Source organism: Paucibacter sp. PLA-PC-4 (assembly GCF_026241155.1).
Taxonomy (GTDB): Bacteria; Pseudomonadota; Gammaproteobacteria; order Burkholderiales; family Burkholderiaceae_C; genus Roseateles_E.
Genome location: NZ_JAPFGP010000005.1, coordinates 55,101 through 276,794, shown reverse-complemented (window position 1 = coordinate 276,794; position 221,694 = coordinate 55,101). Strand labels below are relative to the sequence as shown.

At 67.0% G+C, this 221,694-nt stretch carries 214 protein-coding genes and 1 pseudogene (2 of these 215 running past the window's edge); 124 read left to right on the top strand and 91 right to left on the bottom strand.

Features of this window, described 5'->3' with window-relative positions:
- The 5 genes and pseudogenes from istB to OOZ63_RS10375 all read left to right on the top strand — a co-directional run.
- Positions 1-372: the end of an IS21-like element helper ATPase IstB gene (gene istB, locus OOZ63_RS10395; RefSeq protein ID WP_266005380.1), read on the top strand. It extends 474 nt beyond the left edge of the window; 372 of the gene's 846 nt are visible here — the last part of the coding sequence; the start codon falls outside the window, past its left edge; the stop codon is at positions 370-372.
- Positions 373-440: 68 nt separating this feature from the next.
- A complete protein-coding gene (locus tag OOZ63_RS10390; RefSeq protein WP_266005379.1) occupies positions 441-1,319 on the top strand; it encodes a DDE-type integrase/transposase/recombinase in 879 nt (292 codons plus the stop codon).
- Positions 1,319-2,116: an ExeA family protein gene (locus OOZ63_RS10385; protein ID WP_266005378.1), complete on the top strand. Its 798-nt coding sequence runs from the start codon at positions 1,319-1,321 to the stop codon at positions 2,114-2,116. The genes OOZ63_RS10390 and OOZ63_RS10385 overlap by 1 nt, the downstream gene beginning before the upstream one ends.
- Positions 2,113-2,334: a hypothetical protein gene (locus OOZ63_RS10380; RefSeq protein WP_266005377.1), complete on the top strand. Its 222-nt coding sequence runs from the start codon at positions 2,113-2,115 to the stop codon at positions 2,332-2,334. The genes OOZ63_RS10385 and OOZ63_RS10380 overlap by 4 nt, the downstream gene beginning before the upstream one ends.
- Before the next feature lie 179 nt (positions 2,335-2,513).
- Positions 2,514-3,490 (top strand): annotated as a pseudogene (locus OOZ63_RS10375) (IS3 family transposase); the annotation flags it as partial.
- Between the two features lie 77 nt (positions 3,491-3,567).
- On the opposite strand, the gene OOZ63_RS10370 reads toward OOZ63_RS10375, so the two are convergent.
- From OOZ63_RS10370 to OOZ63_RS10360, 3 genes are all read right to left on the bottom strand, one after another.
- Entirely contained in the window at positions 3,568-3,879 is a 312-nt protein-coding gene (locus OOZ63_RS10370) for a hypothetical protein (protein ID WP_266005376.1), read from the bottom strand.
- A gap of 48 nt (positions 3,880-3,927) precedes the next feature.
- On the bottom strand, positions 3,928-5,160 hold the full coding sequence (locus OOZ63_RS10365; RefSeq protein ID WP_266005375.1) for a S8 family peptidase: 1,233 nt from the start codon (positions 5,158-5,160) through the stop codon (positions 3,928-3,930).
- A 1,672-nt stretch (positions 5,161-6,832) separates the two neighbouring features.
- Positions 6,833-7,096, bottom strand: coding sequence for a helix-turn-helix domain-containing protein (locus OOZ63_RS10360; protein ID WP_266005374.1), 264 nt, complete (start codon positions 7,094-7,096; stop codon positions 6,833-6,835).
- Between the two features lie 130 nt (positions 7,097-7,226).
- On the opposite strand from OOZ63_RS10360, the gene OOZ63_RS10355 reads away from it, so the two are divergent.
- Together OOZ63_RS10355 and OOZ63_RS10350 are read left to right on the top strand one after the other, a co-directional pair.
- Positions 7,227-7,706, top strand: a complete 480-nt coding sequence (locus OOZ63_RS10355; RefSeq protein WP_266005373.1) for an RNA polymerase sigma factor — start codon at positions 7,227-7,229, stop codon at positions 7,704-7,706.
- A gap of 89 nt (positions 7,707-7,795) precedes the next feature.
- Positions 7,796-8,800 carry a FecR family protein gene (locus OOZ63_RS10350; protein ID WP_266005372.1) on the top strand — a complete coding sequence of 335 codons (1,005 nt, stop codon included), beginning with the start codon at positions 7,796-7,798 and terminating at the stop codon, positions 8,798-8,800.
- Positions 8,801-8,838: 38 nt separating this feature from the next.
- Here the strand turns inward: OOZ63_RS10350 and OOZ63_RS10345 are convergent, their stop codons facing one another.
- From OOZ63_RS10345 to OOZ63_RS10315, 7 genes are all read right to left on the bottom strand, one after another.
- Positions 8,839-9,042: a hypothetical protein gene (locus tag OOZ63_RS10345; RefSeq protein WP_266005371.1), complete on the bottom strand. Its 204-nt coding sequence runs from the start codon at positions 9,040-9,042 to the stop codon at positions 8,839-8,841.
- A 456-nt stretch (positions 9,043-9,498) separates the two neighbouring features.
- Positions 9,499-9,861: a DUF2237 family protein gene (locus tag OOZ63_RS10340; RefSeq protein ID WP_266005407.1), complete on the bottom strand. Its 363-nt coding sequence runs from the start codon at positions 9,859-9,861 to the stop codon at positions 9,499-9,501.
- The gene (locus tag OOZ63_RS10335) at positions 9,861-10,094 is read right to left on the bottom strand and encodes a DUF2805 domain-containing protein (protein WP_266005370.1); all 234 of its coding nucleotides are present in this window, start codon (positions 10,092-10,094) and stop codon (positions 9,861-9,863) included. The genes OOZ63_RS10340 and OOZ63_RS10335 overlap by 1 nt, the downstream gene beginning before the upstream one ends.
- Before the next feature lie 13 nt (positions 10,095-10,107).
- Positions 10,108-10,653, bottom strand: coding sequence for an adenine phosphoribosyltransferase (locus tag OOZ63_RS10330; RefSeq protein WP_266005369.1), 546 nt, complete (start codon positions 10,651-10,653; stop codon positions 10,108-10,110).
- A 16-nt stretch (positions 10,654-10,669) separates the two neighbouring features.
- On the bottom strand, positions 10,670-12,163 hold the full coding sequence (locus OOZ63_RS10325; RefSeq protein ID WP_266005368.1) for a diguanylate cyclase: 1,494 nt from the start codon (positions 12,161-12,163) through the stop codon (positions 10,670-10,672).
- Positions 12,164-12,243: 80 nt separating this feature from the next.
- Positions 12,244-13,506 carry an acyl-CoA dehydrogenase family protein gene (locus tag OOZ63_RS10320; protein WP_266005367.1) on the bottom strand — a complete coding sequence of 421 codons (1,263 nt, stop codon included), beginning with the start codon at positions 13,504-13,506 and terminating at the stop codon, positions 12,244-12,246.
- Between the two features lie 114 nt (positions 13,507-13,620).
- On the bottom strand, positions 13,621-15,618 hold the full coding sequence (locus OOZ63_RS10315; RefSeq protein WP_266005366.1) for a cation:proton antiporter: 1,998 nt from the start codon (positions 15,616-15,618) through the stop codon (positions 13,621-13,623).
- A gap of 239 nt (positions 15,619-15,857) precedes the next feature.
- Between OOZ63_RS10315 and OOZ63_RS10310 the strand changes: the two genes are divergently transcribed.
- Positions 15,858-17,129 (top strand): Glu/Leu/Phe/Val family dehydrogenase, encoded by a 1,272-nt coding sequence (locus OOZ63_RS10310; protein ID WP_266005365.1) that lies wholly within the window; start codon positions 15,858-15,860, stop codon positions 17,127-17,129.
- Positions 17,130-17,151: 22 nt separating this feature from the next.
- Here the strand turns inward: OOZ63_RS10310 and OOZ63_RS10305 are convergent, their stop codons facing one another.
- Positions 17,152-17,667, bottom strand: coding sequence for an HPP family protein (locus tag OOZ63_RS10305; RefSeq protein ID WP_266005364.1), 516 nt, complete (start codon positions 17,665-17,667; stop codon positions 17,152-17,154).
- Between the two features lie 128 nt (positions 17,668-17,795).
- Here OOZ63_RS10305 and OOZ63_RS10300 point away from each other — a divergent pair, with 128 nt between their 5' ends.
- Complete coding sequence (locus OOZ63_RS10300) at positions 17,796-18,347, top strand: TetR/AcrR family transcriptional regulator (RefSeq protein ID WP_266005363.1); 552 nt, start codon at positions 17,796-17,798, stop codon at positions 18,345-18,347.
- Here OOZ63_RS10300 and OOZ63_RS10295 read toward each other — a convergent pair.
- Positions 18,344-18,721 (bottom strand): ribbon-helix-helix domain-containing protein, encoded by a 378-nt coding sequence (locus tag OOZ63_RS10295; RefSeq protein WP_266005362.1) that lies wholly within the window; start codon positions 18,719-18,721, stop codon positions 18,344-18,346. The genes OOZ63_RS10300 and OOZ63_RS10295 overlap by 4 nt on opposite strands.
- 31 nt (positions 18,722-18,752) lie before the next feature.
- Positions 18,753-19,334: a DJ-1/PfpI family protein gene (locus OOZ63_RS10290; RefSeq protein ID WP_266005361.1), complete on the bottom strand. Its 582-nt coding sequence runs from the start codon at positions 19,332-19,334 to the stop codon at positions 18,753-18,755.
- Positions 19,335-19,453: 119 nt separating this feature from the next.
- On the opposite strand from OOZ63_RS10290, the gene OOZ63_RS10285 reads away from it, so the two are divergent.
- Genes OOZ63_RS10285 through OOZ63_RS10270 form a run of 4 tightly spaced genes read left to right on the top strand, consistent with a single transcriptional unit; the run spans position 19,454 to position 22,468 of the window.
- Complete coding sequence (locus OOZ63_RS10285) at positions 19,454-20,440, top strand: KpsF/GutQ family sugar-phosphate isomerase (RefSeq protein WP_266005406.1); 987 nt, start codon at positions 19,454-19,456, stop codon at positions 20,438-20,440.
- Positions 20,440-21,018 carry a KdsC family phosphatase gene (locus tag OOZ63_RS10280; protein WP_266005360.1) on the top strand — a complete coding sequence of 193 codons (579 nt, stop codon included), beginning with the start codon at positions 20,440-20,442 and terminating at the stop codon, positions 21,016-21,018. Before OOZ63_RS10285 ends, OOZ63_RS10280 begins: the two co-directional genes overlap by 1 nt.
- A complete protein-coding gene (gene lptC / locus OOZ63_RS10275) occupies positions 21,018-21,701 on the top strand; it encodes an LPS export ABC transporter periplasmic protein LptC (RefSeq protein ID WP_266005359.1) in 684 nt (227 codons plus the stop codon). The genes OOZ63_RS10280 and lptC overlap by 1 nt, the downstream gene beginning before the upstream one ends.
- Positions 21,698-22,468: an SDR family oxidoreductase gene (locus OOZ63_RS10270; protein WP_266005358.1), complete on the top strand. Its 771-nt coding sequence runs from the start codon at positions 21,698-21,700 to the stop codon at positions 22,466-22,468. The genes lptC and OOZ63_RS10270 overlap by 4 nt, the downstream gene beginning before the upstream one ends.
- Here OOZ63_RS10270 and OOZ63_RS10265 read toward each other — a convergent pair whose 3' ends face one another.
- The 3 genes from OOZ63_RS10265 to OOZ63_RS10255 all read right to left on the bottom strand — a co-directional run bounded on the left by OOZ63_RS10265 (position 22,469) and on the right by OOZ63_RS10255 (position 24,653).
- On the bottom strand, positions 22,469-23,701 hold the full coding sequence (locus OOZ63_RS10265) for an RNA polymerase sigma factor (RefSeq protein WP_266005357.1): 1,233 nt from the start codon (positions 23,699-23,701) through the stop codon (positions 22,469-22,471).
- Positions 23,688-24,038, bottom strand: coding sequence for a YciI family protein (locus tag OOZ63_RS10260; protein ID WP_266005356.1), 351 nt, complete (start codon positions 24,036-24,038; stop codon positions 23,688-23,690). Before OOZ63_RS10260 ends, OOZ63_RS10265 begins: the two co-directional genes overlap by 14 nt.
- A gap of 138 nt (positions 24,039-24,176) precedes the next feature.
- A complete protein-coding gene (locus OOZ63_RS10255) occupies positions 24,177-24,653 on the bottom strand; it encodes an RNA recognition motif domain-containing protein (RefSeq protein ID WP_266005355.1) in 477 nt (158 codons plus the stop codon).
- A 252-nt stretch (positions 24,654-24,905) separates the two neighbouring features.
- Here OOZ63_RS10255 and OOZ63_RS10250 point away from each other — a divergent pair, with 252 nt between their 5' ends.
- The 7 genes from OOZ63_RS10250 to OOZ63_RS10220 all read left to right on the top strand — a co-directional run bounded on the left by OOZ63_RS10250 (position 24,906) and on the right by OOZ63_RS10220 (position 32,522).
- Entirely contained in the window at positions 24,906-25,820 is a 915-nt protein-coding gene (locus OOZ63_RS10250; RefSeq protein WP_266005354.1) for a hypothetical protein, read from the top strand.
- Complete coding sequence (locus OOZ63_RS10245) at positions 25,817-26,599, top strand: helical backbone metal receptor (protein WP_266005353.1); 783 nt, start codon at positions 25,817-25,819, stop codon at positions 26,597-26,599. The genes OOZ63_RS10250 and OOZ63_RS10245 overlap by 4 nt, the downstream gene beginning before the upstream one ends.
- 10 nt (positions 26,600-26,609) lie before the next feature.
- Positions 26,610-27,251 (top strand): MarC family protein, encoded by a 642-nt coding sequence (locus OOZ63_RS10240; protein WP_137944941.1) that lies wholly within the window; start codon positions 26,610-26,612, stop codon positions 27,249-27,251.
- Positions 27,252-27,261: 10 nt separating this feature from the next.
- A complete protein-coding gene (gene creB, locus OOZ63_RS10235) occupies positions 27,262-27,930 on the top strand; it encodes a two-component system response regulator CreB (RefSeq protein ID WP_266005352.1) in 669 nt (222 codons plus the stop codon).
- A 7-nt stretch (positions 27,931-27,937) separates the two neighbouring features.
- Positions 27,938-29,377, top strand: a complete 1,440-nt coding sequence (gene creC, locus OOZ63_RS10230; protein ID WP_266005351.1) for a two-component system sensor histidine kinase CreC — start codon at positions 27,938-27,940, stop codon at positions 29,375-29,377.
- 81 nt (positions 29,378-29,458) lie between these two features.
- Positions 29,459-30,826 carry a cell envelope integrity protein CreD gene (creD, locus tag OOZ63_RS10225; protein WP_266005350.1) on the top strand — a complete coding sequence of 456 codons (1,368 nt, stop codon included), beginning with the start codon at positions 29,459-29,461 and terminating at the stop codon, positions 30,824-30,826.
- Between the two features lie 43 nt (positions 30,827-30,869).
- The gene (locus OOZ63_RS10220) at positions 30,870-32,522 is read left to right on the top strand and encodes a GMC family oxidoreductase (protein ID WP_266005349.1); all 1,653 of its coding nucleotides are present in this window, start codon (positions 30,870-30,872) and stop codon (positions 32,520-32,522) included.
- Here OOZ63_RS10220 and OOZ63_RS10215 read toward each other — a convergent pair.
- The 6 genes from OOZ63_RS10215 to OOZ63_RS10190 form a co-directional block, all read right to left on the bottom strand.
- The gene (locus OOZ63_RS10215; RefSeq protein ID WP_266005348.1) at positions 32,511-33,197 is read right to left on the bottom strand and encodes an HAD-IA family hydrolase; all 687 of its coding nucleotides are present in this window, start codon (positions 33,195-33,197) and stop codon (positions 32,511-32,513) included. The two genes, OOZ63_RS10220 and OOZ63_RS10215, sit on opposite strands and share 12 nt — an antisense overlap.
- On the bottom strand, positions 33,194-34,078 hold the full coding sequence (locus OOZ63_RS10210; RefSeq protein ID WP_266005347.1) for a phosphoribulokinase: 885 nt from the start codon (positions 34,076-34,078) through the stop codon (positions 33,194-33,196). Before OOZ63_RS10210 ends, OOZ63_RS10215 begins: the two co-directional genes overlap by 4 nt.
- A gap of 83 nt (positions 34,079-34,161) precedes the next feature.
- Positions 34,162-35,286: a class 1 fructose-bisphosphatase gene (locus OOZ63_RS10205; protein WP_266005346.1), complete on the bottom strand. Its 1,125-nt coding sequence runs from the start codon at positions 35,284-35,286 to the stop codon at positions 34,162-34,164.
- Between the two features lie 4 nt (positions 35,287-35,290).
- On the bottom strand, positions 35,291-36,229 hold the full coding sequence (gene cbbX / locus OOZ63_RS10200; RefSeq protein WP_266005345.1) for a CbbX protein: 939 nt from the start codon (positions 36,227-36,229) through the stop codon (positions 35,291-35,293).
- 1 nt (position 36,230) lies between these two features.
- Positions 36,231-36,665, bottom strand: a complete 435-nt coding sequence (locus OOZ63_RS10195; protein ID WP_266005344.1) for a ribulose bisphosphate carboxylase small subunit — start codon at positions 36,663-36,665, stop codon at positions 36,231-36,233.
- Between the two features lie 11 nt (positions 36,666-36,676).
- The gene (locus OOZ63_RS10190; RefSeq protein ID WP_266005343.1) at positions 36,677-38,143 is read right to left on the bottom strand and encodes a form I ribulose bisphosphate carboxylase large subunit; all 1,467 of its coding nucleotides are present in this window, start codon (positions 38,141-38,143) and stop codon (positions 36,677-36,679) included.
- 112 nt (positions 38,144-38,255) lie between these two features.
- Between OOZ63_RS10190 and OOZ63_RS10185 the strand changes: the two genes are divergently transcribed.
- The gene (locus OOZ63_RS10185) at positions 38,256-39,206 is read left to right on the top strand and encodes a LysR family transcriptional regulator (protein ID WP_266005342.1); all 951 of its coding nucleotides are present in this window, start codon (positions 38,256-38,258) and stop codon (positions 39,204-39,206) included.
- Here the strand turns inward: OOZ63_RS10185 and OOZ63_RS10180 are convergent.
- Positions 39,198-40,577: a leucyl aminopeptidase family protein gene (locus tag OOZ63_RS10180; protein ID WP_266005341.1), complete on the bottom strand. Its 1,380-nt coding sequence runs from the start codon at positions 40,575-40,577 to the stop codon at positions 39,198-39,200. The two genes, OOZ63_RS10185 and OOZ63_RS10180, sit on opposite strands and share 9 nt — an antisense overlap.
- 43 nt (positions 40,578-40,620) lie before the next feature.
- Entirely contained in the window at positions 40,621-40,980 is a 360-nt protein-coding gene (locus tag OOZ63_RS10175; RefSeq protein ID WP_266005340.1) for a thioredoxin family protein, read from the bottom strand.
- 131 nt (positions 40,981-41,111) lie between these two features.
- Between OOZ63_RS10175 and OOZ63_RS10170 the strand changes: the two genes are divergently transcribed.
- Entirely contained in the window at positions 41,112-41,282 is a 171-nt protein-coding gene (locus OOZ63_RS10170; protein ID WP_266005339.1) for a hypothetical protein, read from the top strand.
- A 28-nt stretch (positions 41,283-41,310) separates the two neighbouring features.
- Here the strand turns inward: OOZ63_RS10170 and OOZ63_RS10165 are convergent, their stop codons facing one another.
- Positions 41,311-44,163: a DEAD/DEAH box helicase gene (locus tag OOZ63_RS10165; protein ID WP_416234718.1), complete on the bottom strand. Its 2,853-nt coding sequence runs from the start codon at positions 44,161-44,163 to the stop codon at positions 41,311-41,313.
- Between the two features lie 667 nt (positions 44,164-44,830).
- On the bottom strand, positions 44,831-45,172 hold the full coding sequence (locus tag OOZ63_RS10160; protein WP_266005338.1) for an HPF/RaiA family ribosome-associated protein: 342 nt from the start codon (positions 45,170-45,172) through the stop codon (positions 44,831-44,833).
- A 525-nt stretch (positions 45,173-45,697) separates the two neighbouring features.
- On the opposite strand from OOZ63_RS10160, the gene OOZ63_RS10155 reads away from it, so the two are divergent.
- Positions 45,698-46,114 (top strand): TerB family tellurite resistance protein, encoded by a 417-nt coding sequence (locus tag OOZ63_RS10155; protein WP_266005337.1) that lies wholly within the window; start codon positions 45,698-45,700, stop codon positions 46,112-46,114.
- Positions 46,115-46,156: 42 nt separating this feature from the next.
- Here OOZ63_RS10155 and OOZ63_RS10150 read toward each other — a convergent pair whose 3' ends face one another.
- Positions 46,157-47,038, bottom strand: coding sequence for a LysR family transcriptional regulator (locus OOZ63_RS10150; RefSeq protein WP_266005336.1), 882 nt, complete (start codon positions 47,036-47,038; stop codon positions 46,157-46,159).
- Positions 47,039-47,148: 110 nt separating this feature from the next.
- Between OOZ63_RS10150 and OOZ63_RS10145 the strand changes: the two genes are divergently transcribed.
- Genes OOZ63_RS10145 through OOZ63_RS10135 form a run of 3 tightly spaced genes read left to right on the top strand, consistent with a single transcriptional unit; the run spans position 47,149 to position 48,787 of the window.
- Positions 47,149-47,562: a hypothetical protein gene (locus OOZ63_RS10145; protein WP_266005335.1), complete on the top strand. Its 414-nt coding sequence runs from the start codon at positions 47,149-47,151 to the stop codon at positions 47,560-47,562.
- A 60-nt stretch (positions 47,563-47,622) separates the two neighbouring features.
- Entirely contained in the window at positions 47,623-47,781 is a 159-nt protein-coding gene (locus tag OOZ63_RS10140; protein WP_266005334.1) for a hypothetical protein, read from the top strand.
- A gap of 13 nt (positions 47,782-47,794) precedes the next feature.
- The gene (locus OOZ63_RS10135) at positions 47,795-48,787 is read left to right on the top strand and encodes a TerC family protein (RefSeq protein ID WP_266005333.1); all 993 of its coding nucleotides are present in this window, start codon (positions 47,795-47,797) and stop codon (positions 48,785-48,787) included.
- A 149-nt stretch (positions 48,788-48,936) separates the two neighbouring features.
- Here OOZ63_RS10135 and OOZ63_RS10130 read toward each other — a convergent pair whose 3' ends face one another.
- The 9 genes from OOZ63_RS10130 to OOZ63_RS10090 form a co-directional block, all read right to left on the bottom strand.
- Positions 48,937-50,262: an APC family permease gene (locus tag OOZ63_RS10130; RefSeq protein WP_266005332.1), complete on the bottom strand. Its 1,326-nt coding sequence runs from the start codon at positions 50,260-50,262 to the stop codon at positions 48,937-48,939.
- 69 nt (positions 50,263-50,331) lie between these two features.
- Positions 50,332-50,811 (bottom strand): copper chaperone PCu(A)C, encoded by a 480-nt coding sequence (locus OOZ63_RS10125; RefSeq protein WP_266005331.1) that lies wholly within the window; start codon positions 50,809-50,811, stop codon positions 50,332-50,334.
- A gap of 19 nt (positions 50,812-50,830) precedes the next feature.
- Positions 50,831-52,066 (bottom strand): hypothetical protein, encoded by a 1,236-nt coding sequence (locus OOZ63_RS10120; RefSeq protein WP_266005329.1) that lies wholly within the window; start codon positions 52,064-52,066, stop codon positions 50,831-50,833.
- Positions 52,041-53,210, bottom strand: coding sequence for a methanobactin export MATE transporter MbnM (locus OOZ63_RS10115; protein WP_266005328.1), 1,170 nt, complete (start codon positions 53,208-53,210; stop codon positions 52,041-52,043). The genes OOZ63_RS10120 and OOZ63_RS10115 overlap by 26 nt, the downstream gene beginning before the upstream one ends.
- Positions 53,207-54,133: an MbnP family copper-binding protein gene (locus tag OOZ63_RS10110; protein WP_266005327.1), complete on the bottom strand. Its 927-nt coding sequence runs from the start codon at positions 54,131-54,133 to the stop codon at positions 53,207-53,209. The genes OOZ63_RS10115 and OOZ63_RS10110 overlap by 4 nt, the downstream gene beginning before the upstream one ends.
- A gap of 114 nt (positions 54,134-54,247) precedes the next feature.
- On the bottom strand, positions 54,248-54,634 hold the full coding sequence (locus tag OOZ63_RS10105) for a DUF2946 family protein (protein ID WP_266005326.1): 387 nt from the start codon (positions 54,632-54,634) through the stop codon (positions 54,248-54,250).
- A 19-nt stretch (positions 54,635-54,653) separates the two neighbouring features.
- Positions 54,654-55,130 carry a copper chaperone PCu(A)C gene (locus tag OOZ63_RS10100; protein WP_416234717.1) on the bottom strand — a complete coding sequence of 159 codons (477 nt, stop codon included), beginning with the start codon at positions 55,128-55,130 and terminating at the stop codon, positions 54,654-54,656.
- Positions 55,127-55,369 (bottom strand): hypothetical protein, encoded by a 243-nt coding sequence (locus OOZ63_RS10095; protein ID WP_266005325.1) that lies wholly within the window; start codon positions 55,367-55,369, stop codon positions 55,127-55,129. The genes OOZ63_RS10100 and OOZ63_RS10095 overlap by 4 nt, the downstream gene beginning before the upstream one ends.
- Before the next feature lie 100 nt (positions 55,370-55,469).
- Complete coding sequence (locus tag OOZ63_RS10090; RefSeq protein WP_266005324.1) at positions 55,470-55,868, bottom strand: DUF2946 domain-containing protein; 399 nt, start codon at positions 55,866-55,868, stop codon at positions 55,470-55,472.
- Between the two features lie 71 nt (positions 55,869-55,939).
- Between OOZ63_RS10090 and OOZ63_RS10085 the strand changes: the two genes are divergently transcribed.
- From OOZ63_RS10085 to OOZ63_RS10070, 4 genes are all read left to right on the top strand, one after another.
- On the top strand, positions 55,940-57,178 hold the full coding sequence (locus tag OOZ63_RS10085; protein ID WP_266005323.1) for a hypothetical protein: 1,239 nt from the start codon (positions 55,940-55,942) through the stop codon (positions 57,176-57,178).
- A gap of 56 nt (positions 57,179-57,234) precedes the next feature.
- Positions 57,235-60,006 (top strand): PAS domain-containing hybrid sensor histidine kinase/response regulator, encoded by a 2,772-nt coding sequence (locus OOZ63_RS10080; RefSeq protein WP_266005322.1) that lies wholly within the window; start codon positions 57,235-57,237, stop codon positions 60,004-60,006.
- 20 nt (positions 60,007-60,026) lie between these two features.
- Entirely contained in the window at positions 60,027-60,575 is a 549-nt protein-coding gene (locus tag OOZ63_RS10075) for a tRNA-uridine aminocarboxypropyltransferase (protein WP_266005321.1), read from the top strand.
- Positions 60,576-60,666: 91 nt separating this feature from the next.
- Complete coding sequence (locus OOZ63_RS10070) at positions 60,667-61,152, top strand: hypothetical protein (RefSeq protein ID WP_266005320.1); 486 nt, start codon at positions 60,667-60,669, stop codon at positions 61,150-61,152.
- 253 nt (positions 61,153-61,405) lie between these two features.
- Here the strand turns inward: OOZ63_RS10070 and OOZ63_RS10065 are convergent, their stop codons facing one another.
- Complete coding sequence (locus OOZ63_RS10065; RefSeq protein ID WP_266005319.1) at positions 61,406-62,311, bottom strand: LysR substrate-binding domain-containing protein; 906 nt, start codon at positions 62,309-62,311, stop codon at positions 61,406-61,408.
- A 106-nt stretch (positions 62,312-62,417) separates the two neighbouring features.
- Between OOZ63_RS10065 and OOZ63_RS10060 the strand changes: the two genes are divergently transcribed.
- Positions 62,418-63,620 carry an MFS transporter gene (locus OOZ63_RS10060; RefSeq protein WP_266005318.1) on the top strand — a complete coding sequence of 401 codons (1,203 nt, stop codon included), beginning with the start codon at positions 62,418-62,420 and terminating at the stop codon, positions 63,618-63,620.
- 23 nt (positions 63,621-63,643) lie between these two features.
- A complete protein-coding gene (gene dkgB, locus OOZ63_RS10055; RefSeq protein ID WP_266005317.1) occupies positions 63,644-64,462 on the top strand; it encodes a 2,5-didehydrogluconate reductase DkgB in 819 nt (272 codons plus the stop codon).
- A gap of 73 nt (positions 64,463-64,535) precedes the next feature.
- Here dkgB and OOZ63_RS10050 read toward each other — a convergent pair whose 3' ends face one another.
- The gene (locus OOZ63_RS10050) at positions 64,536-66,293 is read right to left on the bottom strand and encodes a methyl-accepting chemotaxis protein (protein ID WP_266005316.1); all 1,758 of its coding nucleotides are present in this window, start codon (positions 66,291-66,293) and stop codon (positions 64,536-64,538) included.
- A gap of 105 nt (positions 66,294-66,398) precedes the next feature.
- Positions 66,399-67,745 (bottom strand): TIGR03790 family protein, encoded by a 1,347-nt coding sequence (locus OOZ63_RS10045; RefSeq protein ID WP_266005315.1) that lies wholly within the window; start codon positions 67,743-67,745, stop codon positions 66,399-66,401.
- 432 nt (positions 67,746-68,177) lie between these two features.
- On the opposite strand from OOZ63_RS10045, the gene OOZ63_RS10040 reads away from it, so the two are divergent.
- Both OOZ63_RS10040 and OOZ63_RS10035 read left to right on the top strand, forming a co-directional pair.
- A complete protein-coding gene (locus OOZ63_RS10040; RefSeq protein ID WP_266005314.1) occupies positions 68,178-68,939 on the top strand; it encodes a TSUP family transporter in 762 nt (253 codons plus the stop codon).
- Between the two features lie 52 nt (positions 68,940-68,991).
- The gene (locus OOZ63_RS10035) at positions 68,992-69,810 is read left to right on the top strand and encodes an HDOD domain-containing protein (protein ID WP_266005313.1); all 819 of its coding nucleotides are present in this window, start codon (positions 68,992-68,994) and stop codon (positions 69,808-69,810) included.
- On the opposite strand, the gene OOZ63_RS10030 is transcribed toward OOZ63_RS10035, so the two are convergent.
- Positions 69,811-70,833, bottom strand: coding sequence for a GGDEF domain-containing protein (locus tag OOZ63_RS10030; protein ID WP_266005311.1), 1,023 nt, complete (start codon positions 70,831-70,833; stop codon positions 69,811-69,813).
- A gap of 152 nt (positions 70,834-70,985) precedes the next feature.
- Here OOZ63_RS10030 and OOZ63_RS10025 point away from each other — a divergent pair, with 152 nt between their 5' ends.
- From OOZ63_RS10025 to OOZ63_RS09985, 9 genes are all read left to right on the top strand, one after another.
- Entirely contained in the window at positions 70,986-71,357 is a 372-nt protein-coding gene (locus OOZ63_RS10025) for an ArsR/SmtB family transcription factor (protein ID WP_266005309.1), read from the top strand.
- 13 nt (positions 71,358-71,370) lie between these two features.
- Entirely contained in the window at positions 71,371-72,738 is a 1,368-nt protein-coding gene (gene soxC / locus OOZ63_RS10020; RefSeq protein WP_266005308.1) for a sulfite dehydrogenase, read from the top strand.
- Positions 72,722-73,756 (top strand): c-type cytochrome, encoded by a 1,035-nt coding sequence (locus tag OOZ63_RS10015; RefSeq protein WP_266005306.1) that lies wholly within the window; start codon positions 72,722-72,724, stop codon positions 73,754-73,756. The genes soxC and OOZ63_RS10015 overlap by 17 nt, the downstream gene beginning before the upstream one ends.
- Before the next feature lie 73 nt (positions 73,757-73,829).
- Positions 73,830-74,288 (top strand): thiosulfate oxidation carrier protein SoxY, encoded by a 459-nt coding sequence (gene soxY, locus OOZ63_RS10010; RefSeq protein WP_266005305.1) that lies wholly within the window; start codon positions 73,830-73,832, stop codon positions 74,286-74,288.
- 18 nt (positions 74,289-74,306) lie between these two features.
- Positions 74,307-74,618, top strand: coding sequence for a thiosulfate oxidation carrier complex protein SoxZ (gene soxZ / locus OOZ63_RS10005; protein WP_266005304.1), 312 nt, complete (start codon positions 74,307-74,309; stop codon positions 74,616-74,618).
- Between the two features lie 38 nt (positions 74,619-74,656).
- Positions 74,657-75,460 (top strand): sulfur oxidation c-type cytochrome SoxA, encoded by an 804-nt coding sequence (soxA, locus tag OOZ63_RS10000; protein ID WP_416234716.1) that lies wholly within the window; start codon positions 74,657-74,659, stop codon positions 75,458-75,460.
- Between the two features lie 14 nt (positions 75,461-75,474).
- A complete protein-coding gene (gene soxX / locus OOZ63_RS09995) occupies positions 75,475-76,116 on the top strand; it encodes a sulfur oxidation c-type cytochrome SoxX (protein WP_266005303.1) in 642 nt (213 codons plus the stop codon).
- Positions 76,117-76,168: 52 nt separating this feature from the next.
- Positions 76,169-77,908, top strand: coding sequence for a thiosulfohydrolase SoxB (soxB, locus tag OOZ63_RS09990; protein WP_266005302.1), 1,740 nt, complete (start codon positions 76,169-76,171; stop codon positions 77,906-77,908).
- Between the two features lie 34 nt (positions 77,909-77,942).
- Positions 77,943-81,587 (top strand): DEAD/DEAH box helicase, encoded by a 3,645-nt coding sequence (locus tag OOZ63_RS09985; protein ID WP_266005301.1) that lies wholly within the window; start codon positions 77,943-77,945, stop codon positions 81,585-81,587.
- A 17-nt stretch (positions 81,588-81,604) separates the two neighbouring features.
- Here the strand turns inward: OOZ63_RS09985 and OOZ63_RS09980 are convergent, their stop codons facing one another.
- Genes OOZ63_RS09980 through OOZ63_RS09960 form a run of 5 tightly spaced genes read right to left on the bottom strand, consistent with a single transcriptional unit; the run spans position 81,605 to position 87,874 of the window.
- Positions 81,605-83,749, bottom strand: coding sequence for a putative bifunctional diguanylate cyclase/phosphodiesterase (locus OOZ63_RS09980; protein WP_266005299.1), 2,145 nt, complete (start codon positions 83,747-83,749; stop codon positions 81,605-81,607).
- 52 nt (positions 83,750-83,801) lie between these two features.
- Positions 83,802-84,725, bottom strand: coding sequence for a pseudouridine synthase (locus tag OOZ63_RS09975; RefSeq protein WP_266005298.1), 924 nt, complete (start codon positions 84,723-84,725; stop codon positions 83,802-83,804).
- Positions 84,725-85,639: a hypothetical protein gene (locus OOZ63_RS09970; protein WP_266005297.1), complete on the bottom strand. Its 915-nt coding sequence runs from the start codon at positions 85,637-85,639 to the stop codon at positions 84,725-84,727. Before OOZ63_RS09970 ends, OOZ63_RS09975 begins: the two co-directional genes overlap by 1 nt.
- 27 nt (positions 85,640-85,666) lie before the next feature.
- The gene (locus tag OOZ63_RS09965) at positions 85,667-86,998 is read right to left on the bottom strand and encodes a UDP-N-acetylglucosamine 1-carboxyvinyltransferase (RefSeq protein WP_266005296.1); all 1,332 of its coding nucleotides are present in this window, start codon (positions 86,996-86,998) and stop codon (positions 85,667-85,669) included.
- Positions 86,999-87,052: 54 nt separating this feature from the next.
- A complete protein-coding gene (locus OOZ63_RS09960; protein WP_266005295.1) occupies positions 87,053-87,874 on the bottom strand; it encodes a rhodanese-like domain-containing protein in 822 nt (273 codons plus the stop codon).
- A 137-nt stretch (positions 87,875-88,011) separates the two neighbouring features.
- Between OOZ63_RS09960 and asd the strand changes: the two genes are divergently transcribed.
- Entirely contained in the window at positions 88,012-88,863 is an 852-nt protein-coding gene (asd, locus tag OOZ63_RS09955) for an archaetidylserine decarboxylase (RefSeq protein WP_266005293.1), read from the top strand.
- Here the strand turns inward: asd and OOZ63_RS09950 are convergent.
- Positions 88,853-91,141, bottom strand: coding sequence for a putative bifunctional diguanylate cyclase/phosphodiesterase (locus OOZ63_RS09950; RefSeq protein ID WP_266005291.1), 2,289 nt, complete (start codon positions 91,139-91,141; stop codon positions 88,853-88,855). The two genes, asd and OOZ63_RS09950, sit on opposite strands and share 11 nt — an antisense overlap.
- A 119-nt stretch (positions 91,142-91,260) precedes the next feature.
- On the opposite strand from OOZ63_RS09950, the gene OOZ63_RS09945 reads away from it, so the two are divergent.
- The 5 genes from OOZ63_RS09945 to OOZ63_RS09925 all read left to right on the top strand — a co-directional run bounded on the left by OOZ63_RS09945 (position 91,261) and on the right by OOZ63_RS09925 (position 98,130).
- The gene (locus OOZ63_RS09945) at positions 91,261-92,571 is read left to right on the top strand and encodes a tryptophan--tRNA ligase (protein WP_266005290.1); all 1,311 of its coding nucleotides are present in this window, start codon (positions 91,261-91,263) and stop codon (positions 92,569-92,571) included.
- Between the two features lie 17 nt (positions 92,572-92,588).
- Positions 92,589-93,170: an ECF-type sigma factor gene (locus OOZ63_RS09940; protein WP_266005289.1), complete on the top strand. Its 582-nt coding sequence runs from the start codon at positions 92,589-92,591 to the stop codon at positions 93,168-93,170.
- 11 nt (positions 93,171-93,181) lie between these two features.
- A complete protein-coding gene (locus OOZ63_RS09935) occupies positions 93,182-95,962 on the top strand; it encodes a serine/threonine-protein kinase (RefSeq protein WP_266005287.1) in 2,781 nt (926 codons plus the stop codon).
- 87 nt (positions 95,963-96,049) lie between these two features.
- Entirely contained in the window at positions 96,050-97,741 is a 1,692-nt protein-coding gene (locus OOZ63_RS09930; RefSeq protein WP_266005286.1) for an AMP-binding protein, read from the top strand.
- Positions 97,741-98,130, top strand: a complete 390-nt coding sequence (locus OOZ63_RS09925; RefSeq protein ID WP_266005284.1) for a YkvA family protein — start codon at positions 97,741-97,743, stop codon at positions 98,128-98,130. The genes OOZ63_RS09930 and OOZ63_RS09925 overlap by 1 nt, the downstream gene beginning before the upstream one ends.
- Positions 98,131-98,142: 12 nt before the next feature.
- Here the strand turns inward: OOZ63_RS09925 and OOZ63_RS09920 are convergent, their stop codons facing one another.
- A complete protein-coding gene (locus OOZ63_RS09920) occupies positions 98,143-98,430 on the bottom strand; it encodes a 2TM domain-containing protein (protein WP_266005283.1) in 288 nt (95 codons plus the stop codon).
- A 179-nt stretch (positions 98,431-98,609) separates the two neighbouring features.
- On the opposite strand from OOZ63_RS09920, the gene OOZ63_RS09915 reads away from it, so the two are divergent.
- From OOZ63_RS09915 to OOZ63_RS09905, 3 genes are all read left to right on the top strand, one after another.
- On the top strand, positions 98,610-100,055 hold the full coding sequence (locus tag OOZ63_RS09915; protein WP_266005282.1) for a M20/M25/M40 family metallo-hydrolase: 1,446 nt from the start codon (positions 98,610-98,612) through the stop codon (positions 100,053-100,055).
- Complete coding sequence (locus OOZ63_RS09910) at positions 100,055-100,234, top strand: hypothetical protein (RefSeq protein ID WP_266005281.1); 180 nt, start codon at positions 100,055-100,057, stop codon at positions 100,232-100,234. Before OOZ63_RS09915 ends, OOZ63_RS09910 begins: the two co-directional genes overlap by 1 nt.
- A 111-nt stretch (positions 100,235-100,345) precedes the next feature.
- Positions 100,346-101,479, top strand: coding sequence for an HD-GYP domain-containing protein (locus tag OOZ63_RS09905; protein WP_266005280.1), 1,134 nt, complete (start codon positions 100,346-100,348; stop codon positions 101,477-101,479).
- Position 101,480: 1 nt separating this feature from the next.
- Here the strand turns inward: OOZ63_RS09905 and OOZ63_RS09900 are convergent, their stop codons facing one another.
- On the bottom strand, positions 101,481-102,281 hold the full coding sequence (locus OOZ63_RS09900) for an exodeoxyribonuclease III (RefSeq protein ID WP_266005279.1): 801 nt from the start codon (positions 102,279-102,281) through the stop codon (positions 101,481-101,483).
- 193 nt (positions 102,282-102,474) lie between these two features.
- Between OOZ63_RS09900 and OOZ63_RS09895 the strand changes: the two genes are divergently transcribed.
- The 3 genes from OOZ63_RS09895 to OOZ63_RS09885 all read left to right on the top strand — a co-directional run bounded on the left by OOZ63_RS09895 (position 102,475) and on the right by OOZ63_RS09885 (position 106,131).
- The gene (locus OOZ63_RS09895; RefSeq protein ID WP_266005278.1) at positions 102,475-104,697 is read left to right on the top strand and encodes a TonB-dependent receptor; all 2,223 of its coding nucleotides are present in this window, start codon (positions 102,475-102,477) and stop codon (positions 104,695-104,697) included.
- 94 nt (positions 104,698-104,791) lie between these two features.
- Positions 104,792-105,472, top strand: coding sequence for an orotate phosphoribosyltransferase (gene pyrE, locus OOZ63_RS09890; RefSeq protein ID WP_266005277.1), 681 nt, complete (start codon positions 104,792-104,794; stop codon positions 105,470-105,472).
- Entirely contained in the window at positions 105,472-106,131 is a 660-nt protein-coding gene (locus OOZ63_RS09885; protein ID WP_266005276.1) for a hypothetical protein, read from the top strand. The genes pyrE and OOZ63_RS09885 overlap by 1 nt, the downstream gene beginning before the upstream one ends.
- Here OOZ63_RS09885 and gatB read toward each other — a convergent pair whose 3' ends face one another.
- Genes gatB through gatC form a run of 3 tightly spaced genes read right to left on the bottom strand, consistent with a single transcriptional unit; the run spans position 106,132 to position 109,362 of the window.
- Positions 106,132-107,577, bottom strand: coding sequence for an Asp-tRNA(Asn)/Glu-tRNA(Gln) amidotransferase subunit GatB (gene gatB, locus OOZ63_RS09880; RefSeq protein WP_266005274.1), 1,446 nt, complete (start codon positions 107,575-107,577; stop codon positions 106,132-106,134).
- 1 nt (position 107,578) lies between these two features.
- Positions 107,579-109,066, bottom strand: a complete 1,488-nt coding sequence (gene gatA, locus OOZ63_RS09875) for an Asp-tRNA(Asn)/Glu-tRNA(Gln) amidotransferase subunit GatA (protein ID WP_266005273.1) — start codon at positions 109,064-109,066, stop codon at positions 107,579-107,581.
- Positions 109,063-109,362: an Asp-tRNA(Asn)/Glu-tRNA(Gln) amidotransferase subunit GatC gene (gene gatC / locus OOZ63_RS09870; protein ID WP_266005272.1), complete on the bottom strand. Its 300-nt coding sequence runs from the start codon at positions 109,360-109,362 to the stop codon at positions 109,063-109,065. Before gatC ends, gatA begins: the two co-directional genes overlap by 4 nt.
- 295 nt (positions 109,363-109,657) lie before the next feature.
- On the opposite strand from gatC, the gene OOZ63_RS09865 reads away from it, so the two are divergent.
- The 5 genes from OOZ63_RS09865 (at position 109,658) to rodA (ending at position 115,410) form a co-directional block, all read left to right on the top strand.
- A complete protein-coding gene (locus OOZ63_RS09865) occupies positions 109,658-110,701 on the top strand; it encodes a rod shape-determining protein (RefSeq protein WP_137945426.1) in 1,044 nt (347 codons plus the stop codon).
- Between the two features lie 77 nt (positions 110,702-110,778).
- Positions 110,779-111,723, top strand: a complete 945-nt coding sequence (gene mreC / locus OOZ63_RS09860; RefSeq protein ID WP_266005271.1) for a rod shape-determining protein MreC — start codon at positions 110,779-110,781, stop codon at positions 111,721-111,723.
- Positions 111,720-112,241 (top strand): rod shape-determining protein MreD, encoded by a 522-nt coding sequence (mreD, locus tag OOZ63_RS09855; RefSeq protein ID WP_266005270.1) that lies wholly within the window; start codon positions 111,720-111,722, stop codon positions 112,239-112,241. Before mreC ends, mreD begins: the two co-directional genes overlap by 4 nt.
- Entirely contained in the window at positions 112,241-114,259 is a 2,019-nt protein-coding gene (gene mrdA, locus OOZ63_RS09850) for a penicillin-binding protein 2 (protein WP_266005269.1), read from the top strand. Before mreD ends, mrdA begins: the two co-directional genes overlap by 1 nt.
- Complete coding sequence (gene rodA / locus OOZ63_RS09845) at positions 114,256-115,410, top strand: rod shape-determining protein RodA (RefSeq protein WP_266005268.1); 1,155 nt, start codon at positions 114,256-114,258, stop codon at positions 115,408-115,410. Before mrdA ends, rodA begins: the two co-directional genes overlap by 4 nt.
- Here the strand turns inward: rodA and OOZ63_RS09840 are convergent.
- Positions 115,397-116,902, bottom strand: a complete 1,506-nt coding sequence (locus OOZ63_RS09840) for a sensor histidine kinase (protein WP_266005267.1) — start codon at positions 116,900-116,902, stop codon at positions 115,397-115,399. The genes rodA and OOZ63_RS09840 overlap by 14 nt on opposite strands.
- Before the next feature lie 14 nt (positions 116,903-116,916).
- On the bottom strand, positions 116,917-117,588 hold the full coding sequence (locus OOZ63_RS09835) for a response regulator transcription factor (protein ID WP_266005266.1): 672 nt from the start codon (positions 117,586-117,588) through the stop codon (positions 116,917-116,919).
- A 135-nt stretch (positions 117,589-117,723) separates the two neighbouring features.
- On the opposite strand from OOZ63_RS09835, the gene recA reads away from it, so the two are divergent.
- The 12 genes from recA (at position 117,724) to OOZ63_RS09775 (ending at position 127,331) form a co-directional block, all read left to right on the top strand.
- Positions 117,724-118,764, top strand: coding sequence for a recombinase RecA (gene recA / locus OOZ63_RS09830; protein WP_266005265.1), 1,041 nt, complete (start codon positions 117,724-117,726; stop codon positions 118,762-118,764).
- A gap of 35 nt (positions 118,765-118,799) precedes the next feature.
- The gene (gene recX / locus OOZ63_RS09825) at positions 118,800-119,294 is read left to right on the top strand and encodes a recombination regulator RecX (protein WP_266005264.1); all 495 of its coding nucleotides are present in this window, start codon (positions 118,800-118,802) and stop codon (positions 119,292-119,294) included.
- A gap of 123 nt (positions 119,295-119,417) precedes the next feature.
- Positions 119,418-120,020, top strand: coding sequence for a DUF2889 domain-containing protein (locus OOZ63_RS09820; protein ID WP_266005263.1), 603 nt, complete (start codon positions 119,418-119,420; stop codon positions 120,018-120,020).
- 23 nt (positions 120,021-120,043) lie between these two features.
- A complete protein-coding gene (gene sucC, locus OOZ63_RS09815; protein ID WP_266005262.1) occupies positions 120,044-121,204 on the top strand; it encodes an ADP-forming succinate--CoA ligase subunit beta in 1,161 nt (386 codons plus the stop codon).
- A 20-nt stretch (positions 121,205-121,224) separates the two neighbouring features.
- The gene (sucD, locus tag OOZ63_RS09810; RefSeq protein ID WP_266005261.1) at positions 121,225-122,118 is read left to right on the top strand and encodes a succinate--CoA ligase subunit alpha; all 894 of its coding nucleotides are present in this window, start codon (positions 121,225-121,227) and stop codon (positions 122,116-122,118) included.
- A 215-nt stretch (positions 122,119-122,333) separates the two neighbouring features.
- Positions 122,334-123,062 (top strand): TerC family protein, encoded by a 729-nt coding sequence (locus OOZ63_RS09805; RefSeq protein ID WP_266005260.1) that lies wholly within the window; start codon positions 122,334-122,336, stop codon positions 123,060-123,062.
- Between the two features lie 14 nt (positions 123,063-123,076).
- The gene (locus tag OOZ63_RS09800) at positions 123,077-124,132 is read left to right on the top strand and encodes a serine/threonine-protein kinase (RefSeq protein ID WP_266005259.1); all 1,056 of its coding nucleotides are present in this window, start codon (positions 123,077-123,079) and stop codon (positions 124,130-124,132) included.
- Positions 124,133-124,158: 26 nt separating this feature from the next.
- The gene (locus OOZ63_RS09795; RefSeq protein ID WP_266005258.1) at positions 124,159-124,947 is read left to right on the top strand and encodes a Stp1/IreP family PP2C-type Ser/Thr phosphatase; all 789 of its coding nucleotides are present in this window, start codon (positions 124,159-124,161) and stop codon (positions 124,945-124,947) included.
- A 72-nt stretch (positions 124,948-125,019) separates the two neighbouring features.
- On the top strand, positions 125,020-125,682 hold the full coding sequence (locus tag OOZ63_RS09790; protein ID WP_266005257.1) for an FHA domain-containing protein: 663 nt from the start codon (positions 125,020-125,022) through the stop codon (positions 125,680-125,682).
- 186 nt (positions 125,683-125,868) lie between these two features.
- Positions 125,869-126,642 carry an MBL fold metallo-hydrolase gene (locus OOZ63_RS09785; protein WP_266005256.1) on the top strand — a complete coding sequence of 258 codons (774 nt, stop codon included), beginning with the start codon at positions 125,869-125,871 and terminating at the stop codon, positions 126,640-126,642.
- 51 nt (positions 126,643-126,693) lie between these two features.
- Entirely contained in the window at positions 126,694-126,927 is a 234-nt protein-coding gene (gene vapB / locus OOZ63_RS09780) for a type II toxin-antitoxin system VapB family antitoxin (protein ID WP_266005255.1), read from the top strand.
- 14 nt (positions 126,928-126,941) lie between these two features.
- Positions 126,942-127,331 carry a PIN domain-containing protein gene (locus OOZ63_RS09775; protein WP_266005254.1) on the top strand — a complete coding sequence of 130 codons (390 nt, stop codon included), beginning with the start codon at positions 126,942-126,944 and terminating at the stop codon, positions 127,329-127,331.
- A gap of 19 nt (positions 127,332-127,350) precedes the next feature.
- On the opposite strand, the gene OOZ63_RS09770 is transcribed toward OOZ63_RS09775, so the two are convergent.
- On the bottom strand, positions 127,351-127,737 hold the full coding sequence (locus OOZ63_RS09770) for a type II toxin-antitoxin system VapC family toxin (RefSeq protein WP_266005253.1): 387 nt from the start codon (positions 127,735-127,737) through the stop codon (positions 127,351-127,353).
- Positions 127,734-127,949 carry a type II toxin-antitoxin system Phd/YefM family antitoxin gene (locus tag OOZ63_RS09765; RefSeq protein WP_266005252.1) on the bottom strand — a complete coding sequence of 72 codons (216 nt, stop codon included), beginning with the start codon at positions 127,947-127,949 and terminating at the stop codon, positions 127,734-127,736. The genes OOZ63_RS09770 and OOZ63_RS09765 overlap by 4 nt, the downstream gene beginning before the upstream one ends.
- Before the next feature lie 309 nt (positions 127,950-128,258).
- Between OOZ63_RS09765 and OOZ63_RS09755 the strand changes: the two genes are divergently transcribed.
- The 4 genes from OOZ63_RS09755 (at position 128,259) to OOZ63_RS29190 (ending at position 132,618) form a co-directional block, all read left to right on the top strand.
- A complete protein-coding gene (locus tag OOZ63_RS09755; protein ID WP_416234715.1) occupies positions 128,259-128,699 on the top strand; it encodes a pilin in 441 nt (146 codons plus the stop codon).
- A gap of 174 nt (positions 128,700-128,873) precedes the next feature.
- Entirely contained in the window at positions 128,874-131,873 is a 3,000-nt protein-coding gene (locus OOZ63_RS09750; protein WP_266005251.1) for a fused MFS/spermidine synthase, read from the top strand.
- Positions 131,874-131,965: 92 nt separating this feature from the next.
- Complete coding sequence (locus OOZ63_RS09745; RefSeq protein ID WP_266005250.1) at positions 131,966-132,436, top strand: type II toxin-antitoxin system prevent-host-death family antitoxin; 471 nt, start codon at positions 131,966-131,968, stop codon at positions 132,434-132,436.
- A complete protein-coding gene (locus OOZ63_RS29190) occupies positions 132,406-132,618 on the top strand; it encodes a putative toxin-antitoxin system toxin component, PIN family (protein ID WP_416234720.1) in 213 nt (70 codons plus the stop codon). The genes OOZ63_RS09745 and OOZ63_RS29190 overlap by 31 nt, the downstream gene beginning before the upstream one ends.
- 12 nt (positions 132,619-132,630) lie before the next feature.
- Here OOZ63_RS29190 and OOZ63_RS09740 read toward each other — a convergent pair whose 3' ends face one another.
- The gene (locus OOZ63_RS09740; protein ID WP_266005249.1) at positions 132,631-133,545 is read right to left on the bottom strand and encodes a Fic family protein; all 915 of its coding nucleotides are present in this window, start codon (positions 133,543-133,545) and stop codon (positions 132,631-132,633) included.
- Positions 133,546-133,868: 323 nt separating this feature from the next.
- Positions 133,869-135,950 (bottom strand): diguanylate cyclase domain-containing protein, encoded by a 2,082-nt coding sequence (locus tag OOZ63_RS09735; RefSeq protein ID WP_266005248.1) that lies wholly within the window; start codon positions 135,948-135,950, stop codon positions 133,869-133,871.
- Positions 135,951-136,147: 197 nt separating this feature from the next.
- Between OOZ63_RS09735 and OOZ63_RS09730 the strand changes: the two genes are divergently transcribed.
- From OOZ63_RS09730 to OOZ63_RS09720, 3 genes are read left to right on the top strand one after another with little or no spacing between them, the layout of a single operon-like run.
- Positions 136,148-137,575 (top strand): circularly permuted type 2 ATP-grasp protein, encoded by a 1,428-nt coding sequence (locus OOZ63_RS09730; protein WP_266005247.1) that lies wholly within the window; start codon positions 136,148-136,150, stop codon positions 137,573-137,575.
- A 1-nt stretch (position 137,576) separates the two neighbouring features.
- The gene (locus OOZ63_RS09725) at positions 137,577-138,545 is read left to right on the top strand and encodes an alpha-E domain-containing protein (protein ID WP_266005246.1); all 969 of its coding nucleotides are present in this window, start codon (positions 137,577-137,579) and stop codon (positions 138,543-138,545) included.
- Positions 138,545-139,345, top strand: coding sequence for a transglutaminase family protein (locus tag OOZ63_RS09720; RefSeq protein WP_266005245.1), 801 nt, complete (start codon positions 138,545-138,547; stop codon positions 139,343-139,345). Before OOZ63_RS09725 ends, OOZ63_RS09720 begins: the two co-directional genes overlap by 1 nt.
- Here the strand turns inward: OOZ63_RS09720 and OOZ63_RS09715 are convergent.
- Together OOZ63_RS09715 and OOZ63_RS09710 are read right to left on the bottom strand one after the other, a co-directional pair.
- On the bottom strand, positions 139,339-139,560 hold the full coding sequence (locus OOZ63_RS09715; protein ID WP_137945447.1) for a SlyX family protein: 222 nt from the start codon (positions 139,558-139,560) through the stop codon (positions 139,339-139,341). The genes OOZ63_RS09720 and OOZ63_RS09715 overlap by 7 nt on opposite strands.
- A 31-nt stretch (positions 139,561-139,591) precedes the next feature.
- On the bottom strand, positions 139,592-141,445 hold the full coding sequence (locus OOZ63_RS09710) for an ATP-binding protein (RefSeq protein WP_266005244.1): 1,854 nt from the start codon (positions 141,443-141,445) through the stop codon (positions 139,592-139,594).
- Between the two features lie 209 nt (positions 141,446-141,654).
- Here OOZ63_RS09710 and OOZ63_RS09705 point away from each other — a divergent pair, with 209 nt between their 5' ends.
- The 3 genes from OOZ63_RS09705 to OOZ63_RS09695 all read left to right on the top strand — a co-directional run bounded on the left by OOZ63_RS09705 (position 141,655) and on the right by OOZ63_RS09695 (position 144,619).
- Entirely contained in the window at positions 141,655-142,686 is a 1,032-nt protein-coding gene (locus tag OOZ63_RS09705; protein ID WP_266005243.1) for a glycerophosphodiester phosphodiesterase family protein, read from the top strand.
- Positions 142,687-142,769: 83 nt separating this feature from the next.
- The gene (locus OOZ63_RS09700; protein ID WP_266005242.1) at positions 142,770-143,249 is read left to right on the top strand and encodes a hypothetical protein; all 480 of its coding nucleotides are present in this window, start codon (positions 142,770-142,772) and stop codon (positions 143,247-143,249) included.
- Positions 143,246-144,619, top strand: a complete 1,374-nt coding sequence (locus OOZ63_RS09695; protein WP_266005241.1) for a GAF domain-containing protein — start codon at positions 143,246-143,248, stop codon at positions 144,617-144,619. Before OOZ63_RS09700 ends, OOZ63_RS09695 begins: the two co-directional genes overlap by 4 nt.
- Before the next feature lie 3 nt (positions 144,620-144,622).
- Here the strand turns inward: OOZ63_RS09695 and OOZ63_RS09690 are convergent, their stop codons facing one another.
- From OOZ63_RS09690 to OOZ63_RS09680, 3 genes are all read right to left on the bottom strand, one after another.
- Positions 144,623-145,327: a hypothetical protein gene (locus tag OOZ63_RS09690; RefSeq protein ID WP_266005240.1), complete on the bottom strand. Its 705-nt coding sequence runs from the start codon at positions 145,325-145,327 to the stop codon at positions 144,623-144,625.
- Between the two features lie 158 nt (positions 145,328-145,485).
- Positions 145,486-146,352, bottom strand: coding sequence for a carboxylating nicotinate-nucleotide diphosphorylase (nadC, locus tag OOZ63_RS09685; RefSeq protein WP_266005239.1), 867 nt, complete (start codon positions 146,350-146,352; stop codon positions 145,486-145,488).
- Between the two features lie 3 nt (positions 146,353-146,355).
- Complete coding sequence (locus OOZ63_RS09680) at positions 146,356-147,054, bottom strand: fumarylacetoacetate hydrolase family protein (protein WP_266005238.1); 699 nt, start codon at positions 147,052-147,054, stop codon at positions 146,356-146,358.
- Positions 147,055-147,174: 120 nt separating this feature from the next.
- On the opposite strand from OOZ63_RS09680, the gene OOZ63_RS09675 reads away from it, so the two are divergent.
- The 7 genes from OOZ63_RS09675 to OOZ63_RS09645 all read left to right on the top strand — a co-directional run bounded on the left by OOZ63_RS09675 (position 147,175) and on the right by OOZ63_RS09645 (position 156,161).
- Positions 147,175-148,203 (top strand): septal ring lytic transglycosylase RlpA family protein, encoded by a 1,029-nt coding sequence (locus OOZ63_RS09675; RefSeq protein WP_266005237.1) that lies wholly within the window; start codon positions 147,175-147,177, stop codon positions 148,201-148,203.
- 97 nt (positions 148,204-148,300) lie between these two features.
- Positions 148,301-149,842, top strand: a complete 1,542-nt coding sequence (locus OOZ63_RS09670) for a DUF4331 domain-containing protein (RefSeq protein WP_266005236.1) — start codon at positions 148,301-148,303, stop codon at positions 149,840-149,842.
- 10 nt (positions 149,843-149,852) lie between these two features.
- The gene (locus OOZ63_RS09665) at positions 149,853-150,125 is read left to right on the top strand and encodes a hypothetical protein (protein WP_266005235.1); all 273 of its coding nucleotides are present in this window, start codon (positions 149,853-149,855) and stop codon (positions 150,123-150,125) included.
- A 16-nt stretch (positions 150,126-150,141) separates the two neighbouring features.
- Entirely contained in the window at positions 150,142-151,215 is a 1,074-nt protein-coding gene (locus tag OOZ63_RS09660; RefSeq protein WP_266005234.1) for a hypothetical protein, read from the top strand.
- The gene (locus OOZ63_RS09655; RefSeq protein WP_266005233.1) at positions 151,212-152,360 is read left to right on the top strand and encodes a HupE/UreJ family protein; all 1,149 of its coding nucleotides are present in this window, start codon (positions 151,212-151,214) and stop codon (positions 152,358-152,360) included. Before OOZ63_RS09660 ends, OOZ63_RS09655 begins: the two co-directional genes overlap by 4 nt.
- Positions 152,357-154,396 carry a TonB-dependent receptor gene (locus tag OOZ63_RS09650; RefSeq protein ID WP_266005232.1) on the top strand — a complete coding sequence of 680 codons (2,040 nt, stop codon included), beginning with the start codon at positions 152,357-152,359 and terminating at the stop codon, positions 154,394-154,396. The genes OOZ63_RS09655 and OOZ63_RS09650 overlap by 4 nt, the downstream gene beginning before the upstream one ends.
- A gap of 40 nt (positions 154,397-154,436) precedes the next feature.
- Entirely contained in the window at positions 154,437-156,161 is a 1,725-nt protein-coding gene (locus OOZ63_RS09645) for a PglL family O-oligosaccharyltransferase (protein ID WP_266005231.1), read from the top strand.
- Here the strand turns inward: OOZ63_RS09645 and moaC are convergent.
- Complete coding sequence (moaC, locus tag OOZ63_RS09640) at positions 156,145-156,645, bottom strand: cyclic pyranopterin monophosphate synthase MoaC (protein WP_266005230.1); 501 nt, start codon at positions 156,643-156,645, stop codon at positions 156,145-156,147. The two genes, OOZ63_RS09645 and moaC, sit on opposite strands and share 17 nt — an antisense overlap.
- A gap of 71 nt (positions 156,646-156,716) precedes the next feature.
- On the opposite strand from moaC, the gene OOZ63_RS09635 reads away from it, so the two are divergent.
- Positions 156,717-158,348 carry a M48 family metalloprotease gene (locus OOZ63_RS09635; protein WP_266005229.1) on the top strand — a complete coding sequence of 544 codons (1,632 nt, stop codon included), beginning with the start codon at positions 156,717-156,719 and terminating at the stop codon, positions 158,346-158,348.
- Between the two features lie 10 nt (positions 158,349-158,358).
- Here the strand turns inward: OOZ63_RS09635 and OOZ63_RS09630 are convergent, their stop codons facing one another.
- Together OOZ63_RS09630 and OOZ63_RS09625 are read right to left on the bottom strand one after the other, a co-directional pair.
- Entirely contained in the window at positions 158,359-159,942 is a 1,584-nt protein-coding gene (locus OOZ63_RS09630; protein WP_266005228.1) for a DVUA0089 family protein, read from the bottom strand.
- A 65-nt stretch (positions 159,943-160,007) separates the two neighbouring features.
- Positions 160,008-160,364, bottom strand: coding sequence for a phage holin family protein (locus OOZ63_RS09625; RefSeq protein WP_266005227.1), 357 nt, complete (start codon positions 160,362-160,364; stop codon positions 160,008-160,010).
- A gap of 289 nt (positions 160,365-160,653) precedes the next feature.
- Between OOZ63_RS09625 and OOZ63_RS09620 the strand changes: the two genes are divergently transcribed.
- From OOZ63_RS09620 to OOZ63_RS09585, 8 genes are all read left to right on the top strand, one after another.
- Positions 160,654-161,631 carry a TerC family protein gene (locus OOZ63_RS09620; RefSeq protein ID WP_266005226.1) on the top strand — a complete coding sequence of 326 codons (978 nt, stop codon included), beginning with the start codon at positions 160,654-160,656 and terminating at the stop codon, positions 161,629-161,631.
- A gap of 260 nt (positions 161,632-161,891) precedes the next feature.
- Entirely contained in the window at positions 161,892-162,581 is a 690-nt protein-coding gene (locus tag OOZ63_RS09615; RefSeq protein WP_266005225.1) for an energy transducer TonB, read from the top strand.
- A 27-nt stretch (positions 162,582-162,608) separates the two neighbouring features.
- Positions 162,609-163,382, top strand: a complete 774-nt coding sequence (locus OOZ63_RS09610) for a MotA/TolQ/ExbB proton channel family protein (protein WP_266005224.1) — start codon at positions 162,609-162,611, stop codon at positions 163,380-163,382.
- Between the two features lie 10 nt (positions 163,383-163,392).
- On the top strand, positions 163,393-163,812 hold the full coding sequence (locus tag OOZ63_RS09605; protein WP_266005223.1) for an ExbD/TolR family protein: 420 nt from the start codon (positions 163,393-163,395) through the stop codon (positions 163,810-163,812).
- A gap of 95 nt (positions 163,813-163,907) precedes the next feature.
- A complete protein-coding gene (locus tag OOZ63_RS09600; protein WP_266005222.1) occupies positions 163,908-166,103 on the top strand; it encodes a TonB-dependent receptor in 2,196 nt (731 codons plus the stop codon).
- Positions 166,104-166,110: 7 nt separating this feature from the next.
- Positions 166,111-166,794: a Fe2+-dependent dioxygenase gene (locus OOZ63_RS09595; RefSeq protein WP_266005220.1), complete on the top strand. Its 684-nt coding sequence runs from the start codon at positions 166,111-166,113 to the stop codon at positions 166,792-166,794.
- The gene (locus tag OOZ63_RS09590) at positions 166,791-167,918 is read left to right on the top strand and encodes an alpha-hydroxy acid oxidase (protein ID WP_266005219.1); all 1,128 of its coding nucleotides are present in this window, start codon (positions 166,791-166,793) and stop codon (positions 167,916-167,918) included. The genes OOZ63_RS09595 and OOZ63_RS09590 overlap by 4 nt, the downstream gene beginning before the upstream one ends.
- A 197-nt stretch (positions 167,919-168,115) precedes the next feature.
- A complete protein-coding gene (locus tag OOZ63_RS09585; protein ID WP_266005217.1) occupies positions 168,116-168,529 on the top strand; it encodes an SWIB/MDM2 domain-containing protein in 414 nt (137 codons plus the stop codon).
- 65 nt (positions 168,530-168,594) lie between these two features.
- Here OOZ63_RS09585 and OOZ63_RS09580 read toward each other — a convergent pair whose 3' ends face one another.
- Together OOZ63_RS09580 and OOZ63_RS09575 are read right to left on the bottom strand one after the other, a co-directional pair.
- Complete coding sequence (locus OOZ63_RS09580; protein WP_266005215.1) at positions 168,595-168,993, bottom strand: response regulator; 399 nt, start codon at positions 168,991-168,993, stop codon at positions 168,595-168,597.
- Positions 168,994-169,043: 50 nt separating this feature from the next.
- A complete protein-coding gene (locus tag OOZ63_RS09575) occupies positions 169,044-169,649 on the bottom strand; it encodes a 2-hydroxychromene-2-carboxylate isomerase (protein WP_266005214.1) in 606 nt (201 codons plus the stop codon).
- Between the two features lie 223 nt (positions 169,650-169,872).
- On the opposite strand from OOZ63_RS09575, the gene OOZ63_RS09570 reads away from it, so the two are divergent.
- Entirely contained in the window at positions 169,873-170,649 is a 777-nt protein-coding gene (locus OOZ63_RS09570; protein ID WP_266005213.1) for an MHFG family PEP-CTERM protein, read from the top strand.
- Positions 170,650-170,657: 8 nt separating this feature from the next.
- Here the strand turns inward: OOZ63_RS09570 and uvrA are convergent, their stop codons facing one another.
- A complete protein-coding gene (gene uvrA, locus OOZ63_RS09565) occupies positions 170,658-173,594 on the bottom strand; it encodes an excinuclease ABC subunit UvrA (RefSeq protein ID WP_416234714.1) in 2,937 nt (978 codons plus the stop codon).
- Between the two features lie 167 nt (positions 173,595-173,761).
- On the opposite strand from uvrA, the gene OOZ63_RS09560 reads away from it, so the two are divergent.
- The 8 genes from OOZ63_RS09560 to OOZ63_RS09525 all read left to right on the top strand — a co-directional run bounded on the left by OOZ63_RS09560 (position 173,762) and on the right by OOZ63_RS09525 (position 183,937).
- Entirely contained in the window at positions 173,762-174,364 is a 603-nt protein-coding gene (locus OOZ63_RS09560) for a TetR/AcrR family transcriptional regulator (RefSeq protein WP_266005212.1), read from the top strand.
- Positions 174,365-174,584: 220 nt separating this feature from the next.
- Positions 174,585-175,478 (top strand): alpha/beta hydrolase, encoded by an 894-nt coding sequence (locus tag OOZ63_RS09555; protein WP_266005211.1) that lies wholly within the window; start codon positions 174,585-174,587, stop codon positions 175,476-175,478.
- A 249-nt stretch (positions 175,479-175,727) separates the two neighbouring features.
- A complete protein-coding gene (locus tag OOZ63_RS09550; protein ID WP_266005210.1) occupies positions 175,728-177,794 on the top strand; it encodes a tetratricopeptide repeat-containing diguanylate cyclase in 2,067 nt (688 codons plus the stop codon).
- Positions 177,794-179,788 carry a GGDEF domain-containing protein gene (locus OOZ63_RS09545; RefSeq protein WP_266005209.1) on the top strand — a complete coding sequence of 665 codons (1,995 nt, stop codon included), beginning with the start codon at positions 177,794-177,796 and terminating at the stop codon, positions 179,786-179,788. Before OOZ63_RS09550 ends, OOZ63_RS09545 begins: the two co-directional genes overlap by 1 nt.
- Positions 179,789-179,854: 66 nt before the next feature.
- Complete coding sequence (locus OOZ63_RS09540) at positions 179,855-180,862, top strand: Bug family tripartite tricarboxylate transporter substrate binding protein (RefSeq protein ID WP_266005208.1); 1,008 nt, start codon at positions 179,855-179,857, stop codon at positions 180,860-180,862.
- A complete protein-coding gene (locus tag OOZ63_RS09535; protein ID WP_266005207.1) occupies positions 180,862-182,523 on the top strand; it encodes a SulP family inorganic anion transporter in 1,662 nt (553 codons plus the stop codon). Before OOZ63_RS09540 ends, OOZ63_RS09535 begins: the two co-directional genes overlap by 1 nt.
- 55 nt (positions 182,524-182,578) lie before the next feature.
- Positions 182,579-183,418, top strand: coding sequence for a helix-turn-helix domain-containing protein (locus OOZ63_RS09530; protein WP_266005206.1), 840 nt, complete (start codon positions 182,579-182,581; stop codon positions 183,416-183,418).
- 72 nt (positions 183,419-183,490) lie between these two features.
- On the top strand, positions 183,491-183,937 hold the full coding sequence (locus tag OOZ63_RS09525) for a VOC family protein (RefSeq protein WP_266005205.1): 447 nt from the start codon (positions 183,491-183,493) through the stop codon (positions 183,935-183,937).
- On the opposite strand, the gene OOZ63_RS09520 is transcribed toward OOZ63_RS09525, so the two are convergent.
- Positions 183,926-186,490 carry a PAS domain-containing protein gene (locus OOZ63_RS09520; protein ID WP_266005204.1) on the bottom strand — a complete coding sequence of 855 codons (2,565 nt, stop codon included), beginning with the start codon at positions 186,488-186,490 and terminating at the stop codon, positions 183,926-183,928. The genes OOZ63_RS09525 and OOZ63_RS09520 overlap by 12 nt on opposite strands.
- Positions 186,491-186,553: 63 nt before the next feature.
- On the opposite strand from OOZ63_RS09520, the gene OOZ63_RS09515 reads away from it, so the two are divergent.
- Positions 186,554-187,510, top strand: a complete 957-nt coding sequence (locus tag OOZ63_RS09515) for an MBL fold metallo-hydrolase (protein ID WP_266005203.1) — start codon at positions 186,554-186,556, stop codon at positions 187,508-187,510.
- A gap of 58 nt (positions 187,511-187,568) precedes the next feature.
- Complete coding sequence (gshA, locus tag OOZ63_RS09510) at positions 187,569-189,095, top strand: glutamate--cysteine ligase (RefSeq protein WP_266005202.1); 1,527 nt, start codon at positions 187,569-187,571, stop codon at positions 189,093-189,095.
- A gap of 21 nt (positions 189,096-189,116) precedes the next feature.
- Here gshA and OOZ63_RS09505 read toward each other — a convergent pair whose 3' ends face one another.
- The 6 genes from OOZ63_RS09505 to OOZ63_RS09480 are packed head-to-tail and all read right to left on the bottom strand — an operon-like array spanning position 189,117 to position 191,880.
- On the bottom strand, positions 189,117-189,569 hold the full coding sequence (locus OOZ63_RS09505; RefSeq protein WP_266005201.1) for a DsrE family protein: 453 nt from the start codon (positions 189,567-189,569) through the stop codon (positions 189,117-189,119).
- A 28-nt stretch (positions 189,570-189,597) separates the two neighbouring features.
- Complete coding sequence (locus OOZ63_RS09500) at positions 189,598-190,122, bottom strand: DUF2939 domain-containing protein (RefSeq protein ID WP_266005200.1); 525 nt, start codon at positions 190,120-190,122, stop codon at positions 189,598-189,600.
- The gene (locus OOZ63_RS09495; RefSeq protein WP_266005198.1) at positions 190,122-190,454 is read right to left on the bottom strand and encodes a DnaJ family domain-containing protein; all 333 of its coding nucleotides are present in this window, start codon (positions 190,452-190,454) and stop codon (positions 190,122-190,124) included. Before OOZ63_RS09495 ends, OOZ63_RS09500 begins: the two co-directional genes overlap by 1 nt.
- Positions 190,455-190,464: 10 nt before the next feature.
- Entirely contained in the window at positions 190,465-191,100 is a 636-nt protein-coding gene (locus OOZ63_RS09490) for a LysE family translocator (RefSeq protein ID WP_266005197.1), read from the bottom strand.
- A gap of 40 nt (positions 191,101-191,140) precedes the next feature.
- On the bottom strand, positions 191,141-191,608 hold the full coding sequence (locus tag OOZ63_RS09485; protein WP_266005196.1) for a GNAT family N-acetyltransferase: 468 nt from the start codon (positions 191,606-191,608) through the stop codon (positions 191,141-191,143).
- Positions 191,605-191,880: a putative signal transducing protein gene (locus OOZ63_RS09480; protein WP_266005195.1), complete on the bottom strand. Its 276-nt coding sequence runs from the start codon at positions 191,878-191,880 to the stop codon at positions 191,605-191,607. The genes OOZ63_RS09485 and OOZ63_RS09480 overlap by 4 nt, the downstream gene beginning before the upstream one ends.
- A gap of 56 nt (positions 191,881-191,936) precedes the next feature.
- Between OOZ63_RS09480 and OOZ63_RS09475 the strand changes: the two genes are divergently transcribed.
- The 4 genes from OOZ63_RS09475 to OOZ63_RS09460 all read left to right on the top strand — a co-directional run bounded on the left by OOZ63_RS09475 (position 191,937) and on the right by OOZ63_RS09460 (position 195,016).
- Positions 191,937-192,716, top strand: a complete 780-nt coding sequence (locus OOZ63_RS09475) for an MlaE family ABC transporter permease (RefSeq protein ID WP_266005194.1) — start codon at positions 191,937-191,939, stop codon at positions 192,714-192,716.
- Between the two features lie 3 nt (positions 192,717-192,719).
- Entirely contained in the window at positions 192,720-193,691 is a 972-nt protein-coding gene (locus OOZ63_RS09470; RefSeq protein WP_266005192.1) for an MlaD family protein, read from the top strand.
- 158 nt (positions 193,692-193,849) lie between these two features.
- The gene (locus OOZ63_RS09465) at positions 193,850-194,395 is read left to right on the top strand and encodes a hypothetical protein (protein ID WP_323055738.1); all 546 of its coding nucleotides are present in this window, start codon (positions 193,850-193,852) and stop codon (positions 194,393-194,395) included.
- A 162-nt stretch (positions 194,396-194,557) separates the two neighbouring features.
- Positions 194,558-195,016 (top strand): hypothetical protein, encoded by a 459-nt coding sequence (locus OOZ63_RS09460; RefSeq protein WP_266005191.1) that lies wholly within the window; start codon positions 194,558-194,560, stop codon positions 195,014-195,016.
- 264 nt (positions 195,017-195,280) lie between these two features.
- On the opposite strand, the gene OOZ63_RS09455 is transcribed toward OOZ63_RS09460, so the two are convergent.
- Complete coding sequence (locus OOZ63_RS09455) at positions 195,281-195,718, bottom strand: Cd(II)/Pb(II)-responsive transcriptional regulator (protein ID WP_266005190.1); 438 nt, start codon at positions 195,716-195,718, stop codon at positions 195,281-195,283.
- A gap of 245 nt (positions 195,719-195,963) precedes the next feature.
- Here OOZ63_RS09455 and OOZ63_RS09450 point away from each other — a divergent pair, with 245 nt between their 5' ends.
- Entirely contained in the window at positions 195,964-199,305 is a 3,342-nt protein-coding gene (locus OOZ63_RS09450) for an ATP-binding protein (RefSeq protein ID WP_266005189.1), read from the top strand.
- An 86-nt stretch (positions 199,306-199,391) separates the two neighbouring features.
- The gene (locus OOZ63_RS09445; protein WP_266005188.1) at positions 199,392-202,208 is read left to right on the top strand and encodes an ATP-binding protein; all 2,817 of its coding nucleotides are present in this window, start codon (positions 199,392-199,394) and stop codon (positions 202,206-202,208) included.
- Positions 202,209-202,216: 8 nt separating this feature from the next.
- Here OOZ63_RS09445 and OOZ63_RS09440 read toward each other — a convergent pair whose 3' ends face one another.
- From OOZ63_RS09440 to OOZ63_RS09425, 4 genes are all read right to left on the bottom strand, one after another.
- Positions 202,217-202,972, bottom strand: a complete 756-nt coding sequence (locus OOZ63_RS09440) for a PEP-CTERM sorting domain-containing protein (RefSeq protein WP_266005187.1) — start codon at positions 202,970-202,972, stop codon at positions 202,217-202,219.
- Between the two features lie 444 nt (positions 202,973-203,416).
- Positions 203,417-203,581, bottom strand: coding sequence for a hypothetical protein (locus OOZ63_RS09435; protein WP_266005186.1), 165 nt, complete (start codon positions 203,579-203,581; stop codon positions 203,417-203,419).
- Between the two features lie 143 nt (positions 203,582-203,724).
- A complete protein-coding gene (locus tag OOZ63_RS09430) occupies positions 203,725-205,659 on the bottom strand; it encodes a bifunctional acetyl-CoA hydrolase/transferase family protein/GNAT family N-acetyltransferase (protein WP_266005185.1) in 1,935 nt (644 codons plus the stop codon).
- Between the two features lie 14 nt (positions 205,660-205,673).
- The gene (locus OOZ63_RS09425) at positions 205,674-207,539 is read right to left on the bottom strand and encodes a patatin-like phospholipase family protein (protein ID WP_266005184.1); all 1,866 of its coding nucleotides are present in this window, start codon (positions 207,537-207,539) and stop codon (positions 205,674-205,676) included.
- Between the two features lie 129 nt (positions 207,540-207,668).
- Between OOZ63_RS09425 and OOZ63_RS09420 the strand changes: the two genes are divergently transcribed.
- The 3 genes from OOZ63_RS09420 to OOZ63_RS09410 all read left to right on the top strand — a co-directional run bounded on the left by OOZ63_RS09420 (position 207,669) and on the right by OOZ63_RS09410 (position 209,787).
- Positions 207,669-208,313, top strand: a complete 645-nt coding sequence (locus OOZ63_RS09420; protein WP_323055737.1) for an MBL fold metallo-hydrolase — start codon at positions 207,669-207,671, stop codon at positions 208,311-208,313.
- A gap of 106 nt (positions 208,314-208,419) precedes the next feature.
- Positions 208,420-209,076: a helix-turn-helix transcriptional regulator gene (locus OOZ63_RS09415; protein ID WP_266005183.1), complete on the top strand. Its 657-nt coding sequence runs from the start codon at positions 208,420-208,422 to the stop codon at positions 209,074-209,076.
- 75 nt (positions 209,077-209,151) lie between these two features.
- On the top strand, positions 209,152-209,787 hold the full coding sequence (locus tag OOZ63_RS09410) for a Crp/Fnr family transcriptional regulator (RefSeq protein ID WP_266005182.1): 636 nt from the start codon (positions 209,152-209,154) through the stop codon (positions 209,785-209,787).
- Between the two features lie 17 nt (positions 209,788-209,804).
- On the opposite strand, the gene OOZ63_RS09405 is transcribed toward OOZ63_RS09410, so the two are convergent.
- A complete protein-coding gene (locus OOZ63_RS09405; RefSeq protein ID WP_266005181.1) occupies positions 209,805-210,770 on the bottom strand; it encodes a M48 family metallopeptidase in 966 nt (321 codons plus the stop codon).
- A 74-nt stretch (positions 210,771-210,844) separates the two neighbouring features.
- Between OOZ63_RS09405 and OOZ63_RS09400 the strand changes: the two genes are divergently transcribed.
- A complete protein-coding gene (locus OOZ63_RS09400) occupies positions 210,845-211,351 on the top strand; it encodes a flavin reductase family protein (protein WP_266005180.1) in 507 nt (168 codons plus the stop codon).
- Here the strand turns inward: OOZ63_RS09400 and OOZ63_RS09395 are convergent, their stop codons facing one another.
- The gene (locus tag OOZ63_RS09395) at positions 211,352-211,732 is read right to left on the bottom strand and encodes a tautomerase family protein (RefSeq protein ID WP_266005179.1); all 381 of its coding nucleotides are present in this window, start codon (positions 211,730-211,732) and stop codon (positions 211,352-211,354) included.
- An 11-nt stretch (positions 211,733-211,743) separates the two neighbouring features.
- On the bottom strand, positions 211,744-211,908 hold the full coding sequence (locus OOZ63_RS09390) for a hypothetical protein (protein WP_266005178.1): 165 nt from the start codon (positions 211,906-211,908) through the stop codon (positions 211,744-211,746).
- Between the two features lie 112 nt (positions 211,909-212,020).
- Between OOZ63_RS09390 and OOZ63_RS09385 the strand changes: the two genes are divergently transcribed.
- Positions 212,021-212,944, top strand: a complete 924-nt coding sequence (locus OOZ63_RS09385; protein WP_266005177.1) for a LysR family transcriptional regulator — start codon at positions 212,021-212,023, stop codon at positions 212,942-212,944.
- 15 nt (positions 212,945-212,959) lie between these two features.
- On the opposite strand, the gene OOZ63_RS09380 is transcribed toward OOZ63_RS09385, so the two are convergent.
- Positions 212,960-213,748, bottom strand: coding sequence for a plasmid replication/partition related protein (locus OOZ63_RS09380; RefSeq protein ID WP_266005176.1), 789 nt, complete (start codon positions 213,746-213,748; stop codon positions 212,960-212,962).
- Between the two features lie 165 nt (positions 213,749-213,913).
- On the opposite strand from OOZ63_RS09380, the gene OOZ63_RS09375 reads away from it, so the two are divergent.
- Positions 213,914-214,342 (top strand): thioredoxin family protein, encoded by a 429-nt coding sequence (locus OOZ63_RS09375; protein ID WP_266005175.1) that lies wholly within the window; start codon positions 213,914-213,916, stop codon positions 214,340-214,342.
- 25 nt (positions 214,343-214,367) lie between these two features.
- On the opposite strand, the gene OOZ63_RS09370 is transcribed toward OOZ63_RS09375, so the two are convergent.
- From OOZ63_RS09370 to OOZ63_RS09355, 4 genes are all read right to left on the bottom strand, one after another.
- Positions 214,368-214,832: a hypothetical protein gene (locus tag OOZ63_RS09370; RefSeq protein WP_266005174.1), complete on the bottom strand. Its 465-nt coding sequence runs from the start codon at positions 214,830-214,832 to the stop codon at positions 214,368-214,370.
- Entirely contained in the window at positions 214,816-216,129 is a 1,314-nt protein-coding gene (locus OOZ63_RS09365; protein ID WP_266005173.1) for a hemolysin family protein, read from the bottom strand. Before OOZ63_RS09365 ends, OOZ63_RS09370 begins: the two co-directional genes overlap by 17 nt.
- A 90-nt stretch (positions 216,130-216,219) precedes the next feature.
- Entirely contained in the window at positions 216,220-216,567 is a 348-nt protein-coding gene (locus OOZ63_RS09360) for a hypothetical protein (protein WP_266005172.1), read from the bottom strand.
- 112 nt (positions 216,568-216,679) lie between these two features.
- A complete protein-coding gene (locus OOZ63_RS09355; protein WP_266005171.1) occupies positions 216,680-216,901 on the bottom strand; it encodes a hypothetical protein in 222 nt (73 codons plus the stop codon).
- Between the two features lie 209 nt (positions 216,902-217,110).
- Between OOZ63_RS09355 and OOZ63_RS09350 the strand changes: the two genes are divergently transcribed.
- Complete coding sequence (locus tag OOZ63_RS09350) at positions 217,111-217,410, top strand: hypothetical protein (RefSeq protein ID WP_266005170.1); 300 nt, start codon at positions 217,111-217,113, stop codon at positions 217,408-217,410.
- Here the strand turns inward: OOZ63_RS09350 and modC are convergent.
- From modC to modA, 3 genes are read right to left on the bottom strand one after another with little or no spacing between them, the layout of a single operon-like run.
- Entirely contained in the window at positions 217,385-218,467 is a 1,083-nt protein-coding gene (gene modC, locus OOZ63_RS09345) for a molybdenum ABC transporter ATP-binding protein (protein ID WP_266005169.1), read from the bottom strand. The two genes, OOZ63_RS09350 and modC, sit on opposite strands and share 26 nt — an antisense overlap.
- Positions 218,464-219,141, bottom strand: coding sequence for a molybdate ABC transporter permease subunit (gene modB / locus OOZ63_RS09340; RefSeq protein ID WP_266005168.1), 678 nt, complete (start codon positions 219,139-219,141; stop codon positions 218,464-218,466). Before modB ends, modC begins: the two co-directional genes overlap by 4 nt.
- A 12-nt stretch (positions 219,142-219,153) precedes the next feature.
- Positions 219,154-219,903 carry a molybdate ABC transporter substrate-binding protein gene (gene modA, locus OOZ63_RS09335; protein WP_266005167.1) on the bottom strand — a complete coding sequence of 250 codons (750 nt, stop codon included), beginning with the start codon at positions 219,901-219,903 and terminating at the stop codon, positions 219,154-219,156.
- Between the two features lie 61 nt (positions 219,904-219,964).
- On the opposite strand from modA, the gene OOZ63_RS09330 reads away from it, so the two are divergent.
- Positions 219,965-220,711, top strand: coding sequence for a TOBE domain-containing protein (locus tag OOZ63_RS09330; RefSeq protein WP_266005166.1), 747 nt, complete (start codon positions 219,965-219,967; stop codon positions 220,709-220,711).
- Positions 220,712-220,767: 56 nt separating this feature from the next.
- Positions 220,768-221,694, top strand: partial view of a carbohydrate kinase family protein gene (locus tag OOZ63_RS09325; protein WP_266005165.1) — the 5' portion only. Its footprint extends 6 nt past the window's final position; 927 of the gene's 933 nt are visible here — the first part of the coding sequence; the start codon lies at positions 220,768-220,770; its stop codon lies off the right edge, out of view.

Genomic DNA, 221,694 nt, shown 5'->3' with positions numbered 1-221,694 from the left:
CAGGCGCTGACCAAGCTCGATCGGTACGACTTGCTCATCCTTGACGACATCTCGTACGTTCGCAAGGACCAGGCCGAAACCAGCGTGCTGTTCGAGCTGATCGCCGAACGGTACGAGCGCCGCAGCATTCTCGTCACCGCCAACCAGCCATTCTCAGGGTGGACCGAAGTGTTCCCGGATCCGGGAATGACCGTGGCCGCCATCGACCGCCTGGTTCACCACTCGACGATCTTCGAGCTTCACAACGTTGAGAGCTACCGAGGCAAGGCCGCCGAACGCAACCAGAAAACCCAGCGCGAAGCCGAGAGAGTCAGTCGCAAACGTCAATCAGCCAGCGACAACGACAAACATCCCAAGGAGCCCAAGCCATGACCCGCTAAACAACGACATTCATGCCCTCCAACCGGCCAAGATGAATGTCGCTGCACCGGACATCCTGCTTGACGCTATCCAAAGGCTCGCGCACACGGCGCAAGGCCTACCTGATCGCCTTCCTCGACGATGCCACCCGGGTCGTGCCGTACTGCGCCTTCGCCCTGTCCGAGAACACCCAAGCGTTCCTGCCCGTATTCAAGCAGGCCCTCATTCGCCGCGGTCTTCCCCAGCGCCTGTATGTCGACAACGGCGCCAACTACCGCTCCCAGCAACTCGCCCTGGTCTGCGCCAAGCTGGGCATCGCGCTCATCCATGCCCGACCGTTTCAGCCGGCCGGCAAGGGCAAGCAGGAACGCTTTGTTAGGACCGTGAGGGCTCAGCTGCTGCCCACGCTCAGCGAGGCCGACACGGCCAGTTTGCAAGCACTCAATCGCCGCTTGTGGGCCTGGGTCGAGACCGAGTACCACCACCACCCTCACCGCGGCCTGGACGGCGACACGCCGCTGGATCGCTGGGCCGCCAGCCGCGCGCCCCGGCTGCTCGAGCCCGATCTGAACCTCGACGCGCTTTTCCTGTTCGAGGCCAAGCGCCGTGTGCAGCGCGACCACACCGTCAGCCTCAACGGCACCGCCTTCGAGGTCGACGCCGCCCTGGTGGGCCAGACCGTCCTGCTGCGCTACGACCCCAGCGTCCCCGCCAGCCGCGGCATCGAGGTCTGGCATGAGGGCCGCTTGGTCGTGTGCGCCAAGCCCGTGGACGCCTACGCCAACTGCTTCGTGCGCCGGCGCCGCCCTACCCAGACGATCGAGGACGCCTCCCCGCCAGCCCCGGCCGCATCGCCCGAGCAGGCCTCAGCCCCGCGCGTCAGTTCCCTGGCACTGCGCAACTTGCTTGCCCCACCCGCCAACTCCGACGCCAACCCCGACGACCAGGAGCCACGCTGATGTACCTGCAACACTTCGGCCTGACCCAGTTCCCCTTCGAGCGCGCGCCCGAGCCCGATGAACTGTTCGCCTCGGTCGCCACCCGCGAGGCGCAAGCTCGCCTGGCGCACCTGGTCCAACTGCGCGGCATCGGGCTGATCACCGGCGAGGTCGGCTCGGGCAAGACCACCGTGTGCCGCCAGCTCGCCGCCACGCTGCACCCGGGCTTGCACCGCCTGTTCTACATCCCGCTGTCCACCGGCAACGTCATGGACATGTACAAGGCCATCGCCTGGCAGTTGGGCCTGCCCATCGAGCGCAACCGCGCCAGCGCCTACCGCGCTATCCACACCGAGGTCTGCCGCCTGTACACCGAGTGCCGCGTCCTGCCCGTGCTCGTCGTCGACGAGGCCCACCACCTGCGCAACGACGTGCTCGAAGACCTGCGCCTGCTCACCAACTACGCCATGGATTCCGAGCCTCGGCTGTGCCTGCTGCTGGTGGGGCTGAGCGAGTTGCGTCGGCGCATGGCCATGGCCGTGCACGAGTCGCTGACCCAGCGCATCATCGTGCGGCTGCATCTCACCGGCCTGGCTCGCGATGAGCTTGCCGACTACCTCGCCCACCGCCTGCGCTTGGCCGGCACCACCGTGGCGCTGTTCGAGCCCGCTGCCCAGGAGGCGCTGTACCAAGCCAGCCACGGCCTGCCTCGGCGCATCAACCGCATCGCCCATTACGCCCTCTCAGCCGCCGCCCTGGCCAACTCCCGCTTGGTCAGCGCCGAGCACCTTCACAGCGCCGTCGAGGAGCTTCAATGACCCACCGCACCATCTTCGTTCCCCTGCTGATGCCCAAGCTGTCCGACCAGGCCGCCGTGCATCTGATCGACATCCTCGAACAGCTCCTGGGTATCGCCCAGCACCACTACGGCGATCAGGCCCGTCGATGCCAGCGTCGCCAGCGCAAGCGCGCCGTCGATCGCCATTACCTCAACCTCGCGTCCCGCGACCACGACCCACGCGACGCGCCATTCTGATCGCCCCTTCGCCCCCAAACGCACAACGGCCCGGTAGTCCCGGGCCGTTGTGTTTGCTGCGCCGCTTTGCCTCACCTCGCCACACGCTCCACCGCGGTGAATCACTTCGCCAATCAGGCCGCCAGCCTTCACCAATCAGCCTGACAAACAGGCGGTGACATTACTTGAACGACAACACGCTGACGCCCGAGCAGCAACGAATTCGGCAGCTGGAAGCCGAGAACCAACAGCTCAAGTCGGACAACGCATTGTTAAAAAAAGCGTCCGCCTTCTTCGCCCGAGAGATGAAATGATTCATCACCTGACTGAGTCCACAGTCGATGCGAAGAAGGCCACCGTGAGCCAGTGGTGCCGGGTATTGGGCGTGAGCCGATCGGGCTTCTACGCGGCCCGTAAGCGCCTGCATGAGCCCAGACAGGCCAGCGCCTTGGTCGTTCATGCCAAAGCGGAATTCGATGCGAGCGGACGCACCTACGGCAGCCGCCGGCTGAGCGCGGCGTTGAGAGCCAAGGGCATGGCGGTGGGTCGCTATCGAACGCGCCAGTTGATGCGCAGTAACGGGCTGCAAACGCTTTGGCGGCGCAAGTTCGTTCACACCACGGACAGCCGTCATGAGCTGCCCGTCGCGGGCAATGTGCTGGCCCGTCGGTTCAAGCCGGCACGGCCCAATGAAGCATGGGTCAGCGACATGACCTACATCCGCACGCGCAGCGGCTGGCTCTACCCGGCGGTCGTGCTGGATCTGTTCTCGCGCAAGATCGTAGGTTGGGCAATGGCGCCGAGCATGCCGGCCGATCTGGTGTGTGCGGCGCTAAGTCTGGCTATCGCCAGCCGCAAGCCCGGCCCCGGCTTGCTGGTCCACTCGGATCGCGGCAGCCAATATGCCAGTCAGGCTCACACGGCGCTTCTTGCCCGTCACGGCCTCGTGTGCAGCATGAGCCGCAAGGGAAATTGCTGGGATAACGTCGTGATGGAACGCTTCTTCTTGAACCTCAAAATGGAACGGGTCTGGCAACGCGACTACGCCAATCATCCTGAAGCCCAGGCCGACATCGCTGACTACATCGCCAACTTCTACAACCCGGTGCGCCTGCATTCGACGCTGGGCTATCGATCCCCAAGCAACTACGAGCAGCAGCACGCTGCCGCCCATTAAATTTCAAAGTCCCCTTATCGGACTGTCCGAAAAAACTTGACCACGACAGTGAAACGCTGCCGCCCGTCAGCCGTACTCTATGGCGCCGCAGTCATGGAGCGCCTTGAGGGCGCCAGGTGAGCATACTGAATGCCAGGCGTACCCTGCAGCTCGTGCAGCGGACGCTCCAGATCTCTGGGCCGGGCCTCGATCTCAAGCGTGAAGATGGTGGCCATGGCTGGGTTGGGATTACCTGGGAACACGACGTTGACCTGGGCCGCCTCAGCAATCCTCTTATCCAGCAAGCGGTCGCAAAAGCGCTGGAGAAATTCGTACCACTCGGACTGAGATGGGGATGCGCCCCCAAACTCAGGCACCTTAACCTTCACAGTGATGGTTTCGTACGTCATAGACGCACTTTGAGGTTGCTCATAATTAGATTGTGCCAGCCGATACCCTTAAGGCGAGTTCAACCGAATTGTGCCGCCCCAGCGCAGGTATCCAACCCCCAAATCATGCGTCTTTTTCGTCTGGTTGGGGCAACGTTCTATGGGCAGGTTCGCACGAATGGTTGGGGCAAGCGCCATGCCGGGTTGTGACTGGGCGGCAGCGACCCGAGCGGCCAAGGCCGTGACGAAGGGTGCCGACATTGACGTGCCCGAGCACGAACCGTAGCCAGACTGGCCCTTGAAGAGCGAGGCGGTGGAACTAGTTGGCACCGTTGACCAGATATCCACGCCGGGAGCGACCAGCGCCACGTGAGGGCCGGCATTGCTGAAGTCCGCTCGCTGACCTTGATCATCGATGGCGCCAACGGCAATCACGTCCTGCAGTTTCGCCGGAAAGTTCGGGGCGGCGCCGTTGTCGGAATCGTTGCCCGCTGCAGCGATGACCACTGCGCCCGCCTGCAACGCCTGGGCAATCAAGAGTTCCTCCGTAGGATCGTGATCGGGCCCGCCCAGGCTTAGATTAATGATGAAGGCGCGCTGCATTGCCTCGCCCAGGGCGCGGTAGTAGTCCGTGGCCCGGTAATGTAGCCCTAGACCCTTGATGACCACCAGACGCGCGTTGCTGGCGCCGCGCATGCCGGAGGGCGGCGTCCCAGTGCCCGCGAGGATCCCGCACACATGGGTGCCGTGTCCAACCAGGTCCTCGTCCGGCTCACTGGTGCAATTGATGTAGGTGTCTATCGCACCGACCAGATCGGGATGCGAAGCGTCAACGCCGGTGTCCACAACAGCCACCTTGATGGCCGAAGCGTTGATGGCCCCGCTGGCATGAGCATTGACGTATTGCATGCCCCAGTCGTTGAAGCTTGCTGAAGTGCCCGCGGCAGCGCCGGCGCTGCGCTGCTGCGCGCGCCGTGCTGGCGCGAGGTAGCGCGTGGGGGCGATGTAGACGGTGAAGCCTTCGGAGTCATGTCGAAGACGCTCCACGAGATCCTCGCCATGCCTGCGGCTTTGAACCTTGAGGGTGTAGATTAGGGGGAAACGGAACCCGTCGGCGGACGAGCTGGCGCGCATGGGCGCAAAGACGCGCTCTGCCCTGCCCGTGGCGATGAGGTCGCGAAGTTCCGCGCCAGGTGAAGGTGAGGCATGGGGTAACCGGCCGCCGTGCTTAGGTTTGGCAAGCGCCACCACCTCATACTTCCAGTCCTCGGATGGAGGCTGCGCCTCGGTGCTGATCCGCATTGGACTCCCTTTCGCATCTTTAGATTGTCGCTTTTGGAACGGCTGCGCAGCAGGATAGCAGTGAGCACGGTTGCCGCAATAACTGGATTCCAGGGGATTGTTTGGGGCGGTCGCCATCTTGTGGGTCACGGACCAGTCGCAGGACGAGCGCGATTGCTAGGGTCAGTCTGCAAAACCAAGCGCGCAATGCGCGTTGACGTTGCTGGCGGATTAAGCGCCCCGTGGTGTGAAAACTGAGTGTTTGCCGAGCACGATTTGCGCCCACATCTTTGAGGTTCGCAAGTGCTCGACTAGCGTCGCAGATTGGCCCGCAATGAGCAGCGTTGACCTGCCCGGATTCTCTGAGACATTGAATCACCCTGGCGATTCACGGCACTCGGACTTTGGAAAGCGGGAGACCGTGCTGCACGGCTACAAGACCCTGTGCGGCAGCAGCCCGAAGAACCCGGTATTCGACATCAGCGACGGGAGCGGATGGTTGCGTGAGAGCACAGTAGCCAAGCCGGGGCTGCTCTCGATGTGGCCGGCGACCGTCAGGACGTGCATAAATTCTTCAAAAATCTGTGCATGTCGTGACCAAGATGCATAGATATCTACGGTTTTCTAGCGATATCGGACATTGATCCATGGCCGCCTCACCGACCAGCGCACCGCTGGAACAGCTCATCGCCCGTATTCATGATGCAGCCATTCGGAAGAAGTTGGCCACCAGCAGCCTGCACCCGAGGCGCGGAAGAGCTGATCACGATTTGGGGCCAAGCCTGGGACTTGCGGATGGACGGCTGATGTCTTGCAGATCTGGTATCGATCCGCCCCACCTAAAAGACGCCGCTCAGACTATTTGAAAAGCACCCAGGCGTGCTTGAGTCCAAGTTTGAGTCCATGCTGCATTTCGACAGAAGGAGGAACCCAGCATTCATGCGGCCTAGCGGTCAACCACCGTAATTTGTATCGGGAAATAAAAGGTCTGCTGCAAGACATCCCGTGCTGTCCGACTCTTCTTCTGGATTCAACTGGTTACCTGGCACGGCGGCGACCTCTTCCTGAGACCTGAACCCGCCAGTCTGAACCCCTCCCAATCGGCACTGCCGGTGGCCATGGGGCCATAGCGGCGACGCCGTTATCGGCTCTTCACCGCCGGCCATCATGAATGTCGTTCGACCAGACTTCCTGGTTGTTGTGATCCGGGAGTGTCTGAGGGGGCTAGAGCGTTTGGACCTGCCGCAGCGGCGGTAGCGGATGGTTGCATGAGAAGCCAGTACCCAAACCAGCGCTGCTCTCGAAGTGGCTGGCGCCGATCAGAACATGCATAAATTTCTCGAAAATCTATGCATGTCGTGACTTAGGTGCATAGATATCTACGGATTCTCATCAGTATCGATCGTTGATCGATGGTCGCCCCATCAACCAACCAACCAATCAATCGACCACCGCACCGCTCGAAAAGGTCAGCGGTCCCCGTTCTAGAAGCTGATCAGGCTGGCGCCGCGCGTGCGGCCAAGCAGTGGTGACAGGCGATGAACAAGTTCGCGATTGCCCGCTGAGATCGATTCACCAGACCCGCCCCTTAACGTGCTAATCGCGCCCGGTTCGCATCACGCCGATCTTCAGCCGCTATGCGCGCGGGCCCTTCTTCAAAGCCATGCACACAGAAACTCGGACAACCCTACCTCTAGAGTCGCGGGGGCGAATGCGATCCTAGTCGTTGTTCCAACTTCTCGATGAAGTCAGGAAGGGCAACACCCATTGCGCTGACCCAATGACGTAGCTCAAGCACGTCCAGGCGGCGAACACCGCGTTCGACTCTGCTTATATGCGTCTGCTCCCATTGAAGTCGGGCAGCCAATGCTGCCTGAGTGATGCCAGCTGCATTACGGTATTCAATCAGCAGCTCGCGAAGCAGTAGTTGGTCTTGGGTGTGGAGGTTCTTTTGCATCGGCCAGCTTGGTGCGGGCTGTACCTTGATGCCTTTGAAGAAATAGACGAAAATCGTCTAACATTCCAAAATCAGCTACAGAAGCGATCTCGATCGCTCGGTCTCAGACCCCCACGGAAGGGAGCTCACCATGAAGAAGCATCTACCTCCGGTCTTCTCACGTATCCGAGACGCCCTGCGGCGGCGCGGTAGCTCGACTCAGGATGCGGAAGACATCGTCCAGGAAGCCTGGGTGCGGCTGGCCCGCTACGAGCGTGAGCAGGTCGTCGACAAGCCCGAGGCCTTCCTGATGCAGACCGCGCTGAACCTGGCTATCGATGAGCACCGGGGCCGTGTCACCCATGGCGAGCAGGTCGTGCTCGAAGAGGTGATCCTGGTGGACGACTCGCCGCCCGTCGAGGCCGTGGTGCTGGGTCGTGAGCGACTGGCGCGGCTGCACTACTGCTTGGGGCGGCTGAGCGAGAAGAGCCGGGACATCTTCCTGGCCCACCGCCTGGATGGACTGACCTACCGGGAGATCGCCGATCATCACGGCTTGAGCATCAGCACGGTGGAGAAGCATGTCGCCAAAGCCACGATGCAACTCATTACCGGGATGCAGGACTGGTGAACGTGCGTCAAGGCGATGAGCGGGAAGGGCAAGACAACGGACAAGAACCCGCTCGAGCACAAGCACGGCAGGAGACCGAGCCTGTCGTGATGCGAGAGATTGCGGCCGAGGCGGCGGTCTGGATCGCCCGGCTACACGGGCCGGATCGATCGAATCACATGGAACGCGAATGCCGAGCCTGGCAGATGCGCTCTGCCGCTCATCGGACTGCCTTCGAGCGGGGTACGGATCTCTGGATGGAGGCCGCAGGCGTGGACCGGACGGCGGTGGCGCGCGCTGCAGCCCTCAACGCGTCAAGCGGTGCGGCAAAGACGGTGCGCGCTCAGCCCTGGCCGGTTGCAGCCGCGCTGACCACGATTTTGATCGTCGGCGCGCTTATGTTCGAGCTTCGGTGGGGGAGTGACACTTACGACACCGGGGTCGGCGAACAGCGCGTGGTGATGCTGCAGGACGGCACGCGCATGTCGCTCAACACATCGACGCGGGTCAGGGTGGCGCTGGGCTCGGACCGGCGCGCCGTGGATGTGGAAGGCGGCGAGGCGCTGTTCGAGGTTGCCAAGGAGGCAAGCCGACCGTTTGTTGTGCGCGCCGCGGGGTCCGAGGTGACTGCCACGGGCACGGCATTCGTCGTGCGCTACACGCCGGCCATCGAGGGCCGCGGGGATGCGGTGGACATCACGTTGGTTGAAGGCAGGGTGGTGGTGCGTGGCGCGCGCGAGGTCGGTGTTGCGGCAAAGTCTCGGGACGGCGTCGAGATGACGTCGGGCCAGCGCTTGAGAGTTGCTGGCCGAGAGCTCAGTCAGGTGGCTGCCGCGCTGAAGCCCCAGCTCGACCGGCCCCACGTGGACCAAGTGCTGGCATGGAAGCGCGGCGAGGCGATCTTCGACAACGCCTCCTTGCCGGAGGCCGTGGCCGAGATGAATCGCTACAGCGCAATGCCGATCAGTCTTGCTGATGCGGACGCGCTTGGCGGCCTGCGGGTCAGTGGCGTGTTCAGGACGGGCAACAACCTGGGCTTTGCGCGGGCATTGGCCAAGCTACACGGTTTGCTGGTTCGAGAACTGCCGGACCGCTTGGAACTGGCACCAGCGTAGTGCCCCTGCAAGAAGCTGGGATGTGGTGAGGCGAATGGTCAGCGGTGCTTGTGCTGTGATTTTCTGGTCTTTGTGTAGAACGCCGAGACGAGCATCAGTGGCCAAAAGCCGGCACACATGGCAAACCACAGCAGCGAGTCTGAACCATCGTCATGAGGACTGGCGGGCAGTCCGCCAAGCACCTCGCGGCGGTTGCTGAAAGCGAAGGCCAGCACGATCCCGACCGAGAGGTAGATGCTCATGATTAGGTTGTCCATGCGGCCAGTCTAGGATCATGCGCAGCGGTTTGGAATGGCCTGACACCCCCGCATTCAGGGCATCAAGTGGGGTGGAGCGGTAGGACGTCACAAGGCGGATGCTGATGGTCAAGCTTTGCCGAATCAGGAATCCAGGCGGCCCGTTCTCGTGCGAGCTGAGGGGGTGGTCAGACCATGCTGCAGGTCGACAGAACTCGCAAGCCAGCATTCACGCGGCCTCGCCGCCAATCACCGTACTTTGTATCGAGAAGTGAGCGTTACGCGAAGCCGATCTCTGCGCCTCGAATGCGGCCTTGTCCTACGCGCAGGCGTGCTTTGAGTTGGTAAATTGACTTCACTCAGGGTGCTCTTCCTCCCTCCCTCCCTCCAATGGCCCTGAGACTTGCCCGGCAGCCGTGATGGTTTGCCGGGCTTCTTTTTAGGAGTGGAGGAGCTCGGAGCTCACACAGTTGCTGCGCGCAGCTGTTCCAGGCTGACGTATTGCAGAGCGCGAGCGTGGGTGCACTCCAGGACGACCGGCGGGGCGACGCCGGCCTCATAGGCCTGCCTCCAGCGCAGCGCGCACAGGCACCAGCGGTCGCCCGGCTTGAGGCCTCGGAAGCGCTGCTCAGGGCGGGGCGTGCTGAGGTCGTTGCCGCGCAGCGCCGAGAATTGCAGAAAAGCGGCCGTGAGTTTGGCGCAGATCACATGGCTGCCGAGGTCGTGCTGATCGGTATTGCAGCAGCCGTCCCGGAAGAAGCCGGTGAGCGGGTCGTAGGAGCAGGGCACCAGCGGCGTGCCCAGCACATTGAGTGCCTGCGGCATCAGCGGCCGTGCGGCCAAGTCGACTTGGCCTTCGGTGGCTTGACGCCCTTGCCCTGGGCAGCCCAGAGCTTGTAGGCGCTGGAGGTCAGTTCGCGCTTCATCAGCTGCACCAGTTCGCCTTGGCCGATGGCGTGCTGCATCAGCACCTTGTTATAGGGCGGGGTGTCGTCCCAGGCGGTCTTGATGACCGCGTCGATCTGCTCGCGGCTGAGGCGGGGAATGGGTTTGGCCATGGTGTATTGTCCTTCAGTGGCCGTTGAAGTCGACCAGCGTGAACAGCGGCAGGCCGCTCTCTTGCAAGCGCCGTGAGCCGCCGAGCTCGGGCAGGTCGACAATGGCCGCGCCCTCCACCACCTGAGCGCCCAGACGCTGCAGCAGCTTGGCGCCGGCCATCATCGTGCCGCCGGTGGCGATCAGGTCGTCGATCAGCACGATGCGGTCGCCGGGCTTGACGGCGTCGGTGTGCATCTCCACTGTGGCGCTGCCGTATTCCAGCTCATAGGTTTCCTCCACCGTCGTGAAGGGCAGCTTGCCCTTCTTGCGGATCGGGATGAAGCCGATGTTCAGCTCGTAGGCCAGCACCGAGCCAATGATGAAGCCGCGCGCGTCGAGGCCGGCGATGGCCGTCGGCTTAGCGTCGAAATAGCGGTGCACGAACTGGTCGATGAGCACGCGGAACACGCGCGGATTGGACAGCAGCGGCGTGATGTCACGGAACTGCACGCCCGCGCTGGGCCAGTCGGGCACGGTGCGGATATGGCTCTTGATGTAGTCGGCGGCGGTGGTCGGCATAGGCGCCGATGGTAAATCAGGCCACCAGCGGACTGCAGACCATGCGGGCGCGCCCGGCCTGCTTGGCCTGGTAGAGGGCCGCATCGGCCAGCTCGATGAGGTGCAGGGCCGCCAGCTGGGCTTCGGCGACGCGCGCTGTCACGCCTATGCTCAGCGAAACGCTGTGGCGCACCGGCGAGGCGGCGTGATCGATGGCGGCCAGCCGCACGCTGTCGAGGATGCGCTGTGCCACCACCTGGGCGCCGGCCAGGTCCGTGTCGACCAGCAGCACGGCGAACTCCTCGCCGCCGTAGCGGCACACCGGCTCGCCGCCGCGGCCCACACAGCTGCGCAGCAGGGTGGCGACGCGGCGCAGGCAGTCGTCGCCGGCGACATGGCCGTAGTGATCGTTGTACTGCTTGAAATGGTCGATATCGACCAGCAGCATCGCCAGGGGTTTACCGGAGCGGGCGCTGCGTTGCCACTCGATCTGCAGCGCCTGGTCGAACAGGCGGCGGTTGCCGACGCCGGTCAGCCCGTCGGTGGTGGACTGGCGGGCCAACAGCTCGTTGGCCTGGCGCAGCCGCATCTCCTGGCGTTTGCGTTCGCTGAAGTCGGTGATGATGCCGACGAACAGATGGGTGGTGGCAGTCTTGACCTCGGCGACCGACAGGTGAACGGCCAGCTCGCGGCCGTCGCGGTGGCGGGCGCTGAACTCCTGGCTGCCGCCGTTCAGTGACGCGTTCTTGGTCAGGTCTTGCGGGTTGCTGGGAACGCCCTGTATCAGCATGCTCAGATGGCCGCCGCGCAGCTCCGGCGCGCTGAAGCCGAAGAGCTGGGCGCAGGCGGGGTTGACTTCCAGCATATGTCCGCCGGTGTCCAGCGTCACGATGCCGTTGGTGGCCGCATTGATCAGAGCCTGCAGATGGGCCTGGCTGGCAGCCAGGCGCTGCTGCTCATGGACCAGGTCGCTGACCTCCAGGCGCACGCCCACCATGCCGCCCGAGGGCGTACGGCGCTCGAAGATGCGCAGCCAGGTCTCGCCATGCACGCGCTGCAGCAGCGGCGCGCGCTGCTGGCCGCGGTTTCGCTTGCGCTCGGCCAGCCATTCCTCTTCGCGGCCGATCGCCTCGGGTACCCCCTTGATGGCAAGCGAAGAACGCGCCAGCTCCTCGAAGCTCGCACCGCGCTCGAACTCTCTGAGCATATGGGGATAGATCTCGACCAGCCGCTTGTTAAAAGCGACCAGCTTGTCCTGCGCGTCGAAAATCTCGACACTGGCCGGCAGCGCGTCGATGGCTTCTTCCAGCGTGCGTTGGGCCCGCTCAGCACGGGCCCGGGCATGGGCCATCGCCATCAGCGCAAGCCCGGCCACCAGGGCGCTCAGACCCAGGCTGGCCATGCTCAGCCAAGGCAGCCAGGCGCGGTCCACCCAGCCGCCCAGGCTGCTGATCAGCACCGTGGCCTGGAGTGCCAGCACCAGGCCAAAAGCCAGGGGCGGCCATGCGCGGGAGAGCTTGGGGCGTTGCATCTTGTTGCTTTGCGGAACAAGCGACGGATGCTAGCGGGCCCTCCCGCTCAGTGACAGACCCCCTAGCGGGGGAGTTTGTTTCAGCCGCCTCTTGTGATGGGCATCTCGACCTTGTCGGCCGGCAGCTTCATATGACGGGCCAACTCCAGCTTGGCCAGCGAGTTGCGGTGCACCTCATCGGGGCCGTCGGCCAGGCGCAGGGTGCGCTGGTGCGCCCACATCATCGCCAGCGGGGTGTCCTGCGAGACCCCCATGCCACCATAGACCTGGATCGCCCAGTCGATGATCTTCAGCGCCATCGTCGGCGCGACGATCTTGATCATCGCGATCTCGGCCTTGGCCACCTTGTTGCCCACCGTGTCCATCATGTAGGCGGCCTTCAGCGTCAGCAGCCGTGCCTGCTCGATGCTGCAGCGCGCTTCGGCGATGCGCTCCTGGGTCACGGTCTGCTGGGCGATGGTCTTGCCGAAGGCGCTGCGGGCAATCGCGCGCTCGCACATCAGCTCCAGCGCCCGCTCGGCCGCACCAATCGAGCGCATGCAGTGGTGGATGCGGCCGGGGCCCAGCCTGCCCTGGGCGATCTCGAAGCCGCGTCCCTCGCCGAGCAGGATATTGGCCACCGGCACCCGCACATTCTTCAGCACGATCTCCATATGGCCGTGCGGCGCGTCGTCGTAGCCGAACACCGACAGCGCGCGCTTGATCGTGATGCCCGGGGTGTCGGCCGGCACCAGCACCATCGACTGCTGCTCGTGGCGGCCGGCGCCCGGGTCGGTCTTGCCCATCAGGATGTAGATCGCGCAGCGCGGGTCGCCGGCGCCCGAAGACCACCACTTGGTGCCGTTGATCACATACTCATCGCCCTCGCGCTCGATGCGGCACTGGATATTGGTGGCGTCCGATGACGCCACCTCGGGCTCGGTCATCAGAAAGGCCGAGCGGATCTCGCCCTTGAGCAGCGGCTCCAGCCAGCGATCCTTGTGGGCCTCGCTGCCGTAGCGGGCGATGGTTTCCATGTTGCCGGTGTCCGGGGCTGAGCAGTTGAAGACCTCGGGCGCCCAATGCACACGGCCCATGATCTCGCACAGCGGCGCATATTCGAGATTGGACAGGCCCTGCGGCGCGCGCGGCGACTGCGGCAGGAACAGATTCCACAGCCCGGCCTGGCGCGCCAGCGGCTTGAGCTCCTCGATCAGCGTGGTCGGCAGCCAGGCATTGCCGGCGCGGCGGTTGGCCTCGATCTCGGCATGGAATCGATGCTCGTTGGGGTAGATGTGCTGATCGAAGAAGGCCAGCAGGCGCTCGCGCATCTCCTGGACCTTGGGGCTGTAGTCGAAGTTCATGATCACGCGTCCTTGTTGGCTGCCGTGCCCGGAGTGTGGCGCAAGCCGCTGGCCTCGCCTGTCGCCCAGGCGGCAGGCTGTCCCGCAGGGGACCCCGCCACCACTTGAGCTTGCTCAGCCGCGCAGCAGCTTGTCCTCGGCCAAGGCCAGCGCTTCCGGCGTGCCCGACAGCACCAGCGTGTCGCCGCCGCCCAGCAACAAGCTGTCCTGGGCCGCGACCACTGCGCCGCTAGCGCGCCGCAGCGAGACCACGCCGACACCCACCGCATGCAGGGCCAGGGCCTCCAACGGCTGCTTCGCGAACGGGCTGGCCTGGGGCAGCGTGACCGAGATCAGGCGCTCCTGCTGGCGATCCTCGGTGTTGTCGTCATCGGCACCGTGGAAATAGCCGCGCAGCAGGCCGTAGCGGGCATCACGGGCGTCGCGGGTCAGCCGGATCACGCGCCGCATCGGCACGCCCACCAGCGCCAGCGCATGGCTGGCCAGCATCAGCGAGCCCTCGATCGCCTCGGGAACGACCTCGGTGGCGCCGGCGGCGCGCAGCTTCTCCAGATCGGTGTCGTCGATGGTGCGCACCACCACCGGCACCTGGGCCGCATGTGAGCGCACCAACTGCAGGATCTTCAACGCCGAAGGCGTGTCGTGATAGGTGACCACGACGGCGCTGGCGCGCGCCAAGCCGGCGGCCATCAGGCTTTGCAGACGTGCCGCGTCGCCGAACACCACGCTTTGGCCGGCCGCCGCCGCCTGTCGCACCCGGTCCGGGTCCAGGTCCAGCGCCATATAGGGGATCTGCTCGCCCTCCAGGAGCCGGGCCAGGTTCTGGCCGCTGCGGCCGTAACCGCAGATGATCACATGGGCGTCCGCCTTGATCGCCTTCTTGGCGATGCTGGTCAGCTGCAGCGACTGCATCATCCAGTCGCTGCTGGACAACTTCATCACGATGCGGTTGCTGTACATGATCAGAAACGGCGTGGCCAGCATCGACAAGACCATGCTTGCCAGCACCGGGCTGACCCATTGAGGCGCAATCAGCTGGTGCTGGGCGCCCAAGGTCAGCAGCACAAAGCCGAACTCACCGGCCTGGGCCAGATACAGGCCGGTGCGCAGCGACACGCCGGCAGGCGCCTTGAACAGCCGTGCCAGCCCCGCCACCAGCACAAACTTGGCCAAGGTCGGGGCCAAGGTCAGCAGAAAGACCAGATGCCATTGCTCCAGCACCGGACGCCAGTCCAGCTTCATGCCGATGGTGATGAAGAACAGACCCAGCAGCACATCGTGGAAGGGCCGGATATCGGTCTCGACTTGGTGCTTGTACTCAGTCTCGGCGATCAGCATGCCGGCAACAAAGGCGCCCAGCGCCAACGACAAGCCGGCGTGCTCAGTCAGCCAGGCCAGACCCAGGGTCACCAGCAGCAGGTTCAACATGAACAGCTCTTCGCTCTTGCGCCGCGCCACCAGGGTCAGCCACCAGCGCATCACCTTCTGACCGCCGACCAACAAGATGCCCAGCAGCACCGCCGCCTTCAAGGTGGCCCAGCCCAGCGAGACCACCATCGCGCCGCCGCTGCTGTTGAGCGCCGGGATCATCACCAAGAGCGGCACCACCGCCAGATCCTGAAACAGCAGCACGCCCATCACGCGCTTGCCATGCTCGCTCTCGAGCTCCAGCCGCTCGGCCATCAGCTTGACGACGATGGCTGTCGAGCTCATCGCCATCGCCGCGCCCAGCACCAGCGAGCCCTGCCAGCTCAGCTCCCATTCGCGGCCGAAGTAGGCAAAGGCGGCTTGCAGCAGGTAGTGACCCGCCACCGTGCCGACAATGGTCAGCAGCACCTGCAACAGCCCGAGGCCGAACACCAGCGAGCGCATGCTGCGCAGCTTTGGCAGGTTGAACTCCAGCCCGATCACGAACATCAGGAACACCACGCCGAACTCGGCCAGGTAGCGGATGCTGGCGGTGTCACCGGCCAGGGCCAGCGCGTTCGGCCCGATCAACACCCCTACCGCCAGATACCCCAGCATCGGCGGCAGCTTGAGCGAGCGGCAGATCACGACACCCAGCACGGCGGCCACGAGATAGAGCAGGGCAAGGTCCAGCGAGGTGATCATCAACGGATGTTAAGGGGCGGGCGAGGTCCCCCATCCCCGGAATAGCGCGCACGCCGCCCCACCATCGGTGCACAGCGGCCTGCCCCGCCCGGTACTGGCACAAACGCCGGATCACGCGCAAACTTCGTCTTCTATGCGTTCGCCGCATGGCCGCATGTGCACTCGGCTTTGGAATCGCTGGCGTGGCGGGCCGGGTTCGCGATACCGTTCGCGCCACCGAAAAGTTACCGGAGCATTACATGCCCAATCTGTCCTTTGTCTCGCCCACGCGCAACAGTCCCTGGGGCACCTATCTGTCCCAGATCGACGCCGTTGAACCCTACCTGGGTCATCTGGCACGCTGGGTCGAGACGCTGCGCCGACCCAAGCGCGCGCTGATTGTTGACATCCCCATCGAGTTGGACAACGGGACCATCGCCCACTTCGAGGGCTACCGCGTCCAGCACAGCCTAACCCGCGGCCCCGGCAAGGGTGGCGTGCGTTACCACCCCGACGTCACGCTGGAAGAGGTGATGGCGCTGTCGGCCTGGATGACGATCAAGAACGCGGCGGTCAACCTGCCTTACGGCGGCGCCAAGGGTGGCATCCGCGTTGATCCCAAGCAGCTGTCGCTCAAAGAGCTGGAGAAGATGACGCGCCGCTACACCAGCGAGATCGGCATCATCATCGGTCCGCAGCAGGACATCCCGGCCCCCGACGTCAATACCAACGGCCAGATCATGGCCTGGATGATGGACACCTATTCGATGAACACCGGGGCCACAGCCACCGGCGTCGTCACCGGCAAGCCGATCCCGCTGGGCGGCTCGCTGGGCCGTGTGCAGGCCACCGGCCGCGGCGTGTTCGTGATCGGCCGCGAGGCGATGCGCCGCCTCAACATCCCGATGGATAACGCCCGCATCGCGGTGCAGGGCTTCGGCAATGTCGGCTCGATCGCCGCCAAGCTGTTCGCCGCCAACGGCGCCAAGATCGTCGCGGTGCAGGACCACACCGGCACCATCCTGAACGAGTCGGGCTTCGACATGACGAACCTGCTCGACCATGTGGCCAAGACCGGCGGCGTCGGCGGCTTTGCTGGCGGCGATGCAATCGCCAATGACGACTTCTGGAAGGTTCGCAGCGATGTGCTGATCCCGGCCGCGCTGGAAGGCCAGATCACTGCAGCCCGCGCCGAAGGCCTGCAGACCCGGCTGGTGCTGGAGGGCGCCAACGGCCCGACCACACCGGACGGCGACGCCGTGCTGGCCGACCGCGGCATCGTAGTTGTTCCTGACGTGATCGCCAATTCGGGTGGCGTGACTGTGTCCTACTTTGAGTGGGTGCAGGACTTCAGCAGCTTCTTCTGGACCGAAGACGAGATCAATGTCCGCCTGGACAAGATCATCACCGGCGCCTTCAAGCACATCTGGGAAACGTCGGAGCAGCACCGCATCCCGCTGCGCACGGCTGCCTTCGTCGTGGCCTGCACGCGGGTGCTGGAGGCACGCGAAGAGCGGGGCCTCTACCCCTGAGATCTGCGGCCCGACCGGGCCGCTACCTCCAGTAGCGCGGATAGCTGCCGCGTTGGCGCAGGTTGTTGACCAGCAGGGCCACGAGCACGATGGCCAGCGAGCCGGCCAGCACCGGCGTCAGCAAAAATGTGGCACCGGCCTGGCTGGCGAACACCACCAGCGGGTCGGCGCCGGCCGGCGCGTGCACGGTCCGGGTGATCTGCATCAGCGCCAGCGCCAGGCCCACGGCGATGCCTGCCGCCCACCAGCTGTCGCCCAGCACCGCCATGACCAGCAGCCCGACCAAGCTGGCCACCAGGTGGCCGCCCACAATGCTGCGCGGCTGGGCCAGCGGGCTGTCGGGCAGGCCGAAGGCCAGCACGCAGCTCGCGCCGAACGGGGCCATCTGCCAGGGGTAGCCGCTGGCCTGGGTCAGCCAGCCGGTCAGCGCGATGGCCAGCGTCGCGCCCAGCGCCGACCACACGATGAAGGCCGGCGACGGACTGGCCGGCGCACGCGAGGCCGACAGTCGCTTCAGGCTCGCAAGAAACGAGGGCATTGCATGGCTCCGTTGGTATCGATGCCCTCGATGGTAAACCGATCGGTATACTCAAGTCAACCGATCGGTTTACTTTCGACGCTTTCGCGCCGATACTGGCGCTGTTGCCAACCCGGAGTCAGACACGCATGAGCAAGGCCGAGCATCTGGTCCAGCGGGCGATGCAGCTGTTCTATCGCCAAGGCTTTCATGCCACCGGCGTCGATCAACTAAGCCGCGAGGGCGAGTTGACGAAGAAGACGCTGTACCGCTATTTCCCGACCAAGGAGGCCCTGGTGCATGCCGCGCTGCGGGCCCGCCACGAGGCTCTGCTGGGCCGCATACGCGCCCATGTCGAGCGCCGGCCGTTGCAGCAGCGGCCGCTGGCCTATATCGATTTTGTCTGCGGCTGGAGCCGCGAGCCCGACTTCTGCGGCTGCGCCTTCATCAATGCCGCCGCCGAATATGCGGATGCGGCCGATCCTGCCCATGCGATCGCGGCCGAGCACAAGAAGAGCCTGCGCGACTATCTGCAGCGCCTGTGCGAGGAGGCCGGGCTGGCCGCGCCGGCCCGGGCGGCCTCCTCGCTGTTCCTGATCGGTGAAGGCCTGACGGTGGCTGCCCAGGTGGCGGGCGCCGATACGGCGCTGGCCGACCAGGCGATGGCACTGGCGGCCGCAGCGCTGGCGCAGCCGGCCTAGGCCAGATCCACCCGTAGCGGCCGCCGGGCCCAGCTGTCCGGCAGGTCCTGCAAGACCTGCCGGGCGTCGAGCGAGCGGATCGGCACGGCCAGATCGACGGGGATGCGCTGGCGCGCCTGCAAAGCCATATAGCGCAGCGCGCTGACCCGCAGAAAAGACGCGAAGTTGCCCACCGCGCCGCGCGCCTGGACCAGCTCGTCGTAGAGCTTCTCGATCAGCTGGGTCACGCCCATGCCGTCGCGCGCGCCGATCTCCTCGAGCACCTCCCAGTGCAGGTTTTCCAGCCGGATGCTGGTGACCACACCGTGCAGGCGCAGCGAGCGGGTGCGCGACTCGTAGGACTCGGGATTGGCGCTGATGAAGACTTCGCACATGGTCGGCTCCTGGGGCACGGATGATTTTGCGTCAAAGCTCGATACGCGTGCCCAGTACCGCCAGGAACTGCGCGATCCAGGCCGGGTGGGCTGGCCACGCCGGCGCAGTGACCAGGCGGCCATCGGTGACGGCCTGGTCCACCGGGATCTCGGCATAGCTGGCACCGGCCAGCTCGACCTCGGGCGCGCAGGCCGGATAGGCCGAGACTCGTCTGCCGCGTATCACGCCGGCGGCGGCCAGCAGCTGGGCACCATGGCAGATCGCCGCGATCGGCTTGTCGGCGCGGGCGAAGTGCTGGACCAGGGCGACCACGCCGGGCACGGTTCGCAGGTACTCGGGCGCGCGCCCGCCCGGGATCACCAGGCCGTCATAGTCCTCGGGCCGGACATCGGCAAAGGTAGCGTTGAGTGTGAAGCGGTGGCCGGGCTTCTCGGAATAGGTCTGCGCGCCCTCGAAGTCGTGGATGGCCGTCAGCACATGGTCGCCGGCCACCTTGCCGGGGCAGACCGCATCGACCCGGTGGCCCACGGCCAGCAGGGCCTGAAAAGGCACCATGATCTCGTAGTCTTCGACATAGTCGCCGGCCAGCAGCAGCAGTTTCTTCGCGCTCATAGGAAGTCTCCTGTTATGTGACGGCGGATGCCGTCGCTCCGATTGTGAAAACGCCGGCCCCGCGATGGGTAACAGCCGGCCACTACAGCGTCGGGCGCCGCCGCTACACTGGCCAGATGATGCAATCTCCGCCCTTTGACGCCGCTCGCGCCCTGGCCATGGCCCGGCACACGTTGCAGATCGAGGCCGCCGCGCTGACCGGCCTGCTGCCGCGTCTGGGCCCCTCGTTCTCAGCCGCCGTGCAAGCCGTCATGGACTGCTCCGGTCGGGTCGCGGTGATGGGCATGGGCAAGAGCGGCCATGTCGGGCGCAAGATCGCCGCGACGCTGTCCTCGACCGGCACACCGGCGCTGTTCGTCCACCCGGCAGAGGCCAGCCATGGCGATCTGGGTATGGTCACGACCAATGATGTGGTGCTGGCCCTGTCGAACTCGGGCGAGAGCGACGAACTCAACGCCATCCTGCCGGTGCTCAAGCGCCTTGGCGTCGTCATCATCGCGATGACCGGTGGCGCCACATCCAGCCTGGCACGGCACGCTGACTTCGTGCTCGACAGCAAGGTCGACCAGGAGGCCTGCCCGCTGAACCTGGCGCCGACCGCCAGCACCACGGCCCAGATGGCGCTGGGCGATGCGCTGGCCGTGGCCCTGCTGGACGCGCGCGGCTTCAAGGAAGAAGACTTCGCCCGCTCCCACCCGGGCGGCGCGCTGGGCCGCAAGCTGCTGACCCATGTGCACGACCTGATGCGCAGCGGCGAGGCGCTGCCAACTGTGGCACCCGAAGCCAGCTTCAGCGAGATGATGCGCACGATGTCGGCCAAGGGACTGGGCGCGGCCATCGTTGTCGACGCCGAACGCCAGGTGCTGGGCATCTTCACCGACGGCGATCTGCGCCGCCTGATCGAGCGCGGCGAAGACCTGCGCGCACTCAAGGCAGGCGAGGTGGCCTCCAAGCACCCGCGCACGGTCTCGGCCGACGCGCTGGCGGTCGACGCCGCCGATCTGATGGAGAGCGCGCGCATCACGCTGGTGCTGGCGGTCGATGCCCAGCAGCGCCTGGTCGGCGCAATCAGCATCAACGACCTGATGCAGGCCAAGGTGATCTGATGCGGGCTAGCCTGCAATTTCCACCGCAGCTGCTGCTCAAGGCCCAGGGACCAGGTCTTGCCATCAAGGCCGCGATCTTCGATGTCGACGGTGTGCTGACCGACGGCCGCATCTACATCGGCGAGCACGGCGAGAGCTTCAAGGCCTTCTCGACGCTTGACGGCCACGGCCTGAAGCTGCTGGACCAAGGCGGCATCACCCCCATCATCATCACCGGCCGTGATTCGCCGGCGGTGCGCCGCCGTGTCGCCGACCTCGGGCTCAGGCATGCCGTCTACGGGGCCAAGAACAAGCTCGCTGTGGCGCAGCCGCTGCTGGATCAGCTGGGCCTGGACTGGCCAGAAGTCGCCGCGATGGGGGACGACTGGCCCGATCTGCCCCTGATGACTCGCGCCGGGTTTGCCTGCGCGCCGGCCCAGGCCCATGCCGAGGTGCGGGCCGTGGCCCATCACATCACCGCCGCGCCCGGCGGCCATGGTGCTGCGCGCGAATGCTGCGACCTGCTGCTGATGGCCGCCGGCCGCTACCAGGCCCTGCTGAGCAGCCATCTCGAGACCTTGGACGGGGGCCATCCCTGATGGTGACCCTGGCCCCGCCGCCGGCACCGAGCCGGCGCCGTCTGCCGCAGAGTTGGTTGTGGCGGCTGCAGTCGCTGGCATCGGCCTATCTGCCGCTGCTGCTGATGGCTTTTCTGGCCGCCGGCACCTGGTGGCTGGTCAAAAACACGCCGCTGCTGGACGGGCCGATGGAGCCGGTGCCGCCGCGCCATGTGCCCGACTACCGCATGCAGGGCTTCGAGCTGCAGCGCTTCGACGCCGCTGGCGCGCTGCGCTTTCGGGTCGAGGGCAGCGAGATGCGCCACTATCCCGATACCGACACGCTGGAGATCGACGGCGTGCGCGTGCGCGCCTTCGCGGCCGACGGCGCGATGCTGCTGGCCACCGCCCGGCGTGCTGTCGGCAATGGCGACGGCAGCGAGATGCAACTGCTGGGCGATGTCACGGTGCAACGCTTCGAGCCGGCGCGTGAGGGCGGGCTGTCCCAGCGGCCGGCGCTGGAGGTGCGCGGCGAGTTCCTGCATGCCTTGCTAAGCAGCGAGAAGCTGCGCTCGCACTTGCCGGTGGTGCTGCGCTACGCCGGCGGCGAAGTGCGTGCTGCCTCGTTCGAGTACGACCATCTCAGCGGCAAGCTGGGCTTTGGCGGCCGTAGCAGCGCCCGTTTCGATCCGCCCGGCGCGCGCAAGACCATCGCAACACCATGAAACTGGTCTATATCACCGGCGCCTCCAGCGGCATTGGCCAGGCCCTGGCCCTGCAGTATTACCGAGCCGGCTGGCGCCTGGCCCTGGTGGCACGGCGTGTTGACGAGCTGCGCGCCTGGGCCCAGGCGCAGGACCTGGCCCCCGAGCGCTGGGCCGTCTACGGTGCCGATGTGCGCGATGTCGCCGCGATCACCGGTGCCGGGCGCGCCTGCATCGCGGCCCAGGGCCTGCCCGACGTCGTGATCGCCAATGCCGGCATCAGCATCGGCATGGACACCGCGGAGTTGGCGGACATTGAGGTGATGCGGCAGATCTACGAGACTAATAATATCGGTCTGGCCGCCACGTTCCAGGCCTTTGTCGCGCCGATGGTGGCGCGGGGCAGCGGCGCGCTGGTGGGCATAGGCAGCGTGGCTGGCATCCGCGGGCTGCCCGGCCATGCGGCCTACTGCTCCAGCAAAGCCGCAGTGATCAGCTATTGCGAGAGCCTGCGGGGAGAATGCCGACCCTTCGGTGTCAAGGTCGTGACGATCTCGCCGGGCTATATCGACACGCCGCTGACGCGCCAGAACCGCTACAGCATGCCCTTTCTGATGCAGCCGGACGATTTCGCGGCACGCGCCTTCGAGGCCATCGCCGCCGGCGCCAGCTACCGCGTGATCCCCTGGCAGATGGGCGTGGTCGCCAAGCTGATGCGGGCCCTGCCCAACGCGCTGTTCGACAAGCTGCTGGCCGGGCGGCCGCGAAAGCACCGCCAGTCGAGCTGATCAGCCGAGAGCGTCGAGCAGGGCCTGGAGCTGGCGCCGCTCGGCCGGATGGCGGGCAAGCCGCAGCGCCTGGGCATAGTCGGCGCGGGCCTCGTCCAGCCGGCCCAAGGCGTGGCGCCATTGCGCTCGCGCGGCCCAGGCATAGGGCATGGGCTGCTGACCCAGCTGCGCCCAGTCCTCGTCCAGCCGGGCCAGCGCGGCCGCAGGCCCCTCGGTATGCGCCAGTGCCACCGCATAGCCCAGGCGTGCGCAGGACGAGCCGTCCAGCGCCAGCAATGCCTCGTAGTAGTGCCGCAGCCGGGCCCAGTCAGTGGCCTCCCAGCTGGGCGCGCGGGCATGCTCGGCGGCGATGCAGGCCTGCAGGTGATAGCTGCTCAAGACCTGACCCCTTGCGGCTAGCTGCAGATGGCGCAGGCCCATCTCCACCATGCGGCGGTCCCAGCGGCCACGCGATTGCTCCGGCAGCCGCACCAGATCGCCCATCGCATCGAGCCGGCCGTCCAGCCGCGCGCCGTGTAGCAGCAAGAGGGCGGCCAAGGCATCGGCCTCGGCGGCCGCGCTGATGGGATGGGCAGCCAGTGCGCGCGCCAGTCGGATCGCCTCCCAGCACAGCTCCTTGGCGATGACCACAGAAGCCGGGCCAGCGCTCTGGTAGCCCTGGTTGAACATCAGGTACAGGGTGGCCAGTACGGCGCTGCGGCGCTGCTCCAGCTCGGTGGGGGGCGGCAGGCTCAGCGCCTGCTTGGCCAGCAAATTGCGGGCGCGCGCCAGGCGCTGAGCCAGCGCGGCGTCACCACACAACAGGCCGGCGGCGATGGTCCGCAGCGGCAGGCCGGTCAGCAAGCGCAGCGCCAGCGCGACTTGGCTTGCCAGCGGCAGCGCCGGGTGGCAGCAGGCGAACAGCAGTTGCAGCTCCTCGTCGTGCAGCTCGGTGGCGAAGCGCTCGCTGGCGGGCGGGCGCGGGTCGGGCGGCTCGGCGGCCTCATCCAGCGGCTGCAGCGGCGCTTCGTGGCGCAGCTGATCCACCGCTGCACGCCAGGCCACGCGGTAGAGCCAGCCGGCCGGGTTGTCCGGCCAGCCTTGCAGAGGCCAGAGCCGCGCGGCGCGCAGCAGCGCGGTCTGCAGCGCGTCCTCGGCCACAGCGATGTGGCTCAGGCCCAGGCTGTGAAGCAGCTGGGCGGTCAGGCGCGCAAACTCGCGCCTGACCAACTGATCAAAGTCAGAGGGCTTCAATCTGACGCAACGTGATCCAGCTGCTGCCACCCAGGTGCGGGCAGGTGGCGGCGAGGGCCTGGGCTTCGGCCAGGCTTTCGGCCCGGATGATGAAAAGGCCGCCGATCACGTCTTTGGCCTCGGCCCAGGGACCGTCGCTGGCCAGCAGCTGCGCCCCGGGGCGGCGCAGCTCGCGCCCACCGTCATCGCAGAGCTTGTGGCCGGCGCTGAGCCGGCCCTGCTGGCGCAGCGTCTCGGCCCAGTCGCTGTAGCGCTGGATCAGCGCGCGCAGCTCGCTCTCGCTCATCGTCGGCTGGTCGGCCGGGGTTTCGTGCAGCAGCATCAGATAGTCATGCATGGCATGGTCCTCGTGGTGGCAGCGGGCCGACATGGCCCGCTTATGGACATGACGGCCGGCTGTGAGCATGCATGACGCGCCGCGGAAAAAAGAAAAGGCGCCCGAGGGCGCCTTTGTCATTCATGCGTGCAGTGCAGCTCAGTAGCCACCGCGGTTGCCACCGCCGAAGCCGCCACCGCCGGAACGGCCACCGCCGCCACCGCCGTAGCCGCCGCCGCCGGAACGGCCACCGCCGCCACCACCGCCGCCGTAACCACCACCACCACCGCCGCCGCCGAAGCCGCCGCCACCGGAGCGACCACCGCCGCCGCCACCGAAGCCGCCGCCGCCCGAACGGCCACCGCCGCCGAAGCCGCCCGGACGCTCTTCACGAGGACGGGCCTCGTTCACGACGATCGCGCGGCCGTCCAGGGCCTGACCGTTCATGCCGTTGATGGCGGATTGCGCCTCGGCGTCGGATGCCATTTCCACAAAGCCGAAGCCCTTGGAACGACCGGTATCACGATCCATCATGACCTTTGCGGAGGTCACAGTGCCAAATTGACCGAATGCTTCTTGCAGCGATTCGTCGCGCACGCTATAGGCCAGGTTGCCTACGTAAAGCTTGTTTCCCATGGGGAAGCCCTTTCAATACCAAAAAACCATGTGGAGCTTCTCCATCGTGAACCATTCAAGCGAAGGTGCGGCTTCCAGACACAGGTAAACGATTATGGGTGATGGGTCCAGGCCGGCGCAAAGCGCAAGAGTCAAGTGTTGTTTTTCAGCTTCTGAGAGAAAACCCGGAAAACCGTTCCGATCGCACGCCGGCAGACACACTGAAGACGCAGTGATGACTGGCTATCATCGCGGCCACCGAACTCCCCACCCATGTCCCAGAAAATCTCGCTCCAGGCGCTCAATCGCGTGCTCTCCAGTCTGGACGCCGCGCGCAACGGCCCGGCCCTCTACGCCCTGCTGAGCACCTTTTGCGTGGCCGGACTGCTGCTGGCGATGGCCGAGTCGGCGCTGGCCCGCAGTGAGACGCCCTGGGGGGTGGTCTGGGCCGGGCTGGCGCTGACGGTCGCTTTTTATGGGGTCAACACCACCGGCCTGCTGCTGATGGACCAGGCGCTGGGCCGGCCGGTGCGCGATGTGCAGGACGCCTTGCGCGATGCGCTCCTGGTAGCGCATCGGGTGCTGTTGAGCCTGGCCGTCGTGCTGGGTCTGCTGGGTTTGGTGCTCGCGGCACTGCTCGCTCTGCTGTGGGCAGCCAGGCTGCCCTGGCTGGGAGCGCCGCTGTTCGCACTGACGGTGCCGCTGGGGGTGTTGCTGCTGGGGCTGAGCTCGTTTGCTGTGCTGGTGCTGGTGGGGCCGCTGACGGGGCCCTCGGTCTGGGCCGGCCAGACCGTGCGGCCGACGCTGCGCCTGCTGGCACGCCAGCTGCGCGGCGGTCTGCTCGATGCGGCGGTGCTGATGGCGGGGGTGCTGCTGCTGACCGCCGTGGTCAGCGCGGCGGTCTCTTTTGTCGTGGTCAGTGGCGCGCGGGCCATGTCCTTGCTGGCGATCTGGGGCGCCGATATCAGCCTGCCGCCGCAGCAGCTGATGGCCGGTCTGTTCGGCTACGGCCTGCGCAGCCTGGGCGCGGCCGGCGCGCCGGTGGCCGGCAGCCCGCAAGGCATGGCGGCCTTGGTCGGCGGCGGTGTGGTGTTTGCGCTGGCCCTGGTGCTGCCGGCCCTGATCTATCTGCGCGGCTGCTGCGCGGTCTATCTGGCGCTGCGCGAAGTGCCGGACGAAGGCCTGTGAGCAAGCCCGCCTTTGCCCCGCGCATCGCCAGCCTGGTGCCCAGCCTGAGTGAGCTGCTGGCCGCCCTGGGTCTGGCGCCGTGGATGGTGGCGCGTACCGGCTTTTGCATCCACCCGGCCGAGGTGATGGCGGCCGTGCCCAAGGTCGGTGGCACCAAGGATGTCAATCTGGCCAAGCTGCGCCGGCTCGCGCCGACCCATGTGCTGGTCAATATGGACGAGAACCGGCTTGACACGGTGCAGGCGCTGCGCGAGTTTGTGCCCGAGATCGTCATCACCCATCCGCAGGGCCCGGCCGACAATCTGGCGTTGCTGGATCAGATGGTCGGCTGCTTCGGCGCCCTGCCGGGCGTGCGCGAGCGCGCCGAGGCGCTGGCCCAGGCCCTGCACGCCGAGCAGGCGCGCTGTGCGGCGCAGGCCTGGCCGGTCCAGCGGGTGCTCTATCTGATCTGGCGCGAGCCCTGGATGACAGTGGCGCGCGACACCTATATCGCCCGCATGCTGGCCCAGGTCGGCTGGCAGAGCTGGCCGGCGATCGAGGGCGGGGAGACCGGTGCGGCCCGCTATCCGGTGCTGTCCGGCACGGAGCCCTGGCTGTGCCAGATCGACCGCGTGCTGCTGAGCTCTGAGCCCTACCGCTTCGATGCCTCGCATCTGGCCCTGGCCCAGACCTTGTGTGCGCAGGCTCGGGTGCAGTTGGTCGACGGCGAGCTGCTGAGCTGGTATGGCCCTCGGGCGGCCCAGGGTCTGGCCTATTTGCGCGGCTTGGCCGAGCGCTGACAATGCCGCGATGGATCTGTACAAACCCCTGATCGCACTGCTGGCCATCGTCAATCCGATTGGCGTCGTGCCCTTCTTCATCCATTTCACGCAAAGCTTCACGCGCCAGCAACGCCAGCGCACGATACGGGTCAGCGCCTTCACGGCCTTTTTGGTGATCGGCATCAGCGCGCTGGCCGGCCTGAAGATCATCGAGTTCTTCGGCATCTCGCTGGCCAGTTTCCAGGTCGGCGGCGGGACTTTGCTGCTGATCAGCTCGATCCAGATGCTGAACGCCCAGCCGGCCGAGACCCGCAAGGAAGATGTCGCCGAGGGCGCCAACAAGGCCGACGCCGGTGCCAGCATCGCGGTCGTGCCGCTGACCATTCCGCTGCTGACCGGCCCGGCGACGATCTCGACCATGGTCATCTATGCCGAGAAGACTCGCCACTGGTGGGAGCTGGGCGTGCTGGTCGGCTACGGCGTCGTTGTCGGCCTGGTGACCTTCGCGGTCTTCACCGCCTCGGGCCGCATCGCGCGGGTGCTGGGCCAGACCGGCATCAACATCATGACCCGTCTGATGGGCCTGATCCTGGCCGCGCTGGCGGTGGAGCTGCTGGCCGATGGCTTGACCAAGCTATTCCCGGTCCTGGCCTCCCACATCGCACGCTGATGGTCCGTTGATGAGCGAAATTTTGCTGCTGGAGGACGACCCGGCCATTGCCCAGACCGTCGTCTTCGCGCTGCAGCGTGAGGGCTTTGCGCTGACCCATTGCAGCTGGCTGCATGAGGCCCGCGCGCGGCTGACGCAGCACGAGCCCGCGCTGGCGATCTTCGATGTGGGCCTGCCCGACGGCAATGGCCTGGACCTGTGCCGAGAGCTGCGCGCCGCCGGCAGCCGGCTGCCGCTCTTGATGCTCAGTGCTCGCAGCGAGGAGCTGGACCGCGTGCTGGGCCTCGAGCTGGGCGCCGACGACTATCTGGCCAAGCCCTTCAGCCCGCGCGAGCTGGTAGCGCGGGTGCGGGCGCTGCTGCGCCGCGCGCAGGCGCCGGTGGCCGCACCGGCGCCGCAGGGTTTTGTGATCGAGGCCGGGGGCTCGCGCATCCGCTTTCAGGGCCAGGTGCTGGACCTGACGCGCCGCGAGCTGGGCCTCTTGAGCCGGCTGCTGGCCGCGCCGCAGCGCATCCACAGCCGCGAGACCCTGCTCGACGCCGTCTGGGGCCATGAGGCCGACAGCGGCGACCGCACGGTGGACACCCACATCAAGACGCTGCGCGCCAAGCTGCGCGCGGTGGCGCCCGAGCTGGACCCGATACGCACGCATCGCGGCCTCGGCTACTCGCTTGAATAGATCAAGCATGCGCCTCGGTCTGCGTTTGCTGTTCTGCTTCTTCCTGATTGCCGGCCTGTCGGCCTTTGTCGTGCTGCGCGTCGTGCTGGCCGAGGTGAAGCCCAGCGTGCGCGAGGTGATGGAAGACATCATGGTGGACACCGCCAATCTGCTGGCCGAGCTGGCGCAGGACGATATCGCCGCGCTGCCGGCAGGCGCTGACCTGGCTGGCAGCCGCTTCGCGCAGCGCGTCACGGACTATGCGCAGCGCCCGGTCGATGCCCACATCTGGGGCCTGCGCAAGCAGAGCCTGGACTTTCGCATCTATGTGACCGATGCCCAGGGTCGGGTCTTGCTTGACTCGGGCCCGCGTCCTGCCGTCGGCGAGGACTACTCGGGCTGGCGCGATGTGGCGCGCACCCTGCGCGGCGACTATGGCGCGCGCTCGACCCGCATCACCGAGGGCGACGACCGCAGCTCGGTGATGTATGTGGCCGCGCCGGTTCGCCGCGGCGACGCCATCATCGGCGTGGTCACCGTGGCCAAGCCGCTGGCCACGGTGCAGCGCTTCATCGACCGTGCCGAGCGCCGCATCCTGATCGCCGGACTGGCGCTGCTGGGACTGTCGATAGCGCTGGGCGTGGCCGTGACCCTGTGGCTGGTCTGGCATGTGCGGCGGCTGCGCGACTATGCGCGCCAGGTGCAGGCAGGCCTGCCGCAACAGCCGCCACCCAGCGTGCCCGGTGAGCTGGGCGAGCTGGCGCGGGCGATGGCGGCGATGCGCGAACGGCTCGACGGGCGCGAGCACATCGAGCACACGGTGCGCGCGCTGACCCATGAGCTCAAAAGCCCGCTGGCCGCCATGCGCGGCGCCGGCGAACTGCTGCAAGACGAGCTGGCCCCGGCCGACCGCCAGCGCTTTGCCGGCCAGGTGGTGGCGCAGAGCGAGCGCATGGGCGAGCTGGTCGAGCGCCTGCTGGAGCTGTCCAAGCTGGAAATGCAGCAGGCCCCGGCGCATCCGCAGCGGCTGCGCGTCGACGCGCTGGTCGAAGCCGTGCTGGCCCCGCTGCATGACCGCCTCCAGCAGCAAGACCTGACCCTGCTATGGCAGCAGCGCGCATCGCTTGAGGTGATGGCCGATCGCGAGCTGCTGGAGCTGGCCCTGAGCAATCTGTTTGGCAATGCGCTGAACTTCGCGCCGGCCGGCTCGGTGCTCGAACTGAGTCTGCAGGCCGTCGATGGCCGGGCCGTGTTCGCGCTGCGCGACCAGGGCCCTGGCGTGCCGCCGGCTGCCTGGGCTCAGCTGGGTCAGCGTTTTTTCTCGACCGCCCGGCCCGGCAGCCTGCGCAAGGGCTCGGGTCTGGGCCTGGCCATCGTTGGCCAGGTCGCGGCCCTGCATGGCGGCAGTCTTGAATTCGAGCCGGCTGAGCCCGGCCTGCGTGTGCTGTTGAGCCTGCCGCTGGTCTGACTTCACCCCCGCTTCACAAACTTCCTCATCGCCACACCGGCGTTCGCGAGACTGCCTGCGTCACAACACAGAGGAGTCCGTATGGGATCGCGCGCCGTGGTTTGGAAACTGCTCATCCTTGCAGGCGTCAGCCTGCTGCTGAGCATGGTGCTCTTGCGCATCGGCTGGCTTGTCGACGAGCGCCAGGCCCGGCAGCACGAAGCGGTGGCCAGCGTCGAGCAAGCCCAGGCCGGCGCGCAGACCCTGCTCGGACCCTTGCTGCTGCGCCATTGCACGGAGGAATGGGAGACCTTGGTGGTGGACGAGAACCAGGAGCGTCGCCGCAGCACCGCCAAGCGCGATTTCGTCATCAGCGCTGTGCCCGATCGACTGCAGGTCGGCGGTGCGCTGAACCAGGAGGCGCGCTACCGTGGCATCTTCAAGGTCAACGGCTACGCCGGCCGCCTGCAGCTCGACGCCAACTGGGCCTCGCTGCAGGCGCTGGAGCCGCCGCGCCCCCAGCAGCCCGGCGGTCGGGTGCAGTGCGCCCGGGTGCAGGCGATGCTGGCCAGCAGTGATGCGCGCGGCCTGCGTGGGGCCGCGCTCAAGCTCGGCGAGCAGGCCTTGGCCGTGAAGCCCGGCACCGGCCACCCGGCCTATGTGCGCGGTCTGCACGCGCCGCTGCCCGAAACCCTGGCGCTGGATATGCCGCTGACGCTGCAGCTGAGCCTGGAGCTGGCGGGCACCCAGCGCTTTGCCCTGGTGCCCGCCGCCGCCGCGACGATCTTGGACCTTCGCTCCGACTGGCCGCATCCGAGCTTTGGCGGGCGCTTTCTGCCCAGCTCGCGCGAGGTCGGCGAGGACGGTTTCAGTGCGCAGTGGCAGGTCTCCGAGCTGGCCAGCACGGCCCCGGCCGATGTGTTGCAGCACAAGGTGGTCGGCGGCCTGGGCGGCAGCGGCAATCAGGAGATCGACACCCTGGAGTTCGCGATGGTCGATCCGGTCAATCCTTATGTGATGAGTGACCGGGCGATCAAGTACGGGTTGATGTTCATCTTGCTGACCTTTGTCTGCGTCGGCCTGGTCGAGCTGATGTCGGGCCGCCGGGTGCACCCGGTGCAGTACCTGCTGGTCGGCCTGGGTTTGAGCGTGTTCTTCCTGCTGCTGCTGAGCCTGTCAGAGCACCTCAGCTTCGGCCTGTCTTATCTGCTGGCGGCCGGCGCGGCGGTGGCTTTGCTGGGCTACTACGGCGCGGCGATGCTGGGCGCCTGGCGGCGGGGCCTGGGCTTTGGCGCGGGGGTCTGCGGGCTGTATGCGGCGCTGTATGTGCTGCTGAGCCTGGAGCAGGCCTCGCTGATCGTCGGTGCGCTGCTGCTGTTTATCGTGCTGGCCGCTGTCATGGTGCTGACAAGACGGCTCGATTGGTATGCCTTGGGCGCATCTGCAACAGCAGCGCCGCCGAGTCGGTAGGAACGCCATTGCCGCGCGATGCCGACTGCGCCAGCATCGCGGCATGGCTCTGACTTTCGACTACATCATCATCGGCGCCGGGACGGCCGGCTGCCTGCTGGCCAACCGGCTCAGCGCCGATGCTTCCAAGCGCGTGCTGCTGCTGGAGGCCGGTGGCAAGGACGACTACCACTGGATCCACATCCCGGTCGGCTATCTCTACTGCATCGGCAACCCGCGCACCGACTGGCTGTACCAGACCGAACCCGATGCCGGCCTGAACGGCCGCGCGCTGCGCTACCCGCGCGGCAAGGTGCTGGGCGGCTGCTCCAGCATCAACGGCATGATCTATATGCGCGGCCAGGCCCGCGATTACGACGGCTGGGCTCAGGCAGTATCTGATCCTGCCTGGCGCTGGGACGAAAGCCTGCCCTTCTTCAGGCAGCACGAGAATCACTGGCGGCTCGACGGCGGCCAGGGCAGCGAAGCGTTCAAGGCCCTGCACGGCCATGGCGGTGAGTGGCGGGTCGAACGCCAGCGGCTGCGCTGGGACATCCTCGATGCTTTTGCCCAGGCCGCGACCCAGGCGGGCATCCCGGCCACCGAGGATTTCAACAGGGGCAACAACGAGGGCGTCGGGTATTTCGAGGTCAACCAGCGCGCCGGCTGGCGTTGGAACACCGCCAAGGCCTTCTTGCGCCCGACCTGCTACGGTCGGCCGAACTTCGAGCTGTGGACCGGTTCGCAGGTGCAGCGGCTCACATTGGACCGCGGTGCCGACGGTGCGCTGCAGTGCAGCGGCGCCGTGGTGATGACGCCGCACGGGCTGGAGACCGTTGCGTTGGAGCCCGGCGGCGAGGTCTTGCTGGCGGCCGGCGCGATTGGCTCGCCGCAAATCCTTCAGCTCTCCGGCATCGGCCCGGCGGGGCTGTTGCAGCAGCACGGCATCGAGGTCCAGCAGGAGTTGCCCGGCGTCGGGGCCAATCTGCAAGACCATCTGCAGATCCGCGCGGTCTTCAAGGTGGCGGGTGCCAAGACCTTGAACACCCGGGCCGCAAGCCTGTTCGGCAAGGCGCTGATCGGCCTCGAATATGCGTTCAAGCGCAGCGGGCCGATGAGCATGGCGCCCTCGCAGCTGGGTGCCTTCGCCAAGAGCAGCCAGGACAAGGCCTGGCCCGATCTGCAGTACCACGTCCAGCCGCTGTCGCTTGATGCCTTCGGCGAACCGCTACACGGCTTCAATGCCTTCACCGCCAGCGTCTGCAATCTGAACCCGACGAGCCGCGGCACGGTGCAGATCCGTTCGGCCGATCCGCAGGCCGCACCAGCGATCGCGCCGAACTATCTGAGCACCGAGCAGGACCGCCGCATCGCCGCCGACAGCCTGCGGCTGACCCGACGCATCGTCGCGCAGCCGGCGCTTGAGCCCTACAAGCCCGAGGAGTTCAAGCCCGGCCCGCAGTACCAGAGCGACGAGGAACTGGCGCGCTTGGCTGGCGACATCGCGACGACGATCTTCCACCCGGTCGGCACCTGCAAGATGGGCCGCGCCGATGATGCGATGGCCGTGGTCGACAGCCGGTTGAGGGTGCGCGGCGTCGCCAGGCTGCGCGTCATCGATGCCAGCGTGATGCCCAGCATCACCAGCGGCAACACCAACTCGCCGACATTGATGATTGCCGAGCGGGCGGCGGCCTGGATACGCTCAGGGGAGTGACGGACCCATGACGTGATCGGTCATCGCCAGTAGATCGGTGAACAGCCGGTCGGGTGCAGACAGCGCGACCGGTTCGCCGCCGTTGTAGCCATAGGGCACGGCCCAGGCGGCGAAGCCGGCGTTGCGGGCGGCCTGCACATCGATGCCTGAGTCGCCGATATGGGCGCAGCGCTCGATGGCCACCCCCAGCGTTTGCGCCACATGGCTGAGCACGCGGGCATCGGGTTTTTTCTGCGGCAGCGAGTCGCCGCCGATCACCAGGTCGAACTGTCCCGCCAAGCCGGTGCGCTCGAGCACGCGCAGCGCATGGCGCAACTCCTTGTTGGTGACGCAGGCGAGCTTCAGGCCGGCCGCGCGCAGTATCAGCAAGGCCTCGATCGCGCCGGGGTAGAGACGGGCGGAGCTACCCGCCGTTTCGGCATAGCGCGCATCCAGACTCTGTAGCAACCCATCGATGGGCAGTTCGGTCGAGGGCTGGACGCCCATCTGCAGGAGCAGCTTGCGCATCAGTTCATGCGTGCCGGCACCGATCAGCAGCAAGATCTGGTCCGGCGGCTGGGGTGCCAGGCCATGATCCTGCAGCGCCAGGTTGACGGCGTGGGCGATCTCAGCGGCGGTGTCGACCACGGTGCCGTCCAGATCGAAGCTGATCAGCCGGTAGGCCGGCGGACTCACAGGGAACCCAGCGCACGCTCGCGCCGCTCCATCATGCGCCAGATGAAGGGCGTGAATATCAGCTGCATGGCCAGCTCCATCTTGCCGCCGGGCACGACGATGGTGTTGGCGCGCGACATGAAGGAGTCATGGATCATGCTCAGCAGGTACTGGAAGTCGATGCCTTTGGGCTTGGCGAAACGGATCACCACCATGCTCTCGTCCGGCTGCGGGATGTCGCGGGCGATGAAGGGGTTGGAGGTGTCCACCATCGGCACGCGCTGGAAGTTCACATGGGTGTGGCGGAACTGCGGGCAGATGTAGTGCACATAGTCGGGCATGCGGCGCAGGATGGTGTCGGTGACCGCCTCGGTGGAGTAGCCGCGCTTGGACTTGTCGCGCCAGATCTTCTGGATCCACTCAAGATTGATCACCGGCACCACGCCGATCAGCAGGTCTGGATGGCGGGCGATGTCGACCTCGGGCGTCACGACCGCGCCGTGCAGACCCTCGTAGAACAACAGCTGGGTATCCGGGGCCAGGTCTTGCCAAGGGGTGAAGGTGCCGGGCGGCTGCTGGTAGGGCGCGGCCTCGTCGGCATCGTGCAGATAGTGGCGGTAGCGGCCCTGGCCGCACTCGCCGTAGCTGCGGAACAGCTGCTCGAGCTCGGCGAACAGATTGTTCTCCGGCCCGAAGTGGCTGAAGTGGCCGTTGCCGGCCCGCTCCGCTTCGGCCTGGCGGGCCTTCATCTCGGCGCGGTCATAACGGTGGAAGCTGTCACCCTCGACCAGCGCGGCCCGCACGCCCTCACGCCGGAAGATGTTCTCGAAGGTACGAGTGACCGAGGTGGTGCCAGCGCCTGAGGAGCCGGTGATCGCGATGATGGGGTGGCGTTCGGACATGTCAGTGCTGCCCGGCCGCCCGAAGGCGCTGACGCGCCCCCTTGGGGGGCAGTGAACGAAGTGAGCGTGGGGGCTGCATCATCTCAAGCCTCGGCTCTAAAGAGGCCGCGCTCGGCGAACAAGGGCGTGGCGCTGTCGTGGCTGGCCGGCTCGTGGTGGTAACGCTCGATGCGCTCGACCTCCTCGCGCGAGCCGAACACCAGGCCGATGCGCTGGTGCAGCTCACCGGGCTGCAGGGCGAGAACAGGCTGGCGCCCGGTGCTGGCGCGCCCGCCGGCCTGCTCGATCAGGAAGCCGATCGGGTTGGCCTCGTAGAGCAGGCGCAGGCGGCCGGCCTTGGCCGGGTCCTTGCTGTCCTTGGGGTAGAGATAGACGCCGCCGCGCAGCAGGATGCGATGGGCCTCGGCCACCACGCAGGCGATCCAGCGCATGTTGTAGTCCCTGCCACGCGGTCCGCTGCGGCCGGCCAGGCATTCATCGACAAAGCGGCGCACTGGCGGCTCCCAGAAGCGGCTGTTGGAGCTGTTGATCGCGAACTCCTGGGTCTGCGCCGGCACCCTCATATCCGGGTGGGTCAGCATGAACTCGCCCAGGCCGGGGTCCAAGGTGAAGCCGCTGACACCCCGGCCGACGCTGAGCACCAGCATCGTGCTGGGTCCGTAGATCGCATAGCCGGCGGCCACCTGCTGGTCGCCGGGTTGTAGGAAGTCGGCCTCGGTGACATCGCGATCAGCTTCGCGATGCGGTGCTCGCAGGATCGAGAAGATGCTGCCCACCGACACATTGACATCGGTGTTGGACGAGCCGTCCAGCGGGTCGAACACCAGCAGGTATTTGCCGCGCGGGAACTGCGCCGGGATCTGGTACGGCTGGGCTATCTCCTCGGAGGCCATGCCGGCCAGGCGCCCACCCCACTCGTTCAGGCGCACGAAGAGATCGTTGCTGATCACGTCCAGGCGCTTTTGCTCCTCGCCCTGCACATTGAGCTCGCCGCCGGCGCTGCCGTGGGCCCCGGCCAGCTCGCCGTAGGCCACGGTGCGGGCAATCGCCTTGCAGGCGAGCGCCACATCGAGGATCAGCGCGTTCAGGTCTCCGCCGGCCTGCGGGAAGCGCCGTCGCTCCTCGATCAGGAACTGGGTCAACGTGGCGCGGCCGCTGGGAAGAGAACTGCGCGAGGGCGCCAACGGCGCGTGGATGTCGGCATGCATGAGGTCAGGCCTCCGTGGTTTCTTGGAAGAGCCGGCTGGCGCGGATGTCGGCTGCGCTGATGGTGCTGAGCTCCGCGCGCGTCAGCACCCGCTCGCGGTCGGCGAAGAGCCGGCTGGCCTGGCGCAGACGCGCGCGGTCCAGCGCATTGCGCACGCTGCGCGCGTTGGCAAAGCGGGGCTGTGCCATGCGGCGGCGCAGGTACTCCTGCAAGGCCTCGTCGGCACCCTCGTCGAGCTGGTAGTGCTGGCTGCTGAGCATCTGGCGGGCGATGCTGAGCAGCTCGGGCGGTGAGTAGTCGGGGAAGCTGATGTGGTGGGCGATGCGCGAGCCGAAGCCGGGGTTGCAGCGGAAGAAGCTGTCCATGCGGTCCTGGTAGCCGGCCATGATGACGACCAAGTCGTCGCGCTGGTTTTCCATCACCTGAAGCAGGATCTCGATGGCCTCCTGGCCATAGTCGCGCTCGTTCTCGGGGCGGTAGAGGTAGTAGGCCTCGTCGATGAAGAGCACGCCGCCCATGGCCTTTTTCAGCACTTCCTTGGTCTTGGGCGCGGTGTGGCCGATGTACTGGCCGACCAGGTCGTCGCGCGTCACCGCCACGAGGTGGCCTTTGCGCACATAGCCGAGCTTGTGCAGGATCTCGGCCATGCGCATCGCCACGGTCGTCTTGCCGGTGCCCGGGTTGCCGGTGAAACACATATGCAGCGAGGGCGCGTTCGCGGCCAGACCGTGGGCGGCGCGCAGGCGGTCGATCACCAAAAGCGCGGCGATATCGCGCAGCCGCTGCTTGACCGGCGCCAGGCCGATCAGCGAGCTCTCCAGCCCGGCCAGCACGGTCTCGACCTGGCTTTGCGCCAGCACCTCGGCGACGGTGCAGGCAGTCGGTGCCGACGGGGGCGGCTCGGCAGGCACCGCCCCCGGGACGGCGTAGTGCGGCGCGTTCATATCAATACCGCTCGCCTTCAGGGCGCTGGGCGGCGTAGCCCGCCATCGTGTACTGCATCGTGCGGCCGGCGCCTTCGTGGCGGGCGATACCGAAGCCCGGCTCTTTGGCCGGCCGGTTGACGATGAAGCTCATCGCGATGCTCTCGATGCCGCGCGTGTTGTCAAAGGCCATCAGACGGATGTAGTGCTGCGGGAAGGTTGAGCGGCATTGCTGCAGCTCCAGCATCACCCCCGCAGCATCCTTCAGGTCGAACATCGGCATGCCGAACATCTCCCAGTAGGTGTTGCGCGGATGTGGGTCGTCGGTGTACTCGACGCTCCAGGCGTAGCCTCTGTGCAAGCCGTAGTCGATCTGCGCCGAAATCTCGGCGTCGCTGAGCTCGGGCAGGAAGCTGAACTGGCCCTGGGTGATGCGACCGGTGGGGTTGCTCATCATGGTGGATCTCCTCAAGCCATCGTCGGGGTGACGGCGTAGTCGCTGGTGTCGGTGGAGGCATAGTTGAAGGACACTTCGCCCCAGGTGTCGAGCGCCTGCTTCAGCGGCGTGCAGAAGCGGGCCGCCGCCTGCAGGATGGCTGGACCTTCGTGGACGATGTCGCGGCCTTCGTTGCGGGCCTTGACCATGCACTCCAGCGCCACGCGGTTGGCCACCGCACCGGCCTGGATGCCGGCCGGATGGCCGATGGTGCCGCCGCCGAACTGCAGCACCACGTCGTCGCCCAGGTAGTCGAGCAGCTGGTGCATCTGGCCGGCGTGGATGCCGCCGGAGGCCACCGGCATCACCTTGCGCAGATCTGCCCAGTCCTGGTCGAAGTAGATGCCGCGCGGCAGGTCCTGGCGGGTGTGGCTGTCGCGGCAGACGTTGTAGTAGCCCTGGGTGGTCAGCGGATCGCCTTCGAGCTTGCCGACGATGGTGCCGGTGTGAATGTGGTCCACCCCCGCCAGCCGCATCCATTTAGCGATGACGCGAAAGCTCACGCCATGGGTCTTTTGCCGTGTATAGGTGCTGTGTCCGGCGCGGTGCAGGTGCAGGATCATGTCGTGCTTGCGCGCCCAGTTGCTGATGCTCTGGATCGCGGTGTAGCCGATCACCAGGTCGATCATGATGATCACGCTGCCGAGTTCCTTGGCGAATTCGGCCCGCTCGTACATGTCCTCCATCGTCGCGGCCGTCACGTTGAGGTAGCTGCCTTTGACCTCGCCGGTGGCCGCACTGGCCTTGTTGACCGCGTCCATCACGTAGAGAAAGCGGTCGCGCCAGTGCATGAAGGGCTGGGAGTTGATGTTCTCGTCGTCCTTCATGAAGTCCAGCCCGCCCTTCAGGCCCTCGTAGACGACGCGGCCGTAGTTGCGACCCGACAGGCCCAGCTTGGGCTTGGTGGTGGCGCCCAGCAGCGGGCGGCCGAACTTGTCCAAGCGCTCGCGCTCGACGATCAGGCCGGTGGGTGGGCCCTTGAAGGTCTTGACATAGGCGAAGGGCAGGCGCATGTCCTCCAGCCGCAGCGCCTTCAGCGGCTTGAATCCGAAGACATTGCCGATCACGCTGGCGGTCAGATTCGCGATCGAGCCCTCCTCGAACAGGATGATGTCGTAGGCGATCCAGGCGAACCATTGCCCCGGAGTGCCGGGTACGGCCTCGACCTTGTAGGCCTTGGCTCGGTAGCTGTCGGACGCGGTCAGCCGGTCGGTCCAGACGACGGTCCAGGTGGCCGTGCTCGATTCGCCTGCCACGGCGGCCGCCGCTTCGATCTCGTCCACCCCGTCCTGCGGCGTAATGCGGAACAAGCAGATCACGTCGGTGTCCTTGGGCACGTAGTCGGGGGCCCAGTAGCCCATCTGGCAGTACTTGAGGACGCCGGCGCTGTAGCGTGTTTTCGCGTCGGTGATCAGACCTTGTTCGACCGGCTTGTTCATCTGTCGTCTCCTGGCGGGGCTGGGGTTGACGCAGACTAAGCGGGGGCTCGGATAAAGAGAATTCAGATATTCTTGGCTGTCACTTCAGGTTTTCCTGAAGACAGGAGGGCTCATGCTCAACGCCACCTTCCGCCAGCTGCGCGTGTTTTGCGAGGTCGCCAAGGGGTTGAGCTTCGCCCGCGCGGCCGAAACCTTGCACCTGACGCCCCCGGCGGTGACCATGCAGGTCAAGGAGCTGGAGGCGCAGCTGGGCTTGCCGCTGTTCGAGCGCCAGGGGCGGCAGGTGTCACTAACGACGGCGGGCGAGTACTTCCTGGTCTACGCGCGCCGGCTGCTGGCCACTTTGAAGGAGGCCGACGATGCGATGGCCCGCTTCAAGGGCATCGAGAGCGGGCTGCTGTCGGTGGGCCTGGTCAGCACGGCCAAGTACTTCGTGCCCCAGTTGCTGGCCCGCTTCCACGAAGAGCATCCGGGTGTGGAGGTGCGGCTGTCGGTGTGCCAGAACCGCGAGCAGCTGGTGGCAATGATGCAGCTCGGCGAGGTCGATCTGGCCGTGATGGGTCGCCCGCCCAAGGAGCTGGCGACCCGCGCCGAGCCCTTCGCGGCGCATCCCCAGGTGTTTGTCTCGGCGCCAGGCCATGCGCTGGCCGCACTGGACCATGTGCCGGTCGACGCACTGGCCAACCAGCCCTTCATCGCCCGCGAGCTAGGCTCGGGCACCCGTAAGGTGATGGACGGCTTCTTCCGCGAGCATCGCATCGCCCCGCGCCTGACCATGGAGATGCCCAGCAACGAGACCATCAAGCAAGCGGTGATGGCCGGCATGGGCGTGGCCTTTTTGTCGCTGCACACGCTGGGCCTGGAGCTGCGCACCGGCGTGCTGCGGCTGCTGGAGGTCGAGCACACGCCGGTGATGCGCACCTGGAACCTGGTGTGCCTGCAGTCCAAGCTGCTGTCACCGGCGGCCGAGGCTTTCCGCTACTTCATGCTGGAGCATGCGGAAGCCCATCTGCTCGCGCATGACGAGCCGCTGCTGGGCGACAGGCCCCCGTTCTCAGCCTGAGAAGCGTTGCTCCAGATAGGCCAGCAGCGTGCGAATCGTCTGCGCCTCGCCGCCGATCGGGCGCCCGGCGCGGGCCACATCATTCCACGCGAACAAGTCGATATGCAGCCAGTCCTGGTTTTCGGGCACGAAGTACTCGAGGAAGAGCGCGGCGGTGACTGCGCCGGCCAGCGCAGTCTTGCCGGTGTTGACGATGTCGCCGATCGTGCTCTCGATGCTGGCCTTATAGGGCGCCCACAGCGGCATGTGCCACAGCGGGTCGTCCAGTTTCAGGCCCAGGTCGACCAGATCGCGGGCGGTGTCGAAATGCTTGCTGAACAGCGCAGGCAGCTGCGCGCCCAGCGCCACGCGGGCGGCGCCAGTCAGCGTCGCCAGGTCGATGATCAGCTCGGGCTTGTGCTCCGAGGCATAGGCCAGTGCGTCGCTGAGGATCACGCGGCCCTCGGCATCGGTGTTGCCGACCTCGATATGCAGGCCCTTGCGGGTCGGCACCACATCGCCGGGCCGGTAGGCATTGCCCGAGATCGCGTTCTCGACTGCCGGGATCAGCACCTGCAGGCGCACCGGCAGCTTCAAGGCCATGATCAAGCTGGCCAGCCCCAGCGCATTGGCGGCACCGCCCATGTCCTTCTTCATCTGGCGCATGCCTTCGCCGCCCTTGATGTTCAGGCCGCCGGTGTCGAAGCAGACGCCCTTGCCGACGATGCTCAGGCGAGGTGCCTTGGGCGAGCCCCAGTTCAGCTCGATCAGGCGCGGTGCCCGGTGGCTGGCGCGGCCCACCGCATGGATGGCCGGGAAGTTTTGCTTCAGCAGCGCGTCGCCGACGACTTGCTGGAACGTTGCGCCATGCTGTTTGGCCACCAGCTGGGCGGCCTTGGCCAGCTCCTCCGGGCCCATATGCTCAGCCGGGGTGTTGACCAAATCGCGGGTCGCAGCCATCGCGGTGGCCATCGCCAGGCCGCGCTGGGCCTCGGGGCTGTTGGTCAGCACCAGGGTGGCTGGCGGGCGGCGACGCGGCTTATAGAGGTCGAACTGATAGCCGCCCAGCTCCCAGGACAGTGCGGCCGCCTCGGCGCCCATCACCAGCCCGTCCTCGGCCAAGGCATAAACGCCTTCTGGCAGGGCTTGCGGCAGCGCGGACAGTGCAAACGGTGCATGGGCGTGCGCCACGCCGGCGAACACCCTGCCCAGCTTGCCGTCCGGCCCAGGCACCAGGGCCAGGCTGTCGGGCGTGCCGACAAATCCCAGCGTCGCCAGCCAGTGGCGGGTCGGCGCAGGGAGCTGAGGAGCAAGGGCCTGGAAGGCGGCGCGGTCGACCACGGTGATGGCGATGGCGCTGGCGGGAGCAGACTTTTTGAGTTGAACCGTCATGGCTGATGGGGTTGAGCAGGTCGCCCATTCTCCCGCAAGCCGCTCAACAGCTCTGTTGCAGCCGCGACAGCAGGGCCTGGGCGGCCGGGCTGGGTGCACGGGCCGGGCCGGGGCCTAGCGCGGCCAGCAGGCGCTGGGCAGTGGCCAGCTGGGGCGTCACCGGACCGATGAAGCGCAGCTGCTGGCCCTGGCCGACCAGCAGGGTCGGGAAGGTCTCGACCTCCAGATCGCCGACCAGTTCTGCATCGTCCTCGATGTCGACCCAGACAAAACGGTAGCCCGGGTGCTGCTCGCGCAGCGCGGCGAAGACCGCGTGGTAGTCGTCGCAGACCCGGCACCAGCCGGCGCACAGGCAGGCGACCAGGATGGCGGGCGGCGGGGCGGCTTCGGCGGGAGGCGGCATGGCGCTGCACTGTAGCGAGAAAGCCGCAAAGATTTGTTGCAAGTCTCTGTCAACCGCCCCAGTTTGGACGGCGTTGTGCCCATACCCGCAGGTAATTGCACCAAGTCGGGCTGGAGAAGAAGGCATCAGCCATGAAAAGTCAGCAGCACCAACAGCAACGCAACGAATCTCAAGTCCGTCCCCTTGCAATGGCGGAGCTGAATACCGACAAGGGCCGCAAGCACGAGGCTTTCGAGGCCGGCAGCTTGGGCAGCGACCGCCGCAGCCTGGCGCGCGCCCTGCGTTTCGATCGCAAGCGCTGAACCGCAAATGCACCGTTGGGGTGCATTTTCAGGCCAGCGGCGCCAGGAGCCGCTCTAGATCCTGCTCGGTGAACTTGGCCGCATCGGCCCCGTCACTGCCCAGCACGCCCTCGGCCAGTGCCAGTTTGCGGGCCTGCAGCTCTAGCATCCGCTCTTCGATGCTGCCCTCCACCACCAGTTTGAAGACAAACACCGGCTTGTCCTGACCGATACGGTGAGCCCGCGCACTGGCCTGCGCTTCGACGGCCGGGTTCCACCAGGGATCGACATGAATCACCGTGTCGGCAGCCGTCAGGTTCAGCCCCACGCCGCCGGCCTTCAGGCTGATCAGCATCAATGGACACTCTTCGGCTTGGAAGCGCCGCACGATCTCGCCGCGCTGCGCCACCGGTGTGGCGCCGGTCAGCATCAGAAAGTCCTGTTCCTGCTGCCTAAGCTGATCGGCGATCAGGCTCAGCATCTCGGCGAACTGCGAGAACACCAGGACCCGCCGCCCCTCGGCCAGCAGCTCCGGCAGCATCTCAGCCAGCAACTCCAGCTTGGCGCGCTCGGTGTCGGGCTTGATTTGTTCCACATCCTTCAATAGCAGCGGGTCACAGCAGACCTGACGAAGCTTCAGCAAGGCGTCCAGCACGGTGATCTGCGAGGCCCCGAAGCCGCGCCGCTGCAGTACGCGCCGCACCTGGGTGTCGGCCGCCACCCGCACGCTCTCATACAGATCGCGCTGCTGGCCATAAAGCCGCACCCGTCGCGTCACCTCGGTCAGCGGCGGCAGCTCGGTGGCCACCTCATCCTTGCGCCGGCGCAGGATGAAGGGACGTACGCGCTGGGCCAGGAGCTGGGCGCGCAGGCTCTCGCCATTGACCTCGATGGGCTTGCGCCAGAGCCTGTAAAAACTGCGTTCGTCGCCCAGAAAACCCGGCATCAAAAAGTCGAACTGGGCCCACAGCTCGCCCAGATGGTTCTCCAGCGGCGTGCCGGTCAGCGCCAGCTTGTGCCGCGCGCGCAGGCGCCGCACCGCCTTGGCCGCCCGGCTGCCGGCGTTCTTGACCGTCTGCGCCTCGTCCAGTATCAGCAGATGCCAGGGCTGGGTCGCCAGCGCCTCGATATCGCGCCACAAGAGTGGGTAGGTCGACAGCACCAGGTCGTAGTCGGCCAGGCGCGGGAAGTGTTCGTGACGATCCGGCCCATGCAGCAGCAGCACGCGCAGCTGCGGCGCGATGCGCCGCGCCTCGGCCAGCCAGTTGAACAGCAGCGAGGTCGGCAGCACGGCCAGCGCTGGCCGGTCGGCCATACGCCCAGCCTGTTTTTCGAGCAGCAGATGGGCCAGGGCCTGGGCCGTCTTGCCCAGACCCATATCGTCGGCCAGGATGCCGGCTAGGCCCTGTTCGCGCAGGTACTGCAGCCAAGCCAGGCCGGCGAGCTGGTAGTCGCGCAGCGTCAGCCCCAGGCCTTGAGGCGCTGTGACCGGCCGCGCCGAGCCGGCCGCACGGAGCTTCTCGGCCATCTGCCGCAGTCCGGCATCGCCGTGGATTTGCCAGCCGGCGCGACCCTGGTCCAGCAGCTCCAACCTGCCAGCATCCCAATCGCTGAGCTGCAGCGGGCCCTCGGCTCGCTTGGGGTCTGACAACAGGTCCACCATCGCGCCGAGGATGGGCTTGAGGATGGAAGCCGGCGCCTCGATGCGGCGCCCGCCCGGTGCGTGCAGCAAGATGATGGACAGCTCGTCGATGGCTGCGATCTGCTCAGCGTCAAACCAGCGCGCGTCGCGGCGCAAGAGGTCGGCAATCATCGGCGCCAGATCCAGGCTTTCGCCCTCAATCTCGACGCCCAGGCTCAGCAGCCACGCGCCCTCGCGGGCCGGCAAGCTCAGCGGGTTGATGCGGATGCGCCAGGCTTCGCCGGCCACCGCTCGGTGCGCGAAACCCGGCCGCGCCTCGACCGCCCAGCCTAGCTTCTGGAGCTCGGGCACACGCTCGGTCCAGAACTCGCCGAAGAACTCTTCCTGCAGCATGGTCCAGAGCTGCTCATGCCCATCGACAGCCGCCGGGCTGCGCCATTGCAGAGCGGCCGGATCCAGCGGCAGCAAGCCCAGGGCCCAGAGCTGGTCGCGCGCCTCGGCCTCGGCGCCAAGATCGCGCTGAAGCCGGCGCCCGCTCTCCAGCGTCTGGGTCGGGCCTGGCCGGCTGTTCAGCAGCGAGCGCGGCGCGGGCGTGGTCCAGAGCAGGCCATCGGCCAGCCGGTAGGTCCAGTCCACCTGTGCGACCGTGACCACATCGTTGCGCGGACCCAGCTTGCCGCTGGGGCTCAGACCCAACAGACCGTCGCCACGACCCAGGGTCTTCAGGGTCAGGCGCGGGCGAAACTGCGCAGACTCGCCAGCAGGCTCGGGCGCTAAAGGCTTGGGCAAGGGTGGTGCTGGCGGTAAGGCATCGCCGAGCAGCAGGTCCATCAGTTTGGCCGCATCGGCCTCGGGCAGGCGCGGCAACTGCTGCAGCTCGGCGCGGCCGGCCTTGCGGCGCAGCGCCTCCACCCAGGTGTGCAAGAGCTGCGCGCGCAGCGGCGCATCGGCCTCGGTCTGCAGCTTCAACATCAGCGCCGCCGCATGCTCGCAAAAGCGCGCCGCGCGGCAGCTGCACAGCGCGCTGTAGTGCGGACTGCCATCGCGGCCCGCCACGCCCTGCAGCGCCATCTCGTAGACCTGGCCGTGCGGGCCGGGGAAGCGCGCGCTGGCGCCATGGGCGTCCTGCCGGATATCGCTCAGCTGATGCTGAACCTCGGCGCCGCGCTTGAGCCGCCCGCGCTCGAACAGGGTGCGCAGCGTGGCTGCTTCGGGGGGCCAGAGGCGGGGGGTGGGAGATGGCTTTGCGGCGGACGACATGGCGGCGCCGATTGTCTCCGGCCGGGCGCAAGGAATATAGGGCAGCATCTGGCGGCTGGAAGCTGTAAGCGGCGTGGGATCTTCTGGGGGCGATGGACCTCTTCTTCTGTTTGGTCAACGCCGGGACGGCGAACAGACGGAACACACATCGCCACTGCCGCTGCGGATTGCACGGTTTCGGGTTGGCATTGCAGCGTCTGCGGTCAGTCAGGTTGCGGTGATAGCGATAGCGCCTATCGGCCAGGAGCAGTCACAGCGGCGATGTCTGCATAGCGGGAACTCCTTGCAGCAAACGGATGGGGGTCATGGGTCTGGCCCATGCGGTCTGTCAGCGTACGTTTGTCCACCAGGCAGCTACCGGCCCTGACAACTGGCCGCTCGAAGGCAAGTCTTCGATAAAGATGCCAAAAAAACCGTGCAACTCATGCCACGCCAGCTCCTGCCACTCACGCACGACCAGACTCTAGCCATGCGATCTAGGCGTCTGCGATATCGCCATGCGCGACCACGGTCAGGGCAACGATGCGGGCACACGGCTGGTACCCGCGGCATCCATGGGTGTAGCTTTGCCAGCGGTGACCAGCGCCGAAAGCGTGGCTTGCGGGCGAGCGGTCGAGGGGATCGGCGACGTGGAGTGCGTGGTGTCGGGTCCTGGGGGCGTTCAAGTTCAGCGTTCGTAGCTGATGAAGCGATGGCGCATGCGGCGCGAGTCACTGCCGCGGCGCCACAGGCGCAAAAGGAACCGAGCAGCGCGTGCCAGCGCGTTGTCCAGCGCCGTTCGCCAGTCGCTGGCGACGGAGGCGACAACCACCGACCCCGCGCCATCGGTGCGCAGTTCAACCTGACAGCGCTTGTCGATGCCGCCGCGCGGTCCGTTCACGTCTGACATCTGCACCTCAGCAAGAGGCACCAGCCAGCCCAGGCGTCGCAGCACGAAGCGCACACGGCGTTCGGTCAGGTCGCGCAGGTCAGTGGCTTGCGGATGGCGGGATTTGAAGAGCACTTGCATCACGGATCTCCATCGGTTGAGGGGAATCAGGAATGTGGAGCGCCTGATAGTTCTGAAAAAGCAGTCTTTCAAGAACAAGAACATCGGATAAACCTGAACATGGGCCGATCCTTGAGCCGCAGCCGTGGGGCTTGTCGGCTGCGGCCGGCGCCCGGCCAGGACGCGCGCATTCTTGCTACTTCACAAGCCGCCACAGAGGCCGTCGGCCCGGCAGCAGGCTATCAAGGCCAACGACCTGCCGTGCTGGCTCGCCAAGGTCTGTGGGTTCCGACCGGACGGGATGTGAGCGCGGCTTTGCAATGGATGCACTTTGTTTCGGCGAGTTCGCATTTTCCTGAGTTGAATTCTCGGAAGTGCCGCTTCTTCCGAAGTAGGGCCGGCTGCATATTTCAGCTTGCCATCAGCGCCGAACTCAACCGCCAAGCGCCGTACACACACGCCGAACCGCCGGCACCCTGCGCGGGGCGATTGAGCTCGAAATCCACCTTGTCAGCTCAGGCTGACTCATCTCAACGGAGACCCACCGTGCGAAGCTACCCCCACAACAGCCCAGAAGCCGCCGCGCGCATCGTCGCGTTGGTACTCATCTCCGACGGTCACGTGTGCCGTTCCGAGTTCGACATCCTCAAGCAGTTGGGCGCGGAGCGCGAACTCGGCCTGCAACCCAATCTCCTTGCGCACATCGTTCACACCTTGTGCGAAGACCTGCTGGCGGGTGGGTACGAGACAGGTCTGCTCATAGCCAACGTCGACGACAGCACTTTGGCGTCGCTGATGGCCGAGATCTCGGATCCCGACTTGCAGAGAAAGGTCCTGCAACTGTCCCTGGCAGCCGCCCGTGCCGATGGTCACCTGGCCGACGGCGAAACCTTGGTGGTGGAGGCCGCGCGGCACCATTGGAAGCTGGCCGGTGCACAGGAGCCGAGCGCGGCGACGAAGTAGGCCCATCGCCGACCTGCCTGATCGGTGCCGATCAAGAAACGCTCAGGGCCGTGCCGCCGTCATCACCTTGGTCACCAGAGGGTGGTGCTGACCGCGGCGTGAGCGGATGGCGTGGATCTCCTCCTTCACACCATCGCTGCAGCCCAGCAAGCGAAGCCCACGCATCAGGCCGACGTCGTCCGCGCCGAGCCGACTGACGGGGAAGACACCCAGGCCGCGAGCCGAGAAGACCGCGAGTAGCGCGCTGTCTTCGAATTCACCGACGATGCGGGGTCGCAGGCCCTGCGTCTCGAACCAGTGGTCCAGCGTCGGGCGCAGGGCCGAATGCCCTGTGGGCATCAGCACCGGCAGGTCGTTGAGGCACCGCGGAAAGCGGTCTCGCTCGGCCTTGCCGACCAGGCGGGCCGGGCCGTACCACTCGACCGGCGAATCAACGAGACGCTCGCTGGTCAGGCGCAGGTTCGGATTTCGCGGAGCGGCCTGACCGGCCAGCACCAGGTCCAGGTGATGCAGCGCCAGTTCGCCGAGTAGCTGCTCAAACTCTCCTTCGTGGCAGATCAGCCGAAGATTGGGTGTGCTCAGCACCGGCTCCAGCAGCGCGTGGGCGGCCAGCTTCGAGATGCCGTCGGAAAGCCCGACCGCCAGGCGAGCCACCTTGCCGTTGGCCGCTTCGCGTACTTCGTCAGGGATGCTCTGGCCCAACTGGAAGATCTCCTCGGCGCGCGCGAAGGCGGCTTGACCCGCCTCGGTAAGGGCTACGCCACGGCCTGAGGGCTTGAGGAGTTGATGGCCCAGCGATTTTTCGAGCTCGCGGACCTGAGCGCTGATGGTCTGAACCGCCATGTCCAGTCGTTCGGCGGCACGCGCAAAGCCGCCTTCCTTGGCAACGACCCAGAAGTAGTGGAGATGACGGTAGTTCAGCATAGGTCCTCCAGTGCGGTAAAACCGAAGTTTAAGTGCGTGTGGATCTGGTTTGTACGAAGCGAATCTTTCCCCACACTCCGGGTCGTTCAAATACCGGAGCAAGCCCGATCATGTTCTATGCCCTCAATTGGTTCTTTGTCATCGCTTTGCTGGCGCTGTGGTCGCTGGCTTCCTGGGCGCTGCATGCCGCTGCTGTCTGGACCGTCTCGAACGCGGGTGCGCTCACGGGGGTCGCGTCTGGCGCCGGCGGCATTGCTTTGCCGGATTGGCTAGCCCCGTGGATGCCACCCGAAGTCGCGCAGTGGGTGAGCCGCTTGATGGCGGACCTCGCGCCGTTCGTCGACGGCCTGCTCCAGGCCGCACCGGCACTGGCTGGTGGCTTGACTGTGGCGGCATGGGTGATCTGGAGCGTCGGCAGCGTGGCGCTCGTGCTGCTGGGTGCCGGACTTCACCTGCTCATCGCTCTGTTGCTGCGCCGGGGTCGCAGCGCCACCGGCTCCGGTAGTTCTCTCGCGGCAGGCTGATTGCGCCGGCGTCTGAGACAACTTCAAGAAACTCCTGATTGCCTCCCCAACAAGGCCACCATGGGCACCAGCACGCTTCTATTCGCAATCCTGACCCTTTGTCTGGTCGGAGTCACCTTCCAAGCCTGGCGCCTGAGCAATGAGAAGCGCGACATCGCGCTGCTCGGTGTGTTCAGCGCCCTGATGGGCATGGGTACCGCCGTCGCGGCGATCTTGTAAGCCGGAAAGAACCATGGACTTCTTGCTCCCCCTGCTCACCGTCGACTTCATGGGCAAGCCCGCCTGGGTCTGGCTCACCTTCGTCGGCATCGTCATCGCGCTGCTGGCCTTTGATCTGGGTGTCCTGCACAAGGACGACAAGGAAATCGGAGTCCGCGAGAGTCTGTTGCTGTCGGTCGGCTACATCAGCGTGGCACTGCTCTTCGGCGCCTGGGTCTGGTGGTACCTGGGCGCCCAAAGCGGCATGGACTACTACACCGGCTTCATGATCGAGAAGTCGCTGTCGATGGACAATGTCTTCGTCATTGCGCTGATCTTCAGCTTCTTCGCCATCCCGCGGCAGTACCAGCACCGCGTGCTGTTCTGGGGCATCCTCGGCGTGATCGTGCTGCGCGCGGTCATGATTGGTCTGGGTGCGACGCTGGTGAGCCAGTTCAGCTGGGTGCTCTACCTGTTCGGCGCCTTCCTGATCTTCACCGGCATCAAGATGTGGATCATTGCCGACCACATGCCGGACATCGCCAATAACCCACTGCTGAAATTCCTCAAGCGGCACATGCGCGTGACTGAGGGCTTGCGCGGCAATGCCTTCTGGGTGCGCGAGAACGACACCAAGACGGGCAAGCTGGAGCGCTTCGCGACGCCGCTGTTTCTGGCGCTAGTACTGGTGGAGTTCGTCGACCTGATCTTCGCGGTTGATTCGGTGCCTGCCATCTTCGCGATCACCACCGACCCCTTCATCGTCTACACGAGCAATATCTTTGCCATCTTGGGTCTGCGCGCGCTGTACTTCGCGCTGGCAGCAATGATCCATCGCTTCAAGTACCTGAAGTACGCACTGGCCCTGGTGTTGGTGTTCATCGGCAGCAAGATATTCCTGGTGGGCATCATCGGCAAGATTCCTGCGGTGATCTCCTTGTCCGTGACCTTCGGGCTGATCGCCGGCGGCGTGCTGGTGTCGCTGTGGAAGACCCGGGGGCAGTCCGCGGTCACCGAGTCCATATGACGCCGCCGATGCCATCCATGCGAGCGGGTGTCGACGCAGGCAGCTACCTAACCTCGACCTGACCTCCACCCAATCCCGATCCTCGCATCCCCTGAAGCCGCGCTAGGCCCACCCATGCCCGGCCGAGCCGGCGGCCGGGCATAGGCCGCCTACCTTTCTGGCCGAGTCATCGGCCACAGCAACAGGGCCCCGACGCCCAGCACCGCCACGCCTGCCAGCGCCCCGGTCTTAACATACACCAGGCTCGCATAGAGCAAGTAGGCGCAGCAGGCGACGAAAAGCAGAGGCAGCAGCGGGTATAGCGGCACCTTGAAGGGGCGCGGTGCGTCCGGCTCGCGGCGACGCAGCACGATGACGGCGCCGCCGCTGAGGCACAGAAAGAACCAGTAGACCGGCGACAGGTAGTCGACCATGGTCGCGAAGCCATCGCGTGTGGCCGCGCCGAAGGCCACCAGGGCCAGCGCGACCCCGCTGGTGGCCAGCACGGCGGCGGTCGGCGTGCCGCGCTTGGCATTCCATTTGCCGAGGTGGAGTTCGCGCGCCAGATCGCGCGCCGCCGCATAGGTGGTGCGCGGCCCGGCGATCAAGATGGCGTTCATCACCGACAGCGCGGTTAGCGTGACGATGCCCACGATCAGCAGCTCGCCGCCACGCCCGAAGGCAGTGCGCATCAGGTCGGAGGCCGGGGCGGCGCTGGCGGCCAGGCCGGCCAGGCCCAGGCCCTGCAGATAGGCCCAGTTGGCCAGCAGGTACAGGCTCATCACCAGGGCCAGACCGATCAGCAAGGCTTTGACAATACCGTGCTTGGCGTCGCGCATCTCCGCCGACAAGGTGGCCGCGTCGCTCCAGCCGCCATAGGCCAGGAAGACGAAGATCATTGCCGTGCCCCATTCGGGCGTGGCACCGGGTGTGCTAAGCGGCGTCTGCGGCGGCGCGCCTAGCGACAGGCCAGCGACACCCAGCAGCGCCAGCCCGCCCAGCACCACGCTCATCAGGCCCAGCTGGGTTCCCAGGCCGACCCGGACGCCGGCTAGGTTCAGCGCGGTCAGCAGGGCGATCAGGCCGGCGGCCAGCACTGCATTGGCATAGGGGCCGAGCCAGGGGCTGAGATCGATCGCCTGAGCCAGATAGTCGCCGAACACAAAGGCAAGCAGCGCCATCGAGCCGGTGTGTATCACCGCGAAGCGCGACCAGGCGAACAGGAATCCCAGGCGCTGGCCATAGGCGCGCCGCAGAAAGTGATAGTCGCCGCCGGCATCGGGAAAGGCCGCGGCCATCTCGGCAAAGCACAGTGCGCCAATCAGTGACAGCAGACCGCCGAGGGCCCATGCCAGGTAGAGCTGGGTATCGCTGGCCAGCGCGCCGGCCACCATCGGCGAGGTCTTGAAGATGCCAGCGCCTATCACCATGCCGACGCAGACAGAAACGGCGTGGCGCACATCAAGGCGGCGCTCGGGCAGGGCGGATGTGGACATGGGGCGCGATGCTACGACACTGACCTATCGGGCCGTGCCCGTGTCGCCGAATGTTTGACGCTGGAGCCCTCAGTGCCGGTGCTCGATCGCCCCTTCGCGCGGCTGCTGCACCCACACCATCACCTCCTTCTCGCCGCCGCGCTCGAAGCGCAGCGTGATCGGGAAGCGGTCGCCGTTGACCAGCGGGCGTTGCAGATCGACCAGCATCAGATGCGTGTCGCCGCCATGCCTGAGCTTTAGGCGGGCTCCGGCCGGCAGGTCTAGCGCGCCGATCGCGCGCATGCGCATCACATCGCCCTCCGTGCTGCTGCGGTGGATCTCGACGCTGGCGGCCACCGCTGTGCGAGCGCTCAGCAAGCGGTCGGCCTGTCTGCCGCTGTTGCGCAGCTCGCGAAAGTAGACCGCCCCGTTGCGCGCCTGGTTCGGCGTCGGCGTGGCGTAGGGATGGTCGATGCGGATGTCGCCGGCCTTGAAGTCATGGGCCAGGGCCAGGCCGGGCGGCAGCGCCAGCAGGGCGACCGCGCAGGCGATGAAGCGTTTTCTGTTCATGAACTGTCCTTGATTGAATCTACCAGTTGCCGCCCAGCAGGCGTGGTTCGCGCCACAGCAGGCGCAGGGCCAGATGGTTCAGGCGCGCAGAGGCTGCGCGTTCGCTGCCGGCCTCGAGCGAGAGCTCTAGTCCTTCGCGCAGCGGGTGTGACAGGGCCAGGCTCAGCCGGCTGACCGGCGAGGCGCCCAGCAGGCCAGCATCGCGGGCGAGCAGGGCCGCGCCTGTCCCGGCCAGCGTGTTGCGGGCCACCAGGCGCTCGACCCGGCCGGCCAGGCGCCAGCCGGGCCGGACCTGCCAGCTGGCGTCGGCCCAGACCCCGTGGGTCGTCGCCCGGTAGTCGGCCGCGCTGCTCAGCGAGTACAAGGCGCCGCGCTCGCGCCGCGCAAGGCCGGCCAGGCTCAGCACCAGCTCTCCGACCTCGCCTTGCAGGCTGGCGCCCAGCAGCTCGACGCGGCCGTCGAAGCAGACGCGCTGCTGCAGGCTGGCGCGGCAGTCCAGGCTGCTATGGCTGTGGCCCGGACTGCCGCTGGCCGATCGCATCAGGGTGCCGCGGCCCTGCGGCTCCAAATGGGCGGCGAACAGGTGGGCGTCCAGATGGTCCCAAGCGCCATGAATATGCAGACTGGGCATGGCCGGGCCATGGGCAGCGCCTGGGAACGACCGGCCACGCCAGACGCCCAGATCGACCCTCCGCAAGCCGCGCTCCACATCATCGCGGCGCCAGCCGAGGCTCGCGCCCTCGTCTATCCACTGCTCTCCCAGCACCGCGCGCTTGGCCAGCGGCGACTGGCCGAAGACATCGAAGTGGCCGGCCGTGTCGATCGCGCGGCCCATGGACACCGTGCCTCGTCCCATGCTCAGCACCAGCTGATCGGGACCCAAGGGCCAGCGCGCCTCAAGCCGGGCGGCCTCGACATGGCTGCCCTCGCGGTCATGCCGGCCCAGCGCCAGATGGGCGCCTAGCCAGCGGTTCAGGCGCGCGGCGGCCTCCAGCGCGCCGTGTTCCAGGCGCAAACCGCGGCGCTGGTCGCGCGGCGCGCTACCAGGGTCCAGCACCCCGGGCCAGGTGGCGGCCGGCCAGCGTCCATCGGCACTGGGGGCGATCACCGCGGCCGCCGCGCCCAGACGCCAACCCGGCGTCTCGGGTAGGTCATCGTCGGCGCCCTGATGAGCGAGGGCCTGGACAGCGCACAGGCTCAGCACCGCTGCCGCCAGGCGCTCACGCCACTCAGCGCGTTTTGAACGGGTCGGCATGGCGCGGGTTCTGCAGGAAGTCATGGTCGGTCAGGGTCTTGAGGAACTGGATGATGTCGGCCTGTTCTTGCTCGCTCAGCTCGATGCGGGCGATCAGGTCGCTCTTGTAAGGATTGGCCCGGCCGTCGCCGGCATACGGGCCGCTGCTGATCTGGCGGCCGCCGGCGGCATAAAAGCGCAGGACCTGCTCCAGCGAGGTCACGCTGCCATCGTGCATATAGGGGCCGGTCACCTCCACATTGCGCAAGCTCGGCGCGCGGAAGGCGCCCATGTCCTCGGCCTTGGCCGTCAGCTCGAAGACACCCTGGTTGGGCTCGGGGAATCCGCCCTTGCCATCGATGTTGTAGAGCCCGGTGTTGTGGAAGGGCGTCTCCACCAGGCGGCTGGCCGCATGCAGGATCTGGTCGTTGAAATTGAAGCTGCCGTGGCAGTGGAAGCACTCGGCCTTCTCGCCGAAGAAGAGCTTCATGCCGCGGTCTTCGGCGGCCGACAGCAGCACCTTGCCCTGCAGGTACTGGTCGTAGCGGCTGCTGCCCGAGATCAGCGTGCGCTGGAAAGCGGCGATGGCCTTGATGATCTGCGGCCATTGCAGTGCGTTGGCCTCGCCGGGGAAGGCGGAGGCAAAACGACTGCGGTAGTCGGCGTCGCCGCTGATTCTGGCCAGCACCTCGGCCTTGTTGGCGTCGTTGACGCCCATCTCGACCGGATCGTCGCCGAATAGGGGAGTCTCCATCTGCCGCTCCAGGGTGACCAGCGAGGGGTTGGCCCAGGTCAGCGTGGCGTTGTAGACCACATTGCCAAGGTGCTGGGCGCCGCGCGGATGCTGCTGTCCGGTCGAACCCAGCGCCCGGCCCAGGCCGTCGGTGAAGGCCTTGTCCTGGTGATGGCAGCTGGCACAGCTCTGGCGGCCGTTGCCGGACAGGCGCGTGTCATAGAACAGAAAGCGCCCGAGCTCGACCTTGGCATCGCTCATCGGGTTGTCATCGGGGACCTTGGGCGTGGGGAAGTTGGCGGGCAGGCGCCAGTCCCAGCCGGCGTTGACCGGCTGGTTGTCCTGGACGCTGGTGCCGCCGCCACCGCAAGCGGCCAGGGCAAGCACCAGCGCCGGCAGCGCCACTCGATTCCAGAGTGCTGCCGCACTCATTTGGCGATGGCCTTCAGCAGGGTTTGGGCGCCGCCGCCATTGATCGGCAGGCCGCTGCCGCTGCCATCGGCCTTCCAGTCGATAGCCAGGGCCTCGAACACCTTCTGGCACTCGGGATCGGTGCCGCCGGACATGCAGCCCGTGGCGCCGGCCTGGTTGCGGGTGATGTCATTTCCAGCCAGCAAGGCCTTCAGGTCGACGGCGATCTTCTGCGTGGTTGGGTTGAAGCTGGCGAAGCCGAAGTCCATCCGGTTGGCCGCCTTGCAGCTGACCGTCTCGCCGCTGGCGGGGTTGCCGGTACAGCCGGTCGAGCCCAGGTGGAAGTTGAAGGTCTTGGCTGTCCAGCTGCCGGTGGCGCCGGCCGGGTCGGTGACCTCGATCTTGGCGTGCTTGCGGCCGGCCTGCCAGCTCCAGGCCATGGCCTGGATGTCCAGCGGCTTGGTGGCGGTGGCGTAGTCGCTGTGGTTGAGTGCGAAGGGCACGCCCATGGTCATCTCGACGCCGACATAGCTGCCGGCCGGCACCGTGCCCTTGATCTGGGCATTGGTGGCGGCGGTGCCGTTGCTGCAGGCACCGGTGCCGTCTTCAAGGTCGATCAAGGTCAGGCGGTTGTCACCGGTCGTCAGGTTCCAGTCGTCGTTTGCTCCCAGGGTCAGTGCCACCTTGCTGCCGTCGGCCTTCACCAGTTTGACGTTGGAGACGTAGAAGCGGAAGTCCTTGATCTGCGCCTCGGTATTGCCACTGCCCAGGCCGCTTACGACCGTGCCGCACTTGACGGACGTGCTGCCGGCATAGGCGGCGAAGTCCAGCGTGATGGCGCGCGGGGTAGTGTCCTCGGCCGGGCTGTCGCTGCCGCCGCCACAGGCGCTAAGGGTGGCGATGGTGACGAGGGCGAGTGTGGCGATGCTGAAGGTGTTGTTCATGGTGTTCGGCGATGTTGAAGTCGTGCATGCGCGGCTGCGCCACGCCGTGGCGCAGCTCGACGCGAGTAAGCAAGAAAAGTCGGTGAGCGCGCCGAGGGGCGGCGCGCCGCAGGCTCAGGCCTGCTGGGGTGGGCCGCGCGGCTGCGCGGCCGGCCAGGCGGGCCGGCACGGCGCTGCGGCTCGTGGCGGGCTGGCGATGGCACGGCCCAGCAGGGGTGCCGGCACCAGCCAGCCCTGAGCGGCGGCTGGCCCCAGCGGCGCAGCGGCGCCGCCGCACAAGAGGCAATGCGAGGGGGCCTGGCCCAGGGGGGCTTCTTGTCCCTCGCCACCTGCCACCTCCTCGACGGGCAGCCAGCGGCTGCCGCCGACGGAACAGATCTCGGCCCAGCCAGCGGTGGCGCCGGGCTCGCGCAGCGCATGCGAGAGCCCGGGCGCCAGCAGCGTGACCAGCAGGCTCAGGACGAGCAGCCAGATGGTGTGGCGACGAGGGGTCATGCGCATGAGCGGTCGGGCCTGGGTCTCAGTGCTTGTGGTCGCTATGACCGCCATGCTTGGCGGCCGCGGTGCCCAGTGCGCGGACCTCGGCCTTGACCTCGACGGTCTCGCGCTTGCCGGCCTTGTCCTCGAACACCAGGGTCAGCGGCAGCGTGTCTCCGACCTTCACCTGCTGCTTCAGATCCATCAGCATGATGTGATAGCCGCCGGGCTTGAGCTCGACGCTCTTGCCGGCCGGCAACTCCAGGGCCGGGATCTGGCGCATCTTCATCACGTTGTTGTCCATCGCCATCTCATGCACCTCGACCACCGGAACGGCGCTGGAGCTGACCGCGACCAGGCGGCTGTCCTTGGTGGCGCTCAGCTGCATGAAGGCGCCGGTGGCTTTTTGCTGCGGCACGGTGGCGCGCACCCAGGCGTCCTTGATGGTGACCTGGGCCGCGGCCGAGGTCATCAGGACGGTGCCGAGCAGGGCGGCGGTCAGGGCGGGTTTGAGCATCATGTCAGGTCCTTCGGGATGGGGAGGAAAGGGGCGGCACAGGCCGCAGGACAGGTTTGCGATGATGGCAGCTCCGGCATCGTAGGGCGAGCCGAACCGCTGAGCGTTAGCAAGGCGGCAGTCACGGCGGCCAGCACGACGGCCAGCCCCAGCATCGGGCGCAGTGCGGCATCGAACTCGCACCAGTACAGCGCGGTGGTATCGGTCGCAACGGCGGGCTGCGAAACAGGGTTGACGGTCATTCGGGTTCCCGGCGGCGCTCACCCGCTCAATGGGCGGCGTTGTTTCAACAAGGGGCGGCAACCCCCGCTGGAGGCGAGGCGCTGCCGCAGTCTTGCGGGCTCAGGACTGCGACGGTGGACCGCGCGGCTGGGCGCTGGCCCAGGCAAACAGCGTGTGCGGCGCCTGCAGGAACAGCGACGGCAGGGCGTCGCCAAGACTCAGCTGCAGCAGGGTGGCGTAATCGCTGGGAGGCAGGCACGGTGCGGGCGTGTAGGCCGAGCAGGCCGGACAATGCTCCAGCGCATGCAGGCCGGGATCGCTGTCTGGTGTGCCTGCGTCGTCCGCCGACTGGCTCAGCTGCACCCATTTGCTGCCGGCCACGGTGCAGACTTCGACCCAGCCGGCGTCCGGTGTGGCGGCCCGCACCGCATGCGACAAGGTCGGCGCGAGCGCAGCGAACAGCAGGGCCCAGATGGCCAGCCAGATCGAGACGCGGCGATGATTGCCTGTGCGGTGCATGGCGGCATTCTAGGGCCGGACATCGGCTGCTCCTGCATGGTCTGTCCGCAAAGCTGGCAGACTGCGCGGCAATGAAATTGTTTCTTCGTTGTTCTCTCTACCTCCTGTCCGTGCTGTCGCTGACTGCCTTGCTGGCCGTGGCGCTGGCTCTGCAGACCGCTCCAGCAGTGCCCCAGCCACCGGCGATCTCGGCCGCGGATGTGGCCAAGGCCCGCAGCTTCCTGCGCCGCAATGACCCGCGCCTCGGGCCGGCGGGCGAGTTGCGCTCGGTCCAGGTGTCCGAGGCCGAGCTGGCCCTGCTGCTGAACTATCTGTCCAGCCGCCACCCGCAGCTGGCGGCCCGGCTGAGCCTGCAGGACGGCCACGCACTGGCCCGCGCAAGCCTGGCGCTGGGCGGGCCGTTCTGGCTCAATGCCAGCGCGCGCCTGGTGCAGAACGGCGGCCTGCCGCGCATCGAGGACCTGCGCCTGGGCCGGCTGCCGCTGCCTGACTGGCTGACCGCGCTGTTGCGAGAACGGACGCTGACGCGCGTCGCGGCCTTCGAGGAGGCGCGGCTGCTGCGTCAGATGATCAAGCATGTGGCGCTGGAGCACGGCCGGGTGCAACTGGCCTATGAATGGCATGCCGACAGCTACCGCCGCATGCTGGACTCGCTGCTGCCCGCCGCCGATCAGGCGCGGCTGCGAGCCTATTCGGACCGGCTGGTGCAGCTGGCGTCGAAGCAGCCGAGCCCGGTGTCGGTGGTCGAACTGCTGACGCCGCTGTTCCAGCTGGCCGTCGAGCGCACGGCCGCCGGTCAGGACGCGGCGGCCGAGAATCGCGCCGTGCTACTGAGCCTGGCCGCCTATGCCAGCGGCCAGGGCCTGGGTCGGCTGGTGCCGGCAGCGCGCGGCTGGCCGCAGCCCCGGCCGCTGGAGGTCCAGCTCTATGGCCGGCCCGACTTCCCGCTGCATCTGCTGATCTCGGCAGTGCTGGCGGCCGAGGGTGGCGGGCCGCTGGCCGACGCCGTGGGCATCTACAAGGAGCAGGCCGATGTCCGCAGCGGTAGCGGCTTCAGCTTCAACGACATCGCCGCCGACCGCGCCGGCAGCCGGCTGGGGCTGTTGGCCGTGCAGCGCCCGCAGGCGCTGCAGCGGCGCCTGGCCGCCGGCCTCAGCGAGGCCGAGCTGCTGCCCGATGTCTCCGATCTGCCCGAGTATCTCAGCGCTGCCGAGTTCAGACAGCAGTACGGCGGCCCTGAGGCGCCGGCCTACCGCGCGATGATGGCCAGGATCGAGGCACTTTTGGATGACAAGCCCTTGTTGCCCTAGGCAAGTCCTGTCCCCGATACTGGCCGGCGAACAAGCATAGAACCTAGGCTTAGCGAATGTCGTCTGCCGCGCGTCCCGACCCAGCCCCCGAGGCGCCCCACCCGCTGGGCGACGAGCGCGCCAGCTATGCCGCGCTGATTGACCACATCCCGCAAAGCGTCTTCATCAAGAACGCCCAGGGCATCTACCAGGCCGTGAACAAGCACTATGCGACGCGCTTCGGCCGCACACCAGCCGAGATCATCGGCCGCGACGACTATGCATTGCATCCGCGCGAATGGGCCGACAAATACCGTGCCGACGATGCCCGGGTGATGGCGCGCGGCGAGGTCGAGGCCTTCGACGAGCAGGATGTGCACGAGGGTATCGACAGCACGGTCCACACCATCAAGACGCCGATTTTCGACGCCCAGGGCCGGGCCGTCGGGGTCTGCGGCATCTTCTGGGAGGTCGGTGAGCAGCGCGAACTGGAGCGCCGGCTCAAGGACAGCGAGGCCACGCTGCGGGCCATCTACGACAAGGCGCAGGAGGGCATTCTGGTGGCCCGGGTGGCCGATGGCAGATTGCTGATGGCCAACCCGGCCTGCTGCCGCATGCTGGGCTATACCGAGGCCGAGATGCTGGCGCTGACGCCGCCCGAGCTGCACCCGCCCAATGCGATACCGCGGATGCGCCAGGTGATGGCGCGTATCGAGCGGGGCGACTTCAGCCTGGCGCAGGAGCTGGCGTTTCGGCGCAAAAGTGGCGAGGTCTTCTACGCCGATGTCAGCCCGATGCTGGTGACCTTGCAGGATCAGCAATGCCTGCTGGCGGTGCTGCGCGATGTCACTGAGAAGCGGCTAGCGCGCGATCTGCTGGCGCGCAGCGAGGCCCTGCTGGCCGAGGCCCAGACCATGGCCCACCTGGGCAACTGGAACTACGATGTCATCACCGGCCAGTCGACCTGGTCGGACGAGGAGTTTCGCCTGTTCGGCTTCACGCCTGGCCTAGTGCGGCCCAGCTTGGACCTGGTGATGCAGGTCGTGCATCCGGACGACCGCGAGCGTCTGCGCAGCACCGTCGAGCGGCCACTGCTGCCGGGTCAGGCGCCGTCCTACCGTATCGAGTTTCGTGTGCTGCGCCCCGATGGCGAGCGGGTTCTGGAGGAGATCGGCCGGGTTCAGCATGATGCTGCCGGGCAGGCGCTGCGCCTGTTCGGCACGACCATGGATGTGACCGAGCGGCGCCGCGCCGCCCAGGCCCTGGCCGACAGCGAGCAGCGCTTTCGGCTGCAGATCGAGCTGGCGCCCGAGGCCATCATGATGTTTGACGCCGATGCCGGCTGCTACTGCGAGGTCAATGAAAACGCGGTGCGCCTGTTCGGCCTGCCGCGCGATCAGTTGATGGGCTGCAGCCCGGGCCAGCTGAGCCCGCCGACCCAACCCGACGGCCGGCCCAGCCTGGCGGCTGCCCAGGGCTGGATGCGCCAGGCCCTGGACGGCGGCAGCCCGGTTTTCGAATGGATGCACCGCCACAGCAGCGGCCGCAATGTGGCCTGCGAGGTGCGTCTGGTGCGCATGCCGGCGGCCGGCCAGCGCCTGGTGCGCGGCAGCGTCACCGACATCACCGCAAGAAAGCAGGCCGAGCAGGCGCTGCAGCAGCTCAATGAAGAGCTCGAGCAGCGCGTGTTGGACCGCACCGCCGAGTTGCTGCAGGCCAAGCAGGAGGCCGAGCGGGCGAATGCCGCGAAGAGCGATTTCCTCTCGCGCATGAGCCATGAGCTGCGCACACCGCTGAACGCCATCCTAGGCTTCGGCCAGCTGCTGGAGCTGCAATTGCGCGAGCCCGGGCAGACCGACTATCTGCGCGAGATCCTGAAGGCAGGCGAGCACCTGTTGGACCTGATCAATGAGGTGCTGGATCTGGCGCGCATCGAGTCCGGCAAGTTCGCGGTGGCGCCCGAGCCGGTGGCCCTGGCGCCGCTGCTGGCCGACTGCCTGTCACTGCTGCGCCCGCAGGCTCAGGCGCGCGGCGTCCGCATGCAGGCCGAACCCGGCGGCGAGGCGCTGCTGGTTTGGGCCGATCCGGTGCGGCTCAAGCAGGTGCTGCTGAACTTGCTGTCCAACGCGATCAAGTACAACCGGCGCGAGGGATGGGTCACGATAGGCAGCCGGGCGCTGGGCGGGCGCTTGCGCCTGACAGTGGCCGACAGTGGCGTCGGCCTCAGCGCGGAGCAGCGCGCGCGGCTGTTCGTGCCCTTCGAGCGGCTGGCGGCCGACCAGGCCGCGATCGAGGGCACGGGCATAGGTCTGGCCATTGCTAAGCGTCTGGTCGAGCTGATGGAGGGCTGCATTGGGGTCGAGAGCCGCCCCGGTGTGGGCAGCGAGTTCTGGATTGAGCTGCCGCTAGCGCAAGGCTCTCAGGCGCTGCCGCTGCCCTCTTCGGCACCGACGCCGACGACTCAGCCCGACAGCGCGTCTAGCTGGCGGCTGCTGTGCATCGAAGACAACGCAGCCAACCTGCATCTGGTCGAGAGCATCGTCGCGATGCGGCCCGGCATCGAGCTATTGAAGGCGCTGGGCGCGCACGGCGGCTTGGCGCTGGCGGCCGAGCAGCGGCCGGCGCTGATCCTTCTGGACATCAATTTGCCTGAGCTCGACGGCTATGCAGTGCTGCAGCGTTTGCGCGCCGATCCGGCCACCCGCGGCATCCCGGTGGTCGCGGTCAGCGCCAATGCCAAGCCAGAGGATCTGGTGCGCGGCCGAGCGGCGGGCTTCGACGACTACCTGACTAAGCCGCTGGACGTGGCACGTTTTCTGAGTCTGCTCGACAGCCTCGGCCCCCGTTGAGTGCCTAAGACGGTGCGGCGATGACCCGACTCTGCTGTACGCGCTGCCTGCGCCCGCAAAGCCATTGCATCTGCGCGCTGGCAGTGCCTGTGGACAACGAGCTGGAGTTGTTGATCCTGCAACACCCCCTGGAAGCGCGCCAGGCCAAGGGCACAGCCCGGCTGCTGCATCTGTGCCTGGCGCACAGCCGGCTGCTGGTTGGCGAGGTCTTCGACCCGGCCGAGCTGGCGCCGCTGCTGGCCAGCGCGGTGCTGCTGTATCCGAATGACCCGGCGCGGCACGGGCCGCCGCTGCCGGCTGCGCCCAGTCGGCTGATCGTGCTGGACGGCACCTGGCGCAAGAGCCGCAAGATGCTGGCGCTGAATCCGCTGCTGCAGGCCTTGCCGAGGCTGAGCTGGGAACAGCCGCCGGCCTCGCGCTATGCGGTCCGCAAGGCCCAGCGCGCTCATCAACTCTCGACCCTGGAGGCGGCGGCCTTGGCCTTGGAGCAGTTGGAGGCGCGTGATCAGTTGCCGTTGTGGCTGGCCTTCCAGCGCCTGATGGACGGCTTAGGGCCGCCGCAGGGGTAAGACCGGCCCTTGATATGGGGGGGTGGGGATGCTTTGCGGCGGCTTGGTCTATCAGAATCGGGCAACGTCCATCCCTAGTTTGTTGGGTTTCATGAAACACTCGCGGCGCATCGCTGCCTTCGCCTCCGGGCTGGCCCTCTACAGCACGGCGGTGATGCTGGGCGGCTCGCTGGCCGGCCTGCGCCTGCCTCTGACCCTGACGGCGCTGTGGGGCCACTCGGAGAGCGTGCCGCAGCTCCTGGCCGAGGCGACCGTCTATGCCATGCCCATATTTGTGCTGGCGTTGAGCTGGAGCTATGTGACACTGCGGCCGTATCGGCGCGGCCGCTGGCCTGCCACTGCATGGTGCCTGGGCGGACTAGGCCTGGCCTGGCTGGCCTGGCTGATGTATGGCGTCGTGTGTGCGGCCGACACCACGTCCTTCGTAGCAATGCCGCTGAGCACGCTGCTCCTGTCGCCGCGGGTGCCGCCGCTATGGGGTCTGCTCAACGGACTGGCGGTGCTGGTCGGCATGTTGGTGGCGGCCGCGCTGGCACGGCGCCATGTCCTGCTGCAAGGCCTGACGCGCCACCGCTGAGCGGAGATCTGGCGCACCGGAATGCATCGCGGGCTCGCGGCACTGCTGCGGTGATTGCTGTGCGGCGCCGCGATTCTGGCCGGCGACCCGCCCGAGCCGGACCTGCCCTCCGGCAAATGGCTGCAAGTCATCTTGATGACCTTGTAGTGGGAGCTGCTCAGCGGCCTGGCGATGACGGCCGGTGTGCTGCTGGCGGCGCTACTCGGCGAACGCCGCCTGCTTGCGCCTCCGCAAGTTTGAGCCGCCTGGCGCGCTAACGCAGCACCCAGGCGCAGCCGGCGATGCGCTCGGCCACATGGTCGAGAAAGCAGGCGATGCGCGCTGCTAGCTGGGTGTTGCGGTAGTAGACGGCGTTGATCGGCTGCAGGACCTCGACCGTGTCCTTGATCAGCACCTGGACCAAATCGCCGCGCTCGCGATCGGCCTGGGTCATGAAGTCGGCCAGGCAGACGAGGCCATGGCCGGCCAGGGCCAGCTGGCGCAGGGTCTCGCCGCTGGAGGCCTGCAGGGTGGGCGTGATGCGCAGTGCATCGCCCTGCGGGTGGCGCAAGGGCCAGTCGTTCAGGCTCTCCGGCTGCGCAAAGCCCAACAGGCTCAGGCCGCCCAGGTCGGACACCTTTCGGGGCCGACCCACCGCCTTTAGATATGCCGGGCTGGCCAGCACGCGCAGCCGGCTGCTGCCCAGCGGCCGGGCGTGCAGCGTGGAGTCGCGCAGCGCGCCGATCCTAAAAGCCACATCGGTGCGCTGTTCGAGCAGGTCGATGTTCAGCTCGTCGCTGTTGAGCTCCAGCTCCAGCTCGGGAAAGCGCGCGCGCAGCTCGCCCAGCAGCGGCACCAGCACATGCAGCATGAAGGGCGAGGCGGCGTTGACACGCAGCCGCCCGGCCGGCTTCTGGCGGCGCTGGGCCAACTGGTCCTCGGCTTCCTCGACCGAGTCGAGGATCTTGCGTGCCCGGCTCAGCAAGACCTGGCCCTCCTCGGTCAACGCCAGCCGGCGTGTCGTGCGGCTCAGCAGGCTGGTTTCCAGCTTCTCCTCCAGCCGCGCCAGCGAGCGGCTGATGGCCGAGACGGTCTGACCCAGACGCTCGGCGGCGGCCGTGATCGAGCCGCCATCGACCACGGCGACCAGGGTCTGCAGCTCATCTAAGGTGGTCTTCATTCTTGAATTTTATTCAAGAATATATCGCCGAAAACGGGGTTTATCTGCAAAGGAGGCACAGCCACACTGCGGCCACTTTCTTCCCAACACCCCGGAGTTCCTCATCATGCCTCTTGCCCTCTGGGCGCTGACACTCAGCGCCTTTGCCATCGGGACGACCGAGTTCGTCATCGTCGGCCTGATCCCGACGCTGGCGGCCGACCTTGGCGTGAGCGTGCCTTCGGCAGGCCTGCTGGTCAGCCTCTACGCGATGGGCGTCGCCATCGGCGCGCCTGTGCTGACCGCGCTGACCGGTCGCGTGCCGCGCAAGGCTTTGCTGCTGGGTCTGATGGTCCTGTTTACCGCTGGCAATCTGCTGGCCTGGCGGGCGCCCGGCTACGAAAGCCTGATCGCCGCCCGCATCGTCACCGGTCTGGCGCACGGTGTGTTCTTCTCGATCGGCTCGACCATCGCGACCGGTCTGGTGCCCAAGGACAAGGCTGCCAGCGCGATCGCCACCATGTTCACCGGCCTGACCGTGGCCCTGGTAACCGGCGTGCCGCTGGGCACCTTCATCGGCCAGCACTTCGGTTGGCGCGCGACCTTTTTGGCGGTCGCCGCGCTGGGTCTGATCGCCTTTGTCGGCAGCCTGTTGTTCGTGCCCAAGAACATTGCGCACAGCAAGCCGGCCTCGCTGCTGCAACAGGCGGCCGTGCTGCGCGAGCCGCGCCTTCTGCTGGTCTATGCGATGACGGCGGTCGGCTACGGCGGCTCTTTTGTTGCCTTCACCTATCTGGCGCCCATCCTGCAGGAGGTGGCCGGCTTCGACGCCAGCGCCGTTGGCCTGGTGATGCTGGCTTACGGCCTGTCGGTCGCGGCGGGCAATCTCTGGGGCGGCAAGCTCGCGGACCAGCGTGGGCCCATCGGTGCCCTGAAGATCATCTTCGCGCTGCTCTCTGCCGTGCTGCTGCTGTTGACCTTCACCGCAGCATCCAAGCCGCTTGTGGTGCTGACCGTGCTGCTGTGGGGCGCGGTGGCCTTCGGCAATGTGGCCGGCTTGCAGGTCTATGTGGTGCAGCAGGCCGAGATCCATGCGCCGCGCGCCATCGACGTGGCTTCGGGCTTGAACATCGCTGCCTTCAACCTGGGCATTGCCGGCGGCGCGCTGCTAGGCGGCGAGATCGTCGCGCGCTGGGGCGTTCTGAACACGCCATGGATCGGGGCGCTGGTGGTGCTGGGCGCGCTGGGTCTGACGGCCTGGAGCGGCGTGCTGGACCAGCGCGCCGGCTTGCGCCCCTCACGCGGCGGGCCGGCTCCGGTCGGCCATTGATGCACTGATTGCAAGGTCAAACCATGAACGACACCACCACCGCCATCCCTACCTTCGGCCTCGGCACCTTCCGCCTGAAGAACCAGATCGTCATCGACTCGGTCAAGACGGCGCTGGAACTTGGCTTTCGGGCCATCGACACGGCCCAGATCTATGGCAACGAGGCCGAGGTGGGCCAGGCCATTGCCGAGAGCGACGTGCCGCGCGAGCAGCTGTTCCTGACAACCAAGGTCTGGACCGAGCAGCTGGCCGGTGACCGGCTGATCCCAGGCCTCAAGGAAAGCCTGGCCAAGCTGCGCACCGACTACCTCGACCTGACGCTGATCCATTGGCCCTCGCCGGGCAACGCGGTGCCGCTGTCCGAGACCTTGGCAGCGCTGATGCAAGCCAAGGCTCAAGGTCTGACCCGCCAGATCGGCGTCTCGAACTTCACGGTGGACCTGATGAAGCAGGCGATCGCCGCGGTCGGCGCCAAGCACATCGCGACCAACCAGATCGAGCTGCATCCCTACTTGCAGAACCGCAAGATCGTCGAGTTCGCGCGCAGCCAGGGCGTACCGATCACCTCCTATATGACCTTGGCCTATGGCTTGGTGTTGAAGGATGAGCTGATCATCCGTATCGCGGCGGAGCGCCGGGCGACGCCGGCCCAGGTCGTGCTCGCCTGGGCGCTGCAGCAGGGCTATGCGGTCATCCCCTCATCGACCAAGCGGGAGAATCTGGCCAGCAACCTGCTGGCGCCACAGTTGGTGCTGAGTCCGGCTGAGATGGCGCAGATCGCGAGCCTTGAGCGCGGCGGGCGCCTGGTCAATCCAGAGGGCCTGGCGCCGATCTGGGACTGAGGCTGGGCCGAGGACAAGCCCTAGGGCTTGCCCGTCGCCTGCCGAAGGCCCAAGCGCATGCCGGCGTGAGGGCTCAAAACGATTCCCACTCGTCGGTGGTGGGCGCCGGGCTGGCCTTGGGCGCAGGAGCCGGTGAAGGCGCAGAGCGGGCCGCCGGCTTCGGTTTGGTCGCTGTAGGCTTCTTCGCGGCCACCGGCGAAGGGCGCGAGGTGCTCCTGGTCACAGGCTTCGGCGCCCCAGTGGCGGCCGGGGCCTGGAACTTCTGGTCTACCTTGAATACCGACACCACCTCGGCCAGCCGTGCCGACTGCTCGCGCAGCGATTGCGCGGCGGCGGCCGACTCCTCCACCAGCGCAGCGTTCTGCTGCGTCATGTGATCGAGGTTGGTGACAGCCACATTGACCTGCGCGATGCCGTCGCGCTGCTCGGTGGCGGCCGAGGCGATCTCGCCGATCAGATCGGTCACGCGCTTGACGCTGGTCACGATGTCCTGCATCGCCGTGCCGGTCTGCTCGACCAGCTGGGCGCCCGATTCGACCCGCTCCACAGAGGCGCCGATCAGGGTCTTGATCTCCTTGGCGGCCTCGGCCGAGCGCTGGGCCAGCGAGCGCACCTCGGAGGCCACGACCGCGAACCCCCGGCCTTGCTCGCCGGCGCGCGCCGCTTCGACGGCGGCGTTCAGCGCCAGGATATTGGTCTGGAAGGCGATGCCGTCGATGGTGCCGATGATGTCACCGATCTTGCGCGAGCTCTCGGTGATCTGGGCCATATTGCTGACCACTTGCTCGACCACTTGGCCGCCGCGCACCGCAGCCTCAGCAGCCGAACCGGCCAGCTGGTTGGCCTGGCGGGCGGTGTCGGCCGAGTGGCCGACGGTGGCGGTCAGTTGCTCCATCGAGCTGGCGGTTTGCTGCAGGCTGGAGGCGGTCTGCTCGGTGCGGGCGCTGAGGTCATGGTTGCCCGTTGCGATCTCGCTGGAGGCGGTGGACACTGATTCGATGCCCTGGCGCACCTCGCCGACCACGCTGCGCAGCTGGGCCACCATGCGCTCCATCGAACCGAGCAGCAGACCGAACTCGTCGCGCCGGCTCACATGCACCGAGGTGGTCAGGTCGCCGCCGGCGATTTGGTCGGCGGCCTTCATGGCCTGGGCCAGCGGCTGCTGGATCGAGCGCACCAGCCAGAACGCACCGGCGATCAGGCCGATCACGACCAACGCGATCAGCACCCCGGCGATGCGCACTGTGCTCTTGCGCTGCTCGGCCAGCTCCGCCAGGATCTCGGCCTTGGCGCGGACCTGCTCCTCGGCGAAGTCGTTGAGTGACTTCAGATATACATCGACCGCCGGATTGAAGCGCGCGCTCAGCTCCTGGGCGGCTGCGGCCGGGTCGGTGGCCTTGACGCTGCGGATCTTGGCCAGTGATTCCAGCACGATCTTGCGCTCGGCCGCGACCTTGTCCATCAGGGCTTTGTCCTTGTCGCTCAGATCCATGGCCTCGATGGCTTTCTGGACCTTGCTGATTTCGCCGATAGTGGCGGGAATCACCTCCTTGAAGAGGGCATCGACGGCCGGGTCTGTACTGGCTGCCGAGGCTTGCACCCGCACGACATTGGTGGTGGTCAGCCCTGCCCAGCGCTTAGCGGCGTCGACCTTGGCGTCCATTGCAGCGGCCACGGTGGTTGTCTGTTCCTGCACCTTACTGCTGCGTACCGCAGCGAAAGTGATCACCGCAATCAGCGCGACGATGACCGCGATCACCGAAGCCCAAAGGCGAAAAGCCACGCTGTGGCGACCCAGCGAACTCGCTGGCGATGGGGTCATGTCTTGCATGAAGGCTTCTCCGAAACGGGGTGGCGTGCTGACAAGCGCTCCAGCCTAGTGCATCTTCGCCAGAGGCAGCCGTAAAAAAGGCCGGCTTTTGAGCGCTATCAATGTTCAACCGCTGCTTGCCAGCGTGCAGCGCTGCACGCTGTCGGTGGGGCAGGGGCCGACCCAGCGCAGCCGGGTGGTGCCGGCCGGCGGCAATGGTGCGCGCAGAGTCTGCAGTTGGGCACGCGTCGGAGTGAGGCCGGCCAGCGCGATCCAGGCGCCAGCGCCGTTCTGGTATTCCAGTGCGTAGGAGCTGCCCGGGCGCAGCGCGCGGGTGCTGATCAGGTACTGGCCACCGTCTATCGTGAACGACGGCTGGTCTGCAAAAGGCCGGGCCAGCGGTTCGCCGATGAACAGGCCCTGGCCTGGCCATTGCACCGACTTCCAGTAGGCCTCGATCAGGCTGGCGCCACGGTAGTAGTGGTCGATCAGCACCGAGGCGTGCGAGAACTTCTGCGTGAAATTGCAAGGTTCCTCGACCGTGCCGTAGCTGGCCGTCGCGCCGGCGTCGAGCCAGGCGGTGATGGGCATCTGACCCATGCCGTCGGGCAGATGGCCGCCGAAGGAGGTCAGATGGTCGGCCACCGCGCCGGGGCGGAAGCTGATGCCGGCAAGACCCGGCACCCGGCTCAGACCGGTGAAGTAGAACAGCACATTGCTGCGACCGCCGAGGCTGTCGCTGGCAGTGCCGCTCGCATTGTCGAGGTGCTCCAGCCGCAGGCGGCCGGCCCAGGCGGCGGGCAGTGCCAGATAGTCGGGGTAGCGCACGCTGCGCGCAGCGTCGCTGGTGCGCAGCAGATAGCCGTCGCCGCCGGGCTGGGTGGCGTCGGCGGCGAGGCCGCGAGCGATCAGGGCCCGGGCCGACTCCAGTGTGCGGGCGCCCAGCATCATCGACGGCCGGATGCGGTGATCGGCCCAGGGCCGGCGCGACTCCGAGTCGTACAGCGGCGAAGCGGCGGTGGCGCTGCAGCGGTTCGAGCAGTAGCGCTCATCGAAACCCAAAGCCAGCGCGCTGGTGATGCTCATCGAACAGCTGGGGCCGGCCACCCGCGAGGGGGCGGTCCAGGTCATCAGGCTCGCTTGCGCGGTGCCTGGCAGCTTGGCATCGATCTCGGTCTTGAGCAGCGCGAAGTCGGCCGCCGAGATGACGTCGGACGGGCCAGGTAGGCGCACCCGAATCAGCTGGGTCGCCGCTAGGCCGCGTGCCGCCTGGTAGTGGCTGGCGATGGCCTCGGACAAGGGGTCGCCCTCGGCGACCAACACCGCCAGCTCGGCCGCGCCCAGCGCGGTGCTGGGCAGGCTCAGCGTCGGTACAGGAGGTGCGGCCACAGGAGGTGCGGCATCGCCGCCAGACCCGCCGCCGCCACAGCCGGCCAGCAGCAGGGTCAGGGCCATGATGGGTGAAAAGCGCATGCGGCGATCTTTCCATGCGCCGCAGTTGGCCAAGCCTGGAAAAACCCATTCCTGCGACCACACATGTCGGCATCCACACCACGGCGATCGCCGCAAGTTTGCGCGACCACCGCAGAGTTCGTCAGGATGTGTGCGTGTCAGAAAAATGACATTTTTATGATTGAAGGCACTTTTATAAACAGTGAGCGCTCGCTTACGCACCAAAACGGAGCTTTGTCACAAGTGAAAACCCCAAGTGCGTGCATGGCTTTGAATCCCTACATTCCATCTCACTCGATGCAGTCAATGTGCGAACAGCGGCTGCTAGGCGGGGCTGAGGAGACAAACAAAGCAAGCAATTCAAAGCAATTCGAACGATTTCAGTGACACTGTCACCATTCGCGGGCACCTTAATGGTGCCCGTTTTATTGTTGCCGTCCGGAATCACGTCGCATGCTTGAGCTTGTCACCGTCGCCCTGGCCTCCCTGCTGGCCGGTTTTGTCGATGCCGTGGTGGGCGGCGGTGGGCTGGTGCTGGTGCCGGCGCTGTTCAGCGTGTTTCCGAGCGCCGCGCCGGCCACGCTGTTCGGCACTAACAAGGGCGGCGCGATCTGGGGCACCGCCTGGGCCACGGCGCAATTCGCGCGCCGCGTCACCCTGCCCTGGCATGCCTTGCTGCCGGCCGCCGGTGCCGCGCTGCTAGGCAGCTTCGCCGGTGCCTGGTCCGTCACGCTGGTCGACCCCAGCGGCTTGCGCAAGGCGCTGCCGCTGATTTTGCTGGCGGTGCTGATCTATACGCTGGCAAAAAAGGACCTGGGCCGCGAACACGCACCCCGCCACAGTGGCGTTACCGAGGCCTGGCTGGCCAGTACCATCGGGCTGGTGATCGGTTTTTACGACGGCTTTTTCGGCCCCGGCACCGGCAGCTTCTTCGTCTTCCTGTTCGTGCGTTTCTTGGGCTTTGACTTCCTGCACGCCTCGGCCAGTGCCAAGCTGCTGAACACGGCTACCAATGCCTCAGCCCTGCTGCTGTTCGCGCTGAAGGGCCATGTCTGGTGGCATATCGCGGCGGTGATGGCCGTCACCAATGTGCTGGGCAGCCTCTTGGGAACGCGCATGGCCTTGAAACATGGCGCTGGCTTTGTGCGCGGGATGTTTGTCTTCGTGGTCACAGCGCTGATTCTGAAAACAGGCTGGGATGCGTTTCTGCGCTGAGCCAAGCGGCGCTACTATTCAGTCCTTGGCCCCAAGTGATAAACAAAAAACCATGCCTGTCGATCCGCAACTTCGTACCCTGGACATCGAGATCCCCACCCAGCCCGAGGTGTTGGTCAAGCTGTCGCTGCTGATGGCGGCTGAGGATGTGGACCTGCCGGCGATCTCGGGACTGGTTGAGACCGATATGGCGCTGGCCGCCGCCGTACTGAAGGCTGTCAATTCATCACTGTATGGCCTGCAGGGCCGGGTGCAGACCGTGCACCAGGCGCTGACCTATTTGGGTATGCGCGAGGTCGCGGCCATCACCTTCGAGATGGGGCTGCGTGCCGCGTTTCCGCCGGCCGTCGAGCTGGAGCCGGTCTGGAGCCGTGCCTCGCAGCGTGGCCTGCTGATGGGCCGCATGGGCCAGATGTTGGGTGTGGACCCCTGGGCATCGCATTCGGCCGGCCTGTTTGAGGAATGTGGCAAGGCGGTGCTGTACCGCCATGCCTCGGCGCACTACCCGGCCATGTTGCGCGCCGCGAAGACCGATGCCGAGCTGGTGCAGCTGGAGCACACGGCGTTTGGCGTGAGCCATGACGCATTGGGCGCTGCTTTGTGCGAAAGCTGGGGACTGGCGCCAGCGGCGGTCACCAGCGTGCGCCACCATGTGCAGATCCAGGACAGCCTGCTGATCCCCGAGGCGGCCCAGCGCCGCAGCATCTGCGCGATCTCGGCGATCGCCTGGGTGCTGATGAACAAGCCGGCCGACCTGGAAGACGTCGCCCACGCGATCGCGCCCCAGGCCCAGCTCGACGAGACCCTGGTGCTGCGCGCCGCGCGCCGCGTCAGTGAACAGCTCAACGAAGCGCAGTCGCGCGGCCGCTGATCACGCGGCCAAGCTGAGTCGGTCGCGGCCGGCGTGCTTGGCGATGTAGAGAGCCTCATCGGCTGCCTGCAGCAGGGCCTGCGGGCTCAGATAAGGGTGGGTGGCGCTGTAGGCAGCCAGGCCGATGCTGACGGTCAGGATTTTGTCGACCGCCGGGCTGGATGGATGGGCCAGTGCAAGTGAGCGCCAGTCCTCGCGCAACTGCTCCATCAGGCCCTGGGCCATCTCGATATCGAAACCGGGCAGCAGCGCGACGAACTCCTCGCCGCCCAGGCGAGCGACCACATCGGTGTCGCGCTTGAAGCGCTCACCCAGCAGCCTGGCAAAGGCCTGCAGCGCCGCATCGCCGGCGGTTCGGCCCTGTTGCTCGTTGTAGGCCCGGAAGCTGTCCAGATCCATCACCGCCAGGGCCAGCCGGCTGTGCTGGCGCTGGGCGCGCTTGAACTCGCGGCGCAAGGCGTCGTCGAACTCGCGGCGGTTGGCCAAGCCGGTCAACGTATCGGAGCGGCTCAGCGCCGCCAACTCGCGCCGGGCGGCGTCCAGCGCCTGTTGCGTCTGAGCCAGCACCCGGCCGTGCTGCTCGACCTCGCTGCGCAGGCGCGCGGCTTCCGACTGTTCCTGCTGTAGCTGGGCCCCCAGGCTCAGATGCACCCGCTCGAAGGCCTTGTTGATCTGGTGCAGCTCGCGCGTGCCGCCCTGCGTGTCGGGCCATGACAGCGAGCTCGGCGGCAGGCTTGGATCAAAGCTGTGGGCGCGTTCGGCCAGGCGGCGCAGCGGCCGCAGCAGCAGTCGCTCCAGCATCAGCACGCTGGCCAGGCCCAGAGCCAGCACCAGCACAAGGTCCTGCAGCGCCATACCCAGCACATGCTCTTTGGCCAGTCTGGCCTCGTGGCCAGCACGCAGCCAGGCCGCCAGGGCTACGCCCAGCAGGCCGACCAGGGCCAGCACCGCCAGCGTGCGGGTCTTTACCGACCTGCTGCTGGCGGTGGGGAGTTGCTTGGCGGCGCTGAAGGGGAGTTTCACGATGCCGGACTGCAAGGCAATGAGGGTGAGTCAAATTGTGCATGGGGGCGAGCCCAGTGCGGTGGCCGTAGCGCCCAGGGTATATCCCAGGCTTGCGCCGGCTCAATCGGTATAAATTAGCATTTGCTTATATATTGATATTTGGCATTGACATGCAGACAAGCCACGCCACGCCGCCTCCGGCCGAAGCCGACCGGGTGTACGAGATCGCCGCCGAGCTCTTTGGGCTGATGGCCACGCCCTTGAGGCTGAAGATCATCAGCGCGCTGTGCCGGGGCGAAAAAAGCGTGTCTGACCTGCTGCTCGAGATCGAGACCACGCAGCCGAATATGTCGCAGCACCTCGGTCACCTCTACCGCGCCGGCATCCTGGCGCGACGTCGCGATGGGGTGCAGATGTTCTACCGGGTCAGCAACGAGCGCGCCGTCGCGCTGTGCCGCGCGGTCTGCACGCAGATCGCGATCGAGATAGATGACCCGCACGCGGTCGAGCCCGCCGAGCGGCTGCTGATGACTCGTGCCTGAAGGAGACAAGATCATGAACGAGAAGACCGGCCGGCTGCGGCGGGCGCCCGAGGGCTTCCTCAGCCGACAAGACCTGGCCCTGATGCAGCAGCAGGCACCAGCCGAGCGGCGCGGGTTCCTGCGCGGCGCCTTTGCGGCGGCCAGTGCGGCGCTGGCCAGCGGCACGCTGCGCGCCCAGGCCAACCCGGTGCCAGCCCAGGGTGGCGACCCAAACATCCTGAACCTGCCGCCGCATGCGCTGAGTCTGGGCCAGCCGGTGGCGCTGGAGGGCTATGGCAAGCCGTCGAAGTACGAGACCAATCTGCAGCGTCGCCAAAGTCCGGGCCTGACGCAGACCCGCCAGGCCTCGGTGTCCTTTGCGCCGCTGCAGGGCATGTTTGGCATTGTCACGCCCAGCGGCCTGCATTTTGAACGCCATCACCAGGGCTGGTGGGACATCGACCCCAGCACGCACCGGCTGATGATCAATGGCTCGGACGAAAAGATGCTCAAGCGGGCGATGGTGTTCACGATGGACGAGCTGATGCGCCTGCCCAGCGTCTCGCGCTTTCATTTCATCGAGTGCGGCGCCAACACCGGCATGGAGTGGGGCAATGTGGCCGTGCCCACCGTGCAGTACAGCCACGGCATGCTCAGCTGCAGCGAGTTCACCGGCGTGCGCCTGATCGATGTGCTGGAGATGTGCGGCGTCGACCTGAAGCGCGCCCGTTTCGTGCTGGCCGAGGGTGCCGATGGCTCGGCGATGACGCGAACCATCCCGATGGAGCTGGTCCGCAGCGGCCAGGTGCTGCTGGCCTATGGTCAGAACGGCGAGATGCTGCGACCCGAGAACGGCTATCCGCTGCGCTTGGTGGTGCCGGGCGTGCAGGGCGTCAGCTGGGTCAAGTACCTGCGCCGCATCGAGGTGGGCGACCAACCCTGGGCCAGCAAGGACGAGAACATTCACTACATCGACCTGATGCCCGACGGCCTGCACCGCCAGTACACCTCTATCCAGGAGGTCAAGAGCGTCATCACGACGCCCAGCGGGGGGCAGGTCTTGCTGGACAAGGGCTTCTACAACATCAGCGGCTTGGCCTGGTCGGGCCGCGGCAAGATTGCCAAGGTCGATGTTTCGGTTGACGGCGGCCGCAACTGGCGAGCGGCCCGGCTGGAGACTCCGGTGCTGGACCGCTGCCTGACCCGCTTCAATCTCGACTGGGTCTGGGACGGCCAGGCGACCCTCGTGATGAGCCGGGCCACCGACGAGACTGGTCATGTGCAGCCCAACTATGCCCAGCTGCGTGCGGTGCGTGGCCGGCGCTCGATCTATCACAACAATGCGATCCAGACCTGGCTGGTGCAGGAGAGCGGGGAGGTCAAGAATGTCCAGCTCTCTTAAAACCATGCCGTTTGCGCTGGCGCTGGTGGCAGGGCTTGCCTCGGCCCAGGCGCCGAAGTTTGAGGGCATAGGCCGCACCGCCACCCAGCCTGAGATCAGGGCCTGGGACATCGATGTGCGGCCCGACTTCAAGGGTCTGCCGCCCGGGCGAGGCACGGTGGCCCACGGCCAGGAGCTTTGGGAGGCCAAATGCGCCGGCTGCCACGGCGTCTTCGGCGAATCCAATGAGGTATTCAGCCCGCTGATCGGCGGCACGACCGCAGACGATATCAAGACCGGCCGCGTCGCTAGCCTGCGCGACAACAGCTTTCCGGGCCGTACAACGATGATGAAGGTCTCCCAGCTCTCAAGCCTGTGGGACTACATCAACCGCGCCATGCCCTGGACCGCGCCGAAGTCCCTCAAGCCCGACGAGGTTTATGCGGTGACGGCCTATATGCTGTCGCTGGCTGATGTGCTGCCCGCAGACGGCGAACTATCGGACAAGAACATCGCCGAGGTGCAGCAGCGCCTGCCCAACCGCAATGGCAAATCGACCCGCCATGCCTTGTGGCCCGGCGCCGAGTTTGCGGCCGGGGCCAAGCCCGATGTGCAGGGCTCGGCCTGTGTGAAGAACTGTGCGCCCGAGGCCAAGATCGCGTCCTATCTGCCCGATTTCGCCCGCGATGCCCATGGCAACCTCGCCCAGCAGCAGCGCCTGGTCGGGCCGCAGCGCGGCATCGACACCCAGCCCAAGGCGCCGCCGATGCGGGCCGCCGCCGCCAAGCCGGTTAGCGCCTTGCTGCAGCAGCATGCCTGCATGGCCTGCCATCAGATCGACACCAAGGTGGTCGGTCCCTCGTTCCGCGAGGTGGTGACCAAGTACAAAGACCGCGGCGATGCGCGCGAGTACTACGCGTCCAAGCTCAAGAGCGGCAGCGCCGGCGTCTGGGGTGCGGTGCCGATGCCGCCGCAGTCCCTGCCAGAGGCCGATCTGGCCGCCATCGCCGCCTGGCTGGCGGCCGGTGCCAAGCCGTAGCTCGCACAACCCTGCTCAGCAAGCCACCCGCGTACACCCGACAATACCGCTCACCCCCCGATAAGGAGACTCCATGCAAACCCGCCGAGACATGATGAAACACAGCGCCCTGGTGGCCGGCCTGCTGGCCGCCGCCCTGCCGCTGAGTGCGCAAGCGCAGGCCGCCTTCAACCGCGCCGCCTTCGATGCCAAATCCATGGATGAGATGCTCAAAGCCCTGGGCTTGGGCAAGCCGACCGAGAGCAAGGAGGTCACGCTGACCGGCCCCGATATCGCCGAGAACGGCGCCGTCGTACCGCTGGGTGTGGCTAGCACGGCCGCCGGCGTCAAGCGTCTGCTGCTGCTGGTCGAGAAGAACCCCAACATCCTGGCCGCCTCCTTCGACGTCAGCGATGCGGTCGAGGCGAGCATGAGCACGCGCGTCAAGATGGGCCAGACCTCTAATGTGTTCGCCGTGGCGATCACCGGCGACAACAAGGTACTGTTCGCCCAGAAGGAAGTGAAAGTAACACTTGGCGGCTGCGGCGGCTGATCAGAATAGGAGACCAAGATGGCAGATCCGATGCGAATTCGCGCCCAGGCGCAAGGTGGCAACGCCGTGGTGCGTGTGCTGATGAGTCATGAGATGGAGACCGGCCAGCGCAAGGACGCCGCTGGAAAGACCATCCCGGCCTGGCACATCACCGAGGTGACGGCCGCACTCAACGGCAAGACCGTGCTGACCGCGCAATGGGGTCCGGCGGTATCGAAGAACCCCTTTTTGCAGTTCACCGTCAAGGGCGCCAAGGCCGGTGACAAGATCACCGTGAACTGGGTGGATAACAAGGGCGAAAAGCGCAGCGACGAAGCGACGGTGGCCTGATAGGCTGCGGCGGTTGCGAACAACAATAGGAGACAAGCATGATGACGATGCGCAAGTCGGCATGGGCCCTAGGCTGCGTGCTCGCGGCCGCCTGTGCCCAGGCCCAGACCTCGTCGGCCGACGCAATCGCGCAGTACCGCGCGATGCTGGCCGACGGCAACCCGGCGGAGTTGTTCGAGGCCAAGGGCGAGGAGCTCTGGAAGCAAAAGCGCGGCCCCAAGAATGCCTCGATGGAGCGCTGTGATCTGGGCAAGGGCCCGGGCGTTGTCAAGGGCGCTTTTGTCGAGCTGCCGCGCTATTTCGCCGACACCGGCCGGGTGCAGGATCTGGAGTCGCGGCTGCTGAGCTGTATGGAGTCGCTGCAGGGTCTGGACGCAAAGAAGATCGCTGCCACCGGCTTCGGCCGTGACGAGCAGAAGAACCTCGAAGGCCTGGTGGCGTGGATATCCGCCGAGTCGCGCGGCCTGAAGTTCAACCTGCCGGTAGCCCATGCGCAGGAACAGAAGATGTACGAGATCGGCAAGCGCCTGTTCTTCTTCCGCGGCGGCCCCTACGACTTTGCCTGCGCCTCCTGTCATAGCGAGACCGGCAAGCGAATCCGCCTGCAAGATCTGCCCGACCTGACCAAGAACCCCGGCGATGGCATTGGGTTCGCGGCCTGGCCGGCCTACCGCGTCTCCAGCGGCGAGCTGTGGGGCATGCAGCGGCGCCTGAACGACTGCTTCCGCCAGCAGCGTTTCCCCTTCCCCGGCTACGGCTCGGATGTGACGGTGGCGCTGGCCACCTATATGGGTGTCAACAGCAAGGGTGCGGTCTCGATCGCCCCGTCGATCAAGCGTTGAAGGAACCGCTCATCATGAACAATGCAATCCTTTGGGGCGGCCTGGCCGCTGCAGGACTGGTGCTGGTCGGCTGCGCGAGCCTGCCCAGTGCCGCAGAGCTGGACGCCGAGGCGCTGGCGATGGTGAAGAGCTCCTTTCGTGAGCAGGGCATCGCCAAGCTCGACCGCATCGAGCAAGATCTGGCACAAAAGGCCTGTTCCAGCGACAGGCAGCCCGACGAGGCAACGACCAAGCGCATCGAGGCCGAGGCGCTGGCCTCGATCAAGTGGCCGGCCAACGGCCAGTATCTGGGCGACTGGCGCGAGGGCGAGAAGCTGGCGCAGAACGGCCGAGGCATGACCTGGACCGACGCGGCGGGCAGCCCCAGCGGTGGTAATTGCTACAACTGCCACCAGATCAGCAAGGCCGAGATCAGCTTCGGCACGATAGGCCCCAGCCTCTACCAGTACGGCAAGCTGCGTGGTGTCAGCAACCCGGCGGCCCCGGAGACGGCCGCCATCGTGCAATACACCTGGGGCAAGCTGTGGAACGCCAAGGCATATAGCGCCTGCTCGGGCATGCCGCGTTTCGGTCATGCCGGCGTGCTCAACGAGGGCCAGATGCGCGACATCATGGCTCTGCTGCTGGACCCCAAGTCTCCCGTCAACTCGCAGTAATTCGAGTCCGGCCCACCACCGGCCCCGCGGGGCCAGCGGAGCTCTGCCCATCATGAATCTCAGCAAACGCGATCTGCTCAATGTCCTGGGTGCTGCCTCGGTGGCCGGCTTCGGCTTTGCGCGCCAGGCCCAGGCGGCCACGCCCTACGACGCGCCGGCGCCTTTCAAGGGTCCCGGTGCGGTCTCGCTGCTGCACATGACTGACTGTCATGCCCAGCTGCTACCTACTTACTTCCGCGAGCCCAGCGTCAATCTTGGTTTCGGGGCCCTGAAGGGGCGGTTGCCTCATCTGGTCGGTGAACATCTGCTCAAGGCTGCCGGCCTGCGGCCCGGCACGCGCGAAGCCCATGCCTTCACCTATCTGGACTTCGAGCGCGCCGCGCGCCGCTACGGCAAGGTTGGTGGCTTCGCCCATTTGGCCACCCTGGTCAAGCGCCTGCGCGCCAGCCGGCCCGGAGCCCTGCTGCTGGACGGGGGCGACACCTGGCAGGGCTCGGCCACGGCCCTGTGGACCAACGCGCAGGACATGGTCGATGCCTGCAAGCTGCTGGGTGTGGATGTAATGACTGGCCACTGGGAGTTCACCTATGGCCAGCAACGGGTGCAGGAGATCGTAGAGAAAGACTTCAAGGGCAAGATCGACTTCGTCGCGCAAAACGTCAAGACGCAGGACTTCGGCGACGATGTGTTTGCGCCCTACACGCTGAAGGAAATCAATGGCGTGCCGGTGGCCATCATCGGCCAGGCTTTCCCGTACACACCGATCGCCAACCCGCGCTACATGGTGGCGGACTGGAGCTTTGGCATCCGCGACGAGGAGTTGCAGAAGGTCGTTGACGCGGTGCGCGCCAAGGGCGCCCAGGTCGTCGTGCTCTTGAGCCACAACGGCATGGATGTGGACCTGAAACTGGCCTCTCGTGTCTCGGGCCTGGACGCCATCCTCGGCGGCCACACCCATGACGGCGTGCCGGTGCCGGTGGCGGTGAAGAACCGCGGCGGCCAGACCCTGGTGACCAATGCCGGTAGCAACGGCAAGTTCCTCGGCGTGCTGGACATCCGCGTGAAGGATGGCCGCGCCGCTGAGCTCAAGTACCAACTGCTGCCGGTGTTCGCAAATCTATTGCCGGCTGATGCCGAGATGGCGGCGCTGATCAAGAAGATGCGCGAACCCTTCGAGGCCCGTTTGGCCGAACCGCTGGCGATCACCGACGGTTTGCTATACCGGCGCGGCAATTTCAACGGCAGTTGGGACCAACTGCTTTGTGATGCGCTGATGGATGTTCAAGGGGCCGAGATCGCGTTCTCGCCGGGCTTTCGCTGGGGCACCAGCCTGCTGCCGGGTCAGACCATCACGCGCGAGTTCCTGATGGACCAGACCGCGATTACCTATCCGCACACGACCCTCACCGAGATGAGCGGCTCGATGATCAAGACGGTGCTCGAAGACGTGGCCGACAACCTCTTCAACCCGGACCCGTACTACCAGCAGGGCGGTGACATGGTGCGGGTCGGGGGGCTGGCTTACAGTTGTAAGCCTGAGGCCGGCATGGGTTCGCGCATCAGCGAGATGCGGCTGGGCGGCAAGGCGATAGAAGCCGACAAGAGCTACAAGGTGGCCGGATGGGCGCCGGTCGGCGAAGAGGCGGCCAAGGCCGGCTCCAAGCCGGTCTGGGATCTGGTCGAACAGTGGTTCAAGAGCCAGGCCAAGGGCAGTGGCCCTGCACATATCGCGGCGCGCCGGCTCAACAGCCCGACCCTGGTCGGGGCGGCCGGCAATCCCGGCATGGCCTGAGCGGGCGCCTGGCACGAAGGCGGCAAAATGCCGCATGGTCAAACCGAAGAATCTCAGCCCTTCGCTTGTATTCACCACGTTGGGCGGCCGGCCTGCGTTGAGCAAGGAGCAGATGCTGGCCCAGGCGCGGGAACTTAAGCGCAGCCTGACGCAGACGCGCCCGGCGCTGGCCGAGCCGCAGGCCTTGTCGCCGGAGCAGCGACTGCGTCTGGCCGAGAACGAGCTGCAGGCGCTGGAGCTGGGGCGGGTGGAGGAGTTGCTCGCCGGCGCGCCGACGCCGCCCGTGTTCGAGGCCGCCCGGCTGGCGCTGCGCGGCGAGTGGCCGGCCGCCGCCGAGGCCTATGAGCAGGCGCTGAAGTCCCTGCGCCAGACCACCGGGCTGCGTCGTGGCCTGCTCGATCCCGACCAGGGCCGGCTTTATGTGCTGAGCCTTATGGCCCAGGATCAGCCGCAGGCCTGGGAGACCGCGCGCAAGTTTTGCGTCGCCGAATCGGGCACGCGCAAGCCCAGTGCCCATGAGTGGTGGGGACTGTGGGCTCATGTGATCGGCTCGCGTCTGGGTGATGATAGCCTGGACGAGGGCGCGCTGGCCTATCTGCCGGGGCTGGAGGCGCGCGAGCATGCGCTAGGGCTGGCGGCCAACCGCCTGCTGCTGGCCGCCTGGCTGGGCCGGCCGGCGCCGGGCTGGACGGCTGCCGCCGCCCAAGGGCTGCTGCAGCGTCTGCAGGCCCAGCGCCAGCAGTGGCTGGCGGCCCTGGTAGCCGGCGCACTACGGCGCCTGGAGCTGGGCGAGCCCCAGCTTGATCTAGCAGGCCTGCCGCAGCCGGCAAGCTTTCTGAGCGCGCCGCGCGAACCCTGGCGCGATGCGCTCGCGGCCATCGTCGCGCTGGACCAGAGCGCGGCGATCAAGCCGACGGCCGCCCCGACCGAGCTGGCCTGGCAGCTGACGCTGGACAGCCTAGGCCGAGTTCGGAGCGTGCAGGCGCTGGAGCGCAGCCAGGGCGCGCGCGGCCAGCTCAAGCTCAAGCCCGTGGGCTGGGCAAAGCTGAAGAGGTCGGGCGGCCACGATGCCCGCGACAACGCGGTGCTGCGCCATCTGGAGCGGCCGGCTTACGGCAGCACGCACACCTATCAGATCGATGTCACGCAGGCTGCGATCGCGCTAGTCGGCCATCCAGCCGTAATGTTCGCCGACGCACCGGGCCAGTGGGTCGAGCTGGCCGAGGCCCAACCTGAGCTGGAGGTCTTGCGCCGCCCCGCCCCCGACGGAGGCGAGCACTTCGAGTTTCGCATCCACCCGCCACTGAGTGCTTCGGAGCCGCCCCAGCTGATCGACTGGCAGGGCACAACATACGAGACCGAGATCGAGAAGCGCAACAGCTTGCGCGTGCTGCGCGACGGCCCGCAGCGTGCGCGGCTGATACGCATAGGCGCGCCGCAGCGCCGCGTCGCCGAGCTGGTGGCTCAGGGCTGGAGGGTGCCGGCCAGCGCCGGTGCCGAGCTGGGAGCGGCCTTGCAGGTGCTCAGCGGGCATTTCCAGCTGCACAGCGACGCAGCGGCCGGGCAACTGGTCGAGGGCGATAGCCGGCTGCGGGCTCAGCTGATGCCGCTGGGCGAGGGTCTGCAGCTGCAGCTGGTGGCCCAGCCTTTCGGCGCCTTCGGCCCGGCCGTGACGCCGGGCCTGGGTCGCTCACGACTGATGTGCATGCATGAGGGCGTCAGCCTGGCTACCGAGCGGGATCTGGCGGCGGAGAGCGCGCATCGCGCCGCGGTGCTGGAGGCCCTGCCTTTTCTGGACGCCGAGCTGGGCCCCGAATCGCCCTGGCTGCTCGACGATGCCGAGCTGGCGTTGCGCGCAGTCGAGCTGCTACCGGGCCTGGCCGGTGTTGCCGCGCTGGACTGGCCCAAGGGCAAACCGCTGCGCGTCAAACCGCTGGACAGTGCTGGCCTGAGCGTGCATGTCAGCAGCGGGCGCGACTGGCTGGCCCTGGTTGGCGAGGCGCGGGTTGATGAGCAGCGCGTGCTGAGCCTGCAGCAGCTGATGGCGCTGACGCGGGTCTCGCGCAGCCGCTTCGTCAGCCTTGGCGAGGGGCAATACCTGGCCCTCAGCGAGCAGCTGCGCCAGCAGCTGCGCGATCTCGATGCGCTGGCGCTTGCGAAGAAGGACCAGCTGCAACTGCCCCGAGCCGGCGCTAGCTGGCTGGACGAGACGCTGGAGGGCATGGCCGTCGAGGGCGACCAGCCTTGGCGCGAGCGCATGGATGCGCTGGCCGAGGCTGCCACGCTGCAGCCGGCCACACCGCCGGGCCTGCGTGCCGAGCTGCGCGGCTATCAGCTGGAGGGTTATGCCTGGATGACGCGACTGGCCCATGCCGGCCTGGGTGCCTGCCTGGCCGACGACATGGGCCTGGGCAAGACGGTGCAAACTCTGGCCCTGCTGATCGCCCGCGCTGAACAAGGCCCGGCCTTGGTGCTGGCGCCGACTTCGGTCTGCGCCAACTGGCTGGCCGAGGCGGCAGTATTCGGGCCGGGCCTGCGCTGCATGCTGTATGGTGAGGACGGCGAGCGCGCCGCTCTGATTGAGCAGGCCGGGCCTGGCGATGTCGTCATCGCTTCCTATGCGCTGGCCCAGATCGATGCCGAGCGCTTTGCCGAAAAGACCTGGACCACGCTGGTGATGGACGAGGCCCAGGCGCTGAAGAATGCTGCCACCAAGCGGGCGAAATCGGTGGCCGAGTTCAAGGCCGGTTTCCGGCTGGCGCTATCGGGCACGCCGGTCGAGAACCGGCTGTCCGATCTGTGGTCCATCATGAATCTGATCAACCCAGGATTGTTGGGGTCGGCGCCGCAGTTTCAGGAGCGCTTTGCCGTGGCTATTGAGCGCCAGCAGGATGCCGCAGTGCGCGCCCGGCTGCGCCGCCTGGTCTCGCCCTTTCTGCTGCGCCGGACCAAGGCCCAGGTGCTGCATGACCTGCCCCCGCGCACCGAGATCGTCCATCTGGTGCAGCCCGGCAGCGAGGAACGTAGCTTTCTGGAGGCGCTGCGCCGGCAGGCCCAGGAACAGGTCGAGCGCAGCGAGAGCAAGCCCATGCAGGTGCTAGCCGAGCTGATGCGGTTGCGCCGTGCCGCCTGCGACCCGCGCCTGGTGGCGCCAGAGACCGGCCTGGTCGGCGCCAAGATGGCCGAGTTCGAGCACATCGTGCAGGAGCTGGTGGCTGGCGGCCACAAGGCCCTGGTGTTCAGCCAGTTCACCGACTTTCTGAAGCTGCTGGCCGAGCGGCTGGACGGCATGGGCCTGGCCTACCAGTATCTGGACGGCAGCACGCCCGCCGCAGAGCGGGCCAAACGCGTCACGGCTTTCCAGAAGGGCGAGGGCGAGCTCTTCCTGATCAGCCTGAAGGCCGGCGGCTTCGGTCTGAACTTGACGATGGCCGACTATGTCTTGATTGTCGATCCCTGGTGGAACCCAGCCGCCGAGGATCAGGCCATGGGCCGCGCCCACCGCATGGGCCAGCAGCGCCCGGTTACGGTCTACCGCCTGGTGACTGCCGGCTCGGTGGAGGAGCGCATCATCGAGCTGCACCGTGACAAGCGCGGACTGGCCGACGGCATTCTCGAAGGCCAGGACGAGGCGACGGTGCTGGACGCGAAGGCGCTGGCGGCGCTGCTTCGGAGCTGAGCCGTCACCGTTCAGTCCTAGACCCGGGCGCTTACAAAGGCCAGCATTTCCTCGGCCGACATTGGCCGGGCGAAGTGATAGCCCTGGGCATGGCTGCAGCCTAGATGGCGCAGCAGTTCGGCGGCAGTCTCAGTCTCGACGCCCTCTGCCACGCAGTCCAATCCCAGATTGCGTGCCAGTCCGATGATGGCTTCGACGATCAACTGGTTGCGACCACGCTGGCCGAGATCCTGTAGGAAGCTGCGGTCGATCTTGAGTCTGTCGACGGGGAAGCGAGTTAGGTAGGACAGGCTGGAATAGCCGGTGCCGAAGTCGTCTATCGATAGGGCCACGCCCAGCTGCTTGAGGCGTGTCACCGTGGCCAGCACGCTGGCCGGATCGCTGATCAGGATGGACTCGGTCAACTCCAGATCGAGCCGCTGTGGCGCCAGCCCGCTGTCGCTCAGCGCCGATCGGACCAGAGCCTCCAGCCCGTTCTCGCCGAACTGCAGGGCCGAGAGATTGACCGCCACCCACGGAGCGCGGCCCTCGATCTCGGGCCAGCGCCGGGCCTGGCGACAGGCCTCGCGCAGCGCCCATTCGCCTATGCGCACGATCAGCCCGCTTTCTTCGGCTACCGGAATGAACTGGGCAGGCGGCATCAAGCGGCCATCGGGCAGGCGCCAGCGCAGCAAGGCCTCGGCGCCCACCAGGCGGCCGCTGGCCAGTTCGATCTGGGGCTGGAAATGCAGCTCGAACTCACCCCGCTCCAGCGCCACGGCCAGGCCGCTCTGCAGCCGCAGCCGGTCCTGCACATCGTCCTGCATGCTGGGGTCGTAGAGGCGCCAGCAATTGCGCCCGTCTGCCTTGGCGCGGTACATCGCGGTATCGGCGTGGCGCTGCAGACTTCCCAACGCCGTCCCGTGGTCGGGATAGCGGGCCACACCGAAGGAGGCCGAGACACGCAGTTCGGCCCCGTCCACCGGCAGTGGCGCCGCCAGCGCCTGTTGCAGCGCCTGCAAGCGGCGCTCGATACAGGTGTGATCGTGGATGCCTTTGAGCAGGATCAGGAACTCGTCCCCGCCCAGCCGACCCACGGTATCGCCCTCGCGCAGGGCTGCACGTAGGCGCTGGGCACTTGCGCGCAGCAGCTGGTCGCCGGCATCGTGGCCCATGGAGTCGTTGATGGTTTTGAACTGATCCAGGTCTAGCAGCAGCACCGCCACGCCGAGCTGCTCGCGCTTGGCCTCGTCGATTGCTTGCTGCATGCGGTCTTGCAGCAGCGCGCGATTGGGCAGGCCGGTCAGCGGATCGTGATAGGCCAGAAACTCCAGCCGCTGCTCGACCCGCAGGCGCTCGGCCATCTCCTCGCTCAGGCGCTGATAGGGCTCGCGCACGGTAACCAGGAAGACCGCGCGGTAGATGAAGTAGTAGGCAAGGATCTTGTAGAGATGGCCCAGCAGGCTGTAGATGTCGTTGACATTGGCATAGAGCGTGAAGCACAGCTCGCTGAGAATGGTGATCAGGGCAGCCAGTGCCAGATCGGCACTGCTGTAGTGACCACGCGCCGTCTGGTGCACCAGGGCCCAGGCAGCGACGGCCAGCAGGGCGACGATGCCGTACTCGGCCACTATCTTGACTTCGGTCAAGCCTTTGCCGGTCACGAACAAGGCTGGCCATACATCGGGCCAGGCCAGCAGGCTGGTGTAGCCCAGCAGCACCAGACCCAGGGCCGCCGCCAGCAAGCCGCGCCGCTGGATACGCTGCAGGACGGGCGAGTGTGGCTGCAGTGCCACCAACAGCAAGACTGTGGCGGCGCAGTAGCGGGCACACAGCCAGAAGGCGATTGCCTTTTGCGGCGCAGCCGGGCCAAAAAAGTCCGGCATGCCCTTGTAGGACAGAAGGTGGCCGATGTCGAACAGGCCCACCGCTGCGAAGCCGGCGCCGAGCAGGGCGGTGTTGAGGCTGAGGTCGCGCCCCTCGGCATGCCAGGCCGAGGCGAAGACCAGGCCCGCGATCAGCACGGCGAACAGCTCGCACAGCGTGTGCAGCCAAACCGGAAAAACCTGCTCGCTGTATTTCAGATAGGCCAGCGAGGGCGATGCCATGAAGATCAACAACAGCAGCACCAGCACCGACAACAGAGCAATGGCTCTGCGAAAGCTTAGCGGGTCAGCGGTCAAACGGACCTCCCTCATGGCCAGAAACCATGCAGGCAAGCATAGCGGCTGCGCTTCAGCCGGCTGTCGTGGCGGCGAGACGCAGGTGGCTCGAAAAACGGCGCGGCCGGCCGTCCAGCGGATCGGTGAAGGCAACTTCGCGCGCCAGCAGCTGCAGCGGCTGTGTGTAGTCCGGCACGGTCGTATCGGCTTGCAACAGGGGATAGATGCGGTCGCCCAGCAAGGGCAGGTTCAGCATGCTCATCTGTGCGCGCAACTGGTGCTTCTGGCCGGTGCGCGGACGAAGCTCGTAGCGCGCCAGGTCCCTGCCCAGCCGCTCGATCATCGCAATGTCGGTCTCGGCATTGGGCTCGCCGGCCACCTCCTCCATCTGCATGAAGGCGTCGGCGCGCTGCTGCAGACGGCTGCGATAAGTCATCGGCAGCGGCAGCTCGGGTCTGAAGCCCGCGATAGCCTCGTAGACCTTCTCGACCGCGCGTTCGCGGAACAGGCGCTGGTAGGCGTCGCGGTCCTGTGGCCTCACGGCGAACAGGCACAAGCCGGCGGTCTCACGGTCGATGCGGTGGATAGGTGTCAGGGTCGCAATGCCGCTGCGCTTCTTCAGCCGCGTCAGCAGGGTCTGTTGCACATAGCGGCCCTTGGGTGTGACCGGCAGGAAGTGCGGCTTGTCGGCCACCAGCAGGTGCTCGTCTTGGAACAGCACGGTCTCGGCGAAGGGAATGTCCGGCTCGTCCGGCAGCTGGCGGTAGTAAAAGATACGGCGCCCGGCGCGATAGGTCGTCTCGGGCGGCAAGGCATGGCCCTGCTCGTCCAGCACCTGACCGGCGGCCATGCGCGCGCGCCATTCATCGCGCGAAACCAGCGGCAGACGCTCGGCCAGGCAGTCCAGCAGCGAGGCCCAGGGACCGAGTCCCAGAGCCAAGGCGCTGGCGCTGACACCATCGAGCAGCGGCAGCTCGGGCTTGGGCGGGCGGCTCATTATTCGATCTGCGGGCCGGCGCTGGCACGTTCGTCCAGATAGCGAAGCAGGCGCCGGCGCTCGGCCTCGTCCAGCGCGGTGCCGCGCCACTCGCGCAGCCAGCGCTCGCGCTGCGGGTCCTCGGCCAGCGTGCGCACGGCCCGGTCGATCGCCTCGATCCGCCGCCGGCCTTCGGGCGTGCGGCTGCAGGCGGCCATGGCCATGGTGGTGCTGCGGCCTTCGGCCAACGGCAGTTTGAGTAGCTCGGGCGGACCGCCCAGGTTGAGCATGAACTCGTCAACCGCAGCCGGGTACTCCAGCGTGTAGTCCATGCGCTTGGCGCGCAGCATTGCTAGCAGCTGCATGCCGCGGCCGGTGGCGACGGTCTTGGGCGCATTTGCGCCTTGAGCCTGCAGCAGCGTGTCGATGCGTGGGCCGTAGCTGCGGTCGCGCGGCAGCAGGCCGACCAGCTCGCGGCGCTGCAGCAGCTCGGCCAGCTGCAAGGTTTGGCCGGCCTGCTCGAAGCGTGCTTTGCTGTCGCGATGCACGATCACATGGATCTCGCGCGAGGCCAGGGCCGGATGCAGATGCGTGAAGTACAGCCAGTCCAGCCGCTCGGGCCGGCGCACATGCAGCACGCTGCACAGCGTTTCTCCCTGGCGAGCCAGACTTTCGAAGCGCGCCGTGCTGGCCTCGACAAATTCATGGCGGTACTCGGACAGGCGCGGGATCAACAGGCGCAGGAAGCCGTCGACTTCGCCGCGCCCCAGATCCTCAAGGGTCTGGGGCACGCGGCCGCCGGCATAGCTGAAATGCGGCGGCATGTGCTGCACCACCCAGCGCAGCGTGGTTGGCGGCGGCGACGGCGGCTGGGCCTGGGCGCCGGCTGCCGCGCAGGCCAGCACGGCAAGGCCGCGCACAAGGAGGCGTCGCATGGAATGCGGATGTTGGCTGACCGAGCCTCAGTCGCCGTCCACCCATTCGATGCGGGCACCCAGGCGGCCGATGTTCTCGGCGAAGTGTGGGTGGGCGCGGCGGATCGGTGTGGCGTTGCGGATGGTCGACTTGCCGGGGATGCTGGCGGCCACCATCAGTAGCGCGATCGCGACGCGGATGATGTAGGGGCTCTCGACCTCGGCGGGGGCCAGCGGCTTGCCGCCAAAGGTCACCATGCGGTGCGGGTCGGACAGGAAGGCATGGGCACCGAACTTGCTGAGCTCCGAGGTCCAGCCCATCGCGCCGTCATAGACCTTGTTCCAGAACATCACACTGCCCTCGGCCTTGACGCCCAGCGCAACGAAGATGGGCAGCAGGTCGACCGGCAGATAGGGCCAGGGCGCAGCCTCGACCTTTTGCAGGATGTTGCGGGTGAACGGTTCCTTGACCTTGAGCTTGCCGTCCGGCGACACCAGCTGCGCGCGCGACCAGCCGCCCTCGTGAATGATCTGCACGCCGAACTTGGCAAAAGTGCGGTCGATCAGCGGGAACTGCTCGGGCGTCGAGTTCTTGACCTGCACATCGCCGCCGGTGATGGCACCCAGGGCCAGGAAGGTGACGATCTCGTGGAAATCCTCGGCGAACGTGAACTCGCCGCCTTGCAGCGCGTCGACGCCGGTGATCGTCAGCTTGGAGGTGCCCAGGCCCTCGATCTTGGCGCCTAGCATCCGCATGAACTCGCAGAACTCCTGCACATGCGGCTCAGAGGCGGCGTTCATCAGGGTCGAGCGGCCGTCGGCCAGCGCGGCGCAGAGCACGAAGTTCTCGGTGGTGGTGACCGAGGCGTAGTCGGTCCAGTGATTGTTGGCGCGCAGCTTGCTCGCGCCGCTGTCTCCCGGATGCCCGACCTGAACCAGCAGGCCGTCGCTGTGGCGCTCGACCGCGGCGCCGAAGCGCTCGAACACCTCGACATGCGGGTCGATCTCTCGCGCGCCCAGCGTGCAGCCCTTGACATCGTCTTCGATGCGGGCGGCGCCGAAGCGCGCCATCAGGCCCGGCACCAGCATGATGGAGCTGCGCATCTCCTCGGGTAGGCGATCGACGGCCGGGTCGAAGTGGGTGTCTCTGTGGTGCACATCGAGGATGCCGGTCGCGAAGTCCACGGTTACCGTGCTGCCCAGGCTGCGGAACACCTCGAGAATCTTCTTGACGTCGGTGATCTCGGGCACGCCATTGAGCCGGATCGGCTGCTTGCTCAGCAGCGTGGCGCACAGAATCGGCAGCACCGCGTTCTTGTTGGCCGAGGGAGTGATGCGGCCCTTCAAAGGGGTGCCGCCGTGGACGATCAGATTGGACATGGGGCGCGGGGGCTTTCGACTGCGGGCAAGGAGGACGGAAACTGGCGACGATTATCAACCGTCCGGGTCCAGGCGCTTGGCGCGCGCCAGCCGCCACGGCGGCTCCTCGGCATAGACCTGCTCGGCATTGGTCGCGGTTTCCTGCAGCCGTGTGTCTATCGCGATCCGCTTGTCGAACACAAAGCATTCGCCCTGCCAATCGGATTCGGGCTCGGGCATCGACTGGAAATAGTTCAGGATGCCGCCGTCGAGCTGGTAGACCTGCAGACCCTGATCTTGCATCCAGGCGGCGGTCTTCTCGCAGCGAATGCCGCCGGTGCAATACATCGCGATGGTCTTGCCCTCGCGCTTCCATGCCTCGGCATGGTCGTTCACATAGGCGGGGAAATCGCGGAAGTGCGTGACCGCTGGATCGATGGCGCCGGCGAAGCGGCCGAGCTTGAACTCGAAGCTGTTGCGGTTGTCGAGCACCAGCACATCGGGCCGAGCCAGCAGCTCGCGCCAGCGCGCCGGTGCCACATGGGTGTCGGGTCGCTCGGGCGCCGGCAGGCCGCTGACGCCTGGCACTCCGAAGGCGACGATCTCCGGCTTCACATGGACCTTGATCAGCGTGAACGGCCGGGTCACGCAGGCGCTGTGCTTGAACACCAGGCCGGCGAAGGCCCCGCCGAACAGTGGGTCGCTCTGCAGCGCCGCCTCGAAGGCCCTCAGCACGTCCGGCTCGCCGGCCACCGCGCCGCTGATGCCTTCGGCCGCAACCAGGATATTGCCTCCCAGCCCGATGGCCACCAGCTCACGCAGTCGCGCCGCCACGCTCTGCGGGTCGCTCAGCGCGACAAAGCGGTAGAAGGAGCTGTGGATTTCGGTGCAGGGCATGGATAGGTTTCAAGCAGGACGGGGCGCTGCTAATGGTAGCGGGACCGGCGCCACGCATCGGCGATGCCGGCGCGGTGCTTGAATGCGCATGCCCCCCTACAATCCCGCACCTTCCGAACTGAGCTGGGGTATTTTCCGTGTCCGACCGTCTGGCCGTATTGCCGCAGTACCTGATGCCCAAGCAGGCGCTGACCCGTCTGGCGGGGCTGTTTGCCTCGGCACGCCTGGGTGCGCTGACGACGGCCGTGATCCGGCGTTTTGTCGCTCGCTACCGGGTCGATATGGCCGAGGCGGCCGACCCCGACATCGCCAGCTACCCGAGCTTCAACGAGTTTTTTACCCGTGCGCTCAAGCCGGGCGCGCGGCCGCTGGCCGATGGTCCGCTGATCTGCCCGGTGGACGGCGGCATCAGCCAGTTCGGTGCGATCGCGGGCGACCAGGTCTTCCAGGCCAAAGGCCACAGCTTCTCGACCACGGGCCTGGTCGGCGGTGATGCGGCGCTGGCCGCGCAGTTTCGCGACGGCTTCTTCGCCAATCTGTACCTGAGCCCGCGCGACTACCACCGCATCCACATGCCTTGCGATGGCCGCCTGACGCGCATGATCCATGTGCCCGGCGCGCTGTTTTCGGTCAACCCGACCACGGCGCGCGGCGTGCCTGGCCTGTTCGCCCGCAACGAACGCGTGGTCTGCGTGTTCGATGGCGAGGCCGGTCCCTTTGTGATGGTGCTGGTCGGCGCCACCATCGTCGGTTCGATGGCCACGGTCTGGCATGGCCAGGTCAATCCGCCGCGCCCCGGCCATCTGCGCGAGTGGAGCTATCCCGACGCCCAGGTCGTGCTCAAGCAAGGCGAGGAGATGGGCCGCTTCCTGCTTGGCTCCACCGTCGTGATGCTGTTCCCGCAGGGCCAGGGCCTGAGCTTCAATCCCGGCTGGCAGCCGGGTGCTGCGATCCGGCTCGGCGAGCTGATGGCACGCACTAGGAATTGACCAGCGGATGGATGTCGACAAAGCGCCGCAGCAGTTCCGTGGCGCGCTCGGCCGATAGCGGTCGGCTCAGGTAGTAGCCCTGCAGCTGGGTGCAGCCCAGCGCCTCGACAGCCATGGCCTGCTCCTCGGTCTCGACGCCCTCGGCGATGATCTCAAGCCCCAGCGAATGGCCTAGCGCGCAGGTCGCCTGGACCACCGCGCTGGCGTCCTGGCGTGGCAGCGGCTCTATCATGCTGCGGTCCAACTTCATCGCATGAATGGGCAGTTGGCGCAGCATGGTCAGTGAGGACTGGCCGGTGCCGAAGTCGTCCAGTGCGCACAGCACGCCGGCCGCGCGCAGCCGCTCTAACTGCGGCAGCACCCGTTCAACATGGCCGATCGCCGCGCTCTCGGTGATCTCGATCTGCAGCGCCGCCGGCGGTAGGCGCTGACGCTCCAGCGCGGCCAGCAGCTGCGGCACGAACTCTGGATCCTCGAACTGCAGTGGCGATACATTGATGGCCACCGGCAACAGCCGGCCGAAGCGGTCCAGCCACTGGCGCAGCTGGGCGGTCGCGATCTCGATGATCAGCGTGCCCAGCGCGCGGATCTGGCCGGTGCGCTCAGCCGCCGGGATGAACTCGGCCGGGCTGACCGGGCCGATGCCTGGCCGCTGCCAGCGCACCAGCGCCTCGAAACCGCAGAGCTCGCGCGAGACCGCCAGCATCTTGGGCTGGTAGTCGAGCCGGAACTGGCCCTCCTCCAGCGCCTTCGAGAGCGCCTGCTCGGCCTCCATGCGCGCCTGGGCGGCGCGATTCATCGCCGCATCGAAGAAGGCATAGGTGGCGCCGGCGCGCGCCTTGGCCCGATGCATCGCGGAGTCGGCGGCGCGCAGCAGGCCGGGGCCGTCGGCCGCGTCCTGTGGAAACAGCGCCACGCCGACCGACATATGGACGAACAGCTCGGCCCCGTCGACGGCGAAGGGCCGCTCCATCAGCGCCAGCAGCCGCTCGGCGAAGGCCAGCGCTTCGGCCCGCCCAGGCGCCCCCTCGACCAGCATCACGAACTGGTCCTCGCCCAGTCGCGCGACCGTCGCGTTGTGGGGCAGCTCGGCGCACAGGCGCTGCGCGATGCCCTGCAGCAAGGCATCGCCGACCGCATGGCCCAGCGATTCATTGATTAATTGGAATCGGTCCATATCCGCCGACACCAGGGCGAACGGCGACGCGCCCAGCCGCGTGAGCTGCCGCAGGCGCTCGACCGCGAAGTTGCGGTTCGGCAGCGCGGTCAGCTCGTCGTGCAGGGCCTGGCGGCGCAAGGCTTCGAGGGCCGCCTGGCGCTCGCTGTCGTCGATCATCACCAGTAGCTCGGCCGGCTGGCCGTCCCAGTCCAGATGGCTGGACAGGCCGCGTACATGGAGCAGCCGTCCATCGAAGCCCAGCCGCGGCCCCTCCCATTCGATGCGGGCCTGCGAGTCGGCCAGCACTGCGCGATGGCGCTGCCGCGCAGCCTGGCGCAGATCCGGCGAGACCAGTTCGGCCAGCGCGGTCTCCCCCGGCCGGTCGCGCAGCGGATCGTGGCCGAACATGCGGCGCGCCGCCGGGTTGGCGTAGACGACCCGGTAGTCCTGCAACACCACCAGGCCCTGCAGCGAGTGCTCGGCCAGACGCGTGAATCGCTCGGCCTGGCGCTGCGCCTGGCCATGGGCCCGGCCCACCGACAAAAGCATCAGTCCCAGGCCCAGCGCGGTCTGCACGATCAGGCCCAGGCCGTACGTGATGACCGAGCGGCCCTGCGGGTCCAGCAGTGGGCCGCTCGCGTGCACCAGGGCCACCGCGACGAAGCCGGCGCACACCCAGCGCTCCAGCCCCTGGCTGGCACGCCACAGAATTGCCGCGCTGGCCATCGCGCCCAGGCCCAGTACCAGCGCGCCCATGAGCACCGCCTGGCTCATCTCGCGTGAGCCCAACGCCGCTAGCACGCACATCAGCAACACGAAGCCCGGCAGCCATTGCATCAGCCGCAGCTGCCGGCCGCGATAGTCCAGCGCGCCGGCCAGCTGCAGCAGCTGCGAGCCCATCACCGCCGCCGAGGCCACAAAAGCCTGCAGATTGCGCGCAGCACCTGGTTCGAACAGGTCCTGAAGCAGCGGGCCGCCGCCCAGGCCCAGGGCCAGCAGAATCCAGCTCCACCCCCATTGCCGCACGTAGCGCAGACTGCGTTCCTGCCGCCATAAGAGCAGCAGCGCGCCGCCAAGCATGGCGAGCAGCGCGGCGCTGACCAGCAACAAAGGTGTCATCGGGGTGGACGGGTGTTTTGGTGAATCCTAAGCTGAGCGCGGCGCGCTTGCTGGGAGAATAGGCGGCAATCCGAGCGACTTTGTCTAATCCGGCCCACACCCGACCCCCGATCACCACCATGACCCTGCGCGTTCTGACCGGCATCACCACCACCGGCACCCTGCATCTCGGCAACTATGTCGGCGCGGTGCGCCGCGCCATCGCCGCCAGCCGTGAGACCGGCGCCGAGAGCTTTTTCTTCATGGCGGACTACCACGCGCTGATCAAGTGCGACGAGCCCGGCCGCATCGAGGCCTCGCGCCTGCAGATAGCCGCCACCTGGCTGGCCGCAGGCCTGGACACCGAGCGCGTGACTTTCTACCGCCAGAGCGATATCCCCGAGATTCCCGAGCTGACTTGGCTGCTGACCTGCGTCACCTCCAAGGGCCAGATGAACCGTGCCCATGCCTACAAGGGCGCGGTGGACGCCAATGTGGCGGCAGGCGAGGATGCCGATGCCGGCATCACGATGGGCTTGTACAGCTACCCCATCCTGATGGCTGCCGACATCCTGATGTTCAACGCCCACCGCGTGCCGGTCGGCAAGGACCAGGCCCAGCACATCGAGATGGCCCGCGATGTTGCCCAACGCTTCAACCATCTCTTCGGCGGCGGCGAGGACTTCTTCGTGCTGCCCGAGGCCAGCATCGACGAGGAGATGGAGCTGCTGCCCGGCCTGGACGGCCGCAAGATGAGCAAAAGCTATGACAACGTGATCCCGCTGTTCGAGGGTGGGGCCAAGGGACTGCGCGAGGCCATTGCCCGCATCGTCACCGACTCGCGCTTGCCTGGCGAGCCCAAGGAGCCCGAGGGTTCGCATTTGGTGCAGATCTTTGACGCCTTCGCGACCCCCGCGCAGCGTCAGGCCTTTCGCGAGGCGCTGCGCGCCGGCCTGGCCTGGGGCGAGGCCAAGCAGCAGCTGTTTGAGCTCATCGACGCCGAGATCGGTCCGATGCGCGCACGCTACGAGGCCTTGATGGCGCACCCCGAGCAGATCGAGGCGGTGCTGATGGCCGGTGCGGCCAAGGCGCGAGCCCAGGCCGCGCCGCTGCTGCAGCGCCTGCGCGAGGCGGTGGGCCTGCGCCGCTTCCGGCCGCTGGCTGCGCCGGTGCAAGCGGCGGCCAAGGCGAAATCGGCCCTCCCGGTGTTTAAGCAGTACCGCGAGGCTGACGGCCAGTTCTACTTCAAGCTCAATGCCGCCGATGGGGGCCTGCTCCTGCAAAGCAGCGGCTTTGCGCAAGGGCGCGAGGCCGGCCAGTGGGTGGCGCGGCTCAAGCGTGAAGGCGCGGCCGCGCTGGCGCAGGCACCGGTGGAGCGCGCCGCCGGGCTCGCGGCGGGGGTGCTGGAAGAGGCCTTGGACGCGCTGGCCGCTGCGGCCGCCGCTGAGTAAGCAAGGCGGAGCGTGCGATGAGCCAGGGCGCGATCACGCAGTTGCTGGTGGATTGCTCGGGCGGCGATGCCCAGGCGCTGCAGCGGCTCTACGCGACGCTTTACCCGGAGATCAAGCGGGTGGCGCGGCAGCGGCTGGCGCAATCGGGCCGGGTCGTCGGACTCAACACCACGGCCCTGGTGCACGAGGGCTTCCTGCGTATCGCCGAGCAGGAGGGCTTGCAGGGCGCTTCGCGCGGCCAGTTCTTCGCCTATGTTGGCAGGGTGCTGCGCTCGGTGGTGATCGACCACGTGCGCGCCGAGGGGCGCGACAAGCGCGGCGGCGATGCGGTCATGGTGACCTTGTCGGCCGCCGAGCAGGTGGCGGCGGTGAGCAGCGAGATGGTGGACCTGATCGCGCTGGACCGCGCGCTTGCGCGCATGCAGGTGCTGGATCAGGGGCTGTACGAGCTGATCGAGATGCTCAGCTTTGCCGGCCTGACGATTGCCGAGGTGGCGCTGCTGCGCGGCACGTCCAGCCGTACTGTCAACCGCGAGCTGATCAAGGCGCGGGCTCTGCTGCAGGAGCTGCTGGGCGACGCTGCCGGCACTCTCCGCTGAGGGCTCGTCGGATGCTGGCGCGCGATCAATGGCAGCGCCTTTCGGCCAGCTTTGATGAGCTGGTCGAGGTGGGCCCGGCTGAGCGCGCCGCCCGGCTCGCCGCGCTGCGGGCGCAGGAGCCGGAGCTCGCCGAGCGCCTTGCGCGCATGCTGGCCTCGGCCGACCAGGCCGCTGAGGCAGACCCATCCGTAGCGGCCGCGCCGGCCGAGAGCTTTCAGCAGCGCCTGGCTCGGGCGCTGGCGGCCGAGCCCGGTGGCGGCCGTGCCGCAACCGGTGAGCGGTTGGGCCCCTGGCGCTTGGTGTCCAAGCTGGGCGAGGGCGGCATGGGCGAGGTCTGGCTTGCCGAGCGTGCCGACGGGCTTTACCAGGCCCAGGTCGCAATCAAGCTCTTGCGCGACGATGTCTCGGCGCCGGGCCTGGCTGAGCGCTTCGCTCGCGAGCGTGCCGTGCTGGCGCGGCTGACCCACCCGGGCATTGCGCGCTTGCTGGACGCTGGTGTCCAGCCCCAGGTCGGTGGCGGCCGCGCCTATCTGGTGCTGGAGCATGTGGCGGGGCTGACGCTCAGCGAGCATGTGCGCCAGGCCCGGCTGCTGGTGGCCGAGCGGGTGCGGCTGCTGCTGGGGGTGGCGCGGGCGGTCGAGCATGCCCATGCGCAGCTGATCGTGCACCGCGACCTCAAGCCCAGCAATGTGATGGTGACGGCCGAGGGCAGCCCGAAGCTGCTGGACTTCGGCATCGCCGGCCTGCTCGACGACAAGGGCTCCAGCACCGACAGCCAGCTGACCCGCCAGGCCGGCCGCCGCCTGACACCCGCCTATGCCGCGCCCGAGCAGATCACCGGCGCGGCCATCGGGGTCGCGGCCGATGTCTACTCGCTGGGCGTGATGCTGTACGAGCTGCTCAGCGGCGTGCTGCCCTTCGGCCAGACCGGCGGCTCGCGTACCGCGCTCGAACATGCGGTGCTGCACACCGAGCCGGCACGGCTGTCGCGCAGCACGCTGCCGCCCGAGGGCCAACGGCCAGGGCCGGGCCGGCCGCCCGACTTCGAGCGCACCCGGGGCGATCTGGAGGCGGTGGCGGCGAAGGCCATGCGCAAGCAGCCGGGCCAGCGCTACGGCAGCGTCGGCGCGTTCATCGACGATCTGCAGCGCTGGCTGGAGCACCGCCCGGTCAGTGCGCGCCGGGACGACTGGCGCCATCGCAGCCGGCTCTGGCTACGCCGCCACGCCAAGCTGGCTATTGCCGCGCTGCTGCTGGGCGCCAGCCTCAGCGCCGGCCTGGCGATCAGCCTGTGGCAATGGCAGCGCGCCGAGGCCGCGGCGCGCCAGTCCGAGCAGGTGACCCGCTATCTGACCGAGCTGCTGGCCTCGGCCAACCCCGACCGCCATGGCGGCCGCCCGCCCACGGTGCTGGAACTGCTGGAGAGAAGCCGCGCCGAGCTGGGCGATAAGTTCGCCGACGACCCGGCGACGCGGGCGCGGCTGCTTGATGTGTTGATCGGCACCTACCGCGATCTGAACCGCTACGACATCGCAATCCCGCTGGCTCAGCAGCTCATCGAGCATGCGCAGCAGCATTTCGGCAGCGAAGACGAGCGCACACTGAATGCCCGCATGGGCCTGGCGCGCATCTACACCTCGCAGGGCTCGCCGGCCAAAGTGATCGCCCTGGTCGAACCGTTGCAGGCCGACCTGATCGCGCGCCACGGCGAGGTCTCGCACCCGCACTCCGCAGCGCTCTACCTATTGGGCGTGGCTTACTCGCGCGTGGGCCGGCTCGACGAGGCCGAGCAGGCGCTGGCGCGTGCCCGACCTATCGTCGAGGAGCTCTACAAGCCCAGCGAGTTCGAGCACATGTTCTTCGACAACTATGTGCAGGGCCTGCGCGTCGCCCAGGGCCGGTTGGCCGAGGCCGAGGCATTGCTGCTAGCCACCGAGCCGCGCTGGGCCACGGCGCAGCCGCGCTATGCCCGCTTCGTGCTGGTGCTGCGGCGCAATCTGCTGGCCGTGCAGATCCGCCGGGCCAAGTACGCCGGGATCGAGGCGCGCGCGAGCGCGCTGCTGGGCGAGATGGAGGCGCTGCTGGGGCCCGGCAACGATATGGCCGCCGGTATGCGGGCCGAGCTGGCGCGCTACTACGCCGACCGCGGCGAGCACGGCCGTGCGTTGCAGCTGCACGAGCAGATCCAATCCAGTCTGAGCGCCGCCGCTGTCGAGCACCCGACCCTGCGCCTGCCGCAGCAAGCCGCGCTGCTGCAGGCCCGGGCCATGGCCGCACCGGTGAACGCTGCGCTGCGTACGCAGGCGGGGGCGCTGCTGGAGGAGATCGGCGCGACCCCAGCCGTCAGCGGACCTGCGCGGGTCGAGGCCTGCCTGGCCATGCTACGGGTCGGTCTGCTAGGGCAAGACCTGGCCCTGGCCGACCGCGCGCTCACGCTGGCGCAGGCCGATCCGGTGCTGCAGACCAGCACCGCACTGCGCAGCCGCAGCGAGCAACTGCGCGGTCAGCTGCTGCGCGCCCGCGGCGACCTGGCCGGCAGCCGGGCCGCGCTGGAGCGACGCATCGCTTATCTTGACGCCCTGCCAGAGCCCCAGCAGGTAGCGGCCTGGACCGCGCAGCTGGACTTGGCCGCCACCCTGGTGCTGCTGCGCGAACCGGGCGCGGCGGCCGCACTGGCTCGTGCCGACGCGCTGCGCCCCGCCGGCCTGCCTGACGGCCATGAGCTGGACGCGCTGCGCCGCGCGCTGGGCGAGGGCGGGCTGGCCCCGGGCTTTCTAGAGCGGCGACTCTGAATCCACCCCGAGCCCCGCAATAACCCGGTAGGCAGGGTGGCGCCCAGCCTATAGCCTCAGCGCCAAACCCCAAGAGGAGACAAACACATGCCCACCACGATTCCCGCCGACAGCCTGGCCCTGCAGCGCCTGTACCACTGGGAGCGCACCCGTCCGTCCAGCGTCACGCTGACCCAGCCGATGGGTAATGGCCAGGTGCAGGACTTCACCTGGGCCCAAGTCGCCGATGGCGCGCGCCGCATGGCCGCCCATCTGAAGAGCCAGGGCTGGGAGCCTGGCTCCAAGGTGGCCATCCTGTCGAAGAACTGCGCTTGGTGGCTGATGAGTGATCTGGCGATCTGGATGGCCGGCTATGTCTCGGTGCCGCTGTACCCGACGCTAGCGCCCGAGACCATCAAACAGATCCTCAATCACAGCGAGGCCAAAGCCTGCTTCGTCGGCAAGCTCGATGGCTGGGCCGGCATGAAGCCGGGGCTGCCCGCAGGACTGCCGGCCATCAGCTATCCGCTCTCGCCGGACGATGCGAAAGCTGCGTACGAGGGCTGGGATGCGATCTGCGCCCGCAATCAGCCGCTGCAGGGCGAGCCGCTGCGCCCGGCTGACGAATTGGCCACCTTGATCTACACCTCGGGCACCACCGGCAACCCCAAGGGCGTGATGCATACCTTCGGCGCCTTTGCCTGGGCGCTGCAGGCCGGCCTGGGCCGCATCCCGCTCAATGCCGAGGACCGCATGCTGTCTTATCTGCCGCTGGCCCATGTGGTGGAGCGAGTGCTGGTCGAGCATGGGTGGCTGCGCACCGGCATGCGGCTGTTCTTCGCCGAGAGCTTGGACACCTTCACCGCCGATCTGCAGCGCGCCCGGCCAACCGTGTTTTTCTCGGTGCCGCGGCTATGGGTCAAGTTCCAGCAGGGCATCCAGGCCAAAATGCCGCCGGCCAAGCTCGCACGCCTGTTGTCGATTCCCCTCATCGGCGGCCTGGTGCGGCGCAAGATCCTGAAGGCCCTGGGTCTGGATCAGTGTCGCATCGCCGCCGGCGGCGCTGCGCCCATGCCGCTGGCCCTGCTGCAGTGGTACAGCAAGCTGGGGCTGAACATCAACGAAGGCTATGGAATGACGGAGAATCTCGCGGTCTCCCATATCACCGTGCCGGGCACCTTGCAGCAAGGCACGGTAGGACCGGCCTATGACGGTGTCGATACCCGGCTCGATCCGAAGACCGGCGAGCTTCAGATGCGCAGCCCGGCTTTGATGGTGGGCTATTACAAGGAGCCTGAGCTCAGTCGCGAGGCCTTCACCGAGGACGGCTGGCTGCGCACCGGCGACAAGGCCCAGCAGGACGCGAACGGCTGCCTGCGCATTACCGGCCGGGTCAAGGATCTGTTCAAGACCAGCAAGGGCAAGTATGTCGCGCCTTCGCCGATCGAGGACCGGCTCGGCGCCCACCCGGCGGTCGAGGCTTGTGTGGTCACCGGCGCGAATCTGGGCCAGCCGTTGGGCATCGTGATGCTTTCGCCCGATGCCGCCGAGCGCAGCGGCACCGAGGCCGACCGCCAGCAGCTGATGGCGCAGCTCAATCAGCATCTTGACGATGTCAACGCCCGGCTCGACCCACATGAGCAGCTCGACTGCCTGGTGGTCGTCAAGACGCCCTGGACCGTCGACAACGGTTTCATCACCCCTACCTTCAAGGTCAAGCGCAACCGCGTCGAGGAGGTCTACGGTCCGCACTTCGAAGAGTGGGTCGAGAAGCGCAAGAAGATCGTGTTCGGGGACTGATGGCAAGGCGCCGCGGGCTGCTCAAGCGCTGGGCCTGGGCGCTGAAGTCTCAGGTCCTGGCAGTGTATTTCGCGGCCCGCGATCCGGCCGCGCCCTGGGCTTTGCGCCTGCTGGCCCTGGTCGTTGCCGCCTACGCACTCAGCCCGATCGACCTGATCCCGGACTTCATCCCACTGCTGGGCTATCTCGACGACCTGCTGATCGTGCCGTTCGGGTTGTGGCTGGTGGTACGTTATATGCCCGGGCCGGTGATGGCGCGGGCCAGGCTGCGGGCCGAGGCCTTGCTGAAGAAACCCCGGAGCTGGGCCGCTGCGGCCGCGGTCATCACCCTCTGGCTGCTGCTGGCCGGGTTGCTGACGCTGTGGTTGGTCAGGACCTTTCCAGCCTGAGCATAGTCTCACTCACTGGCGGCGCAGCCGCTCCAGCTCGGCCGCCATCATGCGCTCGCGCAGGCCGCCGCCGCTCATCAGTGCTAGCAGGGTCACCAGGCCGTGGATGGCAAGGCCCAGGCCCCAGCCCCACAGCGGGAACACATGCCAGCGCGGGCTGCCGGTCAGGCTGTTGAGCGCAAACAGGCCCAGATTCACCGCAAGGAATACGGTCAGATGCACCAGAAAGCCCATCTTCATGTCGACGCGCTTCTTGGCCTGTTCCCGCAGTTCCTGCTCGTTGGGGGTGGTGATGTTCATGGTGTTGGCTCGGTCTGTGTTGATGGGTCTTATCTTCGGCGCCGGCGGGTGTCCCCGCCAGAGGCGGGCGACGAATGGTGAATCGGCGCCGTGAATCGACGCCGCGGCGGCGCCAACCGGAGCATCGGCCCGGCTATGCTTGGCGCCGCCGCGAGACAGATATGCGGGGGAGTAACACAATGTTGGCTTCGCTGCGATTGCCTGCGTGCCGGCTGCTGCTGGCCACGCTGACCCTGCTGGCCGGTGGTGCCCGATCCGAGGCGCCGTCGTTTACATCTGCCGAACTTCAGGCCGCCGTGGCCTTGCGCGCGGCGGCTGCCGATCATGGTCTGGCCTATGAGCTGGTCGATTCGCTGGTCACCGAGGTTGGCGCCCGGCCGGCCGGTTCGCTGGCCGACGCGCGGGCGGTCGACTGGGCGCTGGCGCGGCTGAAGGCGCTGGGCTTCTCGAACGTGCGGGCCGAGCCGGTGCCGCTGCGCGCCTGGAAGCGCGGCGAGGCCCATGCCCACATCACCGCGCCCTATCCGCACCCGCTGGTGATGACGGCGCTAGGCAATAGCGTTGCCACGGCTAACGAGGGCCTGCATGCCGAGATCGCCTACTACCCCGATCTGGAGGCGCTTAAGGCCGACGGCAGCGAGCGAGCCAAGGGCCGTATCGTCTTCATCGACCAGAAGACCGAACGCACGCGCGATGCGCGCGGCTACGGCCGCGCGGTGGCGGCGCGAGCCCAGGGCACGGTCGAGGCTGCCAAGCGCGGCGCGTTGGCCGTGGCGATCCGCTCGATCGGCACCGACCGCGACCGCCTGGCCCATACAGGCGCGACCCGCTATGCCGAGGGCATCAGCAAAGTCCCGGCGCTGGCCGTCTCGGTGCCCGACGCCGACCTAATCTCCCGGCTGCAGCGCTACGGCCAGCCGGTCAGAATGCACCTGGTGCTACGCGCCGAGGCCGGCATCGCCGCGACCTCGCACAACGTCATCGGCGAAATTCCCGGCGCTGAGCTGGCCCAGGAGGTGGTGCTGCTGGGCGCCCATCTGGATAGCTGGGACCTGGGGCCTGGCGCGCTCGACGACGGCGCCGGCGTCGGTATCGTCACCGCAGCGGCCAAGCTGATGCTCGAGCAGGGGCTGAAGCCGCGCCGCACCGTGCGCGTGGTGCTGTTCGCCAACGAGGAGAACGGATTCGACGGCGCGCTGGCCTATGCCGAGAAGTACAAGAGCCAGGTGCATCAGTTCGTCGGCGAGAGCGATCTGGGGGCAGGTCTTGTCTACCGGCTGCGCAGCCGCGTGCGGCCCGAAGCTGTGGGCATCGTGGCCCAAATCGCCCAGCAGCTCGCGCCGCTGGGCATCGCGCCGGACCTCGAGCGCAATGAAGCCACGCCGGGGCCGGACGCCGCGCTGCTGATGCGACGCCTGAACTGGCCGGCGCTGGAGCTGAGCCAGGACGGCAGCGACTATTTCGATTGGCACCACACGCCCAACGACACGCTGGACAAGATCGAACCGACCAAGCTGCGCCAAAACGTCGCGGCCTGGGCCGTGATGGCGTGGTTGGCGGCCCAAAGCCCTATGGCATTCGGACCGATGCCCGCGGTGCCGGTTTCCGCCACCGTGAAGCCTTGATGGCCTGGCTGCCTGAACAGTCGTTGGGTTTGAGCTGGACGCTGCATGACAATTCTGCCGAGCTGCAGATGCGTCGCAATGGCCTGATCGTCACCTTGATGGGCGGCCAAGCGGCGCGGGCGACGGGTGAGCTCCCGGAATCCGCCGGCATGCTCCGGGAGCTATGCAAAGTGAGGTAACCAAGTCTCTGGCCCTCCGGCAAAGCACTCAAGTCGCCCTCGTGGTGGCCGATGTAGAGTTGTTACAACTGTGGCCCGCATCCCGGCGGGCCTCGCTTTGTCCACTCCCCCATGCGCGTCTGCTCGCTCTCTTCGGTCAAGAACCGCATCGTGCTCGGCCAGCCGCTGCCGTTCAGCGTGCGCGACTCGAGCCGCATGCTGCTGCTGGCGCGCGGGCAGGTGATCGTCAACGAGGCGCAGCTGCAGGAGCTGTACGAGCGTGGCGCGCTGGTCGAGGTCGAGGAGCTGGCCGAGGCGGTGCAGCCGGCGCGGCGTGAGACGCCGGGGCAGCGGCTGGCGCGGCTACCCACCGACTGGGACCGTGGCAGCCGCGATGTCCGGCAAGCGCTCGGTGCGCCTATCGCACAGTTGGCGGGCGCCATTCACAGCACCACCGATCTGCTGCTGTCGCTGATTGAGTGCTCTCCCGATGTGGCCCTGTCCCAAGTGGTGCGCCAGCCCGAGGCCGGTGTCGGCCACTACGGGGTCAGCCACTCAATCCACGCCGCCACCGCCTGCCAGGCGGCGGCGCGCTATCTGGGCTGGACCGAGGCCGAACAGCGTCGCGCCTTTCAGGCGGCGCTGACGATGAATGTGGCGATGGTCGAGCTGCAGGCCCGGCTGTCGACCCAGGTCTCGCCGCTGACGGCCAAGCAGCGGGAGGCTATCAACGAACATCCGACCCGCAGCGCTGAGATGCTCAGCGAAGCCGGCATCACCGACACTGACTGGATCGAGGCGGTGCTCAAGCACCATGAGCTGGCCGACGGCTCTGGCTATCCGAACGGCGCCACCGACATCAGCGAGCTGGCCGAGATGCTGCGCTTTGCCGATGTCTACACGGCCCGTCTGTCCAGCCGCGCCAACCGGCCGGCGATGAGCGCCCAGCAGGCTGGCCGCGAGCTGCATCAGATGGCTGCACAGAGCCCGCTGGCGGCCGCGCTTATCAAGGCCTTCGGCATCTTTCCGCCGGGTAGCGTCGTCAAGCTGGCCTCGGGCGAGATCGGCATCGTGGTGCGTAACGGCGACAAGGCCTACCGCCCGTTGGTGGCTGCGCTGACCAATGCTTCCGGCGAGCCCCGCCTGAGCCCAGTCACTCGCGACAGCGCTCGCGACGAGCATTCGGTCGTCGCCCTGCTGTCAGCCCAGGCAATGCCGATGCGCTTGTCCGACGAGCGCATTGCCAGCCTGATCGGCGGCCACTGATTCAAACACTGAAGTCGTAGTCGATCGTGAGCGGCGCATGGTCGCTGAACTTCTGTTGCTTGTAGATAGCCGCGCTGCGAGCGGTGGCCGCGAGACCCGCCGTCGCGAAGTGGTAGTCCAGGCGCCAGCCCACGTTCTTGGCATAGGCCTGGCCGCGGTTGCTCCACCATGTGTAGCACTCGTCGGTGGTGTCGGGATGCAGCTGGCGGTAGACATCGACCAGGCCACCCTGGTCCGGCCCGCCGCCGAAGAGCTGGTCCAGCCAGGCACGCTCCTCGGGCAAGAAGCCGCTGTTCTTGAGATTGCCCTTCCAGTTCTTCAGATCGGCGGGCTTGTGGGCGATGTTCACATCGGCCACCAAGATGAACTCGCGCTCGGCCTTCAATGCCATCAGGTAGGGGTACATCGCCGCGAGAAAGCGGTACTTCGCCTCCTGACGCTCCGGGCCACTGGAGCCGCTGGGGAAATAGCAGCTGATGATGCTGAGCTTGCGGCCAGGCTTGTCAAAGCGCAACTCGACCCAGCGGCCTTCGTCATCGAACTCCGGCACGCCAAAGCCCTTGATGATGTCACTGGGCTCGATCCGGCTGTACAGGCCGACGCCCGAATAGCCCTTCTTCTGCGCGTAGTGGAAATGGCCTTTGAGGCCTCCCGAGCTGCAGAAGACCTGATCTACATGTTCGTGCTGGGCCTTGACCTCCTGTACGCCCAGCAGATCGGCGTTCTGCTGCGGCAACCAGTCGAAAAATCCCTTGGTGGCGGCGGAGCGGATGCCGTTGAGGTTGGCGGTGATCAGGCGCATGGATGGCGGTCGGTAGCAGGGAGGGACGGCCACTGTAGCGCAGGCGCTTTCTGCGGTGTTTTGGCAACAAAACCGTCACAGACTAGGGTTTTCCAGTAAATTCTGGCATCCAACTTGCTAGATTCCGCGGCTTGGTCCTTCCGGGCGCCCGCCGCCTGCAGCCAGCATTCCCTTCCCCCTTGGAGTTGTTCCCATGTCGCACCACCCCGCACAAGCCCGCCCCGTGCCCGCGCCGACCGCCATCGCGGTCGCGCTGGCCCTGGCCGCCTGGCCCGCCAGCCAGGCCCTCGCCCAGGAAAAGACCCAGCTCGAAACTGTCACGATCACGGCCGAGCGCCGGGTCGAAAACATCAAGGACGTGCCGACCGCCGTCTCCAGCGTCAGCGGCGAAAAGCTCGATGTGCTTGCCTCCGGTGGTCAAGACGTGCGCTTCCTGTCGGGCCGCGTGCCCAGCCTGAACATCGAGTCGTCGTTTGGCCGGGCCTTCCCGCGCTTTTACTTGCGCGGCTATGGCAATACCGACTTCCGGCTCAATGCTTCGCAGCCGGTCTCGCTGATTTATGACGATGTCGTGCAGGAGAACCCGATCCTCAAGGGCTTCCCGGTCTTCGACATGAAGGCGGTCGAAGTGATCGCCGGCCCGCAGGGCACGCTGTTCGGCCGCAACACGCCGGCCGGCGTCGTCAAGTTCGACTCGGTGCGCCCATCGAAGAAGCAGGACGGCTATTTCAGCGCTTCCTATGGCACCTACGGCAGCGCCACTGTCGAGGGCGCCGCCAATGTGCAACTAGGCGGCGACTGGTCGGCTCGGGTGTCGGCCCAGGTGCAGCGCCGTGATGACTGGGTGAGCAACCAGGTTGCCACCGGTGCCACTAAGAAGACCGAGGGCTACAACGACCGTGCGGTTCGCCTGCAGGCGCTGTACGAGCCCAACCAGGGCCTTAGCGCACTGTTCAATTTGCACAACCGCGAACTCGACGGCAGCCCGCGCCTGTTCCGCTCCAGCGTCATCAAGCCCGGCACCAATGACCTGGTCGATGGCTTCGATCCGGCTAAGGCCTATTTCGATGGCAAGAACGAGCAACGCCTGCATGCCAGCGGCGGCAGCGCGCGCATCAAATGGGCGCTCGACGGCTTTACGCTGCACTCGATCACCGCAATCGAGGCGGTCCAGCCCTTCAGCCGTGCCGACGTCGATGCCGGCTATATCAACAACTTCGTCCAGCCGCCCCCGTTCAACGGTGAGGGCAATGTGTTCTGGAGCTCGGAGACCTCGGACGCACTGAAGGACCATCGCCAGCTGAGCCAGGAGCTCCGTCTCGAGTCCAACGGCAGCGGCCCGCTGCGCTGGCAGGGCGGTGTCTATCTGTTCGACGAGCGCTACACGATGGAGAGCGTCGACTACCTGGCGGCGCCGGCCGACGCGCTGGTCAGCACGCGTCAGACCAACAAGGCCTGGGCCTTGTTCGGCTCGCTCAACTACCGCGTCAGCCCTGACCTGAACCTGCGCGGCGGCCTGCGCTACACCAAGGACAAGAAGACCCTGGCCACCACCGGCACGGTCAACGCCTCGGCCGGCACCAGCGCCAGTACCAATGACAGCAAGGTCAACTGGGATCTGTCCGGTACCTACACGCTGACGCCCGAGACCAATGTCTATGCGCGCGTGGCCACCGGCTTCCGCGCCGCGTCGATCTACCCGGCCAGCGGTTTCGGCCCTCAGAGCAAGGCGCGTCCGGAGACCGTGACCTCGTACGAGCTGGGCGCCAAGAGCGAGTTCTGGCAGCGCCGCGCCCGCCTGTCGGCCACGCTGTTCAGCTATGAGGTCAAGGACCAGCAGCTCACTGCAGTCGGCGGCACGAACAACACCAACACCTTGCTGAATGCAAGCAAGGGCGAAGGTCGAGGCTTCGAGCTGAACCTGGAGTTGCTGCCCACCGACAATCTGCTGCTGACGCTGAGCACCAGCTACAACGACACCAAGATCAAGGACCGCAGCCTGACCATGCCCCAGGCCGGCAGCGGCGCGACGATGATCGGCACGCCGGATGCCAACGGCAACTACAGCATCTATGACAACCCGCTGCCGAACGCGCCCAAGTGGATCGCCAACCTGACTGCTCGCTACAGCATGCCGACCGCTGCCGGCAATGAGTTCTATGTCTACACCGACTGGGCCTACCGTTCCAAGGTCAACTTCTTCCTCTACAAGGCGGTCGAGTTCACCGGCAAGCCGCTGACCGAAGGCGGCTTGCGTGTCGGCTACATCTGGGACAACGGCAAGTACGAGGTGGCCGGTTTTGTGCGCAACATCACCGACAAGGTGGTGGTCAACGGCGCCATCGACTTCAACAACCTAACCGGCTTCATCAATGACCCGCGCACCTACGGTGTGCAGTTCAAGGCCCTGTTCTAAAGCCCGAGGGTTGCTTGATCAAGCCCGGTCGCCGCACGGCGGCCGGGCTTTTTTGCGCCCCTACAATGCGGGCGAATTCTCCAAAAGCCCGACCATGACTACCGCTGCCGCCCCCACCGATGCCCTGGCCCAGGATTTCGTTGCCTTTGCCGTCGAGGCAGGCGTGCTGCGTTTCGGCGAGTTCAAGACCAAGGCTGGGCGACTGAGCCCCTATTTCTTCAATGCCGGTCTGTTCGACGATGGTGCCAAGCTGGGCCGGCTGGCCGGCTTCTACGCCCAGCGCTTGATCGCCTCGGGCCTGGCTTTCGACATGATCTTCGGCCCCGCCTACAAGGGCATCACCCTGGCGGCTGCCGTTTCGATGGAACTGGCACGGCTGGGCCACAACAAGCCTTTTGCCTACAACCGCAAGGAAGCCAAGGACCATGGTGAGGGCGGCACGCTGGTCGGCGCGCCAGTGCGGGGTCGGGTCTTGATCATCGACGATGTGATCTCCGCCGGTACCTCGGTGCGCGAGTCGATCGCAATGATCCAGGCCGCCGGTGCCACGCCCTGTGGCGTGACGATCGCGTTGGACCGCCAAGAGAAGGCGGCGGAGAACGGCGTCGACATGAGCTGGTCGGCCGTGCAGTACGTGTCCGAGCAATTGCAACTGCCGGTGATCTCGATTGCCGGGCTGGCGGACTTGCTGCAGTATCTGCGCAGCACCAGCGACGTCGTGGCCTCGGGCCACTCGGCGGCGGTGCAGGCCTACCGAGACCGATACGGAGTCTGATGCGAGCTTCTAGCCCCGTCCCTGCCGCCCTGCTGCTACCCCTGCTGCTGGCCGAGGCCGGCTTGGTCTGGGCGCAGCCCAAGCCGGCATCCATCGGGGCCATTTACAGCTGCACCACGGCCGATGGCCGGCGCTTGACCTCGGACCGGCTGATCGCCGACTGCAACAACCGCGAGCAGCGCATCCTGAATGCCGACGGCTCGCTGCGTGCCATCGTGCCACCGGCGATGTCGCCCGAGGAGCGGGCCGCCTATGAGGCACGCGAGCGTCGCTTGGCGGCCGAGCGGGCGGCCCAGGCCGACGCCGTGCGGCGCGACCGCAATCTGATGACGCGCTATCGCAGTGCCGAGGCCCACCAGCATGCCCGTGAGGCCGCGCTGGACGATGTCATCAAGGGCATGCGAATGTCCGAGAACCGAATCAAGGACCTGGCAACCGAGCGCAAGCCGCTGCAGGACGAGGCCGAGTTCTACAAGGGCCGGCCCTTGCCGGCCAAGCTCAAGCAGCAACTTGATGCCAACGACGCTTCGGCCGAGGCGCAGCGCGTACTGATCGAGAACCAGAAGGCAGAGCTGGTGCGCATCAACAAGAACTTCGACGCCGAGCTGGCGCGGCTCAAGAGGCTTTGGGCCGGGGCGCCCCCCGGCAGCCTGGACTGATCAGCCCGCCAGTTTTTTCTTCAGCAGCTCGTTGACGGCCGTCGGATTGGCCTTGCCCTTGGTGGCCTTCATGGCCTGACCGACCAGGGCGTTGAACGCCTTGTCCTTGCCGGCGCGGAACTCGTCCACCGACTTCTGATTGGCAGCCAGCACTTGGTCGAGGATGCGCTCCAGCTCGCTTGTGTCATTGGACTGTTTGAGGTCCTTGGCTTCGATGATGGCGTCGACCTCGCCGCCCTTGGACCACAGCTCTTCGAACACCTGCTTGGCAGAGTTATTGGAGATCGTGCCGTCCTGGATGCGCAGAATCAGCGCGCCCAAGGTCGCGGCGCTCACCGGGCTGCTGTCGATCTCGCGCTCCTCGGCATTGAGGCGACGCGCAATCTCGCCCTGCAGCCAGTTGGCCACCAGCTTGGGCGCCTTGCAAATGTCGCGAGCGGCTTCGTAAAAACGAGCTGTCGCGAGGCTGGCCGTCATCAGGCTGGCGTCATAGGCGGGCAGGCCATCGGTCTGCTGAAAGCGTGCCGCCATCACGGCCGGCAACTCGGGCAGCTCGCCGCGCACCCGCTCCACCCATTCCGGCGCGATCACCAGTGGCGGCAGGTCAGGGTCGGGGAAGTAGCGGTAGTCGGCCGCGTCTTCCTTGCTACGCATCGCCCTGGTCTCACCGGTGTCGGGGTTGAACAGCACGGTAGCCTGCTGGATCTCGCGGCCGTCCTCGATCTCGTCGATCTGCCAGTTGACCTCGTAGTCGACCGCCTGCAGCAGGTTGCGAAAGCTGTTCAGGTTCTTGATCTCGCGACGCGTGCCATAGGGCTCGCCGGGCTTGCGTACCGAGACATTGACGTCGCAGCGGAACGAGCCCTCCTGCATATTGCCGTCGCAGATGCCCAGCCACATCACCAGCGCATGCAGGGTCTTGGCGTACTCGCAGGCCTCGGCGCCGGAGCGCATATCGGGTTCGGAGACGATTTCCAGCAGCGGCGTGCCGGCGCGGTTCAGGTCGATACCGCTCTGACCGTGATAGTCCTCGTGCAGGCTCTTGCCCGCGTCCTCTTCGAGGTGGGCGCGGGTCAGATTGACGACCTTCTTGTTCTCGCCGACGAAGAACTCCAGCTTGCCGCCCTGCACGACTGGGATCTCGTACTGGCTGATCTGGTAGCCCTTGGGCAGGTCGGGGTAGAAGTAGTTCTTGCGGGCGAAGATCGACAGCGGCGCTATCTTCGCGCCCACGGCCAGGCCCAGGCGGATCGCCCGCTCGACGGCGCCGCGGTTCAAGACTGGCAGCGTGCCAGGCAGGGCCAGGTCCACCGGCGAGGCCTGGGTATTGGGCTCGGCGCCGAATGCCGTCGAGGAGCCGCTGAAGATCTTCGATTGGGTGGACAGCTGGACGTGGTTCTCCAGCCCGATCACGACTTCGTAGCCGCGGATGAGTTTGCTCGTCATGTCAGATTCCTGCCGGGGCTTGTTGGTGCCAGTCGGTCGCCTGCTGCAAGGCGTGGGCCGCATGCAAAAGCTGACCCTCCTTGAAGTAGTTGCCCAGCAGCTGCAGACCCACCGGCATACCGCCCTCGCCCAGGCCCACCGGCACGCTCATGCCAGGCAGGCCGGCCAGCGAGCCGGGCAGGGTGAAGATGTCGGCCAGATAGGCCTTGACCGGATCGTCCGAGCCTTCGCCATGCTTCCACGCGACGGTCGGCGCCACCGGGCCGGCGATCAGATCGCACTGCGTGAAGCAGCGCTGGAAGTCGTCGGCGATCATGCGGCGCAGCTTCTGTGCCTGCAGATAGTAGGCGTCGTAATAGCCGTGGCTCAGTACATAGGAGCCAATCATGATGCGGCGCTTGACCTCGGCACCGAAGCCCTGTGCGCGGGTCTTCTTGTACATGTCCAGCAGGTCGTCGTACTGGGCCGCGCGGTGACCGAACTTGACCCCGTCGAAGCGGGAGAGGTTCGAGCTGGCCTCAGCCGGCGCGATGATGTAGTAGACCGGAATCGCCAGCTCGGTGCGGGGCAGGCTGACGTCTACCAACGTGGCGCCGAGCTTCTCCAGTTCGGCCAGACCGGCGCGCACCGCGCGATCGACATCGCCGCTCAGCGCGGCCGGGAAGAACTCGCGCGGCAGACCGATGCGCAGGCCCTTCAGCGGCTGGGCCGCCGTGGCGCCCTCGCGGGCCGCCAGCATCTGTGCGTGAAAGTCTTGCGGTGGCTGCTCGATGCTGGTGGCATCGCGCTCGTCGAAGCCGCTCATCGCCGACAGCAACAAGGCGCAGTCTTCGGCCGAGCGCGCCATCGGGCCGGCTTGGTCGAGGCTGGAGGCAAAGGCGATCATGCCGTAGCGTGAACAGACGCCATAGGTCGGCTTGATGCCGGTGATGCCGGTGAAGCTGGCCGGCTGGCGGATCGATCCGCCGGTGTCGGTGCCGGTGGTGGCCGGCACAAGGCGGGCCGCCACAGCAGCAGCCGAGCCGCCCGAGGAGCCACCCGGCACCCGGTCAGCATCCCAGGGATTGGACACCGGCTTGAAGGCCGAGTTTTCGTTGGCCGAGCCCATCGCGAACTCGTCGCAGTTGAGTTTGCCCAGTGAAACAGTGCCCGCCGCGTTCAGCTTGGCGACGACGGTGGCGTCAAAAGGGCTGCGGTAGCCGACCAACATCTTGGAGCCGGCCGTCGTGGGCATGTCCCGGGTGACGAAGATGTCCTTGTGCGCGAGCGGCACGCCCAGCAGCGCCCCGACCTCGCCGGCGGCGCGGCGCGCGTCAGCTGCGCTCGCGCTGGCCAGCGCCGTCTGCGCATCGACATGCAGAAAGGCCCCCAGTGCCTCGGCGGAGGTAACACGTGCAAGAAGGTGTTGCGTGATCTCGAGGCTGGAAACCGATTTGTCGGCAAGGGCCCGGCCGAGTTCGGCGACGCCCAGGGTGTGCAGCATTTTCATTCGATGACCTTGGGGACCAGGAACAGACCGTCTTCGACCGCCGGCGCGCTGCGCTGATTGAGCTCGCGCTGATTGCTCTCGGTGACCGCGTCCTCGCGCAGGCGCAAAGCCACGTCCTGCACGGCGGACAGCGGCGTGTATAGCGGCTCGACGCCGCTGGTGTCGACCGCGCTCATCTGCTCGACGATGGAGAAGAAACCGTTGAGCTGGGTCAGCAGCGCCTCGGGTTCGCCGCCTTGCAGCTCCAGCCGCGCCAGATGGGCGATGCGGCTCACGTCTTGTGGGGTCAGGGCCATGGGGTAAACGTTTTAGGGCCGGGAAAAACCAGGCCCGTAAGTGTCAGAAACTGAGGTCCCCTCGGGTCTGCCAGGGCAGGAAACCCAGAGGTGATCAGGTATTATCTCCGCTTATCTCCATGGTCACGGGGCTGCATGGCCGCAAGGTTCAAGCGGCCTCGTTGCATATGGTGCGAACAAATCCGCGCAGCCTTTGCCCCGGCTGCACCGTATCCAGAACCGCTCAGCCCCAAGCCAGCTCCAGGTCGATCTCACCCACAGGCTCAGATGCCCTGACTGGCGCTCCATACACACCATGTTCGCTTCCCTGCGTCGCTACTTCTCCACCGACCTCGCCATCGACCTCGGCACCGCCAACACCCTCATCTACGTGCGCGGCAAGGGCATCGTGCTGGACGAGCCCTCGGTGGTCGCCATCCGCCACGAAGGCGGTCCGAACGGCAAGAAGACCATCCAGGCCGTAGGCCGCGAAGCCAAGGCCATGCTGGGCAAGGTGCCCGGCAATATCGAGGCGATCCGCCCGATGAAGGATGGCGTGATCGCCGACTTCACCGTCACCGAGCAGATGCTCAAGCAGTTCATCAAGATGGTGCACGACTCGAAGATGCTCAAGCCGAGCCCGAGGATCATCATCTGCGTGCCCTGCGGCTCGACCCAGGTTGAGCGCCGCGCGATTCGTGAGTCCGCGCTGGGCGCCGGCGCCTCCGAGGTCTACCTGATCGAGGAGCCGATGGCCGCCGCGATCGGTGCCGGCCTGCCGGTCTCAGAGGCTTCCGGCTCTATGGTGGTTGACATCGGCGGCGGCACCACGGAGGTCGGCGTGATCTCACTGGGCGGCATGGTCTACAAGGGCTCGGTCCGCGTCGGTGGCGACAAGTTCGACGAAGCCATCATCAACTACATCCGCCGCAACTACGGCATGCTGATCGGTGAGCCCACTGCGGAGGCGATCAAGAAGAATATCGGCTCGGCCTTCCCCGGCTCTGAGGTCAAGGAAATGGAAGTCAAGGGTCGCAACCTCAGCGAAGGTGTGCCGCGCAGCTTCACCATTTCGTCCAACGAGATCCTGGAAGCGTTGACCGACCCGCTGAATCAGATCGTCAGTGCGGTGAAGAACGCGCTGGAGCAGACGCCGCCGGAGCTGGGCGCCGACATCGCAGAGCGCGGCATGATGCTGACCGGCGGCGGAGCGCTGCTGCGCGACCTGGACCGATTGCTGGCCGAGGAAACCGGCTTGCCGGTGCTGGTGGCCGAGGATCCGCTGACCTGCGTGGTGCGCGGTTGCGGCATGGCACTCGAGCGCATGGAGCGCCTGGGCTCGATCTTCACCTCGGAGTAAGCGCCTCCATGAACTGCTCCGAGCCGGCACGCTTCACGCGGGGCCGGCTTTTGCACATCTTGCCCCCCGCCTGAGCCATGCCACTGGGCACCCTGGATCGCACGCCACCTCCGTTTTTCCGCCAGGGCCCCTCGGCCCTGACCAAGCTGCTGCTGTGCGCGGCGCTGGCCATCTTCCTGATGGTGGCCGATGCCCGCTTCAAGCTTGCGACGCCGGCACGCGCCGCACTGGCCCTGGTGCTGCACCCGGTGCAGCGGGGCCTCTTGGCGCCGGTCGACGCCTGGGAGCGCTTGAGCGACTACCTGCGCGGCACCGAGCGCGCGATGGCCGCCGAGGACCAGGCGCGCCGCCAACTGGTGCAGCAGGCCGAGCGCCTATCGCGCGCCGAGCAGCTGCAAGCCGAGAACCAGAGCTTGCGCGCACTGCTGGCACTGCGACCGGCTCTGCAGGTGCCGACCATTGCCGCCGAGGTCCTGTACGAGGCGAGCGATCCCTATTCGCGCAAGGTGGTGATTGATCGCGGTAGCCAGCAGGGCGTGCGCTCCGGCGCACCGGTCATCAACGATGCCGGTGTGCTGGGCCAGGTGACGCGGGTCTATCTCCTTTCGGCAGAGGTCACGCTGCTCAATGACAAGGACGCCGCGATCCCCGTGCTCAACACCCGCAGCCAGCAGCGCGGCGCGGCGTTTGGCGGCACCGACGGCCTGGGCATGGAGCTGCGCTTCATGGCCACCAACGCCGACCTCAAGCAGGACGATCTGCTGACCACCTCCGGCCTGGACGGCGTCTATCCACCCGGCCTGCCGGTGGCCCGCATCAGCGCCATCGAGCGGCGCGGCGACAGCAGCTTTGCCCGCGTCAACCTGCGCCCGGTGGCTCAGCTCGACAATGTCCGCCATGTGCTGGTACTGGGCGCACTGGCCGAACTCGAGCACGCCCGCAACGAGGCCGTCGCGGCCTCTGCCGCCGCAGCGTCGGCCCCGGCACGTGCCGGCAGCAAGGCCAGCGGAGGTCGACCATGATCATGCCACGCGGCTCCGGCCAGCTGCTGCTGCCGGCCAACCCCCTCTTCATCGCAGTGAGCCTGCTGCTGGCCCTGGTGGTAGATATGGTGCCGGTCGGGCGCCAGAGCGCGATGCCCGATGTGCTGGCACTGGTGCTGGTGTTCTGGAATGTGCACCAGCCGCGGCGGGTCGGGGTCGGCTGGGCCTTTGTGTTCGGTCTGCTGGTCGATGTCCAGCATGGCGCGCTGCTGGGTCAGCATGCGCTGTCCTATAGCGTGCTGAGCTTTGGCGCGATCGCGCTGCACCGGCGCTTGCTGTGGTTCAGCCTGCCCGTGCAGGCCCTGCACATCCTGCCGCTGTTCGTGCTGGCCCATGCGGTGTCGCTGGCGGTGCGGCTGATGGTCGGCGGCATGTGGCCGGGCTGGCCGCTTTTGCTGGCGCCATTGTTCGAGGCCTTGCTGTGGCCCATCGCCACGGTGCTGCTGCTGGCGCCGCAACGCCGCGCCCCGGATCGAGACGCCAACCGGCCCCTGTGATGATGCTGCTGAAGAATTCCGAGCAGGAGCAGTCGCAGTTCCGGTTGCGCGTGCTGGCGGCGGTGGCCTTTGTGCTTTTCTGCTTCGGGCTGCTGGTGGCGCGCCTGGTTTGGCTGCAGGTGCTGCAGCATGACGAACTGGCCCAGCAGGCCGAGAGCAATCGCACCGCCATCGTGCCAATCGTGCCCAATCGCGGCCTGATCAAGGACCGCAACGGCATCGTGCTGGCCAGCAACTACTCGGCCTACACACTGGAGATCATGCCGTCCAAGGCCGGCGATCTGGACAAGACCATCGATGCCCTGTCCGAGGTGATCGAGATCCAAACGCGCGACCGCCGCCGCTTCAAGCGCTTGCTGGAGGAGAGCAAGCACTTCGACTCGTTGCCCATACGCACCAAGCTCAGCGACGAGGAGGTCGCCCGCTTCACCGCCCAGCGCTTTCGCTTCCCGGGCGTCGAGATCAAGGCGCGGCTGTTCCGCAGCTATCCGATGGGCGAGGTCGGCAGCCATCTGATCGGCTATATCGGCCGCATCAACCAGGCCGAGAAGAAGGCCATGGACGACTGGGACGAGGAAGACGTCGCCAACTACCGCGGCACCGAGTACATCGGCAAGCTGGGCCTGGAGCAGGCCTACGAACGTGAGCTGCATGGCATCACTGGCTTCGAGCAGCTGGAGACGAGCGCAGGCGGCCGCGCGGTGCGACGCCTGGCCCACAAGCCGCCGACGCCGGGCAACACGCTGATGCTGTCGATCGACATCCGGCTGCAAGCTCTGGTCGAGGAGCTCTATAAGGACCGGCGCGGCGCGCTGGTGGCGATCGACCCGCGCAACGGCGAGGTGCTGGCCTTTGTGTCCAAGCCGACCTTCGACCCGAATCTGTTCGTCGACGGCATCGATGCGGACAGCTGGCGCGAGCTCAACGACAACATCGACAAGCCGTTGCTGAACCGCGCGCTGCGCGGTACCTACCCGCCGGGCTCGACCTTCAAGCCGCTGATGGCGATGGCAGCCCTGACCAGCGGCAAGCGCGCGCCCGGCACCATCGTGATGGACAACCTGGTCTACAGCTTCGGCGGCCGCACCTTCGGCAGTCCGGAGGCGGACCGGCCCGGCCCCAAGGACATGCGGCTGGCCATCGTCGGCTCCAGCAATGTCTACTTCTACAGTCTGGCCAACGAGATGGGGGTGGATCTGATCCACGACGAGCTCGAACCTTTCGGCCTGGGGCGCAAGACCGAGATCGACTTGCAGGGCGAAGTGACCGGCATCCTGCCTTCGCAGGCCTGGAAGAAGCGCTATTTCGCGCGCAGCCCGGCCAACCAGAAGTGGTTCCCCGGCGAGACCATCTCGCTGGGCATCGGCCAGGGCTACAACAGCTTCACGATGCTGCAGCTGGCCACCGCCTACGCCACCGTGGCCACGAGCGGCCAGCGCTACAAGCCACGCCTGGTGCGCGAAATCGAGGACGTGGTCAAGCATGAGCAGCGCCGCGTCGCCAGCGCCGCGCTGGAGCCGCTGCCGCTCAAGCCCGCCGATGCCGAGGTGATACGCAATGCGATGCATGGCGTGACGATGGAAGGCACCTCGCGCGCCGTCTTCATGGGTGCGCCCTACACCAGCGGCGGCAAGACCGGTACGGCCCAGGCCGTGGGCCTGCGCGCCGGCGAGAAATACAGCAGCATCAAGGCCGATGAGCGCAAGCGCGACCATTCGCTCTATGTCGCCTTCGCGCCGGTCGAGGCCCCGACTGTCGCGCTGGCCCTGATCGTCGAGAACGCCGGCTGGGGGTCGACCGCCGCCGCGCCGATTGCGCGTCGCGTCTTCGACTTCCTGCTGCAAGGCGTCTACCCCAGCGAGGAAGATATTGCACTGACCCAGCAAGGTCTGACCAAGGCGCCGGTCGGTGCGCCGCGCCCCATCACGGCCGTGCCGCCGCCGGGCCAAGTGGCCGCGTCGGCGCCTGCGCCGGCCGCATCAGCCGCCACATCAGCCGCTTCGGGAGCCCGCCGATGAGTCATGTCTTCAGCAAGCCCTCGCTGTTCAGCCGCCTGCGGCCCTGGGTCAGCGGTTTCGACGGTCCGCTGCTATTGATCCTGGCCTGGCTCGCGGGGCTGGGCCTGATGTGCATGTACTCGGCCGGCTTCGACCATGGCACGCGCTTCGTCGACCATGCCCGCAATATGGCACTGGCGGCGGCCATCATGTTCGTCGTCGCCCAGGTGCCGCCGCAGCGACTGATGGCGCTGGCGATCCCGCTGTACACCGTGGGCATTGCGCTGCTGGTGGCGACGGCGCTGTTCGGCATTAGCAAGAAGGGTGCGACGCGCTGGCTCAATATCGGCATCGTGATCCAGCCATCGGAGCTGCTGAAGATCGCCACGCCGTTGATGCTGGCCTGGTGGTTCCAACGGCGCGAGGGCCAGCTGCGCACGGCCGACTTCGTCATCGCACTGCTGATGCTGGCCGTGCCGGTGGGACTGGTGGCGCGCCAGCCCGACTTGGGCACCTCGATCTTGGTGTTCGCAGCGGGCTTTTATGTGCTGTTCTTCGCCGGCTTCAGCTGGCGCATCATCCTGCCGGCCGTCGCCATCGGCGCGATCGCGATCACCACCCTGGTGCTCAGCGAGGACCAGATCTGCCAGCCCGAGGTCGAGTGGCCGGTGCTGCGCGAGTATCAGAAGAACCGGGTCTGCACCCTGCTCGATCCGCACAAGGACCCGCTCGGCAAGGGTTTTCACATCATCCAGGGCGAGATCGCGATCGGCTCGGGCGGCTTGACCGGCAAGGGCTTCATGAAAGGCACGCAAACCCATCTGGAGTTCATTCCGGAGCGCACCACCGACTTCATCTTCGCCGCCTATGGCGAGGAGTTCGGCCTGGTCGGCGCTTTAGGCCTGCTGCTGGGATTTGCCGCGCTGATCGTGCGCGGGCTGATGATCGCGGCCGAGGCGACCAACCCGTTCGGCCGCCTGCTCGCCGGCGCCATTACGCTGAGCTTCTTCACCTATGTTTTCGTGAATATGGGCATGGTCAGCGGCATCCTGCCGGTGGTCGGCGTGCCGTTGCCCTTCATCAGCTATGGCGGCACGGCGATGGTGATGCTGGGCCTGAGCCTGGGCATTCTGATGTCGATCGCGAAGAGTCGGCGCTTCATGTCGCGCTGAGCGCATCGCGGCCCGGATGTGCCGCGAAACGCACGGTGAAGCGTGCGCCGGGCCCCTGGCCGTCCTCTTGCGCCTGGCCGGACCGCAGCTCGCGGGTCTCGTCCAGCGTGATCTCGGCCTCATGCTGCTGGACGATTTCACGCACGATGGCCAGTCCCAGACCTGAGCCGTCAACATTGGTGCCCAGGGCCCGGTAGAACGGCTGGAATACCTGCTCACGCTCCGACTCAGGAATGCCCGGCCCCGAGTCCTCGACCTGCAGCACTGTGACCTGACCGAACGGGTCTTCGACGACGCGCACCGTCACCGTGCCATGCGCCGGTGTGTAGAGTAGGGCGTTGTCGACCAGATTGCGGATCAGCTCGCGGATCAGCAGCGGATGGCCGTTGATGCGCAGCGCGCTGTGCTCGTCATCCGGCCCCTCAAAGCCCAGGTCAATGCGCTTGTCCATCGCACGCGGTACGAAGTCGCGCACCGTCTCCATCGCCAGCTCGGAGAGATTGACCTCGCTGCGCCGTGCCGCATGCTCCTTGTCCTCGGCGCGGGCCATCGCGAGCAACTGGTTGACCATATGGGCGGCGCGCTGGCTGGACAAGGCGATCTGCTGCAGCGAGCGGCGCAGTTCGGCCGGCTCGCTGCGGCCCTCATCGATCTCGCGCTGCGCGAATTCGGCCTGGGTGCGCAGGCCGGCCAAAGGCGTCTTCAGTTGATGGGCGGCGTCGGCCAGGAAGTGTTTCTGCGCGCCGATCGACTGGTCGAGCCGGCCCAGCAAATCATTGATGGCGCGCACCAGCGGTGCGACCTCATCGGGGATCCGGCGCTCGTCGATCGGGCTCAGATCCGAGCTCTCGCGCGAGCGGATGCGGCGCTGCAGGTCGTTGAGCGGTGCGATGCCGCGCGCCAACGCCAGCCACACCAGCAGCACCGCAAGCGGCAGGATCACGAACTGCGGCAGGATCACGCCTTTAATGATCTCGTTGGTCAGGCGAGCACGCTTGCCCAGGGTCTCGGCCACCTGCACCAGCATGGTCTGTGTCGAGCCGGCCTGACCCTCGGGCGCCACCCACAGATAGGCGACCCGCACCGTGTCGCTGCCGACCTCGTCGTCACGGAAGTGCAGCTCCCAGGGCACGATGGGGTCGTCCGCGGCCGGCACCGGCAGCTGGCGGTCGCCGCTGAGGAACTCGCCGCGCAGGCCCAGCACCTGGTAGTAGACCGTGTCGGCCTCATCGGCCCGCAGCAGCGCGGCGGCCTCCGGCGACAGGGCGTAGCGAGACCGCGCGCTGCTGCCAGCGCGAGGCGTTTCCGAGGCCGCCTGCAGGCCCAGATTGCGCGCCATCTCACCGAGCTCGCGGTCATACGGCCGGTTGGCAATGCCTTGCGCCACCAGCCAGGTCAGCGCCACGCTGATGGGCCAGATCACCAGCAGCGGGGCGAGCATCCAATCGAGGATCTCGCCGAACAGCGATCGTTGTTCGGTGTCTCCGGCCATTCACGCTGCTGGCGTCAGCCAGGAATTTTTTCGAGACAGTAGCCGAGGCCGCGCACCGTGGCGATGCGGATCGGCCCCTGCTCGATCTTCTTGCGCAGGCGGTGGATATAGACCTCGATCGCGTTATTGCTGACCTCCTCGCCCCATTCACACAGGCGCTCGACCAGCTGATCCTTGCTGACCAGGCGGCCGGCGCGCTGCAGCAGCACCTCCAGCAGGCTCAGCTCGCGCGCCGACAGCTCGATCATCTGTTCGTTGATATAGGCGACCCGGCCAGTGGCATCGAAGCTCAGCGGCCCATGCTTGATGACGCTGGAGGCGGTACCCAAGCCGCGTCGGGTCAATGCCCGCACCCGCGCCTCCAGCTCCTGTAGCGAGAAGGGCTTGGCCATGTAGTCGTCGGCGCCCAGATCCAGGCCCTTGACGCGCTGCTCGACGCTGTCGGCCGCCGTCAGTATCAACACCGGCATCGACGCACCACGCCCGCGCAGCTTGCGCAGCACCTCCAGCCCATGGAGTTTGGGCAGGCCCAGATCCAGAATCACCAGATCGAACTCATGCGAAGCCAGCGCCGCATCGGCCTCGGTGCCCGAACCAACCTGGTCCACCGCATAGCCGGAGGCGCGCAATGAGCGCAGCAAACCATCAGCCAGCACTTGGTCATCTTCCGCAATCAGGATGCGCATGCTTTGTCCCCAGTCTTTACGAGCATTCTAGGGACGCCGGCCCTGCTGACATTGCTTGTCAGCAGGCAGCTCCTAAACTACTGTACGAATATACAGATTGCGCCATAATGCGCCCAGCCTCAACAGGAGAAAAACATGGACGCCCCCGTCAAAGCCATCAACACCGAAAAAGCCAAGGCCCTGCAAGCCGCCCTGTCCCAGATCGAGAAGCAGTTCGGCAAGGGCTCCATCATGCGCTTGGGCGAGGGCGAAGTGATCGAGGACATCCAGGTGGTGTCGACCGGCTCGCTGGGCCTGGACATTGCGTTGGGCGTCGGTGGTTTGCCGCGTGGCCGGGTTGTCGAGATCTACGGCCCCGAGTCTTCGGGCAAGACGACACTGACCCTGCAGGTGATCGCCGAGATGCAAAAGCTCAGCGGCGTCTGCGCCTTCATTGATGCCGAGCATGCGCTGGACATCCAGTACGCACAGAAGCTGGGCGTCAACCTGCAGGAGTTGCTGATCAGCCAGCCGGACACCGGTGAACAGGCGCTGGAAATCGTTGATGCGCTGGTGCGTTCCGGTTCGGTGGACCTGATCGTGGTCGACTCGGTCGCGGCGTTGACGCCCAAGGCCGAGCTGGAGGGCGAGATGGGCGATTCACTGCCCGGCCTGCAAGCCCGGCTGATGAGCCAGGCACTGCGCAAGCTGACCGCGACCATCAAGAAGACCAACTGCATGGTCATCTTCATCAACCAGATCCGCATGAAGATCGGCGTGATGTTCGGCAGCCCCGAGACCACCACGGGTGGTAATGCCCTGAAGTTCTACGCCTCGGTGCGTCTGGACATCCGCCGCATCGGCTCGATCAAGAAGGGCGAGGAAGTGATCGGCTCCGAGACCAAGGTCAAGGTCGTCAAGAACAAGGTGGCGCCGCCGTTCAAGACCGCCGAGTTCGACATTCTCTACGGCGAAGGCATCAGTCGTGAAGGCGAGATCATCGACATGGGCGTGGTGGCCAAGGTGGTCGACAAGGCCGGCGCCTGGTATGCCTACAACGGCGAAAAGATCGGCCAGGGCAAGGACAACGCGCGCGAATTCCTGCGCGAGAACCCCGATATCGGCCGCGAGATCGAGAACAAGGTGCGGGAGTCGCTGGGCGTGCCTCTGCTGACGGTGGACGGTCCGGCCGCTTGATGCCCGCTGGGGCGAGCGCCTGACGCCGGCTTGCAATGAAACCCTTGTCCCTGAAGATGCGTGCCATCACGCTGCTGGCGCAGCGTGAGCACAGCCGCAGCGAGTTGCGCCGCAAGTTGCTGCGTATTGCCCGGGCGCAGCGCGACGCCGCCGGTGCCGAGGCGGTCGAGGTCGCAGAGATCGAGACAGAGGTTGACGATTTGCTGGTCTGGCTGCTGGCCCAGGGCTATCTCAGCGAGGAACGTTTCGTCGAGTCACGCATCCATGCCCGCGCCCAGCGCTATGGCCACTTGCGCATCCAGCAGGAGTTGGCCCAGCACGGGTTGAGCCTGAGCGCCGACAGCCAGGCGCGACTCAAGGACAGCGAGTTCGAGCGCGCGCAAGCGATCTGGCAGCGCAAATTCGGCAGCCCGGCCGAGGACGCCGGAGGCCGTGCCAAGCAGACCCGTTTTCTGCTGGCGCGGGGTTTCTCGGCCGATGTCGTGCGGCGGGTGCTGCGCCAGATTTCGGAGGCGCCGCAGACCCCCTGACAGCTTGTCGACAGGCTTGCGGCAGCGCAGCATGCTACATTGCCGGACTGTGCAAAGCCTGCTCGCAGCCACAATTGGGGCCTGCGGGCCCGTTTTTGTGCGTCCGTGTTTGTCCAGCGCCCCATGTCCTTGCTCAACCCCTCCACTGCGCGCCGTCTGCTGCACCGTCGAGCTCTCGATGTGCAGGTCTATGCGCGCGACGACGGGCTCTACGAGGTTGAGGCCACGCTGAGCGACACCAAGACACGCGATATCCCCATGGCCGGGGGCACCCGCCATGCCGGAGAGCCCATCCATGACATGGTGCTGCAGCTGGTCATCGATACCGAGTTGACAATCCATGAGGCCGGCTCGCAGACGCGCTGGATGCCCTATCCCGGCGCCTGCGACCAGCATGACGATGCCTATGCGCGCCTGGTTGGTCTGAATCTGCTCAAAGGATTCCGGCTTGGCGTCAAAGAGCGTCTGGCCGGCACCCGGGGCTGCACCCATCTGACCGAGCTGTGCCAGATCCTGCCGACCGCGGTGATCCAGGCCTTTGCCGGCCTCGTGATCGACACCCGCGAGGGCGATGGTTCGGGCCAGCCGCCATTTCAGCTCGACAAATGCCATGCCTTGCGCCGCGACGGCGCGGTCGTGCGCACCCATTACCCTCGCTGGTATCGCGACGGTCAGGCAGCCTGTGCTGCCGGCGCCGCCACGCTGCCTGCGGCTTCCTCATCCTGACTTTTCCAAGAAGCGAGACCCCTATGAAGATTCACGAGTACCAGGGCAAGGAAATCCTGCGCCAGTTCGGTGTTCCGGTGCCGCGTGGCATCCCGGCCTTCACGGTGCAAGAAGCGGTGGAAGCCGCGCAAAAGCTCGGCGGCCCGGTCTGGGTTGTGAAGGCACAGATCCACGCCGGCGGCCGTGGCAAGGGCGGCGGCGTCAAGCTGGGCCGCTCGCTGGACGACGTCAAGAGCCTGGCCGAGCAGATCCTTGGCATGCAGTTGATCACGCACCAGACCGGCCCAGAAGGCCAGAAGGTCCGTCGCCTCTACATTGAGGACGGCGCTGACATCAAGAATGAACTGTACGTCTCGCTGGTCACCGACCGCGGCACGCAGAAGGTCGCCTTCATCGCGTCCAGCGAAGGCGGCATGGACATCGAGGAAGTGGCCCACTCCACGCCCGAGAAGATCATCACCGAGATGATCGATCCGCTGACCGGCCTGACCGAAGCGCAGTCGCGAAAGATTGCTGCAGCGATCGGTCTGACCGGCGCGTCGATCGACCAAGCCGTCGACATCTTCGCCAAGCTCTACAAGTGCTACATGGACACCGACGCGTCGCTGGTGGAGATCAACCCGCTGAACTGCGATTCCAAGGGCAATCTGATTGCGCTGGACGCCAAGTTCAACTTCGACGCCAACGCGCTGTTCCGTCACCCCGAGATCGTCGCTTACCGCGACCTGGATGAAGAGGATCCGGCTGAAGTCGAAGCCTCGAAGTTCGACCTGGCTTACATCTCGCTGGACGGCAATATCGGCTGCCTGGTCAACGGTGCCGGTCTGGCCATGGCGACGATGGACACCATCAAGCTGTTCGGCGGCGAGCCGGCCAACTTCCTGGACGTCGGCGGCGGTGCCACAGCCGAGAAGGTCACCGAAGCCTTCAAGATCATGCTGAAGAACCCTGAAGTGAAGGGCATTCTGGTCAACATCTTCGGCGGCATCATGAAGTGCGACACCATCGCCGAAGGCGTGATCACCGCCTGCAAGGCCGTGAATCTGTCCGTGCCGCTGGTCGTGCGCATGAAGGGCACCAACGAAGAGCTGGGCAAGAAGATGCTGGCCGAATCCGGCCTGCCCATCATCGCCGCCGATTCGATGGCCGAAGCCGCGACGAAGATCGTCGCCGCCGTCGCTTAAAGCCCTCTAGGAAAGAAATCATGTCGATCTACATCAACAAAGACACCAAGGTCATCACCCAGGGCATCACGGGCAAGACCGGTCAGTTCCACACGCTCGGTTGCCAAGCCTATGCCAACGGCAAGAACGCCTTCGTCGCCGGTGTGAACCCGAAGAAGGCCGGCGAGAAGTTCTCCGACATCCCAATCTACGCCACCGTCAAGGAAGCCGCCGGCCAGACCGGCGCCACCGTGTCGGTGATCTATGTGCCGCCCGCCGGCGCCGCTGCTGCGATCTGGGAAGCTGTCGAAGCCGATCTGGATCTGGCGATTTGCATCACCGAAGGCATCCCCGTCAAGGACATGCTGGAAGTGCGCAACAAAATGAAGGCCAAGGAAGCCGCCGGTGGCAAGCGCACCCTGCTGCTGGGCCCCAACTGCCCTGGCCTGATCACGCCCGAAGAAATCAAGATCGGCATCATGCCCGGCCACATCCACCGCAAGGGCCGTATCGGCGTCGTGTCCCGCTCGGGCACGCTGACCTATGAAGCCGTGGCGCAGCTGACCGAAATCGGCCTGGGCCAATCGTCGGCCGTCGGCATCGGTGGCGACCCGATCAACGGTCTGAAGCACATCGACGTGATGAAGGCCTTCAACGACGATCCGGACACCGACGCCGTCATCATGATTGGCGAGATCGGCGGCCCGGACGAGGCCGAAGCCGCCCGTTGGTGCAAGCTGAACATGAAGAAGCCGATCGTCGGTTTCATCGCAGGCGTCACCGCCCCTCCGGGCAAGCGCATGGGCCATGCCGGCGCGCTGATCTCCGGTGGTGCCGACACGGCCGACGCCAAGCTCGCTATCATGGAAGAGTCGGGCTTCACGATCACACGTAATCCGTCGGAAATGGCCAAGCTGCTCAAGGCCTTGCTGTAAGGGCGGCAGCCACGGCTGCCCTCGCAAATGCGTAATTCCACGCATCGAGCCAGGGGGGCGTGGCATCGCACAATTCAGCAGCAGCCCGAGCGGCCGGACTGAGAAAAAAGGGGCGACAGCCCCTTTTTCGTTTTCCGGCAGCGATCCGGCCGGCCTCGTTATAGTCGCTCACCGTTTCTGTGCAGGCCGCAGAACACCCAACAAAGCAAATACCCATGGACATGCTCACCAGTCCCGAGTTCTGGCTCGCCGTCGGCCAGATCATCATGATCGACATCCTGCTTGGCGGCGACAACGCGGTGGTGATCGCGCTGGCCTGCCGCAAGCTGCCCGACGCACAGCGTCGTAAAGGCATCATGTGGGGCACGGCCGGCGCCATCGTGCTGCGCGTCATCCTGATCTTCTTCGCACTGACCCTGCTGAAGCTGCCTTTCTTGAAGCTGGTCGGCGGCATCTTGCTGCTGTGGATCGGTATGAAGCTGCTGATGCCCGAGCATGACGATGAGCATGCCAATATCCAGGCCAGCGACAAGCTGTGGGCGGCGGTCAAGACCGTCATCGTGGCCGACTTCGTGATGAGTCTGGACAATGTGATCGCGATCGCCGGTGCCGCCGAAGGCGCGGGCGGGGATCACCAGATGCCGCTGGTGATCTTCGGCTTGCTCGTCTCGATCCCCATCATCGTCTGGGGCAGCCAATTGGTGATCAAGCTGATGGACCGCTTCCCGATGGTTATCACCTTGGGTGCGATGCTCCTGGGCTGGATTGCCGGCACGATGATGGTGGGCGACCCGGCGCTGGCCAACTGGGTGCCGACCCAGGCCGGCGACAAGCCGGGCTCGACCGAGGTTCTGCCAGCGCTGTACTACGGCTGCGGCGTGGCAGGTGCGCTGCTGGTCTTGCTGTTCGGCAAGGCCATGGCCATGCGCAGCAAGGCCGCCTGAGGCTCAGGTAAGAGATGGCTGCGCCCGGCTTCTGGAAGCGCATGCTGGGCCGCAAGGCCGAGCCGGGCAGCCCAGGCGACAGCGTCACCGAGCCCAGCACGCTGCCCAGCACCCAGCCCCAGCATTTCCAGACCGACAGCGGCGCCAGCCTCGACAGCTATGAGATCGGTGCCGAGCTGGGCCGCGGTGCGATGGCCGTCGTGCACCTGGCCACCGAGCGGGCCAGCGGCCGTCAGGTGGCCATCAAGCGACTGGCTTTGCAGCGGGAGTTTGCGGCCGAGGACCTGATCGATGTGCGCCGGCGCTTCATGCGCGAGGCCCGCGCCGCCGGCCATCTGGCCCACCCTGACATCCTGCAGGTGCTCGACGCCGGCCCGACTGGCCAGGACGCCTGGATCGCGATGGAGTATGTGCAGGGACAGGACCTGAGCCACTTCACCCGCGCGGGCGCGCTGCTGCCGGTGCGCGAGGTGCTCGCACTGGCCATACGGCTGGCCCGTGCGCTGGCCTTTGCGCACAGCCAGGGCGTGGTGCACCGCGACATCAAGCCCTCCAATGTGATGCTGGACCGCGACAGCGCAACGCTGAAGATCATGGATTTCGGCATTGCCCGCATTGCTGACGGCAGCCGCACCCGCACCGGCCTGGTGCTGGGCACCCCCTCTTTCATGTCGCCCGAGCAACTCGCGGGGCTGCAGGTCGACGGACGCAGCGACCTGTATTCGCTGGGCGCACTGCTCTATCAGCTGCTGACCGGCCAGCTGCCGCACCAGTCGGACTCGATGGCCCAGCTGATGTACCAGATCGCCAACCAGGCGCCCCCCGATGTGCGCCACCACAGACCTGAGCTGCCCGAATCGCTGGCGCTGGTGCTGGCGCTGGCGCTGGAAAAGCGCCCCGAGCTGCGCTACCGAAGCGGCGAGCTGTTCGCCCAGGACCTGGAGACGGTGTTGGCCCAGCTGCCGGTGGATGATCTGGCAGGCCCGCCGGTCCGCGAGGATTTCACGGCCGCCGACCCGTTCGCGCAAACATTGCGTCTGAACCCCCAGGAACCGGGGCAAAATCCCTGACCTAAGCGACACAGCCCAGCCCGCCCATGACCGTGGAGATCTTCAGCGCTACCGATGTCGGCCGCGCCCGCGACAATAACGAAGACTCGGTGGCTCTGGACCCGGCCGTGAGCTTGGCCGTACTGGCCGACGGCATGGGAGGCTACAACGCCGGCGAGGTCGCCAGCCAGATGCTGACGTCCTTCATTACGGCCGAGCTGGGCAGGTGGCTCAAGGAAACGAGCAACAAGGCTACCGCTGCCGACGTGAAGCGGGCGATGGACATCTGTGTGGACAACGCCAATCGCGCCATTTTCAACGCGGCCAACACCAATCCGCGCTACGCCGGCATGGGCACGACCCTGGTGCTGGCCGTTTTCCGCGACGAGGGCCTGCTGCTGGGTCATGTCGGCGATTCTCGCGCCTACCGTTTGCGCAACGGTCAGCTGAGCCAGCTGACCCGCGACCATTCGCTGCTGCAGGAGCAGCTCGATGCCGGCTTGCTGACCCCCGAAGAGGCCGCCTATTCCAACAATCGCAATCTGGTGACCCGAGCGGTGGGCGTCGAGGATACGGTGATGCTCGAGCTGCATCAGCATGAGGTTCAGCCGGGCGATCTGTTCCTGCTGTGCTCGGACGGACTCTCCGATATGCTGGACGACGACGCGCTTGCTCAGTTGCTCTTAAGCCACCCTTCGCTGTCGGAAGCGGCTCAAGCCTTGATTGATGCGGCTAACGACATGGGCGGCAAGGATAATATTGCGATTGTGTTGGCCCGCGCCGAGGGTCCAGTCCGGACGGCTGGCCGGACATGGTGGCCCTTCGGTCGTAAATAGGGTCGGGTCCGAATGGGCGGCTTGGAGCGGCCGGCCGGCACGCAAAACAGACAACAGGACTTGAGGTCAAGCATGGGCAAGCTGGTGGTTTCGCTCGATGGGGTGGTGATCAAGGAGGTGCAGATCACCAAGGACAAGACCACCCTGGGGCGGCGGCCTTACAACGACATCGTGATCGACAATCTGGCGGTCAGCGGTGAGCATGCCGTGCTGCAGATGGTGGGCGTCGACGTGTTCATCGAAGACCTGAACTCCACCAACGGCACGTATATCAACGGCAAGGCGATCAAGAAGCAGTTGCTCAGCAACAGCGACGTCGTCGAGATCGGCAAGTACAAGATCAAGTTCCTGCTGGAAGACAGCGTTGACTACGAAAAGACCATGATCCTCAAGCCCGGCTCCGCCGTGCCCAGCGGTTTCGGTCTGCCTTCGTCCTTCGGCGCCCTGGGCTTGCCCGCAAGTACCGCGATGCCGGCGACGATCAAGGTGCTGACCGGCGCGGCCGCCGGCCGGGAGGTCAGCCTGACCAAGGTCGTCACCACGGTTGGCAAGCCCGGCGTCCAGGTGGCCTCTATCACCAAGCGCCCCAGCGGCTATGTGTTCGCCCATGTGGAGGGCGGCGCCCGCCCCAGCGTCAACGGCATCCCCCTGGTCGGTGAATCGGTTGCCCTGAAAAGCGGCGATGTGATCGAGTTGGCCGGCACCCAGATGCAGTTTGTCCAGGCTGGTCTCTGAACCCGGCGGCTGAAACCGGCAGCTCAGGCCCGCCCGCCGTGCAGCAAATCACGCCGCCGCCCGACATCGTCGCAGCCGTCCCCTGATCGGCTGAGAAACGCGAACTACGCAGCTAGGCAGGGCTGCTCGGCGCGCGTAAATTGAGATGGCGCCCACAATCTCGTGCGCCATCTCCGACTCCGACGCATGAACATACATGTCCTGGGCTGCTCCGGCGCCATTGCAGCAGGCTACAAGACCAGCGCCTTCCTGCTCGACGACGACATCCTGATCGACGCTGGCACCGGCGTCGGTGACCTCGGCCTGGACGCCTTGGCTCGCATCGACCACATCCTGGTCAGTCACTCGCATCTGGACCACATCCTGGCCGTCGGCCTGCTGGCCGACACCGTGTTGCGCCTGCGCGCCCAGGCCGGCCGTCCGCCGATCCAGGTCCACGCGCTCGCAGCCACGCTGGACGCGCTGCGCCAGCACATCTTCAATGGTGTGATCTGGCCCGACTTCACCCGCCTGCCCAGCGCCGAGCATCCGGTGCTGAGCCTGCACCCTTTCGAGATCGGCCAGCACCTGAGCCTGGGCGGTCGCGAGATCGAGGTGCTGAATGCCGAGCACACGGTACCGGCGGTCGGTTTCGCGGTCGATTCACCCGCCGGCCACTGGGTCTACACCGGTGACACCGGCCCCAATCCGGCCCTGTGGCAACGCCTGTCCGAAATCAAGGTTGCCCATCTGGTGATCGAAACCGCTTTTGGCGACGACGAGCGCCAACTCGCGCGCATCAGTCGACATCTCTGCCCGACGGCGCTGGGCCGCGAACTGGCCCAGCTGGCCGGCAGCGTCGAAGTCCACATCACCCACATCAAGCCCGGCGAGATGGACGCGGTAATGAGCGAGATCGGCACCTTGAGCAGCCCGCATCGGATCAGTGCGCTGAGGGCGGGGCAGGTGATTGCGCTCTGATGCCTTGGTTTTTGGCAAACACTCGTGCCATATCCCATCGGAAATGGCACGATGAGCCGGAGTAAGGTATTTACCAGTAACCGCAGCCAGGCGATTCGCTTGCCGGCGCATTTGCGCTTGCCCGAAGGTGTCAAGCAGGTCGAGGTGCGAGCCCGAGGCTGTGAGCGCATCATTGCGCCGGTCGGCCAGTCTTGGGACAGCTTCTTCTTGGACGGTCCTGAAGCCCCCGAAGACTTCATGCCCGAGCGTGCCAGCCAAGTACAGCCCGAGCGCGAGGCGCTCTGAAGCTGCGCTACCTGGTGGACACGAATATCTGCATCTATGTGATCAAGCAACGCCCACTGACTGCGCTGGCGCGTTTCAATGAGCATGCAGGGCAGATGGCAGTGTCTTCGATCACCGTGGCCAAACTGCTGCATAGGGCCCACAAGAGTCAGGCCAGTTCGCGCGCCCTTGACGTGGTTGAAGACTGCTGCAGTTGCTTGGAAGTGCTCAGCTACGGCGCCAAGGCGGCGGAACACTACGGCAATATCCCTAGTGCGCTGGAGAAGAAGGGCGAACCCATCGGCGTCAACGACTTGCACATTGCCGCCCGTGCGCGCAGCGAGGGGCTGACGCTGGTATCCAACAATCCGCGCGAGTTCGAGCGGGTCGAGGCGCTGCTAGTGGCCAACTGGGTGGAAGGCTGAGACCGTCCCGTCGCTGAGTTCAAAGCTGGCGTGCCGGCCCTGGATGCTGTGCCGCCATCGCGTCGGAAGTCAGCAGCGTGATGCCCTCGACCATGGCCTGCGCGATCAGCAGTCGGCCGGACGGGTCCTTGTGCAGCGGCGGCAAGGTGTCTATGGCCACCGCATGCTGGCTGCCGATTACGAGGTCGCTGTAGCCGTTGTCCAGCAAGCCGCGTCGCAGCAGCCGGGCATCCAACTGAAAGTCCTCCCGCCCCAAGCTGCGCTTGGTGGCGATCTCCCACAGGCTGGCCGCGCTGAAGAACAACTCGTTGGCCGGGGCCTCAAGCAAGGCCCGGGCTTCACCGGACAAGCGCTGCGGCGCACCGGCCGCCCAGAGCAGCAGATGCGTGTCCAGCAGCAGCTTCATGCGTCGCCGTCGACGAACAGCCACTCGATTTCGACCGCACCCATACGGTCAACAAAGTCATCGGGCACGGCGATCTGCTCTGCCATGAAGCCCAGGGGCTCCAATTGCCCCGCCTCCGGCGCATTGATCGCCATCACCTTCACCAGAGGCTTACCGGCCTTGGCGATCACAAAGGGCTCCACCTTGCTGGCTGCGTCGACGAGCCGCGACAAATGGGTCTTGGCTTAGTGGATGTTGATGGTTTGCATGGTGCGGCCCTGGGACTGACCAAGCTTGGTTAGTGCAGTCTTGACTGGCAGTCGGGCTTTGCGTGCGGCGACTGACAAAAATCGTCACCTCCCGGTCCCCCGTACAAATCGCGCCGGACCGGCTGCCAAGAATGGTCACTTCGATGCGCCGGACTGCCAATTTCGCGTGACGCAGATCACGTTTATGGCCGCAAAACGGCTGGCACGACCCCTGCATTCAGGGGGAGTGTCTCTACCCCTCAATGCACTTTTTTCTTCCCAGGAGTCCACATCATGAGCATGAAGCGCGTCCAACAAGGTTTCACCCTGATCGAACTGATGATCGTCGTGGCGATTATTGGTATCTTGGCTGCGGTGGCAATTCCGCAGTATCGCGATTACACCGGCAAGGCACGTGTCGGCTCGGCACTGGCTCAGGTCGATGGCGTGAAAAAGGCAGTAGCGCTTTGCATCCAGACCATTGGTACCAAGACCGGCTGCACCACCGGCAGCAATGATGTGCTCGACTTTGCGGCAACGAAGGAAATCGCCAGCGCCAAGGCAGCTGACGGCATTATTGACGTTGTGCTGAACAAGGGCATTCATGGCGACATCGACGGTCAGACGATCAAGATGACGCCGACCGAAGATGGTGCACGCATCAGCTGGAAGAATGAATGTGCTGGCTGCACAAAGGGTGCGGTAACTGACTCCATCACGAAGAACAACCCCTGAGCGTCAGTGATTGTTTCTCAACTGCGACAAAACACTCGCCGCAGTTGTTAGTGAACATTAACTTGTGTTGAAAGAAGAGGGCTTTCGAGCCCTCTTCTCTTTGGTGCTTCAAGAAGCATTGATTCTTGAGGTTGTTTATGGGTCGAATGCCGTCAACTGCACTGAGCACTATCCATGCGGATCGCACTGCTACTACTTTTCGTGGCCTCTGGTTTCTCCGCGCTGATCTACCAGTCGGTTTGGACCCAGTACCTCGGCCTTCTGCTAGGCCACGCCGCCTACGCGCAGACCCTAGTGCTGGTGATGTTCATGGGTGGCATGGCCGTTGGTGCCTGGGCGGTAAGTCGGCTGACCACGCGGCTGCACAGCCTGATTGGGTGCTATGCCGCAATTGAGTTGCTGATCGGCCTGGCTGGCTTTGCTTTTCATGGACTGTTCACCGGCTTTGTCGGCTTGAGCGAGACGCAGGTGCTGCCGGCGCTACAAGGCCATTGGGCGGCTAAGGCCTGGCCCTGGCTGGGCGCGGGCAGCCTGATCGCGGTGCAGACCGTTCTGCTTGGTGCGACCTTTCCACTTATCGCCGGCGGCATGCTGCGCTGGAACCGGGAAGCCATGGGCGCGACGCTGGGCGGCCTCTACTTTGCGAATGGCCTGGGTGCCGCCGCCGGTGCCCTGGCGGCCAGCTTCCTGCTGCTGCCCCTGTTTGGGTTGCCCGGCAGCCTGCAGGTTGCTGCGGGCATGAACCTGTTGTTGGCCGCAGGCACTGCCTGGATTGCCATTAAAGCCCCTGAGCGCGGCATCGCTGCGCAGGAGGGCGACAAGCCCGCTGCTCGAGGCGCCGATCTACGAAGCCTGCAGCGCACGCTGCTCGCCGCTACCTTCCTCTCCAGCGCCGCGTCCTTTGGCTACGAGATTGGCTGGGTGCGCATGTTGAACCAGGCCCTGGGCACCACGCTGCATGGCTTCGAGCTGATGCTCGCCGCCTTCATCTTCGGCATCGCCTGCGGTGGGCTGTGGATTCGCCACCGGGGCGATCAGATTGCCGATGTGGTGCGCTACGCAGGTTATGTGCAAGTCGCGATGGGCACCTGCGCGCTATTGTCCGTGCCGGTGCTGGCCCGGAGTTTTGAGTGGGTTAGCTGGTTGACGGCGGCGCTGGCACGAACCGACGGCGGCTATGCGCTGTACAGCGTCGCTACGGCAGTCATTGCCTTGCTGGTGATGAGCCCCGCCGCTTTCTTCGCGGGCATGACACTCCCGCTATTCACCACCGCCCTGCTCCGCCGAGGGGCGGGCGAAGCGGCCATTGGCCGTGTCTACGCAGCCAATACGATTGGTGCCATCTTCGGCGTGGTGACGGTGGTACACGTCTTGATACCGCTTATGGGAATTACCCTCAGCGTGCTGACCGCAGCCACCATGGATGTGCTGATCGGCCTGTGGCTGCTGCGCGGGCTCAAGCAAAGAAGCTGGTCGCTGCCCGCCGGAGCGAGCGCGGCGGGCGCGGCAACTGTGGCTGGCCTAGTCCTCCACTTCGGCTTGCCCAGTACCCTGCAGCAGGCCTCAGGCGTGTTTCGAACCGGGGTTGTAGATGAGCCCCAACTCGGCCAACTGCTCTATTTCCGCGATGGATCCACCGCTACGGTCTCGGCCCGCATGTTCAGCGATCAGACCGTCATCATCTCCACCAATGGCAAGCCCGATGCGGGCCTCAGGGACTCGCAGAGCGCACCAACCTCAGATGAGATCACGATGCTGATGCTGGGCTTGGCACCGCTGGCCTGGCATCCGCAGCCGAAGGAAGTTGCGGTCATCGGTTGGGGTTCTGGCTTGTCCACACACACGCTGCTGGGTTCTTCTGTCGTGCAGCGCGTGGACACGATCGAGATCGAGCGCGCGATGTGGGAGGGCGCCAAGACCTTTCTACCTTTCAATGCCAGGGCATACGAAGACCCGCGGTCCTTGCTCCACATCGAGGATGCTCGGACCTTTCTGGCGACACACGACGGCTTGTACGATGCCATCGTCTCCGAACCGTCCAACCCCTGGGTCAGCGGTGTCGCAAGCCTGTTCACCCGAGAGTTCTATTCGCGGGTCCGCGGCAAGCTCCGTGAGGACGGTTTGTTGGTGCAGTGGATTCACGCATACGAGATGACCGACGCGCTCCTCGCAGAAATGCTGGCGGCGCTGCTGACGGAGTTCCCTCACAGTGAACTGCTAGTAACCAACAGCAACGACTTCGTCATCCTTGCGCGCAGCAAGGTCACGCCGGCCTTGGCGGTCGAGCAGGCAAGTCGTTTGTGGGAAGCCCCTGCGCTGGCCGATGAGCTGCGCCGCGTGGGCTTGAGTTCTATTGCCGATCTGCAAGTGCGGCGCGTGGGTGGTGCAGCGATGCTGCGCACTTTTGTCAGGCAGCACCAGGCAAGAGCGCATTCCGACTTCTACCCTAGTGTTGCGCTCCAGGCGCCCAAAGCACGATTCAAAAGCCAGTCTGCGCATCAGCTCCCGCAACTCGTCCTAGCCGGCTTGCCAATCCTGAATGCCTTGGAATGCCGGCACCCGTTGGCAACTGTTGCCGACGTCACCCGGATGGAGTACTCGAGCCTGGTCCGTGCGCATCTGGACGCTCGCGCTGCGAGCCGGGCCTTCTCCGCGGACAAGGTGGTTGCCGAGCTGGAAAAAAGTGACCCGGTACTGGCACGTGACATCCGCTTGCTTAGAGCTCAGCTCTCCGGTGTCGTGCCCTTTCATGCGGCGACGCTCCACCAGACCATGACGCATCTTGCCAACTCCACGGTGGCCCATCTCCCCAGCGAAGAGGCACGGCGCTTGTGGGATCAGGCTGCGTGGTTGGCCAAGCTGCCGCGCGAAGCGCCGGAGTGGCTGCGCGCGCAGGTCAGACTCTATGCTGCTTGGCTGCGCAACGATTGGCGCGAGGTGGAACGACTGGCCGCTCAGCTCCTCGCTGAAAAAGACCCGACGCTGACGCCTCTGTTTCGACATGGCGCCTTGGTCTACGGCAGCTTGGCGAGCATGGCGCTGGGAGAGAAAGGGGCTGCGGCTCGCTGGGACAAGCAGTTTGGCCAGAGCATCTCAAAGCAATTGCCGACGAGCACAAGAGACTTTTTGAAAGCGTGGGACGGGCATGAAGCCGTGTGCGCAGCGGCCGGTTGATCGGCCAGGAGAAGTTGGGGCAGAGCAAGCGCCGCCATTGCATTTCGCTTTCTTGGGATGCTTGAGTTCAAATCGTACAAAAAGTGCTGCGAATGCGTACTGTGACAGCGAGTGAAGCCAGGCAGGGTTTGGCCGATGTCCTGGAGGCTGCCCGGCGGGAGTCGGTGGTGATCCAGCGCCAGAAGCGGGATGTGGCGGTGGTGATGTCGATGCAGGAGTACGAGCGCCTGGTGCATCTGAACGTCGCCGAATTTCAGCGTTTCAGCGACCGCGTTGGCGCCAAGGCCGTTGATGCCTGGATGACGGAGGATGTGTTGCAGGACTTGCTGAGTGCTGAACGCAAGCTGGTGGTCGACACCAATCTCTGGGTCAGCCGCCTTCTGATGCCCGGCGGCACCGCCGCCAGGGCCGTAGATCACGCGCTGGCATGGGGCACCCCTATGTTGTCGGAAGCCACACTTACGGAGTTGAGTGACGTCCTGTCCCGCCCCAAGTTCGACAAGTATGTGTCCCGCGAGGACAGGCAGCACTTCTGCGTCTGCTCGGTGGGGTCGCCCGACTGATTCCCATCTCTCAGCGGATCTCGGCCTGCCGCGACCCCAAGGACGATAAGTTCCTTGATGTGGCCTTAAATGGCGAGGCCCAAGTAATCTTCAGCGCAGACCAGGAACTGCTGGCGCTGCATCCGTTTCACGGCATAGAGATCTGGCGGCCGGCCGACTTCCTGGCTCGTGCGCTGGATTGAAAGCGAAGCGGGTCAACCTCGAGGTAATGAGCCTTTGAAGAACGCCCTCGCTCGCGCATCCGCGAGCGGCTTGCCGGTGTTGATGAAGGCCACCAACAGGTCGGCGATCTGGTCCGGGTCGAAGCCACGCGAGCGCATCGCGGGCGGGTTATTGCTGCTGCGGACGATGGACTTGGCGTAGCCGCGGATGAAGGTCTGCTCGATCGTATGGATGCTGCCGAGTTCATAGAACGCGGCCATGCCGCGGGTGTAGTCCGCCTTGTCCACATCGACGAACGAGAACGGGATCAGACCGGCCGCCAGTAGCGGCAGATTGGCGGCAATACGCGAGGACCGTTTGTTGCCGTTGGCGAATGATTGCGCATAGGCGATGCGCGTCATCAGGTATAGCGCCGCCTCGACCGGCGCCAACCCCGAGGCGGTGCTGATGATTTCATCCAGCAGCGCGGCTGCATGCCCTGTACCCGGCCGAAACGGTGGAATGTAGGCCGAGTTCATCAGGCTGACTTCCTCGAAGTCGCGCGGCTTGCCGCGCTGCTCAGGCGGCAGTAAATGGTCTGAGCCCCCCACCTCCGGCAAGCCATGGTCGTCGGTCAACAAGGCATGCATGGCGCGAAGGTTCTCGACCGACAGTTCCCGGTGTGCCCACAAATGCTCACCTGCCCGCTTGTGATTGAGGGCCAACAAGGCATCCTCGGTCGGTTTACTCTTGTTCTGCTGGCCGTACTGGATCAGCGCGGCCGTGTCCAGGGCCGAGTAGCTGCTGCCCTCCAGCACCGACGAGCCCCAGGAGAAGTCGATGATGAACTCGGCCAGGTACTTGCGATCCATGGTGTTCGCCAGCGCCTGCACCTGGGTGCAGCGCAGCGCGCGACCGGGATCGATATTGGGCGAGGGCAGCAGCATGGCCTCACGAAACGGTGCCACCGGCCGACTGTTGGCCGGGCGCTCGAAATAGGCGTCGATATCGGCGCGCGAGAAGGCGGTGGCGGCGATGTAGCGGGTCGGGCGACCGGCGCCCAGGGCCTTGATCGCGCCCGAGGCGCGCAGCGCGGCGAGGTAGCGGTTGACCGTCGATCAGCTCGCCACGCCTGCGGCGCTTGTCAGCGCCTTCGGTGTGAGGCCGGCCGGGCCGGCAGCCAGCACAAGTTGCTGGGTGCCCTCTTGCATGACATGAATACTGATCTCATAAGCTCATGTTCTTTAGAGGAAAACTCGAATCTTGTCATGGGTCTGACGATTCCCTGAAATCACGTCATGGCCCACCTGAAACACCCCCTCCCCGCCCCCTTGGCCCGATACAGCGCCTCATCCGCGCTGGCCAGCAACTCGGCCGCAGCCGGCAAGTCGTCTGGCCCGCCGGCATAGGCCGCAATCCCCATGCTGGTCGCCAGTTGTTGCGCTCCGTTGGGCAGCTCCACCGGCGCCTGCATCGCATGCAGGATCTTGCCAGCCACTAGTTCGGCCTCTTCGGGCCGGTGCAAGCCCTCCAGGATCAGCACGAACTCGTCGCCGCCCAGCCGCGCGACCATATCGGTGCCACGCACGCAGCGGCTCAGGCGCCGCGCGAACTCCTGCAGCACCTGATCGCCGGCAGCGTGGCCGAGCCCGTCGTTGATCTGCTTGAACTTGTCGATGTCCAGGAAGATCAAGGCCATGCCCTGGGCGTTGCGCCGGCTGCGGGCCAGCGCCTTGTCCAGTCGCTCCTCGAACTGGCGTCGGTTCGGCAGGCCGGTCAGTTCGTCGACGCGCGACAAGCGATCCAGATGCTGCTCGACCAACTTGGCTGCCGTGATGTCGGTGGCCAGGGTGTAGACGCCCGCTACCGAGCCGTCCTCGAGCAGATCGGGGATGTAGTCGGCGCGTAGCATGCGCTTGACGCCGCCAGCCACGGCCTCGGTCTCGAAGCTGGCTCGCTCGCCGCACAGGGCCTGCTGCAGCGCCTGACGGCGCGGTTCGTAAGCCTCGGGGACGATCAGCTCGGGCAGACGCTGGCCCAGGGCCCGCACCGGGTCGATGTCCATCCAGGGCTTGAAGGTCGCGTTCAGGAACTGCAGGCGCTGCTCGCGGTCGATATAGGAGATCAGCACCGGCAGGTTGTCGGCAATGGTGCGCAGCCGCCGCTCGCCGGCCTGCAGCTGGCGCAGCGCCTGCTGTAGCTCGGCGGTGCGCTGCTCGACGCGCTGCTCTAGCGAGGTGTTGAGCTCGGCCAGCGTCGCGTCCTGTCGGGCCTGTCGGGCCGACAGATCGGCCAGCGCCCCCGACAGCAGGGCTACCTCGCGATAGCCCCCCACACGCGGCAGCGGCTCGTCGCCCAGGTGACGCCGTGCCGAGATGACTGCGGCCAGGCGCTCGAGCGGCGCCGACAAGCGGCGCGCCAGCAGCCAGGCCAGCGGCACAGACAGGGCCACCAGCGCCAGCGCGACTGCCACGATCTTGCTGCGCAACCGATGGTAGTCGGCCAACGCAACGCTGGTCGGCGTGCGCATCAAGACGGTCCATCCCAGGCCTGGGTAGCTGCCCTGGCCGCGCGTCGCGGCAGTCACCGCAAAATAGTCGACCCCTGCATCGCTGTTGCGCTGGGCCGTGCCTATCGTGCCCATATCCAGCGCCAGCTTGCGGCCCTCCAGCGCCGCAGGACCTAGCAGCACGGTGCCGTCCTGCCCGATCACCAGGGCCTCGGCCGCATGCGACTCCATCGCCGCGTCGATCAGCTCATTCTTGATCTGGCGCGCCCAGGCCCAACTCAGATGCACGCCGAACACGCCCAGATAGCGGCCGCGCTCATCGCGTAGCGGCAACGCAAAGTCTACAAAGCGCCAGGGCTCGCTCTGCTTGGGCAGCAGCTTCTCCAACAGCACCGCCGCATGCACATCGCCGACGAAAGGTCCGGCCTTGCCGCCCTGCCACCAAGGCCGCGTCGAGACATTGACGCCTTCGAGCAGGCCGCCACCGGCGGCCAGCACCTGGCCCTCAGAATCGGTCACACCCAGCCAGGCGAAATGACCAAAACCGAGCCTGATCTGCTCCAGCGCCCGGCGCATCGCCGGCACATCGTCGTGGCGTTGAAACAGCTCCAGCTGAGACAGTACCTTGACCTCCTGGAACTGCTGGGCCATACCCCGGTCCAGTGCGTCACGGAAGTCCAGCGCGGTCTGGCGCAGCGACTCGGTGGCGCGCCGCTCGGCGTGAGCGCGCGCAAAGTTCTCGATCAGCCAGGCACAGCTCAGCACGGCCAGCAGCACCGCCGTCAGCACGGCAGCGGTCAGCCAGCTGCCCAGTGAGAGACGGTCCTTGCGGTGGCGGGTCAGGTCTTGCGTCGCAACAGTCATGGCCCGCTTTGTAGCCCGGTAGTTGACGCACCGCAAGTCGGGGGCGGGGCATCGTGCACCAAGTTAGCACGTGACTGATTCATCAGGCCCTGGCCGAATGCACCAAACTCGGGCAAGCTGCACTGCAGGCCAGCACAGCTGGCCTGGGCACAGCCCTTGCGTCTATCGCGATTCAAGCCGACGGAGTCTCTCTCACCATGCATGCGCTCACCCTGCCCGCCCCGGGCCACTATGACGAGATGCTGCTCGCCGACGGGGCCACGCGCCCCCATTACCAGGCTTTCGACCAGTGGCTGCAGGCCCAGACGCCCGAGGTCCTGGCCAAGAAGCGGGCCGAGGCGGACCTGCTCTTCCACAAGGTGGGCATCACCTTCGCCGTTTACGGCGACGAGGCCGGCGCTGAGCGCCTGATCCCTTTCGACACCGTGCCGCGCATCGTGCCGGCCAGCGAATGGCAGATGCTGGAGGCCGGACTGCGCCAGCGCGTCACCGCACTGAACCGCTTTCTGTGGGACATCTACCACGATCACGAGATCATCAAGGCCGGTCTGATCCCGGCCGAGCAGGTGTTCGCCAATGCCCAGTACCAGCCGGCGATGCAGGGGCTGGATCTGCCGCACGGCATTTACGCCCACATCACCGGTGTCGATCTGATACGCCACTCGGACGGCGGCTACTACGTGCTGGAAGACAACCTGCGCGTGCCTTCAGGCGTCAGCTACATGTTGGAAAACCGCAAGATGATGATGCGGCTGTTTCCCGAGCTGTTCTCCAGATATCCGGTCGCCCCCGTCGCGCATTACCCAACCCTGCTGCTCGACACGCTGCGCCATGCGGCCGAGGTCGACAACCCGAATGTGGTCGTGCTGACCCCCGGCCCCTTCAACAGCGCCTATTTCGAGCATGCCTTCCTGGCCCAACAAATGGGGGTGGAGCTGGTCGAGGGGCAGGACCTGTTCGTCAAGGACGACCACCTCTATATGCGCACCACCGTGGGGCCGAAGCGGGTCGACGTGATCTACCGCCGCATCGACGACGCCTTCCTCGATCCGCTGGCCTTTCGCGCCGACTCGATGCTGGGTGTGCCGGGGCTGCTATCGGTTTACAAGCAGGGCCATCTGATCCTGGCCAATGCGATAGGCACCGGTGTGGCCGACGACAAGTCCATCTACCCGTATGTGCCCGACATGATCCGCTTCTATCTGAAGGAGGAGCCGATACTGCACAACGTACCGACCTGGCAATGCCGCAAACCGGCTGACCTGGACCATGTGCTCAAGCATATGGCCGAACTGGTGGTCAAGGAGGTGCATGGCGCCGGCGGCTACGGCATGTTGGTGGGCCCGGCATCGACGGCCGCCGAGGTCGACGACTTCCGCGAGCGGGTCAAGGCCAACCCGAGCAACTACATCGCCCAGCCGACCCTGTGCCTGTCGAGCTGCCCGACCTTTGTCGAGGCCGGCATCGCACCGCGCCATATCGATCTGCGGCCCTTTGTGCTGAGTGGGCGCGAGATCAGCATGGTCGCCGGTGGGCTGACGCGTGTGGCCCTGAAGCAGGGTTCACTGGTCGTCAACTCCTCGCAAGGCGGTGGCACCAAAGACACCTGGATCCTGGAGAACTGAGATGCTGAGCCGTACCGCCGCCCAACTCTTCTGGATGAGCCGCTATCTGGAGCGCGCCGAGAATCTGGTGCGCATGCTCGATGTGACGCACTCGCTGTCGTTGCTGCCGCAAAGCCGTGGCGCGATGACCGAGCTGGCCGCGCCGCTGGCCGTCACCGGCACGCTGGAATCATTCACGCAAAGCCAGTCCTCGCTGGACCCTGAGCACTTGTTCAACTTTATGGCGCTGGACCTGAGCAACCCGGCCTCGGTGCTGAGCTGCCTGAAGGGCGCGCGCGAGAACGCCCATGCGGTGCGCGGCCAAATCACCGCCGAGATGTGGGAGGCCATCAACAGCACCTGGCTGGAGGCGCGAAGCTTCCCCAAGCGTGGCATCCCCAGCGTCTCGAGTTTTTTCGACTGGGTCAAGGAGCGCTCGCATCTGTTCCGCGGCGCCACCTACGGCACCTTGCAGCGCAACGATGCCTACAATTTCATCCGCCTGGGCACCTTCATCGAGCGGGCCGACAACACCGCCCGGCTGCTCGATGTGAAGTCGCAACTGATCGAGCCGGCGGTCGAGAGCCTGGTACCCGTGGATGTGCCGGTCGAGAGCGCGCCGGACTTCTATGCCTGGAGCGCGCTGCTGCGCTCGCTGTCGGCCTTCGAGGCCTACCACGCGGTCTATCGCGAAAGCCTGGACGGCCGCCGCGTCACAGAGCTGCTGATATTGCGGCCCGACATCCCGCGCTCGCTGCGTGCCTGTTGCGACGAGATCGTCGCGATCTTGCCGCATATCGAGGCGAAATCGGGCGCGCAGGACGCCGGGCGCGAGGTCAAGCGCCTGGCCGGCCAGCTGGCGCTGCGCCTGGAGTACGGTGCAGTCGACGAGATCCTGGACGCCGGCGTGCACCGCTGGCTGACCCAGTTCCTCGAAGAGTCGGCCCAGCTGGCCAACGCGATCCGCGAAGCCTATCTGGAAGCCAACTGATGCGGCTCGCAATCAGCCATGAGACGGTCTACCGCTACGACCACCCCGTCAAGCGCAGCACCCAGTACCTGCGCCTGACGCCCGTCGACAGCGCCGGCCAGCGGGTGCTGCGCTGGGTGCTGAGCCTGCCTGGCAGGGCCAGCCGGGGCAAGGACGCCTATGGCAATGTGATGCATGTGCTGAGCATGGACCGGCCGCACGCCGAGATCCGGCTGCGAGCCGAGGGACTGGTCGACACCGTCGATGGCCCGCCTCGGCCCGACCCGCATGACGCCTTCCCGCCCGAGCTGTTCCTGCGCGACTCGGCCCTGACCCGAGCCGACGCTGCGCTGCGCAGCTTTGCTCAGGCCCATGGTGGCGGCGTCGCCGCCGACGCCCGTGACGGCCTGCTGACGCTGATGCAGGCGCTGGGTGTGCAGATGCCCTACACCCCCGGCTTCACCGATGCCGCCACGCCGGCGGCCGAGGCCTTCGAGCGCCGGCTGGGCGTCTGCCAGGACCATGCCCAGGTGTTCGCCACCTGCGCGCGGCTGCTGGGAGTGCCGGTGCGCTATGTCTCCGGCTACCTAGCCACCGACGACCATCATGTCGCCAGCCATGCCTGGGCCGAGGCGAGGCTGGCCGAGGGCTGGCTGGGCTTCGACGTCAGCAACCAATGCCTGGCCGACGGCCGCTATGTGAAGCTGGCCATCGGCGCCGACTATCTGGACGCCTGCCCGGTGCGCGGCATGCGCCTGGGCGGCGGCGGCGAGGCGATGCAGGCCCAGGTGCAGGTGACGCTGACGCCGCCGGCTCAGTAGTGCGGCGGTAGCTCGTCCCGCAGACTCCGAAAGCCCACGCTTTCGGCCGGCGCCGTGGCGCGCTCGCGCAGCGCGGCCAGTTCGTGCAGCAACGCATCGATCTGTTGCTGCTGGCGGATCACGGTCTGGTTCAGGTGGTCGACCAGGTCTTCGGTGAAGCTGGCCTTGATCTCCAGATCGGTGAGGCGTTGCTCGGTGTCTTGGGCTTTGTCCATGGCGATATTGGACCTCAAGCCGGCCCTTTGCTCACCACTGCGTGGTCGGCAAGGTCGCCAGCCCCGTCCAGCGTTTGATCATCGCGGCCAACTGGGCGCGGTTGACCGGTTTGGTCATGAAGTCGTTCATGCCTGCTTGCAGGCAGCGCTCGCGGTCGCTGGCCAGCGTGTCGGCGGTCAGCGCGACGATGGGGGTGCGGCGCCTGCCATCCTGCTCGGTGGCTCTGATGCGCTGGGTGGCTTCGTATCCGTCCATTTGCGGCATATGGCAGTCCATGAAGATGATGTCGTACTGACCCTTGCGCGCCACCGCCTGCGCGGCCTGACCATCGTTGACCACATCGACGTTGCAGCCCAGCATCTTCAGCATGCCCTCGACCACCATCTGGTTGACCGGATCATCCTCGGCGACCAGCACGTTGACGGCCACCGCATTGCCGCCCGCCGTCGCCAAAGGCGCAGCCACCGTCACGGCCTCCTCGTCGGCGATTTGCAGCGGCAGATCGATCCAGAAATGCGAGCCCTGGCCCACATCGCTGTCGACATTGACCTGGCCGCCCATCAGTTCGGTCAGCTCTTTGACGATGGCCAGCCCCAGGCCGCCACCGCCGTGGCGCCGAGTGCTGGAGCTGTCGACCTGGGTGAAGGTATCGAAGATAGTCTCCAGCTGCGAGGCTGGGATCCCGATGCCGGTATCGCGCACGGAGAAACGTACGCGCAGCGGCTGTGCCTCCAGCACCAACACTTCCAGGCGCACACTGCCGCGGTCAGTGAACTTGACTGCGTTGTGCAGCAAATTGACCAGCAGCTGGCGCAGACGCGTCGCGTCGGCCAGCACTCGGGGCGGCAGCTTGACCGACGCGTGCGCCGACAGCGTCACGGGCTTGTCGCGCGTCGTCGTCATTACCAGCTCCAGCGCCTCGCCCACCAGGGCACGCAAGTCCAGCACCACCGGCCGCAGCTCCAGTTTGCCGGCCTCGATGCGCGACAGGTCCAGCACATCGTCGATCAGGCCCAGCAAGGCGGTGGCCGAGTGGTGGGCGGTGTGCACATAGCGCTGCTGAATCGGCGTCAGGGTCGTGCCCATCAGCAGCTCGGCCGCGCCGAGGATGCCGTTCATGGGCGTGCGGATCTCATGGCTGGTGGCCGCCAGGAACTGCGACTTGGCCTGGTTGGCCTGCTCGGCCTGGCGCCGCGCCGCGTCCAGCTCAACGGTCTGCAGTTTCAGCGCATAGGCCTTCTGCTCCAGCTGTTCGACCAACTGGTGGGCTGTTCGCACGGCTTCGCGCGCACGTCGGCGCAGTCGCTCCATGACCAGACCTGTGGCGGCCAGATAGACGCCCAGCAGATACATCGAGGCGGCAATACCCAGGCGTTCGCTCCACAGTGCCCTGGCCGGATCCACGGCGCCGATGCCCAGCCCGTAGGCCAGATAGACCAGCGTGATGACATGGACAAAATAGAAGGCGCGCTTGAAGCCAAAGCCGATCTGGTCGACCACCCGCACCAACATGAAATAGGCGAAGAACAGCTGCCCCTGCTCCAGCAGATAGAGCGTCGGCAGCCAGGCCAACACGTCAAGGTTGAAGAACAGCAGGCTGAGATCAAACGGTCCGCTGCGTCCCCAACCCAAGCGCAGCGCCAGCCAGCCCAGCAGCGCATAAGCCATGTTGAAGAACAGCAGCAGCATCAATTCGGGGCGGGACGACATGCCTCCTGGCACATTGAGCAGCGCGATGACGCTCAGGATGGCGAAGCCCAGCAGGCGCAGTGCAGGCACCTGCTGGGTGTAGAGCCGGCGCGCACGCGCGGCCTTGCGCCGTGCGAGCAGGCTCGCATCCAGCGTGAAGCCGGTATCACCGTCAAGCGCCGTCTTGCTGTCCACAAAGCCCTCGCTGCAAACTCCATGCCGAAATGGCGGATTCGCAGAATACCCGGGCAATCCCTAGTCCGTCGTACTGTTGCCGACGTTTACATCTGGGCTCTCGTGCGCGTGGCGCCCCCTGGCAGTGCCGCTCGGCAGGGTGTCAGGGGCCGCTGCTGTCACCGGTGCTCCCTAGAGTGCGGCGCTCTGCCCACTCTGGAGTCACCCCGATGCGAACCCCTTTTCATGCCGGCCTGCTGGGCCTGGCCCTGCTCGCCGCTGCCACATTGCCGGCCCAAGCCACGGCGCTGAAGACCCTCAATGGCCAGGCACCGTTGGTCGTCGCCCACCGCGGCGCCAGCGGCTACCTGCCCGAGCACACACTGGCCGGCTACGAGTTGGCGATCAAGATGGGGGCGGACTATATCGAGCCCGACCTTCAGCTGACCAAGGACGGCCATCTGGTCGCCATGCACGACACCACGCTCAACCGCACCACCGATGTCGCCACGGTGCTGGGCCGCCGCAACAACGGCTACCGTGTCGCCGACTACACACTGGCCGAGATCAAGCAACTGACTGTCAAGCCCACCGGCACCGGTAAGACCAGCTATCCCGGCTTCACACCCAGCTCGGCCGACGCGTTGCGCGTGCCGACCTTCGCCGAGGTGATCCAGCTGGCCCAGTCGCAGAGCGCGCTGACCGGCCGTACAGTGGGTCTGTACCCTGAGGCAAAGATCGCCGACCCGCTGATGGAGGACAAGATCCTGGCGACACTGGCCCAGCACGGCTATGGCAAGTCAAGCGACGCGGTCTTCATCCAGTCCTTCAGCCTGGACACGATGAAGAACATCCGTGCCAAGCAGCAAAGCTTGGGCATGAGCCTGCAGCAGGTCTTTCTCGGCAACTCGGCCAGCAGTTCCTTCGCCGACATCGCTCAGTACGTCAACGGCATCGGCCCGTCGATCAACGCCAGCGGCGCCAACGCCGTGACCGAGTCCTATATCCAGGCCGCCCATGCCGCGGGCCTGCTGGTGCATGGCTACACCTTCGCGCAGGCCAATGCCGGGCTGGCGGCCGCGCAGTACGACAAGTACTTCGGCTGGGGCATGGACGGCGTGTTCAGCAACTACACCGATCTGGCCGTGAGCGCACGCAACGAGCTGATGGCCGCCGTGCCCGAGCCCAGCAGCTACGCGCTGATGCTGAGCGGTATTGGGCTGCTGGGCTGGGTCGCTCGCCGGCGTCGCCACACGGCCTGAGGCCGGGTTCGGCGCGGTGATCGCGCCGACCGCCTGCCACCGTGCGGCGGCCTCTAGAATCTGCGCGGGAGGTGAGAAGGCCCGTGTACCAGCTGCATGCACAACTCCGCGATTTCCTGCGCCAGGGGCTGTCCATCCATGTCGGCGCCTGTGACGCCAACGGACTGCCGACGCTGAGCCGCGCGCTGGCCGTGCAGCAGCGCCAGGGCGCGCGCCTGGCCCTGCTGCTACCGGCCATGCCCGGGCAGCCCTTGATCGGGGCAGTGGCACAGACGGCCCAAGTGGCTTGCGTGTTCTGCCAGCCCAGCACCCATGTGGCCGTCCAGATCAAGGGGCGCGATGCGCGGGTGGAGTCGGCGCAGACAGCCGACTGGCCGGAGCTGGCGGCCAATCACAAGGACTTCACGAGCGAGATCGGCCTGTTCGGATTCGGACCCGAGTTCGCTGACGCCTGGTTCGACGGTCATGGCGAGGACCTGCAGGTCATCAGCTTCTTGCCCACCGGGGCCTGGAACCAGACGCCCGGGCCTGGCGCCGGGGCGCCGATGGAGCTATTTGCATGAGCACGGCCACACACGGTCGCCGCGCCAGCGACAGCCACGTGCGCCTGGGGGAGATCCGCCGCATGTTCGAGGGCGTGATCCCGGCCGTGCTGTGCAGCGCCTCGGCTGAGGGTGTGCCGCATCTGTGCTACCTGTCGCAGGCCGAGTACGTGGACGAGCAGCATGTGGCCTTGTCGTTCCAGTTCTTCAACCGCAGCCGCCAGAACATCCTGGCCACACGGCGCGCTGCCATCACCGTCGACGACCCCTACACCGCCGCCGGCGTGCGCCTGCAGCTTGAGTACCTGCGCACCGAGAGCGAAGGCCCGCTGTTCGAGCGAATGAAGGCCAAGCTCGCCGGCATCGCCTCGCATTCCGGCATGGACAAGGTCTACCACCTGCGAGGCTCTGATGTCTACCGCGTGCTGGACGTGCAGCGCCTGGGCGGGCGGCGCGAGCTGGCCGCCCCCAAGCCGCGCTGCGATCTGCCCGCCGCCACCCGCCGCCTGAGCGATCGCCTGGCTGCGTGTGGCGAGATGGGCCAGTTGCTCGACGAGGCCATGTCTGGCCTGCAGCAGGAACTCTTGATCGAGCATGCCATGCTGCTGCTGCTGGACCAGCGCAGTCAGCGCCTGTATGCCGTGGCCAGCCATGGCTACGCTGACTCGGGTCTAGGCGCGGAGATGGCTGTAGGCCAGGGCGTGGCCGGCATTGCGGCGCGCGAAGGCGTGGCGCTGCGGGTGGGGCACCTGACCCTGTGGCAGGCCTACTCCCGCGCCATCCGCCAGCGCGCCGAGGATCAGGGTCTGGATAGCGGCGCCGAGGAGATTCCGATGCCTGGTCTGGCCGAGCCGCGCAGCCAGATGGCCGTGCCGCTGAGGCTGCAGGGCCAGGTGCTGGGCGTGCTGCTGTTGGAGAGCGAGCAGGACCAGCACTTCAGCTATGACGACGAGGACGCGGTGAGTGTCATCGCCAACCAGCTGGCCCTGGCCATGAGCCTGCTGCAGAGCAGCGCCGCGGAGGCGCCGCCCGCACCTCGCGCGGCGCCGGCCGCGGCCCCCGACGGCGAGCCTGTGCTGCTGCGCCATTACGCCCATGACGACAGCATCTTCCTCGGCAGCGACTATCTGATCAAAGGCGTGGCCGGCGCCATTTTGGCGCTGCTCGTGCAGGACTGGCTGGCGGACGGCCGGGCCGAGTTCAGCAACCGCGAACTGCGCCTGGACCCCCGCCTGAGGCTGCCCGATGTGGTCGACAACCTAGAGGCCAGACTGCTCCTGCTGCAGCGCCGCCTGGCCGAGCGCGCGACCCCGCTGCGTATTGAAAAAAGCGGCCGGGGGCGCTGGCGTCTGAGCCTGGCCCGCCCGCTGCATCTGGAGCAGCTCGACTAGCTGTCAGGCTGCCAGCGGCTGGCGCAGCGCGGCCTGCAGCTTGGCCCAGGCGCGCGCGTCGAGCTTCTCCTTCGCCAGGTCCAGCACGGCCTGGAACACGGGCGGCGGCGCGCCCTCACGCATGCCCGTCAGCATGCCTGCGCGCTGCTGCGGCGACAGCGCCGGTAGCATCCAGGCCAGGGTCTCGAACATCTCGGCCGGCGGGATGCTGGCCAGCAGGCGGTCGTGCAGGGCCATCAGCTCCTCATCGGTCGCCTGCTGCCACAGGCACAGATGGTGCTCGCTCTCTTCCATATCCATATGCATCAGGTTCTCTGCCATCAGCAAGGACAGTTGGCGGTAGACGCCGGCCGCCTGGGCAGCACTGGGCAGCTTGCGCAGCAGCTTCACTTCTAAGGCCAGCGCGGCCAGCGCTTGCAGATGGTCGTGGTGCTCGCCGCCCGCCCGCTCGGCACTGCCGGGCTGGCGCGACTGCATGAAGGTATGGATGAAGTCGTTCTCGTGCTGCAGATGCTGGCGCAGCAGGGTCAACAGGCCGTCGAGCTGCGAGCTCACCTCGGCCAGCTCGGCAGGGTCCTGCCAGTCAAGTCGGCCCATACGGACGAGCGTGTCACAGAAGAGATGACGCAAGGCCTTGTGGATGGGGCCATACATATCGAAACGCTGGCCTTGAGCGGTGATGCCGGCGGCCGGGGATTGCAAAGACATGATCGAACTGCTCCTGAGGTGAGGCCCGCTCGTTTTCAAGCGGACAGGCAGGGCAGTCTAGGAATCGCAGTGCGCCGGCGCCGCTAAAGCTTTGCTAGCGCTACGCTAAAAAAACACTAAGGGTTTCAGTGCCGATTCAGCCGTGTTTCAGCCGTGTTTCAGACCGGCCCCAGCACGCGCATCGAGTAGTCGACCGCCTTCACATCCTTGGTCAGCCGACCGACGGAAATGCGGTCGACACCGGTAGCGGCGATCCAGCGCAGCTGTGCGAGCTCGACGCCGCCCGAGACTTCCAGCAAGGCCCGGCCTGCCGTCACGGCCACCGCCTCACGCATCATCGCCTCGTTGAAATTGTCCAGCAGCACGCTGAGCGCACCGGCGCCCAGCGCCTCCTGCAGCTCGGCGATGCTCTCGACCTCGATCTGGATGTCCACGCCCGCGTTCAGCGCCTGGGCCGCACGCAGCGCCGCTGCGACGCCGCCGGCCGCCGCGATATGGTTTTCCTTGATCAGGATGCCGGCATAAAGGGCCAGGCGCTGGTTCGCGCCGCCGCCGATGCGCACCGCATACTTCTGCGCCAGGCGCAGACCCGGCAGGGTCTTGCGCGTGTCCAGCACGGCGCACCCGCGTGGATTGGTGCTGGCACCGGCGATCGCGTCGACATGGGCGCGGGTCAGGGTCGCCGTGCCCGACAGCAGTTGAAGGAAGTTCATCGCCGGCCGCTCGGCCGACAGCAGGGCCCGGCCGTCGGCCTCGATCTCGCAGATCACGGTGTCGGCGCTCAAGCGCCCACCTTCCTCACAAAGCCAATCGATGCGGGCCGTCGCATCGAGCGCAGCGAACACTCCGTCGAACCAAGGGCGCCCGCACAGCACCGCAGTCTCGCGCACCCGCAACTGGGCCTTGACGCGGCGACCGGCCGGCACCAGCCGGGCGGTCCAGTCGCAGACGCCGATGTCTTCCATCAGCGCCTCGCGGATGTTGCGTTCGCGGGCTTGGTCCAGGCTCTCGTTGTGATCGAACATCGCTCAGTCGGGGTCTTTGATCGTGAGGCTCAGATTATCCAGGCCCTCGATCACGCCGGTTATCACATCGCCGGGCTTGACCGCGCCGACGCCCTCGGGCGTGCCGGTGTAGATCAAATCGCCCGGGCCCAGGTGGTAGTACTGCGACAGATTGGCGACGATCTCGGGCACGCTCCAGATCATGTCGGACAAATCGCCGCGCTGCTTCTCGACGCCATTGACCGCCAGCGTGATCGCGCCGGCCTTCGGGTGGCCGATATCGCTGGCCGGCACCAGCTCGGTGATCACGGCCGAGTTCTCGAAGCCTTTGCCAATGTCCCAGGGCCGGCCGATGGCCTTGGCCGCGTTCTGCAGATCGCGGCGCGTCATGTCCAGGCCGGCGGCATAGCCCCAGATGGTGGCTTCAGCGTCCTCGGGCGCCACCTTGAAAGCGGGCGCACCGATCGCGATCACCAGCTCCATCTCGTAATGGAAATTGCTGGTGCCGGGCGGGTAGGCGATGCTGGCGCCGGAGGGCACCAGGGCGTTGGCCGGCTTGCTGAAATAGAACGGCGGCTCGCGATCCGGGTCGCTGCCCATCTCGCGGGCATGGGCGGCGTAGTTGCGGCCGACGCAGAAGATGCGGGCGACGGCATAGCGCTGGCGGCTGCCGCGCACGGCCACACTGGGCTGGGGCTCGGGTGGGAAGACGTAGTCATTCATGATGGGCAGGGCGGGGCTGTGGATGACGCAGCATAGCCAAGTCGATGGGGGGCCGAGTTGCGGGCTTTGCGTAGTCGGGCAGCGCGGTGCGCATCCCGGCTACCATCGCGGCCAATGCTGATGTCCAAGTCTCTGCCCGCCCTCGCGCTGCTGGCCCTGCTGGTCGGCTGCGCCAGCCGCGCGCCCGCCCCAATTACCGCGCCGGCCCCGCGACCGACGCCGCCGGCCGGCGGCTGGCCCGCCCGGGACGGCCCCGATGCGGTGATCCCGCCCGATCTGCACAAGGTGCCCGATGCGGCGCCCAAGCTGGAGAACATCCGCAAGGGTGGCCCCAACAAGCCCTACGAGGTGCTGGGCCAGCGCTATCAGCCGATGGCCGGCGACGAGCCGCTGATCGAGCGCGGTCTGGCCTCCTGGTATGGCCGCAAGTTCCACGGCCGACCGACCGCCAGCGGCGAGATCTACAACATGTATGCGATGACGGCCGCGCATCCGACTATGCCCATCCCCAGCTATGCGCGGGTGCGTAATCCGAAGAACGGCCGCGAGATCATCGTCAGAGTCAACGACCGCGGCCCCTTCCATCGCGGCCGCATCATCGACCTTAGCTACACGGCCGCGCTGAAGCTAGACCTGCTGCGCGGGGTCGGCGCGGTCGAGCTGGAGCGGCTGACCTATGAGGACATCCGCACCGGCGCCTGGATGCGCGGCAGCGAGCCCGCCGCGCCGGTCGAGCCGCCGCCCGTCTATGTGGCCAGCGACGCCAGCGGCGCGCCGGCGCTGAGCACCACGGCCAGCGTCGCGGCAGTGCCGCCGGCCGCCATGCCCGCAGCCACGCCCGCTGCGCCCAGCGCCGACCCCGCCGCGCTGCTGGCCGACGAGGCTGCGCTGCCGCAGATCCGCACGGTGGCAGCACCGGGCTTTTGGGTGCAACTCGGCGCGTTCTCGCAGCTGGCCGGTGCCGAGTCCTTTCGGCAGCAGCTGCTGAAGGAGGCCGACTGGATGGCACCGTTGCTGACCGTTTTCAAGGATCGCGCGCTGCACCGCCTGCAGGCCGGTCCCTACCCGACGCGCGAAGACGCGCGCCAGGCGGCCGAGCGCGTGCGCCTGGCGCTGGCGCTGCAACCGGTGGTGGTCGAGCGGCGCTGACCCCCTAGGAAATTTGATCGAGGCTGCATCCGATCTTGGATGCGGGGCGTAAGGACAGCAGGTTGGCATTGGGTCAACCGCCATCCGGAGACGCCTCATGACTTGCAAAGCCCCCTCCCAGGTGCGCCCGCGCGCCACCTTGATCGCACTGGCCGCCGGCTTGATGATGGCCGGCGGTGCCCACGCCTCCAGCCATCGCGAAGCGCCCTTCATCACAACCGTGCCCAAGGTCGATGCCAGCGACTTCTATATGTTCGCCAGCTACGAGTCCGGCCGCAGCGACTATGTGACCGTGATCGCCAACTACTTGCCGCTGCAGGATGCCTATGGCGGTCCGAACTATTTCTCGCTCGACCCGAACGCGCTCTACGAGATCCATATCGACAACAACGGCGATGCCAAGGAAGACCTGAGCTTCCAGTTCCGCTTCAAGAACAAGCTCAACAGCGTGAGCCTGCCGATCGGTGACAAGAACGTCGCGATCCCGCTGATACAGGCAGGGGCGGTCAGCGAGCCGCGCGCCGCCACGCTCAATCTCAACGAGAGCTACTCGATAGAGATCGTGCGCGGTGACCGCCGCAGCGGCAGCCGCCAGGCCGTCAGCAATGCCAGCGGCGGCGGCACCAGCTTCGACAAGCCGGTCGACAACATTGGCATCAAGACCATTGCGGACTACGCCGCCTATGCCGGCAAACATGTGCACAGCATCAACATCCCCGGCTGCGCGATGCCGGGCAAGGTCTTTGTCGGCCAACGCAAGGACCCGTTCGCGGTCAATCTCGGGACGATCTTCGACCTGGTCAATGCCCCAGTTGGCGTGATCACCGACCCGGCCCTGATCGGCGCAGCCAAGAACACCATCGACGACAAAAACGTCACGACCCTGGCGCTGGAGCTGCACAAGAGCTGCCTGACCGCCGGCACTGAAACGGTGATCGGCGGCTGGACCACGGCCAGCCTGCGTCAGGCGCGCGTGCTCGACCCGAGCCCGAAACCGGGGCATCAGAGCACCGAGAAGGCTGGCGGCGCCTGGGTGCAGGTATCGCGCCTGGGCATGCCCCTTGTCAACGAGGTCGTCATCGGCCTGCCCGACAAGGACCGGTTCAACAGCGCCAAGCCCAAGGACGATGGCCAGTTCGCCACCTACGTGACCCACCCGAGCCTGCCGGCCCTGCTGGAGATCGCTCTGGCCCTGCCTGGCACTGCCCCGAAGAACCTGCCGCGCACCGATCTGGTCACGACCTTTCTGACCGGCATCAAGGGCGTCAACCAACCGGCCAACGCGGTGGCCTCGGAGATGCTGAGGCTCAACACAGCGATCGCGCCGGTCCCCTATGCGCAGCAGAACCGGCTTGGCGTGGTCGGCAACATCCTGGCCGGCGGCAGCGACATGGCTGGCTTTCCCAACGGTCGCCGGCCCAAGGACGATGTGGTCGATGTCTCGTTGATCGCTGTGATGGGCGGTCTGTGCATGGCCAATGGCGATACCAATGCACTGGGCTTCGGTGCCGACTGCAAGCCTTCGAATGTGCCGCTGGGCGCCACCTCGCTGAAGCTGCATGACGCGGTTGACCAGGCCACGGCGCCGCTGCTGGCCGGCTTCCCTTATCTGTTCACGCCCGTGGGCGGCACCAAGTAAGGAGCAGGCCATGCGCAATCTCAACAAGACGCTTTTTCTAGGCCTGCTCGCCGGCGCGCTGCTGAGCGCCTGCGGTGGCAGCGATCATGACGACGTGGTCGTTGTGCCACCGCCGACCGGCCCGGCCCAGGTGCCGGACAGCGCGTTAGCCACGTCGGCCAGCTTCACGCAATTCGCGATCGAGCAAAGCCGCAGCAGCAGCGACAGCGCCGAACCGCTGGGCGCCGACAAGGTGTCGGTGCCACCCAGCAGCGAGACCGACGAGCCGGTCTCGTTGGGCTGAGAACGGGGGCGGGGTCATGCGGATCACACTTCTCCTGGCAATGCTGTGCTGCCTGGCCCCGCCGGCCGCCGCCGACCCGCCCTACACGCCGGCCAACGATGCCGAGCTGGTGGAGCGCCTGCCCACCCGGCTCGGCGCCGAGCAGCGCCGCTTGCGCGCACAGCTCGTTGCGGCGCCCGCCACCTTGCCACTGGCGCTGCAACTCGCGCGCGAGGCCATCGACCGCTCACGAGTGCTGGGCGATCCGCGCGAGCTTGGCCTGGCCCAGGCCGCGCTGGCGCCCTGGTGGAGCCAGCCGGCGCCGCCTGCGCCGGTGCGGCTGTTGCGCGCGACGATTGCGCAAAGCCAGCACCGCTTCGATGCGGCGCTCGCCGATCTCGACGCGCTGCTGGCCACGGCTGGCATCTCGCCTGCCATCCAGACCCAGGCCGAGTTGAACCGCGCGGCCCTGCTGCAGCTGCGCGGCCGCCTGTCCGAAGCGCAGGCCGGCTGCCAGCGCCTGGCTGATTCACACAGCGATAGCGTCGCCGCGCTGTATGGCCGGGTCTGCCTGGCCGAGCTGGCCAGCCTGCAGGGCAGGGGCGACGCCGCATCGCGCGAACTGGCGCGGTTGGCCCGCCAGCCCGGTGCACCCGCCGCATGGATCGCGCTGGTGCGCGCAGAGCTCGCACATCGACGCGGCGAGCCGGCGGCCCAGGCGCTGTACCGCAGTGCACTGGAGCTCAATAGCGACGTCTACACCCGCGCCGCCTATGCCGACTGGCTGCTTGAGCACCGACGTTGGCCCGAGGTGATCGCGCTGCTGCAGGGCACAGAGTCGGCCGACGCGTTGCTGCTGCGTCTGGCGATCGCATGGCAGCGCAGCGGCGCTACGGCCCGCGCCAACTCTGCCATGGCCGAGCTGCAGGCCCGTTTCGAGGCCGCGCGGCTGCGCGGCGACGGTGGCCATGAGCGCGAACTCGCTCGCTTCGCGCTGGACCTGCAGGGTGATGCCAAGCTCGCGCTGGCACTTGCCGAGGCGAACTGGGCACAGCAGCGTGAGCCAGCCGACGCGTTGCTGCTGGCTCGTGCGAAGGAGGCCGCTCGATGAAAGCGCTGACATGCCTGTTGTCAGGGCTGCTGTGGCTGTTCGCACTGCCGGCGCTGGCCCACAAGCCCAGCGATGCCTATTTGCGCCTGAGCCTGCAGGGCGCGACGCTGGAGCAGCGCTTGGACATCGCACTTCGCGATCTGGACCGCGAACTGGATCTGGACGCCGATGCCGATGGCGTGCTGCGTTGGGGCGAACTGCGCCAACGCACGGCTGCAATGCAGGCCCTGGCAGAGCAGGGCCTGGACATCGATCTGCGCGATGCCAAAGGCCGGGCCTGCCTGCCCAGCGCGTACCGGCCGCTGCAGATCGCCATGCACAGCGACGGCCGCTATGCGGTGCTGAGCCGCAGCTGGAACTGCGAGAGTGCGGCGCAAGACCTGACCCTGAGCTACCGGTTGTTCGCCGCCAGCGACCCGACCCATCGCGGCATCGCGCGGCTGGAGCGGGGCGCCGAAGCGGCTGTGCTGTTGGTGCTGGCGCCCGATGGCCGGCCTCAGCAGCTCCAACTGGGCGAGGACGCTGCCGCGCTGGGACTCGGCGGCTTCTTCCTCGAAGGTGTTCACCACATCTGGATCGGCGTCGACCACGTGCTGTTCCTGCTGGTGCTGTTGCTGCCGGCGGTGCTGCTGCGGTTGTCGGTCAGTTGGGCTCCGGCCCCGGTGTTGCGACCGGCCCTGGTCGAGGTGGTCGGCGTCGTGACCGCCTTCACCGTGGCTCATTCGATCACGCTGGGCCTGGCCGTCTTCGGGGTCCTGGACCCGCCGTCGCGCTGGGTCGAGTCGCTGATCGCGGCCAGCGTGTTGCTGGCCGCACTGAACAACCTCTACCCGGTGGTCAAGCAAGCGCGCTGGAAGCTGAGCTTCGGCTTCGGCCTGATCCATGGCTTCGGCTTTGCCGGTGCGCTGAGGGATCTGGGCCTGGGTCAGAGCGCGCTGGCCGGGCCGCTCTTGATGTTCAACCTCGGCGTCGAGGCGGGGCAACTGGCCATCGTCGCTGTTTTCGTGCCAATCGCCTGGCGGCTGCGAACGCAGCGCTTGTATGCCCGCTGGCTGCTGGGCGGCGGCTCCTTGCTGGCGGCGGTGCTGGCCCTGGTCTGGCTGCTGGAGCGCGCCTTTGATCTCAGAATGCTGGAGTTGTCATGAAGCACAGAATTGCATTGATGGCTCTGCTGGGGCCCTTAGGCGCGCAGGCCCAGGTCGAGAAGCTCGACAAGGTCGAACTGCTGGGCCATTACCAGCTGGGCCTGGGCCAGGCCAGCGCCGCCAGCGAGGGTTCGGTGCGGGCGAGCCTGATCGAGGCGCGACCGGTGCTGCGGCCGGCCGAGCTGCTGGAGTTCGTGCCCGGCATGATCGTCACCCAGCACAGCGGCGACGGCAAGGCCAACCAGTATTTTCTGCGCGGCTTCAATCTCGACCACGGCACTGACTTTGCAAGCTTTGTCGACGGCATGCCGGTGAATATGGTCAGCCATGCCCATGGCCAGGGCTATAGCGATCTGAACTTCCTGATCCCTGAGTTGGTACAGCGCATCGACTACCGCAAAGGTCCGTACTTCGCCAGCGACGGCGATTTTGCTTCGGCCGGCAGTGCGCGGCTGCGGCTGCGCGACGAGATGGGGCCGGGTCTTGCCAGCCTGACCCTTGGTGGGCACGGCCATGCGCGCGCGCTGTTGGCCGACGGCGGCACCGCCGGTTCTGGGCGCTGGCTGGGCGCTCTGGAGCTGCATGGCAACGACGGCCCGTGGGAAACATCGCAGCGTGCGCGCAAGTTCAGCGGCCTCTTGCGCTACAGCGAACGCACGGCCGAGGGCTCGCGCTCCCTGAGCCTGATGGCCTACCGAAACCGCTGGACCGCGACCGACCAGATCCCGCAGCGCGCGGTCGATGAGGGCAGCCTGGGCCGCTTCGGCAGCGTGGACGCCAGCGACGGCGGCCGCAGCGCACGCTACTCGCTCTCCGGCCAAATCAGCCGCGACTTGGTCAACGGTGATTTGCAGGCCAGTGCTTACCTGATCCACTCACGTCTGAATCTGTTTTCCAACTTCACTTTTTTCCAGGACGACCCGATCAATGGCGACCAGTTCGAGCAGGCCGAGTCACGTCGCGTGCTCGGCGGCGAGCTGAGCCGGCGCTGGCAGTTTCAGTGGGTCGGGGCCGAGCAACAGATCAGCCTGGGCACGCAGGCCCGCCACGACCGGCTGAGCCCCGTGGGCCTGTATGCCACAGCGCGGCGCCAGCGCCTGAGCACCACGCAGCAAAGCCGGGTGCGCGAGAGCAGCCTGGGCGTCTACGCCGAACTCGCCAGCGCCTGGACGCCCTGGCTGCGCAGCGTCGTCGGCCTGCGTGCCGACGCGGCGCGATTTAGGGTCGACAGCTCGATCGCGGCGAACAGCGGCCGCGCCAGCGACCGCCAGCTCAGCCCCAAGCTGTCTGTGGTGCTCGGGCCCTGGGCCAGCACCGAGTTCTTCATCAACTACGGCCGCGGCTTCCACAGCAATGACGCGCGCGGCACTACGGCGCGGCTGTCTCCCAAGGAGGGCGCGTCGATAGACGCAGTGCAAGGTCTTGCCGCTAGTCGTGGTGGCGAGCTTGGCCTGCGCGGCGAGTGGCTGCCCGGCTGGCAGACCAGCCTGGCGCTGTGGCGGCTGGAGTTGGACTCGGAGCTGGTCTTTGTCGGCGACGCCGGCGATACCGAGGCCGCGCGCGCCAGCCGGCGCCAAGGTCTGGAGCTGAACAGCCATTGGCGGCTTGGCCGCGATTGGCAGCTGGACCTGGACTGGGCCGCCTCGCGCGCCCGTTACCGCGACCCGGCCCCTGAGGGCCAGCGCGTGCCCGGCGCGGTCGACAAGGTGGCCTCGCTGGGCCTGAGCTGGGCCGAGCCGGGTGCGCCCTGGTCAGGTCAGCTGCAGCTGCGCCATTTCGGCCCGCGCGATCTGGTCGAGGACGGCTCGCAGCGCTCGCGGGCCACCACCTTGGCTTATGCACGGGCCAGTTGGCGCGCGACGCCACGCGTCACCGTGAGCCTGGATGTCTTCAATCTGTTCGATCGCCGCGCCAGCGACATCGATTATTTCTACGAATCGCGCCTGGCCGGCGAAGCGGCGCCGGTGGCCGACCGACACTTCCACCCGGTCGAGCCGCGCGGCCTGCGCCTGACGGTGGCGATGGCGCTGCGCTGAAGTCCCTGAGGAGGTGTCCGGCATGCCATGATGCCGCCCCATGGATCGCCAGACGCCTCGCCACCCCTTTCATGCTTCACCCGCGCTGCTGGCCGCCCTGCTGGCGGCCTGTGCGCTGCCGCTGCTGATTGCCTACAACCTGACGCCGATGGCGACGCTGTTCAACCAGCTCGCCTCGCTGGCCGGTTGGGGCCTGTGCCTGTACCTGCTGGCACCGACGGGGCAGGAGGGCCTGCGCCCGAATGCCGCACTGCTGGCGTTGGGCCTGCTGCTGCTCGCGGCGCTGGCCGCGCCCAATGGCGCATCGAGCGCCGCTGCGCTGGCCGCAGCGCTGCTGGTGCTGCTGGCCGGCATGCGCGCCGGTGGCGACGATCAGGCGCGCGAACCGGTGATGGACCTGTTCTGCCTGGCCCTGTTGGTGGCTGGGCTGCTGAGTGTCGCGGTGGCCCTGGTCCAGGTGTTCGCGCCGGGTTGGGCCGACGGCAGCGTGATTGCGCGCTCGGGCGTGGTCGGCCGGGCGGTCGGCAATATGCGCCAGCCCAATCATCTGGCCAGCCTGCTGATGTGGGCCTGCGTTGCGGCGGTCTGGCTGGCCAACTCGTGCCGGGGCCGCGCCTGGGCGGCCGCGCTGCCGGCGCTGCTGTTCGCCCTGGTGTTCGCCGTGGTGCTGAGCGCCTCGCGCACCGGCATGATCGGTGTCGGCTTGCTGGCGCTTTGGGGTCTGCTGGACCGCAAGCTCACCAGGCTCTCGCGCTGGGCCCTGGTGGGCACGCCGCTCATGCTAGGCCTGAGCTGGCTGCTGATGTCGGCCTGGGCCGCCAGCTCAGGCCAGGCCTTCGGTGCCGAGTCGCGCTTGGCCGAGGGCGCGGGCTCGCCCTCGCGCCTGGCCATCCTGGCCAATGCCGGGCGCTTGCTGCAGCAATACCCGCTGACGGGCGTGGGCTGGGGCGAGTTCAATCTGGCCTGGACCATGACACCCTTCCCGGGTCGGCCCACGGCCTTCTTCGACCACACGCACAACCTGCCGATGCAGCTGCTGGTGGAGCTGGGCTGGCCGCTGGGCCTGCTGGTGATCGCGTTGCTGCTGTGGTCGGTCTGGCGTGCGTTCCGCTCCAGTCTGCGGGCACCTGACGGCGAGGCGCCGCTGCTGCGCTGTGCCTTCATGATCGTGCTGATGATCGGCCTGCACAGCCTGCTGGAGTACCCGCTGTGGTACGTCTACTTCCTGCTGCCGGCGGCGTTCGCGCTTGGGCTGTGTCTGGGTGCCGCCGCGCTGACTAAAGCCGGGCAAGGTCTGGCTCTGCCGGACGGGGCTCTGCGCGCGGCCGGTGTGCTGATGATCGCTGGCAGTGCCTTCGCGCTGTGGGACTACCTGCGCGTGGTCGAGATCTATATGCCGCCGGCGCAGGCCGCGCCGCTGGAGCAGCGCATCGCGCGCGGGCAGCGCAGCCTGTTCTTCGGCGCGCAGGCCGACTACGCGGCCGCCACCAGCCTGCCCGCCGGCCCCGTTGCGCTAGAGGCGACCCGTCGCACCGCCCACCAGCTCATCGACACGCGGCTGATGATGGCCTGGGCCAAGTCCTTGCACGCCAGTGGAGATACTGACCGGGCCCGCTACGTCGTGCAGCGTCTGCGTGAGTTCCGCAACAAGCAGGCTGAGGACTGGCTGGCCGAATGCGAGGAGCCCGAAGTCAGGGCCCTGAAACCCCCGCCCTTCCAGTGCGAGGGACCGTCGCGCGACTACGACTTCAGGGAGATGCGCTGAGCAGCGGCGCGGCCGACCAGTCGCCGCTCTTGCCGCCCTGCTTCTGAAGGACGCGGATCTCGCCCATCACCATGCCGCGATCGGCGGCCTTGCACATATCGTAAATCGTCAGCAGCCCGATCTGCACCGCCGTCAAGGCCTCCATTTCGACGCCGGTTCGGCCCAGCGTCTCGACCTGGGCCGTGCATTTGACGCTTGAGCCCGCTGCGTCGATCTCGAACTCGACCGCCACGCGGGTGATCGGCAGAGGGTGGCATAGCGGGATCAACTCGGCGGTGCGCTTGGCCGCCTGGATCGCCGCGATGCGTGCGATGCCCAGCACATCGCCCTTCTTGGCCGTGCCGCTGGTGATCAGGGCCAGCGTGGCGGGCAGCATGCGGATGCGGCCTGAAGCGCGTGCGATGCGATGGGTTTCGGCCTTGGCCGACACATCGACCATATGGGCCTGTCCCTGGGCGTCGAAGTGGGTGAGTGCGGAAGTCATGGCAGCGGCAACAATCTGGAAACCTGCGATCTGCCATCATAGGCGCCTGACCTGCCTGGAGAATGCCGCGAATGCCTAGTTTGATGACCCGCCCGCGCCGTCTGGCCGCAGCCTTGGCGGCCGCCCTGATGCTGCTGCCGGGCCTGCCCGCAAGGGCCCAGGTCAATCTGCCGGCCCTGGGCGACTCGGTGTCGCAAGACCTGGACGTCAATGACGAGCGCCGCATCGGCGACCAGATCATGCGGCAGATCCGCATCGATCCCGACTATCTCGACGATCCGCTGCTGCTTGAGTACGTGCAGTCGCTGTGGACTCCCTTGGTGAACTCGGCCAAGCAATTGGGCCAGATCGGTGACGACACGCAGCAGCGCTTCGCCTGGGACATCTTTCTGGTGCGCGACCGCAGCGTCAACGCCTTCGCACTGCCCGGCGGTTTTGTCGGCACCCATCTGGGCCTGATCGCGATCACAAGCGCGCCCGATGAACTGGCCTCGGTGCTCGGCCATGAGCTGGCCCACATCACCCAGCGCCATATCGCGCGGCGCATCGCCGGCGACTCGCGCAACAGCCTCTTGGCCACCGCAGGCCTGATCGCCGGCCTGCTGGTGGCGTCGCGCTCGGGCAGCCCCGATGCGGCTCAGGCCGCCATCGTCGGCAGCCAGGCTGCTGCGGCCGCCGCTTCGCTGAGCTTCTCGCGCGATATGGAGCGCGAGGCCGACCGGGTCGGCTTCAATTTCATGACCCACGCCGGCTATGCGCCCTCGGGCATGGCCAGCATGTTCGAGCGGATGGAGCAGGCCTACCACCTGATGGATGCTGGCAACTACCCCTATCTGCGCTCCCACCCGCTGACCAGCGAACGCATCGGCGAAGCGCGCGCGCGCCTGGGCACCGGCGCGATGGAGCGACCGCATGGCTTGGCCCTGCATGCGCTGATGGCGGCGCGTTCGAGGGTGCTGATGGACCCGCGCGCCGAGACCTGGACCAAGCTGCAGGAGCTCGACGCCGGCGTGCGCGACAGTCGCGGCGGCACGGCCGGCAACGGTTTCGAGCAGCTTGGCGCGCGCTATGCCAGCGCGCTGGCGTCGATCAAGATGCGCAACTACGGCCGCGCCGACAGCGCGCTGCGCAGCGCCGAGCTGCTGCTTCAGATGATGGGCAGCGACCCACGCTCGGCCCGTGTGCTGACTTTGGCGCGCGCCGAGCTGGCGCAGGCGCGCGAGCAGGGCGAGGCCGGCTTCGCCGCGCTGGTGCCGCTGGCGCAGGACCGTTCGCGCGTGCTGCTGATCCAGCGCGCCCAATTGGCCTTGGTGGACACGCGCCTGCAATCGGCGCGCGAGGCGGCCGACACCTTGCAGACCCATGTCAGTCTGAATCCCAACGACGCCCAGGCCTGGGCGCTGCTGGCCCAGCTCTGGCAGCGCCTCGATCAGCCGCTGCGCGCGGTGCGCGCCCTGGGCGAAACGCGGGCGGCGGCCGGCGACCTCAATGGCGCGATCGATCGGTTGCGCTCGGGCCTGAATCAGTCGAGGAGCCGCAGCGCCGACCAGATCGAGGCTGCGGTCATAGATGCGCGCTTGCGCCAGCTGCTCTACGAGCGCCGCCAGCTGCTCAGCGAAATGTATCGCGGCAATGTGCCGCCGGGTGCCGAGCTGCCCAACCTGCAGGCACGACCGCTGACACCCCGGCTGGCGGTCCCCTGACGCGGGCGGCTCAGTGCTGGGTCACGCCGCTGGCCTCAGCGCAGATGGCCCAGATGCGGATCGCGCGGTTGTCGCCGCTATGGTTGCGCAGATTGCACTGGTAAACCTGGGTCGAGTAGTCGGGCCGCGGGCCGGCATAGTTCACATTGATCTCGTCCTGGGCGCTGTTGTTGTCGCGGTGGCCGCAACCACCTCCGACCAGGCGGGTATTGCCCGGGCAGACCGCCGAGTAGCCGGACCAGGTATTGCCAGCTAGCGTATGGGTTTGGCTGACATAGTGCAGATGCATCGGTCCGGCCGGCCCCTGATTGCCTTGCGGCCCCTGCGGGCCGGCCGGGCCTGTCAAACCGGTGAAGCCGCGCGGCCCTTGCGGGCCCTGGATGCCCTGAGCGCCCGGCACACCGGGCGGGCCCTGCAGGCCCTGGACCCCTTGCGGCCCCTGGTCGGCCAGGGTCAGATCCAGCCGGGCCACATGGGCGGTGCCGGTGTTCTCCTTGCTGTCGAAGAAAGCCACGGCGCCCGGGCTGTTCAGCGCGGGCTGCAGCTGCAGGCCATAGTTGCTGGCGGGGTTGCTGATCCAGCCCTTGACGATCTTGCTGATGTCGACGCTGAGGAACTGCTGGGCCTTGGCGACCGCAAAGCTCTGGCCGCTGCCGGCGCCGCCGTTGACTGGGGCGGCCGCGTGGCTGACACCGGCTTCGTCCCAGGGCGCGTAGACACTCAGCAGTTCCAGCGTGCCCGGGGTGCCGACGCGGTTGACGTAGAGCAGCAGATTGGCTTTGATCAGCTTTGCCGCCGTCATGCCATTGGGCAGGCCGCTCAGATCAAAGCGCAGCAAGGCGCTGGCGCCGCCGCCGACGTTGAGTGTCGGCAGGGCTCCGAAGTTTTGCGCCGGCAGGCCGGCGTTGATGTGCGTGTCGGCCATCAGCGGCGCTTCGAGCGCGGCCGCCGGCAGGGCCAGGCCCAGAAAGGCGGCGCCGGCCAGGCGGCGGCGCCATGCCAGCAGGCCCAGACCGCCCAGCATCAGCGCGCAGGTCCCTGGTTCGGGCACGACATTGGCGTGTAAGCTGAAGGCCCAGGCGCCGCTGCGTGGGCTGCCATCGACATTGATGAAGCGTTGCTCGCTGCCCAGATAGCTCAGTCCGGTGTAGTCGGGCTGGCCACTCATCAGATAGCCATCGTCCCAGGTAGGCCCCAGCGGGGTATTGCCGTCCTGCGACAGCACCAGCCGGTAGCTACCGGCCGTCAGGCTGACCGCAAAGCGGGCGTCCCAGCAAAAGCCGCTGACCGGATCGCCGGCCTCGCTGGGGCCGCAGCTGTTCTGGCTGCCGCTGGCCAGCGCCAGCAGCTCGCCGCTGGCCAGATTAAACAGCGACAGCACCGGCGCGAAACCGCCTCGCAGCCAGGAGCTGCTGAAGGCCTGTACCGGCTCGGTCGCAGCCAAGGTGAACTGAGTGACGAAGAGCTGGTCGTCGGTGGTGAATGTGCCCTGGTAGTCCAGCCCGGCGGCGTCGGCCGCCAGGCTCAGGGTGAGGGCGCCTAGGCCCAGGAGGTACTTGCGCAACATGCCGATCTCCGGGTCGAACGCAGACATTGCGTCCTTCTCCTCGGATCAGACGTTTTTGCGCCGCTGCCGGCGCCATCGATTCTGGGGGGGGGTCAGTCGCGCCCGGGGAACAGGCGCTCGATCAGCACATCGATCAGCATGCCGCACAGGCTGTAGATCAGCGAGCCGATCAGCGCGGCCCAGAAACCGGTGACTCTCAGGCCGTCGAGCACCGAAGCGGCAGCCCAGAACATCAACGCATTGATGATGAACAGGAACAGCCCCAAGGTGATCACGGTGACCGGCAGTGTCAGCAGCACCAGGATGGGTCGCAGCAAGGTGTTCAGCAGGCCCAGCACCAGGGCCGCGATCAGGGCGGCGCCATAGCTGGTGACGACCACACCGGGGTAGAGGGCGGCCACCAGCAGCAGGGCGCCCGCCAACAAGAACCATCGCGTCAGGGTTTTCATGCCGCTTAGCATACAAGCCAGCGATGACGCGGCAGTGTTTCACGAATCGGGTCTTTCCCCTGGGGGCTTGCCCATTGATTTGGCGCAAACCCTGGCATACTCGTGGCTAACCGAAAGGGGAGTAGCTACACGACACTTTGTCGTGGCGGCCGTCCGTCATTACGTTGCCAGCGCCCGCTGGCATCCGGATCCCGCAGCTGGTGGATGTGTCCCCCACATCCGCGTCCCGCCCCGCAAGACCTTTCGGCCCGTTGCTTCATCAACCCATTTATCTTGCGGGAGTCTCTGCATGAGCTCGATTGCGCCCCTGTGGCTATGGATTTTCTTTGCCGGCTCGGTGCTGGTGGCCTTGTTCGTCGATTTCGTCGTGCTGCGCAAGCAGGGCGCGCACGAGGTCAGCGTCAAGGAAGCGATCAACTGGTCGCTGGTCTGGGTAGCCCTGAGTTTGGCCTTCAACGGCCTGTTCTGGTGGGCCGTCAAGGACAGCACCGGAGATGCCGATCTGGCCACGACCAAATCGCTGGAATTCCTGACCGGCTATCTGATCGAGAAGTCGCTGGCGGTGGACAACATCTTTGTCTTCCTGATGATCTTCACCTACTTCTCGGTGCCGCCGGCCTACCAGAAGCGGGTGCTGATGTACGGCATCATCGGCGCCATCGTGCTGCGCACCGTGATGATTCTGGTCGGCAGCTGGCTGATCGCGCAGTTCCACTGGGTGCTCTACGTCTTCGGCGCCTTCTTGCTGATCACCGGCATCAAGATGTGGTGGGCCGCCGGCCAGGAGCCTGATCTAGAGAGCAATCCGGCACTCAAGCTGCTGCGCCGCCTGATTCCGGTCAGCCAGGGTTTTGACGGCGAGCGCTTCTTCACGATGGAGAACGGCAAGCGCCTGGCCACGCCGTTGCTCTTGGTCATTGCGCTGGTGGGTGTCACCGACGTGATCTTCGCGGTCGACTCGATCCCGGCGATCTTCGCGATCACCAACGACCCCTTCATCGTGCTGACCTCCAATATCTTTGCCATCCTGGGTCTTCGAGCGATGTATTTCCTGCTGGCCGCGATGGCCGCCAAGTTCCATTTGCTGAGCTATGGCCTGGCTGTGGTGCTGGCCTTCATCGGCACGAAGATGATGCTGATCGACTTGATCAAGATCCCGGTGCTGGCCTCGCTGGGCGCGGTGGTAGCGATCTTGGCCGTGACCATGGTGCTGAGCCTGCGCACCGCGCCGAAGATCACGAGGACTGAGCAGGCCGGCGAGCGCTGAGCCTGCCGAACCCGGCGACCCGGACGGCGAGCGCCGTCTATTTCAAACAGCCCCCGGCGGTTCGCCCCGGGGGCTGTCGCATTTTGGGGACGGACGAGCCAGGATCTTGGTAGAAATGCCCATAAGTAATAGGAATAGTTCGCATTAATGTTACGATTCCGGCCGATCTCAATCCTTGCGCTCGCGCCTTTGCTGTGACTCAAGCCACTCTTGCCGCCCGACCCGGTGGCGTCCCGGAAGCGCCGCGCGCGGCAGCGGCTTTGCCGAAGCCTCAGATAGCCGCGCCAGCGCCGGTTGACGAGCTTGGCCCCACCGCGCGCCGTGTGCTGACCGGCGGCGTGCTGGCCGCCCATGTGCTCGGCGGCTGGGCCTTGCTGCAGGTTGATGCGGTGCGGCAGGCGGTGATTGAGGCCGCGCCCATCATGGTCAGCCTGATCGACGCGCCCGAGCCTGTGAAGCCCGCGCCGCCACCGCCGCCCAAGCCCCAGGTCCAGAAACCCCGACCGGCTCCGGCGCCGGTGATCGCGGCCGCGCCCAGCCCGGCCCCGGCGCCGCCCGCCTTCGTCGTGCCCGCCCCTGAGCCGGCACCGGCCCCGGTGGTGGCTGTCGCACCCGCGCCGCCGGCGCCGGCGGCACCGCCGGCCCAGGTTGCACCCGCCGTGCCCCGGCAGATTCCGCCCAGCGCGGTGCGCTATGTGGTCGAGCCGCGTCTGACCGTGCCGCTGCTGTCGCGCCGCTTGGGGGAGCAGGGTCTGGTGCATCTGCGCATCGTCGTCGATGCACGCGGCCAGCTGAAGGAGGCCTCGCTGAAGAAGTCCTCGGGCTTTGCCCGCATCGATCAGCAGGCCTTGCAAGACATCCGCACCGCCCGTTTCGCACCCTATCTCGACAACGGCCAGCCGGTCGAATGGGAAACCACCGCCTTGCTGTCCTACGAGCTGGACCGCTGAACCAGAACACCAAGAACCCTGACCATCATGGACGTCACCACCGCCGCCACCACCGTCACCTCCGCCCAGGCCATGGGCTTCGGTCACTTCATCACGCAGGCCGACTTCGTCGGCAAATTCCTCTTCGGGGTGCTTGTGCTGATGTCGGTCGCCTCCTGGGCACTGATCATCGCCAAGGGTCTGACCCAGTACCTGCGCAACAAGCGCAGCACCGGCTTTCTGGACTTCTTCTGGAACGCCCGCTCGCTGGACGCCGTGCAGGCGGAGCTGAACACCCATGGCGCGCGCGATCCCTTCTCGCATCTGAGCGCCCATGCGCTGCACGCCCAGGCTCATCATGCCCGCCATGGTTCGGCTCGCCTTGCCGAGGCCGGCACGGCCAATGACTTCATCACCCGTACCATTAAGAAGGTCCTCGACGAGGAGACCACGCGGCTGGAGTCGGGCCTGACCACATTGGCAACGATCGGCGCGACTGCCCCCTTCGTCGGCCTGTTCGGCACGGTCTGGGGTGTCTACCACGCGCTGCTGGCGATCGGCATGAGCGGCTCTGGCACGCTGGACAAGGTGGCTGGCCCTGTTGGCGAAGCGCTGATCATGACCGGCATCGGCCTGGCCGTCGCGATCCCTGCCGTGATGGCCTACAACGCCTTCAGTCGCAGCAACCGCGTGCTGTCGGCTAGGCTGGATGCCTTCGCCTACGAGCTGCACAGCTTCCTGACGCTGGGCGAGGCCCCCGGCGCCGCCGCCCAGGGCCAGGCCGCCAATGTGCGCCCGCTCAAGCCCGCCACCGCGTCCTGAGGAGCCCACGATGGCATTCGCTTCCTTTGACAACAAGCGCGGCGGCGGCCCGATGGCCGAGATCAATATGGTGCCGCTGATCGACGTGATGCTGGTGCTGCTGGTGATCTTTATCGTCACCGCGCCGCTCCTGACCCATGCGGTCAAGCTCGACTTACCCAAGGTCAGTTCGGCAGCCAACGAGCTGCAACCCGACAAGATCGAGTTTGCAATCGACGCCGCCGGCCAGCGCTTTTGGAACGGCGAGCCGGTCTCGCGCGAGGACGCGGCCCAGCGCTTTGCAGCCGAGGGCACCAAGTCGGTCCAGCCCGAAGTCCATCTGCGCGCTGATCAGAACGTCGCCTACCGCCTGGTCGCCGAAACCCTGGCCGACGCGTCTAAGGCCGGCCTGAGCAAGGTCGGCTTCGTCAGCGAGCCCGAGCGGCCCTAGCACCCCTTCCCGATTTCAAGAATAAGGCGGCCAAGCCATCGCCAGGCCGCCATGGGCAGCGCCTTGCCCACCCCTCATCAAACTGGAGAGTCTTCATGTCCCGCATCAAACACAAGGCCACTTTGCTCCCCTTGGGCGCCCTGGCCGCCGGCTTCGGTCTGGCCTCCGCCGCGATCGCTCAAACCCCGCCTGCCGAGCCGGTCAAGGCCGAGAGCGCCCTGCCCGTGGTGCGTGCCAAGGCCAGCGCCGAGCGCCCCGGCAAGGACGACTACCAAGCCACCGAGACCCGCATCGGCAAGGGCAAACAGCAGCTGCGCGACATTCCGCAGTCGGTGACCGTGATCACCGAGAAGCTGATCGATGACCGCAACCTCGACGACTTCCGCGATGTGCTGCGCTCAACCGCCGGTATCACCTTCCTGTCCGGCGAAACTGGCGAAGAGGACATCCGCCTGCGCGGCTTCTCGCTAAGCCAGGCCGGCGACATCTACGTTGACGGCATGCGCGACACCCAGATGACCGAGCGTGATACCTTCAACAACGACCGCGTCGAAGTGCTCAAAGGCTCGGCCTCGATGCTGTTCGGTAAGGGCTCGACCGGCGGCGTGGTCAACCAGGTCAACAAGCAAGCCCTGCTGATGAACCAGCATGAGGTCGACATGACCGTGGGCAGCGGCGAGGACCTGCGCCTGACCGGCGACTTCAACTTCAAGACCGGCGAGAGCTCGGCGCTGCGTATCAACGCCGTGCTGCAAGAAGCCGACAACTACGGCGCGAAGGTCTCCAAGCACGGCATCGCGCCGACGCTGCGCTGGGGGATCGGTGAGGCCGACGAGTTCTCGGCCAGCTTCTACCATCTGGAGTTCGACAATGTGCCTAGCTACAACCACCCTTGGTTCATCGTCAACGGCACGATCAAGCCCACCTTGCCGGCCAAGAACTTCTACGGCTTCTCCAGCGACTATCTGCGCGGCAACACCACCTACGCCACGCTGAGTCATACCCACCGCTTCGGTGACGGCGGCGAGCTGCGCACGACCTTCCGCCAGGGCCGCTACGAGCGCGAGCTGTGGGCCAGCGTGATTCGCTTCGGCAGCACCAACGGCGCTGCCACCACGCCGGCCAATCTGAGCAACGCCACCCTCGTCACCCGCGCGCCCAAGGGCCGTGTGGCGATCAGCGACATCACCACGCTGCAAAGCGACTACAGCAACAGCTTCAGCTGGGGCGGCATGCGCCATGAGCTGGTTACCGGTTTGGACTACAGCGACGAAGACGCCAAGCGCAACAACAACTTCGCCGGCACCGCCAGCCCGCTGACCAGCACGGTCGGCACGCCCAATGACGGCGCCAGCCGTCCCGACACCCGTGGCAATCCCGTGCTCAACAGCTTCGGCGCGCGCAATCTGGGCCTGTATCTGCAGGACATGGTCACCGTGGCGCCGGGTGTCAAGCTGCTGGGCGGCCTGCGCATGGACCGCTTCGAGGCCGAGTACAAGCTGCCCACCCGCAGCTTCTCGCGCTCGGACACGCTGTGGAGCCCGCGCGTCGGCGCGCTGTTCCAGCCCAATGAGTGGGCGTCTTACCATGTCTCGTTCGGCACCTCGTACAACACCGCCGGCGACACCTACCAGTTTGCACCCGGTGCACCCGGCAATGACCGCGCGGCCAACACCCCGGCCGAGAAGAGTCGCAACTTCGAACTGGGCGCCAAGTTCGATCTGTTCGCCGGCCGCATGACCCTGGGCACCGCGCTGTTCCGCACCGAGAAGTACAACGAGCGCAACACCGACCCCGACACCGCAGCGACTCAGGAGCTGCTGTCCGGCAAGCGCCACGCCACCGGCCTGGACCTGGACATCGCTGGCCGCATCACACCGAACTGGGAAGCCTTCGCCTCCTACACCTTCATTCCCAGCGCCAAGATCGACAAGAGCAATGTGGCACTGGCGGCTAATGGGGGCGGCTCGCAAGTTGCCGGTGACCGCCCGGGCCTGACGCCCAAGCACAGCGCCAGCCTCTGGACCACCTATCGGCTGACGCCGCAGATCCGCATTGGCGGCGGCCTGAACCACCGCAGCGAGCAAAATCCCGAGGGCGCGCGCAATGTCACGGCCGCCAGTTTCACGACGGTGGACCTGATGGGCGAGTACAGTTTTACCGAGAATCTGATCCTCAAGCTCAATATCGCCAACGCGACCGACAAGCTCTATGCCGATTCGCTGTACCGGGGCTTCTACATCCCCGGCGCACCGCGCACCGTGCAGCTGAGCATGAAGGCCAAGTTCTGACCCACCCATGCTGCTCCACCTGAAACAAGTCCTGACCGCCGACGAGTTGCGCGAGTCCCGTGCGACGTTAGCGGCGGCCGATTGGGTGGACGGCGCGGCGACGGCCGGTGTTCAGGCCGTGCAGGCCAAGCACAACGAACAGCTTGCGCAGGGCAGCGCCGCCGCCCAGGGCTTGCAGGCCCTGGTGCTGCGCGCGCTGCACCGCAATGCGCTGTTCTTCTCGGCCGCCCTGCCCAAGAAGATCTTCAATCCGCTGTTCAATCGCTATGGCGCCAGCGGCCAGCACTACGGCCGCCACGTTGACGGCGCCGTCATGCATTCGCGCGCCAATGGCGAGCGGGTGCGCTCCGATCTCAGCTGTACCTTGTTCCTGGCCGAGCCCGGCGAGTATGAAGGGGGTGAGCTGGTGGTCGAGCACAGCTTTGGCCAGCAGCGCATCAAGTTGCCGGCCGGCGACCTGCTGCTCTATCCGGGCAGCAGCGTGCACGAGGTCAGCCCTGTCACGGCCGGCGCCCGACTGGCCAGTTTCTTCTGGGTCGAGAGCATGGTGCGCAGCGAGTCGCAGCGCACCTTGCTCTACCAGATGGACATGAGTTTGATGCGGCTGCGCGCCGAGCATGGCGAGTCCGAGGCCACGCTGCAGCTGACCGGCGCGTATCACAACCTGCTGCGCATGTGGGCCGACACATGAGCGGCCCGCGTCGCGAGGCCTTGCCCGAGGGCATTGCCGGCCTCGCCGACTTCGAAGCCCATGCTCGAGCGCGTATCAGCGAGACGGCCTGGGCCTACTTCAGCGGCGGCGCTGCCGACGAGCTCAGCTTGCGCGCCAACCGCGCCGCTTGGAACGCGCTCCGTCTGCATCCCCGTGTGCTGCGTGAGCTGGCCGGCGGGCACACGCGCACCAGGCTGCTGGATCGCGAACTGCCGCACCCTATCTTGCTCGCGCCGATCGCCTATCAGCAGCTGGCTCACGCCGACGGCGAGATCGCCAGCGCCTATGCGGCGGCCGCCCAGGATGCCGGCCTGATCCTGAGCGCGCAGTCGAGCACGGCGCTGGAGGCGGTGGCCCAAGCGATGGCCGGCGGCGCCGGCCCTCTATGGTTTCAGCTCTATATCCAGCCGGATCGCGGCTTCACGCGAGAACTTGTGCAGCGCGCCGAAGCCGCCGGCTTTCAGGCTCTGGTGCTGACGGTGGACGCGCCGGTTCAGGGCGCGCGCGACCGCGAACGCCGCGCCGGCTTCAAGCTGCCCGCCCATATCAGCGCGGTCAATCTGGCCGGCGCGACACCGCCCGCCCGAGCACCACTGGGCAACGGACAGAGCGCCTTGTTTGACGGCCTGCTGAGCACGGCCGCGAGCTGGCGCGATGTCGAATGGTTGCGCGGGATCACGCGTTTGCCGCTGTTGCTCAAGGGAGTTCAGCATGCCGATGACGCTCGCCAGGCGATGGATCTGGGTGCGGCCGGCCTGGTGGTCTCCAACCATGGCGGACGCACGCTGGACACGGTAGCGGCCACTGCCGAACTATTGCCCTACCTGGCCGACGCCTTGCGCGCGCGCCCCGGCCCGCGCGCAAGCCTGCTGGTCGACGGAGGCATCCACCGCGGCACCGACGTGCTGAAGGCAATCGCGCTGGGGGCCGATGCGGTGCTGCTGGGCAGACCTTATGTGCATGCGCTAGCCACCGCCGGCGCGCTCGGTGTGGCACATGCGCTGCGCCTGTTGCGCGACGAGCTGGAGATCGCGATGGCCTTGTGCGGCTGCAAGCAGCTCAGCGAGGCAGGGCCGCATTTGCTCTGGCAAACACGTCTGTGAGCCGCATCTGATGCGAGGCCGCGACAAACATCGCGCTATTCCTTGCGACTTGGGGCATTCCTTCCCTAGTAAAGCCTTCTCAATGCGCTAGGCGCGCAGTACCATTGCCCTCGCTCGGTGCTAGAGAGAATTGAAGGCTCACGCGGTCTTCACCCTGACCCGGCACATCAACCAAACCCTTGATGGAGAGAATCGAAATGGCAACTGCGAAGAAGGCCGCGCCCGCTAAGGCACCCGCCAAAAAAGCGGCTCCGGCCAAGAAGGCTGCTCCGGCAGCCAAGAAGGCGGCGCCAGCCAAGAAGGCCGCCGCCCCGGCAAAGAAAGCAGCTCCTGTTAAGAAGGCTGCCGCGCCGGCAAAGAAGCGCACTCCCAACGCCGCCTTCATGAAGGCACTGACCCCCAGCGCTGCGCTGGCGGCCATCGTCGGCGCAGCACCGCTGCCGCGCACCGATGTGACCAAGAAGGTTTGGGAGTACATCAAGAAGAACAATCTGCAGGACGCTGTGCAGAAGCGCATCATCGTCGCCGATGCCAAGCTGAAGGAAATCTTCGGCAAGGCCAAGGCCGATATGTTTGAGATGACGAAGCTGATCAACAGCCATCTGAAGTGAGACGTCGGCGCCTCGCGGCGTCGCGTCATGCATCAGGCCCGGTATCCCCGGGCCTTTTTACTGGCTTACTGCCGCCCGACTGGGTCGAGTTCGTGCAGGGCCTGGGCCAACTGCGTCACATCGATGGGCTTGAGCCAGTAAGCCATGAAGCCGGCCTCCAGCGCGCAGGCGATCTGCTCCGGCAAGGCGTCGGCCGAGAGCGCCACGCAGGGCAGCAGCTGCGCATGCGACGTCTCGGCGCGCAGCCGCGCCAGCAGCTCCAGCCCGTTCATATCGGGCAGGTTCATGTCGACGAGCAACAAATCCGGCCGGCACTCGCGCATCGCGTGCAAGGCCTGAGCGCCGTCCTCAACACAGTCCAGGCTCCAGCCCGGCAGACGCCGAAACACCTCTTCCATCAACACGATGTTGATGCGGTCGTCTTCGACGTAGAGCACATGGCGCGAGAGCGCGGTTTCTGGCATGGGGACGCTGGTGGATCGGGGACGGCGCAGGGTAGCAGCGAATCGGCGTGTCAGGCCGGCGTCTGGAGGCGGCGCTCCAGAAAATCGAGCCGGTCCTGGCCCCAAAAAATCTCGCCATCGAGCACATAGCTGGGCGCACCGAACACGCCGGCGTCGATCGCCTGCTGGGTATGGGCGGCATAGCGCGTCTGCACGGCCGCGTCTTCAGCATCGGCCAAGCGCTGTGCCGCCAGGCCTTGCTCGGCCAGCAATTGGGCCAGCACCGCCGTGTCGGCAATGTCGCGCTGCTCGGCCCAGACAGCGCTCATCACGGCGCCGGCCAGGCGCAGCGCAGCCTTGCTGCCATCATGCAGGTCCACCGCAATGATCAGGCGCGCGGCCGCATCGCCGGAGACCGGAAAAAAGCGCGGCTGAAGATTCAGCGGCAGTCCCAACCAGCTGCTGAAGCGCTGCAACTCGACCAGGCGATAGGCCTGCCGCTGCGGCGCCCGCTTGGCCAGCGGCAGGCCGCCCGAAACCGGAAACACGCCGCCCAGATCGACCGGCAATACGCGAACCTGGGCGCCCGCGCGCGACAGCAGCTCACACAAACGGGCGTGGCCCAGATAGGTCCAAGGGGATTGCGGGGCGAAGTAGTAGTCGATCGTGCGGGGCATGGCGTCTCCTGAGCTGCGCGCAGTCTAGTACACGGCGCGGTGCTGTGCGAAGCGTGACTTATGCCGCAGGCGCGCTCCCCCGGCTGAGGGGGGCTTGTCGGCAGGGGCACCACAGCCCCCCACATAAAATTCAAACATCGTCAAACGCTTGGCGACCAGCGGACGCGCTGGCAGACCAAGCCAACAAGATGCCCGCCCCACGGGCTGATAAGGGAATAGGTCCATGTCCATACTCGTCACCATGGCGCTTGCTGCGTCGGGCGCAACTTTGCCCCAATGCTCCTGGGATAAGCCGGGGGTGAACCCCTTCATGGGCGATGTGGTCGCTGCCGTGGATCGTTACCAGGATATCCCCGCGGCCACCCGTGCCAAGCTGAAGGCGCGCATGCAAAAGCGCAGCTACGACGAGATGGTCACGATCACGCGCGAGTCGATCAATGGGCAGGCCGAGTACAGCCCGCAGATCAGCGCCATGCATTTCGGCCAGGGCAGCGTCTGCGCCAGCGTGACCCGCGCCCGCTGGACCGACCAGATGACCGAGCGCGGCCTGGTCTATTGCGAGGACGGCGAGTGCATCTTGGTGCCCACGGTCTGCCGCAATGTCAGCCGCATCAAGCGCACCAAGCAGGCGGCCGCACCGGCCGCCGCCACCAATGTGGCGTCCTCGACCCGAGAAGGCGAAGACCCGCAGGCCCTGCTCGAGATGGAACCTACCGGCGCCGGTGTGCCGGGCGGCGGCGCGCCTGCGTCCGTAGCAGGCAGCGAGCCGAGTTTCTCTCAGGTCGCCGCCGTGCCCAGCGGCCAGACGGTGGCCGCCGGTCCCGGTCTGCCGGGAAGCTTCACCGGTGGCGGCCTGACACCGCCGCCCGGCGGCGGACTTGGTGGCATCCCGCCGCTGCCGCCCGGCGTGAGCACACCGGTGCCCGAGCCCGAGACCTGGGCGCTGATGCTGGCCGGCCTGGCTGCGGTCGGCTGGGTGACCCGCCGCCGCCGCACCTGAGTCCGGTTTCAGCGCTTCTTGGGAAGCAGCGCCTTCAGATAGCGTCCGGTATGGCTGCCCTGATGGGCGGCCAGGTCCTCCGGCGTGCCGGCCAGCAAGAGCTGACCACCACCCGAGCCGCCCTCGGGTCCCATATCGATCAGCCAGTCGGCGGTCTTGATCACATCGAGGTTGTGCTCGATCACGACGATGGTGTTGCCGGCGTCGCGCAACTGGTGCAACACCTTCAGCAGCAGCGCGATATCAGCGAAATGCAGGCCGGTGGTCGGCTCGTCGAGGATGTAGAGCGTGCGCCCCGTGTCGCGCTTCGATAGTTCCAGTGCAAGCTTGACCCGCTGCGCCTCTCCGCCCGACAAGGTGGTCGCGCTCTGGCCCAGCTTCACATAGCCCAGGCCCACGTCCAGCAGGGTCTGCAGCTTGCGCGCCAGCGTCGGCACCGCGCTGAAGAACTGGTGCGCATCCTCGATGGTCATGCCCAGAACCTGGGTGATGTTCTTGCCCTTGTAGAGCACCTCCAGGGTCTCGCGGTTGTAGCGCTTGCCGTGGCAGACATCGCAGGGCACGTAGACGTCTGGCAGGAAGTGCATCTCGACCTTTAGAACGCCGTCGCCTTGGCAGGCCTCGCAGCGGCCGCCGGCCACGTTGAAGCTGAAACGCCCGGGTCCGTAGCCACGCTCGCGCGCGGTGTTCATCTCGGCGAACAGCTCGCGGATCGGCGTGAACAGGCCTGTGTAGGTGGCCGGGTTGCTGCGTGGCGTGCGGCCGATGGGGCTCTGGTCCACATTGATGACCTTATCGAATGCGTCCAGGCCCTCGATCTCGTCGTGCGGGGCCGGGTCCTGATGGCTCTGGTAGAGCTTCTTGGCCACGGCTGCATAGAGCGTGTCGTTGACCAGCGTGCTCTTGCCCGAGCCCGAGACACCAGTCACGCAGGTCAGCAGGCCTACCGGGATCTCGACCGTCACACCCTGCAGATTGTTGCCACGCGCGTTGACGATCTTCAGCGACCGCGGCTCGGTCTGATCGGCCAGCGAGTGGCGCTTGGGCGGCACCTCGATGCGCTCGGCCCCGCTTAGATAGCGGCCGGTCAGCGAGTCCGGATTCGCCGCCACCTCGGCGGGCGTGCCCTGGGCCATCACGCGGCCGCCGTGCACACCGGCGCCGGGGCCGAGGTCCAGCACATAGTCGGCCGCGCGGATCGCGTCCTCGTCATGCTCGACCACCAGCACCGAGTTGCCGAGATCGCGCAGGTGGCGCAGCGTGGCGATCAGCCGGTCGTTGTCGCGCTGGTGCAGGCCGATGCTGGGCTCGTCCAGCACATACATCACGCCGGTCAGGCCCGAGCCGATCTGCGAAGCCAGGCGGATGCGCTGAGCCTCGCCGCCGGACAAGGTGTCGGCGCTGCGATCCAGGCTCAGATAGTTCAGGCCCACATCGTTGAGGAAGCGCAGCCGCGAGCTGATCTCGCGCACCACCTTGTCGCCGATATCGGCCTTGGCACCCTTGAGCTTCAGGCCCTCGAAGTAGTGCAGGCAGTCGCGCAAGGTCGCATGCTCGACCTCGTAAATCGGCTTTCCCTTGAAGCCCTCGGGCGCATCGGCGGGCTGCAGCACCACATGCCGGGCCTCGCGCCGCAGGCGGGAGCCTTCGCAATGCGGGCAGGGCTTGGCCGCCATATAGCGGGCCAGGTCCTCGCGCACTGCGCTGGAGTCGGTTTCCTTGAAGCGCCGCTCCAGGTTGGGCAGGATGCCCTCGAAGGCGTGCGCGCGCTTGACCGAGCGTTTCTTGCCATTGGCGCTCTCGGCCTCGTAGACAAAGCTGATCTCGTCGGTTCCGGAGCCGCGCAGCAGCACCTGGCGCGCCATCTCGGGCAGCTCCTCGAAGGGCAGCTCGATGTCAAAGCCGTAGTGCTTTGCCACGCTCTCCAGCATCGAGAAGGTATAGGCGTTGCGGCGGTCCCAGCCCTTGACCGCACCGCTGGCCAGACTCAGCGTTGGGAACGCGACAACGCGGTCCGGGTCGAAGGCGGTGACCTGGCCCAGGCCTTCGCAGCTGGGGCAGGCGCCGACTGGCGAATTGAACGAAAACAGCCGCGGCTCCAGCTCGGGCAGCGAGTAGCTGCAGATCGGGCAGGCGAACTTGCTGGAGAAGATGGTCTCGGCGCCGGTGTCCATATTCAGTACCAGGGCACGGCCCTCAGCCAGCCGCAGCGCCGCCTCGAAGCTCTCGGCCAGGCGCTGGCGCAGGCTGTCGGCGCCGTCGGCCTTGAGCTTGACGCGGTCGACAACCACATCGATATCGTGCTTCTCGGCCTTCTTCAGCGCAGGCAGATCGGGTGCCTCGACCGTCGCGCCGTCGATGCGAAAGCGCACATAGCCCTGGGCCTGCAACGCCTCGAACAGATCGAGAAACTCACCCTTGCGGTCGCGTGCCACCGGCGCCAGTAGCAGCAGCTTGCTCTCCTCAGGCATGGACAGCACCGCGTCGACCATCTGGCTGACGCTTTGCGCCTCCAGTGGCAGGTGATGGTCGGGACAGAAGGGCGTGCCCGCGCGGGCGTAGAGCAGGCGCAGGTAGTCGTGGATCTCGGTGACTGTGCCGACGGTGGAGCGCGGGTTGTGGCTGGTGGCCTTTTGCTCGATCGAGATCGCTGGCGACAGGCCTTCGATCACATCGACATCGGGCTTATCCATCAGTTGCAGGAACTGCCGCGCATAGGCAGACAGGCTCTCGACATAGCGGCGCTGACCCTCGGCATACAGCGTGTCGAAAGCCAGGCTGGACTTGCCCGAGCCAGACAGGCCCGTGATCACTACCAGCTGGTTGCGCGGCAGATCCACATCGATGTTCTTCAGATTGTGGGTGCGCGCGCCACGCACGCGGATCATCGCGGCTTCGGCGACGGGAGGGCGGCGTGGCAAGTCGCTGGAATGGTCGTCGGACATGGAAGCTGGGGGACGAGGTGGCTGACGGAGAACCCGCCATCATAGGCCGTGGACCCGGATTCGCGCGGTCTGATCGAGCCGGCCTGCTGACAAAGATTGTCAGTACCGGCCGACGGGTGTGTCGTCGTCTTGATAAATGTTCGCACGGTCGTGCTAAATTTCCGCTCATGGAAGCCAAGACCGAGCGCAGCGAGCTGACCCAGAGTGCCATCGTCGATGTCGCACTGGAGATGGCCGCGCTGGACGGCCTGGAGAGCCTCAGCATCGGCGAGGTCGCCAAGCGCCTGAATCTGTCCAAGAGCGGGGTGTTCTCCCGCATCGGCTCGCGCGAGGGCCTGCAGCGTGCAGTGCTGGAGGAGTTCGACCGGCGCTTCCAGCAGGACATCCTCATGCCGGCCCTGCGCGAGCCCCGCGGCCTGCCGCGGCTGGACGCCATCATGGCGGCCTGGCTGCAGCGCGCCGTGCTGCCGGGTCCGCGCGGCAGCTGTCTTTACGTGGCCGGCAGCTTCGAGTTCGACGACCGCGACGGCCCGCTGCGCGAGCTGCTGCTGGCCGGTGTGCGGCGCTGGCGCGGCGCGCTCAAGCGCAGCGTGCTGCAGGCCGTCGAGATGGGCCATCTGCGTGGCGACCTGGACGCCGAGCAGCTGGTGTTCGAGCTTGACGGCCTGTTCGCCGCGCTGATGCGCGAGGCCCGCTTCTTGCGCGAGCCGTTGACGGCCCAACGCGGCTGGGCCAGCTATCAACGTCTGATTCACCACTACAAGCCCTGAGTCCGCCGTGCACACCAAGGTCCTGCTTCTCCACATGCGTCAATTTCGCACGATCGTGCGACAACATCGACGCATCCATCCGCTAGGGAGCTTTGATGATTGAGCTGTTTTTGCTGATTCCGGTGGCGCTGCTGGCATGGCGCGCCTGGTTGGGCCTGCGCCGGCTCTGGCGCGCCGTGCCGAACGACAACCGCGACTTCATTTTTCCGGAGTGAGCATGATGAGCGACAAGACCCTGCCTCCCAATCCGGCCGCACTGTTTTATGCCGCCGGTGGCGGCCAGCGCCTGCTGCGTGGCGCGCTGGACCTGCTGCAGCGGCTCAGCCCGCGCCTGGCGGCCGACCTGGCCTACCAGATTTTCGTCACGCCGTTGCCCACCAAGCAGGCGGCACGACGGCGGCCCGTGCCGCCCGAATGGCAGCCGTTGCACTGGCTATTCGAGGGCCGGCGCCTGGTCGCCTGGCAGCGCCGGGACGCTGCGGCACCGGGCATCGTGCGGCCGCGCGTGCTGCTGGTCCATGGCTGGGCAGGCGATGCCCAGCAAATGCGGCCACTGGGCGAGGCGCTGTGGCGCGCCGGCTTGGACCCGCTACTGCTGGACCTGCCGGCCCATGGCCGCAGCAGCGGCCGGCAAAGCCATTTGCCGGAGTTTGTGCGCGCGCTGCGGGCGGCCGGCCAGCACTTCGGCCCGCTGCGCGGCGTGGTCGCCCATTCGCTGGGCGCCTTGGCGGCCAGCCAGGCCTTGGCTGGCGGGCTGGCGTCCGAGCGCCTGGTGCTGCTGGCGGCGTCGGCGCCTCCAAGCCAGGTGCTGGGCTGGTTTGGTGGTAGCTTTGGCCTGGGCCGAGCCGTTCAGGCACGAATGCGCCAACGGCTGGAGGCGCTGTCGGGCGGTCAGGGGCTGGAGATCTTCGAGCCGGCCTGGCTGGGTGCGCGGCTCAAGCAGCCGACCTTGCTGCTGCACGACAGCGAGGACCGCGCCGCACCGCTGGCCGCAGCCCATGCGCTGGCGGTGGCCTTGCCCCAGGCCCGGCTGCAAGTCAGCAGCGGCCTGGGTCACCGCCGTCTGCTGGCTGACGCAGCGACGCTGGCAGCGGTCTGCTCCCATCTGGGCTAAGCGTGCAAACTGCGCAACTCCGCCCGGGCCTAGGGCCGGCCCCAGGTCTGGCGGGCCGGCCGCGTCCCTACACTGGCGCCACAAGCAGCAAGAGAGAGCCTTCGCGCCACCATGATGAGCCCGCACCAGATTCAGGCCTGGCCTTGTGGCACCCGCCGTGCCGGGTTGCATCCTCAGGCAAGCCGCCACGCGGCCGCCTGAGTCCTGCTCGTCCTCAAGCTGCCCGCGAATGCGCCGATAGGCCTGGTAATGAGCATCGTTTGCCCCGCGTCCTGGATGCCGCGCGGCCGCGTCCTGGCCCTGTGCCTGGCGCTGGCCGTGCCGCTGCTTGGCTGCCAGCCGGGCGGGCAGGATGGCCGCAGCGCACAGACCGGACAGCGCGACGACGCACTGTGGCAAGAGATCGAGCAGAGCGAGCGTCTGAGCCGGGGCCGGCCTCAGCAGCAGGATCAGATCTTGCAAACCCTTCAGGCCCGAACCGCGCCTGGCAGCGCCGAGCGCCTGGAGGTGCTCAGCCTGCGCGGGCTGACAGCCGGCCAGATGCGCGACCGTGCCCGCGTCGATGAACTGCTGAGCCAGCTGCGCCATTGGCCGGTCGAGACCGAGCGAGCGTCGGCCGAGCTTGCGGCGGCCGTGATGCTGGCCCAGTTTCACCAGAACAAGGGGGATTTGCGAGAGGCACTGAAGGCACTTGCCCCGCTGGAACAGCAAGTCCAGGTGCCACGCTCACCTCGCGTATTGCTGCGCGCCTATGCAACCTTGGCTACAGTGCAGAGCGATCGCGGCCAGATGGAAGAGGCGCTGGCCGCTGCGCTGGCAGCGGTGCGTCAGGCCGAGGGCCTGGGTGCCCATTGGCGCCGTGCGGCCGGCCTGAACGAGCTGGCCCGCACGTATCACCGCGCCCAGCAGGTCGAGCGCGCCAAGCAGACCCATGCCGAGGCCTTGCGCGCTGCTCAGCTCGACCCTGACCCGGTGCTGATGAGCAGTGTGATGACGGTCAAGGGAATCCTGCATGCTGAGGATCGCGATGGAAGTGTGACCCGCCAGGCCTGGACGGAGGCGCTGAACTATGCCCGCGAGGCCAAGGCCGAAGGCTTGCAGGCGCTGGGCCTTGCCAACTATGCCGACCACTACCTGCGCCTGGGCGACTACGCGCGCGCGCTTGAGCTGGCCGAACAGGCGCTGCCGCTGGCGCGGCGGGCGCAAAACCTGAATGCCGAGATCGTCGCGCTGCACAATCTGGGCATCGCCAAGATCGGCTTGAAGCGGGTCGCCGAGGGGCAGATCCATGTGCGCCAGGCCATCACGCTGGACGAGCAGCAGGGCGCGCTTGCCTATGCCGCCGACGGATGGAAGGAGCTGGGCCAGTATCTGGAGCAGGCGGCCGATTGGGCCGGCGCGATTGAGGCCCACCATCAATACCGCCGCATCATCGACCAGGTGCTGCGCGACGACACACGCAAGACCGTGCTGGAAGAGCAGGAGCGCTTCGACGCCGAGCGCCGCGCCCGTGACATCGAGCTGCTCAACCGCGACAACAGCTTGAAGGCCGAACAAATCCGTGCCCGCGACCTAGAGCTCAAGCTGTGGGCCGCACTGGCCGGCTGCGTGGTGCTGTCGGCCACCCTGCTCGGTCTGGCCTACCAGCGCATCCGCCGCACCAACCTGGCGCTGGCCAGCAGCAACGAGCACCTGAAGATCCAGAGCGAGCGAGACCCGCTGACCGGGTTGGCCAATCGACGCCATTTCCAGTCCGCCATTCAGCGCCTGGCCGACAGTGGCAAGCTGGCCGGCACCGTCTATCTGATCGACATCGATCACTTCAAGCGCATCAATGACCAATGGGGCCATGCCGCCGGCGACAGCGTGCTGATCGAGGTTGCGCAGCGCCTGCGCGCCGCGCTGCGCGAGGACGATTTGGTGGTGCGCTGGGGCGGCGAGGAGTTCCTGATCGTCGTGCCGCCGCGTGACGTGGTCGACGCCCAGGTGCTGGCCCAGCGCCTGCTGGACCTGATTGGCGCGCCGCCGGTGGCCCATGGCGACCGGCACATAGGCATCAGCGCTTCGATTGGCTTCGCCAGCTTCCCGGTCGCGCCGCACGGCCTGGGGCTGAGCTGGGAGCGCGCCATTGATCTGGTCGACACTGTGATGTACTTGGCCAAGGCCCATGGCCGCAACAAGGCCTACGGCGTGCTGCATATCGACGCGCAGGACGAGGCCGAGCTGGGCCGGCTGGCCACCCGAATGGAAGCCGCTTGGCAGGAGGGCAGGGTAGGCCTTGTTGCGCTGCAGGGCCCGTTGGGCCAGGGTGCGTGATGAGGCGGCTCGCGCTGTCCTTCTTGCTGAGTCTGGCCATGGCACCAGCGCTGGCAGAGATCGACCGTACGCTGGACGCCCAGCTGGCCCGCCTGGTGCTGATGGCCTATGACCGTCCCCAGGCTGCGCTGCGCTCGTTGCGCGAATTGGCGCCGAATCAACCGCTCGCCCAGGCTCAGCTGGCGATGGCCGAGGGCCAGATCCTCGTCCAGGGCGGCGACACCGGCGCTGCCCGCAAGCTCGTCGAGCGCCTGGCCGCGGCGGAGAAGACGCGCGACCGGGCCGCCGTGCTGAGCGCCCAGCTGGCCGCCCGCGATGGCCTGAACAGTCTGGCCACCGAGACCGCGCAGCAGGCTCTTCGAGGTCTCGAGCGGCGCTGCGAGCGCGGCGCCGAAGCCGCCAGCATCGCGCGTGGCTGCGACTTCCGCAGCGTCTGGGCCGCGCTGCGTATCATCGAGCGCGACCAGGCGGCACAGGGCGCGCTGGCCCAGGCCGCCGGCACCCTGCGCTACGCGCTGGCACTGGCCGAGGCCGGCGGCGACAGCTATCTGAGCGCCATCAGCATGGGTGCGCTGGCGCTGCTGAGTCAGGAGCTGGATCAGGGCGACGAGGCCCGCCGCTGGCTGGCGGCGGCGCTGGAGCGCGCCGGCGACGATGCGCTTGCGATGGCGCGCACCAAGATCACCGAGGCCCGCATCGCGGTGCGGCGCGGGGACAAGCCCGGCCAGCTGCGCGCCTATGAGGAGGCACTGGCCTTCGCACAGCAGGCTGAGTCTCCCCGACTGGTGGCCCAGGTCCAGACCAATCTGACCGATCTGCACATGCACAACGGCCGGCCGGCGTTGGCGTTGGCGTTGGCTCGCCAGGCACTGCCGGTGCTGCTGCGCCACAAGGACCTGCGCATTGAGCGCACCTTGCGCCACAACATGGCGGTGTCGATGATTCTGCTGCGCAAGTTCGACGCTGCACGGCGAGAGCTGGCGCGCGCCCAGGCCCTGACCGACGGCCAGACCGAGCCGGCGCGCCGCGCCAACCAGCTGCGCGAGATCGGCGAGGCCTGGGCCGCGGCCGGCCAGCCGCGCGAGGCCATCGCGGTCTTCCACACCGAGCGTGCGCTCAGCGCGATGATCCAGGCTCGCAACCGGGAGGCCCAGCTGCAGGAGCTCCGGCTCAAGTACGACAGCGACCGCGCACAGCGCGACCTCGATCTGCTGACGCGCGACAAGACCCTGAAGGACCAGCAGCTCGCCAACCGCGACCTGGCCCAGCGGGTCGGCATCGCGGTCGGCACGCTGCTGGCCCTGTCGCTGCTGCTGGCCGGCGTGATGCTCAAGCGTGTGCAGGCCGCCAATAAGCGGCTCAAGGCCAACCAGTTGCTGCTGCGGGCACAAAGCGAGCGAGACCCGCTGACGGATCTGGCCAACCGGCGCCATTTCCAGGCCGTGATGTCGCAGCGCGCCCAACACAAATTTCAGGGAGCGCTGCTGATGGTCGATATCGATCACTTCAAGCATGTCAATGATCGCCATGGCCATGCGGCCGGCGACATCGTGATCTGCGAGGTCGCGCGGCGCATTACGCAGGCTGTGCGCCACGAAGACCTGGTGGTGCGCTGGGGAGGTGAGGAGTTTCTGGTCTATGCGCCCGAGGTTGCCCAGGACCAGCTGCAGCTGCTGGCCGAGCGCATCCTGTTCAGCGTCGGCACCGAGCCGGTCGCCACCGAGGCCGGGCCGCTGCGCGTCACGGTCTCGATCGGGCATGCGCGCTTCCCGCTGCCGCCCGGCCATCTGGCGCTGGACTGGGAGCAGGCGGTCAACTGGGCCGATATGGCGCTCTACACCGCCAAGGCTCAGGGCCGCAACCGCGCGGTCGGCATCGCCGGCGTCGACGCCGCCGATGTGCACGCGTTGCAGCAGATCGAGGCCGACTTCGATGCCGCCTGCTCGGCCCAACGGGTCAGCCTGCGCCACACCATCGGCCCGCACGGGCGCTGATCGTTCGCGGCCTGTCGGGCTTGTCGCATACTTGGCCCCGACCTCAAACAACAAAGGAGACACACCATGTCGCAAGACCTGACCCGTCGCACGCTGCTCGCGGCCGTCGCCCTGCTGCTGCCCGCCCTGTCCCAGGCACAGACCCCAAGCCAAAGCGCATGGCCCAGCAAGCCGCTACGCATCGTCGTGCCCTTCGCGGCCGGCGGTACCACCGATATCCTGGCCCGCGCGCTGGCACCCGAGCTCCAGAAGGCGTTGGGTCAGCCCGTCTTGATCGAGAACAAGCCCGGCGCTGGCGGCAATACCGGCGCAGCAGAAGTGGCCCGCGCCACCGACGGCCACACCATCTTGATGGGTACGGTGGGCACCCATGGCATCAATCAGTCGCTCTATCCCAAGCTGCCCTATGACCCGGTGAGGGACTTCGCGCCCATCACCTTGGTTGCGGCCGTGCCCAATGTGCTGGTTGTCAACCCGGCTAAGGCCCAGGCCCTGGGCATCAATACGGTGCAGGACCTGATCCGGGTCGCCAAGGCCAATCCGGGCAAGCTGAACATGGCCTCCAGTGGCAACGGCACCTCCATCCATCTGGCCGGCGAGCTGTTCAAGAGCATGACCGGCAGCTTCATGCTGCACTTTCCCTACCGCGGCTCGGGCCCGGCGCTGATGGACCTGATGGGTGGCAACACCGACTTGATGTTCGATAACCTGCCCTCGTCCCTGCCGCAGATCAAGGCCGGCAAGCTCAAGGCGATTGCCGTTACCAGTGCCAAGCGCAGCGAGGCCCTGCCCGAGTTGCCCACCATCGAGGAGGCTGGCGGCTCAGCGCTCAAGGGCTATGAGGCGAGCTCCTGGTTCGGCCTGCTGGCGCCCAGCAGCATGCCCGCCGCCCAGGTGCAGTTGCTTCAGCGCGAGACCGCCAAGGCCCTGGCCAGCCCAGCCATCAAGGAGCGCCTGGCCAGCCAGGGCGCGATCGCCAGCGGCATGCCCAGCAGCGAGTTCGCCGCGCTGATCCAGAGCGAGACGAAGAAGTGGGCGCAGGTGGTCAAGGCCTCGGGCGCGAAGGTCGACTGATGCGTCTGTGGCAGCGCTGGCGGGACTACCGCAGGGAACTTCTGCGTGACGATCTGCTGGCGGCCTTTGTCGTCAGCGTGTTGCTGATCCCGCAAAGCATCGCCTACGCGATGCTGGCCGGCCTGCCGCCCCAGGTCGGGCTGTATGCCAGTCTGCTGCCACTGCTGCTCTATGCCGCCTTGGGCTCCAGCGCCCATCTGGGCGTCGGCCCGGTGGCGGTGCTGGCGCTGATGATTGCCCAGACACTGGGCCAAGCGCCGGCCGGCGTCAGCCCCAGTGAGGCGGCCCTCGTGCTGGCTGCCGAGGTCGGGCTGATACTCGCGCTGGCGGCCGCGCTGCGCCTGGATGCGCTGGCCGCGCTTTTGAGCGTGCCGGTGCTGCACGGCTTCGAAACCGGCGCCACCTTGTCGATTGCGGCCAGCCAGTTGCCGGTGCTGCTGGGCAGCCCGGCCAAGGGCTTCGAGCTGCCGGCACTGCTGCAAAGCGCCTGGCGCAGCGACTTCGCGTGGCACGGCCTCAGCGCGCTCTACGGCCTGGTCGCGCTGGCCCTGCTGCTGGCGGCGCGGCGCTGGCTCAAGGGCCTGCCGGGCCGACTCGCGCCGCTCGTGATTTTGCTGGCCGCGATGGCCCTGGCCCACGGCGCGGACGCGCTGTCGCGCGGCGTGCCGCTGGTCGGCCAGCTGCCGCCGCTGCGGCTGCACTTCAGCCTGCCGCGCCTGGACGGCGCGCTCTGGATAGCCATGCTGCCGGGCGCCTTGCTGGTGGCCCTGGTCGGCTATGTGTCCAGCCTGGTGGTCGCCGAGTCGCTGGGCCGGCGCGCCGGCCAGCGCATTGATGCGCGGCGCGAACTGCGCGGCTTGGCCGGCGCCAACTTCGCGGCCGCACTCAGCGGTGGCATGCCGGTGGCCGCCAGTTTCTCGCGCAGCGTACTGATGTATGACGCCGGGAGCCGCAGCCGGATGACCGGGGTCTTCATCGCCAGCGTGATGGGGCTGGCGATGCTACTGCTGGCCGAGCCGCTGGCCCAGCTACCCAAGGCGGTGTTGGCCGCAACCATCATCGTTGCGGTACTGTCCGGGCTCAAGCTCTCGCCCTACCGCGAGGCCTGGCGCTATGCCTGGCCCGAGGCGTTTTTGATGCTCGCGGTCAGCGCGCTGGTACTGCTGTGGAGTGTCGCGGCGGCGCTGGGCATCGGCGTGCTGGGCTCGATCGCACTGCTGCTGCAGCGCACTGCGCGCCCGCACGTGGCCCTGATCGGCCGGGTGCCCGGCACCGAGCACTACCGCAATGTCGACCGTCATGCGGTCGAATGCCTGCCCGGCGTACTGGGCCTGCGCATCGACGAGAGCCTGCTGTTCACCAACGCGCGCAGCCTGACCGAGGTAGTGCAGAGCTATTTGGCCCAGCAGAGCGAGCCAACCGGCCGCGTGGTGCTGCAGATGTCACCGGTCAACGGTATCGACTTCAGCGGACTCGAAGCCCTGCGCGAGCTTCATGAGGCCCTGTGCCGCCAGGGCATCCGCCTCGATCTCAGCGAGGTCAAGGGCCCGGTGCTTGACCGGCTGCGCCGCAGCGGCTGGCAGGACTGGTTCGTTGGCCAGGTGTTTCTGAGCCATCATCAGGGGATGTTGGCTGGGGGCGCGGTCGGTTCGCCTCGGTAGCCGAACTGCCCGCGAGTCGGGGCTTCAATGCAAGGCCCATCAAGGATTAGCCGCCATGTCGATGATTCTTCGTGAAGGCTTGTCGATCACGCAGCCGCTGCGTGCTGTCGTCGAGAAGCTCTGGGTCAGCGACGGCCCCGTCGAGCCGGTGGTATCGCGCGAGTACACCCTGCCCACCGGCGCGATGAGCCTGGTGCTGCGCCTGTCCGGCCCGCCGCTGCGGGTGTTCGATAGCGCGGAGACCGGCAGCGCAGCCCGGGAGCTGGGGCTATGCATCGTCGGTGGTGCGCGGGAGCGCTTTTATGTGCGCGCCGGCGCCACTGCCGGCCGCGCGGTCGGCGCGCAGCTGCGGCCGGGCGCCAGTCTGTGGCTTTTGGGTGTGCCTGCGCTGGTACTGGCCCATCGCCACACGCCGCTGGGCCAGCTGTGGGGCAGCACGGCCGAGGAGTTGCGCCAGCGGCTGGCGGCCGAGGTCTCGCCGCTGCGGGCGCTGGATCTGTTCGAGGCGGCGCTGCTGGAGCGCCTGACAACGCCGCAGCCGGCGCTGCCGGCCGTGCTGGCTTTTGCATTGGCGGCCTTCGCCCGGGGGTGTCGCGTCGACGCGGTGGTGCAGGCCAGCGGCTTCAGCCACCGCCATTTCAATGCACTGTTCGGCGCCGCAGTCGGGCTGAGGCCCAAGGCCTTCTGCCGGGTGCAGCGCTTGCAGACCCTGCTGACGGCGATGGCCGCCGGCCCCGCGCGGCCGCTGGCCGAGCTGGCGCTGGACGCCGGGTACAGCGACCAGGCCCATATGAGCCGGGAATATAGCGACATTGCCGGACTGACGCCCGGCGCCTACCGCCGCATAGCGCCGGCGCAGATCAATCATGTGCCGGTGCCGCCGCCACAGGCCTGAGGTCAAATTCGTTCAAGCCGGCGACGAAACGGCGGGTTAAGGTGGAGCCCAGATCCACTGCGGAGCCTGTTCATGACCATCAAGGAAGTGTTTGCCCAGCTGCGTGTGCGCAATGCCGCGCAGGCTGTCGAGTTCTATCGCCGCGCCTTCGGTGCCACCGAAATGTTTCGCCTGACCGAGCCCGGCGGCCGGATCGGCCATGTGGAGTTGGACTTCGGGGGGCAGGTGATCATGTTCTCGGACGAGTATCCGGAGATCGGCTGTGTTGGCCCCGAGACGATAGGCGGCACTTCGTTTTCGATCCACCTGCATGTCGACGACTGCGATGCGCTGATCGCGCGCGCTATCGAGGCCGGCGCCACGTTGCTCAGGCCGGCGCAGGACGAGTTCTATGGCGAACGCTCGGGCACTGTGCGCGACCCCTTCGGCCACTTGTGGAACATCGGCCACCATCTGGAGGAGGTCACGCCGCAGGAGATGCAGCGCCGCTATGACGCGCTGTTCGGCTCAGCCCAGTAAGGCATCGATGCCGCGCAGAAAACGCGTCAGCTCGATCGGCTTGGTCCAGTAATCGTCAAAGCCCTGGGCACGTGCGGCCTCGATATCGGACGGCATCGCATTGGCTGATAGCGCGATCACCCGGCAGGCCCTCAGAGCAGGCGAGCGGCGCAATGCGTGCAAGACCTCGCTGCCGTGCAGATCGGGCAGCTGCATGTCCAGCAACACCACATCGGGGTGCAGTTGCAGCGCCAGCGCTATGCCGGCGCGGCCTGTGTCGGCTGTGCTCAGTGCCACCGCCGGACGCAGCGCCAGCAGCTCGCGCACCAGCTGCATATTGGTCGGGTTGTCCTCGATGCACAGCAGCTTCAGGCGCGCCCCCACCCCGGCATGCGGTGACTGCGTCGCCATCTGCGGCGGAAGCTCGTCCAGCGGCGCTGGGCGCGTGCCCTCCTGGTCGGCAGGCAGCCAGATGCGGAACTCGCTGCCCACCCCGGGCTGACTGAGCAGCTCGATTTGGCCGCCCATGCGCTCGGTCAGCTGTCGCACGATGGTCAGGCCGATGCCGGTGCCCGCAATCCCCTCGAGTTCGGCGCCCAGCCGGTTGAAGGGCTCGAAGATGCGCTGGCGCACCTCCGGCGCAAGACCGCGCCCGCTGTCGCGCACTACCAGCGCCCATTGCGCCGGGCCTTCTGCGGACCGGCCGCGCGCCAGCGTGCCGATTTCGACCCAACCCTGCGTGCGGTTGTACTTGATCGCATTGGTCAGCAGATTGATGGCCACCTGGCCAAGCCGGCGGCGATCGGCCCGCACCCGTCCAGGCAACTGCGGCTCAGCCAAGCGCAGCGTGATACCGGCGGCCTGTGCCGGCGCGGCCACCCATTCCAGCGCCTGCTGGGCCAGCCCCTGCAGCGACACCGGTTCGTCGGCCAGCGGCTGCTGCTCGACATCGATGCGGGCCAGGTCCAGCACATCGTCGATCAGGGCCAACAGATGACGGCCTGCCGCATCGATGCGGGTCAGGCGCTCGCTCTGGCGCTCGCTCAGCGGCTCGCTGGCGTCATAGGCCAGCAGCTGGGCGAAGCCGAGCACCGCGTTCAGCGGCGTGCGCAGCTCATGGCTGACCCGGGCCAGGAACTCGGACTGGGTGCGCTTGAGCTGCTCCAGGCGCTGGCTCTCCAGCAGCAGTTCCTGGGCTTGATGGCGCCCTGTCACGTCGACATTGATGCCGGTGCGGTAGCTCGGTCGCCCCTGCTCGTCGTGCACCGTGCGACCGCGGCTGGCCAGCCAGTGAACCGAGCCATCTGGCCAGACCACGCGGAACTCCCATTCAAGCACCGCTTCGCTGTCGCCGTGAACATAGCGGCGCGAAATCTCGGCCCAGGCGGCGCGGTCCTGCGGATGCAGGCACAGCTCGGCGAGCTGATCAATTGGGCGCGGGTCGGCGGGATCAAGCCCGCGCAGCCGGTACATGGTCTCGCTCCAGTAGCTGTGCTGCGCGTCGACGCGGCGCCAGACGCCGACACCGGCCGCTCCAAGCGCGAACAACGTGCGCTCGCGCTCTTGCTGCAGCTCGAACTCGACGCCACGGCGGTCGGTGACATCCAGATGCAGGCCATAGGCGGTGCGCCGGCCATCGCGCAACTCGTGCCTGGTCCAACTGTGGACCCAGCGCACCTGGCCCTCGGGCGTGAGCACGCGGAACTCGCTCTGGTGGCTGATCTGGCCTTGGGTCTCTGCCTCACGGTACTCGCGCTTCAGGCGCTCCCGGTCCAGTGGGTGCACGTGGTTGGCCCACCAGAAGGCCTGGCTGGGCGGCGGCTTCGTCGGATCGCAGTGGTGGATGAGGTACATCGGCAGATTCCACTCGGGCTTGCCGTCATTGCCATGCAGACTCCACAGCCCGAGGCCCGCTGCCTCGGCCGCAGAGACCATGCGCTCGCGCTCTGCGACCAGCACGCTGAGATCGAGCGAGACGCCCAGCAGACCCAGCACCCGGCCGGTGGCGTCTCGCAGGGCCACCCGGCGGGTCAGCACCGGGCACCAGTGACCGTCGTCCTGGCGGTAGCGGGCCAGCGTGTCGACGCGCGCCTGTCCCTCCAACGCGGCCGCCGCCGCGCGCCGCACCGCCTCTCGGTCATCGGGATGGATGCGCTCGCGTACCAGGTCCAGCGCGACACCTTCGTGCGGCGACGGCATGCCAGTGGGGCCGGCGCCATAGGGGTCGTAGCTGATGCGCTCTGACTGCGGGTCGAGCCGCCAGATCGACAGCCCGGCCAGCTGCACGGCCTGCGCCAGGCCCGGGTCGATGGCCGTCGCCTGCCACCATAGCAGCGCGCCGTCCTCGACCAATAAGGCCTGACCCTGGAAGTCCGCGCTTCCGAGCCGCCAGGGCCGCACAGCATCGTCGGGAGCCAGGAGTACCGCCTGCGCCAGCATCAGCCAGGCCGGGTCGGCTGCGTCCAGCCCCCGGGCCCATTGCAGCGCTGCCGCGTTGGGCTCGCAGCGCAGTGCCGCATCTTGTCGCCAGACGCGCAGCGCTGCTTGTCTTGCCTGACGCCAGAACGCTTCCATTGTGGCCCGTCGATTGTGCTGCGTCCGAGTTTAGCCATGCCGGGCCTGCTACGCTCCACACCCATGTCACCGCATTCTCTTACCGCCTTGCTGCTCGCCCTGGCCCTGCTGATGCACGCAGCGCCGGCTACGGCCGAGGCGAGCCTCAAGCCCCTGACGCCGCAGCGCCTCTCGCCCCATGTCTGGATGTTCGAGGGCCTGTCGGCCGCCGGCAGCCGCGAAAACCGCAACAACATCTCCAACGCCGGCCTGATCGAGACCGCCGACAGCCTGGTGCTGGTGGACGCGTTGGGCTCGCCGGCGCTGGCGCGCGAGCTGCTGCAGGTCATCAAGACGCTCAGCCCCAAGCCGCTGAGCCATGTGATCCTGACCCACTACCACGCCGACCACATCTACGGCCTGCAGGAGTTCAAGAAGGCCGGCGCGCGCATCATCGCCCACCAGGCGGCGCGCGAGTATTTGAACAGCGAGACCGCCGCCCAGCGCCTGCGTGCCAGCATTGCCGAGGGCCTGGTCGAGCCCGGCACCACGCTGGTGGCTGCCGATCAGTGGGTGGACCATGAGACCCGGCTAAGCGTGGGTGGGCTGGAGATCCAGCTCACCCCGGTCGGGCCGGCTCACACGCCGGAGGACCTGAGCGTATGGCTGCCGGCCGACAAGCTGCTGTTCGCCGGCGATCTGGTGTTTCGCGGCCGCATCCCCTTTGTCGGCCAGGCCGACAGCCGGCGCTGGGTGGCCTCGCTGGACCGCCTGCTGACCCGTCCGGCCGCCGTTATCGTCCCGGGCCACGGCCCGGCCTCCACCCAACCGGGCGAGGCCTTGCAGGACCTGCTGCTGACGCGCGACTACCTGGCCTATCTGCGCGCCACCATGGGCCGGGCGGCGCGCGAGATGACACCCTTCGATGAAGTCTACGCTGCCACCGACTGGTTGCGCTACGAGGCTTTGCCGTTGTTCAAGCTGGCCAACCGCATGAACGCCTATAACACCTATCTGCTGATGGAGCAGGAGAAGGACTAAAGCGCCGGTCACGCGCTTCTGTTAACTTCCGCGCTCGCTAGAACAAGGGGACCGTCGCATGAGCGAGACCAAAAACAGGCCGCAACCACCTGCGGCCGCACAACTACAAGGCATTCGACGGGGTATCGAAAAGGAGAGCCTGCGCGCGCTGCCTGATGGCCGCCTGGCCCTGACCCCGCACCCGCTGGCGCTGGGCTCGGCCCTGACCCATCCGCACATCACCACTGACTTCAGCGAATCACAGCTGGAGTTGATCACCGGTGTGCATCCCGATGTCGAGGCCGCGCTGACCGAGCTCCGCGAGGTCCACCAGTCGGTCTACCAGGTCCTGCAGGCCGAGGGCCAGGAGCGCCTGTGGGTTAGCTCCATGCCCTGCGGCCTGCCGACCGACGAAACCATCCCGCTGGGGCGTTACGGCCACTCCAACGTCGGCCGCGCCAAGAGCGTCTACCGCATGGGCCTGGGCCAGCGCTATGGCCGGCGCATGCAGACCATCTCGGGTATCCACTACAACTGGTCGCTGCCGGGCGTTACGACCGAGCAGTACTTCGGCCTGATCCGCAATTTCCGCCGCCACTCCTTCTTGCTGCTCTATCTCTTTGGCGCCTCGCCGGCCCTGTGTTCGAGCTTCGTCGAGGGCCGCGCGCACGAGTTGCATCCGCTGGGCACGCACACCTATCACATGCCTTACGGCACTTCGCTGCGCATGGGCCGATTGGGCTACCAGAGCGACGCGCAGGCCTCGCTCTCGGTCAGCTACAACAGTCTGGAGAGCTACGCGGCCTCGCTGCAAGAGGCATTGACCCGGCCCTATCCGGCCTATGAGAAGCTGGGCGTGCGTGGCGTCGGCGGCGACTACAACCAGCTCAGCCCCACGCTGCTGCAGATCGAGAACGAGTTCTACGGCACGATACGCCCCAAGCGCGTGATCCGCTCCGGCGAGCGCCCGCTGCACGCTCTGCGTGAGCGGGGCGTTGAATACGTCGAGGTACGCTGCATGGACCTCGACCCCTTCGAGCCGCTGGGCATCAATGCCCAGACCATGCGCTTCCTCGACATCTTCCTCTTGCACTGCCTGCAGACCGACAGCCCGCCGGACAGCCCCGACGAGATCGCCGCGCTGGCCAACAATCAGCACCTGACCGCCGCCCGCGGCCGCGAGCCTGGCTTGCGCCTGGCCCGCCACGGCGCCGAGATCACGTTGGCCGACTGGGGTGCCGAGCTGCTGGACGGTTGCGCGCCGATTGCGGCGGCCCTCGATGCGGCCCACGGCGGCATGGCCTATCAGGCGGCGCTGGCCGATGCCCGCCTGACCCTGGCCCAGCCCCAGCGCAGCCCTTCGGCCCGGGTACTGGCCGCAATGGCGCAGGACTTCGGCGACAGCCATGTGGCCTTCATCCGCGCGCAGTCCGAGCAAACCCGCCAGGCCCTGCTGGCCTTGCCCTTCGGCCCCGAGCTGCAGCACCGCTTTGCCGCGATGGCCGAGGCCTCGGTGGCCGAGCAGCGCCGTATCGAGGCCGCCGATGTGATGGACTTCGAGAGCTATCGGCAGCGCTATTTGGCGCCGCAAAGCTTGTTTGTCTGAACGGCCGCAGGGCCGGCCCGCTCAGGGCTTCAGATAGGCGAAGCCCTCGCGAGTCTGCAAGCGAGCCGCCCGCAGTACGCCGGAAGGCGTGAATTCGGCGTCCATCACAAAGGCCTTCTTGTCGAGGTTGCGGTTCTTCAAGGTGATCTCGCAAACCTCGAACTTGACGCCGCGTGCCACCAGGGCCGAGACCAGGGGCGCGTAGTCAATGTTCGGGTTGTTTTTGTCCTTGGCGCCTTCCAGCAGGAAGTCCACCCCCTCAGCATGCGTCACAACGATGATCTGGGTGTCGGGCGCCACGTCGAGATGGTTGCGGATGTTGCGCAGGCCCTTGGTGGCCTGGAGGGCCGCGTTGTCGATGTGATAGACGACCTTGTCGGCCGCAGCGGCAGTCTGGGCGATGACGGGTAGGGACATGGGCAGCGACAGGGCCAACGCGAGGCCGGCCAGCAGGGCAGTTCTTCGGATGTTCATCGCGGTTTCTCCATCAGTGAGTCGGGCTTCAGGGCAGGCGCAGCTCGGCCAGCTTCCAATGCAGCAGGCCGTCGCGTCTGAGCACCAGGTCCACCGGCTCCTCGTCCTCGCCCAGCTTGCGGACGCTGAAGACAAAGCGGTCGGGGCCCTCATAAGCCATGTGGGTCTGCAATTTGCCGGGTTGCGCCGGCTCGCCGCCGATGCCGGTAGCGGCGGCCATCGGCTGCTGGCCTTGCAGCAGTCGGGCCAGGCTTTCGGGTGTGATCAGGCTGTCCACCATCGGGCCCAGCAAGGCGCCGGCCACCGCCGCGCCCATCACATGGGCGCGGCTGGGCTGCCCCTGCTCGTCGCGTTCAGTGCCAATCAGACGGGCCTGCACGCCGGTCTTCAAGCTCTGGCGCAGCGCCGGGAAATCGACATAGCCGGCCAGCTTGGCGGCATCCTGTGCCGCCGCCGCGCTGCGGATCTGGTGCAGGGCCAGATAGGGGGTGGCGTAGAAGCACAGGCCAGCCAGCAGGACGGCCGCAACGCTCAGCTTGTGCCGGCTGCGCATCACAAGCTGGCGTTGACGCGCAGCGATTCAAGCCGCAGCGCCAGCGACTGTTCCAGCGCGCTGAGTGCCCGCTGCAGGCCTTGGCGCTCATCCGCATCGGTCGCCAGCTCGACGGCGGCGCGCAGCCGCGCCCGCTCGTGAAACAGCTCGACCTCGGGGGGCACATAGCCGGCGTTCTTCAAGATCTTGAAGGGCATGCGCAGGGCCTCGGGCGTCGCTTGCCAGCCCTCATCGTCCACGTCTAGCGGCCGGCCATAGCCCTTGGCCGCCGCCAGCTCGCCGCACGCGGCGGCCTCGCGCAGCTTGCGGGCAATCTCTTCATCGAGCGTCATCGCGAACAACCTACCTTTCCGATAGGGCCAGTTTGATGCCGAAGGACAGGAACAGCGCGCCGATGCCTCGGTTCAGCCAGCGCGCCAGCCCAGCGCCGACACGCAGGCGGCTGCTGGCCAGCGCGGTGCAGACCGCCAGGAAGTGGCACCACAGCATGCCGTTGAGATTGAAGATCGCGCCCAGCAGGATGAAGGCCAGGGCCTTGTGCGGCGCCTCGGGTGCGATGAACTGCGGCACAAAGGCCAGGAAGAACAGCGCCACCTTGGGGTTCAGCACATTGGTCAAAAAGCCCTGGGCGAAGATCTTGCGGTAGGGCAGAGCAGCGGGGGGCGCTGCTGGCGAGGCCGGGCCGGCCTGCTTGCGGCTCAGCAGCATCTGCAGCCCGATCCAGACCAGATAGGCCGCACCCACCCACTTGATCACGGTGAAGGCCCAACTCGACGCCGCCAGCAGCGCCGACAGGCCCAGCGCCGCCGCCAGCACATGCACACAGGTGCCGGCGCCTATGCCCAGCGCCGCCGCCGAGCCGGCGCGCCAGCCCTGAGTGGCGCTGCGCGTCATGATCAGGATGGAGTCCGGCCCCGGTGCGATATTGAGCAGCAGTCCGGAAATGATGAACAGGGTCAGGTCTTGGGTGCCGAGCATGATGAGCGACTGTAAGCCCTGCGGCAAGGCCGGACGATGGTCATGGCCGCTGGCCCAGCTCGAAGCACATGATGCAAAAGTCTTCCCGCACCTGCTCGTGCAACTGCGCACCCAGCCGAGCATAAAAGCCCGGTCCGTCGGTGCCCAAAAAGAGCCGGGGCAGGCCCAGGTGCTGCGCCTGGGCGAGCAGGGTGCGCACCAGTGCGCTGCCAATGCCTTCGCCGCGCCGGCCCTGGCTGACCACCATGGCCGCCAGCCAAGGCCGCAGATGGGCGCGCTGCGCGTCGTCGTTCTCGATCAGATTGATGGTCCCCAGCAGCTCGCCGTCCTCAACGGCGATCAGGCTCAGCGGAATGCGGTCGGGGTCCGTGGCGTTGCGCAGATGGGCGACCAGATCGGCCAGGCTGTACCCGCCCTCGACCTCGCGCCAGAACTCCTCGTAGATCAACCGCGCGACCGGCTCGATCAGCCCGGGGCACCGGTAAAGCGGCATCACCTCGACGCTCATGCGGGTCTGAGCCCCTGGTCACGGCTGACATCGGGCTGTGCCTCGTCGGGCAGCGGCGTTCCAGCATCCCAGTCCTGCAGCACCGCCTCGGCGTGAGCCCGGTCGGCTTCATCCACCATCAGGCGCAGTAGACCGCAGGCCGGCAGCTCACCGACCCCGCCCAGCAGATGCTCGCCCAGCAGCCAGGCCTGCAGGCCCTGCTGCCGCAACAGACCCAGCAAGAGATGGCCCTCGATGGCACTGTCCAGTTGGCGCAAGGTGATACGGCTCATGGCGAGTCAGCTTACCCCACCCCGCTGCGGCCAGCACGCACAATAGAGCGGACACCATGCTTCATACCGCACGCATCGCACCGCTGCAAACCCTCTTGGCTTGGCTCGCCAGCTGGGGGCGGCTGCTGCATTTCGGCGCGCGGCTGCTGGTGCTGGCGCTGGCGCCGTCCAGCTACCGCCGCTCGCAGCGCCTTCTGATACTGCGTACCTTGTACATGGCCACCGCGCCGCTGCTGCCGGGCTTTGCGATCGCCTCGGCGGTCGCCGCGCAGATCGTCATTCGTATCGTGCTGGCCACCGCGCTGAGCTATGGGCTGAGCCGCTATGCGCTGGATGTGCTGGTGCGCACCCTGGTGCTGGAGCTGATCCCGCTGTCGGCCGCACTGTTCGCAGCCGTGCGCTACACCTTGCCGGCCGCCGAGCAGGTGCGCCGCCAGCGCCAGCAGGGCCTGCACAAGGCGGCGCTGGCGCGCGGCCTCGACCCGCTGCGCGATGAGGTGCTTCCTCGCGCGCTGGCCGGGGTGTTTGCCGCGATCGCGCTGACCCTCTTGAGCAGCTTCATCACTCTGGTGCTCAGCTATCTGGCCGTCTACGGATTCAGCGGCTGGGGCATTGAGGGCTTCACCCGCACCGTCGGCCAGGTGTTCAGCCCGGTGATCGTCCTGATCTTCGGCCTGAAGACCCTGCTGTTGAGCCTGGCCGTGGCCATCATCCCGATGGTGCCGCTGGCCCGCGAGGAGAGCCTGGTCGGCCGCGCTGACATCGCCCGTTTGGCGCGGCTGCTGGCGGTGGTGCTGCTGATCGAGCTGCTGTCCCTGGTGGGCAACTACTATTGAGCCATGACGGACAAGCAAGACCTGCCCCCGATTGACGCGCCGCCGCCGGTCGCCAACCTGGACCTGAAGGCCCGACTGCTGCTGCTGGCGGTGGCCCTGCTGCTGGCGGCGGCGGTGGCCTATGTGCTGTATGCGCGCGGCGCCTTCGAGCGCGCCCAAACCCTGGTGCTGGTGGCCGACAGTGCCGAGGGCGTGGTCGTCGGGATGGACCTGAGCTTCGCTGGCTTCGCGATCGGCCGGGTCCGGCGCATCGAGCTGTCGGAGGCCGGCAAGGCCCGCATCGTCATCGATGTGCCTCTGAAGGACGCGCGCTGGCTGCGCACGAGCAGTGTGTTCACGATGGAGAGCGGCCTGGTCGGCGCGCCGCGCATCCGCGCCTACAGCGGCATCCTGGCCGACCCGCCGCTGCCCGACGGCGCCGAGCGTGAGGTATTGATCGGAGACGCCGCCGCCGAGATCCCGCGCCTGATGGCCGGCGTGCGCGACCTGCTGGCCAATCTCAGCGCCATCACCGCCGACGATGCGCCGCTGAACAACACCTTGCGCAATGTCCAGGCCACCACCGCGCGCCTGAACGGCCCGGGCGGCGCGCTCGGCGCGCTGATGGGCGATGAGCAGGACGCGAAGAAGATCATCCTGACCCTGGACCGGACCAATGTGCTGCTGGCGCGCCTGGACGGCCTGGTTGCCAAGGCCGACAGCCAGGTCTTCGGCGAGCAGGGCCTGGTGCGCGACACGCGCGCCACCGTGGCCCAGCTCAACGAGCTGCTGGGAGAGGCCCGCTCCAGCCTGAAGAAGGCCGAGGCCATCCTGCAGGACGTGCAAGGCATCACCGGCAACGCCCGCGCCGCCACCGAAGACCTGGGCCAGCTACGCGCCGAGGTCGAGGCCAGCCTGCGCAAGGTCGAGCAGCTGCTCAATGAGGTCAACAGGCGCTGGCCCTTCAAGCGCGACACCGAGATCAAACTGCCATGAAGAAGCCCCCAGGCCGGCGAGGCACGTCGCCCGCCCCCCGAGGGGGCGCTGAGTCAGCTCGGGAGCGGCCCTTCGCTGACTCAGTCCGCAGGCTTGCACTGCTGGCCGCGCTCGCGCTGACCGGCTGCTCCAGCGGCCCACCGCCACCGGACTGGCAGATGAATGCCAAGAGCGCGCTGGAGCGCGCTACCGAGGCCTATCTGGCCGGTAACAGCCGGGTCGCCGCGTTGGACTTCGAGCGCGCCCGCGCCGAGCTGGCCCGCACCGGCCGCGCCGACTTGCTGGCCCGCGCCCTGCTGACCGAATGCGCCGCGCGCGTGGCCAGCCTGGAATTCGACGACGAGTGCGCCGGCCTCGCCTCGCTGGCTCCAGATGCCGGTCCGGCCGAGCGCGTCTATGCCGCCTATCTTGCCGGCCGCGCCGACGTTCAACAGCAGGACCTGGCACTGCTGCCCGAAGCGCAGCGCCAGGCCCAGCCGGCGGCCATCGCCGACCCACTGGCGCGGCTGGTGTCCATGGGCGTGCGGCTGCGGCGCGGCGAAACTGTTGATGCGACGCTCGCGGTAGACACCGCCTCGGCGCAGGGATGGCGAAGGCCGCTGCTGGCCTGGTTGCATCAGCAGCTCCGGCAGGCGGAGGCGGCGGGGGATGCGGCGGCAGCGCAACGCGCGAGGCGCAGGATGGCGCTGGTACTGGGGTCGTAGGCAACGGGCGCGCCGGGTGCAACGAAGAGCCACCGATTGCGCTTGTTGCGTGCAGCCTCGCCCGCGCGAGCTTCGCCCCAAAGGGTGACTCCCCGGCGTCTGATTGCACCGGACACTTCCATTTCTGGCGTGATCCGCGCCCTCGAAAGCCAGCCGCTCATCATGATGAAGCGCGTGTTCCCGCCTGTTGTTTCTCTTCTTGCCGGCCTGAGCTTGCTCGCCTGCGGCGAAGGCGCGGGTTCGAGTTCCGCCGCCGAGGAGCACCAGCGCGCCGTCGCGCGCGCCAATGCCGAGGAGGCCGAGGCTCGCGCACTGGGCAGCGACTTGCCCTGCGAGCAAGTACAGCAATGCGCCAACTTGAGCTCTCTGCAGCTTGGTACGCGCTGTTCGAACTACCTGTACCAGCCCTATTGCCTCGCCGCCCCGACGGCCGTGGCGGCCAGCGCGGCCGCCGCCGAGCAACGAGCGTTGGCCAGCCAAGCCAACGCGCTCGCGCCACCCTCGAACATGGCCTGCCCGGCCGCCGTCAATCCGCAGCCGCTGCTCAATGGCACGGCGGGGCGCTGCCGCGTAGCTTCATCGGCCTGCGCTGAGATCCATCTCAATGCAAAGCTGAGCTGAGTGCCTAACGCCCATACTGCGGAGTCAACCGTCGATCGAGGCAAGGGCGACCAGACAGGGTCAGCCCACAGACCGCAAGCGCTCTCGGCGTTTTTTGGGGTGCAGGTCTGATGAGAAAATCAGGACCCGACCGACGGCTCCCTCGCTTTGTTTTGGCCCTGCGCCTGATCCTGTGCGACCAGCCGCCGGTTGCGCAGCAACAGCTCGTGCCGATGGCGAATCGAGTCGGGCAGGGGTTTGCGAGCGCCAAGTTCTCGGCAAAGGTCAGGCCTTGCCGGGACCGTGGCAAGCACAGGCCTCGCCATGGGCGGCCGCCACCAGCTCTTCCAGGATGCCGCAGCCATGGGCGTCGTGATCGGCGTCGCAGCGGGCCTTCAGTGCCACCAGCTGCTTCTCCAGCGCCTGCATGCTGGCCAGGCGCGCCCGCACCTTGGCCAGTTGTGCCTCAACCAGGCCGTCGACGCTTGCGAGCTGGGCCGGGTCCTGGCTGTGCACGCTGGCCAGCAGCAGCGCCACATCGGCCAGCGACATGTCCAGCGCCCGGCAGTGGCGAATGAAGGCCAGGCGCTCCAGATGCGGCTGCGCATAGTCGCGATAGCCGTTTGCGCTTCGCGCCGGGCCGGGCAACAGGCCGCTCTTCTCGTAGAAGCGGATGGTCTCGATATCGACCCCGGTGGCCTGGCTGAGTGCTCCGATGCGCATGGCTGCAGATCCTTTCGCAGCCAGCATAGCTCGACTGTGAAGCGGCTACAGGCTTGCCGGCCGTGCTGTGGCGACGGGTTTACAAAGACAGGGACAGGATTGGACGGACAAGGGGTGCCGGCTCGCGCCATCCGCCTCTAAACTCGGTGCTGTATCGAGGGTCCGAGCATGAGTCTGTGCAGCCGACGTCGAAGTGCGTCAACCGCCACACCACCAACCCAGCTGGGCGGCAAGGCTCGCGGAGCATGAGCGGTCCAGCGGCCGGGCCGCCCCAGTCCCTGCAGGCGCTGCAGGCAGCCATTGCAGCGCTGGAGTCGCAGCGCGCCTTGCTGGGTGAAGCTGTGGTTGATGTCGCGGTGGCTGGTCTGCAGGCTCAGGCAAAGGCTTTGCAGGCCGGCGCTGCCGGCTGCGCGCCGGCGCAGACCCAGGCGTTGCGGCTGGTCAGCATCCTGTTCCTGGATGTGGTGGGCTCCACCGCGCTGGGCCAGCGGCTCGACCCGGAAGAAATCCACGCGGTGATGGATGGCGCGATGGCGCGCTTTACCGGCGTGGTGCGGGCCCATGGCGGCCGTGTCCTGCAGTACGCGGGCGACAACCTGCTGGCCGGCTTCGGCGCCGACGAGGTGCAGGAAGACGATGCCGAGCGTGCCGCGCGCTGCGGTCTGGCGCTGCTTGCCGCCGGTCGTAGCGTGGCGCAGCAGGTGCAGGACGAACATGGTCATCAAGGCTTTGACGTGCGGGTCGGCATTCATTCCGGCCAGGTGCTGCTGGGTGGCGGCGTCGACGCCGAGGGCACGATACGCGGCAGTGCGGTCAACATCGCTGCACGCATGGAGCAATGCGCGCCGCCCGGGGGGCTGCTGATCAGCGTGGACACCTACCGGCTGGTGCAGGACCGCTTCGATGTGCAACAGGGTCAGGCCTTGCACATCAAGGGCGTTGACGTGCCGATGCTCACGTTTCGGGTTGAGCGGGAGCGCCCGCGAAGCGCCCAGCAGGTGCGGCATGGCCTGGATGCCGTGAGCGCAGGCCTGGTGGGCCGCGACGCCGATCTAGCACGGATGCGGACCGCACTGGCCGTCGTGCAGGCCGGGCGGACCCAGCAACAAATCACCGTCATCGGCGAGGCTGGCCTGGGCAAGACGCGCTTGCTGGCTGAGTTTGAGGCGGGCTTGTCGACTCCGGGCCCAGGCGGCGGCCCGTTGCACGCCAGCGCCCATCCTCGGGGGCTGCATCAGCCTTATGGCGTGATCCGGGATCTGCTGTTCCGATGCTTCGATGTGCAGGACGGCGACCCCTTAGCGCTGGCCCAGGCAAAGCTGGCCGATGGCCTGGCGCCTTTGTTCGGCGAGCGCGCCGATGAACAGACCGCGCTGCTGGGCCAGCTGATCGGGCTGGACTACCGCGCCAGCCCTTTTATCGCCGGCATCCTGCAGGACGGTCGGCAGTTGCGGGCGCGCGGCCTGCATGCCTGGATCGAGTTCTTGCGCCTGTCCTGCGCGCGGCTGCCGCCCCCCGCCGTGCTGGTGCTGATGCTGGACGATCTGCACTGGGCCGATGAGGGCTCGCTCGATGCCATCGGGCACCTGAGCGCCGCTGGCAGCGAGCTGCCGCTGCTGATGCTGTGCGCCGCGCGGCCCGAGTTGCTGGAGCGGCGGCCCGGCTGGGCTGAGGCCTGGCCGGCGTGCACCCGCCTGGCGCTGGCGCCGCTGGACCTGACGGACCGCCAGACGCTGGCGTGCGCACTGCTGCGCCAGCTGGGCGAGCCGGCGGGGGCTGCCGCGCAGCAGTTGCAGCAGCTGCTGATTGAGCGCACCGACGGCAACCCCTTCCATATGGAGGCGCTGCTGCAGATGCTGGTGGACCAGGGCGTGCTGGATGCCTCCGCCGCGCCCTGGCGGCTGTCCTGCGAAGGCCTGCAGGTGCCTACCACGCTGGTTGGCGTACTGCAGGCCAGACTGGATGCGCTGCTGATGCCGCAGCGGCGCGCGCTGCAGCAGGCCAGCGTGATCGGCGCCGTGTTCTGGGACGAGGCGCTGGCCGCGCTCGACGGGCATGCGCCGCAAGCGCTGGGCGCGCTGAGCCAGCGCGGGCTGGTGCTGCCTCAGGACGGCGGCGCTTTCGCCGATGCGATGGAATTTGCCTTCCGGCATCACCTGCTGCATGACGTCACCTACGGCACCGTGCTCAAAAATGACCGGCGCGAGCAACACCGCTGCGCTGCGCTGTGGTTGGAGGCGCGCAGCGCGGGCCGGGCGGGCGAGTTCGCCGGCCTGATCGCCGAGCATTTCGAGCGCGCCGGCCTCCCGGACCGCGCCGCCGAACACTGGGCCCTGGCGGCCCAGGAAGCGGTCGCCCGCCATGCCGACAGCGCGGCGCTGGCCCATGCCGATCGCGCGCTGGCGCTGGATGTCGGCGCTGACCCGCAACGGCGCTTCGCGATGCTGCGCGTGTGCGTCCATGCGTGGTCGCGCCACGGCGATATGGCCGAGCACGAGCAGGCCATCGCGGCGCTGGAAGCCGAGGCGGATGCGCAGGATGACGAGGTGCTTCGGCTGATTGCCGCGCAAAGCCGCATGAACCGCCTGTGCCAGAACGGCGACTACGAGCAGGCCCATGCCCTGGGCCTGAGCCGCCTGGCCGCGGCCGCTGCGCTGGCCCCGGCCGAGGCGGCCAAGGTGCATAACGCCTTGATCATGGCGCTGGGCCGTCAGGGTCGCCATGGGGAGGCGCGCATGCATGCGCAGGCCGCGTTGACCCTCGCGCGCGCCTGCGCAGACGGCTACACCGAGGCCTCCGTGCTGAACAATCTGAGCGTCGGCCATTTAGCCGAACGCCGTTTTCAGCAGGCCTTCGCCAGTGGCGAGCAGGCGCTGTCCAAGTACCAGAGCATCGGCAGTCGCTACGGCGAGGCCATTGCCTTGCTGAATCTGGCCTACACCGCCCAGCAGTGCGGCATGGTGCAACAGGCCCGCGAGCAGCTTTGCAAGCTGCTGCAGCTCTGCGATGCCATTGATCACCGGCAGATCGGTGCGCAGGCGCGCTGCAATCTGGCCGGCGTGCTGGTCGATCTGGGGCAGGCGCAACAATCGCTGGACTATGCCCTCGACGGCATCCGCATGGCGCAGAAAATCGGCGACCGCTATATCCAATGCACCGGTCATGACGCCGCCTTTCAGGCTTGCTATCTGCTGGGTCGATGGCGCGAGGCCGTCGAGCATGGTCGGCTGGCGCAGGTGGGTCTTGCTGCCAGCGGCGAGCCGGCGCAGGCGCTGGCCTGCGAAGCCGGCGTCGCCTGCGCTTTGCAGCAGGCCGGTGACGCCAGCGGCGCGCGGGCCGGTGTCGAGGCCGTGCTGGCGGCGGTGGGCGGCCGCGGTGGCTGGCAGGACGACGAGGCGGACGCCGCCATCTGGTGCGCCCGCGTGCTGGCGCAGCAGCAGGATCCGCGTGACGCCCCATGCTTGGCCGCCACCCTGGCCGCCGCCCGGCGCGGGCTGACGGCGCAGGCGGCGATCTTCGAGGATCCGATCCAGCGTGCGCAGTTCCTGCAAGCGACGGCTCTGCGCCGCGAGTTGCAGCTGACCTGACGCGGCCTGACGCGACCGTTCACGGCACGACGCCGAGAGTAAGCCCGGCATCGGCCGAGCTCCTTTCTGTGGCATCGTCCCGGCCTATGAGCGAGATCCGTGCCCTGCTGCTGACCGACGTGGTGGACAGCACCCACCTGTCCACCCTGCTGGGTGACCATGACATGGCCCGGCTGTGGGCGGCGCACGACCGCGTGGCGCGCGATCTGCTGCCGCTGCATGGCGGCCGTGAGATCGACAAGACCGACGGCATGCTGCTGCTGTTTGAGCAGGTCGGCCAGGCGCTGGCCTATGCCCGCGCCTATCACGCGGCGCTGGCCGGCCTGCACATCCCGCTGAAGGCGCGCGCCGGCCTGCATGTGGGTCCGGTGATCCTGCGCGAGAACGCTCAAGACGATGTGGCGCGCGGCGCCAAGCCGCTGGAGGTCGAGGGCCTGGCCAAGCCGACCGCAGCGCGCGTGATGGCTCTGGCCCAGGGCGGGCAGACCCTGCTGAGCGCCGAGGCGCGGCAGGCGCTGGGCGAGCTCGCCGCCGGCCGCGTGCAGTCGCATGGCCATTGGCTGATGAAGGGCGTGGCCGAGCCGCTGGAGCTGTTCGAGGTTGTGGTGGCGGACGGGGGGGCGATTGCCGCGCCGCCCGATGGCGACAAGAGCTACCGCGTTGCCCGGGTCGGCGAGCGCTGGCTGCCGATCCGGCAGATCCCGAACAACCTGCCCGAGCAGCTGAGCTCCTTCATCGGCCGAGAGCGCGAGCTGGGCGAGATCAAGCAGCGCCTGCAGCAGACCCGCTTGCTGACCTTGCTGGGCATGGGCGGTCTGGGCAAGACGCGGCTGTCGCTGCAGGTCGCCAACGAGCTGCGCGCCGAGTTCCCCGATGGTGTCTGGTTCCTCGACCTGGCGCCGCTGCGCGATGGTGCCCTGGTGCTGGCCGAGGCCGCCCAGGTGCTGGGAGTGCGCGAGGAGCCGGGCCGGCCTTTGCTGCAGACGCTGACCGCGCATCTGAAAACGCGCCGCGCACTGATCGTGATGGACAACTGCGAGCACCTGCTGCAGGCCTGCGCGAGCCTGGCCCACGCGCTGCTGAAGGCGGCACCGGAGGTGCGCCTGCTCGCGTCCAGCCGCGAGGCGCTGCATGTGCCGGGCGAGCAGGCCTATCCGGTCCAGCCCCTGCCGTTGCCTGGGCGGGCTGCCGGGATCGCGGAGCTGGCGGCCTCGACGGCGGTGCGCCTGTTCGTCGCGCGGGCCCAGGCCCACAAGTTCGGCTTCGAGCTGACGCCCGAGCAGGCGCCGGCGATCGCCGAGCTGGTGACGCGGCTGGAAGGTATCCCGCTGGCGCTGGAGCTGGCGGCGGCGCGCGTGCGTCTGCTGAGCGTGGCCGACATCAACAAGCGCCTGAGCGACCGCTACAAGCTGCTGACCGGCGGCGACCGGGTGCTGCAGCAGCGCCAGCAGACGCTGCGCGCGCTGGTCGATTGGTCGCACGAGCTGCTGGGCGAGGCGGAGCAGCAGCTGTTCCGCCGCCTGGGCGTGTTTGCCAGCGGCTTCGACCTCGCCGCCGCTGAGCAGGTCTGCGCGCAGGCGCCGCTGGACAGCCTGGACGTGCTGGACCTGCTGGGTTCGCTGGTCGAGAAGTCATTGGTGCTGATGGATACGGCGCCCGACGGCGCACGCTATCGACTGCTGGAAACGCTGCGCGAGTACGCACGCGAGAAGCTGGTACAGGCCGGCGAGGAGGCGCTGTTGGAGGCTGCGCATTGCCAGCATTATTTCGGCGTGGCCAAGCAGATTCGCAACGGCATGCAGGGGCCGGAGCAGGGGCGGTGGGCCGAGTGTGGCGATGTGGAGCTGGACAATCTGCGCGCGGCTTTTCGGTTCGCGCTGCAGGCGCCGGATGAGATGGTTTTTGTCGCGGCCAAGATGGTGATTGCGCTGCAGAACTTCTGGATTCTGCGCGGCCATGTCAGCGAAGGGCGGGAGCAGGTGCGGGCCTTGCTCGGGGTGCCGCGCGTGCGGGCGGATGACTTCTTCCACGCGCATGCGCTGTATGTGGGGGCTTGTCTGGCCGATGCGCAAAGCGACCACGACGCGGCTCTGCGGCTGCTCGCCATCAGCCTGGAACTGCGCCGTCAGCTTAGCAACCCGGTCGACATTGCCGCGACCTTGTCCACGATGGCGGTATCGCGGCTGCGATCAGGGGACGCGGTCAGCGCGCTGGGTGCAGGCCTGGAAGCGCTGGCGCTGTTTGCCACGGCCGGCCACCGCGTCGGCGAGAGCATCGCCTTGCTACAGCTGGGCCAGATCGAGGCCTTTCGAGGTGAGGAAGCCCAGGCGCGTCGGCATTTGCAGGCAGCCTTGGCCCTGGCTCGCGAGCTGGCGCACCCCGAGACCGAAGCCGATGTCGAAGCATTGTTGGGCCAGATGGCGCTGGCTGCCGGTGATGCGGAGGCGGCGGGCCGGCATTTCGAGCGTGCACTGCAAATTTGTCGGGCGGCCGCAGACTTGCGTGGCCAGGCCAATGCCTTGGGCTGGCAGGGCCGGCTGGATTTGCTGGGCGGCCGGCCCGGGCCGGCCGCTGCCAAGCTGGGTGAGGCCTTGGTGGCCTTTGCCGCCTTCGAGATGCGCGAACATATGTTGACCTGCCTGGAGGAGCACGTCGAGCTGGCCCGGCAGCTGGGAGGCCGGGATGGGGCGTTGCGGCTGGCGGCGGCGGCCGAACAGCTGCGTGCCAATGCTCAGCTGAAACGCTCGGCAGCGGCCCAGCAGCGCTGGACGGCGTTGCTGCAGGATCTGCGCGGCAACGCAGGCCCGGCCTTCGACGTGCTGTGGCAGCAGGGGCAGGCCTGGAGTACCGAGCAGGCCCTGCGCCAGGCGCAGGCGCTGACGGCCTCCCCCAACTGCCGATAGCCGAGGGCTCAGCGTTGGCTGCGGCGGCGCTGCCGCGAGGCCAACGCTGCGGCACCCAGGGCGAGGCCACTGAGCAGCAGCGTTGCCGGTTCGGGTACCTGGTTGTTGGCATCGGTGCGTGCCAGTACGATCCCACCGTTCTCGCGCGTGATGCGGTAGCCTACATCGCGGCCGCTGGCATCGACGCCGAGCTTGCTCTGGCCCAGGTCGTCGCTGTGGAAGACGGTGATCTCAATGTCCTCGGTGCTGGCGAAGCCCAGCAGATTGACGCAGGGGGCACCGCAGCTCTCGCCAACGGCAATCGTGGGCATGTAGTAGTTGCCAATGCTCATCAGGTCGAAATACTTGCCCGGGGCGACGGCGCCACCGACGAAGTCATTGAAATAGCCGGTACCCACCGTGTTCAGACCGACGACGAAGCCATCCAGCACCCACAGGAAGTTGCTGCTCAAGGCCAGATTGACGGTCTCGAGATTGGCTGGGTTGGCGGTTTCGTAGATATTGAAGTCGAAGTTCACCGCCACCGGGCCGCCGCAACTCGCCACCGCGTTCACTAGCACCAGCCCAGCGGCATTGCCGGCACAGCTGTCGGCGACGTTGAAGCTGAAGGCGCCGCTGTACGAAACGCCAGGCAGCACGGGGCCGAAGGCGGGGTCGACATTGCCGGTGACGTAGCCCGCCTGCGCGGCGCCGAGCGCGCCCATACCCAGGCTCATTGCCAAGGCAGCGCGTGCCAAGCCCTTGCTGATCCTGCTGCTTCTCATGCTTCTCTCCCTGTTGATACGCGGTGCAAGCGGCCAGATGCCTGTTGATCCCGTGCGTGTGCCGAAACGACAAGACGCCGGGCCCTTGTGCGTGGGGAAGCATGCAAGCAAGAGCAATGCCTGACCCCGCAAACAAGCGCCTGAGGCTGGCGCGGCAAGGGCTCTGCTTCTGTGGGGCCAGGTCTTGCGCGGCCGAGCTGTCATTAATTCCGACTCAGGGATTGCCCTGGATCCGCTCGATCACGGCGCAGGCTTGAGTACGCTTTCGCCGACCGAACCGGTACCTGCAATGCCACCTTGTAGCGCCTGATGAGAGAGCGGCGACACCCGGGCTGCGCCCAGGCCACTGTTTCTCCGCAGCACCAATCAATGCGCAAGGAACCAAAAGAAAAGGCCCCGCGTTGCACGCGGAGCCCCTGCACCAAACCGTGCCGATGAATCTGTTTAATCGACGTTGCCGGTGATCAATCCGTCGGTCTTGGCTGGCGGGACGAAGTCTACGTTCCCCGTGACGAGGGCGCCGCCGCTCACATGCACCAGTTCGTCCAGGCCGAGTTCGCGAGGCAGTTCTTGCGGCGTCACGGGCGTGGTTGGCTTGGGTTCGATCATGATGAAGAAGCTCCCTTACTGAATGAAGTTGCTGTAGCAGGCAATGAGCCCGCTGAAATGCTCTGCGGGCCGGCCAACGTAGATCACGGCGTCGCCGGCCGCGGTATCAGATGCGCCGTCCGCAGGCCGCGCGCCGGCCGCGCTCAGAACAGCGCCGTCACCCGAACCGTGCCGTCCATGTGCTCGCTCCTGACCTGGCTGGCGCCCTGCCTGGCCAGGCGGATCATGTGCTCGTTGCTCGGCAGGATCTCGGCGACGAAGCCCAGCACGCCGGCGACTCGGGCATGGGCGGCCAGATGGTGCTGCAGCTGGGCGCCCAGGCCCGTGCCCTGCCAGTCGGGATGGACGATGAAGGCGGTCTCCGCCAGATTGGTGCTGGGGTCCAGCACATAGAGCGCATGGGCAACGACCTGGGGGTCCTCGCGGGGGCCGGTGACGGCCACCAGGGCTACTTCGGTCTCCCAGTTCACATTGCACAGGCGTTGCACATCAGCGATCGACAGGCCGCGGATCCGGCGGAAGAAGCGGGTGTAGACATCGCGCTCGGGCATGCGGTGGAACAGCGCGCGCACCGCGTCGCCATCGGCCGCGCCAGCCGGGCGCAGCAAGACCTGGCGCCGGTCCTTCAGCGTGATCTGTGCCTCCTCCTCGACCGCATAGGCGCGCAGATTGCGCAGCTGCTGCTCGGCCGGCAGATAGCCCAGCGTCTTCGCCTGCTCCAGCAGCGCGGCGCGGTGATCGGGATGGGCGATCTGTATCAGCGCCACGGCGCGTTCGCGGATGCTCTTGCCGAACAGGTAGGCGATGCCGTACTCGGTGATCACGTAGTGCACATCGCTGCGTGCGATCGCGACGCCCTCTCCGACCTGAAGCATGCCGCGGATCCGCGACATTTTGCCTTCTTCATCGGACGAGGCCAGGCAGATGATGGCCTTGCCGCCGACCGAGCGCGAGGCGCCCTGCAGGAACTCGGCCTGGGCCGCCAGGCCGCCGTAGAAATCGCCGCCGAACTGGTCGGCGCAGACCTGGCCCGTCAGATCCACCGCGAAGGCCTGGGTCACCGACACCATCTTGTGCTGCCGGGCGATAGTCCAGGCGTCGCAGACCGCCTCGATGGGCTGGAAGCTGAACAGCGGGTTGCGGTCGATCAGCTCGTACAGGCGCTGAGATCCCATCGCGAAGCTGCAGACGATCTTGCCGACCTGGTGGCTCTTCTTCTTGCCGGTCAGGATGCCGCGCTCCAGCAGCGGGATGATGGCGTCGGTGATGACGTCGGAGTGAATGCCCAGGTCCTGGCGATCGCTGAGATACTTCAAGGCCTCGTTGCTGAAGCGGCCCAGGCCGATCTGCAGGGTTGAGCCGTCGTCGATGATGCTGCCGATATAGCGGGCGATGCTCTCGACCACGGCGCCCGGCTGGGCCGGATGCCGGTACTCGATCACCGGCGTGTCGACCGGCACCAGATGGTCGATCTCGCCGATGTGCAGCATCGAGTCGCCCAGCGTGCGCGGCATCTGTGGATTGAGCTCGGCGATCACGAGGCGCGCGCGCGCCACGGCGGCCGGAATCACATCGACCGACAGGCCCAGGCTGACATAGCCGAACTCGTCGGGCAGCGAGACCTGGATCAGGGCCACATCGACCGGGATGCGGCCGATCGCCATCAGCTGGGGCACTCGGGCCAGCGAGATCGGCACATAGTCGGCCAGGCCCTGGCGTACCGCGGCGCGCATGTCCTGGCCGACGAAGAAGCTGCGGTGCCGAAAGCGCGTCTGCGGCTGGCCGGCCGCATCGTGGGCGACCGCATGGTCGGTCAGAAAGTGCAGCAACTCGACATCGGCGGGCGTCGGCCGGTGCGCCTCCAGCGCCGCCACCAGGCTGCGCGGTGTCGCGCAGGCCGTGCCGACGAAGACGTGCTCGCCGGGGCGAATATGGGCCACCGCCTCGGCGGCGCTGCAGATCTTGTCGGCGCAGGCCTGCAGGCGCGGATCCAGCGCGGCGGGCGCGTCGGCGCTGGCCGCGCGGCGCTGGCTCCATCGGGTGATCAGACCTTGCAGCAGCGCGCGCGCTTGGTTCATGGCAATCCTCGGGGTCAGTCGTCGCCGGCCGGCACGGGGGCGGTCCCATCGAGCACCTCGCAGGCATGGGCATAGCCCTGCGCGACGATGTGCTCGAAGCGTTTCCACTGCAGCATGCCGACCCGGTCCAGTGGCGGGTTCATATAGACATCGGTCAGCTTGCGAGCCTGGCGCTGGCGCGAGACGCTGTAGAGCACGGTAACGTTCATCAGAAAGGCCGTCAGCGAGGGCAGGCGGTAGCGGCGCTGGGCGCGCGGGCGCAGTCTGTCGCGCAGTAGCGCCCAGGTGCCCGGCACCTCCTCATGGTTGATGCGGCGAGGCTTGCGAAAGCTCAGGTCCACGCCGATCACGCGACCGACGCCGCGCATGCCGCGCATCACGTCGACGGGGAAGTTGTTGAAGGTGCCGCCGTCGCACATCAGATCACCGTCGATGATCATTGGCGGCAGCGCGCCGGGGATGGCAATGCTGGCCAGGATGGCATTGCGCATCGGACCGCGGCGCACGATGTGCTCGCTGGCCTTCGAGTAGTTGGTGGCGACGCAGAAATAGGTCTTCCAGACATCCTCGACCCTGACATCGTTCTGGCCCGTCAGCTCGCGCAGCGCGGTCTCGACCAGGCCGCTCAGGCGCCGACCCTTGATCAGCGAGAGCAGGGGGATCAGGTTGAAGTCGCTGGTGGGCTTGGCCGAGAAGACCTTGCGCGCGTTGGCCAGCACCGCCTCGAAACCCCGGTCGGTGGCCACATAGCCGGCCATCACCGAGCCGATGCTGGTGCCGCCCACCACATCGATCTCGATGCCTCGCTCCTGCAGCGCCCGGTAGACACCGAGGTGGGCGATGCCGCGCGCGCCGCCGCCGGCCAGCACCAGGCCCACCGCCGTGCGGCTGATCAGGCGCGCCATCCGGGCCATATCGCGCGTTAGCGCGGGGCGGATGTGCAGATGATCGCTCAGCGGCCGGCGCTCCAGCCAGGCGGCCGTGCCAGCGGGCGAGAGCCGCTCGGCCGGGTGCAGCAGCACCAGGATCTCGGCCGCATCGGTGCGCGGCGGGCGCCGCACCAGGCACTCCGCCTCGATGGGGTGGATCAGCGGCGGCGCATCGGCGTCGGCCAGCAGGTAGAGCTCGTCGCAATGGCGGCTGCAGCGATAGGTCCAGGAGGTCGGCGTGGCGTCGCCGAGCAGCAGCACGAAGTCGTGCTCGGCCTCGATCTCGTCGAGCCGAACCGCGATGCTGCGGTCGGCTTCGGCATCGCCTTGCTCGCGGTGGGTAATGCCGGGCAGGCCCAGGTCGGCGTCCAGCAGGTCTGCATCGACCACGGCCACCCGGCCGATGCTGCGCAACTGCTCGGCAAGCGCGCTCGCAAACGTGCCGAGATCGACACCGGCGCTGACCGGCAGCAGGCCGATGGTCACCGGACGATCCATCGAGGAGCGCGCGCCCTCGGTCTGCAGCCGCTTGATGATCTGCCGGGTCAGCGCGATCGAGACCTGGCCGCTGAGTGCCAGCAGCTGCCTGAACTCGGCCTTGCCCAGGCGCACCAGCACGGTGTCGCGGATCGCCACCAGGGTGGCAGATCGCGGCTCGTCGGTGTAGAGGCTCATCTCGCCGACCATCTGGCCTCGACTGATCTCGCGCACCATGCGCTGGCGGCCATCCTCGTCGTTGATATAAGTGCGCAGCCGACCGCTGACGGTCAGGTACATCGCGTCGCCGGGTTCGCCCTGGCTCATCAGGGTCTGGCCGCCGGCCAGCTCCACCCATTGCAGATGCTCAAGCAGCAAGGCCATTGCATCCGGCTCGATGTCGCCGAGAAAGCTGTGCAGATGGCGCATCAGCAGGTCGTCGAGGTACTGCGCGCGAACAAATGCCTTGTTCATGGTGCCTGAGGTTTTTTTCTATTGGTTATGCGGCTTGTGCGATGCAATGTAACCGAGGGTCGGCGGCCACGCCGGCGCAGTTCTGCAGAATGGCGGCTTTGCACTTCGGTTCGAGCCCGCGCCCCTCCCATGAGCCTGCAATACCTGACCCTGCCCGTGACCGCCTTCCAGCAGAACTGCTCCCTCGTCTGGTGCGATGCCAGCCGCGAGGCAGCGGTGATCGATCCCGGGGGCGAGCTGCCGCGTCTGCTGGCTGCGGTGCGCGAGCATGACCTGACCCTGAAGGCGATCTGGCTGACCCACGCCCATATCGACCATGCCGGCGGCACCGGCGAGCTGGCACGCAGCCAGAGCCTGCCCATCATCGGGCCGCACCCGGGCGATCAGTTCTGGATTGACGGCCTGCCGCAGCAGAGCCAGATGTTTGGGTTCCCGCCGGCCGAGCCCTTCACCCCGACGCGCTGGCTGGCCGATGGCGACACAGTCGGCATCGGCCATGAGACCTTGCAGGTGCGGCATTGCCCGGGCCACACACCGGGCCATGTGGTGTTCCACTCGGCGGCGGCCAAGCGCTGCTTTGTCGGCGATGTGCTGTTTGCCGGCAGCATCGGTCGCACCGACTTCCCCGGCGGCGACCACGCCACGTTGATTGCCTCGATCACCGAGCGGCTGTGGCCCATGGGTGACGACACCGTCTTCATCCCCGGCCACGGCCCGCAGAGCAGCTTCGGCCATGAGCGCCGCAGCAACCCTTATGTTAGGGATGACAGGTGAATACTTCACAAATGCGGGCGCCAAGATTCACCGCCGCCGCACAAGACCTGGCCCTAAGCTTCTGATCACGCCGTCATCACTCGGTGGCGCTTCAGGGAGCTCAGTAATGAATGCAATCGAATTGGCCACCGTTTCCGCCGTTGCCCGCCGCACGGCTGTTCCCGAGCGCCGCCGCGCTGCTTCGCTGAGCAGCCACTGGCTCGGCCTGGTGCTGGAGGAGCTGGACTATGGCGTGCTGCTATTGAACCAGCGCGGCGAGCTGCTGCACAGCAATCGTGCGGCCCGACTGGCGATGGATGCCCGGCATCCGCTGCAGCTGCTGGGCGGGCAGTTGCGGGCGCGCTGCGCCAAGGATGTCAAACCGCTGTTCGAGGCGCTGGCCCATGCCGAACGCGAGGGCCGGCGCTGCTTGCTGCGCCTGGGCGAAGGGGCCGAGCAGGCCAATGTGGTGGTGGTGCCGCTGAACCGCGATGTCGAGCAAGCGGCGGTGCTGCTGGTGCTGGAGCGGCGCGAGCTGTGCGGCGCACTGGCGGCGCAGTGGTTCGCGCTGCGTTACGGCCTGACTCCAGCCGAGACCGAGGTGCTGAAGGCGCTCAGCGACGGCGCTGAGCCCAGCAGCGTGGCCCAGGCACAGGGCGTGGCGATCTCGACTGTGCGCACCCAGATCCAGAGCATCCGGGCCAAATCCGGTGCACCCAGCATCCGCGAGCTGCTGCGCCAACTGGCGGTGCTGCCGCCGCTGATGTCGGCGCTGTACAACTGAGACTGACGGCCCGGGCCTACATCCCGTAACATCTGGCGTAGGAGGCGTGGCTTGGTGCCACGCAAGCCGCGCCGCATGGAAAGCAGCACCGTTCTTGCGCAGATCTTCGAGCCCGCGTTGGCCGATCTGCCGCCCACGCTGGCGGGATTGGCCGCGCGCGGCGTGGTTCGCAGTTACCGTCGTGGCACCGTGCTGATCGAGGAAGGCACGCAGGGCGACAGCCTCTATCTGGTGTTGTCGGGCCGCTTGCGAGCCTATGGCTGCGATGCCCGTGGCCGCGAGATCACCTACAGCGTCTACGGGGTCGGCGACTATGTCGGCGAGATGAGCCTGGACGGCGGGCCGCGCGCGGCCAGCGTCATCACCGAGGAAACCAGCCGCTGCGTGCTGCTGACGCGCGAGAGCATCCTGGCCCATATCGCCGCGCATCCCGAGTTCGCGCTTGAACTGCTGAGCAAGGTGATCCGCTTGGCCCGCGCTGCGACGCTGTCGGCCAAGCAGATGGCGCTGCACGATGTCTATGGCCGGCTCAAGGCGCTGCTGGAGAGCGGACCCCAGGAGCGGCTGACCCATCAGGCGATGGCGCAGCGCCTGGGCTGCTCCCGTGAAATGGTGTCCAAGCTGATGAAAGACCTGGAGCTGGGCGGCTACGTGGTGCGCAGCTCGGCCGGGCGCTACGAGCTGCGCAAGGCGCTGCCGGCGCGCTGGTGAGGCGCCGGCCAGGCGCTTCAGGAGCGTTTGCGCAGCGGCGGGGCTACCTCGAACTGCTTCGCTGGCTTCTCGGCCCGCGCATACAGGCCTTCAACCTTGGGGATATTGGCCTCGATATCGCGGATGCGGGTCGGACCGGCGGGGTGGGTGGATAGCCATTGCGGCGGCGCGCCTTCGCTGGCCTTGCCCATCTTCTGCCACAGGCTGACGCCGGCTTCGGGCCGGTAGCCGGCCCTTGCGCCAAGCTCCAGGCCCACCAGATCGGCCTCGGTCTCGTCCTCGCGGCTGAACTTCAGGGTCAGCAGCTGACCCCCCATATTCAGCAAGGTGTCGCCGACATTTCCCAGGCCCAGCAGGCTGGACAGCAGGCCGGCGCCGACCCGGGTGGCCGTGGTCTTGGCCATGCGCTCGCGCGCATGTTCGCGCAGCGCGTGTGCGATTTCATGGCCCATGATGGCTGCGACCTCGTCGTCATCGAGCTTGAGTTTCTCAAGGATGCCGTAATAGAAGGCGATCTTGCCGCCCGGCATACAGAAGGCGTTGAGCTGCTCGCTGCCGAGTAGATTGACCTCCCAGCGCCACTGCCGCGCGCGAGCGTTCCAGCCATACGACTGCGGCACGATGCGCTCGGCGATCGCGCGCAGGCGCAGCAACTGCGGGTGGTTGGCCGGCGCCAGCACGCCCTTTTGCTTGGCCTCAGCCATCATCTGTTGGTACTGCTGGGCGCCGGCGTTCTCGACCTGTTCGGCCGGCACCAGGCTGGTCAGCTTGCTCTGCTTGCCGACGTTGACGCCCTCCTGGGCCCAGGCGGGCACGCCGGCCAGCGCTGCGCCGCCGGCCAGCAGGCCGGTGAACAGCCGGCGCTGCGGCAGGGCCGGCTCATCGTCCCCGCAGGCGCGGCAGTCGCAGCGGCCAAAGCCGTAGTGCGGCGCGCTGGGCAGATGAGGATTCTCAAGAACCTGAAAGTGGGTGTGTTCAGCCATAGGGGCTATTTTGGGACAGATTCCGATTTGTCCATGGCCGAGCCTGGTGATGCCCGCTGAAGGACAATCAGGCGATGTTCAGCACACCCCCTTCCGCCGCCGGTTTCGACAGCCAGCAATTCCGCTCGGCCTTGGGCATGTTCGCCACCGGCGTCACCATCGTCACTGCGCGCGCCGATGACGGCAGCTTGGTGGGGCTGACCGCCAACTCCTTCAACTCGGTGTCGCTGGCGCCGCCGCTGGTGCTGTGGAGCCTGGCGATGAAGGCGGGCTCAATGCCGGTGTTCAGCCGCGGCTCGCACTACGCGATCAATATCTTGGCGGCCGACCAAAAAGCCCTGGCCCAGCGCTTCGCGACCCGGGATATCGACCGCTTCGCCGGCGTTTCCTGGCGCGAGGGCGCCGGCGGCGCGCCGGTGCTGGAGGGCGTCGCGGCGGTGTTCGAGTGCGCCAACCGCAGCCAGTACCGGGAAGGCGACCATGTGATATTCGTCGGCGAGGTGGAGAGCTGCCACTGGGCGCCGAACGCCCAGCCGCTGATCTTCCACGGCGGGCGCTACTACACCGAGCTGCCGATCTAGCTAGACATGCAGCAGTCGGCCGCCGCCAAAGGACCAGTTCTCCCAGTTGGTTTCTACAAAGCCGACCATCACCTGCTCGGTGTCGATGCCGGCTTCGGCAAGATCTCCCATCAGTTGCTGCAGCAGCTTTTTCTTGACCTTGACGCTGCGTCCGACCGACCAGAGGATCTCGATCAGCACGAAGTCGGCGCCGCGATCGGCCTGCAGGTCGGGGTAGCGCGGATCGATGCGCAGATCCTCGGCCGGCAGCTCCAGCACGCGCTGGAAGCGGTCGGTGGCCGGCACGCCGGAGGAGACCAAGGCGGCATGGACCGCGTCGAGCACGGTGTTCTTGAAGCTCGCCGGCTTGGGCTGGCGGACGGTGACGGTGACCAGGGGCATGGCGTGACCTTTCAGTAGTAGCGAGACAGGGGAAGGCGCGCCCAGCGCGCCTCAGCCTTCTCGGCCCAGGCTAGGAACCAGCGATCCAGCAGCGGACGGGCCGGGCCCGTGGTCGACGGGGACTGGGTCGCGGGCATGGGGGTCGTGCGTGGGCGTAGCGGCAAGATCGTGCTCATCGGGTCCTCCTGGGGCGATCCAGCGCGGATTGCGTGGGATGGTCTGGATGCTATGTTTGCGTTCTCGCACGGACAATGGCTGAATGTGCAGACTGAACTTGCAAATTTGCACATGTCTACCCCCTCGACCGAACATCCCGCCGAATCCTTGAACTGGGACGATCTGCGCTACGCGCTGGCGATTGCCGAAGCCGGCTCGCTGGCTGGTGCGGCCCGCGCCCTGGGTGTGCAGCACACCACGGTGCTGCGCCGCCTCGATGCTCTGGAGCAGCGCCTCGGCGCGCGCCTGTTTGAGCGCCACCGCCAGGGCTACCGTCCCACCGAGGCCGGCGAGCTGATGTCGGCCCAGGCGCGTGCGATGGCGCCCGGCGTGGCCGAGCTGCAGCGCCGCATACTTGGCCGCGATACCGCGCTGCAAGGCCAGCTGCGCCTGAGCACCGCCTTTGTCGCGATGCTTTATCTGCTGCCGGGACCGCTGGCGGCGTTCGCGCGTGCACACCCAGGTATCGCCGTCGAGATCAGCGAGAGCTCGGCCCTGGTCGACTTGTCGCGCCGCGATGCCGATGTCGCGCTGCGCATGAGCGCCCAGGTGCCCGAGCACCTGGTCGGACGCCGGCTCGGCGAGATGCGCATGCGCATCTACGCGGCGCGCGGCGCGGCCGATCTGCCGCAGGCCGAGACGCCGGTGCCGCAGCTGTGCCAAGACTACCCCTGGATAGGCTATGAGCGCGACCGCAGCTCGCGTTTTTATGACCGCTGGCTGCGCCGCCATGTGGCGGACGAGCGCATCGTGATGCGGGCCGACCTGATGCAGTCGGCCGCCGCGATGGCCCGCACCGGCCTGGGCCTGGCCCTGCTGCCGACGCTGGCCGAGGCCCATGAGCCTGAGCTCATGCCCGTCTCCGCGGTGTTGCCCGACATGAGCATCCCGGTCTGGCTGCTGACCCATCCGGACCTGCGCGATACCGCCCGGGTGCGGGCTTTCATGCGGCAGCTGGGCGGGGATCTGGCCGAGCGACTGGCTGATGCACCCTGAAGCCGTTGGCTTTCTTTACTGCAGCGCGGCCAGTTGCCGGCGCAGCGCGGCGTTTTCGGCTTCGAGCTCGGCAATACGGACCTGCAGGCGTTCCAGCTCGCTGGCGGGTGCCGTCTCGGCGCCCGCCACGGCCTCTTGCGGCGCAGGCTTGGGCTTGCTGGGTTTGCTGGCCTCGCGCACGCGCTTGGCGGCCTGCTTGAGCTCATCCTTGCCGCCGGCCGCAGCGGCCACCTGTTCCTCGACCGGCAGGCTGGCCACCGCGGCGGCCGCATTGATCGAGATCTCGCCGGCCTTGACGGCGGCGACAAGTTCAGGAGCCGCTTGTTTCTGGATCTTCTCGATCTGTACCACCTGGCTGCTGCTGATGCGGGCCGCCCGGGCGATGGCCTCGCGGCTGTTCAGCGCCTCGGCCGGCGGCAGCTCTGGGGCCGTGCTGTCGGCGGGGGCCGGCAGCGGCTCGCTGGCAAGGATCTGGGCGCGGCGCTGCGCCACCAGTTCCTTCTTTCGCAAGGCCAGTACGCCACGCTGGAAGTCCGACACGCTGCGCCGGCCCAGATGCTGGTCGATCATCCACAGATGCACGTCCTCGATGGACTTGAAGCGTGAATTCTGCACGGTCTGGAAAGGCAGGCCGTGCTTGCGGCAGATGCCGTAGCGGTTGTGGCCGTCGACCAGCACCTCGCCCCACAGCACCAGCGCGTCGCGACAGCCTTCGGCCAGAATGCTGCGCTCAAGCGCCGCGTGTTCCTCGGGAGTCAGCGGGTCGATGTAGGCGCGCAGGTCTTCGTTGACGATGATGTTCATGGGCTCGGGTCGGTTCGCTGGGGGGCGGATTTTAGAGGGTCCTCGCGAAGCAGGCTGTTACGCCTTGGGTCGTCTTGAAACCCCTGCGGCGGCGGCGGCCCTGCAAAATTCGGGCATGCCGCCGCTCGAGCGGGTGCTCCCCAAAGTTGTCCGAGGTCCTCCCACATGCTGATCACCTGCTCTCATTGCCTGAGCAAAAACCGCGTTTACGAAGCGGGTGCCCGGTACAACCCGGCGTGCGACCACTGCACCCGGCCGCTGCTGGACGGTGGATCGGTGGAACTTGGCGAGACAAACTTCGACGCCGTGGTCAGCGGCACCGAGCTGCCTATTGTGTTGGAGCTGACCGCCGCCTGGTGCGTGCCCAGCCGCATGATGGCGCCCCAGCTGGCGCTGGCGGCACGCCAGATGAAGGGCCAGGTGGTGTTCGCCCGGCTCGACACCGACAAAAATCCGCGCCTCGCCCAGCGCCTGGGCCTGCGCGGCCTGCCCGCGCTGGTGCTGCTGCGCGACGGCCAGGAGCGCCAGCGTATCAACGGCGCGCTGCAGGCACCGCAGATCATCGAGTGGTTGGAGCGGGACTGGGTGGTGTAAGCCCCGTCATCGCGTTTGCCGCCCTTCAGTCCGCAAGCGCTGAAGGACTGGCACCGCAGTCCCGCATCAGCAACTGCAGCAGCAGATCCGCCTGCACAGCGTCGGTCCAAGCCTCGCTCTCCAGCAGGGTGCCCAGGCGCGGCGCATCGGCGGCGGCGCTGGCCAGCAGGTGAACGTCGAATGTTTGGTCCGGTTCGTCGAACGAGACGTCCACGTCCATGCCGCGCCGCAGCTCGAAGACCTGGGTGAGCCGACGGCTGTTCTTGCGTTTGTGGCCTACCTCCAGCCTGCAACCGTTGCTCAGCGCGAAGCTCCAGCGCCTCTGGGGGTGGGCCTCGGCACCGATCTCGTTGAGGGCCGACAGGCGCTGCTCATTGCCCATGTCGAAAGGGCTGATCAGCGGCGCGCTTTTGCCCGGGTAGCCCTCGGAGCAGCCGAGCAGGAGCAGCACTGACAGGGCCGTGCAACAGCTCTTAAGTGCGCCGGTCACTGTCGTGCTCCTCGGCCCGCGCCGCGCGGCTGGCCAGCACCTTGTCTATGGTCTTGCCATCCATGTCGACGATCTCAAAGCGCCAGCCCTCCCACTCCACCGTGTCGGCCACCTTGGGCAGTCGACCTGTCAGCAGCATCATCATCCCGCTGAGCGTGTGATAACGGCCGCGCTCCTCCTCGGGAACCTCGTCCAGTTCCAGTCGGTCCTTCAATTCGGGCACTGGGATGTGTCCGTCCAAGAGCCAAGAACCATCAACTCGCTTTACCGCCCAGGAATCGGCCGGATCGCCTGGCTGAAACTCGCCGGTGATGGCCTCCACCAGATCTTGCAAGGTCACCAGGCCCTGTACTTCGCCGTACTCGTCGATGACAAAGGCCATGTGCACATGCGAGGAACGGAAGTTGTCCAGCAACTCCATGCCGGTCAGCGTCTCCGGCACATAGAGCGGCTGCTGCAGATGCTCATCGAGCTTGGGCGCACCGCCGCGCATCAGCTGCGACAGCAGCTGGCGGGCATTGACCACGCCGACGATGTTATTGAGCCCTTCGCGCACCACCGGGAAGCGTGCATGGTCAGAGGACTCGATGCGGGCCAGGTTTTCCTCCAGCGGCAAATTCAGGTCCAGGCAGACCACGTCGCCGCGCGGCACCATCAGCGAGCTAATCTGGCGGTCGTCGAGCCGAAATACATTGCGCACCATGGTGTGCTCGTGCGACTCGATCACCCCGGCGCTGGTGCCCTCGGCCAGCACCGCATGGATCTCCTCTTCGGTCACATTGAAGCTGCTGCTGGCCTTGACGCCCAGCAGGCGCAGCAAGGCATTGGTCGAGCCCGACAGCAGGCGCACAAAGGGCTTGGTCGCGATCGCCAGTGCCGAGATCGGCGTGGCCACGAGCCGGGCCACCGCCTCCGGGTTCGACTGGCCTAGGCGCTTGGGCACGAGTTCGCCCAGCACAATGGAGAAATAGGTGATCAGCACCACCACCAGCGCGGTGGCACCGGGTCGGGCGACGTCGGGCTGCATGCCAAGCGTCTGCAGCCACAGCGCCAGCGGTCCGGCCAGCGCAGCCTCGCCGACGATGCCGTTGAGCACGCCGATCGAGGTGATACCGATCTGGATGGTGGACATGAAACGGGTCGGATCCTCGCCCAGCTTGACGGCCGCGGCGGCGGACTTGTCGCCTTCGTCGATCAGCTTTTGCATGCGCGCCTTGCGCGCAGTGACCAGGGCGATCTCTGACATGGCGAACAGGCCGTTGATCAGGATCAGGACAAATAGTAAGGCGATTTCCATGAGAGCGGGTGGGCCGTGTCGACGTCGGATGAGTGCGCCCGCCGGCGGCGAGCCGGGGCGCAGAAAGCCCGGCCAGCGGGCAAGGCGCGCTCAGGCGCGCAGCGCGTCGGTCTTCGGCGGCCGCAGCGGCGTCTCCGCGCGGCTGGTCGGCGGGCGCGGATCGACAGCGCTCAGTGCCGCCGTGGGCGCCGGGGCCGGGGCGGTCAGCAGGCTCTCAGGGGGCGGGATTTCGGAGACATCGTCCGAGGTATCGCCCAGCTCGAAGGCCAGGTCGGCCACATTGCCGCTGAAGCTGTCGCCCAGGGCCTCGGGGTTTTGATGCCCCTCGATCCGCAGCTGCCCGGCATTCGCTTCATCGGAAGCGACGATACCGACAGCGGCGAGGCCGTAGACCGGGATCAACAGGGCAATGAGAAGGGCGCGGAGCCAGCGGGGCATGAGGGCGATTGTAGCCAGCAGCGCTGCCGGGGTCGGCGATAGCCGTCGGGCTCGGTCGCAGAGATCGGACCTGGTGAAGGTGCGATATCGGTATTGTGACTGTCGCTGACCGTCAGCCGTAGTTGCTGATCCATTCGATACCCTGGGCATGGGCCACTGCTATCGCGACTTCGGCGGTTGGGTGGGCGCCGCGCGGGACTGAGATCGTGCGGGGGCGACTCGGCCATGCATGCCTGGATACGACCAGTGCCGGCTCGAAGCGACCGCTGTCGTTAATTTCGGCACTGCAGACCAGCGCATAGTCTTTGTGTCTGAAGGTCTGCGACACGGCCATGATCATCTCCAAGTCAAGCCTGGAGTATGCGCGCCAGCGGTCGGCACAGCAGCGCGGCCATGCTGTGTTGGCTGACGCACAGACGAAACGCGCAGATGCCGGCAGTGTTTGCCCGCGGACTCATCTGCGTACCGGGCCATGCCATGGATCGACTGATCCTGGTCCATGCGGCGTGGTCAGGCGCTGGGTGGGTCTCTCAAGGAGTGCGTATGCAGTTCGAAGATCGCAGCGATGGCCAGTATCGGATCTATGCTGGCACGATGGAGATGTGCAAGGGCCGCGGCTTCCTCGCCGCCGTGGTCGTGCATCGAACTGGTGAAGGGCAACCGCAAGAGGTCTATCGCGATATGGGCCTGTCGTGCAGCTACCCCTGGTCCTCCTCAACCCAGGCCTTGATCCATGCGCTGGCCGATGGCGCCCACGCGGTGAGGGCCGAACAGCTGCGCGATGCGAGTCGGCATGCTTGGCGCGCGAGCCTCGCTGCTACCGCACCAGCGCCACCGACTTGACCTGTGCCCAGACCTGCAAGTCGGGCCGCAACTGCAGCTCGTCGGCGGCCTTCTTGGTGATGCGTGCTAGCAGCACAGCCGGCCCGCAGCGCAGCCGCAGCAGCAACTGCGACGGGTGGGTGTGCTCGGCCATACTGTCGATCACGCAGGGCAGTTGGTTCTGGATGCTGCTGTGGCGTGGCGGTTGGGTCGCGACGCTGACATCGCGCGCCAACACTCGCAGCCGCAGCGGCTGACCCGGGGTCAGACCGCTGTCGCTGAGCCACAGGCTGCCGCCATCAAAGGCGACGCGGCACAGATGCCAGCGTGGGTCGCGCTCGGCCAGCGTGCCGTTGAGCAGCGCGCCCGCGTCATCGCCCAGGTGCAACGGGTTGTCGATCGCGGCCAGCAACTCGGCCACCGGGCCCGCAGCACGGACCTGGCCCTGGTCCAGCAGCACCATGTGGTCGGCCAGGCGGGCCAGCTCGTCGACCGCGTGGGTGACGTAAAGCATAGGGATGCTGAGCTCGTCGCGCAGCCGCTCCAGCCAGGGCAGGATCTCCTGCTTGCGGGCCAGGTCCAGCGCGGCGAGCGGCTCGTCGAGCAGCAGCAGGCGAGGGCCGGTGGCCAGCGCGCGGGCGATCGCGACGCGCTGGCGCTCGCCGCCCGAGAGCTGGACGGTCGAGCGCTTGAGCAGCCCGCCGATGTCCAGCAGCGCTATGGCCTGCTGCAGCGCCTTTGCTCCCTGTACCCCGCCGGCGCGCCTCAGGCCGTAGTGCAGGTTGCCCTGCACATCGAGGTGCTCGAACAGGCTGGCCTCCTGAAATACATAGCCTAGCGGGCGTCGCCACGTGGGCAGGCACAGCCCGGCCGCATCGTCCTGCCAGCACTCGCCGCCGATCCGCACCAGGCCGAGGGCCCCGCGCTCCAACCCCGCGACGCTGCGCAGCAGGCTGGTTTTGCCACAGCCGGAGGCGCCGAACAGGGCGGTGATACCGCGCGCCGGCAGTTCGATGTCTACGGCCAGCTCGAAGGCCGCACGCGGCAGGCGCAGGCGGATCTGGTGGGCCGGGCTCATAGCAGCGAGCGACGCTTGTTCATCAGTGCGAGGATCAACAGCACGGCGAAGGAGAACAGCAGCATGCCGCCGGCCAGCCAATGGGCCTGGGCATACTCCAGCGCCTCGACATGGCCGTAGATCAGTGTCGAGACCACACGGGTCTGTCCCGGGATATTGCCGCCCATCATCAGCACCACGCCGAACTCGCCAACCGTGTGCGCAAAGCTCAGGATGGTCGCAGTGACCAAACCCGGCCGGGCCAGCGGCAGGGCGACTGTGAAGAAGGCATCGAGCGGGCGGGCACGCAAGGTCGCTGCCGCCTCCATCGCTCGCGACCCGATGGCCTCGAAGGCATGCTGAATCGGCTGAACCGCGAAGGGCAGGGAAAACAGGATGGAGCCGATCAGCAGACCGCTGAAGGTGAAGGGCAGCGTGCCCCAGCCCAGTGCTAGCGTCAGCCGGCCCAGCGGGCCGCTCGGTCCCATCAGCACCAGCAGATAAAAGCCGAGCACGGTTGGCGGGAGCACCAGTGGCAGGGTCACCAGCGCGGCGACTGGCGCCCGCCAGCGCGAGCGCGTCTGTGCCAGCCACCAGGCCAGCGGCGTGGCCAGCAACAGCAGCAAAACGGTGGTCAGGCCGGCCAGCTTCAGGGTCAAAGCGATTGCCTGCCAGGCGGCGGAGTCGAGCGGCATTGCTGCGGCCCCTTACAGCTCGTAGCCGTGGGCGCGGATGATGGCGCGGGACTTATCGCTGCGCAGGTACTGCAGCAGTGCCGTAGCGGCCGGATTGCCGAGTCCTGCTTTGAGCAGCAGCGCGTCCTGGCGTATCGGATCGTGCAGGGTGGCCGGCACGATCCAGGCCGAGCCTTGGGCGATGCGCCCGTCCACTTGCACTTGGCTCAACGCGACAAAACCCAGTGCCGCGTTCTCGGTGGCGATGAACTGATAGGTCTGGGCGATGCTCTCGCCCTGCACGAACTTCGGCATCAGCGCTTCCAGCAGGTCCAGCTTGCCCAGGGCCTGGACGGCGGCTGCGCCATAGGGCGCCAGCTTGGGGTCGGCCAGCGCGATGCGTTCGAAGGCACCTGCCTTTGTCAGCACCGCGCCCTGGGCATCCACCAAGCCAGGCTGCTTGCTCCACAACACCAGCCGGCCGGTCGCGTAGCTGAAGCGGCTGTCGGCCAGACCCAGGCCCTCGGCCACCAAGCGCTGCGGCGTCGTGACGTCGGCGGCCAGCAGCAGATGGAATGGAGCGCCGTTCTTGATCTGGGCGTAGAACTTGCCGGTCGAGCCGAAGGCCAGCTTGGCCTTGTGTCCGCTGTCCTGCTCAAAGGCCTGGACGATCTTGAGCATTGGCGCGCTGAAATTGGCGGCAACGGCCACCTGCACCTCGGCCGCATGAGCTCTGCCGAGAAGCACTGCGGTCAGCAGCACCAGGGCGGAGAAACGAATCACGGCAACCTCGCTATTCCGAACAAGAATAGCGCCAGTATAGGCCGATGGTTAGGATGCGCGTATGAAGAGAAATGATGCCCACTCCAACCTGAGCGAGGTCCTGCGGCATCAGGCCGGCGACAAGCGCATTGACATCCTGCGCCGTGTCGGCGCGGTCGGTTCGATTTCGCAGGCGGCCCGCGAGGCCGGCGTCAGCTACAAGGCGGCCTGGCAGGCCATCGAGACCCTGAGTAATTTGGCCGGCACGCCCATGGTCGAAAAGCTGGTCGGCGGCGCGGGCGGCGGCGGCGCGCGGCTGACCGCCGAGGGCGAGCGGGTGCTGGCGGCCGAGGCTGCGCTGAGCCGCTCGCGCGCCGAGGTGCTGGCCCTGCTCGCCCAGGGTGGCACAGTGGCCGGCACCGGCGTGCGCACCAGCATGCGCAACCAGTTCCCCTGCTGCGTCACAGCGCTGCGGGCACAGCAGGGGCTGCTGAGGGTGGAGTTGGCCCTGCCCCAAGGCGGGCGGCTGTTCTCGCGCATCACGCGCGAAAGCGCCCAGCTGCTGGGGCTGGCGCGCGGTCTGCCGGTGCTGGCTCTGTGCAAGGCTACGGCGGTGCAGATGGCGGCGCAGATCGAGACCGGCCCGGCGCGCAATCTGCTGCCGGGCACGGTGCTGCGCCGCTCGCGTGCGGCCGGTGAGGTCGTGCTGCAGCTGGCCGGCGGCATCAGCCTGGTCGGCTTCGCAGCGGCCGGCCACGGGCTGGAGCCGGGCCGGGCCGCGCAGGCAGCGGTCGACGAGGCCGGCGTCGTGATCGCGCTGCCCGGTTGAGGCAGACGCGGTGTTGGCGCTCAGGATCTGAGTCTTTCAAGAATTCGAGGAAAAGCATGTTCGTGGTTTGCGGCGAAGCGATTTTTGATGTGTTCGCGGCCGGTGAGACGCCCACCGGTCTGCTGCTGGATGGGCGTGTCGGCGGCTCGCCGTTCAATGTGGCGGTGGGGCTGGCACGGCTGGGTCAGCCGGTCTGCATGCTGACCCAGATCTCGAAGGACTTTCTCGGCGAGCGGCTGATGCGCGTGCTGCAGGCCGAGGGTGTCGACACCCGTGCGGTGCAGCGCGCCGGCGCGCCGACCACGCTGAGCCTGGTCGGCTTCGACGCCCAGGGCTTGCCCGCTTACACCTTCTATGGCCAGGGCGGCGCCGACCGCCTGCTGAGCCCGGACGCACTGGACGCGCTGCCGGCTGCTGGTGCGAGCGTGATCCATCTTGGCTCCTATGCCAGTGTCGTGGGCCCCGGCGCAGCGACGCTGCGCACCCTGGTCGAGCGTGCGCGGGGCCGCAGTCTGATCGCCTACGACCCGAATGTCCGTCTGAATGTCGAGCCGGACTTGGCGGTCTGGCGCGCGCAGATCGAGTGGATGCTGCCGCGCACTGATGTGCTCAAGCTCAGCGAGGAAGATCTGGGCCTGGTCTATCCGGGGCGGGTGCCGGCAGACTTCGCGGCCGCTGCGCTTGCCTGTGGAGTGGGCTGCGTGGTGTTGACGCGGGGCGCGCAGGGGGCCGTGGCCTGGAGTGGGGCTGGCCGGGTCGAGGCCGCGCCGGTTGACGTCGCAGTGATAGACACGGTAGGCGCTGGCGATACCTTCCAGGCCGCGCTGCTGACTTGGATGGCCGAGCACGCGGCGCTATCGGCTGGCGCGCTGGCGGCGCTGTCACGGCCGGCGCTGGGCGAGGCCCTGTCCTTCGCTGCGCGGGCGGCCGCCATTACCTGCTCGCGCCGCGGCGCCGATCTGCCGCGCCGCGCCGAACTGCCG

What these genes read in the sequence shown, in the direction of transcription:
- soxA (WP_416234716.1), top strand. Translation starts at nt 74,657, where the DNA reads ATGATGACGATGCGCAAGTCGGCATGGGCCCTAGGCTGCGTGCTCGCG.
- OOZ63_RS09915 (WP_266005282.1), top strand. Translation starts at nt 98,610, where the DNA reads ATGTTGGCTTCGCTGCGATTGCCTGCGTGCCGGCTGCTGCTGGCCACG.
- OOZ63_RS09865 (WP_137945426.1), top strand. Translation starts at nt 109,658, where the DNA reads ATGTTCGCTTCCCTGCGTCGCTACTTCTCCACCGACCTCGCCATCGAC.
- OOZ63_RS09670 (WP_266005236.1), top strand. Translation starts at nt 148,301, where the DNA reads ATGACTTGCAAAGCCCCCTCCCAGGTGCGCCCGCGCGCCACCTTGATC.
- gatB (WP_266005274.1), bottom strand. Translation starts at nt 107,577, where the DNA reads ATGACGAGCAAACTCATCCGCGGCTACGAAGTCGTGATCGGGCTGGAG.
- OOZ63_RS10165 (WP_416234718.1), bottom strand. Translation starts at nt 44,163, where the DNA reads ATGTCGTCCGCCGCAAAGCCATCTCCCACCCCCCGCCTCTGGCCCCCC.
- OOZ63_RS10315 (WP_266005366.1), bottom strand. Translation starts at nt 15,618, where the DNA reads ATGATCACCTCGCTGGACCTTGCCCTGCTCTATCTCGTGGCCGCCGTG.
- OOZ63_RS09410 (WP_266005182.1), top strand. Translation starts at nt 209,152, where the DNA reads ATGGAAAGCAGCACCGTTCTTGCGCAGATCTTCGAGCCCGCGTTGGCC.
- OOZ63_RS10060 (WP_266005318.1), top strand. Translation starts at nt 62,418, where the DNA reads ATGCCTCTTGCCCTCTGGGCGCTGACACTCAGCGCCTTTGCCATCGGG.
- OOZ63_RS10175 (WP_266005340.1), bottom strand. Translation starts at nt 40,980, where the DNA reads ATGCCGCCTCCCGCCGAAGCCGCCCCGCCGCCCGCCATCCTGGTCGCC.
- OOZ63_RS09500 (WP_266005200.1), bottom strand. Translation starts at nt 190,122, where the DNA reads ATGCGCAGCCGGCACAAGCTGAGCGTTGCGGCCGTCCTGCTGGCTGGC.
- OOZ63_RS10050 (WP_266005316.1), bottom strand. Translation starts at nt 66,293, where the DNA reads ATGCAAGACATGACCCCATCGCCAGCGAGTTCGCTGGGTCGCCACAGC.
- OOZ63_RS10120 (WP_266005329.1), bottom strand. Translation starts at nt 52,066, where the DNA reads ATGCCGACCCGTTCAAAACGCGCTGAGTGGCGTGAGCGCCTGGCGGCA.
- OOZ63_RS09355 (WP_266005171.1), bottom strand. Translation starts at nt 216,901, where the DNA reads ATGGCCGTGTCGCAGACCTTCAGACACAAAGACTATGCGCTGGTCTGC.
- OOZ63_RS09415 (WP_266005183.1), top strand. Translation starts at nt 208,420, where the DNA reads ATGAATGCAATCGAATTGGCCACCGTTTCCGCCGTTGCCCGCCGCACG.
- OOZ63_RS09535 (WP_266005207.1), top strand. Translation starts at nt 180,862, where the DNA reads ATGCGTCTGTGGCAGCGCTGGCGGGACTACCGCAGGGAACTTCTGCGT.
- OOZ63_RS09835 (WP_266005266.1), bottom strand. Translation starts at nt 117,588, where the DNA reads ATGCGCATCCTGATTGCGGAAGATGACCAAGTGCTGGCTGATGGTTTG.
- OOZ63_RS10180 (WP_266005341.1), bottom strand. Translation starts at nt 40,577, where the DNA reads ATGACGGTTCAACTCAAAAAGTCTGCTCCCGCCAGCGCCATCGCCATC.
- OOZ63_RS09735 (WP_266005248.1), bottom strand. Translation starts at nt 135,950, where the DNA reads ATGACTGTTGCGACGCAAGACCTGACCCGCCACCGCAAGGACCGTCTC.
- OOZ63_RS10140 (WP_266005334.1), top strand. Translation starts at nt 47,623, where the DNA reads ATGGGCACCAGCACGCTTCTATTCGCAATCCTGACCCTTTGTCTGGTC.
- gatA (WP_266005273.1), bottom strand. Translation starts at nt 109,066, where the DNA reads ATGAAAATGCTGCACACCCTGGGCGTCGCCGAACTCGGCCGGGCCCTT.
- OOZ63_RS10195 (WP_266005344.1), bottom strand. Translation starts at nt 36,665, where the DNA reads ATGATGAGCAACCCCACCGGTCGCATCACCCAGGGCCAGTTCAGCTTC.
- OOZ63_RS09600 (WP_266005222.1), top strand. Translation starts at nt 163,908, where the DNA reads ATGTCCCGCATCAAACACAAGGCCACTTTGCTCCCCTTGGGCGCCCTG.
- OOZ63_RS10145 (WP_266005335.1), top strand. Translation starts at nt 47,149, where the DNA reads ATGTTCTATGCCCTCAATTGGTTCTTTGTCATCGCTTTGCTGGCGCTG.
- OOZ63_RS10250 (WP_266005354.1), top strand. Translation starts at nt 24,906, where the DNA reads ATGTCCCAGAAAATCTCGCTCCAGGCGCTCAATCGCGTGCTCTCCAGT.
- OOZ63_RS09945 (WP_266005290.1), top strand. Translation starts at nt 91,261, where the DNA reads ATGACCCTGCGCGTTCTGACCGGCATCACCACCACCGGCACCCTGCAT.
- gshA (WP_266005202.1), top strand. Translation starts at nt 187,569, where the DNA reads ATGAGCGAGACCAAAAACAGGCCGCAACCACCTGCGGCCGCACAACTA.
- OOZ63_RS09745 (WP_266005250.1), top strand. Translation starts at nt 131,966, where the DNA reads ATGCGTACTGTGACAGCGAGTGAAGCCAGGCAGGGTTTGGCCGATGTC.
- OOZ63_RS09795 (WP_266005258.1), top strand. Translation starts at nt 124,159, where the DNA reads ATGACCGTGGAGATCTTCAGCGCTACCGATGTCGGCCGCGCCCGCGAC.
- OOZ63_RS10270 (WP_266005358.1), top strand. Translation starts at nt 21,698, where the DNA reads ATGAAACTGGTCTATATCACCGGCGCCTCCAGCGGCATTGGCCAGGCC.
- OOZ63_RS10280 (WP_266005360.1), top strand. Translation starts at nt 20,440, where the DNA reads ATGCGGGCTAGCCTGCAATTTCCACCGCAGCTGCTGCTCAAGGCCCAG.
- OOZ63_RS09490 (WP_266005197.1), bottom strand. Translation starts at nt 191,100, where the DNA reads ATGCTCGGCACCCAAGACCTGACCCTGTTCATCATTTCCGGACTGCTG.
- creB (WP_266005352.1), top strand. Translation starts at nt 27,262, where the DNA reads ATGAGCGAAATTTTGCTGCTGGAGGACGACCCGGCCATTGCCCAGACC.
- OOZ63_RS09575 (WP_266005214.1), bottom strand. Translation starts at nt 169,649, where the DNA reads ATGCCCCGCACGATCGACTACTACTTCGCCCCGCAATCCCCTTGGACC.
- lptC (WP_266005359.1), top strand. Translation starts at nt 21,018, where the DNA reads ATGGTGACCCTGGCCCCGCCGCCGGCACCGAGCCGGCGCCGTCTGCCG.
- moaC (WP_266005230.1), bottom strand. Translation starts at nt 156,645, where the DNA reads ATGACTTCCGCACTCACCCACTTCGACGCCCAGGGACAGGCCCATATG.
- OOZ63_RS09725 (WP_266005246.1), top strand. Translation starts at nt 137,577, where the DNA reads ATGCTGAGCCGTACCGCCGCCCAACTCTTCTGGATGAGCCGCTATCTG.
- OOZ63_RS09350 (WP_266005170.1), top strand. Translation starts at nt 217,111, where the DNA reads ATGCAGTTCGAAGATCGCAGCGATGGCCAGTATCGGATCTATGCTGGC.
- OOZ63_RS09495 (WP_266005198.1), bottom strand. Translation starts at nt 190,454, where the DNA reads ATGACGCTCGATGAAGAGATTGCCCGCAAGCTGCGCGAGGCCGCCGCG.
- nadC (WP_266005239.1), bottom strand. Translation starts at nt 146,352, where the DNA reads ATGTTCGATCACAACGAGAGCCTGGACCAAGCCCGCGAACGCAACATC.
- OOZ63_RS09620 (WP_266005226.1), top strand. Translation starts at nt 160,654, where the DNA reads ATGAGCTCGATTGCGCCCCTGTGGCTATGGATTTTCTTTGCCGGCTCG.
- OOZ63_RS10080 (WP_266005322.1), top strand. Translation starts at nt 57,235, where the DNA reads ATGTCGTCTGCCGCGCGTCCCGACCCAGCCCCCGAGGCGCCCCACCCG.
- modB (WP_266005168.1), bottom strand. Translation starts at nt 219,141, where the DNA reads ATGCCGCTCGACTCCGCCGCCTGGCAGGCAATCGCTTTGACCCTGAAG.
- OOZ63_RS10125 (WP_266005331.1), bottom strand. Translation starts at nt 50,811, where the DNA reads ATGAACAGAAAACGCTTCATCGCCTGCGCGGTCGCCCTGCTGGCGCTG.
- OOZ63_RS09505 (WP_266005201.1), bottom strand. Translation starts at nt 189,569, where the DNA reads ATGAACATCCGAAGAACTGCCCTGCTGGCCGGCCTCGCGTTGGCCCTG.
- OOZ63_RS10305 (WP_266005364.1), bottom strand. Translation starts at nt 17,667, where the DNA reads ATGCCCTCGTTTCTTGCGAGCCTGAAGCGACTGTCGGCCTCGCGTGCG.
- OOZ63_RS10190 (WP_266005343.1), bottom strand. Translation starts at nt 38,143, where the DNA reads ATGAACAAGCCGGTCGAACAAGGTCTGATCACCGACGCGAAAACACGC.
- OOZ63_RS10370 (WP_266005376.1), bottom strand. Translation starts at nt 3,879, where the DNA reads ATGACGTACGAAACCATCACTGTGAAGGTTAAGGTGCCTGAGTTTGGG.
- cbbX (WP_266005345.1), bottom strand. Translation starts at nt 36,229, where the DNA reads ATGAACGCGCCGCACTACGCCGTCCCGGGGGCGGTGCCTGCCGAGCCG.
- OOZ63_RS09755 (WP_416234715.1), top strand. Translation starts at nt 128,259, where the DNA reads ATGAGCATGAAGCGCGTCCAACAAGGTTTCACCCTGATCGAACTGATG.
- OOZ63_RS09885 (WP_266005276.1), top strand. Translation starts at nt 105,472, where the DNA reads ATGCGAGCTTCTAGCCCCGTCCCTGCCGCCCTGCTGCTACCCCTGCTG.
- OOZ63_RS10040 (WP_266005314.1), top strand. Translation starts at nt 68,178, where the DNA reads ATGCTTGAGCTTGTCACCGTCGCCCTGGCCTCCCTGCTGGCCGGTTTT.
- OOZ63_RS09555 (WP_266005211.1), top strand. Translation starts at nt 174,585, where the DNA reads ATGAGCGACAAGACCCTGCCTCCCAATCCGGCCGCACTGTTTTATGCC.
- OOZ63_RS09820 (WP_266005263.1), top strand. Translation starts at nt 119,418, where the DNA reads ATGTCCTTGCTCAACCCCTCCACTGCGCGCCGTCTGCTGCACCGTCGA.
- OOZ63_RS09520 (WP_266005204.1), bottom strand. Translation starts at nt 186,490, where the DNA reads ATGGAAGCGTTCTGGCGTCAGGCAAGACAAGCAGCGCTGCGCGTCTGG.
- OOZ63_RS09965 (WP_266005296.1), bottom strand. Translation starts at nt 86,998, where the DNA reads ATGTCCAATCTGATCGTCCACGGCGGCACCCCTTTGAAGGGCCGCATC.
- OOZ63_RS09705 (WP_266005243.1), top strand. Translation starts at nt 141,655, where the DNA reads ATGCGAACCCCTTTTCATGCCGGCCTGCTGGGCCTGGCCCTGCTCGCC.
- OOZ63_RS10035 (WP_266005313.1), top strand. Translation starts at nt 68,992, where the DNA reads ATGCCTGTCGATCCGCAACTTCGTACCCTGGACATCGAGATCCCCACC.
- sucD (WP_266005261.1), top strand. Translation starts at nt 121,225, where the DNA reads ATGTCGATCTACATCAACAAAGACACCAAGGTCATCACCCAGGGCATC.
- OOZ63_RS10350 (WP_266005372.1), top strand. Translation starts at nt 7,796, where the DNA reads ATGCGAGAGATTGCGGCCGAGGCGGCGGTCTGGATCGCCCGGCTACAC.
- OOZ63_RS09570 (WP_266005213.1), top strand. Translation starts at nt 169,873, where the DNA reads ATGTCCATACTCGTCACCATGGCGCTTGCTGCGTCGGGCGCAACTTTG.
- mreC (WP_266005271.1), top strand. Translation starts at nt 110,779, where the DNA reads ATGCCACTGGGCACCCTGGATCGCACGCCACCTCCGTTTTTCCGCCAG.
- OOZ63_RS09515 (WP_266005203.1), top strand. Translation starts at nt 186,554, where the DNA reads ATGTCACCGCATTCTCTTACCGCCTTGCTGCTCGCCCTGGCCCTGCTG.
- OOZ63_RS10100 (WP_416234717.1), bottom strand. Translation starts at nt 55,130, where the DNA reads ATGATGCTCAAACCCGCCCTGACCGCCGCCCTGCTCGGCACCGTCCTG.
- OOZ63_RS10360 (WP_266005374.1), bottom strand. Translation starts at nt 7,096, where the DNA reads ATGCAAAAGAACCTCCACACCCAAGACCAACTACTGCTTCGCGAGCTG.
- OOZ63_RS09750 (WP_266005251.1), top strand. Translation starts at nt 128,874, where the DNA reads ATGCGGATCGCACTGCTACTACTTTTCGTGGCCTCTGGTTTCTCCGCG.
- OOZ63_RS09960 (WP_266005295.1), bottom strand. Translation starts at nt 87,874, where the DNA reads ATGCCCTGCACCGAAATCCACAGCTCCTTCTACCGCTTTGTCGCGCTG.
- OOZ63_RS10205 (WP_266005346.1), bottom strand. Translation starts at nt 35,286, where the DNA reads ATGCATGCCGACATCCACGCGCCGTTGGCGCCCTCGCGCAGTTCTCTT.
- OOZ63_RS09930 (WP_266005286.1), top strand. Translation starts at nt 96,050, where the DNA reads ATGCCCACCACGATTCCCGCCGACAGCCTGGCCCTGCAGCGCCTGTAC.
- OOZ63_RS10115 (WP_266005328.1), bottom strand. Translation starts at nt 53,210, where the DNA reads ATGAGTGCGGCAGCACTCTGGAATCGAGTGGCGCTGCCGGCGCTGGTG.
- OOZ63_RS09420 (WP_323055737.1), top strand. Translation starts at nt 207,669, where the DNA reads ATGAGCCTGCAATACCTGACCCTGCCCGTGACCGCCTTCCAGCAGAAC.
- modC (WP_266005169.1), bottom strand. Translation starts at nt 218,467, where the DNA reads ATGAGCCCGGCCCACCAGATCCGCCTGCGCCTGCCGCGTGCGGCCTTC.
- OOZ63_RS09435 (WP_266005186.1), bottom strand. Translation starts at nt 203,581, where the DNA reads ATGATCGAACCCAAGCCAACCACGCCCGTGACGCCGCAAGAACTGCCT.
- OOZ63_RS09675 (WP_266005237.1), top strand. Translation starts at nt 147,175, where the DNA reads ATGTCCAAGTCTCTGCCCGCCCTCGCGCTGCTGGCCCTGCTGGTCGGC.
- OOZ63_RS09625 (WP_266005227.1), bottom strand. Translation starts at nt 160,364, where the DNA reads ATGAAAACCCTGACGCGATGGTTCTTGTTGGCGGGCGCCCTGCTGCTG.
- OOZ63_RS09715 (WP_137945447.1), bottom strand. Translation starts at nt 139,560, where the DNA reads ATGGACAAAGCCCAAGACACCGAGCAACGCCTCACCGATCTGGAGATC.
- soxY (WP_266005305.1), top strand. Translation starts at nt 73,830, where the DNA reads ATGCAAACCCGCCGAGACATGATGAAACACAGCGCCCTGGTGGCCGGC.
- OOZ63_RS09695 (WP_266005241.1), top strand. Translation starts at nt 143,246, where the DNA reads ATGAGCACGGCCACACACGGTCGCCGCGCCAGCGACAGCCACGTGCGC.
- OOZ63_RS09985 (WP_266005301.1), top strand. Translation starts at nt 77,943, where the DNA reads ATGGTCAAACCGAAGAATCTCAGCCCTTCGCTTGTATTCACCACGTTG.
- soxB (WP_266005302.1), top strand. Translation starts at nt 76,169, where the DNA reads ATGAATCTCAGCAAACGCGATCTGCTCAATGTCCTGGGTGCTGCCTCG.
- OOZ63_RS09660 (WP_266005234.1), top strand. Translation starts at nt 150,142, where the DNA reads ATGCGGATCACACTTCTCCTGGCAATGCTGTGCTGCCTGGCCCCGCCG.
- OOZ63_RS09380 (WP_266005176.1), bottom strand. Translation starts at nt 213,748, where the DNA reads ATGAACATCATCGTCAACGAAGACCTGCGCGCCTACATCGACCCGCTG.
- OOZ63_RS10345 (WP_266005371.1), bottom strand. Translation starts at nt 9,042, where the DNA reads ATGAGCATCTACCTCTCGGTCGGGATCGTGCTGGCCTTCGCTTTCAGC.
- OOZ63_RS09425 (WP_266005184.1), bottom strand. Translation starts at nt 207,539, where the DNA reads ATGAACAAGGCATTTGTTCGCGCGCAGTACCTCGACGACCTGCTGATG.
- uvrA (WP_416234714.1), bottom strand. Translation starts at nt 173,594, where the DNA reads ATGTCCGACGACCATTCCAGCGACTTGCCACGCCGCCCTCCCGTCGCC.
- OOZ63_RS09785 (WP_266005256.1), top strand. Translation starts at nt 125,869, where the DNA reads ATGAACATACATGTCCTGGGCTGCTCCGGCGCCATTGCAGCAGGCTAC.
- OOZ63_RS10170 (WP_266005339.1), top strand. Translation starts at nt 41,112, where the DNA reads ATGAAAAGTCAGCAGCACCAACAGCAACGCAACGAATCTCAAGTCCGT.
- OOZ63_RS10130 (WP_266005332.1), bottom strand. Translation starts at nt 50,262, where the DNA reads ATGTCCACATCCGCCCTGCCCGAGCGCCGCCTTGATGTGCGCCACGCC.
- OOZ63_RS10295 (WP_266005362.1), bottom strand. Translation starts at nt 18,721, where the DNA reads ATGTGCGAAGTCTTCATCAGCGCCAATCCCGAGTCCTACGAGTCGCGC.
- OOZ63_RS10335 (WP_266005370.1), bottom strand. Translation starts at nt 10,094, where the DNA reads ATGGCCAAACCCATTCCCCGCCTCAGCCGCGAGCAGATCGACGCGGTC.
- OOZ63_RS09940 (WP_266005289.1), top strand. Translation starts at nt 92,589, where the DNA reads ATGAGCCAGGGCGCGATCACGCAGTTGCTGGTGGATTGCTCGGGCGGC.
- dkgB (WP_266005317.1), top strand. Translation starts at nt 63,644, where the DNA reads ATGAACGACACCACCACCGCCATCCCTACCTTCGGCCTCGGCACCTTC.
- OOZ63_RS09630 (WP_266005228.1), bottom strand. Translation starts at nt 159,942, where the DNA reads ATGTCTGCGTTCGACCCGGAGATCGGCATGTTGCGCAAGTACCTCCTG.
- OOZ63_RS09385 (WP_266005177.1), top strand. Translation starts at nt 212,021, where the DNA reads ATGTCTACCCCCTCGACCGAACATCCCGCCGAATCCTTGAACTGGGAC.
- OOZ63_RS09840 (WP_266005267.1), bottom strand. Translation starts at nt 116,902, where the DNA reads ATGGCCGGAGACACCGAACAACGATCGCTGTTCGGCGAGATCCTCGAT.
- OOZ63_RS09590 (WP_266005219.1), top strand. Translation starts at nt 166,791, where the DNA reads ATGAGCGGCCCGCGTCGCGAGGCCTTGCCCGAGGGCATTGCCGGCCTC.
- recA (WP_266005265.1), top strand. Translation starts at nt 117,724, where the DNA reads ATGGACGCCCCCGTCAAAGCCATCAACACCGAAAAAGCCAAGGCCCTG.
- OOZ63_RS09330 (WP_266005166.1), top strand. Translation starts at nt 219,965, where the DNA reads ATGAAGAGAAATGATGCCCACTCCAACCTGAGCGAGGTCCTGCGGCAT.
- OOZ63_RS09665 (WP_266005235.1), top strand. Translation starts at nt 149,853, where the DNA reads ATGCGCAATCTCAACAAGACGCTTTTTCTAGGCCTGCTCGCCGGCGCG.
- OOZ63_RS09375 (WP_266005175.1), top strand. Translation starts at nt 213,914, where the DNA reads ATGCTGATCACCTGCTCTCATTGCCTGAGCAAAAACCGCGTTTACGAA.
- OOZ63_RS09540 (WP_266005208.1), top strand. Translation starts at nt 179,855, where the DNA reads ATGTCGCAAGACCTGACCCGTCGCACGCTGCTCGCGGCCGTCGCCCTG.
- OOZ63_RS10210 (WP_266005347.1), bottom strand. Translation starts at nt 34,078, where the DNA reads ATGTCCGAACGCCACCCCATCATCGCGATCACCGGCTCCTCAGGCGCT.
- OOZ63_RS10065 (WP_266005319.1), bottom strand. Translation starts at nt 62,311, where the DNA reads ATGAAGACCACCTTAGATGAGCTGCAGACCCTGGTCGCCGTGGTCGAT.
- OOZ63_RS09900 (WP_266005279.1), bottom strand. Translation starts at nt 102,281, where the DNA reads ATGCGCCTGATCACCGCCAACCTCAACGGCATCCGCTCCGCCGCCACC.
- OOZ63_RS09730 (WP_266005247.1), top strand. Translation starts at nt 136,148, where the DNA reads ATGCATGCGCTCACCCTGCCCGCCCCGGGCCACTATGACGAGATGCTG.
- pyrE (WP_266005277.1), top strand. Translation starts at nt 104,792, where the DNA reads ATGACTACCGCTGCCGCCCCCACCGATGCCCTGGCCCAGGATTTCGTT.
- OOZ63_RS09770 (WP_266005253.1), bottom strand. Translation starts at nt 127,737, where the DNA reads ATGAAGCTGCTGCTGGACACGCATCTGCTGCTCTGGGCGGCCGGTGCG.
- OOZ63_RS10220 (WP_266005349.1), top strand. Translation starts at nt 30,870, where the DNA reads ATGGCTCTGACTTTCGACTACATCATCATCGGCGCCGGGACGGCCGGC.
- OOZ63_RS09530 (WP_266005206.1), top strand. Translation starts at nt 182,579, where the DNA reads ATGTCGATGATTCTTCGTGAAGGCTTGTCGATCACGCAGCCGCTGCGT.
- vapB (WP_266005255.1), top strand. Translation starts at nt 126,694, where the DNA reads ATGAGCCGGAGTAAGGTATTTACCAGTAACCGCAGCCAGGCGATTCGC.
- soxC (WP_266005308.1), top strand. Translation starts at nt 71,371, where the DNA reads ATGAACGAGAAGACCGGCCGGCTGCGGCGGGCGCCCGAGGGCTTCCTC.
- OOZ63_RS10090 (WP_266005324.1), bottom strand. Translation starts at nt 55,868, where the DNA reads ATGCACCGCACAGGCAATCATCGCCGCGTCTCGATCTGGCTGGCCATC.
- OOZ63_RS10330 (WP_266005369.1), bottom strand. Translation starts at nt 10,653, where the DNA reads ATGCCGACCACCGCCGCCGACTACATCAAGAGCCATATCCGCACCGTG.
- OOZ63_RS09360 (WP_266005172.1), bottom strand. Translation starts at nt 216,567, where the DNA reads ATGCCCCGCTGGCTCCGCGCCCTTCTCATTGCCCTGTTGATCCCGGTC.
- OOZ63_RS09580 (WP_266005215.1), bottom strand. Translation starts at nt 168,993, where the DNA reads ATGCCAGAAACCGCGCTCTCGCGCCATGTGCTCTACGTCGAAGACGAC.
- OOZ63_RS09975 (WP_266005298.1), bottom strand. Translation starts at nt 84,725, where the DNA reads ATGAGCCGCCCGCCCAAGCCCGAGCTGCCGCTGCTCGATGGTGTCAGC.
- OOZ63_RS09655 (WP_266005233.1), top strand. Translation starts at nt 151,212, where the DNA reads ATGAAAGCGCTGACATGCCTGTTGTCAGGGCTGCTGTGGCTGTTCGCA.
- OOZ63_RS10365 (WP_266005375.1), bottom strand. Translation starts at nt 5,160, where the DNA reads ATGCGGATCAGCACCGAGGCGCAGCCTCCATCCGAGGACTGGAAGTAT.
- OOZ63_RS09390 (WP_266005178.1), bottom strand. Translation starts at nt 211,908, where the DNA reads ATGAGCACGATCTTGCCGCTACGCCCACGCACGACCCCCATGCCCGCG.
- OOZ63_RS09635 (WP_266005229.1), top strand. Translation starts at nt 156,717, where the DNA reads ATGCCTAGTTTGATGACCCGCCCGCGCCGTCTGGCCGCAGCCTTGGCG.
- OOZ63_RS09895 (WP_266005278.1), top strand. Translation starts at nt 102,475, where the DNA reads ATGTCGCACCACCCCGCACAAGCCCGCCCCGTGCCCGCGCCGACCGCC.
- OOZ63_RS10085 (WP_266005323.1), top strand. Translation starts at nt 55,940, where the DNA reads ATGAAATTGTTTCTTCGTTGTTCTCTCTACCTCCTGTCCGTGCTGTCG.
- OOZ63_RS10340 (WP_266005407.1), bottom strand. Translation starts at nt 9,861, where the DNA reads ATGCCGCAGGCACTCAATGTGCTGGGCACGCCGCTGGTGCCCTGCTCC.
- OOZ63_RS09545 (WP_266005209.1), top strand. Translation starts at nt 177,794, where the DNA reads ATGAGGCGGCTCGCGCTGTCCTTCTTGCTGAGTCTGGCCATGGCACCA.
- OOZ63_RS10355 (WP_266005373.1), top strand. Translation starts at nt 7,227, where the DNA reads ATGAAGAAGCATCTACCTCCGGTCTTCTCACGTATCCGAGACGCCCTG.
- OOZ63_RS09550 (WP_266005210.1), top strand. Translation starts at nt 175,728, where the DNA reads ATGAGCATCGTTTGCCCCGCGTCCTGGATGCCGCGCGGCCGCGTCCTG.
- gatC (WP_266005272.1), bottom strand. Translation starts at nt 109,362, where the DNA reads ATGGCCCTGACCCCACAAGACGTGAGCCGCATCGCCCATCTGGCGCGG.
- OOZ63_RS09905 (WP_266005280.1), top strand. Translation starts at nt 100,346, where the DNA reads ATGCGCGTCTGCTCGCTCTCTTCGGTCAAGAACCGCATCGTGCTCGGC.
- OOZ63_RS09430 (WP_266005185.1), bottom strand. Translation starts at nt 205,659, where the DNA reads ATGAACCAAGCGCGCGCGCTGCTGCAAGGTCTGATCACCCGATGGAGC.
- mrdA (WP_266005269.1), top strand. Translation starts at nt 112,241, where the DNA reads ATGATGCTGCTGAAGAATTCCGAGCAGGAGCAGTCGCAGTTCCGGTTG.
- OOZ63_RS09455 (WP_266005190.1), bottom strand. Translation starts at nt 195,718, where the DNA reads ATGCGCATCGGAGCACTCAGCCAGGCCACCGGGGTCGATATCGAGACC.
- OOZ63_RS09690 (WP_266005240.1), bottom strand. Translation starts at nt 145,327, where the DNA reads ATGTCTTTGCAATCCCCGGCCGCCGGCATCACCGCTCAAGGCCAGCGT.
- OOZ63_RS09450 (WP_266005189.1), top strand. Translation starts at nt 195,964, where the DNA reads ATGAGCGGTCCAGCGGCCGGGCCGCCCCAGTCCCTGCAGGCGCTGCAG.
- OOZ63_RS09465 (WP_323055738.1), top strand. Translation starts at nt 193,850, where the DNA reads ATGAATGCCAAGAGCGCGCTGGAGCGCGCTACCGAGGCCTATCTGGCC.
- OOZ63_RS10385 (WP_266005378.1), top strand. Translation starts at nt 1,319, where the DNA reads ATGTACCTGCAACACTTCGGCCTGACCCAGTTCCCCTTCGAGCGCGCG.
- OOZ63_RS10300 (WP_266005363.1), top strand. Translation starts at nt 17,796, where the DNA reads ATGAGCAAGGCCGAGCATCTGGTCCAGCGGGCGATGCAGCTGTTCTAT.
- mreD (WP_266005270.1), top strand. Translation starts at nt 111,720, where the DNA reads ATGATCATGCCACGCGGCTCCGGCCAGCTGCTGCTGCCGGCCAACCCC.
- OOZ63_RS09525 (WP_266005205.1), top strand. Translation starts at nt 183,491, where the DNA reads ATGACCATCAAGGAAGTGTTTGCCCAGCTGCGTGTGCGCAATGCCGCG.
- OOZ63_RS10260 (WP_266005356.1), bottom strand. Translation starts at nt 24,038, where the DNA reads ATGCATGACTATCTGATGCTGCTGCACGAAACCCCGGCCGACCAGCCG.
- OOZ63_RS09485 (WP_266005196.1), bottom strand. Translation starts at nt 191,608, where the DNA reads ATGAGCGTCGAGGTGATGCCGCTTTACCGGTGCCCCGGGCTGATCGAG.
- OOZ63_RS09440 (WP_266005187.1), bottom strand. Translation starts at nt 202,972, where the DNA reads ATGAGAAGCAGCAGGATCAGCAAGGGCTTGGCACGCGCTGCCTTGGCA.
- creD (WP_266005350.1), top strand. Translation starts at nt 29,459, where the DNA reads ATGGGATCGCGCGCCGTGGTTTGGAAACTGCTCATCCTTGCAGGCGTC.
- OOZ63_RS09460 (WP_266005191.1), top strand. Translation starts at nt 194,558, where the DNA reads ATGATGAAGCGCGTGTTCCCGCCTGTTGTTTCTCTTCTTGCCGGCCTG.
- OOZ63_RS09405 (WP_266005181.1), bottom strand. Translation starts at nt 210,770, where the DNA reads ATGGCTGAACACACCCACTTTCAGGTTCTTGAGAATCCTCATCTGCCC.
- OOZ63_RS09610 (WP_266005224.1), top strand. Translation starts at nt 162,609, where the DNA reads ATGGACGTCACCACCGCCGCCACCACCGTCACCTCCGCCCAGGCCATG.
- rodA (WP_266005268.1), top strand. Translation starts at nt 114,256, where the DNA reads ATGAGTCATGTCTTCAGCAAGCCCTCGCTGTTCAGCCGCCTGCGGCCC.
- OOZ63_RS09805 (WP_266005260.1), top strand. Translation starts at nt 122,334, where the DNA reads ATGGACATGCTCACCAGTCCCGAGTTCTGGCTCGCCGTCGGCCAGATC.
- recX (WP_266005264.1), top strand. Translation starts at nt 118,800, where the DNA reads ATGAAACCCTTGTCCCTGAAGATGCGTGCCATCACGCTGCTGGCGCAG.
- OOZ63_RS10380 (WP_266005377.1), top strand. Translation starts at nt 2,113, where the DNA reads ATGACCCACCGCACCATCTTCGTTCCCCTGCTGATGCCCAAGCTGTCC.
- OOZ63_RS09910 (WP_266005281.1), top strand. Translation starts at nt 100,055, where the DNA reads ATGGCCTGGCTGCCTGAACAGTCGTTGGGTTTGAGCTGGACGCTGCAT.
- OOZ63_RS10135 (WP_266005333.1), top strand. Translation starts at nt 47,795, where the DNA reads ATGGACTTCTTGCTCCCCCTGCTCACCGTCGACTTCATGGGCAAGCCC.
- OOZ63_RS10025 (WP_266005309.1), top strand. Translation starts at nt 70,986, where the DNA reads ATGCAGACAAGCCACGCCACGCCGCCTCCGGCCGAAGCCGACCGGGTG.
- OOZ63_RS09950 (WP_266005291.1), bottom strand. Translation starts at nt 91,141, where the DNA reads ATGACACCTTTGTTGCTGGTCAGCGCCGCGCTGCTCGCCATGCTTGGC.
- OOZ63_RS10015 (WP_266005306.1), top strand. Translation starts at nt 72,722, where the DNA reads ATGTCCAGCTCTCTTAAAACCATGCCGTTTGCGCTGGCGCTGGTGGCA.
- OOZ63_RS09480 (WP_266005195.1), bottom strand. Translation starts at nt 191,880, where the DNA reads ATGAGCCGTATCACCTTGCGCCAACTGGACAGTGCCATCGAGGGCCAT.
- OOZ63_RS09605 (WP_266005223.1), top strand. Translation starts at nt 163,393, where the DNA reads ATGGCATTCGCTTCCTTTGACAACAAGCGCGGCGGCGGCCCGATGGCC.
- OOZ63_RS10095 (WP_266005325.1), bottom strand. Translation starts at nt 55,369, where the DNA reads ATGACCGTCAACCCTGTTTCGCAGCCCGCCGTTGCGACCGATACCACC.
- OOZ63_RS10045 (WP_266005315.1), bottom strand. Translation starts at nt 67,745, where the DNA reads ATGCGCTTTTCACCCATCATGGCCCTGACCCTGCTGCTGGCCGGCTGT.
- OOZ63_RS10310 (WP_266005365.1), top strand. Translation starts at nt 15,858, where the DNA reads ATGCCCAATCTGTCCTTTGTCTCGCCCACGCGCAACAGTCCCTGGGGC.
- OOZ63_RS09650 (WP_266005232.1), top strand. Translation starts at nt 152,357, where the DNA reads ATGAAGCACAGAATTGCATTGATGGCTCTGCTGGGGCCCTTAGGCGCG.
- sucC (WP_266005262.1), top strand. Translation starts at nt 120,044, where the DNA reads ATGAAGATTCACGAGTACCAGGGCAAGGAAATCCTGCGCCAGTTCGGT.
- OOZ63_RS10110 (WP_266005327.1), bottom strand. Translation starts at nt 54,133, where the DNA reads ATGAACAACACCTTCAGCATCGCCACACTCGCCCTCGTCACCATCGCC.
- OOZ63_RS09560 (WP_266005212.1), top strand. Translation starts at nt 173,762, where the DNA reads ATGGAAGCCAAGACCGAGCGCAGCGAGCTGACCCAGAGTGCCATCGTC.
- OOZ63_RS09400 (WP_266005180.1), top strand. Translation starts at nt 210,845, where the DNA reads ATGTTCAGCACACCCCCTTCCGCCGCCGGTTTCGACAGCCAGCAATTC.
- OOZ63_RS09925 (WP_266005284.1), top strand. Translation starts at nt 97,741, where the DNA reads ATGGCAAGGCGCCGCGGGCTGCTCAAGCGCTGGGCCTGGGCGCTGAAG.
- OOZ63_RS09970 (WP_266005297.1), bottom strand. Translation starts at nt 85,639, where the DNA reads ATGCGACGCCTCCTTGTGCGCGGCCTTGCCGTGCTGGCCTGCGCGGCA.
- OOZ63_RS09475 (WP_266005194.1), top strand. Translation starts at nt 191,937, where the DNA reads ATGCTTCATACCGCACGCATCGCACCGCTGCAAACCCTCTTGGCTTGG.
- OOZ63_RS09720 (WP_266005245.1), top strand. Translation starts at nt 138,545, where the DNA reads ATGCGGCTCGCAATCAGCCATGAGACGGTCTACCGCTACGACCACCCC.
- soxZ (WP_266005304.1), top strand. Translation starts at nt 74,307, where the DNA reads ATGGCAGATCCGATGCGAATTCGCGCCCAGGCGCAAGGTGGCAACGCC.
- OOZ63_RS10185 (WP_266005342.1), top strand. Translation starts at nt 38,256, where the DNA reads ATGCTCAACGCCACCTTCCGCCAGCTGCGCGTGTTTTGCGAGGTCGCC.
- OOZ63_RS09800 (WP_266005259.1), top strand. Translation starts at nt 123,077, where the DNA reads ATGGCTGCGCCCGGCTTCTGGAAGCGCATGCTGGGCCGCAAGGCCGAG.
- OOZ63_RS09935 (WP_266005287.1), top strand. Translation starts at nt 93,182, where the DNA reads ATGCTGGCGCGCGATCAATGGCAGCGCCTTTCGGCCAGCTTTGATGAG.
- OOZ63_RS09645 (WP_266005231.1), top strand. Translation starts at nt 154,437, where the DNA reads ATGGATCGCCAGACGCCTCGCCACCCCTTTCATGCTTCACCCGCGCTG.
- OOZ63_RS09920 (WP_266005283.1), bottom strand. Translation starts at nt 98,430, where the DNA reads ATGAACATCACCACCCCCAACGAGCAGGAACTGCGGGAACAGGCCAAG.
- OOZ63_RS10150 (WP_266005336.1), bottom strand. Translation starts at nt 47,038, where the DNA reads ATGCTGAACTACCGTCATCTCCACTACTTCTGGGTCGTTGCCAAGGAA.
- OOZ63_RS10255 (WP_266005355.1), bottom strand. Translation starts at nt 24,653, where the DNA reads ATGGGAAACAAGCTTTACGTAGGCAACCTGGCCTATAGCGTGCGCGAC.
- OOZ63_RS10070 (WP_266005320.1), top strand. Translation starts at nt 60,667, where the DNA reads ATGAAACACTCGCGGCGCATCGCTGCCTTCGCCTCCGGGCTGGCCCTC.
- OOZ63_RS09680 (WP_266005238.1), bottom strand. Translation starts at nt 147,054, where the DNA reads ATGAATGACTACGTCTTCCCACCCGAGCCCCAGCCCAGTGTGGCCGTG.
- OOZ63_RS10325 (WP_266005368.1), bottom strand. Translation starts at nt 12,163, where the DNA reads ATGCAACGCCCCAAGCTCTCCCGCGCATGGCCGCCCCTGGCTTTTGGC.
- OOZ63_RS09365 (WP_266005173.1), bottom strand. Translation starts at nt 216,129, where the DNA reads ATGGAAATCGCCTTACTATTTGTCCTGATCCTGATCAACGGCCTGTTC.
- OOZ63_RS10320 (WP_266005367.1), bottom strand. Translation starts at nt 13,506, where the DNA reads ATGAACTTCGACTACAGCCCCAAGGTCCAGGAGATGCGCGAGCGCCTG.
- OOZ63_RS10105 (WP_266005326.1), bottom strand. Translation starts at nt 54,634, where the DNA reads ATGCGCATGACCCCTCGTCGCCACACCATCTGGCTGCTCGTCCTGAGC.
- OOZ63_RS10290 (WP_266005361.1), bottom strand. Translation starts at nt 19,334, where the DNA reads ATGAGCGCGAAGAAACTGCTGCTGCTGGCCGGCGACTATGTCGAAGAC.
- OOZ63_RS09585 (WP_266005217.1), top strand. Translation starts at nt 168,116, where the DNA reads ATGGCAACTGCGAAGAAGGCCGCGCCCGCTAAGGCACCCGCCAAAAAA.
- OOZ63_RS09595 (WP_266005220.1), top strand. Translation starts at nt 166,111, where the DNA reads ATGCTGCTCCACCTGAAACAAGTCCTGACCGCCGACGAGTTGCGCGAG.
- OOZ63_RS10285 (WP_266005406.1), top strand. Translation starts at nt 19,454, where the DNA reads ATGCAATCTCCGCCCTTTGACGCCGCTCGCGCCCTGGCCATGGCCCGG.
- OOZ63_RS09395 (WP_266005179.1), bottom strand. Translation starts at nt 211,732, where the DNA reads ATGCCCCTGGTCACCGTCACCGTCCGCCAGCCCAAGCCGGCGAGCTTC.
- OOZ63_RS10160 (WP_266005338.1), bottom strand. Translation starts at nt 45,172, where the DNA reads ATGCAAGTGCTCTTCAAATCCCGCCATCCGCAAGCCACTGACCTGCGC.
- soxX (WP_266005303.1), top strand. Translation starts at nt 75,475, where the DNA reads ATGAACAATGCAATCCTTTGGGGCGGCCTGGCCGCTGCAGGACTGGTG.
- OOZ63_RS09790 (WP_266005257.1), top strand. Translation starts at nt 125,020, where the DNA reads ATGGGCAAGCTGGTGGTTTCGCTCGATGGGGTGGTGATCAAGGAGGTG.
- OOZ63_RS10075 (WP_266005321.1), top strand. Translation starts at nt 60,027, where the DNA reads ATGACCCGACTCTGCTGTACGCGCTGCCTGCGCCCGCAAAGCCATTGC.
- OOZ63_RS10240 (WP_137944941.1), top strand. Translation starts at nt 26,610, where the DNA reads ATGGATCTGTACAAACCCCTGATCGCACTGCTGGCCATCGTCAATCCG.
- OOZ63_RS09445 (WP_266005188.1), top strand. Translation starts at nt 199,392, where the DNA reads ATGAGCGAGATCCGTGCCCTGCTGCTGACCGACGTGGTGGACAGCACC.
- creC (WP_266005351.1), top strand. Translation starts at nt 27,938, where the DNA reads ATGCGCCTCGGTCTGCGTTTGCTGTTCTGCTTCTTCCTGATTGCCGGC.
- OOZ63_RS09470 (WP_266005192.1), top strand. Translation starts at nt 192,720, where the DNA reads ATGACGGACAAGCAAGACCTGCCCCCGATTGACGCGCCGCCGCCGGTC.